The sequence below is a fragment of the Sutterella megalosphaeroides genome (assembly GCF_003609995.1).
Taxonomy (GTDB): domain Bacteria; phylum Pseudomonadota; class Gammaproteobacteria; order Burkholderiales; family Burkholderiaceae_F; genus Sutterella; species Sutterella megalosphaeroides.
On record NZ_AP018786.1, the window covers coordinates 1,379,093 to 1,609,778 of the forward strand.

General features: G+C 62.0%; 151 protein-coding genes, 2 pseudogenes and 1 riboswitch (2 of these 154 cut by a window edge). Of the genes and pseudogenes, 86 read left to right on the plus strand and 67 right to left on the minus strand.

The features are described 5' to 3' along the window. A protein-coding gene (locus S6FBBBH3_RS05835; protein WP_120176854.1) for a C69 family dipeptidase crosses the window boundary here: on the plus strand, nt 1-1,210 show its 3' portion. Its footprint begins 296 nt before the window's first position; 1,210 of the gene's 1,506 nt are visible here — the last part of the coding sequence; its start codon lies beyond the left edge, outside the window; it ends in the stop codon at nt 1,208-1,210. A 196-nt stretch (nt 1,211-1,406) separates the two neighbouring features. Here the strand turns inward: S6FBBBH3_RS05835 and S6FBBBH3_RS05840 are convergent, their stop codons facing one another. From S6FBBBH3_RS05840 to S6FBBBH3_RS05865, 6 genes are all read right to left on the minus strand, one after another. Beyond that, nucleotides 1,407-2,036, minus strand: coding sequence for a hypothetical protein (locus S6FBBBH3_RS05840; protein ID WP_120176855.1), 630 nt, complete (start codon nt 2,034-2,036; stop codon nt 1,407-1,409). Nucleotides 2,037-2,053: 17 nt separating this feature from the next. Beyond that, the gene (locus S6FBBBH3_RS05845) at nt 2,054-2,911 is read right to left on the minus strand and encodes a class I SAM-dependent methyltransferase (protein WP_120176856.1); all 858 of its coding nucleotides are present in this window, start codon (nt 2,909-2,911) and stop codon (nt 2,054-2,056) included. Nucleotides 2,912-2,976: 65 nt separating this feature from the next. Beyond that, nucleotides 2,977-3,261, minus strand: a complete 285-nt coding sequence (locus S6FBBBH3_RS05850; RefSeq protein WP_120176857.1) for a hypothetical protein — start codon at nt 3,259-3,261, stop codon at nt 2,977-2,979. A 262-nt stretch (nt 3,262-3,523) separates the two neighbouring features. After that, complete coding sequence (locus S6FBBBH3_RS05855; protein WP_120176858.1) at nt 3,524-4,060, minus strand: hypothetical protein; 537 nt, start codon at nt 4,058-4,060, stop codon at nt 3,524-3,526. Beyond that, nucleotides 4,057-4,296 carry a zinc ribbon domain-containing protein gene (locus tag S6FBBBH3_RS11435; protein WP_408646499.1) on the minus strand — a complete coding sequence of 80 codons (240 nt, stop codon included), beginning with the start codon at nt 4,294-4,296 and terminating at the stop codon, nt 4,057-4,059. Before S6FBBBH3_RS11435 ends, S6FBBBH3_RS05855 begins: the two co-directional genes overlap by 4 nt. A gap of 10 nt (nt 4,297-4,306) precedes the next feature. Next, the gene (locus tag S6FBBBH3_RS05865; RefSeq protein ID WP_232008736.1) at nt 4,307-4,891 is read right to left on the minus strand and encodes a phosphate-starvation-inducible protein PsiE; all 585 of its coding nucleotides are present in this window, start codon (nt 4,889-4,891) and stop codon (nt 4,307-4,309) included. A 505-nt stretch (nt 4,892-5,396) separates the two neighbouring features. Between S6FBBBH3_RS05865 and S6FBBBH3_RS05870 the strand changes: the two genes are divergently transcribed. The 7 genes from S6FBBBH3_RS05870 to S6FBBBH3_RS05900 all read left to right on the plus strand — a co-directional run bounded on the left by S6FBBBH3_RS05870 (nt 5,397) and on the right by S6FBBBH3_RS05900 (nt 10,453). Continuing rightward, nucleotides 5,397-6,173 (plus strand): HyaD/HybD family hydrogenase maturation endopeptidase, encoded by a 777-nt coding sequence (locus S6FBBBH3_RS05870; protein ID WP_232008737.1) that lies wholly within the window; start codon nt 5,397-5,399, stop codon nt 6,171-6,173. 56 nt (nt 6,174-6,229) lie between these two features. Then, the gene (locus S6FBBBH3_RS05875; RefSeq protein ID WP_120176861.1) at nt 6,230-6,559 is read left to right on the plus strand and encodes a HypC/HybG/HupF family hydrogenase formation chaperone; all 330 of its coding nucleotides are present in this window, start codon (nt 6,230-6,232) and stop codon (nt 6,557-6,559) included. A gap of 33 nt (nt 6,560-6,592) precedes the next feature. Then, nucleotides 6,593-7,057 carry a thioredoxin domain-containing protein gene (locus tag S6FBBBH3_RS05880; RefSeq protein ID WP_120176862.1) on the plus strand — a complete coding sequence of 155 codons (465 nt, stop codon included), beginning with the start codon at nt 6,593-6,595 and terminating at the stop codon, nt 7,055-7,057. 46 nt (nt 7,058-7,103) lie between these two features. Next, nucleotides 7,104-7,976, plus strand: coding sequence for a hydrogenase expression/formation C-terminal domain-containing protein (locus S6FBBBH3_RS05885; protein WP_120176863.1), 873 nt, complete (start codon nt 7,104-7,106; stop codon nt 7,974-7,976). A gap of 84 nt (nt 7,977-8,060) precedes the next feature. Beyond that, nucleotides 8,061-8,387 (plus strand): rubredoxin, encoded by a 327-nt coding sequence (locus S6FBBBH3_RS05890; protein ID WP_120176864.1) that lies wholly within the window; start codon nt 8,061-8,063, stop codon nt 8,385-8,387. A 316-nt stretch (nt 8,388-8,703) separates the two neighbouring features. Further along, the gene (locus tag S6FBBBH3_RS05895; protein ID WP_120176865.1) at nt 8,704-9,885 is read left to right on the plus strand and encodes a pyridoxal phosphate-dependent aminotransferase; all 1,182 of its coding nucleotides are present in this window, start codon (nt 8,704-8,706) and stop codon (nt 9,883-9,885) included. 223 nt (nt 9,886-10,108) lie between these two features. Beyond that, entirely contained in the window at nt 10,109-10,453 is a 345-nt protein-coding gene (locus S6FBBBH3_RS05900) for a transposase (RefSeq protein WP_120176866.1), read from the plus strand. 128 nt (nt 10,454-10,581) lie between these two features. On the opposite strand, the gene S6FBBBH3_RS05905 is transcribed toward S6FBBBH3_RS05900, so the two are convergent. From S6FBBBH3_RS05905 to S6FBBBH3_RS05935, 6 genes are all read right to left on the minus strand, one after another. After that, entirely contained in the window at nt 10,582-12,048 is a 1,467-nt protein-coding gene (locus S6FBBBH3_RS05905; RefSeq protein ID WP_120176867.1) for an amino acid permease, read from the minus strand. A 197-nt stretch (nt 12,049-12,245) separates the two neighbouring features. Beyond that, nucleotides 12,246-12,412, minus strand: a riboswitch (Lysine riboswitch). Nucleotides 12,413-12,537: 125 nt separating this feature from the next. After that, nucleotides 12,538-12,999, minus strand: a complete 462-nt coding sequence (locus S6FBBBH3_RS05910; protein WP_123957647.1) for a hypothetical protein — start codon at nt 12,997-12,999, stop codon at nt 12,538-12,540. Nucleotides 13,000-13,461: 462 nt separating this feature from the next. Further along, complete coding sequence (locus S6FBBBH3_RS05920) at nt 13,462-14,577, minus strand: ABC transporter permease (protein ID WP_120176870.1); 1,116 nt, start codon at nt 14,575-14,577, stop codon at nt 13,462-13,464. An 18-nt stretch (nt 14,578-14,595) separates the two neighbouring features. Next, a complete protein-coding gene (locus S6FBBBH3_RS05925) occupies nt 14,596-15,741 on the minus strand; it encodes an ABC transporter permease (RefSeq protein ID WP_120176871.1) in 1,146 nt (381 codons plus the stop codon). After that, nucleotides 15,738-17,930, minus strand: coding sequence for an ATP-binding cassette domain-containing protein (locus S6FBBBH3_RS05930; protein WP_120176872.1), 2,193 nt, complete (start codon nt 17,928-17,930; stop codon nt 15,738-15,740). Before S6FBBBH3_RS05930 ends, S6FBBBH3_RS05925 begins: the two co-directional genes overlap by 4 nt. 45 nt (nt 17,931-17,975) lie before the next feature. Then, on the minus strand, nt 17,976-18,995 hold the full coding sequence (locus S6FBBBH3_RS05935; RefSeq protein ID WP_120176873.1) for an HlyD family efflux transporter periplasmic adaptor subunit: 1,020 nt from the start codon (nt 18,993-18,995) through the stop codon (nt 17,976-17,978). Between the two features lie 325 nt (nt 18,996-19,320). On the opposite strand from S6FBBBH3_RS05935, the gene S6FBBBH3_RS05940 reads away from it, so the two are divergent. Then, nucleotides 19,321-19,806 carry a GNAT family N-acetyltransferase gene (locus S6FBBBH3_RS05940; RefSeq protein WP_120176874.1) on the plus strand — a complete coding sequence of 162 codons (486 nt, stop codon included), beginning with the start codon at nt 19,321-19,323 and terminating at the stop codon, nt 19,804-19,806. Between the two features lie 227 nt (nt 19,807-20,033). After that, nucleotides 20,034-20,729, plus strand: a complete 696-nt coding sequence (locus S6FBBBH3_RS05945; RefSeq protein ID WP_120176875.1) for a helix-turn-helix domain-containing protein — start codon at nt 20,034-20,036, stop codon at nt 20,727-20,729. 129 nt (nt 20,730-20,858) lie between these two features. Here S6FBBBH3_RS05945 and S6FBBBH3_RS05950 read toward each other — a convergent pair whose 3' ends face one another. Together S6FBBBH3_RS05950 and S6FBBBH3_RS05955 are read right to left on the minus strand one after the other, a co-directional pair. Beyond that, nucleotides 20,859-22,334 carry a HipA domain-containing protein gene (locus S6FBBBH3_RS05950; RefSeq protein ID WP_120176876.1) on the minus strand — a complete coding sequence of 492 codons (1,476 nt, stop codon included), beginning with the start codon at nt 22,332-22,334 and terminating at the stop codon, nt 20,859-20,861. Nucleotides 22,335-22,363: 29 nt separating this feature from the next. Next, a complete protein-coding gene (locus tag S6FBBBH3_RS05955; protein ID WP_120176877.1) occupies nt 22,364-22,681 on the minus strand; it encodes a helix-turn-helix domain-containing protein in 318 nt (105 codons plus the stop codon). A gap of 1,275 nt (nt 22,682-23,956) precedes the next feature. On the opposite strand from S6FBBBH3_RS05955, the gene S6FBBBH3_RS05960 reads away from it, so the two are divergent. Next, nucleotides 23,957-25,267: a nitronate monooxygenase gene (locus S6FBBBH3_RS05960; RefSeq protein ID WP_120176878.1), complete on the plus strand. Its 1,311-nt coding sequence runs from the start codon at nt 23,957-23,959 to the stop codon at nt 25,265-25,267. 119 nt (nt 25,268-25,386) lie between these two features. Here the strand turns inward: S6FBBBH3_RS05960 and S6FBBBH3_RS05965 are convergent, their stop codons facing one another. Next, on the minus strand, nt 25,387-27,198 hold the full coding sequence (locus S6FBBBH3_RS05965) for a flavocytochrome c (RefSeq protein ID WP_179950552.1): 1,812 nt from the start codon (nt 27,196-27,198) through the stop codon (nt 25,387-25,389). A gap of 180 nt (nt 27,199-27,378) precedes the next feature. After that, a complete protein-coding gene (locus S6FBBBH3_RS05970) occupies nt 27,379-28,374 on the minus strand; it encodes a DMT family transporter (RefSeq protein ID WP_120176880.1) in 996 nt (331 codons plus the stop codon). A gap of 175 nt (nt 28,375-28,549) precedes the next feature. On the opposite strand from S6FBBBH3_RS05970, the gene S6FBBBH3_RS05975 reads away from it, so the two are divergent. Next, nucleotides 28,550-29,362, plus strand: a complete 813-nt coding sequence (locus S6FBBBH3_RS05975; protein WP_170143840.1) for a DNA alkylation repair protein — start codon at nt 28,550-28,552, stop codon at nt 29,360-29,362. Between the two features lie 257 nt (nt 29,363-29,619). Next, nucleotides 29,620-30,195 carry a large conductance mechanosensitive channel protein MscL gene (mscL, locus tag S6FBBBH3_RS05980; RefSeq protein WP_120176882.1) on the plus strand — a complete coding sequence of 192 codons (576 nt, stop codon included), beginning with the start codon at nt 29,620-29,622 and terminating at the stop codon, nt 30,193-30,195. 288 nt (nt 30,196-30,483) lie between these two features. Here mscL and S6FBBBH3_RS05985 read toward each other — a convergent pair whose 3' ends face one another. After that, on the minus strand, nt 30,484-31,407 hold the full coding sequence (locus S6FBBBH3_RS05985) for a manganese-dependent inorganic pyrophosphatase (protein WP_120176883.1): 924 nt from the start codon (nt 31,405-31,407) through the stop codon (nt 30,484-30,486). A gap of 528 nt (nt 31,408-31,935) precedes the next feature. Here S6FBBBH3_RS05985 and S6FBBBH3_RS05990 point away from each other — a divergent pair. The 5 genes from S6FBBBH3_RS05990 to S6FBBBH3_RS06015 all read left to right on the plus strand — a co-directional run bounded on the left by S6FBBBH3_RS05990 (nt 31,936) and on the right by S6FBBBH3_RS06015 (nt 39,342). Further along, complete coding sequence (locus S6FBBBH3_RS05990; protein WP_170143841.1) at nt 31,936-33,081, plus strand: DUF4875 domain-containing protein; 1,146 nt, start codon at nt 31,936-31,938, stop codon at nt 33,079-33,081. 768 nt (nt 33,082-33,849) lie between these two features. After that, complete coding sequence (locus S6FBBBH3_RS05995) at nt 33,850-36,453, plus strand: molybdopterin-containing oxidoreductase family protein (protein WP_120176885.1); 2,604 nt, start codon at nt 33,850-33,852, stop codon at nt 36,451-36,453. Between the two features lie 22 nt (nt 36,454-36,475). Continuing rightward, entirely contained in the window at nt 36,476-37,063 is a 588-nt protein-coding gene (locus S6FBBBH3_RS06000) for a 4Fe-4S dicluster domain-containing protein (RefSeq protein ID WP_120176886.1), read from the plus strand. Then, nucleotides 37,060-37,941 carry an NrfD/PsrC family molybdoenzyme membrane anchor subunit gene (gene nrfD, locus S6FBBBH3_RS06005; RefSeq protein WP_120176887.1) on the plus strand — a complete coding sequence of 294 codons (882 nt, stop codon included), beginning with the start codon at nt 37,060-37,062 and terminating at the stop codon, nt 37,939-37,941. Before S6FBBBH3_RS06000 ends, nrfD begins: the two co-directional genes overlap by 4 nt. Before the next feature lie 363 nt (nt 37,942-38,304). Continuing rightward, a complete protein-coding gene (locus tag S6FBBBH3_RS06015; protein ID WP_120176889.1) occupies nt 38,305-39,342 on the plus strand; it encodes a threonine aldolase family protein in 1,038 nt (345 codons plus the stop codon). A 180-nt stretch (nt 39,343-39,522) separates the two neighbouring features. Here the strand turns inward: S6FBBBH3_RS06015 and bioD are convergent, their stop codons facing one another. After that, nucleotides 39,523-40,272, minus strand: coding sequence for a dethiobiotin synthase (gene bioD, locus S6FBBBH3_RS06020; protein ID WP_120176890.1), 750 nt, complete (start codon nt 40,270-40,272; stop codon nt 39,523-39,525). 213 nt (nt 40,273-40,485) lie between these two features. Between bioD and S6FBBBH3_RS06025 the strand changes: the two genes are divergently transcribed. After that, nucleotides 40,486-41,052 carry a TorD/DmsD family molecular chaperone gene (locus S6FBBBH3_RS06025; RefSeq protein WP_170143842.1) on the plus strand — a complete coding sequence of 189 codons (567 nt, stop codon included), beginning with the start codon at nt 40,486-40,488 and terminating at the stop codon, nt 41,050-41,052. Between the two features lie 167 nt (nt 41,053-41,219). Here S6FBBBH3_RS06025 and S6FBBBH3_RS06030 read toward each other — a convergent pair whose 3' ends face one another. From S6FBBBH3_RS06030 to bioA, 7 genes are all read right to left on the minus strand, one after another. After that, the gene (locus S6FBBBH3_RS06030) at nt 41,220-41,855 is read right to left on the minus strand and encodes a 4Fe-4S dicluster domain-containing protein (RefSeq protein ID WP_120176892.1); all 636 of its coding nucleotides are present in this window, start codon (nt 41,853-41,855) and stop codon (nt 41,220-41,222) included. Between the two features lie 12 nt (nt 41,856-41,867). After that, nucleotides 41,868-44,081 carry a molybdopterin-containing oxidoreductase family protein gene (locus S6FBBBH3_RS06035; RefSeq protein ID WP_120177840.1) on the minus strand — a complete coding sequence of 738 codons (2,214 nt, stop codon included), beginning with the start codon at nt 44,079-44,081 and terminating at the stop codon, nt 41,868-41,870. Between the two features lie 421 nt (nt 44,082-44,502). Then, entirely contained in the window at nt 44,503-45,855 is a 1,353-nt protein-coding gene (locus S6FBBBH3_RS06040) for an OmpP1/FadL family transporter (RefSeq protein WP_120176893.1), read from the minus strand. A gap of 463 nt (nt 45,856-46,318) precedes the next feature. Then, entirely contained in the window at nt 46,319-47,260 is a 942-nt protein-coding gene (locus S6FBBBH3_RS06045; protein WP_120176894.1) for a methyltransferase, read from the minus strand. Between the two features lie 49 nt (nt 47,261-47,309). Further along, complete coding sequence (locus tag S6FBBBH3_RS06050; RefSeq protein ID WP_120176895.1) at nt 47,310-48,317, minus strand: hypothetical protein; 1,008 nt, start codon at nt 48,315-48,317, stop codon at nt 47,310-47,312. A 47-nt stretch (nt 48,318-48,364) separates the two neighbouring features. Beyond that, entirely contained in the window at nt 48,365-49,675 is a 1,311-nt protein-coding gene (locus S6FBBBH3_RS06055) for an aminotransferase class I/II-fold pyridoxal phosphate-dependent enzyme (protein ID WP_120176896.1), read from the minus strand. A gap of 82 nt (nt 49,676-49,757) precedes the next feature. Then, nucleotides 49,758-51,239, minus strand: coding sequence for an adenosylmethionine--8-amino-7-oxononanoate transaminase (bioA, locus tag S6FBBBH3_RS06060; RefSeq protein WP_120176897.1), 1,482 nt, complete (start codon nt 51,237-51,239; stop codon nt 49,758-49,760). A 362-nt stretch (nt 51,240-51,601) separates the two neighbouring features. On the opposite strand from bioA, the gene sstT reads away from it, so the two are divergent. The 5 genes from sstT to queE all read left to right on the plus strand — a co-directional run bounded on the left by sstT (nt 51,602) and on the right by queE (nt 56,167). Next, on the plus strand, nt 51,602-52,858 hold the full coding sequence (sstT, locus tag S6FBBBH3_RS06065; RefSeq protein ID WP_120176898.1) for a serine/threonine transporter SstT: 1,257 nt from the start codon (nt 51,602-51,604) through the stop codon (nt 52,856-52,858). A gap of 413 nt (nt 52,859-53,271) precedes the next feature. Further along, nucleotides 53,272-53,808, plus strand: coding sequence for a hypothetical protein (locus tag S6FBBBH3_RS06070; protein WP_120176899.1), 537 nt, complete (start codon nt 53,272-53,274; stop codon nt 53,806-53,808). A gap of 553 nt (nt 53,809-54,361) precedes the next feature. Then, the gene (gene folE / locus S6FBBBH3_RS06080) at nt 54,362-55,036 is read left to right on the plus strand and encodes a GTP cyclohydrolase I (RefSeq protein ID WP_232008739.1); all 675 of its coding nucleotides are present in this window, start codon (nt 54,362-54,364) and stop codon (nt 55,034-55,036) included. Nucleotides 55,037-55,071: 35 nt separating this feature from the next. After that, complete coding sequence (locus S6FBBBH3_RS06085; RefSeq protein ID WP_120176901.1) at nt 55,072-55,518, plus strand: 6-pyruvoyl trahydropterin synthase family protein; 447 nt, start codon at nt 55,072-55,074, stop codon at nt 55,516-55,518. Continuing rightward, nucleotides 55,496-56,167 carry a 7-carboxy-7-deazaguanine synthase QueE gene (queE, locus tag S6FBBBH3_RS06090; protein ID WP_120176902.1) on the plus strand — a complete coding sequence of 224 codons (672 nt, stop codon included), beginning with the start codon at nt 55,496-55,498 and terminating at the stop codon, nt 56,165-56,167. The genes S6FBBBH3_RS06085 and queE overlap by 23 nt, the downstream gene beginning before the upstream one ends. 127 nt (nt 56,168-56,294) lie before the next feature. On the opposite strand, the gene S6FBBBH3_RS06095 is transcribed toward queE, so the two are convergent. The 3 genes from S6FBBBH3_RS06095 to S6FBBBH3_RS06105 all read right to left on the minus strand — a co-directional run bounded on the left by S6FBBBH3_RS06095 (nt 56,295) and on the right by S6FBBBH3_RS06105 (nt 63,387). Continuing rightward, a complete protein-coding gene (locus tag S6FBBBH3_RS06095; RefSeq protein WP_123957648.1) occupies nt 56,295-60,722 on the minus strand; it encodes an autotransporter outer membrane beta-barrel domain-containing protein in 4,428 nt (1,475 codons plus the stop codon). Nucleotides 60,723-61,093: 371 nt separating this feature from the next. Continuing rightward, nucleotides 61,094-62,284, minus strand: coding sequence for an iron-containing alcohol dehydrogenase (locus S6FBBBH3_RS06100; protein WP_120176904.1), 1,191 nt, complete (start codon nt 62,282-62,284; stop codon nt 61,094-61,096). Nucleotides 62,285-62,370: 86 nt separating this feature from the next. Then, nucleotides 62,371-63,387: an asparaginase gene (locus tag S6FBBBH3_RS06105; protein ID WP_120176905.1), complete on the minus strand. Its 1,017-nt coding sequence runs from the start codon at nt 63,385-63,387 to the stop codon at nt 62,371-62,373. Between the two features lie 704 nt (nt 63,388-64,091). Here S6FBBBH3_RS06105 and S6FBBBH3_RS06110 point away from each other — a divergent pair. Beyond that, nucleotides 64,092-64,589, plus strand: coding sequence for a copper resistance protein NlpE (locus tag S6FBBBH3_RS06110; RefSeq protein ID WP_120176906.1), 498 nt, complete (start codon nt 64,092-64,094; stop codon nt 64,587-64,589). A gap of 137 nt (nt 64,590-64,726) precedes the next feature. Then, a complete protein-coding gene (locus S6FBBBH3_RS06115) occupies nt 64,727-65,161 on the plus strand; it encodes a hypothetical protein (RefSeq protein ID WP_120176907.1) in 435 nt (144 codons plus the stop codon). Nucleotides 65,162-65,464: 303 nt separating this feature from the next. Here S6FBBBH3_RS06115 and S6FBBBH3_RS06120 read toward each other — a convergent pair whose 3' ends face one another. Then, the gene (locus tag S6FBBBH3_RS06120) at nt 65,465-66,853 is read right to left on the minus strand and encodes a YfcC family protein (protein ID WP_120176908.1); all 1,389 of its coding nucleotides are present in this window, start codon (nt 66,851-66,853) and stop codon (nt 65,465-65,467) included. Nucleotides 66,854-66,855: 2 nt separating this feature from the next. Then, entirely contained in the window at nt 66,856-68,178 is a 1,323-nt protein-coding gene (locus tag S6FBBBH3_RS06125) for a carboxylesterase family protein (RefSeq protein WP_120176909.1), read from the minus strand. 259 nt (nt 68,179-68,437) lie between these two features. On the opposite strand from S6FBBBH3_RS06125, the gene S6FBBBH3_RS06130 reads away from it, so the two are divergent. The 8 genes from S6FBBBH3_RS06130 to S6FBBBH3_RS06165 all read left to right on the plus strand — a co-directional run bounded on the left by S6FBBBH3_RS06130 (nt 68,438) and on the right by S6FBBBH3_RS06165 (nt 78,621). Continuing rightward, nucleotides 68,438-69,184, plus strand: a complete 747-nt coding sequence (locus tag S6FBBBH3_RS06130; RefSeq protein WP_120176910.1) for a FadR/GntR family transcriptional regulator — start codon at nt 68,438-68,440, stop codon at nt 69,182-69,184. Between the two features lie 218 nt (nt 69,185-69,402). Next, nucleotides 69,403-69,630 (plus strand): hypothetical protein, encoded by a 228-nt coding sequence (locus tag S6FBBBH3_RS06135; protein ID WP_120176911.1) that lies wholly within the window; start codon nt 69,403-69,405, stop codon nt 69,628-69,630. A 411-nt stretch (nt 69,631-70,041) separates the two neighbouring features. Beyond that, complete coding sequence (pepE, locus tag S6FBBBH3_RS06140) at nt 70,042-70,914, plus strand: dipeptidase PepE (RefSeq protein WP_120176912.1); 873 nt, start codon at nt 70,042-70,044, stop codon at nt 70,912-70,914. A gap of 416 nt (nt 70,915-71,330) precedes the next feature. Beyond that, on the plus strand, nt 71,331-73,061 hold the full coding sequence (locus S6FBBBH3_RS11065) for a hypothetical protein (protein ID WP_170143843.1): 1,731 nt from the start codon (nt 71,331-71,333) through the stop codon (nt 73,059-73,061). A gap of 118 nt (nt 73,062-73,179) precedes the next feature. Beyond that, nucleotides 73,180-74,250 carry a DUF1266 domain-containing protein gene (locus S6FBBBH3_RS06150; protein WP_170143844.1) on the plus strand — a complete coding sequence of 357 codons (1,071 nt, stop codon included), beginning with the start codon at nt 73,180-73,182 and terminating at the stop codon, nt 74,248-74,250. Between the two features lie 193 nt (nt 74,251-74,443). Beyond that, a complete protein-coding gene (locus S6FBBBH3_RS06155; RefSeq protein ID WP_170143845.1) occupies nt 74,444-76,891 on the plus strand; it encodes an ankyrin repeat domain-containing protein in 2,448 nt (815 codons plus the stop codon). A 20-nt stretch (nt 76,892-76,911) separates the two neighbouring features. Further along, on the plus strand, nt 76,912-77,976 hold the full coding sequence (locus S6FBBBH3_RS06160) for an ankyrin repeat domain-containing protein (protein ID WP_120176916.1): 1,065 nt from the start codon (nt 76,912-76,914) through the stop codon (nt 77,974-77,976). A 96-nt stretch (nt 77,977-78,072) separates the two neighbouring features. After that, nucleotides 78,073-78,621, plus strand: a complete 549-nt coding sequence (locus S6FBBBH3_RS06165) for a YbjN domain-containing protein (protein ID WP_120176917.1) — start codon at nt 78,073-78,075, stop codon at nt 78,619-78,621. A 117-nt stretch (nt 78,622-78,738) separates the two neighbouring features. Here the strand turns inward: S6FBBBH3_RS06165 and S6FBBBH3_RS06170 are convergent, their stop codons facing one another. Next, the gene (locus S6FBBBH3_RS06170; RefSeq protein ID WP_120176918.1) at nt 78,739-80,424 is read right to left on the minus strand and encodes a putative transporter; all 1,686 of its coding nucleotides are present in this window, start codon (nt 80,422-80,424) and stop codon (nt 78,739-78,741) included. A gap of 511 nt (nt 80,425-80,935) precedes the next feature. On the opposite strand from S6FBBBH3_RS06170, the gene S6FBBBH3_RS06175 reads away from it, so the two are divergent. Beyond that, complete coding sequence (locus tag S6FBBBH3_RS06175; RefSeq protein WP_170143846.1) at nt 80,936-81,370, plus strand: aldo/keto reductase; 435 nt, start codon at nt 80,936-80,938, stop codon at nt 81,368-81,370. 94 nt (nt 81,371-81,464) lie between these two features. Here S6FBBBH3_RS06175 and S6FBBBH3_RS06180 read toward each other — a convergent pair whose 3' ends face one another. Beyond that, a complete protein-coding gene (locus S6FBBBH3_RS06180) occupies nt 81,465-82,643 on the minus strand; it encodes an alanine racemase (protein ID WP_120176920.1) in 1,179 nt (392 codons plus the stop codon). Between the two features lie 311 nt (nt 82,644-82,954). Beyond that, a complete protein-coding gene (locus S6FBBBH3_RS06185; protein WP_170143847.1) occupies nt 82,955-84,868 on the minus strand; it encodes an FAD-binding protein in 1,914 nt (637 codons plus the stop codon). Between the two features lie 258 nt (nt 84,869-85,126). Between S6FBBBH3_RS06185 and S6FBBBH3_RS06190 the strand changes: the two genes are divergently transcribed. The 5 genes from S6FBBBH3_RS06190 (at nt 85,127) to S6FBBBH3_RS06215 (ending at nt 89,629) form a co-directional block, all read left to right on the plus strand. After that, the gene (locus S6FBBBH3_RS06190; RefSeq protein ID WP_123957650.1) at nt 85,127-86,026 is read left to right on the plus strand and encodes a LysR family transcriptional regulator; all 900 of its coding nucleotides are present in this window, start codon (nt 85,127-85,129) and stop codon (nt 86,024-86,026) included. Between the two features lie 175 nt (nt 86,027-86,201). Then, the gene (locus tag S6FBBBH3_RS06195; RefSeq protein ID WP_120176922.1) at nt 86,202-86,582 is read left to right on the plus strand and encodes a RidA family protein; all 381 of its coding nucleotides are present in this window, start codon (nt 86,202-86,204) and stop codon (nt 86,580-86,582) included. A gap of 4 nt (nt 86,583-86,586) precedes the next feature. Next, a complete protein-coding gene (locus S6FBBBH3_RS06200) occupies nt 86,587-87,684 on the plus strand; it encodes a threonine synthase (RefSeq protein WP_120176923.1) in 1,098 nt (365 codons plus the stop codon). A 501-nt stretch (nt 87,685-88,185) separates the two neighbouring features. Then, nucleotides 88,186-89,085, plus strand: a complete 900-nt coding sequence (locus tag S6FBBBH3_RS06210; RefSeq protein WP_170143848.1) for a universal stress protein — start codon at nt 88,186-88,188, stop codon at nt 89,083-89,085. A 244-nt stretch (nt 89,086-89,329) separates the two neighbouring features. Then, on the plus strand, nt 89,330-89,629 hold the full coding sequence (locus tag S6FBBBH3_RS06215) for an H-NS histone family protein (RefSeq protein ID WP_120176926.1): 300 nt from the start codon (nt 89,330-89,332) through the stop codon (nt 89,627-89,629). Nucleotides 89,630-89,784: 155 nt separating this feature from the next. On the opposite strand, the gene S6FBBBH3_RS06220 is transcribed toward S6FBBBH3_RS06215, so the two are convergent. Then, nucleotides 89,785-90,072: a hypothetical protein gene (locus tag S6FBBBH3_RS06220; RefSeq protein ID WP_120176927.1), complete on the minus strand. Its 288-nt coding sequence runs from the start codon at nt 90,070-90,072 to the stop codon at nt 89,785-89,787. 124 nt (nt 90,073-90,196) lie between these two features. Beyond that, on the minus strand, nt 90,197-91,657 hold the full coding sequence (locus tag S6FBBBH3_RS06225; protein WP_232008740.1) for an FAD-dependent oxidoreductase: 1,461 nt from the start codon (nt 91,655-91,657) through the stop codon (nt 90,197-90,199). Nucleotides 91,658-92,202: 545 nt separating this feature from the next. On the opposite strand from S6FBBBH3_RS06225, the gene S6FBBBH3_RS06230 reads away from it, so the two are divergent. The 10 genes from S6FBBBH3_RS06230 to S6FBBBH3_RS06275 all read left to right on the plus strand — a co-directional run bounded on the left by S6FBBBH3_RS06230 (nt 92,203) and on the right by S6FBBBH3_RS06275 (nt 118,473). Next, a complete protein-coding gene (locus S6FBBBH3_RS06230; RefSeq protein ID WP_120176928.1) occupies nt 92,203-93,876 on the plus strand; it encodes an AAA family ATPase in 1,674 nt (557 codons plus the stop codon). A gap of 141 nt (nt 93,877-94,017) precedes the next feature. Then, nucleotides 94,018-94,941, plus strand: coding sequence for a DNA adenine methylase (locus S6FBBBH3_RS06235; protein ID WP_197714292.1), 924 nt, complete (start codon nt 94,018-94,020; stop codon nt 94,939-94,941). Nucleotides 94,942-95,307: 366 nt separating this feature from the next. Continuing rightward, nucleotides 95,308-98,337: an SNF2-related protein gene (locus S6FBBBH3_RS06240; protein WP_120176929.1), complete on the plus strand. Its 3,030-nt coding sequence runs from the start codon at nt 95,308-95,310 to the stop codon at nt 98,335-98,337. A 15-nt stretch (nt 98,338-98,352) separates the two neighbouring features. Then, the gene (locus tag S6FBBBH3_RS06245) at nt 98,353-103,536 is read left to right on the plus strand and encodes a hypothetical protein (protein ID WP_120176930.1); all 5,184 of its coding nucleotides are present in this window, start codon (nt 98,353-98,355) and stop codon (nt 103,534-103,536) included. Nucleotides 103,537-103,740: 204 nt separating this feature from the next. Further along, complete coding sequence (locus S6FBBBH3_RS06250; protein ID WP_120176931.1) at nt 103,741-110,748, plus strand: DEAD/DEAH box helicase; 7,008 nt, start codon at nt 103,741-103,743, stop codon at nt 110,746-110,748. A gap of 57 nt (nt 110,749-110,805) precedes the next feature. Further along, nucleotides 110,806-113,271, plus strand: coding sequence for a 3'-5' exonuclease (locus S6FBBBH3_RS06255; RefSeq protein ID WP_120176932.1), 2,466 nt, complete (start codon nt 110,806-110,808; stop codon nt 113,269-113,271). Nucleotides 113,272-113,544: 273 nt separating this feature from the next. Continuing rightward, the gene (locus S6FBBBH3_RS06260) at nt 113,545-113,940 is read left to right on the plus strand and encodes a hypothetical protein (protein WP_120176933.1); all 396 of its coding nucleotides are present in this window, start codon (nt 113,545-113,547) and stop codon (nt 113,938-113,940) included. Nucleotides 113,941-114,905: 965 nt separating this feature from the next. Next, nucleotides 114,906-115,595, plus strand: a complete 690-nt coding sequence (locus S6FBBBH3_RS11240; RefSeq protein ID WP_232008741.1) for a hypothetical protein — start codon at nt 114,906-114,908, stop codon at nt 115,593-115,595. An 842-nt stretch (nt 115,596-116,437) separates the two neighbouring features. After that, a complete protein-coding gene (locus tag S6FBBBH3_RS11245) occupies nt 116,438-117,397 on the plus strand; it encodes an AAA family ATPase (RefSeq protein WP_232008856.1) in 960 nt (319 codons plus the stop codon). An 8-nt stretch (nt 117,398-117,405) separates the two neighbouring features. Then, nucleotides 117,406-118,473 carry a 5-methylcytosine restriction system specificity protein McrC gene (locus tag S6FBBBH3_RS06275; RefSeq protein ID WP_120176936.1) on the plus strand — a complete coding sequence of 356 codons (1,068 nt, stop codon included), beginning with the start codon at nt 117,406-117,408 and terminating at the stop codon, nt 118,471-118,473. Nucleotides 118,474-118,555: 82 nt separating this feature from the next. On the opposite strand, the gene S6FBBBH3_RS06280 is transcribed toward S6FBBBH3_RS06275, so the two are convergent. Continuing rightward, on the minus strand, nt 118,556-119,704 hold the full coding sequence (locus S6FBBBH3_RS06280) for an ATP-binding protein (RefSeq protein ID WP_120176937.1): 1,149 nt from the start codon (nt 119,702-119,704) through the stop codon (nt 118,556-118,558). Between the two features lie 237 nt (nt 119,705-119,941). Between S6FBBBH3_RS06280 and S6FBBBH3_RS10985 the strand changes: the two genes are divergently transcribed. Beyond that, nucleotides 119,942-120,205, plus strand: coding sequence for a hypothetical protein (locus tag S6FBBBH3_RS10985; protein ID WP_123957652.1), 264 nt, complete (start codon nt 119,942-119,944; stop codon nt 120,203-120,205). A gap of 486 nt (nt 120,206-120,691) precedes the next feature. Here S6FBBBH3_RS10985 and S6FBBBH3_RS06285 read toward each other — a convergent pair whose 3' ends face one another. Both S6FBBBH3_RS06285 and S6FBBBH3_RS06290 read right to left on the minus strand, forming a co-directional pair. Beyond that, nucleotides 120,692-121,978: a M20 metallopeptidase family protein gene (locus S6FBBBH3_RS06285; protein ID WP_120176938.1), complete on the minus strand. Its 1,287-nt coding sequence runs from the start codon at nt 121,976-121,978 to the stop codon at nt 120,692-120,694. Nucleotides 121,979-122,177: 199 nt separating this feature from the next. Further along, nucleotides 122,178-122,720 carry a hypothetical protein gene (locus tag S6FBBBH3_RS06290; protein WP_120176939.1) on the minus strand — a complete coding sequence of 181 codons (543 nt, stop codon included), beginning with the start codon at nt 122,718-122,720 and terminating at the stop codon, nt 122,178-122,180. A 298-nt stretch (nt 122,721-123,018) separates the two neighbouring features. Here S6FBBBH3_RS06290 and S6FBBBH3_RS06295 point away from each other — a divergent pair, with 298 nt between their 5' ends. From S6FBBBH3_RS06295 to htpG, 3 genes are all read left to right on the plus strand, one after another. After that, the gene (locus S6FBBBH3_RS06295) at nt 123,019-127,254 is read left to right on the plus strand and encodes a DEAD/DEAH box helicase (RefSeq protein ID WP_170143849.1); all 4,236 of its coding nucleotides are present in this window, start codon (nt 123,019-123,021) and stop codon (nt 127,252-127,254) included. An 8-nt stretch (nt 127,255-127,262) separates the two neighbouring features. Then, the gene (locus S6FBBBH3_RS06300; RefSeq protein WP_120176941.1) at nt 127,263-129,263 is read left to right on the plus strand and encodes a hypothetical protein; all 2,001 of its coding nucleotides are present in this window, start codon (nt 127,263-127,265) and stop codon (nt 129,261-129,263) included. A 247-nt stretch (nt 129,264-129,510) separates the two neighbouring features. Then, the gene (htpG, locus tag S6FBBBH3_RS06305; protein WP_120176942.1) at nt 129,511-131,421 is read left to right on the plus strand and encodes a molecular chaperone HtpG; all 1,911 of its coding nucleotides are present in this window, start codon (nt 129,511-129,513) and stop codon (nt 131,419-131,421) included. Between the two features lie 183 nt (nt 131,422-131,604). On the opposite strand, the gene S6FBBBH3_RS06310 is transcribed toward htpG, so the two are convergent. From S6FBBBH3_RS06310 to S6FBBBH3_RS06320, 3 genes are all read right to left on the minus strand, one after another. Beyond that, nucleotides 131,605-132,354 (minus strand): ABC transporter permease, encoded by a 750-nt coding sequence (locus tag S6FBBBH3_RS06310; RefSeq protein WP_120176943.1) that lies wholly within the window; start codon nt 132,352-132,354, stop codon nt 131,605-131,607. Continuing rightward, nucleotides 132,348-133,217, minus strand: a complete 870-nt coding sequence (locus tag S6FBBBH3_RS06315) for an ABC transporter ATP-binding protein (protein WP_232008742.1) — start codon at nt 133,215-133,217, stop codon at nt 132,348-132,350. The genes S6FBBBH3_RS06310 and S6FBBBH3_RS06315 overlap by 7 nt, the downstream gene beginning before the upstream one ends. 117 nt (nt 133,218-133,334) lie before the next feature. After that, complete coding sequence (locus S6FBBBH3_RS06320) at nt 133,335-134,285, minus strand: ABC transporter substrate-binding protein (protein ID WP_120176944.1); 951 nt, start codon at nt 134,283-134,285, stop codon at nt 133,335-133,337. 572 nt (nt 134,286-134,857) lie between these two features. Here S6FBBBH3_RS06320 and S6FBBBH3_RS06325 point away from each other — a divergent pair. From S6FBBBH3_RS06325 to S6FBBBH3_RS06345, 5 genes are all read left to right on the plus strand, one after another. Beyond that, nucleotides 134,858-135,646 carry an AzlC family ABC transporter permease gene (locus S6FBBBH3_RS06325; protein WP_120176945.1) on the plus strand — a complete coding sequence of 263 codons (789 nt, stop codon included), beginning with the start codon at nt 134,858-134,860 and terminating at the stop codon, nt 135,644-135,646. 24 nt (nt 135,647-135,670) lie between these two features. After that, nucleotides 135,671-136,015 carry an AzlD family protein gene (locus S6FBBBH3_RS06330; RefSeq protein WP_179950553.1) on the plus strand — a complete coding sequence of 115 codons (345 nt, stop codon included), beginning with the start codon at nt 135,671-135,673 and terminating at the stop codon, nt 136,013-136,015. 162 nt (nt 136,016-136,177) lie between these two features. Next, the gene (locus S6FBBBH3_RS06335; protein WP_120176946.1) at nt 136,178-137,011 is read left to right on the plus strand and encodes an ATP-binding cassette domain-containing protein; all 834 of its coding nucleotides are present in this window, start codon (nt 136,178-136,180) and stop codon (nt 137,009-137,011) included. Nucleotides 137,012-137,138: 127 nt separating this feature from the next. Beyond that, a complete protein-coding gene (gene modA / locus S6FBBBH3_RS06340; protein WP_232008743.1) occupies nt 137,139-137,909 on the plus strand; it encodes a molybdate ABC transporter substrate-binding protein in 771 nt (256 codons plus the stop codon). Between the two features lie 199 nt (nt 137,910-138,108). Then, nucleotides 138,109-138,822, plus strand: a complete 714-nt coding sequence (locus S6FBBBH3_RS06345) for a molybdate ABC transporter permease subunit (protein WP_120176947.1) — start codon at nt 138,109-138,111, stop codon at nt 138,820-138,822. Between the two features lie 20 nt (nt 138,823-138,842). Here S6FBBBH3_RS06345 and S6FBBBH3_RS06350 read toward each other — a convergent pair whose 3' ends face one another. From S6FBBBH3_RS06350 to S6FBBBH3_RS06360, 3 genes are all read right to left on the minus strand, one after another. Then, nucleotides 138,843-139,583 carry a DJ-1/PfpI family protein gene (locus S6FBBBH3_RS06350; RefSeq protein ID WP_120176948.1) on the minus strand — a complete coding sequence of 247 codons (741 nt, stop codon included), beginning with the start codon at nt 139,581-139,583 and terminating at the stop codon, nt 138,843-138,845. Nucleotides 139,584-140,223: 640 nt separating this feature from the next. Further along, nucleotides 140,224-140,838 (minus strand): response regulator transcription factor, encoded by a 615-nt coding sequence (locus S6FBBBH3_RS06355; RefSeq protein ID WP_120176949.1) that lies wholly within the window; start codon nt 140,836-140,838, stop codon nt 140,224-140,226. Beyond that, a complete protein-coding gene (locus S6FBBBH3_RS06360) occupies nt 140,828-142,603 on the minus strand; it encodes a sensor histidine kinase (protein ID WP_123957653.1) in 1,776 nt (591 codons plus the stop codon). Before S6FBBBH3_RS06360 ends, S6FBBBH3_RS06355 begins: the two co-directional genes overlap by 11 nt. A 296-nt stretch (nt 142,604-142,899) precedes the next feature. Between S6FBBBH3_RS06360 and S6FBBBH3_RS06365 the strand changes: the two genes are divergently transcribed. From S6FBBBH3_RS06365 to S6FBBBH3_RS06380, 3 genes are all read left to right on the plus strand, one after another. Then, nucleotides 142,900-144,393: an FAD-dependent oxidoreductase gene (locus S6FBBBH3_RS06365; protein WP_120176951.1), complete on the plus strand. Its 1,494-nt coding sequence runs from the start codon at nt 142,900-142,902 to the stop codon at nt 144,391-144,393. Nucleotides 144,394-144,654: 261 nt separating this feature from the next. Then, a complete protein-coding gene (locus tag S6FBBBH3_RS06370; RefSeq protein ID WP_120176952.1) occupies nt 144,655-145,680 on the plus strand; it encodes a LysR family transcriptional regulator in 1,026 nt (341 codons plus the stop codon). Nucleotides 145,681-146,445: 765 nt separating this feature from the next. Then, nucleotides 146,446-146,676: a hypothetical protein gene (locus tag S6FBBBH3_RS06380; protein WP_120176954.1), complete on the plus strand. Its 231-nt coding sequence runs from the start codon at nt 146,446-146,448 to the stop codon at nt 146,674-146,676. A 336-nt stretch (nt 146,677-147,012) separates the two neighbouring features. On the opposite strand, the gene S6FBBBH3_RS06385 is transcribed toward S6FBBBH3_RS06380, so the two are convergent. Further along, entirely contained in the window at nt 147,013-148,041 is a 1,029-nt protein-coding gene (locus S6FBBBH3_RS06385; RefSeq protein WP_120176955.1) for a ribonucleotide-diphosphate reductase subunit beta, read from the minus strand. A gap of 44 nt (nt 148,042-148,085) precedes the next feature. Further along, on the minus strand, nt 148,086-149,861 hold the full coding sequence (locus S6FBBBH3_RS06390; protein WP_120176956.1) for a ribonucleoside-diphosphate reductase subunit alpha: 1,776 nt from the start codon (nt 149,859-149,861) through the stop codon (nt 148,086-148,088). A 555-nt stretch (nt 149,862-150,416) separates the two neighbouring features. On the opposite strand from S6FBBBH3_RS06390, the gene S6FBBBH3_RS06395 reads away from it, so the two are divergent. From S6FBBBH3_RS06395 to S6FBBBH3_RS06415, 5 genes are all read left to right on the plus strand, one after another. Then, entirely contained in the window at nt 150,417-150,749 is a 333-nt protein-coding gene (locus S6FBBBH3_RS06395; protein WP_120176957.1) for a thioredoxin family protein, read from the plus strand. Between the two features lie 358 nt (nt 150,750-151,107). Beyond that, the gene (locus tag S6FBBBH3_RS06400) at nt 151,108-152,613 is read left to right on the plus strand and encodes an amino acid permease (protein ID WP_120176958.1); all 1,506 of its coding nucleotides are present in this window, start codon (nt 151,108-151,110) and stop codon (nt 152,611-152,613) included. A gap of 453 nt (nt 152,614-153,066) precedes the next feature. Further along, nucleotides 153,067-154,950 (plus strand): DUF3375 domain-containing protein, encoded by a 1,884-nt coding sequence (locus tag S6FBBBH3_RS06405; RefSeq protein WP_170143850.1) that lies wholly within the window; start codon nt 153,067-153,069, stop codon nt 154,948-154,950. A 135-nt stretch (nt 154,951-155,085) separates the two neighbouring features. Next, nucleotides 155,086-156,762 (plus strand): DUF4194 domain-containing protein, encoded by a 1,677-nt coding sequence (locus tag S6FBBBH3_RS06410; RefSeq protein ID WP_170143851.1) that lies wholly within the window; start codon nt 155,086-155,088, stop codon nt 156,760-156,762. Then, nucleotides 156,759-160,226, plus strand: a complete 3,468-nt coding sequence (locus S6FBBBH3_RS06415; RefSeq protein WP_120176961.1) for an ATP-binding protein — start codon at nt 156,759-156,761, stop codon at nt 160,224-160,226. Before S6FBBBH3_RS06410 ends, S6FBBBH3_RS06415 begins: the two co-directional genes overlap by 4 nt. A 151-nt stretch (nt 160,227-160,377) precedes the next feature. Here S6FBBBH3_RS06415 and S6FBBBH3_RS06420 read toward each other — a convergent pair whose 3' ends face one another. Together S6FBBBH3_RS06420 and S6FBBBH3_RS06425 are read right to left on the minus strand one after the other, a co-directional pair. Continuing rightward, a complete protein-coding gene (locus S6FBBBH3_RS06420; protein WP_120176962.1) occupies nt 160,378-163,236 on the minus strand; it encodes a tetratricopeptide repeat protein in 2,859 nt (952 codons plus the stop codon). A 509-nt stretch (nt 163,237-163,745) separates the two neighbouring features. Then, on the minus strand, nt 163,746-166,634 hold the full coding sequence (locus tag S6FBBBH3_RS06425; RefSeq protein WP_120176963.1) for a tetratricopeptide repeat protein: 2,889 nt from the start codon (nt 166,632-166,634) through the stop codon (nt 163,746-163,748). A gap of 2,095 nt (nt 166,635-168,729) precedes the next feature. On the opposite strand from S6FBBBH3_RS06425, the pseudogene S6FBBBH3_RS11440 reads away from it, so the two are divergent. The 5 genes and pseudogenes from S6FBBBH3_RS11440 to S6FBBBH3_RS06450 form a co-directional block, all read left to right on the plus strand. Then, nucleotides 168,730-169,038, plus strand: a pseudogene (locus S6FBBBH3_RS11440) (histidine kinase dimerization/phospho-acceptor domain-containing protein); the annotation flags it as partial. A 139-nt stretch (nt 169,039-169,177) separates the two neighbouring features. Next, nucleotides 169,178-169,588 (plus strand): sensor histidine kinase, encoded by a 411-nt coding sequence (locus S6FBBBH3_RS11445; protein ID WP_408646480.1) that lies wholly within the window; start codon nt 169,178-169,180, stop codon nt 169,586-169,588. Nucleotides 169,589-169,694: 106 nt separating this feature from the next. Continuing rightward, nucleotides 169,695-170,519 carry a response regulator transcription factor gene (locus S6FBBBH3_RS06440; RefSeq protein ID WP_120176965.1) on the plus strand — a complete coding sequence of 275 codons (825 nt, stop codon included), beginning with the start codon at nt 169,695-169,697 and terminating at the stop codon, nt 170,517-170,519. Nucleotides 170,520-170,956: 437 nt separating this feature from the next. After that, nucleotides 170,957-171,217 (plus strand): hypothetical protein, encoded by a 261-nt coding sequence (locus tag S6FBBBH3_RS06445; RefSeq protein ID WP_120176966.1) that lies wholly within the window; start codon nt 170,957-170,959, stop codon nt 171,215-171,217. Nucleotides 171,218-171,772: 555 nt separating this feature from the next. Then, entirely contained in the window at nt 171,773-172,777 is a 1,005-nt protein-coding gene (locus tag S6FBBBH3_RS06450) for an ornithine carbamoyltransferase (RefSeq protein ID WP_120176967.1), read from the plus strand. A 363-nt stretch (nt 172,778-173,140) separates the two neighbouring features. Here S6FBBBH3_RS06450 and S6FBBBH3_RS06455 read toward each other — a convergent pair whose 3' ends face one another. The 4 genes from S6FBBBH3_RS06455 to carA form a co-directional block, all read right to left on the minus strand. Continuing rightward, nucleotides 173,141-174,508: an MATE family efflux transporter gene (locus S6FBBBH3_RS06455; protein WP_120176968.1), complete on the minus strand. Its 1,368-nt coding sequence runs from the start codon at nt 174,506-174,508 to the stop codon at nt 173,141-173,143. Between the two features lie 281 nt (nt 174,509-174,789). Next, nucleotides 174,790-175,671 carry a hypothetical protein gene (locus S6FBBBH3_RS06460; protein ID WP_123957654.1) on the minus strand — a complete coding sequence of 294 codons (882 nt, stop codon included), beginning with the start codon at nt 175,669-175,671 and terminating at the stop codon, nt 174,790-174,792. Between the two features lie 639 nt (nt 175,672-176,310). After that, nucleotides 176,311-179,556, minus strand: a complete 3,246-nt coding sequence (gene carB, locus S6FBBBH3_RS06465; protein WP_120176970.1) for a carbamoyl-phosphate synthase large subunit — start codon at nt 179,554-179,556, stop codon at nt 176,311-176,313. Nucleotides 179,557-179,578: 22 nt separating this feature from the next. Further along, on the minus strand, nt 179,579-180,769 hold the full coding sequence (gene carA / locus S6FBBBH3_RS06470; RefSeq protein ID WP_120176971.1) for a glutamine-hydrolyzing carbamoyl-phosphate synthase small subunit: 1,191 nt from the start codon (nt 180,767-180,769) through the stop codon (nt 179,579-179,581). Nucleotides 180,770-181,748: 979 nt separating this feature from the next. On the opposite strand from carA, the gene S6FBBBH3_RS06480 reads away from it, so the two are divergent. The 4 genes from S6FBBBH3_RS06480 (at nt 181,749) to S6FBBBH3_RS10990 (ending at nt 188,704) form a co-directional block, all read left to right on the plus strand. Then, nucleotides 181,749-182,519, plus strand: a complete 771-nt coding sequence (locus S6FBBBH3_RS06480) for a basic amino acid ABC transporter substrate-binding protein (RefSeq protein ID WP_120176973.1) — start codon at nt 181,749-181,751, stop codon at nt 182,517-182,519. Nucleotides 182,520-182,957: 438 nt separating this feature from the next. Beyond that, a complete protein-coding gene (locus S6FBBBH3_RS06485; RefSeq protein ID WP_170143852.1) occupies nt 182,958-186,566 on the plus strand; it encodes an autotransporter outer membrane beta-barrel domain-containing protein in 3,609 nt (1,202 codons plus the stop codon). Nucleotides 186,567-186,754: 188 nt separating this feature from the next. Beyond that, nucleotides 186,755-188,512: a flavocytochrome c gene (locus tag S6FBBBH3_RS06490; protein WP_120176975.1), complete on the plus strand. Its 1,758-nt coding sequence runs from the start codon at nt 186,755-186,757 to the stop codon at nt 188,510-188,512. 12 nt (nt 188,513-188,524) lie between these two features. Then, nucleotides 188,525-188,704: a hypothetical protein gene (locus tag S6FBBBH3_RS10990; protein ID WP_123957655.1), complete on the plus strand. Its 180-nt coding sequence runs from the start codon at nt 188,525-188,527 to the stop codon at nt 188,702-188,704. Nucleotides 188,705-189,164: 460 nt separating this feature from the next. Here S6FBBBH3_RS10990 and S6FBBBH3_RS06495 read toward each other — a convergent pair whose 3' ends face one another. Then, nucleotides 189,165-189,347 (minus strand): hypothetical protein, encoded by a 183-nt coding sequence (locus S6FBBBH3_RS06495; protein ID WP_120176976.1) that lies wholly within the window; start codon nt 189,345-189,347, stop codon nt 189,165-189,167. Nucleotides 189,348-190,064: 717 nt separating this feature from the next. Further along, nucleotides 190,065-191,060 (minus strand): tyrosine-type recombinase/integrase, encoded by a 996-nt coding sequence (locus S6FBBBH3_RS06500; protein ID WP_120176977.1) that lies wholly within the window; start codon nt 191,058-191,060, stop codon nt 190,065-190,067. A gap of 1,191 nt (nt 191,061-192,251) precedes the next feature. On the opposite strand from S6FBBBH3_RS06500, the gene S6FBBBH3_RS11070 reads away from it, so the two are divergent. Beyond that, nucleotides 192,252-192,653: a LexA family protein gene (locus tag S6FBBBH3_RS11070; RefSeq protein WP_170143853.1), complete on the plus strand. Its 402-nt coding sequence runs from the start codon at nt 192,252-192,254 to the stop codon at nt 192,651-192,653. 12 nt (nt 192,654-192,665) lie between these two features. Continuing rightward, entirely contained in the window at nt 192,666-193,958 is a 1,293-nt protein-coding gene (locus tag S6FBBBH3_RS06510; RefSeq protein WP_120176979.1) for a Y-family DNA polymerase, read from the plus strand. Nucleotides 193,959-194,114: 156 nt separating this feature from the next. Here S6FBBBH3_RS06510 and S6FBBBH3_RS06515 read toward each other — a convergent pair whose 3' ends face one another. From S6FBBBH3_RS06515 to S6FBBBH3_RS11160, 4 genes are all read right to left on the minus strand, one after another. After that, nucleotides 194,115-194,975, minus strand: a complete 861-nt coding sequence (locus S6FBBBH3_RS06515; RefSeq protein ID WP_197714294.1) for a DUF4241 domain-containing protein — start codon at nt 194,973-194,975, stop codon at nt 194,115-194,117. A 44-nt stretch (nt 194,976-195,019) separates the two neighbouring features. Further along, on the minus strand, nt 195,020-195,955 hold the full coding sequence (locus tag S6FBBBH3_RS06520; protein ID WP_120176981.1) for a DMT family transporter: 936 nt from the start codon (nt 195,953-195,955) through the stop codon (nt 195,020-195,022). Nucleotides 195,956-196,673: 718 nt separating this feature from the next. Then, a complete protein-coding gene (locus tag S6FBBBH3_RS06525; RefSeq protein ID WP_120176982.1) occupies nt 196,674-197,282 on the minus strand; it encodes a GNAT family N-acetyltransferase in 609 nt (202 codons plus the stop codon). Next, nucleotides 197,279-198,121 (minus strand): GIY-YIG nuclease family protein, encoded by an 843-nt coding sequence (locus tag S6FBBBH3_RS11160; RefSeq protein ID WP_197714295.1) that lies wholly within the window; start codon nt 198,119-198,121, stop codon nt 197,279-197,281. Before S6FBBBH3_RS11160 ends, S6FBBBH3_RS06525 begins: the two co-directional genes overlap by 4 nt. 180 nt (nt 198,122-198,301) lie before the next feature. Here S6FBBBH3_RS11160 and S6FBBBH3_RS11075 point away from each other — a divergent pair, with 180 nt between their 5' ends. Beyond that, on the plus strand, nt 198,302-198,454 hold the full coding sequence (locus S6FBBBH3_RS11075; protein ID WP_170143854.1) for a hypothetical protein: 153 nt from the start codon (nt 198,302-198,304) through the stop codon (nt 198,452-198,454). A gap of 83 nt (nt 198,455-198,537) precedes the next feature. Here the strand turns inward: S6FBBBH3_RS11075 and S6FBBBH3_RS06535 are convergent, their stop codons facing one another. After that, nucleotides 198,538-199,668: an RNA-guided endonuclease InsQ/TnpB family protein gene (locus tag S6FBBBH3_RS06535; protein ID WP_120176983.1), complete on the minus strand. Its 1,131-nt coding sequence runs from the start codon at nt 199,666-199,668 to the stop codon at nt 198,538-198,540. Between the two features lie 140 nt (nt 199,669-199,808). Between S6FBBBH3_RS06535 and S6FBBBH3_RS11080 the strand changes: the two genes are divergently transcribed. After that, nucleotides 199,809-199,982 (plus strand): hypothetical protein, encoded by a 174-nt coding sequence (locus tag S6FBBBH3_RS11080; protein ID WP_170143855.1) that lies wholly within the window; start codon nt 199,809-199,811, stop codon nt 199,980-199,982. A gap of 162 nt (nt 199,983-200,144) precedes the next feature. Here S6FBBBH3_RS11080 and ccmI read toward each other — a convergent pair whose 3' ends face one another. The 4 genes from ccmI to S6FBBBH3_RS06555 all read right to left on the minus strand — a co-directional run bounded on the left by ccmI (nt 200,145) and on the right by S6FBBBH3_RS06555 (nt 204,898). Then, entirely contained in the window at nt 200,145-201,221 is a 1,077-nt protein-coding gene (gene ccmI / locus S6FBBBH3_RS06540; protein WP_120176984.1) for a c-type cytochrome biogenesis protein CcmI, read from the minus strand. A gap of 12 nt (nt 201,222-201,233) precedes the next feature. Beyond that, nucleotides 201,234-201,947, minus strand: coding sequence for a cytochrome c-type biogenesis protein (locus S6FBBBH3_RS11250; protein ID WP_232008744.1), 714 nt, complete (start codon nt 201,945-201,947; stop codon nt 201,234-201,236). Nucleotides 201,948-201,967: 20 nt separating this feature from the next. Continuing rightward, nucleotides 201,968-203,893 (minus strand): heme lyase CcmF/NrfE family subunit, encoded by a 1,926-nt coding sequence (locus S6FBBBH3_RS06550; RefSeq protein ID WP_120176985.1) that lies wholly within the window; start codon nt 203,891-203,893, stop codon nt 201,968-201,970. A gap of 192 nt (nt 203,894-204,085) precedes the next feature. Then, complete coding sequence (locus S6FBBBH3_RS06555) at nt 204,086-204,898, minus strand: peptidylprolyl isomerase (RefSeq protein WP_120176986.1); 813 nt, start codon at nt 204,896-204,898, stop codon at nt 204,086-204,088. Nucleotides 204,899-205,527: 629 nt separating this feature from the next. On the opposite strand from S6FBBBH3_RS06555, the pseudogene S6FBBBH3_RS11450 reads away from it, so the two are divergent. Then, nucleotides 205,528-205,638, plus strand: a pseudogene (locus S6FBBBH3_RS11450) (ESPR-type extended signal peptide-containing protein); the annotation flags it as partial. 51 nt (nt 205,639-205,689) lie between these two features. After that, nucleotides 205,690-217,566 (plus strand): autotransporter outer membrane beta-barrel domain-containing protein, encoded by an 11,877-nt coding sequence (locus tag S6FBBBH3_RS06560; protein WP_123957656.1) that lies wholly within the window; start codon nt 205,690-205,692, stop codon nt 217,564-217,566. A gap of 138 nt (nt 217,567-217,704) precedes the next feature. Here the strand turns inward: S6FBBBH3_RS06560 and S6FBBBH3_RS06565 are convergent, their stop codons facing one another. Further along, nucleotides 217,705-219,048, minus strand: a complete 1,344-nt coding sequence (locus tag S6FBBBH3_RS06565; RefSeq protein WP_232008745.1) for an amidohydrolase — start codon at nt 219,046-219,048, stop codon at nt 217,705-217,707. 521 nt (nt 219,049-219,569) lie between these two features. Between S6FBBBH3_RS06565 and S6FBBBH3_RS06570 the strand changes: the two genes are divergently transcribed. Continuing rightward, nucleotides 219,570-222,896 (plus strand): autotransporter domain-containing protein, encoded by a 3,327-nt coding sequence (locus tag S6FBBBH3_RS06570; protein WP_120176988.1) that lies wholly within the window; start codon nt 219,570-219,572, stop codon nt 222,894-222,896. A 517-nt stretch (nt 222,897-223,413) separates the two neighbouring features. Here the strand turns inward: S6FBBBH3_RS06570 and S6FBBBH3_RS06575 are convergent. The 3 genes from S6FBBBH3_RS06575 to S6FBBBH3_RS06585 form a co-directional block, all read right to left on the minus strand. Further along, nucleotides 223,414-224,943, minus strand: a complete 1,530-nt coding sequence (locus S6FBBBH3_RS06575; RefSeq protein ID WP_120176989.1) for a YdgA family protein — start codon at nt 224,941-224,943, stop codon at nt 223,414-223,416. Nucleotides 224,944-225,025: 82 nt separating this feature from the next. Next, nucleotides 225,026-225,460, minus strand: coding sequence for a hypothetical protein (locus S6FBBBH3_RS06580; RefSeq protein WP_120176990.1), 435 nt, complete (start codon nt 225,458-225,460; stop codon nt 225,026-225,028). A 395-nt stretch (nt 225,461-225,855) separates the two neighbouring features. Further along, complete coding sequence (locus tag S6FBBBH3_RS06585) at nt 225,856-226,605, minus strand: endonuclease (protein WP_120176991.1); 750 nt, start codon at nt 226,603-226,605, stop codon at nt 225,856-225,858. Nucleotides 226,606-226,935: 330 nt separating this feature from the next. On the opposite strand from S6FBBBH3_RS06585, the gene S6FBBBH3_RS06590 reads away from it, so the two are divergent. From S6FBBBH3_RS06590 to rbr, 3 genes are all read left to right on the plus strand, one after another. After that, nucleotides 226,936-227,238, plus strand: a complete 303-nt coding sequence (locus S6FBBBH3_RS06590; protein ID WP_120176992.1) for an H-NS histone family protein — start codon at nt 226,936-226,938, stop codon at nt 227,236-227,238. Nucleotides 227,239-227,593: 355 nt separating this feature from the next. Continuing rightward, complete coding sequence (locus S6FBBBH3_RS11375; RefSeq protein WP_120176993.1) at nt 227,594-228,964, plus strand: MazG-like family protein; 1,371 nt, start codon at nt 227,594-227,596, stop codon at nt 228,962-228,964. A gap of 247 nt (nt 228,965-229,211) precedes the next feature. Beyond that, nucleotides 229,212-230,686 carry the 5' portion of a rubrerythrin gene (rbr, locus tag S6FBBBH3_RS06600; RefSeq protein ID WP_120176994.1) on the plus strand. The gene runs 595 nt beyond the window's last position, so the window shows 1,475 of its 2,070 coding nt (coding positions 1-1,475); it begins with the start codon at nt 229,212-229,214; its stop codon lies off the right edge, out of view.

Below are 230,686 nucleotides of genomic sequence, written 5' to 3' on the forward strand. Positions count from 1 at the left end.
GCTCCACGGCGCGACCGGCTTCAACGACGCGGGCGTCGGCATTTCGGGCACCGAATCGATCTTCGCGCGTGACGACGCTCTGAAGCTCGACCCCTACAACGAAAAGACCGGCATCACGGAAGACGACATTCTCGACGTTCTCCTGCCGCGCGCCAAGACCGCTCGCGAAGCCGTCGAAATCCTCGGCTCGATCATCGAAACGACCGGCGCGGGTGAAGGCTTCGGCGTGGCGTTCGTCGACGACAAGGAAATCTGGTACCTTGAAACGGGTACGGGCCATCAGTGGCTCGCTCAGCGTACGCCCAAGGACACCTACTTCGCTTCCGGCAACCAGGGTCGCCTGCAGAAGTACGACCCCAAGAGCCCCGACTTCCTCGCCTCGAAGAACCTCGTTCAGTGGGCGACCGAAAACGGCTTCTACGACCCGAAGAAGGACGGCGAATTCAACTTCTCGAAGGCCTACACCCGCGACGACGAACGCGACCGCGATTACAACGACCCGCGCGTCTGGCAGATCCAGAAGATGCTCAATCCTTCGCTCGAACAGAAGGTGGGCGACGGTCGCAACTTCCCCGTCTATCTGAAGCCCGAAAAGAAGATCACGGTCGAGGACCTCAAGGCGATCATGCGCGACCACTACCAGACGGGCGAACTCCAGTCGCACGACCCGTACACGAAGGGTCTGCGCGGGGACGAACCGTACCGTCCGATCAGCGTCTTCCGTACGTACGAAGCGCACGTGATGCAGGTGCGTCCGTGGCTGCCGGATGAAATCGGCGCCGTCACGTACGTCGCCATGGGCATGGCGGACCTCTCCGTCTTCGTGCCGTACTACCACGGCTTGAACGCCTATCCCGCCCACTACGGGCAGGGCACCGACAAGGCCGACAGCGAATCGCTCTACTGGAAGTATCGCAAGCTTCAGACCCTTGTCATGACCGACTATCCGAAGCTCCACGGCGTCGTGCAGAAGGCCTACGCCGACTTCGAACGTCAGACGGCCGAAGCCCAGAAGACGTTCGAAGACGAGTACGTGAAGGTCTTCAAGCAGGATCCGAAGAAGGCAGACGCCATGCTCGAAGACTTCAACCAGGGCGTGATGGCGAAGGCCGAAGCTCTGGCCGAAGACCTCACGAACCAGGTCTTCACGATTCGCACGAAGGACATCGAAGACGCCAACTTCTTCGCGAACCGCAGCAAGAAGGACTGACGGGCTCGACTCGAACGCATGAACCCGAGGGCGCGCGCAACGTGCGGCGGCCCTCGGGGCGAGTGCCGCTCGACCCTCGAACGTTCTCAAGGAAACAGAACGGCCGCTTTTCGGAGAGTGCCTCCGGGAAGCGGCCGTTTTGCGTTTCGTCGGTCGGGAATTTCGGAGCCCGGGGGCTCGGCCGGGGAGCTCGTCGTCAGGCGTTCGAGTTGTCCGAGTCGACCGAGCTGTCCGACTCTTCCGTCGGTCCGAAAACCCGAAGGAAAAGACCCGCCGCCGCTCGGTCGGCAACGGTGCCGAGAAGGGCGAGCGGAAGAAGGAGGTCGAGGGCAAGGACCGTGTTCTCCGACGGCTTCAACCCGACCATGGCGGGAAGCATCGAGAGGCTTTCGGGCCTCAGAAAGGAAAGCGCAAAGGAGAGCGCAAAGACGACGAGAAAGGCAGGGGCGCCCGCCGAGAGGATCGCGCGCCGCGCGCGGGCGAAACCTTCCGCCGCGAGCTTCCCGGCTTCTTCCCGCACCACCCCCGCGCCGAGCACCAGAAGGACCGCCGTCACGGCCGCCGTCTCGAGGAGCCCGGGGGACTCCAGAACCCGCACTCCGAACCCCGCCGAACCGCCTGCGATGAGCCCCGAGAGCACGGTCGTGCGGGCTGCGGCGCTAAGACGCTTGGCGCGTGAAGCGGGATCGAGGGCGAGCGTCGGCATCGGTTCGGCGGGCTCGGTCGCTTCCTGCGTTGCGCTCGTTTGCGTTGTTTCGTGTGCTTCGTCGTTAGCAACGGTTTCGACCTTCGGGGTGTTTCGAGAATTGCGTTCGGTAGAAAGCATGGCAACAGTGCAGTGTTTTACGCGCTCGTCGTCGTATCGGTCGGGGCGTCACCCGTCGTATCCGTTGAATCGACCGAATCCTCGGGCGCCTCGCACGGGCGTTCGGGCTTGTAGGCCGTCACGATGAAGTCGAGCGTCACGACTTCTTCGCATCCGTCCGCAATATGCACGGCCGCGGGGTAGGCCGCGCGGCAACAAACGCCCCAGAGACCGAGCGACTCAAGGTGGCCGATTTCCCAGTCGGGGCGGTTGCGGGGGGTCATGGGAAGGTCGCGGGCGATTCTCTCGATCACCGACGTGTCGACGTCGCCGAGGTACTTCGGATCGAGGCTTCGGGCCGCGTCGACCGCGCTTCGCACGGCCTTGAAGCGCGAATCGACGAGGTGGTTGTAGTGGTTGCCGTCCGCGATGAAGAGAGCGCCTCCCGGGCGCAGCACGCGCACCCACTCGGCGACCGCCGCTTCGGGGTCGGTCATGTTCCAGAGGACGTTGCGGCACATGACGACGTCGAACGATTCGTCGGGGAAACTCAAGCGGTCGGCAGCGGACTGCGTGAAGAGAATTTCGCAGTCGGAGGCCTGAGCGTTCACCTTGGCGGCTTGAAGCATTTCGACCGAGATGTCGACTGCGGTCACGTCGGCTCCCGCTTTGGCGGCGAGAATCGCGAGGAAGCCTCCGCCCGTGCCGACGTCGAGCACCCGGCGGCCCGCGAGCGGGTAGGTGTTCGTGAGGTGGCAGGTCCAGCGGTAGGCTTCGGGCCCGTTGATGTCGTCGCGCGTGAAAAGACCGTAACCCGCGGCGCGGCGGTTCCAATAGTCGGAGATCCGTTCAAGGAGCGCGGCTTCGGCCGCGGAGCGTGGGGTGTGCGAAGTCATGGACGGGAATGTCAAAAAAGCGTTTGCAAAACGAGCCGGGTCGGACCGTTCGGGTACCCGACAGATTACCCGTTTCCGCGGGCCGTGCGCATTCGGACGGGCTTCGATCGGAATCGCGCAGGCCGTATTGTGCCGAAATTTTCCTCAGTCTTCGACCGAACCGTCGGGTAGAGCCATACGCCGTCGGAGAGATAGACGGGACCGCCGTCGCCGATATCGAGCGCATCGTAGAGTTCCCGCATGGACGAGAATCCTTGCGCGGGTTCTTCCGCTTCGTCTTCGGTTTTGTCGAGCTCGTCCTCGTTCTCGAGATCCGCGCGCTTGACGTTCGCGAACTTCCTGAAATCCATGCAACGCTCCTTGCTTGTTGCCGAATGTTTTCCGAGAACGCCCGAGCGAGCCCGGACGAATCCGGCCGATTCGACGGGATTCGAAGACGTCCTCCCGATCGAGTATAGGCGCGCGGAGCACCGGCCGTGCCGCTCGCCGGCAGGGGCTCGGGTACTCGAGGACGGTCGACGACGTCGCGGAAGCGGGGAAGAGCCCGGTCGCGGCCGTAACGGAATCGCAACGAACACGGAACGGACACGTGCCGGGCTCGTTGCGGGCGCCTTAGTTTTTCTTTTTCAGAAGAGCGGGGCAGACCTGGTTGTAGAGCAACTCTACGAGCGGCAGGTCGTCGGCGATTTCCGGATCGGCCTTGGCGTAGGCGCGATCGATCTTCCCGCCGGTAGCCTTCAGGTAGCGTCCGCCGTTGGGCATCTCGGGCTTCGTTTCGACCTGGAACACGTCGCGAAGCGTCAAGGTCTTGCCTTCGAGCATCGGAGCGGCCGTGGTGCGGCTTTCGTCGATCGTGACGCTCTCGTCCCTGCAAAGGAGCGACCAATGGTTGCCGTGCGAAGCCGCGCCCTCGAGGCGATCTTTGGGGTGCGCGACGTTGCCAAGACGCCCCGTCAGATCGCGCCCGTCTTTGACCGTGCGAAGGATCCAAAAGTCGTAGCGCGACGACGTGCCGCCCTGGTCGATGATGTAGAGTTCGACGCCGGTGTTCGGATTTTTATCGATAAAAAGTCGCGTCTCGTCGTCGGCTGCGGCGACAAGACTCGGAACGAGAAGGGCGCAAAGTAAAAGAGCTTTGGTTCGTGTCATGGCGGGCCTTGGGTCGTAATCGTCAGGTGGTTGGTGTGACTGCTCCCCGTCCAAGCTGAGCATTTCGGGCACGTCCACGATCGAACCGACAGATCGAGCTCGTCTCGTTTGTACCCGCACTGCGAGCACGTTTTCGATGACGGAAAGTAGGTGTCGACGTGAACGACGTAACGTCCCTCACGTTCGGCCTTGTACTCGGTCATACGGACGAACTCACCCCAACTCGCATCCGCAATGGCGCCGGCGTCAGAGTCGGTCGTTTTTCTTTACGATCCTGCGCACGATCCAGAGTGCCAGGACGAGCACGAGAATCGACGCGGACGTGAGGAACATGTAGAGGGGCTTCAGGTGTTCGACGTCGACCACGATGTATCGCGCCACCGCCACGATGGCAAGCGCAATCGGGGTGTGGATCGGAATCTCGCGGGTGCCGAGCGCTCCGCCCTTCACCATGGAGAGGATCTCGATGTAAAGGAAGAGCATCAGGAGGTCGCCGAGCCCCACGGTTTCCTTCCCGACCATTTCCCAGATCGAAAGACCGATGCCGACGAGCGTGGCGATGGCGATGGCGACGAGCGCGATCGACTGGCCGTAGGTGAGCCAACGGTTGAAGCGCTGGCTGAAATCGTGAAGCTTCGCCTCTTCGGGATCGATCGGAGACGTGAAGCCGCAGGTGCATTCGGTCGAGTCGGGGCTGCTCGGCATCTTGGGAGAGCCTGTCGTGCGGGATCCGCAGCAGGACGCCTCGGCGGACGAGTCGGAGCGGTTCTTTTGGGCGAAGGAGGGATCGGCAACGTCGGGAATGCGGTCGATGGGAGGAGGGACGGGCACGGTAATGCGAGCTCTTGGGAAAAGTTGGGGGAAAAACGTCGGTGAAGGTCGACGAAAATCGGCCTCCGGGTCGTAAATCGGAGTGCCGAACGGGAATTATTCCCGATTCCCGCAGGCCCCAAAGGCCCGCATCGACATTTCGTAACCTTTTTTCGAACATTTCGTTCGATATTCCTACTTTCGGGGGAGGCGAAGCGCCCCTTCGGGAGGGGGAATACGTCTTTCGGAGGGCGGGCCGCCCGTGTCGAATTCCCCCGACGGGCGGATGGCGGGGAAGGCGCGGCGTCTCTATAGTGAAGTATGAAACGAAGCGCGCGTCTCGCTCGGGTTGTTCGAATGCCGTCCGACAACGGATTCCGGGCATTCGCCGGAAACCCCGATCGACAGCGCTTTGCCCGGGACCCCGGGCGCAGCCCCTTGGAAAAGCAAAACACGAGGGATGCGCGCGAAGAACCGGGAAGAACACACTCAAGAAGAAGCCCCAAGCGGCATCGGGAGGCCGACGGTGAACCGTACCTACGATCGTTCCAACGAAACTTCCAACGAAACGTCCGAAGAGAGCGCGGGCGAAAGCCTTGAAGACACGGCAGTAAAGCCCTGCGACGAAGTGACGCTCTTCGGGCCGGATCCCGGTCGCACGTACGAGCGCGAAGTGCTTGTGCTCGGGATCGGCAACATTCTCTGGGCGGACGAAGGCTTCGGGCCGCGCGCCGCGGAAGCGTTCCACACGGCCTTTCGGATGCCCGAGGGGTGCGAAGTGATGGACGGAGGGACCCTCGGCGGTTATCTTCTCAACGACATCACGGTGACGCGCTCCATCCTCGTTTTCGACTGCTGCGACTTCCACGAAGCGCCGGGGACCGTGCGGATCCTGCGCGGCGACGACATCACGCTCTGGGCCTCCACCAAGATTTCGCCCCATCAGCAAGGCTTCAACGACCTTTTGTGCTCGGCGGCGCTCCTCGGGAAGACTCCCGAGCGGATCGCCGTCGTCGGGGTGCAGCCCGAAAGGCTCGACGACTACGGCGGAAGCCTCTCGGACACGATCCGATCGAAGATTCCTCAGGCGCTGGAACTCGCCCGTGCGGAATTGGCCGCCTGGGGCTTTGCGCCCGAAGCGCGTGCGGCCGACGAGGCGGTGCCGCCTTTGGACGTCGCGCCCGTGGCAATCGACGCCTACGAAACGGGTCGCCCCTCGGCGCAGGACGCCTGCCGTACCGGGGACGAACGGTTCCTCGTTCGCGAAGCGGGCGAAGCGATTCCCGACGCAGGCGAAAAGTAAGCCGGTCTGAAAGAAACAGAAGAGAAAAGAAAGAGAAATCGAGGAGGGTACTTCCTATGTGCGTCGGTATTCCGATGACGGTTCGAGAAGTTTATGAAGACGGCACGTGCCTCTGCGAGCGGGACGCTCGCACGGAGCGCGTCGAAATCGGGCTTGCGGGCGACGTGAAGCCCGGAGACCTCTTGATGGTGTTTCGCGGGACGGCGCTACGCCACATGACCGAAGAGGAAGTGCGCGAGGTGAACGACGCCCTTTCGGCGCTTGCCGACGTCATGGCGGGGGACGCCACGGAAGAGACGATCCGAGCGGGCTTTCCCGATCTCGTCGATCGCGAGCCCGAGCTCCCCGAGCACCTCAAGGCGCTTGTCGGAAAGCGCGCGGTCTGAACCGAATACGGCAATTCTCGAAGGAGTTCGTTCATGAGCAAATTCACTCAAGTGGCCCCGATCGACGTCGACACCCATCCGGGGTTCGTGCGTCTTTACGGGAAAGAAGGTTTCCGGAAGGTGGGGCAAGAGAATGTCGACACGCTCCTTGCCGCGCAGGGACTTCAGTTCGTCGTCTTTGCCGACGACCCGATGAAGCAAAAGGAAACGCTCGACATCGTCGTGATTGCCCCCGAATTGCGTCGCGCCTTGGGCGACGCCATAGCGGGCGCGTGGTTCACGGACGTGCGTACGGGCAGGGCTCTTGCCGCCCGCTGGGGGATTCGCAAGCTCCCCGCCGTCGCGCTTTTCCGCAGCGGCACGTACCTCGGTGCGGCCGAAGGGCTTCTCAACTGGGACGAATACCTGACGACGCTTGCCGAGGTCGGCACCCGCACCGAAGCGCCCCCGCGCCGCATCTCCCTGATTCCCAACAACGAACCCCCGACGTGCGGCTAAGCACGGCATATCCAAAGCAAATAAGCCCCGATCAGGAGGAATTTTCATGGCCGATCAATCGTTGTTCAACGCCGCCCGACGCTGGGCCGACGTTCCGAAACTCGACCCCGAAACCGAACGCGCCGCTGCCGAAGCGACCGTCGCCTTTTTGAAGGCCGTCGAAGCGGAAGTGACCGGACATCTCGGCAAAGTCGAAACCGAAGGCAAGGACGCCGATGAGCTCCACGTCGTGTGGGATTTCGAAGCGTTCGATCCGCGTCACCTCGACTTTCTCCTTGCGACGCTCGGAGAAGGCGACGTACGTATCAAGCTTTGCGACGGCGAGGTGAAGGTGGCCGACACGGGTGTGCCCGGTCTCTGGCGCATGCAGTCGGGTCGCGACGGGCAGGTAAACAGCTTCATCCTCGCCCGCATCCCGAAGGCCGTGCGTGCGGTGGCAGCGGAAGGCAAAGACGCCGTTCCCGCCATCGTCAACGGGGGCGCAAACGTCTTTGCGGCGCCCGCCATTCTGAACGAACTCCAGCACACGCTGGAGAAGACCGACCTTGTGACGCTCACCGATACGCCCGCGTTTATGGTCGAGCTCACGCACCAGCCGATGTCGCCCGGCGACATGAACGCGCTCTATTCGACGCTCGGGCGCGGGCCCGTCGAGATTGAACTGCGCGGCATGGCGATCGGCAAGGTGAACCTCACGGGCGTGCGCGGGATCTGGCACAGCCAAATCCTCAACACGCTCGGAAAAACGCTGCTCGACGCCTACGTCGTCGCGGGGATTCCGCCCGAAGTGCCGATTCCCGAAAGCGAGTGGGTGGATTGCCTCTCCACGTGCGCGGACTTGATCGCTTGGGTCGAGCACGACTTGGAGCGCGGAACGCTCGGCGGGAAGCCCGCGCAGGCGAAGACGGTCGTCGCGTAACAAACGGCGCCCGAAGGCGAATTTCCATTGCGGGAGGGCCGGCCGCCCGGGTCGGTCCTCGTTTCTCTTCCTCCAAAAGGTTCTATGACTACCGTGAAGACTTCCGAAACCGAACACGCTGCTCCAACCGCCGACGTTGCTCCGGCCGCCGAATCCGCTTCCGTCGACCTTCCCGCCACTGCCACGGGGGCGGAGATCGCGGGGCTCCTCGACGCGCTTGCGCGCTCGCGCGTGGGTCCCGAGACGCGCATGCAGTGCAAGGTGTGCTGGTACGTCTACGACCCCGCCGAAGGCTGCCCCGAGTGGCAGATCGAACCGGGGACTTCCTTTGCGGATCTCCCCGACTACTTCACCTGCCCCGATTGCGGACACCCGCTCTCAAGCTTCATTCCGGCGGAGGAAAACGACTGAAAGAATGCGCCCGAGGTCGAACAAGAAGGCCCGCATTTGGAGCAAATGCGGGCCTTTTGTCGACCGTTGGTCGGCCTGAAATCCCCTGAAAACAAAGGGAATGACGCGTGTAAAGCGTCCTAATGGAAAAGGCGTAGAATTCGCCGTCCGACCGCGGCCTCTCCTCGGGCATCATGTTCTCGTCGAGACCCGAATCGGTTTCCCAGTTCGCTGTTGAGCGAATCCCGTTTCGGCGCCTCGTTTCTTGATTCCCGAAACTTCGAGTTCCGCCCGGTCACCCGCGGGCGACTCGCCCTTGATTTTTAAGGACGCGCACATGCTTTCCCGCCGCTCGCTTTTCTCGACCGCCGCTCTTCTCGGCACCGGGCTCACGACGCTCGGTTCCGCTCCCGCCCGCGCGGCCGCGACCGTTCCCGCCTCCGCCCTCGACGAAGTCGTTCCGACGAAGGCCGCCCCGATCGCTCTCAATTTCAATGAGAATTCTATGGGCATGTCGGCATCCGCCAAAAAGGCCGTGATCGATTCGCTCGGGAAGGCCTTCCGCTATCCCGACGACGCGAAGGAAGCGGCCCGCAAGGCGACCGCGGACCTCAACGGCGTCTCGCCCGAACTCGTGACGCTCGGTTCGGGCTCCTCCCAGGTGATCCAGGCCGTAGTGGCCTCGCAGGTTCAGAAGGCCCGTGCGGCGGGCAAAAAGGTGCAACTCCTGCAGCCCGTCCCGACCTTCGGCGTCGCGGAATCCTACGCGGCGGCTCTCAACGTCCCCGTGACGAACGTGCCGCTTAACGCCGAAACGCTTGAAATCGACGTTGAAGCCCTCAAGAAGGCCGCCGCCCGCTTCGACGGCGTCACGATCGTCTACTTCTGCAATCCCAACAACCCCACGGGGATCGTGACCGACAAGGCGAAGCTCTCGGGCTGGATCGAAGCTTCGGCTGCCGCCAAGGCTCCCGTTTTCTTCCTCGTCGACGAAGCCTACGGCGAATTCGTCGAGAATCCCGCCTTCGAATCGGGCGTGGTCCTTGTGAAAAAGGGCCTCGACAACCTGATCGTCACGCGCACCTTCTCGAAGCTTTACGCCTTGGCGGGCTTGCGTCTCGGTTACGGGATCGCAACGAAATCCGTCCTTGCCGAGTGCGATCTTTTCGAATCGGTGGATAATATCAACCTCGCGGGTGCCGTCGCCGCCGCGGCGACGCTCGCCGACAAAACGTATCTTGAAACGTCGCTTGCGGCGACGAAACTCTCGAAGGCCATCGTGACGAAGGCCTTCGACGAGCTCGGGATCAAGTACCTCCCGTCGGAAGCGAACTTCATCTTCCACCAGGTGAAGGGCGACTCCGAGACGTACCGCAAGCACATGGCCGATGCGAACATTCTCGTCGGCCGCGCGTTCCCGCCCTTTACGGGCTGGAACCGTCTCACGCTCGGTACCCCCGGCGAGATGAAGGCTTTCGTCAAGGTCCTCAAGGACTTCCGTACGAAGGGTCTCATCTGACCGAAAGCGCGCGAGGATGGGGGATTACGTTCTCGCGCGCGGGTTGCGGCTCGTGCGACTGCCGGGGTGCGGTCGCACGCATCAACCGCCGTTTCCCCGGAGAAACTCTCGGCCCAGAGCGCGGGCCGGGAGTTTTTTCCGTTTTGGGGAGAACGATCCGAGCCCCCGTCACCGCGCAACGATCGAGGCACAATAGACGTGTGTGTCTTTCCGGAGATCGGCCATGATCGTCTACACGAGAGCTCGGTTCACGCCCGAAGCAAAACGCGTGGCCGCACGATATGTCGTAGTGACGGGCTGCCCTGTCAAGCAAGCGGCCGAGGAACTTCTGGTTGCCCGCAGTACGCTCTATCGTTGGGTTGCGGAATACCGCCGAGATGAAGAACTCGTCGGGCAGTTCTTGTCGAAGTTGACGCCCGACGAAGCGCAGAAGTTTTCGGACTGCAGAGAAGCGATCGAAAAAGAACTATTCGAAGAGACCTTGGACCGGCTGAAGAAAGAGGCGCAGTCGGAGCGGATGTATCCGCCGCCTTGGAAGCTGCCTCCTCTTGAGTTTCCGTACGATTAAGTGACCGCGGCGTGCGGTGAGCGAGGGTGCGGCGCGCAAGCGCGACCCAACGAGAGCGTCGAAGTCCCGCGCCGAACGTGAAAAAACCCCGCTCGCGCCCTGTACGAACGGGGTTTTTCAGGGGAGCATCACGCCCGGTATTTTGCCGGGAACTCCATGTCTTCGTAGCGTACGAACTTCGTCTTCTTGACGAGCTTGTAGCCGAGCCAGACGGCGAGGAAGAGGGGGATGCCGATGTAGGTCGCAGCCACCGAGGACCAGTCGATCGTGTCTTCGAGGAAGGCCTTGTAGTTCTGGCCGAGCATGATCGTCATGCAGAGCACGAAGGCGAAGATCGGACCCCAGGGGAAAAAGCCCGAGCGGTAGGGAAGCTTCGAGAGGTCGCATCCCTTCAGGACGTAGCCGCGGCGGAAGCGGTAGTGACTCACTGCAATCCCGAGCCAGGCGATGAAGCCGCACATCCCCGAGGTGTTGAGAAGCCACAGGTAGACGTCGCGGTTGTCAAAGAGCGACGTGAGGAAACAGAGGCCCGCCACCGCCGTCGTCGCGACGAGCGCGTAGCGCGGCACGCCCGAATTCGAGAGTCGAGCGAAGCACTTCGGCGCGTCGCCTCGGAGCGCGAGCACGTAGAGCATGCGCGTTGCGGCGTACAGGCCCGAATTCCCCGCGGAGAGCACCGACGTGAGGATGACGGCGTTCATGAGGGCGGCGGCCGACAAGAGACCGGCATGCTCGAAAACGAGCGTGAAGGGGCTCACGGCCACGTCCGCGATGTCGTTTTTGAGAAGACGCGGGTCCGTGTACGGGATGATCAGGCTGATGACGAAGATCGAGAGGACGTAAAAGAGGAGGATGCGCCAGAAGACCTGTCGCACGGCCTGCGGAATCGCCTTTTCGGGGTTTTGCGTTTCGCCCGCGGCGATGCCGATCAACTCCGTCCCCTGGAAGGAAAAGCCGACGACCATCGCGACGCCGATCAACGCGGGGAACCCGCCCACAAAGGGGGCGTCCCCCGTCGTCCAGTTCGCAAAGCCCGCGGGGATGTCGTCCGTGAGGATCCCGAAGATCATCGCGCAGCCCGTGGCGATGAAAAAGACCACGGTGAGCACCTTGAGGAGCGCGAACCAGTATTCGGTTTCACCGAACCCCTTCACGGAGAAGAAGTTGAGAAGGAAAATAAACCCGAGGAATAGGGCGCTCCAGAGGGTTCCGGGGACGTCCGGAAACCACCAGCCCATGACGAGCTGCGCTGCGACGAGGTCGACCGCCACGGTGACGGCCCAGTTGTAGCAGTAGTTCCAGCCGAGCGCGAAGCCGAACGCTTCGTCGACGTAGCGACGCCCGTAGGTGGAGAAGGACCCCGCCACGGGTTCGTAGGCGGCAAGCTCCCCGAGGCTCGTCATGAGAAAGTACACCATGAGGCCGATCACGGAGTACGCAAGGAGCGCGCTCCCCGGGCCCGCTTCGGCAATCGTCGCGCCCGAGGCGACGAAAAGCCCCGTGCCGATCGAGCCGCCGATCGCGATCATGGTGACGTGGCGCGACTTGAGTTCGCGCTTGAGGCCGGACCGGCTGCCGGCGTCTGTTTCGGACATTCTTGGAATTCCTTCGGAAAAAAGAGAGTTGCGGTTCCGTGCGACATCCATCGGTGTCGCACGGGGCCCGTATCCCTTTCCGAAGGCGTCGCGGGGTGATTCAAAAAGCAATCCCTGCGACGAACGGACGGTGTGTTCGTGCCCGTAACGCCAGCCGACAGCTCCTCCGTCACCGACCGAAGCTTGGGGTCGTTCGCAAGCCGAACGAGCGCTTCGTCGCGACGGGAGTGATGCGGATCTTCTCCGCATCCCCAACTGCCCTCCCGCGTCCGGCAGGGCGTTTCGGCGGACGGCCCCTTCGATCGGCTTCTTCGGGTACCCCCTCGGCCGTCTACTCATGCTCGCCCGCGCCTCTATCACGCATGGTTGCCGACCGGATTTCGGGCGGCAAAGGACACATTGTTACACAAAATGGAGGATTTGTGGGTTTTCCTTGGAGAAAGGCACGTTCCGGAAACAAAAATCGGGCGTATCGAAGCTTGAGTGTGCTCAGCGTTTGAGTTGTTGCTCGGGAATCCGAACGTTTCGATAGAAACGTCCGTTATTCGTTGCGCGTAGTCCCACGTCCCAGAGAACGGTGCCCGTGCGGTCGGTGAGTTTGTTGGCGCCGAGGATGCGGGCGCCCGGTATTTCTTTGAGGGCGGCCGCCTTGACGTACTCGGGGATTTCACTTGCCGGCACATCTTCTTTGGCCGAGAACAGCGTGCCGTCGGGTCTGATCCGAAGTTCGACCTCGCGATCGCCCGCAAGTTCGAAGTCGGCCTCGAAGGTGTTCGTATCCTCATCAAAATCCCATTCGATGCGAGGGATATCGCCGAAGGTTGTTTGTACGTAAGCACGAACGACTTCCGGTACGGCATCTGCCATGAGGTCTTTGGCCGATACGCTTGAAGCGCACGCGAGAAGTCCGAAAAGGCAGGAAAAAAGTGTTGTTCGGGTGAGGTCTTTCATGGGACAAAATCAAAAATGACGAAAAGTTGTCGAGACCCTCAGTTCTTCTCGCCGAAGAGTTTTTCCTTGAGCGCGGCACCCGCCTTGTCGATGCTCGAAAGCGCGTTGTCGTAGCCCTTTTCGAGGCAGGCCTGGGAGAGGGCCTTCCTTGTCGGCGACTTCCTTGATGTAGGCGGGCGAGCAGGTCTTTTCGTTCGGCGTGATCGACTGATTGCAGCCGGCGAGAAGGAGCGCGGCGGGGACGGCCAGAGCGATGATCTTAAGCATTGCGGATCGGTTCCTAGTAAGGTTTCTCGGAGAAACTCGCGTTGTAGTCGGTCGGACGCGCAAAGAGGAAACGCTCGGGCGCCCGTCGGGCTCAGTATGCCAGAGGCGGGAGGCCGAGAGTGTGCGAATTCGTTACGCACCCGCGCGTCTGTTGCGCGTCCCGATCTCCCGCGCCCTTCGGCTGTTTCAGGCACATCAGGTGACCTTGTGCCGGAAGAACCACGTTGCCGCCGGAATCGTAAGTCCCGTAAGTAGGAGGAGCGGCCAGAGGAAGGGGCGAATCGCGTCGAAGCCCGCACCCTCGAAATAAATCATGCGTACCATCTGGATCCCGTAGCGTGCGGGGTTGAAGACGGTCGCCGCCTGCATGAATTCGGGCATCGCCCCGACGGGGGTCATGAGGCCCGAGAGGATGAGGGCGGGAAGCACGAAGAAAAAGACGAGGATCACGGACTGCTGGTACGTGCGCGACGCGGCCGAGATCGCGAGCGCCAAGCCCACGATGCTGAGCGAAAAGAGGGATACGACGAAAAAGAGGAGCCCGATCGAGCCCGCAAAGGGAATCTCGAACCAGTAGCGCGCGACGGCAAAAATGAGAAAGCCCTGCGCGACGCCGATCACAAGCGGCGGGATCGCTTTCCCGACGAAGATTTCGACGGGGGTCATCGGGGTCATGAGCATCATGTCGAAGGATCCTTCTTCGCGTTCGCGCGAAACGGCCACACCCGCAAGGAGCATCACCTGGAGCATTGAGAGCGCGAGAATGAGCCCCGGCATGATGTTGTAGCGTGTGATCGCGTTTTCGTTGTAGCGGTAGCGCTCAACGAGCCGCACGGCGCCCGCGGCACCCTTTTCGGCGTTGAGCTTTTCGACGATCGCGGCGACGTAGCCCGTCGCGACGTTCGCGGTCGTGGTGTTGCGTGCGTCGACCGCCACGTAGATCGTGCCGCCCGTGCCGTCCGCCTGTCGCGCGGCGAAGTCGTCCGGAATCACGATCCCGATCAGGGCGTCCCCGTGATCGATCGTGCGGCGTACGTCTTCGATACTGCGCGGGGTCGCAATCGGCTCGAAAATCCCGTTCGATTGGATTTTGCGCGCCACTTCGAAGGAGGCTTCCGAGCGCGACGCGTCGTAAAGGACGTAGGGGACCTGCTCCAAATTGAAGGTGGCCCCGTAGCCGAAGAGGACCGACTGCGCGATGACGGGAACGAAAAGAATGCGCAGCATCGCGGGGTCCAAAAGGAGCGTCACGAGCTCCTTGCGAACGAGCGCTCGAAGACGCAGGAGTTTGAGGCGAAGAACATGCAACATCAACGGGCCCTCCGAATCTCAATCCATGCGCTTTCTCAGCACCGCCAGGGCGGCGAGCGCGAAGCTCGTCGTCCAGAGCGCGAGAATGAGTGCGTTTTCGAGGACGACGTCCGTTGCGCCCCCCGAGAGGAAGAGAATTTTCACGGTTTCCATGGCGTACGTGGGCGGCATCAGGTGACCGACTGCCGAAATCCAATCGGGAACGCTCCGAAGGTCGAAAATGAAGCCCGAGAGAATCAGGGCGGGAAGGTAGCTCCCGATCACGGCCATCTGCATCGCGACGAACTGCCGCTTCAAAGCAGCGGACAAAAAGAGCCCGAACACAAGCGCCCAGACGTTGTAGAGGAGAAAAACGCCCGCCAACAGCCAGCAGCTTCCCCGCACGGGAACGTCAAACAGGGCGATGCTCGTCAGAATGGCGGTGCCTTCTCCCGCCGTCGAAAGCGCGAAATAGGCGAGGAATTTCGACGCGAGGATTTCAACGGGGGACGCGGGCGTCAGGGCAAGCGCCTCCATCGTGCCGCGCTCCCATTCGCGCGCGATGACGGAACTTCCCAAAAAGCTCGATACGAGCGTCATGAGAACGATCGTAAGGCCCGGCACGAGGTACCAGCTCGATGTGTTCGCTTCGTTGAACCAGGCGCGCGAAAGGATTCGGACGGCCGGAGGTGCGCCGGTTTCGGAGGGGCTTGCAACAGCCGCCCCGCGCTCCGCGTTTTGCGCGGCCGCGATTTGCAGGGTGGCCGCCACGTACGTGCGGATGATGGTCGCGCTGTTCGCGTCCACCCCGTGAACGACGAGACCGATTTCGCCGTTCCCCAGAGCGACATCCCGCTCGAACCCGGGCGGAATGTCGACGATCGCTTCGATTTTGCGGGCGGCAAGAAGTTTCTCCGCCGCTTCGCGCGAAGCGGTCGGGATCGAGCGGAAGTAGGGGGAGGCGTCGATTCGTTCGGCCACGTTTTGCGCCTGCGGACTCGATTCCCCGAGCACGACCGCAACGGGCACGTTCTTGAGGTCCATCGAGAGGCCGTAGCCGAAAACGAGAAGGAGCATGAGGGGCAGCCCGAAACTCACGACGATGACGGACGGATCCCGCCGCATCTGGCGGAATTCCTTCCGCACAAGGGCGCCGAAGCGCCGAAGACTTTCGAATCGACTCATTTCGCGCTCCCTTCCGAAGAGGACTTTTCCGGGGGTTTGCCGCCCGACTTCGACTCGGCTTCCTTTGAGCGATTTTCGAGTACGATCGTACGGAACGCCTCCTCGACCGTGGCGGCGCCGGCCGAGCGACGCACTTCGGCGGGGGACCCGAGAACGAGCACCCGCCCCGCGTCCTGAATGAGGAAGCGGTCGCAATATTCGGCCTCGTCCATGAAGTGTGTGGTGACGACGACCGTCGTCCCGTTGCGCGCAAGTTCCACGATTCGGCGCCAGAAGGCGCGGCGCGCCGCGAGGTCGGCCCCGGACGTGGCTTCGTCGAGAAAGAGGATTGCGGGACGATGCAACAGCGCGCAGGCCATGGCGAGTTCCCGCTTCGCGCCGAGCGGCAGCATCCCCGCCCGTCGGTCGAGATGAACCCCGAGTGTCGCACCGGGGCCCGAAAGGAGTTCCCCGATCCGCGCTTCGAGCGCGCGCCCCGAGACCCCGTAACACTCCCCGAAGTAGCGAAGCGTCTGACGCACGGTGAGGCGCTCGTAGAGCGAAAACTTCTGCGCTACGTACCCGATGCGGGCTCGGGCTTGCGAGGCGGACGCAAGAAGGTCCACCCCGTCGATGCGAATTTCGCCCGAGCTCGGAGGCAAAAGCCCGCAGAGCATTCGAAAGGTCGTGGTTTTGCCCGCCCCGTTCGGACCGAGCAGGCCGAAAATTTCCCCGCGTCTGACTTCGAAACGCGTGTCCGCGACGGCGACGAAATTCCCGAAGCGCCGCGAAATGTGTTCCGCACGGATGACGGGCGTGGAGGCGTCGTCCGTCGGATCGTTCTTTCCCGTGTCGAGCGGCTGCGCCGTATTGCTCTTCGCGCCCTCGGCGACCGAAGACGCTTCGGAACCGCCGTCCTCAAAGGTGAGTGTCGCATAGGCGTCTTCGAGCGTTTCGGGGCGTTCGGAAAGCGCGGCGGGAAGCCCCGCGGAGGAAAGCTCCGCAATCGAGCGCTCAAGCGCCGCGCGGTCCGCTCCGGCACGCGCGAGAAGATCCACCCCGTCGCCGCGCGGAACGGCGTCAAGCCACGGCGAATCCGCCCGTACGGCGCAAACGCTTTGCATGAGGGCGCGCGCAAGGTGCTGCGCGGCCGAGCCGATTTCACCGCTCTTCCCGTTCGAGAGGGAATTCCCTTGCGCATCTCCGGCAGGCACGGCCCGCCACGTGCGCCCCTTCACTCTTTGCAGAAGATCCGAGGGCGTCCCGCCGGCGACGATCCGGCCCTTTTCGAGAATATAGACGCGATCGGCCGACGCGGCCTCGTCAAGGTAGGCCGTCGAAAAGAGGGTCGTGACGCCGTCCGTACGGCGGACGTCCTCCAGAACGCGTTGGAGCTCCCGTCGGGAGAGGGGGTCGACACCGACCGTCGGTTCGTCGAGCACGATGAAGTCGGGCGTGGTCATGAGCGTTGCCGCAAGCCCCAACTTTTGTTTCATCCCGCCCGAGAGCTTGCCCGCCGGGCGCGATTCGAACCCCGCCAAGCCCGTGAGGTTCATGAGCCGCGCGAAGCGCTTTTCGAATTCGTCGCCGCGGATCCCTTTGACGGCCGCAAAGAATTCGAGGTTCTCGCGGCAGGAAAGTTCTTCGTAGAGACCGAAGCGCTGCGGCATCACACCGATCGTCTCCGTGAATGCGGGGTCGTTCGTATCGGGGGTGCGTCCGAAAACGCGAATGAAGGGGGCGACCTTTACGCCGTTCGCCTCAATGCCATCGGGCTTCAAAAGCCCGGCAATCGTGCGAATGAGGGTCGTTTTCCCCGCACCGTCGGGCCCGACGATCGCGACGTTTTCGCCGCGACGGAAAATGTCGATCGAGACGTCGGAGAGCGCTTCGAGAACCTTGCCGTCGGGGGCGGGGAAGCGCTTCGAGAGGTGACGGATAGAGAGGGGCTGCGTCGGGTCGGATGCGGGGTCGGACCGTGCACCACACTCCCGATCGGAGTGGGTTTCAAGCGTTTTTCCGCTCGTTTTCGGGGCGGCTGCGTTTGCGTTCTTCGAATTGCTCGCCTCCCGGAGTTTCCCGGGGAAGAGGGCCGAGCAGAGGCGCCCGAAGAACCCCCGCGACCCGGAGGTCGGGGAGGGGGCTGCTCGGGGGGTATTGAGCGTCGCGCCTTCGCGCTCGAACGTCGGCTCGTTGATCGCTTCGGACATGTCAAACTCGTTCGAAGATAAGCTCGAAGAAGAGGTCGAACGGGCTTAGTCGTTCGAAGCATTCGACGGCGTCCCGGTCGTCGCCTCGTCCGGGAAGTCGACCGTCACGGGCTGTCCGAGTCGCAGGCGATTTTCGGGGTCGGGCACCGACACCTTCACTTCGTAGACGAGGAGCGTACGGAGTTCTTCCGTCTGCACGCTCTTCGGCGTGAATTCGGCCGTGCTCGAAACGAACGCGACGGTACCGTCCACCGGCTCCGTCGTATCGGTTGAGACACGCGCGGGGGCACCTTCCTTCACGTACGCGAGCTGCCGCTCGGTCACGTAGGCGCGCACCCACTTGGGGTCGACGATCGACAACTGAAAGACCGTGCGTGCGGGCGAAGCCATGTCGCCGGGTTCCGCAAGGCGACTCCGCACGATCCCCGAGACGGGCGCGTAGAGGAGCGCCGCACGGTCGATTTGGTCCGTGAGACGGTCGACGGCGGCTGCGGCCGCGTCGGCCTGCGCACGGGCGCTTTCCACTTCCTGGGGGCGAGGACCCGCTTCGAGGGCGTGCAGATTCGCCCGAGCGCCCTCGAGCTGACGAGCAAGCGCCGTTTCGGCGTACCGGGCGTCTTCGAGGAGTTGCCGGCTCGTCGCGCCCGTTTGGCTCAAGCCCTTTTGACGCTCGTACGTGCGGCGGGCGCTCTCGCGCTGCGCGGCCAGTGCGGAGACTTCTTTGCGGGCGCGTTCGATGTCTTCGGCGCGATAGCCTTCTTCGGCCATGCGTGCGGCGGCGTCGAGCGCCCGCAGGTTCGCTTCCGCCTGACGACGTTCGATTTGCAGGGCCGTCGTATCGAGCTTCCCGAGAAGATCCCCCGCGGCCACGCGCTCGCCTTCCTCAACCGTGAGTTCGGCAATGCGGCCCGAGCCTTCGAAGGCGAGCGACACCTGCCGGGTGTCGACATTCCCCCAGGCGCGGGTGGGCGGAGCGGGCTCGTCTCCCTCGAACGCCACGTAGGCTGCGCCCCCTGCAAGGAGCCCTGCAAAAAGAAGACCGGGAACGAATTTTTTGATCGGCATGATGGAAAGCGGTCCGTGAAGAACCGGGTCGGGCTTCGGAGGCCTGCAAGGCGAGTCGGAGCGCCGAGGCGGTGTCGGGAGCCCGAGCCGGTTCGAAAACTGCGAGTATGATGAGTAATTCTTGCATACCGCACGGTGCCGGGCGGTCGGAGAGCGCCCCGCAAATACCCGCAAAAACGGGCGTTTTCGGGGGATCGAGCGATTCGGTCGCCTTTTTGAGCGTCCTGCCGGACGTCGGCCGAACCGGGCTCGATTCTTGTCCGTACCTCGCCGCACCGTCGCGAAAACAAATACAAATCCGACTTTTCCCAAGAGAGAACCCCCTATGTTCCGTATCCGATCCGTTACGCCCGCCGACCTCGACATCCTGACCGACATCGAAGCGCAGAGCTTTCCCGAAGCCGAAAAGGCAACGCGCGAGAGCTTTGAAAAGCGCCTCGCGGTCTTTTCCGACCACTTTCTGATTCTCGAAGACGCGGGGCGCCCGGTCGGTCTCATCGACGGGATGGTGACCGATCAGCGCACGATCACGGACGATCTCTACGAAGACGCGACGAAGCACAACCCGAAGGGCCGCTTCCAGAGCGTTTTCGGTCTGGCGGTGATTCCCGAATACCGCCGTCGCGGCTGCGGCACGATGCTCCTTCGTGCGTTCGTCGAGTACGCGCGCGGGCAGGGCCGCGAAGGCGTGATCCTCACCTGCAAAGAGCACCTGATCGACTTTTACGGTGCGACGGGCTTCCGGAAGGTCGGCCTTTCCGAGTCCGTCCACGGCGGCGCCCGATGGTACGACATGGAACTGATTTTTTGAGGTCGTTCGGGAGGGATTTCCAATGGGAGACCCTTTGTCGATGCGGCTTGGGGCGGCTCGACGCGTTGAGACTTGAAAAGAGTTTGCTGCAGCGTCACCGAAGCCCGACCCCCGACCCGTCCCTTCGGGTAGTTTAGAATGCTTTCGTAGCTTCCCTAATGTGAGAAGGATGGTGACAACCCGTCGACGGGCCCTCGGGCCCCCGACACAGCAGAAGGCCGACAACGATGACCGACGAAAAAGATGGGACGCCCGACGGGCTTCCTACGCAGAGCTCTCCGAGCCCGACGGAGGACGAACATCCGACGCGCTCGACGGCGGCCGCGTATCGCGGACCGCGCATCGCATCGGCCGGGCGGCGCCCCCGCATCATCAAGCGCGCCCGCTGGACTGCGGTTTCCTCCGCCCGCGAGGTCGGGGCGCTCATTCGCGTGCTGCGCCTGCGCGCGGGCTTCACGCAGGACGAAACGGCGGAACTTCTGGGCGTGAGCCGCCGCTGGTACAACGAACTCGAAAACGGTCGCGAGACGATCCGGATCGGCATGGTCCTGGACGTTCTCAACGCGTTCGGCTGCCACATGGGGTTGGGCGGCGAGGGTGCTTCCTTCTCGATTGAAGAGCTCACCCACGTTGCGGCCGTCAAGGGGCGCGAAGACCAGGTCTGGCACGTCGACTTCGAGCGCGGTCTCGAAGACCCCGAAGAGCGTCCCGAAGCCGTGAAGCGCGGGAACAAACGCGGGTACCTCCGCTCGGGCATTCGCGTCGCGAACAACAAGATCGTGCAGATCCCAAAAAAGCGCCCGATCGTGCCCGAATTCGCTTCCGGAGCACAGGACGCCGCGAAGGCTTCCGACTTGAAAGAAACGAAGGAAGCGAAAGACGCGAAATCCGAGACGCCCGAAACAGACGACGAATCGAAGTGACGAGACGCCGCGCAAAGCGAAGCCGTGCGCAACATCAACAAGCGAGGAGCTCGCCCGGAAACCCGGGCGAGTTTTTTTCGATTCCGGTCTTGCGAGTCTTGCGAACCTCGCAAACTCACACGTCGAAAATCACACGTCGAAAAGCGGCGCCATGCGCGCGGTCTCGCGCGAGGAGATGCCGAGATCGTGCGCTTCGCGCTTCCACCCCGAGACGACGCGCCGCATATCGGCCAAACGCGTTTTGGCGTCGCGCAGTGACAGTTGGAAGTAGTCCGCAACCGCCACGGCGTCGTCCGCGTCGCGCAACCGCCGAACGCCGTCCGCCGTGATCGGACGATCGGTAAAGTCGGGGGCGGGCGAGAGGTCGTGGGCGGGAGCGGGGCGCCACCCGAACTCTTCGCGTACGAAGAGCCACCGTTCGGGCCGGTCCGTGCCGCCCGTCAAAAGCGAAAAGACCATCCGCTGCCAGAGAACGGGCAGATCCTTCGAAGGGGCCGCCCCGTCGGCATTGAGAATGTCTGCCATTGCGAGGTAGCTCATCGTGCGGCGACCGTTCTGAATCAGGGTCGACGCGGAGAGCGTCAAAAGGGGGGCGTCGATTGAGGGCGAGCCGTCGACCTCGAACGTTTTCCGCTTTTTCTCCGAGTCGGTCGATTTGATCGAAACCTTCGTTTGTGAAGACGTCTTGGGTTTGAGCCGATCGGGCCGTTCCGTAATGAGTACCGCGGAGCCGAGCGACTCGGACAAGACGGAGTCGACCGTCGCAATCCCGCATTGGCGGGCGAGCCTCAGGCCCAATTCGCTCCAGAGCGGACGGTTCCAGTCGTCGCCGCGCGACTCGAACAGTACGAAAGCGCTTCGACGATCCTTCTCCGTGAGGTACTGCGCACGGCTCCCCGGGATCGAGGCCGCCGCCAGAAGTCGCTCCAAGTCTTCGGGCGCCGCACGGCCGCGCTCGTAGGCGTGGTGCGCGTAGAGGAGGGCGTCCAATTGCGTGACGGCAGGCGGAATCACGGCCCGCATCCCCTGCGGGTGCCCCGTATCGGGGTCCGTGAGGAGAATGCCGCCCGCGTGGTGCCGCGCGTGGGGCAGTAAAACGGCGAGCGTCTCGATGTTGCCCGCGTCCGCGGGGAGATTGAGTTCAAGCCCCGCCCGAAGGGCTTCGCGAGGCAGATCGATCCGCCCCGGGTCGACCGCGCGGTCCTTCAAAAAGCCGAAGGTCGATTCGCCCTCGACGGGACGCAAAGTGCCGCCCGCAAGCGGCAGATCCGCCCCGAGGGGAAAGCCCTCCTTCAGCCATTCCGGGTCGTAGATGAAGATCGGCCGGTCGTCGAAGAGTTCGGGACGACGCATCTCGCGGGGGTAAAAATCCCTCAAGTCGACGCGCGGCTCGCCCGGGAAATCTTTCGGGTTCTCGATCGGAGCTTCCGGAAGGCTTTGGACTTCATTTCCCGATCGGGAAGGGATTCTTTTGTCCGATTTCGAATCTCGATCCTCGCGCTTCCTCGAATCGGGTGCGAGCGGAAAGACGAGCGTGCCCGCACGAGGGGCGTCGGGGAGGGCGTCGATGCGCACGTCGTACGTGCGTCGGTAGGGAAACAACATTTTTGCTACTCCGGTCCTGTGAGGCGCGCTCAGAACGCGTCGACCGTTTTCTTTTTTCCGCGAACGCGCTGCGGCAGTCGACGCTCTTCGAGAAGCAAACCCGCTTCGTCGGCGGAGGAGGCGGCAAGCGTTCCGATCGCGTCACCGAGCCCCAACGCCTGAAGGACGGCAGCAATGTTTCCAATCGCAACGCCGCATTCGCCCGCTTCGACTTTGATGAGGGTCTGAAGCGAAATTCCGGCTCGTTCCGCTACGAGCGACTGGGGGAGGCGCCGCCGCAAACGGGCGACGCGGATGTTGTATCCGAGGGTCCGAACGGACTCTTCAACGGCCAAGGAGGGTCTCATAACACACACAATCCTAGATGTTGAAGGTGACAACGTACATTTTTATGCATGTAGAGGCTTTTGAGCCGCTTGCGGACGGTTGAAACCCCGAAATCCCGATTTTCGGGGGTTTCGGGGTGAAAAACCGCCGTTCGAGAGCTGCTACTCAAAAGCTTTACATGCAGTTTAAGCGATGTTGTACGCTTCAAACCACCGAATCCTGGATGTTATGTGTTCGGGCTTTCCCTCGAAAAACGCGATTTTCACGCTCTTCTCCGACCTCGTACCGTTTCGTCGGCCGCTTTTTCGCTCGGACGCCTCGTTTCGTTGAGGGGCGGCCTTCCGATTCCGCGGCGCGCGTCGCCCTCCGCCGTGCGTGCCGTTCGCGGCATTCGATCGGGCACGCGTCCCTTTCGGGCGAAGGCCCGCATCGCGTTTCGAGTGCGTTCGTCCCCGACTTTGAAAAATCGGTCGGGCACTTTTCGACCGGAACCCTCCCCTCTTCCGAGGAATCCGTCTTCCGTTCGGCTCTTCTCGTGCCGGGGTCGAAAAACCCGAAAAACAACAAAATTGTTTTTGCGTGCCTTTTTCCCTTCGAATGCCCTGCGGACGCTCGGCCGTCGCGTGCGGGCGGCGGACTCTTCCGACAACTCCGACGTCGCGCGAGCGACAACTCCCCGAATTCGGAAAATAACGCCCGATCGGGCAGTGTGAAATTTCAACGATACAAGGAAGTTGTGTCGGTTCTCCCAAAACGTCCGCACGCGCTTCGCGGGAAGCTCGGGCCGCCCGCCTTCGCGGAAGTTCCCCGCACGCCTGAGCGGGCCGTCCGTGAGCTTTCAAGCCGACGGACCCCGAACGCTACGCCCGGGGTCTTAATGCCGACTTACGCCGTTACGGCGCCTGTGTGATGCGTCGGTGGGAGGCGCACTTCGGGCGGCTTTTCCGCGTCGTCCGCCGATTTTCCCGGCGCAGGCCTCGTGTGAGGTCGGTTGTTCGCCGTAGGTCGATACCCTGCGTCCGATCGTCCGAACGGATGAGGGCGGGGGATCTCTTGCGGTCGTCCGTTCGCGATGAAATCGCGGGACGGTTCGTGCTCGGGACGACGGTCGGGGCTCAATTCTAGGTGGAAACCCGAATCTTTGTGAAGAAATCCCACGGGCGGCGCTTGCGACACTTCGCCCGTTACGAGTGGCGACGGCCGTGCGGTCCGGTCTCAAACCTTCCGTGATTTCCTGTTTTTCGGAAGACGCGCCCCGACCCCGATTTTTTTGCCGTCCCCCAGAGGAGAATTCCATGACGAACACGCTCACCATGAACGATTTCCGCCTCACCTTGGGCTCGACCGAACTGAAGCCCCTGGTCCTAGGAGGCATGGGCGTCAATATTTCCACGAAGGATCTCGCGCTCGAGGTGGCGCGCTTGGGCGGCATCGGGCACGTGTCGGATGCGATGCTCCCCGAAGTTGCGGACCGACTCTTCCACACGGGATTTACCGCCGCAAAGGCGAAAGCCTCGAAGGCCTTCGCGGGCTTGGGCTCCAAGCTCGGCATGACGTTCGACATCCAAGCGGTGGCGTCCGCGACGCGCCGCTACGTCGAAGACGTGATGAGCGCGAAAAAGGGCGAGGGGCTTGTTTTCATCAACGTGATGGAAAAGCTCTGCATGAACGACGCGCTCTCGACCTTGAAGGCACGCCTCACGGCGGCGCTTGACGGCGGGATCGACGGGATCAGCCTCTCGGCGGGCCTTCACACGTCGTCCTTTGCCATGATGGCGGACCACCCGCGCTTTCACGACGCGAAGCTCGGGATCGTGGTTTCGAGCGCCCGTGCGTTGAATATTTTCCTTCGCCGAACCGCCAAGACCGGGCGTCTTCCCGACTTCGTGGTGGTGGAGGGGCCCTTGGCGGGCGGTCATTTGGGGTTCGGCCTCACGAGCTGGGCGGAATCGAACCTCGGGACGATCGTCGACGAGGTGCTCGATTTTCTCAAGGCGCAGAAGCTTTCCATTCCCGTCATCGCCGGGGGCGGCGTCTTTACGGGGACGGACGGCGTGCGGCTCCTTCAGCGGGGGTGCGCGGGCGTACAGGTTGCGACCCGCTTTACGGTCGCAAAAGAGTCGGGGCTCCCCCACGACGTGAAGCAGCGCTACTTCAACGCGGAGGCGGCCGACGTCGTCGTGAACGGCATTTCCCCCACGGGCTACCCCATGCGCATGTTGCAGCAGTCGCCCGCCATCGGCTCGAACGTGAAGCCTCAGTGCGAGGCCTACGGCTACCTCTTGGAGCGCGGCGACTGCTCGTACTTGAAGAGCTACCGCGAAGCGGTCGAGGCGAATCCCGACGATAAGGCCCCGTCGATCGAAGGGAAGACCTGCCTCTGCTATCAGATGCGCAACTACAAGCTTTGGACGTGCGGTGCCACGACCTCGCGCCTGAAGGAAACGTCCGTGCGGCTCCCCGACGGCACCTGGTACGAGCCGCCCGCCGAGCACATCGTGAACGACTACCTCCACTCGAAGAACGACGAGATTCTGCTTCCCGAGGTGCCGGCATCGGTCGAGTCCTCAGCCGCGCACGAGGGCGGCCCGCTCGCCGCGTCGTAAGCGCGCTTGACGGCGCGACTTTTCCGTAAACCTCGGAAAAAGAAAGCCCCCGAGCGTGCAAGCGTTCGGGGGCATCGTTTAGGACCGGCGCACTGCCGGCGCGGGCATGGTTCGGCCGGTTACTTCAGCTTGACGACGTTCGTGCCCGCAGTACGGCCGAAGGTCATCACGTCCGCAATGGCGTTGCCGCCCAAGCGGTTCGATCCGTGGATCCCGCCCGTGACTTCACCCGCGGCATAGAGGCCCGGAATGACCTTTCCGTCGGTGCCGACCACCTGAGCGTTCGTGTTGATCTTGATACCGCCCATGGTGTGGTGCACCGTCGGAACCTTCTTGCAGGCGTACCAGGGACCTTCGGTCAAGGTCGTGTCGGCCTTGTTGTCGGCGACGAACCCGAAGGGATCCTTCGCTTTCTTTTCAACAACCGCGTTGTAGCCCTCAACGCTCGCCTTGAGCTTCGCGGGGTCCATGCCGGTCTTCTCGGCGAGTTCGTCGAGCGTCGGGGCTTCGACCACCGCGCCGAGCGCGACCATGTCGCGAATCGTGGCGCCGTTCGCGTCAACCCAGTCGCGCGACGGATAACGCACCTTGTTGACGATCACCCAGTAGGTGCTCTCGGGCTGCTTGAAGATCGCGCCCGCGAGCACGTCGCGTGCGGCGCCTTCATTCACAAAGCGGTCGCCCGTGTTGTTGACGAAGATGCGATTGCGACCCGAGGTGCGGATGTTTTCCATCAAGCCCGTGCCCGGCGTTCCGCAGGGATGGAGCTGAATGTCGTCGAGACCGATCAACGCCGCGCCGTACTTCTTAGCAAGCTTCAGACCATCGCCTTGGGCCGCTTTCTGGAGGTTCGTGCAGCCGATTGAGTTGTCGAGTTTCACGGACTTCCAAACGCCCGTATTGACTTCCTGACGGAGTTTGACGTTCGCTCCGAACCCGCCCGTCGCAATCACGACGCCGTCCTTGGCGTTGAGCGTGAGGTTCTGGCCGAAGTGCTTCGCTTTGACGCCCGCAATGCGGCCTTCGGCCTCGATCAAGTCCGTCGCGGACGTATCCGTCATCACTTCGATGGCGCCGCCCGACTTGGCGATGACTTCTTCGAAACTGCGGATGTAGGTGTTGCCGGAGGGGGTAGCCGTGTAGTGGCTCCGTTGCCAGAGCGCGCCCGTGGCCGTCCCGATTTCGTCCTTGAATTTCACGCCGAGGCTTTCAAGCCATTCGACGGATCCAAGAGCGTTTTCCGTCATGTACGCAACGAGCGCAGGATCCCCCTTGTCGTGACCGCCTTTGAGCGTCTGCGTGCGGAATTTCTCGATGCTGTCCTCAATTCCTTGCTTCGACTGGCGTGCGGGGTCGACGGCGTTGAGCGCGCCTTCGCTCACGTTGGTGGAGCCCCCGAGGAAGCCGAGCTTTTCAAGGACGATCACCTTCTGTGCGCCCGCCTGACGGGCGGCAATGGCAGCGGCAAGGCCCGCACCGCCCCCGCCCACGACGACTACGTCGGCGTTTTTGACGGCTTCAACCGCCGGGTGCTGCTCAACCTTCTTCGTCATGGCCGCCATGTCGGCTCCGGCTTCTTCGAGACATTGCTTCACGCCCGCGTAGAGGGCCGAGCTCGATACCGTGGCGCCCGTGATTGCATCGACGCCGAGCGACTGGTAGTTGAGGATCTTGTCGGTCATAAGCTGCAACGCCACCCGACCGACCCCGATCGTTTCGAGGTTCTTCGAGGTGTCGATGCTTTCGATCCGGTCCTTCGTGAGCGTGACGGTCACGGTAAGCGGCGCATTGTGCCCGTTGACCGTCGCCGTGTAGGTGCCGGGCTTGAATGTCGAGGGTGCCTTTTGAGCGGGTTCCTGCGCGAAGACGACGCCCGTGGCGAGCGCCGCCAGGGCGGACGAGAAAGCGCAGACGAGACGTTTGGTTTGCATGGATGTTCCTCCGATGCCGGCTCGGAATGGTCGGCTGACATCGATCACCATAGTCAAACGGCGTGTTCGGCGAATCGGTACAAACGCTTGACTCGCGACGACGCGGAAAACTCCGGAGACAAAAAACACCCCGATCGGGCGCTCCGACCGGGGTGCGTTTTGCGTTCGTTCGGCGGCGAATCAAGCGCGCCGTGAGATTTCGAAGGCGATTTTGGAGAGGCCCGTCTGCGCGATGTAGACGCCGCAGAGGATCATGGCGGCGCCCATGAGGCCGACGAACGACATCGACTCGTTGAAAAAGGCGAGCCCGACCGTCACGGTCACAAGCGGACTCGCGTAAAGCCAGGGCGACGCGCCCTGCGTGCCGAGAACGCGCACGGCCTTGTGCCAGAGCATGAAGGAAAGAGCCGTCGCACCGACCGCAAGGAAAAGGAGGTTTGCGATCACGACGGGCTCAAGAAGGACCGAGACTTCGGTCGGCTCTTCGAGAAGGAAAAAGGGCAGCAACGCCATCATCCCGTAACCCGTCGCCTTGCGCGCGACGAAGAGAATCGGGCGGTCGGCGACCGTGCGCAGGATCATCGAGTAGAGCCCCCAACCGAGCGCGGAGCCGAGCGCGAGCCAGTAGCCCGTAAGCGGCAGATCCTGCATGGCCGCGGAATCGAAGAGCACGAGGCAAAGGCCGGTTGCGGCGGAGCAGAGCCCCAAGCCCGACTTCCAGTGCATGCGGAAGGCCCGCAGCCACACGAGGGCGAGAAGCGCCGTCATGAGGGGGGCGGTCGAAGCGACGACGCTCACGCTCGATGCGGGAGCCCGGGCGATGGCGAGATTTTGAAGACCGAGGTAGAGCGTCACGGAGACGATCCCGAGAGCGGAGATTCGAAGTTCGTCGCGAAGGTTCCCGCTCCAGAGGTTTTTCGGAGCGATGAGAAGGAGGAACCCGTAGGCGAGAAGACTTCGCCACATGAGTACCGCAAAGGGACCCATGCCGAAGCCGTAGAGCCACTTCGTGGAGATGAACGTGAGGCCGAAGAGGACGGCGACGAGAAAGGCGAGGGCGTGAGCGCCGAGGCGCGAGGAGAGGGAGGCGGGAGCCGTATCACCCGTCGTCGAACCGGCTGCGGATCCGACGGCGGACGAAGAGACGGGAGCGGAAGAAGAAATCGAGGGCGACATGATGGCGGTCGGTGGCTGCAATGTGTTGATTTTAAACGTTTTTCGATTTTATTTTGTCCTACCCGGCCCTCGCCGCCCGATCGGTGCGTCGTTTACTTCGCACCGTTTCGAGGCTCGTGCTACAAATAGAGAGAGGAAACCTTCACGTTCAACCCGCAACTTTTCCGGAATCTACATGGATCTTCTCGACGCACTCACGCTCCGCCTCAAGGCCGCCGCTCACCCGAGTTATTTCGCCACCGTCGGCGCGCAGCTTCCCGGCGTCGACAACCGCCTGGGCGTTCCGATGGGGGTCGTGCGAAGCGCGGCGAAAGACATCCTGCGATCGGGCAGCGGGGACGCTTTTCTGGAGGAGGCGCTCCGCCCGGGGCGACCCGTCATGCACGAGGCGGCGCTTGTTGCGGGCCTTGTCGTCTGCGGCCTTCCGACACGGGACTTTGCCGCGAAGCTGGAACTTGCGCAACGGTTTCTGCCCGCGGTCACCAATTGGGCGATTTGCGACACCTTCGCTACCGGGTTTCACGAGGTGAGGGCGCGCCGCGAGGAGGCGTTCGACTTCGTGGCATCCCTTTGCCGCCGTGCGGGCGAGGCGCCCGAAGCTCCCGAGCGCGCGCTCTGGCCGACGCGGGTCGGGCTCGTACTGGTGCTCGCACACTACGCGCACGCGGACTGGCTCGATCGGGTACGCGAACTCATGGCGGACCCGCGACCCCTTGCCGTCGCCCGCACGACCTATTACGGCTCGATGGGCTGGGCCTGGGCCCATCAGGTGCTCTCCGTCGTCGACTCCGCGGGGGCGGCGGACTTTCTCGAAGGGCTCGTGCGGTCCGAAAAGATCGATCCCCTCACGGCACGGCGGTCCATTCGAAAAATCCGCGAATCCTACCGCGCGAGCGCCGAGGAGAAGGAGGCGCTCGTTGCGCGCTTTCGGCCGCTTCTTCCCGCCCGCATCGAGAAGGACGTCCCGAACCGCAAGCCCGATCTTTGATCCTCCGCACCTCCGATCCTCGCCTGCGGGAGTAGGGAGGAGGGGAATTCTGCCGGAAATGCCGCTCGCGCTTTTTTTTCACCCGAGCGGGCGATTTTCGTGTAGGATTCTGGCCTTTGTAATTTTTCGGACATTTTTTGTCCGATGCTTTTCCGCGCGGCTCACGTCTCGAACCGAAGAAAAAGAGATCGCGCCCGTCGGGAAAGCGGCATCTCCGGTTTTTTCGGCAATTTCGGCATTCCCGAGGACTACTTCCCATGCGCAACTTTCTTTCCGAATTTGAAAAATTCATCTCCCGCGGCAACGTGCTCGATCTCGCGGTCGCCGTGATCATCGGGGCGTCGTTCACGAACATCGTGAACAGCCTCGTCAAGGACATCGTCAACCCGATCCTCGGCGTGCTCGTCGGTCGTCCGGACTTCACGAATCTCTTCTTCGTGCTGAAGGAAGTTCCGGGCTACGACGGTCCGCGCACCTACGAAGCGCTCACCAAGGCGGGCGCCACGGTGTTCGGTTACGGCGCCTTCCTGACGGCGGTCGTGCAGTTCTTGCTTCTGGCCTTTGTCGTCTTCTGGCTCGTGAAGATCGTGACGGGTGCGCGCGGCCGCATCGAGGCGGAAGCCAAGCGCGTCCTGAGCAAGCTCGAAAGCGACAAGACCGTAGCCGACGACGCCGCGAAGAAGGCCGAAGAAGAGGCCCGTGCCGCCGCCGAAGCGAAGGCCCGCGAAGAAGCCCTCGCGAAGGAAGCCGCCGCGTCGAAGGCGAGCGCCGAAGAGCTCGAGCTCCTGCGCGAAATCCGCGACCTCCTGAAGCGCGAGGCGGCGAAGTCGTAACGCGCGGCTTGAAAACCCGCGAGCGGATCCGAGCCGATTTCGGCCGGAGCCGAATAAGGGCGCCCGATCGGGCGCTCTTTTTTATTATCGTTTTTCCGAATGCCGTCAGAGAAGGGCTCGAAGACGGGTTCGGACAACCGGTTCCGAGGCAACGGAAATTCGACGCAAGAAAAAGCTCCCGCGGACGGAATCCGTCGGGAGCTTTTGCTTTTTTCGGGGCCTCAGGGCGGCTCGAAGCGCTCGGTCACAAGCGCTGCGCGATGCCGCCCGGGCGGTCGGACCGATCGATCAGGCCTTGAAGGCGGCTTCGAGAGCGGGCACGACCTGCTTCTTGCGGCTCATGACGCCGTCAAGCCACAGGTGTTCGGCGCCGAGTTCCTTGCCGAAGGCCTTCGCGACGCGGGCGGGATCGTCCGAAACCATGAGAAGGAGCGAGCCTTCCTTCATGATGTCCGTGAGAAGGAGAAGAGCGGAGTGGCGGCCTTCTTCGGACTTCACGCGGGCGAGTTCGGCTTCGAGGGCGGGCATCATGTCGTCGACGAGCTTGAGGTCGACGAGTTCGAGCTGGCCGACGCCGACCTTCGAGCCCGACATGTTGAAGTCCTTGAAGTCGCGGAAGATGAGGGAGCGCGGTTCGGCGCCGGCGACGCAGGACTTCGCCGTGAAGAGTTCCATGCCGAGGGCTTCGATGTCGTCGATGCCGGCGATTTCGGCGAGTTCCTTCGCGGCCTGACGGTCGAGGTCGGTGCAGGTCGGGGACTTGAAGATCACCGTGTCGGAGAGGATCGCGCAGAGCATGGCGCCCGCGAGGTTGGCGGGGATTTCAAAGCCCATGTAGTCGTACATGCGCTTGAGCAACGTGTTCGTGCAGCCCACCGTCCAGATCACGCATTCGATCGGAGCGGTCGAGGTGAGGTCGCCGAGCTTGTGGTGGTCGACGATGCCCTTGAGGTTCGCCTGATCGATGTCCGCGGGGGCCTGGGCCTTGTCGGAGTAGTCGACGAGGTAGACGTCGCGACCGGCAACGCTCGTCACGACTTCGGGAGCCTTGAGGCCGAAGCGATCGAGAATGAACTGCGTTTCGGGAGCGGGCTCGCCCTGAGCGGCGGGCGTGACGTCGAGGCCGCGCTTCGTGTAGAGGTCAGCGCAGACGATGGCGGAAATGATGCTGTCGGAGTCGGGGTTCTTATGACCGAGAATGAGAGCGGACACGATGGGATCCTTTCTGCTGAGTGGCGTAATACGAACGTGGAGTGAGCTTCCGTCGGGCGTCCTGGCCGCGGCCCGACGTGCGGGCGGGTTTGAGCGAGACGGAGTCGATGCGGCGTTATGCCGCAGGGTGCGGGCACATTGTACACAACATCGAAGGTCAACCCCCGAAGCCGACGTCGGTCGGGCGCTGCCGGGACGCGGGCGACGACGGGATTGTTCGCGCCCCCGAGGCGAAGCCGATTTCTCCGAGACCTGCGCCCGTTCGTTTTAAAAGACCTCAAAAAATCGAGCCCCCGTTCGAATTCGAGTCATGCGATATGATTCGTCCTCGCCGCTTTTTCCCTTTTCGGCACGGATCGATTCGGGTTGTCTCGTATGACCCGGTCGAATGGCAGACTCTGCGATCCATTGTGAACGCAGAAAATTATCCAGATAAACATGAAAATACTGAAGATTCTGTTTTATACCGTCATTGCTTTGATGGTTATCGGCATGCTGTCGGAAAGGGAAGAAACGGATGGCGCCGCTATGGAAAACCCGAAGGCACAAGTTTCAGGGAATAACGTTCCCGCGCCTCCTGAAGCGAACCTCTTGCCGTACACGGTCCTTTTCGAGAAGCAGTTTAAAAACGAGCACGGCCGATCGGTCGTTGAAGCGACGATCGCCCTTTCGGAATCCGAATCGAGCATTGATCGAGCGAGTCTGGCCGCGACGTGCATGGCCGCAAGTCGGTATCTGCTTGCGGAAAACAAAACGGATGCCGCGGTGCTCAAGCTCGTGGATCGTCGAGCAAGTCATTCGTTCTACGAACTTGCGCATTGCTCGTATGCCGAGGACGGCCGCGGGCTCGGCGGCTCGGACAAGTGGACGTGGTCCGGCGTGGCGGCGGCCGACCGCACGACGACTGCGGACGAAAAAGCCGTGTACGAACTCTGGAACAATCTGAAAATCGACCACCTGAACAAGAAAACCCTGAAGGTTGACGAAGCGGCGCTCACCCGGGCGGTCGCGAAAAAACTCAAGAAGAAGCCCGAAGAGATCGCTCTTCCCGACCTTGAGCTCCATGATATGGGCGACGTCAAGAGCCTTGCAAAGGGGGTGAAGGGCTACGGTCCGCTCCCCGTCGATCCGATGGACAAGCTTCCCGACATGGAAAGCCAAAAAATGAGCAAGAAAGGCTTCCCGAAGCTCTATGCCTCGCTCGGCGCCAAGCGCATGGAGGCCGTGAATGCGATGCTCCCCGAGGCGGCGTTGCGCGCGGCGGAAAGCAACACCTGCGACTTCGTGAGTACGGCGGGCTATTCTACGAGCCGCAGTACCAAGAAGAATGCGGTGTTTTACATCGATTGTGTAAACGAAGAACGCTTCTACGTTTCCGAAGCGGACCTGAAAAACCCGAATCCCGCGCCTGCGCAGTCGGTTCGCGAGAAAATTCTCAAGACGGACGCAGTCGACTATTGGATTCACTGTGAAAAGCAAATCAAGGCACGCCTCCAATTTCCGAGCACGTACGACGAAGATTTCTTGGGAAAAACGGACATGTTCACCGGTCGTGCGTTCATCGTGCAGGTGAAGTTTGAGGCGAAGAACGGTCTCGGGAACACGCTTCCGATGCTCGGTCGATGCGAGTACAACGATCAAGGCCTCGTCGACGTGACGATCGTCAATCGCTGACGAAGATCCGAATAGGCGAACCGACGACGGTTGATAACCCGTCGGTCCGAGCATTCGAAGAGCCCGCACGTTGAAGGTCGACGTTGCGGGCGGAAGGCCGCCCGGCCGCCCGGGCGGCTTTTCTTCACGGGTTCCGTCCGTCGAAACGCTCCGAGATCTCTCCCGGCGCCCCTGGGAAGGAGCAAAAAAGCGGAATCTACCACCCGCCCGGTCGGGTGGTAGGACATATCCCTCAGGCTTTCACGGCTGAAAACAGCTCCCACATCTCCCGTCCGCCCCCGAGTTTTTTCTCTTTTCCTTACTGCGCGTAGGGATTTAAGGCGTGTATTGAAAGGGTCTCTCTATCGGCGGATAGAGAAAAGTTCAAAAATGTCTTCGAATCCTCTCGGGCATGGGAGTAGGACCAAACCCGAGGTTCCTTCGGGGGTTCTTCAAACCGCTTTTTGTACGGCGATTCAATTCCGCGGATAAACGGACGTAGATAGGCGTCCTTAAGGTTGGTTCTCCGTTTTCTCCCTGAAAGACGGGGATACCACCGATATTCTTAAAGGTAATAGCGCAGGTGCGGTACGTGCGGAAAACCCCATTTCAATAGGCGGGTCGGGTTCGATAGGCTTCGAATTATGGTACGGTCGATGCTGTTTTTTCTCGATGGGTTCGACCGCAGCCGTCAAAGGAACCTCGAAGTCGCGCGTTGCGGACCCCCCGCCGACACCGGTCGGACTCAACGGACATGCAACGGGCGGCGATTCGATGAGGAGGAGACTCATGTCCGAACACGAAAAAACAACGATTGTTCCGTCGAGCGCGCCGACCATCTCGCGTCGTACGCTCATCGGAGGCGCAGCGGCCGCTGCGGGTGCGGGAGCGCTCGGCTTCTCGATGACGCCCGTGCGGGCCGAAATCGAGCGCCTTCAGGCGGAAGGCTGGGAAGCGAAGCCCTTGGCCTGCTGCATGTGCGGCGCGCGCTGCGGGTTGATCGCCATGAAGAAAAAGGGCGTGCCCGTTTCGCAGTCGACGGTGCGCATCATGCCCAACCCCGACCATCCGCAGCGCGGCTACTGCGGTCGCGGCGCGCAGACGATGTGGCTCTGGAACCACCCGATGCGCATCAAGAAGCCCCTGAAGCGCGTGGGCGAACGCGGTGAAGGGAAGTTCGAAGAAATTTCCTGGGATCAGGCGCTCGATGAAATCGCCGCCAAGGTGAAGGCCATTGCCACCGAGTACGGCGAGAAGGCCGTGTGCCTGACGAGCCACAACTTCACGGGCTACCAGAACTGGTTCGCCGCGCCCTTCGGCACGGGCAACGTCATCAACCATTCGGCGACCTGCAACAGCGCCTCGACCCTCGGGCGTCGCATGATCTTCGGTCCGAGCTTCTCCGGGCTCGGTCTCGTCGAACCCGACTACGCCAACGCCGACTACCTGATGTTGGTCGGCCGTACGGTCTCGTGCGCGATCGGCGTACAGTCGACGATGGCCGCGAGTCGCGAACGGGGCGGTCGGATCGTCTTCGTCGATCCGCGCATGCCGGAACCGGGCTTTGCGGGGAGCGAATGGATCCCGATCAAGCCGGGCACGGACGCCGCGTTCCTGCACAGCCTTATTTTGGTGGGGCGCCGCGAAGGCTTGGTCGACCTCAACTGGATCGAACGCTGGACGAACGCCGCCTACCTCGTGCGCGACGACATGATGCCGATCACGGAAGCAGACCTCGTCGAAGGCGGGTCGAAGCGCAAATTCCTCGTCGTCGACGCGACGACGGGCGAAAAGGTGCTTCAGGGCCCGATTCTGAACGAGAAGGGCGCGCCCACGGGCTTTGACGAAGACCCGACACGCAAGCTCGACCTCAATTGGGAAGGCACTGTCACGACCCTGAAGGGCGACGTTCATGCTCAGACCGTGTACGTGCTCTTTTGTCGCACGAACGACAAATACACGCCCGAAGCGACCTCGGCCATCACGGGGATTCCCGCGGCGACGATCGAACGCACGGCGCGCGACTTCTTCATGAAGAAGGGCGTCTGCGACGACGGGTGGTATTCGTCGCGCAATGCGAACGACGTCGAATGCTACGCGATGATGAACATCATCAACTTCTTCACGGGTCGCATGGACCACAAGGGCGGCCTCGTCTTCACCGTGGGCGGAGGCTTCGGCGGCCCCGGCATCAAAGCGGCGGGCAAGAAGCGCACGGGCCCGACGGGCGTCACCTGGGACTACACGGGTGAAAAGCCTCTCGACAAGCAGTACTTCCCGGAGGGTATCGGCACGCTCTCGTCTGCCTTCCCCGCGATGCTCAAAGGCGACCCGTATCCCATCAAGGCCCTCTTCATGACGGGCTGCGACATGTTCCACCGCGAAGCGAATTCGGCTCGGTTGATCGAAGCCTTCAAGTCGCTTGATCTCATCGTCTCGCAGGACCTCATGCCCGTCGAGTCGAACGACTGGGCGGACTACGTGTTGCCGTCCACGTTCTTCCTCGAAAACCACGAGTACCTCGGCGTCAACTACGCTCTGAACGGGAACGTGCAGAAGTCGGACGCGGAAATCGATCCGCCCGAAGGGTGCGAAGCGCGCCACGACATCTGGCAGTTCCTCGAAATCCTGCGCCGGATCGACCCCGAAAAGGCGGCGCGCGTGGGGTACACGGAAGAAATCAAGGACCGCGCCGGTTGGAAGGCCTGGTGGGACAAGGGCATCATGGACCGCGCCTGGGCGGGCTTCATCGCGGCGAAAAACGCCGCCAAACCCGGCGAAGGCGACCGCATTGCGGCGGAAGTCGAAAGCGAAGGCTGGTCGCAAACGGCCGCGAAGGTCTACGACCAAATCCCCTACAAGCGCCCCTTTACGACGCCTACCGGGAAGGCCGAACTCATTTCCTTCTATGCGCTGACGGTTCCGTCCGCCAAGGGCATTCAGCCCTTGCCCGAACACTACACGACGAAGGCTTACACGCAGCCGAAACCGCGCTCGAACGAATTCATCATCGCTTCCGGGAAGGACGGCGCGACGAACGCGGGTACCTGCATCTTTACGTGGCCGACGAAGTTCTTGGGCGACCGCACGCTCTGGATGAATCCCGTTGACGCCGAACGGCTCGGGATCGAAACGGGCGACACGGTCGAGGTCGAAGGGATCGACAACGGCGTCAAGGGTCGCACGAAGGTGACCGTGACGAACCGCGTGATGCCGGGCGTCCTCTTCTCGCACGGCTTCTCGGGCGGCGTACGCACCAAAGTTCTCCTACCCGAATACGAGTGGGCGCGCGAAGGCATCAACACGCAGTGGTTCGCCACGGGGTACAACCAGGTCTCGTGCGGCAACATGGCCAACAACGTGTCCGTGCGCGTCACGCCCGTGAAAGCCTGAGCGACTCGAAGGAGATTCGACAATGACGGAAAAAACACAGAAAAAGCTCGCGCATCTCTTCGACGCCACGCAGTGCGTCGGGTGCTCGGCCTGCATCCTCGCCTGCACGCAGACGAATTACCCCGAGATGCTTAACGGCGAAGTGGCCGGCTGGAATTGGCTCCCGTCGAACATTCGCAAGATCACGGTCGAGCGCGCACGGCGCCCCGTGCAGATCCTCGTGCAGTGCCAGCAGTGCGAGGACGCGCCCTGCATTTCGACGTGCCCCTTTGGGGCCAATTATCACGACCCCGAAACGGGGCTCGTGAAGACGGACCCCTCGCGCTGCGTCGGCTGCAACTATTGCGTCGCATCGTGCCCGTACGACGTACGCTGGTCGCACCCCGACACCGGGCTTCCGATGAAGTGTATGGGTGAAGGGTGCCTGGAACTCGTCAAGGCCGGCAAAGACCCCGCGTGCGTTGCCGCGTGCCCGGTGCACGCCCGCATGTTCGGCGACGTTTCGGATCCCGAGAGCCCGATCTCGCGGAAACTTCGCGCGGTCAAGTCTGAAAAGCTTCTCCCCGAAAAGGGTACGAAGCCCAACTTCTTCGTGGTGGTGAGCAAATGACATACGAATACATGGAATTGACCCGGCAGGTCGCAACAAGCCACTGGGGGTGGACGATCGCCTTCTTCCTCTGGTTCGTGGGCCTCTCGGGGATGAGCTTGACGGTGAACTACTGGCTGAAGTCGCGCCGGCTCCACTACCTCTCGACGGTGGCGGCGCTCGCGGGGACGCTTCTGGTGGTCTCGCACTTGGCGCGCATGCTGAACCTTCCGATGGCGGCGCTCAATGCGCTCCTTGAATGGAAGTTCAACTTCACGAGCTGGATGTTCATCGGGATCTGCATCCTGGCGGTCCTTTGCATCGTCACGGTCGTGCAGGCTTGGGTGATGTGGAGCGCCGAAAAGGCGGGGGCGACGACGTCCGCGGCCGAAACGAAGGGGATGTTCCTCTTCGACGCGGTCCTCGGGGTGGCGGCGACCGCTTATTCCGGGTTCCTTCTCACGCAGGCCGTGGGTGTTCCCCTCTGGACGACGGGCGCTTTGCCGATCCTCTGGATCTTCTCGGGCCTTGCCTGCGCCCTCGGCACGGTTGAAGTCATGACCGCCACGCGCAGCCTTGAAGGGGGTGAACGCACGTGGGTGCCGACGGCCGCGACGATCGTGCACCTCGGCGAAGCGTTCGTGCTCTTCGCTTTCGTGCACGTCGCCTTCCAGGGGACGCCGGGCGCGATGGCGGGGGCCCAGAGCCTCGTTTCGGGCGATGCCTCGACCCTCTTCTGGGCGGGTGCGGTCGGTCTCGGGATCGTGGTTCCGCTCCTGCTCTCGCTCGTAAAGAACCACACGATGGCGCTCGTGGGCGGCCTCTGCGGGATCCTCGGGGCGTTGGCGCTGCGCGCATCGGTCCTCTTTGCGGGGTACTTCGAGCCGATCCTCTTCTGATTGATCAACTTTTCGCTCGGTTCGCTCGGTTGTCGCCTCGTCTCCTCCGGACGCAATCGAGCGCAACCGGCCGCAATCGACCGGTCCCTTGAGGACGGAGAGCGATGGAAAACAAGGACAAGGAGGAAATGAAGGGGAAGAAGCCGCTCCGGTCGAAAGACCGGGGCGGTTTTTTATCGGCGTCCGTACCGCATTTTTGTTCGCTTTCGCGAGGCGTGTCGCGCCGCGCGAAGCGTAGAATCGATTTTTTGCGGCACGCGAACCGTGCGGGCAAGCTCCCCCGACTTTCCCTGTAGCGATACCGCGTTCGTGCGCCCGCCCATCTCTCGAAAATCCCAAACAACGTCAAGAAGGAACACTCCCATGCTTCGATTCGCGTGCGACTACCAGGAAGGTGCCATTCCCGAAATCATCGAACGTCTCACCGCCACCAATCTCGAGTCGACGCCGGGTTACGGCAAGGACGACTACTGCGAAGAAGCCCGCCGCCTCATTCGCGAAGCCTGCGGCGCTCCGGATGCGGCCGTGCACTTCTTCGTGGGCGGCACCCAGACGAATTCGATCGTGATCCACGCCATGCTCGCCGAATACCAGGGCGTGATCTCGCCCGCCTCGGGCCACGTCACCGGCCACGAAGCGGGTGCCGTCGAGTCGAAGGGCCACAAGGTGCTCGTCGTGCCGCAGAAGGACGGGAAGATTTCGGGCGAATCCGTGCGCGCGTGCATGCGCGCTTACCTTGCGGACGACAGCCGCGAGCATGCCGTCGAACCTGGCCTCGTCTACATCTCCCACCCGACCGAACACGGAACACTCTACACAAAGGCCGAACTCGAATCGATCCGCGAAGCGTGCGACGAATACGGGCTGCCGCTTTTCCTCGACGGTGCGCGTTTGGGCTATGGCCTCGCGGCCGAAGGCACCGACGTGACGCTCGCCGACATTGCCGCCCTTACGGACGTCTTCTACATCGGCGGCACGAAGTGCGGCGCGCTCTTCGGCGAAGCGGTTGTGATTCGCGATCCGAAGCGCCTGCCGCGGTTCTTCACGACGATGAAGCAAAACGGGGCGGTGCTCGCGAAGGGCCGTCTCCTGGGGCTTCAGTTCGCGACCCTCATGGAAAACGGCACCTACGAGCGCGTGTGCGGTCACGGGGTGCGTCTTGCGCAGAAGTTGAAGCAGGCCCTTGTCGAAACCGGTCACACGCTCTTTATCGACACTCCGACCAACCAGATCTTCGTCTACCTCTCCGCCGAAGAAGAAAAGACCCTCTCGAAGGACTTCTCCTTTGCAGTCTGGAACCGCGACGAGAACGGTCGCGCGCTCTGCCGCTTCGTCACCTCCTGGGCGACGACGGAAGAGGCGATCGACACGTTGATTGCGGCATTGAAGAAAGGCTGCTGAGCGGCCTTCCTGCGCCTTTGAGCGCCTCTCTGCGGATCCTTCCGTCCTCCGAGGTGCCGAAGGATCGAGACGCCGAATACGAAAAGCCCCGCGAGGTTTGCGCCCGCAGGGCTTTTCTTGATCGGTGCGGGTCGGCTCGACTCGACTCGACCGATAGGGAGTCCTTCGGTTCAAGCCGCCTCAGTCCGCAAGCGCTTCGGGCTCGAACTTCGGTACGGTGAGGATCCGTGCTTCGGGGAAGTGCTCCCGCACGTAGTCGGTGATGAAACGCTCGTTGTCGCTTGCGATCGGTTCGACGTCGCCCGGCCAGGCGTTGATGAGAAGCGCTTCGAGCGGTATGCCGCGACGCTCCACGGCTTCGAGCGCCAAGAGCGTGTGGTTGATGCTCCCGAGCTTCGTATTCGTGACAAAGAGCAGCGGAAGGCCGCTTTTTTGAAGCCAGTCGATCGTAAGGTGCCGACGGGTAAGCGGAACCATGAGGCCGCCCGCGCCTTCCAAAAGCACTTCGTCGTACGTTTGAAGGAGTTCGCGGGACGCCTCCGCAATGCGCCCGAAGTCGATCGCAACGCCCGCAACTTCCGCCGCCAGGTGCGGGGAGGCGGGAAGCGGCAGGACGACGGGAGCGGTCGTTCCCGCTCGATCCTCGGGGGTTTCGTCAATCCCCATGATGCGACGGTGGAGCCGCACGTCAATCGACCCGCCGACCGCACCCGTCTGAATGAACTTTTGCGTCGTTACGCGCACGCCCGAGCGCAGCCGCTCGCGGGCGTAAAAGCCCGTCGCCACGCTTTTCCCCGCGTCCGTGTCGATCCCGCTCACAAAAAGAAGCTGTTTTCCTTCGGAGAGCCGGAAGGGGAGACCGTCGAAAACGGGGTCGCATTTGGGGGCGCGTTCCGGATCAAGTTCGGGAATAGAGGCAGAAGAAGGCATGATTGTTCGGTCGGTATACGGGAATATCCCGAGGCGGCTCGGGACATTCCCAAAGCGCCGCAGGGCTTGTGAGGAGTAGGATGAGTAAGGAGAGTCGGGTTGCTGCACCCGAGCGCGGCGACCCCTGAGAGGATGCTCGAACGAGAGCTCTCCCGGTCCGCGAATTCGCAGGTCCGAAGCCGCGGGAAAAACGGAAAACAAGAGGATAACACTATGACCAGCGCGCAGTCCGAGCCGACGGCTCCCGACCGATCCGGTGCTCCGACGCCTTTCGTCGAGCTTTTCAACACGTTCGCGGTGCTTTGGCTCAAGCCCGAAACCGAAGGAGCGGTCGAGGGACTCGAGCGCCTCGTCGACGTGCTCGGACTGAAGCCTCCGTTTCCGCTGAGTTCCGCGGAACTTCAAAAGGAATACGCGCGGCTCTTTTTGGGCGTGGCTCCGGAGACCGTGTCCCTCTGCGAGAGCGCCTGGACGAGTCCCCTGCGGCTCGTCTGTCAGGAAGCGCAGTTCGAGTGCCGTCGTGCCTATGCGGCAGCGGGCCTTGCGGTCCCGCCCGACTCGGGCATTCCCGACGACCACCTCGGCATGACGGCCGCGTTCCTCGCGGTCTCGATCGAAAAGGGCGCCTGGGGTGCGGCGCGCGCCTTCGCGGCGAATCACCCCGCGAAATGGGTGCCCGCTGTCGCGGCACAGCTCGCGAAGCGCCCCGATGCGCGGATCTACCGCACGGTGGCGGAGGGGTTCCTCAAGACGCTTGATCGGCTGCAGGACGAACGCTGAGGGCCGCAAGCGTAGGGCGCCGTGAGTGCGCTTTGTGAGGCTTTGAAAGGTTCTTGAGGCCGGGAGCTCAACGGACAGTGTTTCGAGAAAGCTCCGATCAACAGAGTAAGAACAAGAAAACCCCGCACGAGCGGGGTTTTCCTTCCAGACCGTTCGCGGCCGATGCATCAGACCTTGGGTTCGAACGTCTCGACTTCCATGTGCTTGGCGATGTAGCGGATCTTAGGTTCGGTTCCCGCGGCGGCGTTCATGGGGCGAGCCTTCGCGATCAGGGCCTTTGCGGCCTCGGTCGGGTTCTCGTAGTCGACGAAGGTGAGGGCGCCGATCCCGCACACTTCGACGCAGGCGGGGATACCGCCCTTTGACGTCCGATGCGTGCAGAGCGTGCAGTGCTCGGCTTTGCCTGCCGGGTGGTGCTGCCAGGCTTCAAGCGGGCGCTCCGCGAGCGGCACCTTGTCGCCGAAGTAGCTCGTGCGGCCTTCGGTGTTGAATTGCGGCGCGCCGTAGGGGCAGGCCGAGAGGCACATCTTGCAGCCGATGCACTTTTTCGCGTCGACGAGAACTTCGCCTGCGGGGCCCTTGGAAATCGCTTTCGCGGGGCAAACCTTCATGCACGCGGGATTGTCGCAGTGCATGCAGGAAACGCGGAAGTAGTTGACGACGTTCGCGGCGACGTTTTCGCTCCGGTGCACGCGCTCGTAAAAGATCCCGGGCGCGACCTGATTTTCCTCTTTGCAGGCGATCGCGCAGGCGTGGCAGCCCACACACTTGTCGATGTCGACGATGATGCCGAATTTGCTCATGATTCCCTCCCGTCAGGCCTTCGTGATTTCAACGCAGACATCGTTGAAGGCGGGATAGCCCGAAATCGGGTCCCAGTTCTTGCGCGGAATGAGGACCTGCGTTTCCTGGTCACCCCTCCACCCGTACTGTGCGTCGACGATGCCTTCGCGCGCGAGAATCGTGACGCGCGCCACGGCGCGGACCTTCCCCTCGTAGTAGGGCGACGTGATCCAGATGCGGTCTCCTTCGCGAATGCCGCGACGTTCGGCATCCTTCGGATGGATGTTGACCGTCGACTCGGGCTCGATTTCAAGGAGATACGGCTGGTCCGAACGGGTCTTCGAATGCGTGATGTAGGCGCGGCGCGTGCCGTTCACGAGCTTCAGCGGCCACTTCGCGTCGGGCTGCGGCGCGGGGACGTACTCGGGCAACCCCGGGAAGCCGTGCTTCGCCTGCACGGTCGAGACGAGTTCGATCTTGCCCGTGGGCGTGCGGAAACCGGGCTTGCCGTCGTAGCGGAGCGTTCCCTTCGCGTACTTTTCCGTATCTTGCGGCGGGAACCATTCGCAGACCTTGACGGCGGGAAGCATCTTTTGCCGCTCCGCGTAGTTCGTGCCCCAGCCCTTCAGGATCGAGTCGCACGCCTTCACGGGGTCGCCGCCGAAGAAGAGCTCTTCGCCGCAGAGGACCGAGCCGATCGTGAGCGCGATCTTCCAGTCTTCCCACGCTTCGCCGAGGGGCTTCACCGGGGTGCGGACCGACACCGCACGGCCGTGAACGCCGAAGGGCGCGTAGCGCTCGAAGTTCATGGCGGCGGGGAGCACGAGGTCCATGTCGTGGTGCGTCTCGTCGCGGTAGAAGTAGTCGGTCGCAAAGGAGAATTCGAGGTTCCGGACCGCTTCCTGGTATTCGGCGGGCGAGGGCCAGATGAGGAGGTTCGCGCCCCAGCCGCAGAAGGCCTTGATGCGCCCGGCCTTCACCATTTCGGGAAGCATGTTCGGGCTGCACAAGACCTGCATTTCGTTCCAAACGGGCGCAAACTCGCGGTCGATGCGGATCTTCTTGTTTTCAGGCTGATTGAACCATTTCTGGTCGATGAAGCTGCGCGTGTAGCCTTCGTCCCAACGGAGGTAGTCTTCGGGCCAATTTTCAAAGCTCGAAGCGCCCGGAACGTCGACCCAGCCCGTGAGCGCCATCAGTAGCGACATCGCGCGCACGTTGTTGCAGCCGTTGTGCTGGTGCGGGATCGACTGACCGGGGAGCATCATCCCGGAGGGGCCGTCGGCGAACATGCGCGCGGCTTCAACGACGAGCTCCGCTTTGACGCCCGTTTCCTTTTCGACGTATTCGGGCGTGAAGGTTTCGCTGTATTTGACGACCTCTTCGTAGCCCGAGCACCACTTGTCAACAAAGGGTTTGTTGACAAGCCCCTCTTTGACGAGGACGCGAATCATGCCCCAGGCAAGCGCCCCGTCCGTGCCCGGACGCAACTGCAGATGAATGTCCGCCTGTTCGGCGACCTTCGTGCGGCGCGGATCGACGACGATCAGCTTCATTCCGCGGGCCTTCTGTGCGAGCAATCCCTTGAAGAACCCGTGGGGCGACGCCCAGGCGCCGTTCTTGCCGACGATCATGAGGCACTTCGTCTTCGGGCTCGGGCCTCCTGCGATTTCCCAACCCCACGTGAGCTCCAGCGCGTGCACGTAGGCGAGGTTGCAGGCCGCGGAGCTTTCGCACGCGTAGTTGGGCGAACCGAAGTAGCGTGCGAGACGCATGACGGGAGGGCGCGGCTCCTTCGGGTCGCCGCAGTAGAAGAGCACCTTGTCGGCGCCGTCCTTTTCCTTGATGCGGGTGAGGTTTTCCGCGATCGTGCGGATCGCTTCGTCCCAACCGATACGCACCCAACCCGGGTCTTTCGAGCCCTTCGGGTTCGTGCGCTTCATGGGGTAGAGCAGTCGATTCGGGTTGTAGAGGCGTTGAAGCGTAGAGAGCCCCTTCGAGCAGAGGAAGTGGTTCGGGTGCTCGCCCCAATTGTGAATCCGGATCACGGTGTTGCCGCGCACGTCGTATTTGACGCCGCACATCGGCATGTGGTTGCACGAGTCGCAGATGCTGTAGCCCGTCCATTCGGGCTCGGTCGATTCCGCAGCCGAAACCGACGGCACGAAGAGCGATTCGGCAAAGCCCGCACCCGCCGCGGCGCCGACTCCCGTCAAGAAGGATCGGCGAGAAAGGTTCGTACTCATCTTGGAAACCTCCATATTCTCGGGGATCGCACGCCGCCCGCTGAGCGATTCGCGGCGCGACGGTCCTTGGATCCATCATACGAAAGGAGTAGACACGGAAACCATTCGGGTTCCGTCCACGGTCGGGGCTCCGGAACGAGAAGCATTTCCGTCAACTTTTGAGCACGAAAAGCTCGAGTCCGTAAATAGCGGTAGAAAACACAACCGATATGCGTTTTCGGAATAGCGACGACGAATCCGGCCGGAGAAATCGGCGGGGAAAGAGGGAAAAACGGACGGGAACAGACGAAAAAAGGGCCGGAAGGCTTCCCTTCCGACCCAACACGTGGTTAAGACACGTGAAGAACGCGGTGCGTCAATGCGTCGCATGCGGCGAGGCGTCCGAGTTGCTTACCCCTTGATCGAACGCCTCGCCGAGGCATCAGAACTTGTACTGAAGCTGCACGCCGAGGAGGTAGGCGTCGAGCTTGCGGAACTTGCCGACTTCGCGGCCGTCGGCGCCGTAGAGCGAACGTTCGTGCACGCCGTGGAGGTGCGCGAAGCCCACGTCGGCGATCATGTCTTCCGAAATCTTGTAGGACGAACCCACGGAGAACCACCAGCGGTCCGCGTCCGGAATGATGGCCGTACGGTATTCCTTCGTCGCGATCGGGGACGTTTCGTAGGCGACGCCGCCGCGCAGCGTCCAACGGTCGGTGATGCGCAGGTCCGCACCGATCGAGGTGAGGTAGGTGTCGCGCCAGTTGTTCTGGATCGTCGTCATCGTCGAGCCGTTCGAATCGATGTCGAGCTTTTCGAAGGACGACCAGTCGGTCCAGCGGAACGTACCGTAGAGGCTGAGAAGCTCGTTCACGTCCCAAGCGACGGTCGCCATCGCCCAGGCGGGAGCCGACACCACGGCCGAGCCCGGGAGCTGGCCGTAGTTGCCAAGCTGACCGAGCAAGGCGGCAAGTTCGGAACTAGTCGTAATAGGACCACCAAGCTGAGGAGGAAGTTTATCGAGATTGGAATCTTCGGTCAGGTTGGCTTCGTCGATCGTCAGGTCGCCGTCCGCTTCGTGTTTGATCTTCGAACGGTACGAGAGACCGAAGCGGAGGTTTTCGAGGGGCGACCACATCATGCCCACGTTCCAGCCCCAGGCGATGCTGTCGGCGTCGATTTCGGAGCGAACGGACGAGGAACCGAACAATGCGGAGCCGCCCATCTGCTGGCCCTTGGCGGTATCGGCAAGGTAGGTCTTCTTCGTGAGGTCGGCGGAAGCGTACTGAACGGAGACGCCCGCGCCGAAGCTCAGCTTTTCGGACGCCTTCCAGGCGACGTTCGGGTTGAAGTCGAACGTGAGGATCTGAGCGGAGATGCCGTGATCGGCCTGCGACCAGTCGTCGCCGAATTCGGTACCCATGCCGAAGGGAACGGTCATCGCGAGACCGACCCAGGTCGAGTCGTTGATCTGATGCAGGAGGTAGCCGTGGGGAATCGCCTGGCTCTTTTCACGACCGTTTTCGGTCGTGCCGTCGTTGCCCGCGTAGTCGAGATTGAGACCGATCCCGACGAAACCGGCCTGCAGAGTCGTGCCCTTGTGCAGCGTCATCGTCGCGGGGTTGTAGTAGACGCCCGAGATGTCGGTGCCGTCAACGCCGATACCGGCGTACGAACGGCCGAGACCGGCGACGGACTGTTCGGTGAGCATGAAACCCGCGGCGTAGGCCTGACCGGCGAGAGCGGAAGCGGCCGCAACGGCGACCGCGGCGAGCTTGAAGGTGGTGTTCTTCACGGTAACTCCTGTTCCTGTGTCTTCTGTGCGAGCCCCAAGGGGGTCGTGGAAAAAATCAGAAGCGCATTCTGCCCACGCGGTCGACGCGGAGAAACGTCAAAAATTGCGGGGAAACCCCTATATTTTTCGCTCCAAAGCGCCCGATTGTCTTCGGACGAGGTCCGAGGCGTCCGTTACGCCCTGAAAAAACGAAAAGTTTTCGGAGTGGCGAAAGGTACCGGCGGCAGGCTCCGGGGATCGAAACGGATGAACGGATGATGCGTGAAGATGGTATTCGTACGAGGAAACTCATCCGACGGGCGGCGTCGAAGGGACGCTGAAACAGCGCTCAAGACCTTGAAGCGAGCTTGAGAGGAAGACGAGGAGGACAATGGGGCTTCGGCACGCTCGCCGAGCGGCGTCGGAACGGGAGGACGAGATTCGAAGGAGGTGACTGAACGTGGCGACGCCTTCTTCGACGTCGTCAGTTACCGGTCCTGCGCGCCAGGAACCGCACCGGGGTCCAGGTGAGCGTGACACGCCCGTCCGCGTCGGAGAAGCGCTCGCGGTAGGCGTCTTCCCAAGCGGCCAAGCCCGCACGGGTGCGAAGGGTCCGGGCGGGGTAGGGTGCGGAGGTGTTGCCCGACGCATCGGTCGTTTGAGCGGTTTCTCCGCATTCTTGCACGGGAAGTCCGTTCACGCCCGTCGCGCGCAGCTGTGCGAGTACGGCCCGGGGCGTCGGGTAATGTTCGACGATCGTGTCACACTCAAGCGTCACGAGCTCGTAGTCGGGACCGAGGATCGCGCCCCAAGCGTTCGGTTCGGGGGCGGGAAGGCCGCCCCCCGAAAGTTCGCGGATTTCGGTGAGGTTGTCGGGCCCGAAGACGGAAACGAGGACATATCCGCCCGGACGCACAAGCTCCGCCCAGTCGCGAAATAGAGCCGCGGGGTCAGCCACCCACTGCAAAACGGAGGCGGCCGAGATGAGGTCGTAGGGAGCCTTCTCTCGAACTTCGGGGATGCGGGAAAGTGCTTCTGCGGCTGCGGGCACGAAGGTGAGGTCCGGCGGTAAAGCGTCTCCGAACGTTGCCGCGAGCCGTCGACGGGCCTCGTCGAGCATGGCGGAGGAGAGGTCCGTCACCGTGAGGTGAAGTCGGGTGGGACTCGGGAGATCGAGAGCGGATCTTGCGGCGAGGAACTTTTGAACGAGGGCCGTCGTGAGGTGGCCCGTGCCCGCACCCGCCTCAAGGATCCGAAGGGGCGACGAACGTTCGGCTTTGATGTTCAACACGTCCGAGAGCGGCCACAGGTCCGCAAGCCGCCGCGCGGCCTCGGCCTGAAGTCGCGAGGCGTCGTGGTAGGTGCGCGCCGCGCGCTCGAACGCGCGGGCGTGGCGGGACTCTTCGGCAAGACGGACGGTTGTCATCGGCGGGGCTTTCGGAAGAGAGAACTCAAAGCATCCGGGGCTTCGGGACTCAAGGAGCCCGGCATTCGACGGCACCGAAGGCCGCGTCGAAGACGGCTGCCGTGAGGCCCTCGAAGGTCCCGTGGGGTTCGTCCGTGCGAAGGATGCGGGGTTCGGCGCGACCCGCCGCGAGGCACGCTTGGCGCAACGCCTCGGCGGAGCGTTCCTGGGCGGCTACGGGCACGATCCGATCGCGCTTCGGGATGACGACGCGGATCTCACCGGGGAAGGTCGCGCCTTCGCGGGCGAGTTCGGACAAAGGGTCGCGAAGACCCGCAAAGGCTCGCAACTCTTCGGCGGCCTTCGGCACGTCGGGAAGCTCGTCCGGGGCAAAGCCCGGGAAGTCGGGATTCGCAACGACGTCGGCCCACGCGCCGCGATCCTCCGTAACGCGCACGAAGAAGGTGCCGAGGGACTCGACGGACAGGGTCGAGAGCGTGAGCTTCGCGACGGCTTCGGGAATCCCCGTGCGACCGACGGGGGTCAAGGACCCCGCCGCGAAGACGAGCCGCTCGAAGGTGTCGGGGTCCATAAGGGCGTCACCGAACACCTTTTCGCGGGCCCGCCACAGATCGAGCACGAACCGCACGCCGAAGGACCATCCCGCAAGCGTCCAACGCGCGTCGGGCACGTCGCGTCGCAACGCGTCAAGGACGGGCGGAAGGTGCTCGAACAAGGGCCAGTCCGGGCGGAAAAGGGAATCGGGCGCATCGGACCGTTCCGCTTCAAGAAACGCGTCGGCCGAAATTCCTGCGAGCGGGTTCGAGAGGACGACGAGCGCCGCGGGGTAATTCAATGCTTCGAGGCTCCGCACCCACGGTGCGAAAAGCCGCTCGTCGGTTGCCCAACCCGTCGCAAAGAGTAGCACGCGTGGAGCTTCACCCATTTCGATCGGGAGGGGTTTTCCGGTCTTTCGGGCTTTCCAGGCGGCATTTTCAAAGACTGCGATGCCCGAGGGCACGTTTCGGCGAGCGGACGTTTCGACGGGATGTGCGTTTTCAGCGGTTTCGATCGTCATGGTGTGTGTTCTATTCTGCGACAAGTAGAGTCGTCGATTGGGGCGCTTCAGTGAGCTCGGTCGGCTTCGCGTGCATCCTTCTCGCCGAGCGTGCCGAGCACCTCGGAAAGCGCGTCGATGAGGCGCTTTGCCTCTTCGTCCGTGAGCGACGCGTTGAGCGACACGCGCAGCCCGGGGATGCGGACCGTGGGCGGACGCACAAGGCCCGCTTCAAAGCCCGCATCGCGCAGAGCCCGAGCGGCGGCCGTCGCCCGCTCGACCGTCCCGAGAGGGACGGGAATGATGTGGGTGACGGGCCCCGTGAGCCCCAACACCTCCCGAATATGAGCGGATAGAGCGTGCAAGCGCTCGCGCTTCGGCGCATAGGCTTCGAGGTTGCGAATGACGTCGAGCGTTCGTGCAACGAGCAGAGGCGGGAGCGCGGTCGAATAGACGGACGGTCGGTGGGTGCTCGCAAGCCACGCGCGGAGTTCCGCCGTCGTAGCCACGAAGGCGCCCGCCGTACCCGTCGCCTTACCGAAGGTGCCGATCACGACGTCGATCGCATCGAGCACCCCTTCGGCTTCGGCAAGCCCGAGCCCCGTCGGTCCGTAGGCCGCAAAGGCGTGGGCTTCGTCGAGAACGAGGATCGTCTTCGGGTGCCGTTCGCGAAGCTGCGCGAGTTCCCGCAACGGGGCCGTGTCGCCGCCCATGGAGAAAAGCGACTCCGTCACGATCACAACCGCATCGTGCGTTTCGGAAAACTTTTCGACGAAGTGTTCGAGGTGCTTCACGTCGTTGTGAGCGAAGCGCTGCACGGTTGCGCCCTGCGCGCGGGCAAGGGTCATGCCGTCGATGAAGCTCGCGTGAATTTCGCGATCGAGAAGAATCGCCGTCTTGTGCGGGGCCGCTCGGGTAAGCGCCGCAAGGAGCCCCGAATTCGCGTGCCAGCCCGACTGAAAGAGAAGCACCCCGTCGGGCCGCCCGTAGCGACGCGCGAGTTCCGCCTCAAGCGCATCGTGCGCGGCGGAACTCCCCGACAAAACGCGAGAAGCGCTTGCCGAAAACCGGAAGAGGGTGTCGGGCACCGTTTCGAGAAAGGCTCGGGCGCTCTCCAAGTCCGCACCGATCCCGAGCGCGTCGTTGCCGATCAGATTGACGAGCGGGGCGTTCTTCGAATCGTTTTCCGACCGAGAATCCGTCGCCCGGGTCGAGCGCCGCAGTCCCCGCGCGTCGATATCTGAGAGCCCGTGCGCGATCGATTGGGAAAAAGCGCCCGCGAGCAGGCGAAAGCGGGAACCGTGCGCGGCACGCTCCGGAGCGGCTTCGCAGGGGAAAGACGTCGCGGGATTGTCGGCGGAATCGGAGAGGGCGGACATGAGAGCGGCTCCTTAAAAGGAAAACGTCGGGAATTCGGGCGAATGCGGTCGAATGTGGCCGGAGAGGGCGAACGAGTGCTCCTCACACGAAGTGACGCTCGTCGCGTTCGGCGGCGTCGCCCTCACGCAGCAGCTTCGGAATCACCGTGACCATCGCGTCCGTCAAGCGTTTCACGTCCTCGGTCGTCGAGACGAGCGGCGGCATCGCGTAGATCCACCGCCCGAAAGGTCGCAGCCAAACGCCCGCTTCCACGAATCGGGGCGTTGCGCGCCGTACGTCGACGGGCTTTGCGGTTTCGACGACGCCGACCGCCCCGAGAACTCGCACGTCGAGAACTCCGTCGGTTTTCGCGAGCGGTGCGAGCCCCGTGCGAAGTTTCCCTTCGATGCGACGCGCAAGCGTCGGGGCGTCGAGGTCCCGTGCGAGCGCCAGGGCTTCCGCCGCGACGGCGCAGGCAAGGGGATTCGCCATGAACGTGGGGCCGTGCATGAAGGCACCGGGCGTCCCCGACGAAATCACGTCGGAAACGTTCTTCGAGGTGACGACGGCGGAAAGCGTCATGAGGCCGCCCGTGAGGGCTTTGCCGAGCGTGACGATGTCGGGGCGCACCCCCGCGTGATTCATCGCGAACCATTCGCCCGTGCGGCCGAAGCCCGTGGCGATTTCGTCGAAGATGACGAGAACGCCGTGGCGGTGACAAAGTTCGATCGCGCCCTTCAAAAAGTCCGGATGGTAAAACCGCATGCCGCCCGCCCCCTGGAGGACGGGTTCGAGAATGAGAGCGGCGATGTCGTCCGAACGCTCGGCAAGCAACGCGGCCAAGGGTTCGAGGTCCGACGCATCGAATTCCGTTCCCGTTTCCGTCTCCGGTTCCTCCGTAAGGGAGCTTCCGGGGAAGCGGCTCTTCGGGTGCGGGATGAAAAACCGCACCGGAAGCGACGAGCCGAAAAGCCCGTGCATCCCTTCCTCGGGGTCGCACACCGACATGGCGTTCCAGGTGTCTCCGTGGTAGCCCGAGCGGATCGTGACGAAGTTCGATTTCGTGCGTTTTCCGAGCGCCGCTTGGTATTGGACGGCCATCTTCATGGCGACCTCCACCGCGACCGACCCCGAGTCCGCATAGAAAATCGAGTGAAAGCCCGCGGGGAGCATTTCAAGAAGCGCTTCCCCGAGCCGCACGGCGGGTTCGTGCGTGAGGCCGCCGAACATCACGTGAGGCATCGTGCGGGCCTGACGTTCGAGCGCCGCCACGAGCCGCGGATGCCGGTGACCGTACGCCGCGCACCACCAGGAGGAGATGCCGTCCAAGAGCCTCCGACCGTCCGTCAAAACGATTTCGGCGCCGCGGGTTTCGGAAGCTTCGAAAACGGGTACGGGGTCAAGCGTCGACGCGTACGGGTGCCAGAGATGCTCGCGGTCGAACCGAAGACGTTCGGCCGCGCGGCCTTCGGCGGTTTCGGGAGACGGAGCGGTTCGATGAGACGCGTCGGCAGGGCACATGTTGAGAAAGTCCGAGTCAAAGGAAGTGAGCCATTCTACCCGCAGTTCGGAAGCACCGAACACGCGTCGTCCGAGCGGACGAACCCCGCCCGCGCGACCGGCCCGACCGTGCTGCTCCGCTCCGACGGCGTCCGTACGGGGACCTGCTTGGCAGAACGGTCTCGGACGCGAAAAAGATTCGTGAAAACCCTGAGAATCCGTATCGAATTCGGGTGTGCCCGTCGGGAATCACGCCGAATAAGCCTTTTTCCGTACGAAAAACTTTGCGTAAACACTCGGGATTCGCCAAACTTTCGGGGGTCGGCCCGCGCGACCCTTCGGGCGGGCCGGCTTCCCCGAACACGGGCGGCACGTTTTCGGTCCCGACGCAACGGGTCCCGACGCGCCACCGGTGCCTCCAACTTCGGTCCCCAAGAAATCTCAAAATGAAAGACACACTCCGTCCGCTGTTTCGTACGGCGACACCTTTCCTTCAGGCGTCGCTCGTGAAGCAAATTCTCGTCGCTCTTGTTCTCGGGATGCTCTTTGCGTGGGCTTTCCCCGCAGGGGCCCGCAACGTCGCGCTCCTCGGGACGATCTTCACGACCGCCCTCAAAGGCGTCGCTCCCGTCCTCGTTTTCGTGCTCGTCATGTCGTCGATCGCGAACAACCGTGTTGACGAAGGGAGCGGCTCCGTTCACGTGAAGCCGATTCTCGCGCTCTACCTCATCTCGACCTTCTCCTCGGCGCTCGTGGCCGTGGCGGCGAGCTTTCTCTGGCCGACGGAAATCACGCTCGCGACCGCGCAGGAAGGGCTCTCGGCTCCGGGCGGCATCTCGGAGGTGCTCACGGGCTTGATCCTCAACGTCGTCGACAATCCCTTCCGTGCGATGTACAACGCCAACTACATCGGGATCCTCGCTTGGGCGATCGCCATGGGGATCATTCTGCGCCGTGCGCGCGAAGGCACGCGCGAAATGCTCGCCGACGCGGCGAGCGCCGTGGAAATGCTCGTGCGCCTCGTCATTCGTTTCGCGCCCGTCGGCATTTTCGGGCTCGTTTCGAGCACCTTCGCTCAAGAAGGTTTCGGCGTTCTGGCCGAATACGCGCAGCTTCTCACGGTGCTTCTCGGCACCATGGCCTTTGTGGCGCTCGTTTTGAATCCCTTCCTCGTTTGGCTTTGCACGAAGAAGAACCCCTATCCCGTCACGCTCATGTGCCTGCGCGAATCGGGCGTGAACGCCTTCTTCACGCGTTCGTCGGCCGCGAACATTCCCATCAACATGGAAATCTGCCGCCGCATGAATCTGCCGGAAGCGACCTATTCGGTGTCGATTCCGGTCGGTGCCACGATCAACATGGCGGGCGCCGCCGTGACGATCACGGTGATCACGCTCTCGGCCGCGTATTCGCTCGGCATTGAGGTGGGTTTCGGCACGGCCATCTTCCTTTCGATCGTCGCCTCGATGTGCGCGGCGGGCACCTCGGGTGTGCCGGGCGGCTCCCTCATGCTCATCCCCTTGGCGTGCGGTCTCTTCGGGATCGATCAGGACACCGCCATGCAGGTGGTGGCCGTGGGCTTCATCATCAGCGTCCTTCAGGATTCGTGCGAAACGGGCTTGAACAGCTCCTCGGACGCGCTCTTTACGATCGCCGCGTGCGAACGCGCCAAGCGTCTTGAAGCCGAAAAGGCGGAGGCGTAACCCCGACGGACGGATTCGCAACCCGTTGAAGTTCTTCGGAATTTCGGCAGGCGGCGAAGGATCCTCGACGGGCCGACCGGATGTGTTCCGATCGGCCCGTTTCATTTCGTTGCATTCGCTGAGGTCGGGATTCGGGCTCTTAAGGTTCGGTTAGGATTCGAGCGATACACTGCGAAGCATGGAAAGGGAAAACGCGTTCGATGTCGAGCTGCTTGGTCGCTCTTGGCAAAGAACACGCACGGTTTCCCGAGCTTGCTTGGTCGCTCTCGGAAATCCCTGGTTTCTCTCAAAATATTCGGGTCTCGGGTGCTGAGAACCGCCTGAACGCCCAATTCCAAGGCCCCGCGAAAGCGGGGCCGTTTTTATTTCGAATGCACATTTCGAACGAACATCTCGAACGAAGGATTAGTCCCATGTCTTCGACTCTTGCTACGACGATGCGCCCGATCCTGGGCACGTTCTCTCTGGCTCTTCTTCTCGGCGTCGGCTCCCTGCAGGCCGCCGAAACAACCGCTCCCGTCACGACCAAGCCCGCCGCCAGCGCGGCGGACCTCCAACAGGAAGAGGAAAGCTCCAGCGCCCTGAAGGGGCTCGAAGCCGCCAAGGCCGAGTCCGAAAAGGAATGGGACGCCTACCGCGCGAAGGCGGTCGATTCGCCCGTCGTCGGCCAGTACGTGGGGACGTTGATTTCCGAAAAGGGCGAAGCGTCCGAAGCGGAGATGACGCTCGACCACTATAAGTGCTTCGTGCTGCGCGTCAAAAAGGACACGACCCGCATGGAGCTCGGTCGCTATGAAGTTCAGGGCGACACGGTCGTTCTGAAGACGAACGAAGGGAAGGCCTACCGCTGGTTCTCGACGAAGACCCCCGACCGACTCGAACTGCTCGGTGACGAAGGTAAGCCCCTCGAGAAGAAGCCCGAAGGCTGCTGCACCCTCATCAAGAGCTGATCGGAGGGTTCGATTCGGTGCTTTCCGGCTGCGGCCGGGGGGCGACCGATGAATTCGACTCCGACTTCGACTCGAAAGGTCGCCTGCGGGCGGCCTTTTGTTTTTTCCGCTTTTTCCGAAACGTGCGGCGAATTTCGGTTTTCGAAAGCCGCGAGCGCGACCTTTTTCGTCTTTCGGACGCTTTTTTCGTCGTTTTCCCTACGCGGCAGGTTCGGAACGCGCTATGATACGCATCCCCCGACCGAACCGAGGCGGTCGCGCACGAACCCGTTCGCGCCCGTCGTCGTCCATGCCTGGGGATTGCTTGACCCGCCCGAAGCGACCTTAGAACCGGACCTTCGGGACGGGCGGGCCTTCAAGCGTTCGGGAGGCATTGCCGCCCGCGCTTACATCGTCGAACTTTTTCCCGGATCCCCGCCGTGCGTTGCACGAGCCGGAGCTTTGTGCTTTCCGAACGTTTCGATACGTGCGGAAAGTCCGGGAAACAGTCGACCTTCAAACACCTCCGGTTCTCAATACGTACACGCTCTTTCGAGCGACTGGTCCCAAACACATGACGGCTACGGTGAAGAAAAGTCAGGAGATCGTCGACCGACTTCGTGCGGCGGGCGCTTCGTTTCATGCGAACGACAACATTGCCGACTACCTCGAAGCGGGCGACTTGGAGGACCTCGAAGTCGAGGTACGCGAACGCATCGACGAGGTGTTGCGCGCGCTCGTGATCGACGTCGAGAACGACCCCAACACCGAAGAAACCGCGCGCCGCATGGCGAAGCTCTTTTTGCGCGAGGTTTTCGCGGGGCGCTACGTTCCGTGTCCGAAGGCAACGGACTTTCCGAACGAGCGCGGCTACGACGGCCTCATCGTGATCGGCCCCTTGCAGGTGAGGTCCACCTGTTCGCACCACTTCGCCCCGATTCTCGGGCGCTGCTGGATCGGGGTCGTGCCGGGCGAGCGCGTGATCGGCATCTCGAAGTACAGCCGCATTGCCGACTGGGTGCTCTCGCGCCCGCAGATCCAGGAAGAGGCGGCGGTGCAACTTGCGGACCGCATCGAAGAACTCACGCACCCGGCGGGTCTTGCCGTTCACATCGACGCCGTTCACTCCTGCATGACCTGGCGCGGCGTCAAGGAGACCGAATCCTCCATGACGACTACGGTCCTGCGCGGCGTCCTGCGCGACGACCCCGAATTCCGCCGCGAATTCTTCGCACGCCTCTCCCGATAATTCCATCCGACCGCTTTCCTGCGACCTAGAGAACAATGATTACGGCCACCCGTTACCACGACATCTCCTGCGGACACCGCGTCTGCGGCCATGAATCGAAGTGCGCCCACCTGCACGGGCACAACTACCGCGTCACCTTCGAGTGCGCGGGCGAAACGGAATCGCTCGACGAGCTCGGGCGCGTGCTCGACTTTTCCGTCATCAAGGAAAAGCTCTGCATGTGGCTTGAAAACGAGTGGGACCACCACTTCCTCGTCTGGAAGGAAGATCCGCTCGCGCCGCACCTGAAGGCGCTCGACCCGACCGTTGTCGAACTCGACTTCAATCCGACGGCGGAAAACATCGCGCATCACTTGGCGACGGTGGTCGCCCCGAAGTGCCTCGACGGCACGGGTGTTCGCGTCATTCGCTGCACCGTCGAAGAAACCCGCAAGTGTTCCGCCGAATGGAGGCTCTTCAATGGCTTCGCTCCTCTTCGTTAACGAGATCTTCGCGTCGCTTCAGGGGGAGGGCGCCTGGACGGGGACGCCTTCCGTCTTCGTGCGCCTTCAGGGGTGCCTCTGCCGCTGCCCCTGGTGCGATACGAAAAACACCTGGAAGTTGGGCGAGCCCAACGACTGCGGACTCGACTTCGCCGCCTCGAAAGCCGACGCGCCGCGCCACGCCACCTGCACGGGCGAAGAGCTTCTAGCCTACATCGACGCTCACTACGCGTCGATCCCGCATGTGATCTTCACGGGCGGGGAGCCCATGCTTTTCGACCTCACGGACGTGACCGCGGCGCTTCTCGCGCGCGGGAAGACCGTGGCGATCGAGACGAGCGGTACGGAACCCGTGCGCGTTGCCGAGGGTGTCTGGGTGACCGTGAGCCCCAAGTACGACATGCCGGGCGGGCGCGAGGTGCTTGCTTCGGCCCTTCGCCGTGCGGACGAAATCAAAATGCCCGTCTCGGGCCCGAAGGACCTCGAGGACCTCGAACATCGGACGCTGCCCGAAACGAAACCGGGCGTCCTCGTCTACGTGCAGCCCGTAAGCCGCGACGACGAGGCAACGCGTCTTTGCGTCGAAGCCGCCATGACGAAAGGCTGGCGCGTTTCCTTCCAGGTGCACAAGTACGTGAACATGCGGTGATCGAAAGCGCCGGAACCCGGCCCGAACGAAGAAAAAAGCCGCGGCCGTCCTTTCGGACGATCGCGGCTTTTTTGTCGATCGCGAACTTGAGCGCCCCGAGCAGGATCGGAGCGCTCAAGCGTTGCGGTTAGAAGCGGTAAGCGGCGTTGAGCGAGAACGTGGTCGCACCGCGTTCTTCGTCACCCCATTCGTAGCCCGCCTTGAGACCGAAGGAGAAGGCGTCCGTCTCGGCCGTCAGGGCGAGGTTGGAGCGAACCTTCACGTCGTCGGCGAAGGTGAAGCGGTAGTTGCTCGTCGCACCCGCAAACGCAACGGTTTGGTCGACTTCGGTGTCGCCCGCAGTCGGAACGACCGCAAGCGAGAAGGCCGGAGCGAGACGGATGCCCCCCGCCGTGTCGAACGCGGCCGAGAGCTCGGCCCCGATCGGGAACTCGACCGCCGTGGCGTCCGCGTCGTCGACGCGCACGCCGTGGTTGGTCGTGTAGCCGTCGGAGGTCACGTAGTAGAGGTTCGCGCCGACAAAGGGCGTGAGCTTCACGGCACCCAAGTCGGCCGTACGACGCACTTCGGCTCCGAGCCCGTAGACGGAGGTCGTCGTGTCGGTCGTGAGGTCGGCCACGCCGTTCACCTTCAGATCCGACTTCACCCACGCGGCCGTCGCATCGAAGAGGACGTCGTAGGCGCCGATCGCCTTCTTGCCGTAGAGGGAAAGCCCGTAGAAGTCGAACTCGTCCTTCGCCGCAACGTCGTCGTTGTCGGTGTCGCCGGTACCCGCCGTGAAGGCGCCGCCCAACTTCCAATCGCCCAACATGCTTTCGGCACCGACGGCAAGGCCGTACGCATCGGTTTCAACGTCGAGCGCCTGAGCGCCCGTCGAGATGCCGTCCAACTTCGTCATGCCGCCCGTAACGCGAGCCCAGAGACGGGACTCGGTCGAGGCGACGGCTGCTTCGTCGCGAACGACGCGACGCAGATCGGACGCGCGGTCGTAGGCGGTCGTGAAGACCGCAAGCGACCCGCCCGGGTTCATCGCAGCGTCAAAGCGTGCGGCAACGGCGGCGTTCGAAAGGCCCGTCGTGTCGGTCAAAAGCGCCTGCGCGTAGTCGCGTTCGGCGGCTTCGCCGCGGTAGCCCGCGTCGGCCAACGCATGACCCTGCATGAGGTTCCCGTAGGCTTCGGAGGCGTTCGCGTTCGAGACGGTCCACGCACCCGTTTCCTTGTCGAAGTCGATCGAGAGCATGGCCGAGCCGCTCTTCAGCGTCTCGGCTGTGTTCCAGTAATCGGCCGCCTTGTCGGAGGTGAGGTTGAAGGTGGCGGAGCCGTCCTTCACGGACCCGACGAGGTAGGCAACGGAGCCCGAATCGACCGCGAACGAATCGGCCGTGATGAGGGTGTCGTTCGCAGCCATGCCGGAGATGTCTGCAACGAGCACCGACTTCGCACCGAAGGCGACTTGAGCATTCGTGCCGTCGGCGGCACCCACAAGGAGCGAACCCGTCTTTTCAACCGTCACGGGACCCGCCACGAAAGCGGCGGCCGTATCGGCACTCCACGTGCCGAACCCTTCGGAGAAGACCGCGTGGAAGGCCGTGAGGTCGGTCGTACCGAGCGCAACAACGCCGTTCGCGTCCGCGGTGACGGAACCTTCAAGCGTCGTTCCGCCGAAGGCGAAGGTCGTCGCGTCGGTCGAGGAGGCGGCCGGGGTTTCGTTCGCCGCGGCGTAAGCGGCAGCCGCCGACGTGCCCACCGTAACGGCGACGTTCTTCAAAGAGCCATTCGCAACCGCGAGGTTGCCGCCGGTAACGTCGAGCGCGGCCGCCTTATCGGCGGCGAGCGTCTCGACCGAAACGGCACCCGAAACCGCAACGTCGTTCGCAAGCGTGAGCTTCGTAACATCGAGCTTCCCGGCCTTGCCGGCATCAAGCTTCGTTTCGCCCGAAACGGTGACGTCCGCAAGCGTAAAGGAGCCGTTCTTGACGGTGAGGCCTTCGGCACCCGAGAGGTCGATCGCAGCGGTAATCGAGCCCTTCACGTCGGCGGTCTCACTCCCGAGGGCGAGCCCGCCCGCGACGTTGAGAGCGGGCGCCTTGTCGCCTTCATAAGCAACGAGTTCGCCGCCTTCCGTAGAGCCCACGAGCGTGAGGGTGTTGCCGTTCGTCACGTCGACGGACGAGACGCCCTTGCCCAACTGCAGCGTGCGGCCGCCGAAGGACTTGTCGACTTCAACCTTGCCGGTTTCGTCGGCCTTGGCCGTCACGTCGGTCTTCTCGAAGATCTGACCGTCGTTGACGTCGCCGATGTCGACCGACTCTTCAACGTCGCCCGAGGCGTCGACGAGTATGCCGTCGAAGGCAATCCCCGCACCCGTGTAGGTATCCTTGAAAAGGGCCATCGCCGTGTCGGCATAGTCCAGGTTGAACTTCGCGTCGGTGAGCACAAGCACGCCGTGCCCGGTAAAGACGAGGCTGTCGGCGGAGTACTTGAGCTCGTTCGCTTCGGCAACGTTCGTGCCGTCCGCGTTGAGGGCGATCGTGAAGATTTGGCTCGTCGTCGTATTGAGCGTGCCGTTTGCGCCCACTTCGAGGACGCTCTTCGTGAGGTCGATCGACGCGATGTTGGCCGTACCTTCGGCGAGCGTGAAGCGGCCGCCCTCGGCACCGACGAACGTGTCGATCGAGAGGAGACCCGTGTCGCGCACCGTCATCGCAAAGTTGCCCGTCGAGGTGAGCGTATCGATCGAAAGGGCGCCGCCTTCCTTCACGAACGCCCGGCCGTTACCGGCTTCGAAGGACTTGACGTCGAGCTTCGCGCCGCCCGTAACTTCGAGGGTCGAAAGATTGTCCGTCTTCTGTTGCGCGAACGTGATGTTGTCAAGCGCGTAGGTGGAGTTCGCGCTGAAGCGAACCAGGGTGAGATCGGAATTGCTACTCTGAGTTTCGGTTGCGTCGACGAAGCGGATCTGCGTGAGCGCCTTCGATTCGGCACCGATCGCGCCGAGCTTGCCGCCCGCGAATTCGAGCGTGCCTTCGTCGGATGCAAGGTCGATCCCGAGGCTGCCGTTGGCATCGACGAATTCGTCCGCTTCTTCGAGGTAGGTCGAACCCTTGCCGAGAACGATCGTGTCGTAGTGGAAGCCGCCATTGTTGACGAGCTTCGCACCGTTGCCGAGCGTGGCCGTGGTGCCGTTGATCTCGGCGCTCAGGTTGTCGAGCGTGCCGTTTTCGAGCGTGAATTCATCGGCGTTGATCGTGGCGTTTTGCGTCGTGAGGTTGCCCGCAACCGTGAGCTTCGCGAGGTTCGCCGTCAGGTCGGAGGTACTCGTACCGCTTGCGGCGCCGATCGTGCCGCCCTGGGTGAGCGTGAGGTTCCCGAGGACGGTCTTCGAATCGGTCCCTTCGACGCCGTCGAGGTTCCCGAGGAGCGTGAAGGTGCCGTTCACCGTCATGTCGCCGCCGAGGAGAATCGCGGCGCTCTTATCGAAGTGCGCCTTGCCGCTGACTGTGGCGGAGGCGTCTTCAAAAACACGGAAAGTCGTGTTGCCGCGCTGAACCCGGCTTTCGGTATTCGCGATGGCTTGGAAGGCGTCCGCCAGTCCCGAGGATTCGCTGCGAGCTTCGGCGTCGCTCCCAAACCAGAGGGCATAGTTGTCGCCCGCCACCGTCACCGTAAGGTCGCCCCCGACATTGACCGTGTTGTCGCCCGTCGCCCAAATGCCGAGAGTATCGGCTCCTTCAGCACCTGTAGCCGAAATGGTCGTTTTGGCGCTCTGCAGGTTGAGAACACCCCGGTATTCGGGATTGGGGTCGTCCATCAAGTCGTCTTGCATGAGCCAAATGCCGATCGCATTGCCCGCAGTGCTCTTCGCGGAGATCGTCGTTTCGTCGCCGTGGAACTCGATGACAGGAAGGTGCGAACCGTTCATCATGGTCACGCCGGCCGGGAGGAGATGCTTGCCCGTGGCGCTCACCGTGATGTTTGTCATTTGCGTGTTGAACGAAACACGGCTCGTCCCCGACTCACCGTAGGCTTCGGATATAAGACCGGAGACCAACGAAGAAGGTTTGTCTTCGGAGGTCGGTACGTCGTAATTGCCGGTCACGGAGATGTTTGTTGTGCCTTCATACTTGCCGTTCGTCGGGCCGACCGTCAGGTCGTTCGCGCCGGTCAGGTAGATGCCGGCCAGTTCGTAAGTTCCCTTTGAGGCGTCCGTGGTGTTAGCCGTCAAATCGATGTCGAGCGAGGTGTAGGTCGCGGAATCGGTCCCGTAGAAATGAAGTCCGGAAACCGTCGACCAATAATCTTCTCGTTGATCTTCGTTGAGACTGCCCCACTTGCCCATCGTTTCGTCCATGACGTTCACCTTGGCGTAAAGATCGTCGGTGAACGTGAGGTCGATGACGGCGTCGGTATTGTCTTCGGGAAGAGGGGCACTCGAGAGGACAAAATCCGCCTGGGTGGAGCCGGGATAATCCGGACCCTTGACGGTCAGCTCCCAGTTTTTGTCAACGGGGATCTGCGTGATGTTACTCCAGGCTGAGGCCGAGCCGGAGGCCATGCCGAGCGCGGAAAGCGTGGCAAGAGCGACGAGCGTCTTCTTGGCGTGCGTCAGTTCATGCGACGTACGGGAAGTCCGGAAGGGGGGGTAAATTTCAGATTTTTCATATAGATAGATAATCTTGCAAGACGGATCGCAAAATGCGATCACGAGACGTATTCTGCTATCTCGCGGGGAACCTTGATTTGAGGGTTTTCCTTAGTTCGAATGCATCACTTGGCAAAATCCCGAACTTGCCCGATCGCGGATCGTTCGCTCTGCAAACTCTGTCTGGAACCCTCAATCCTTTACGACGGGAAGAGCAATGCGGTCAAGCCGACAAGCGTGCGCGCCTTCGTAGTTGTTGGGCTGACCTATTGGACGGGGAGCAGTCAAAGTGCATGCTCGAGAATAGCGAGCACGTCTTCGTCCGTCACTTCGACGGGGTCGCCGCGAAAAAGATGCCCCATCGAGCTTCGGGCGATTCTTGCGACCTCGGGAAGATCCTCGCGCGCGAAACCCGCGTCGGACAAACGATCGTTCCGAAGGCCGCAGGCGGTTTGAAGAGCGCCAAGCGCCGAGAGAAAGTCGGCGGGCTCCTCGGCCTCGCTGCGACCGAGGGCACGGGCGAGTGCAACGTAACGCTCGGGCGCGGCGCCTTTGCGGATGAGGTGCGCGTGGTACGAGTGCGCAATCAGAAGGAGGCCGCGTCCGTGAACGAGCTCGGGACGCATGGCCGAGAGCGCATGCTCGATCGAATGGGCGGAAAGGCAGTTCGACGTTGCTTCGACGAGACCCGCGAGCGTGCTTGCGAGCGCCGTATCCGTGCGTGCCGCAAGGTTGCCGCCGTCCGTGACCGCGATCGGGAGGCTTTTCGCGAGGCGACGAACGGCTTCGAGCGCCCAGAGGTCCGAGAGGACGTTGTGTGAAGTGCAAAGAAAGCCTTCGATCGCGTGCGAGAGCGCGTCGAAACCCTGCCAGGCCGTAAAGTCGGCGGGAACCGTGCGAAGCAGTTCCGGGTCGACGATCGAAAGGACGGGATAGGTGTCGCGCGTGCCGAATCCGATTTTTTCCCGAGTGGCAAGGTTGGTGACGACCGCCCAGGGATTGGCTTCCGAACCCGTCCCCGCAGTCGTCGGAATCGCTACGACGGGAAGAGGCTTGTGTGCGGGTTTGAGTCCTTTTCCGCTTCCGCCCCGCACGTAATCCCAGAGCGAGCCCGTGTTGGGCGCCGCAAGCGAGATCGCTTTCGCACAGTCGAGCGCGGATCCTCCGCCGAGACCGAGGACCACATCGACCGACGCACTTCGACAAAGTTCGACGCCTTCTTCGACGTCTTCCAAAACGGGATTCGAGCGACACCGATCGAAGAGAATCGTTTCGATGCCGCGCCCGACGAGCAGCGCTTCAACGCGAGCGAGCGTTCCCGTGCGTCGGATCGACTGCCCGCGGGTCGCAACGATGAGGCAACGTTTCCCGGGGAAGGGGAGGCGCGCGAGTTTTTCGAGCGCTCCCGCGCCGAACACGATGCGGGTCGGGATGCCGACGTCAAAGCAAGGGAGGCTATCGTTGGTACGGATCATGGAACGAAATTTTTACGGATTGAAGGGAGCGCTCGGCTGGAATGTCAATAAAAACCCTTCCTGAAAAGGAAGGGTTTATGAGGGCATCAGTAGATTCGGAAGGCTTCCTCGGTCTTCTTTTGCCGTTCTTCGGCGGGGAGGTTGCCCCAGGCGAGGAGGGCGAGCTGAAGAAGAACACGGGCCTTCTGCGGATTGAGGGTCCCCGACGGGATGAAGCCCGCACGCTGCCAGGCGTCGAGCCCTTCGACCGTCGCGCCCGACCCGGTGCGGCTCGCGCGTACGACGAGCACGCCCTTGAGGGCGGCCTCGAAGAGGGCGGGTTCGGTATCCGAATGGATCGACCCGTTGCCGGTGCCCGCGTGCACGATCCCGCGTGCGCCCGCGGCAACGGCCGCCTTCACGAAGAGGCCGTCGTCGTCGACGTGCGAATAAACGATGTCGACGCGGGGAAGTCGATCGACGCCGTCGAGGATCGACATTCCGAAGGCCGTATCGACCGTATGGCGCTTGGCGCTTCGGGAGAGCCACTCGATACGGGCGCCCGCCACCATGCCGAGCATCCCCGCATCGGGCCCGCGGAAGGTGGCGACGTTCGTCGGGTGCGATTTCGTCGCTTCGCGAGCGGCGAGGACGGTGTCGTTCAGAACGACGAGAACGCCGCGGCCTCGGGCGCTGGGGTCGCAGGCAACGCGCACGGCGTTGAGAAGATTCAGAGGGCCGTCCGCCGAAAGGGCCGTCGCGGGACGCATGGCCCCGACCAACACGACGGGCTTCTCGGTTTTGAGCACCAAATTGAGGAAGTACGCCGTCTCTTCGAGCGTGTCGGTCCCGTGCGTGACGACGGCACCCGCCGTGTCGTCGCGGGAAAGCGCTGCTTCGATCGCGCGGGCGAGATCCATCCAGACGCGGCTCGTCATGGAGCTCGAATCGATGTTCGCCACCTGAGTCACGTCGAGGTTCGCGACCTCGTCGAGCGCGGGCACGGCCTTCAAAAGATCGTCGACGCGAAAATCCTTGATGCTGTAGCCCGTCATCTGCGTGGCGCTTTCGCCCGAGCTCACGATGGTTCCGCCGGTGGCGAAAAGTGCGACGTTCGGTTTCATGGTGTATGTTCCGCGCCCCTCCGACCTCGGGTCGGAAGCGACGCTCCTCCGTTTGACTGCGTGTTGAAGGGAGAGGAACTCCGTTTTTGATCCGGAGCCCCGTCGCCGAATTCTAACGGGCGCTTGGGGAATGCGTCTGTGGAACAAGGAAGAGGGTAGGAGCGTGCGAGACGCGCCCCTCTGAAAGCACAAAAGGCAACGATTGCTCGCTGCCTTTTGTACGGGAATCGAGCTGTCGCGCAAGGCAGTTCGGTCCCCATTTGACCTCAACCCCATACTACAGGATGCGACCGCATTCGGGTAGGGGGCCTACACCTGTAAACTAATAAAAGTCTTTTATTCGGAGACCTATCCCGAATAAACAGGGGCCTTTCCCTATCCGTGTTTTCCCTTGGATTGCCGAAAACGCCTTGTCGGACGCACCGTTCGGGCGTCCGAACATCGTTCGGGCCCCCTCCGGCTGTCCGTTGTTCGCGTTCGCTTCCCGCGTCCGGTTCCCCGGGGCCTCGGGCGTCGACAATATTCGGAAACAACCCCGAGCGGAGCGAGGCGCCCCCGCCCGCTATCATGCTTCGGAGAGGGCGGCCGCTCGGAGGGCATCGAATGGCATCGATCGCACCAAGAGCAATACGAGCAACACGAGCATCACGAGGCCGCTTCCTTTTCCGTTCGCTTTCCGTTTTCCATTCGTCGAGGACCCCGTCATGCGCCCCACCACCCGAACCCTTCTCACTCGCGCGAGCCGCGCGGTCCTTGTTGCGGGAGCGATCGCGCTCCTTGCGGGCTGTGCCCAAAAGGGCGAAATGAGTTCCCGAACGGGAGCGGAAACGGGTTCTGCGGGCGCCGTTAAGGAAGCGGCCTATCCCAAAGACTGTCTGCGTCTTCCGGGTGTCTACGAAGGTGTCATTCCCGCGGCGGACGGTCCCGGCATTCGCGTGACGCTTTACCTGCGGGCCGTGGGCACCTACACGATGACGGAGCACTACATCGGGCGCAACTTCACGGCCTCCTCGGGCGGCGACTGGTCGACGCACGCGGACCGCGTGGCGCTCGATCCAATCACGGAAAAGAATCCCGCCCGACTGCTGCGCATCGAAGCGGGCGCTTTGCGCTTTCTCGACCTCGAAGGGGAGTTCATCGACGGGCCGCTTTCCGAACACTACGTGCTGCGAAAGTCGGGCTGCCCCAAGCCCGCTTCGTGAAGCGAGCCGGTTGCCTTCAGAAAGCCTCAAGAATCGGGCTCTATACTCCGTCAAGATCGCGTTGAAAATCGGGGGTCTTCGGTGAGGGTCCCCGAACTTCGCGCGCCCGACTGGCCACACCGAAAAGGAATCGATCAATGACCCACGCCATGCGTCTCAAGGCGCTTTTCGCCGGCGGCCTCGCCGCTCTCGTTGCGGGTTGCGCCACGCAGCCCGCCGAGTTCGTCCCGCCCGTTCCCGTCGAAACGCCCGACGTCGCCCTCGTCAAGTCCCAGATTCTCTCGTACGACACGTCGATCCCGCTCTCGACCGCGTTCGAGCAGTACGGTCTTTGCAACCCGAAGACCCGTACCTGGGAGGAAATGGAACCCGGCCGGGTCATGTTCAGCTGCTACTTCGACGACGGAAGCCTCATGCAGTGGGAGTTCCGCGTCTCGCCCGAAAAGACCGTGACGTACGCGCAGTTCCACTACACTTCGCAAAACGACGCGGACTTCGCCGCCCAGAGCCTGCGCGGTCCCGACGCGGAAGACGCCCTGAAGGCGGTCTATACGAATCAGCCCCCGTTCTGATCGGTTCAAGCCGATACGAACGCGAACGGCATCGATTTGCCCGAGCCCGCTTCGACCTCACGGTCGGGCGGGTTTTTCGCGCTTCTGCGCCGAAATATCGGACAATTCTTCGCGAAGTCGTTTTGTTGCCGCGCCTTCGGGCCGTCCGCCTTCGAACTTTTCTCTTGTGTCGGACTGCGGGTGGTCGGGATGTCCGACGTCCTCCTGCAGGCGGGAGAGCAAAAAAAATCCCGCGGCTCGGGCCGCGGGACGGAAAAGGGCGCCGTGTGGAACGAACGGTGCCCGAGGGGGTGAAAGGAAGAATCAACTCCAACCCATCGCCTGCAGAATCGTGAGCGAAACGATTGCGATGATGAAGGTCATGAAGACGAAGGGAAGCACGAAGCGCAACCATTGGCCGATATTCGCGCCTGAGAGCGACATTGCTGCGGCCAAAACCGCCGAGACGGGCGTCACGCAGTTCGTGAGACCGTCGCCCAACTGAAAGGCGAGGCAGAGGACTTGACGGCTGATGCCGAGAACGTCCGCAACGGGGATGAAGAGGGGGATCAACATCGGAACCTTGGCGGGGCCCGAGGGAATCAGCAAGTTGAAGAGCATCGTCGCGATAAAGATCCCCGAGGCGATGAAGGCGTCGCCCATGCCGCCGATCACGGTCACGGCGCCGTAGGCGATCGTGTGCAGAATGCGGCCTTCGATGAGCACCATGCCGATTACTTTCGCAAAGCCGATCATGAGGCAGATCCCGCCCATGGCGGTTGCGCCCGAGATGAAGGACTGCGCGAGCTTGTTGTAGTTTGTGCGGTTGAGAATCCCGACGGCCATGACGGCTACCATTGCAAACGCCAGGAGTTCGGGGAAGCCCCAGCCCTTCGAGGCGGCACCCCAGGCGTAGAGGACGAAGGGGATGATGAGCGCGAGAAGCGTCGCGATGCTCTTCCAGGTCGCTTCCGCCGCGGGAGCGGCGGCGTCCGCCGTCGCGGCTTCAGCCGGGAGAATTCCGTCGGCAAGGCTCTTTGAGGGATCGCGGCTGATCTTCAAGCAGTAACGCGTCGTGTAGACGACACAAAGGAGCGTGAGTGTCAACCAGACGAGAAGACGCGCGCCGAGGCCCGAGACCGGCGGCAACCCCGCCGTCTCCTGTGCCATCAGAATGATCGCGATCGTCGGGCCCGCGGCCTGACCCGTGATGTAGGGGAGGTAGAACATGCCGAGCGCCGCGATGCGGTCGAGCCGCAACTTGCGGGCAAGTACCATGCCGACCGCGACGAACGCAACGAGCGAGTCTTGACCGGCTAGGCCGCCGATCACAGCCATGAGCACTACGACTGCAGGTACGAGCACCTTGATGCTTTTGCCTTGAAGACGATGAACAGAGGAGTTGATGATCGCGTGAATCGATCCCGAGTCGATGACGACGTTGATGAGGCCCCCCATGATGAAAAGGAGTGCGAAGATGACGCCCTGGCTTGCAACGCCTTCCGTCACCATGATCAATGCTTTCCAGAGGTTGACGGGGGAAGGCTCGACTGCGTGGTAGGAGTTAGGTACCACAAGTCCCGTCGCGGCGTCGATCGCATATTCACCCGCAGGGACAACGTAGGTAAGCCCGCAGCAGCCGACGATGAAGGCAAGAATCAGAACGAGGACGTGCGGAACGGTGATGCCGCGCTTTTTCTCTTGTGTGGACATGCTCAGTTCTCCTCATTGAAGATTTCGACGTACTCTTTCTCTCCGAAGAGCGGCCACGAGGGTTCCTCGCCCCTTACGAAGCGGATGAATTCGCCCGAGAAGCGCTTCCAAAGCGCCGCCATGCGTTCGGGGTTTCCGCCCGCGAGCATCGGGCTCTTCCAAGCGGGGAAAGTTCCGAAGAGGAATGGAAGATCGATGCAGTGGCAGGCGCCGTAGATCGAATCGGGAGCCTCCCAGTCAAAGCGGTACTTGCGAGTCGGCACGCCCGCGTTGCTTAGGGCCTTCACGTACTCGAGAGCGGGCGCGTCAAAGCGCGCTTGCTGTACCTTCGCAAGACGGTTGAGCCCTTCGGGAGAGCGATCGTCCGAGAATGCGAGCGTTTCGTTGCGAGTCGTACCGAGCACGATGCGAAGGTTCTTGCGCTTTGCGCCTGCGACCGATTTCTCAATGACGGCTGCGGGCTCGAAAAGCGCGTCGTCGACGGGCTTGAAGAGCATCCCGCCGAATTCCTTCCCGTGCGCTTTGAAGGCCACGTCGGTCGCAAGGAGAATTTCGTTGACCGAAAGTCCGAGCGCATCTTCGCGAAGCGTTTCGAGGTCGGTGTCGACCCGGCAGCCCGCAGCCGAGAGGAGCGTCTTTGCGATGCGGTGCGCGTCTGCTTTTTTGTGGTTGCCGCGGCCGATCGAGGGGCTCATGATCCAAGCGGACTCGAAAAGCCCGTCCGTTTCGGGCATGCCTGCAAGCGTGACGATCGCATTGCCGCCCGCCGACTGACCGACGAGCGTCACACGCTCGGGATCGCCGCCGAAGGAGCGGATGTGGGTGTTCACCCATTGAAGGGCCGCTATCCAATCGAGGACGGCAAGATTCTCTTCATTGACGCCCGGGTACTGCAGAAAGCCGAGCGCACCGAGCCGGTAGTTGACGCCCACAAAGACTGCGGGACAGGCCTTGGCGAGGGTGCTCCCGTCGTACCAGTCGAGCGACCCCGCGCCGCAGAAGTTCGCACCCCCGTGGAACCAGACGATGACGGGGAGGTCCTTCGCATTCTCGGGCGCAACAAGCGTAAGGGTGAGCGCCGCTTCGGAGAGCTCGCGGTTGATGGCTCCCATCGGACGGTCGAGGTCGGAGGGCCCCTGAGGGAGGATGGGACCTTCGATCGTTGAGTCCAGAACGCCCGCCCACGGAGCCTTGGGTTCCGGAGCCGCCCAGCGGCGCTTCCCCACGGGAGCTTCGACGAAGGGAATGGTTCGGAAGCAGACGAGGCCCCCTTTTGCTTCGCCCTTCATGAGCCCCGACGGGGTTTCCACGACGATATCGATCATGATCGTCTCTCCTTTCCTGGGTTAATGCCAATCACCTGTTCGCTAGGTGAATATGTTCGTACTCTAATCCGAAACAAACATCTTTCAAAGCGGGGAAAACGTGGAGCCTCAAGACATTACGGGGCAAGCCGCACCGTCGCAACGGAGAATGCGCGGCTCGCACGATGCCGCTTGAACGGAGCCGGTTCCTCGTACTTTCACCCGCTCGCCTTACAATCAAGGAGAAAAACAAAGATCCTCCCGCACGAAACTCGAGTCCATGTCCGCACTGCGCATCAAAAAGACCACCGCCGCCGACCTCGTCACCGACCGCTTGAAGGAGCTCGTTCTATCCGGAAAGTGGGCGATCGACGAGAAACTCCCTTCGGAGGCATCGCTTGCCGAACTTTTCGGCGTCAATCGCCTGACGGTGCGCATCGCGCTCCAGCGCTTGAATGCTCTCGGAGTCCTTGAGACCCGCGACGGAGAAGGGACCTTTGTGCGGAGATTCAACTTCGGGGCGCACATGAAGACCCTCACGGACTTCCTTATGACGCCTGAGCTTATGGCAAGCATCGGCGAATACCGCATCGTGCTCGAAGGCGAGTGCGTGAGGCTTGCCGCAGGCCGCACGACGGAGGCGGACTTCGAGTGCCTCGAGAAGCTCTTTGAGGTCTTCCGAGCGACGGTTGACGAGTACGAGCCCGGCATGGATCCCGAGGCGAAAGATGCGCTCTTTGAGCGCACGCTCGACTGCACGCTTGATATTCACGGCGAGATCTGCCGGCTCTCGGGCAATCCGCTTCTCGCCTATGCCTTCGAGATCGCCCGCGAGCCCATCCGCCGCTACATGCGCGAAACGGCGAAGAACCGCCTCGACGACGTCGACGAAGCAGGGCGCAGTCCCTGGGTGGAGCTCCATTCCGAGGTGATTGAGGCTATGAAGGCAAAGGATCCCGATCGGGCGCGCGCGTGTCTTGAGCTCATCATCTTTGCGAAGACGGCCGAGGAGGCGAAGCGGAGGTGAGGGTCGCACTGCCGATAAGGGCGAACGGGTAATGCGCGGGATAGCCGGAGCCGTGTCCGAAGTAACGGCGTCATGGAGAATTCCACCGAGGTCGGCCGACGGACGCCGCGATAAGATGGAAAGCGTCTTCCTATCCATCCGACCGCGTGAGCGGTCTCTCAACACCTTCAGGGGTCTTTATGAAGAACGGGACGTACGACTTTCCCATCCGAACCCCGATGACGGATTCGCAGCGGGAACTCGCCATGCTTGCGCTGTGGACCGCTTTCGAGCAGCACGTGAGGGCGGAGGAGCCCGACCACGCAGAGGCTCTTTTTCAAGCGATGGCGCATCCCGACGCCGCGTCGGACGCCGACGTCTGCCGGGCGTCCGTGTACCTCATGGGGTCGGTCTTTCGATTGACCGGTGCGAACCGGGAACTGGCTCTTCGGTTCATCCTGGACTAGAAATTCGAACGACCGCGCGAGATTTCCGCCGGTCGATTCGGTCCGACCCGAATCGATTCCGTCCGGTTCAACCGGAAACCGGCTGCCGATCCTGCCTTGACCTCACGATCGGGCAGGGTTTTCATTTTTGCCGAACGGATATCAGGACGTATCTTTGCGAAGTTGTTTCATCGTCCTTGTTTCCGGAGTTCCCATAATCGAACTTTTTCTTCCCGTCAAGCACGGTTTCGAATAGTTTCATCTTCGAGGTTGGAATCCGTACTTACGATGATGTGACTAGATTCAAGGTGCGGGTATGATTCCTCGTGTTCTTTCGACCGACGCTTCGAGGATCAGGGCGGGCGAGAGCCTGTCCGGCGAAGTTTCAGGACCAACATGTCGCTCGAAGGAACGTCAAAAGGAGTTTACGCGATGACTATTTCTCGTCGTCATTTCTTTGAAGCCGCCGTTGCGGCGGGCGTTGTCGGGACCACGCTTTCGCAGGGCGCGTTCGCCAAACCCAAAAACCCGATTCCGCCGCAGAAGATCTCCCCGAAGCGCCGCGTGCTCATCCAGTCGAGCTCGCGCTACCACAATTCCGGCTACCTCGACTTCGCGGGCGAACAATACGAAAAGCTCTTCGAAGGTCAAAAGCCCGACATCCTCTTCGTGCCGTATGCCAAGGTGGCGGGCACGTACGACGACTACGAAAAGCAGGTGCAGGACGCGTTCAAGCCTTTCGGGCACAAGATCGTCTCGATCCATCACTTCAAGGATCCGCAGCAGGCGGTGCGCGAAGCGAAGGCGATTGCCGTGGGCGGCGGCAACACTTGGGCGCTTGTGACGCGCATGTACGAAGCGGGCATCATCGAACTTATTCGCGAACGGGTCAATGCGGGCGTTCCGTATTGCGGCTGGTCCGCGGGCGGCAACGTCGCCTGCCCGACGCTTCGCACGACGAACGACATGCCGATTGCGGAGCCGCCGTCCTTTAACACATTCGGCTTCATCCCGTTCCAGACGAACCCGCACTTCATCTCGGGCGGCACGCAGGGCTTGAACAACGAAACCCGCGAAGACCGTCTTGAAGAATTCCTCTGGTACAACAAGGACGAGGAAGTGATCGGTCTTCCGGAAGGGACGGCGCTCTTTGTGACGGGCGAATTCGACTGCGAAGTGATCGGACCGAAGGACTCGGAAGCGCTCTACTGGTTCCGCCAGGCCGATAAGGGCATGACGCTCGAACGCATCGCGCTCGGCACGAAGTTCGACGTTCGTAAGATCGTCCCGGGCGGAAAGCTCTGATCGAACACATGGCAGAGGCGCTCGGCCGCTCCCGGCGAGTCTCGGCGCAAGGGAGGGGCTGTGGTACCTGAGCCTGAAAACTAAACGGGGCCCTCAACAAAGGGCCCGAACATCGGGCGGCGCGGATTCGTTCGCGCCGCTTTTTCGTCCGTCGTTTCGTCCGTCGATTCGGTCGGACGTATGGACGGCTTCCGACGTTTCGGATGGCGGGAACGAAGTTTGTCGATCCCGTCAAACCCGCCGAAGCGCGACCGCGGCCGAGCGACAAGCGACACACCCGCGGTTGCGTTTGGTTACGCGAAGGAGGGCAAAAATCGGGGTTTACCCCTATATTCCTCCGTAAGGTCGGTCCTCTAATGTCGGAATATGGGTCGGAATTCCCGAGAACGTCCGTCCCACAGTCAACAGGAGGATTTATGGCCGAAACGACCGCTCCCGACCTCACGGCACGCATCGCAGAACTTTATGAGACGGATGCATTGGATGAGATCATCCGCCTGATTGAAAGTACGCCCGGCTACGAGCATGATCCCGAGCTTGTGGGCTCGCTGGCCCGTGCCTACGGCGCCATCGCCGAACCCGGCGAAACAGAACGCCTTGAAAAAGCGCTCGCTCTATTGGATACGGTCGACGAGAAGGACCGCGAGAACCATTATTGGCACTATCGACGCGCCTACGCGCTCTTTTATCTCGATCGGGTGATCGAATCGCTCCTGCACTGGGAAAAGGCGCTCGAATACCGTCCGGGCGACGAGGATACGCTCGACTTCATCCGGATGAGCAAGAACGAACTGGTCGCGGAGCGCTTTTTCCATCCCTTCCGCGAGCGCGTCGAAACGATCGCGGAGGAATTTTCTAAGATCGAAACCGAGCTCTACGACACCGCTGTGCTCGGGGAGCTCGGGCGCGAGACGGCCTTGGCTCGGATCCGAGCGCTCTTTGCGCCCGTCGCGAACCCGAAGTGGCTCTTCGAGCTCTCTGAAGAAAAGACGGAGGGGCAGGGCGGCAAGCCCCGGATGAAACTCACGCTTTCGCCTTGCGGCTGGTTCATGACGGCGTTTCCGATGCGCGAATGCCTGCGGCGTCTCGCCGAAAGGGCGAACGCGCGGTGGACGTTCGCTCTCGGGATCGAGCCCCTGCACGATCCGGAGAGTCTCATGCGTCTCGTTCGGGATGCCGGCAAGCGGACGCTCCACGGGAGCGACCTTCGCGTCGTGCCGCAGCGACTCGAAGACGGAACCTGGCGACTCGGCTTTTTCGGAGACGACCTCCTCGGCGTCACCGAAGAGGAGGCCCCCGAACTCTTCGAAGCGCTCGAATGGTTCGTGAGGAAGTCCGTGGGCGAAGCCGCGCAGATGAGGTGGTTTTCGTCCATGAACCTCTACCGCCGCACGCCCGACGAAACCGGGGTTCCGTATGCGGAATTCGCCGACTTCGTGCGCGAGTGCGTGCCCGAGACGCAGACCTTCTCGATGGCGGACCTTCTCTCGCAGGAAACGGTCGTCGATCGGCGGCCCGACCGCGAGCCCGATTGCGACGTGCTCCTCGACGCCTTCCATCTCGAAACGGGTTGCGCGCCGCTTCACAACGGGTACGGTGCGGCCGATCGGGACAACATGATCGAGCTTGAGCGCCAGGGGATCACGGCCGGCATCTTTATGATCCGTTTGTCGCCCGAAGCCTCCGACAAGGAAAAAGCGACTGCGCGCGACGCCTTGGAAGCGCATTTGCGCGAGGCACTGCCTGCGGAATCCGTGCTCGTCACCGGTCGCGGGAGCGCTCTGCGGTACGAATACGTCGAGTGCTTCGCGTGGGAGAGCGGCCCCGTGGTTGCGGCCGCGCACGACCATGTTCAGAGCGACCCGCGCATCGCTTGGGCCGCCTTCCACTCGTTCCTTCGGGAGGCGGGCACGCTGATTCTCAAGGACCTCGAAAGCGCTCCGGAAAGTGCCGAAGAGGGCGCTGACGAGGGTGCCGATGAGAACGCCGACGGGCGCACCGACGAAGCCGATGTCAAGCCCGAAGCTCGAACCGAAACTGCAACCGAAACTCAACCCGAAATCCAACCCGCGCGCGACGACGTCGCCGCCGCCGCTGAAAAGGAGGAACCCGCCCGAGAAAGCCCGATCCCGATCGCCCATGCCTGACGGCCTTCGGACGAGGGCGGACGAGGGCGTAAGAAGGCGTCGAAAACAGAGAGACGCTTTGTTGTCGCCCTGTCGTCCCGTCGTCCGGTCGAACCAACCGCCCATGAAGGAGTTTTCCATGACCGACAAATCCACAGAAGACATGCTTCGCGAACAGGCGCAAGCCGTTCTCAAGGTCCAGGAAGAAGCGCTCAAGACGCAGATGAAATTGATGGAGTCCCTCTACGGGAACAATCCGGAAATGCTCGCGATGATGAAGGCGCAGATCCAACAGAGTCTCGCGAACCAGAGCGCTCTCGTCGAGCAGGCCCAGACCGCGGCTTTCGAGGCGGTGGCGGCCGCGCAGCGCGGCGAAGGGTTCGACCCGCAGGCGCTCGTTTCGACCCTGCAGCAAAATGCGCAGTCGATGGGCTACGCCTTGCCCGTCAAAACCGATGCCGATCGGGAAGAAGGGTACGCTCAGGCGCTCAACTTCATCGGGCAGCTCCAGACGTCATTTACGGAGCCGCCTGCCCGGAGCGTTCCCCGCGGATCGCGCGAAGCCCGCGTCTTCGGGTACCTCCTCGGCGGGATCGTCGGGACCCTGAACGGGCACGAACTGGAGCAGCTCGATCCGGAAGCGCACGAGCCCTTCTACGAAGAACAGGTCCGCTCGATCCTTTCCGACTACTGGGGAATTGAAACGGCCGAAGAGCTCGAAGAGCGTCTCGTCGATCTGCTCGAAGAAGGCGGCATGTCGGTGCAGTACGGGTACTACGGCGAAACGGAGAACTTCGACGAAATCGCCTCCGAGCTCGATCCTGAAGACGTCGAAGGCGAAACCGAACGCTGGAAGTTCGCGCGCTACGCCCGCACGATCCGCACGCCCGAAGCGATGCGCGCCTGGGACATCGGTCGTGCGGCTTCGCTCGTACGCTGGGGGCATTTCGTCGGGATGCTCGACGAAGAGACCGCCGAGTCGATCCTCGAAGCCTGCGCCGAAGAGGCGTGCGCGCGCTTCGAAGGCTGGCGCGACTTTGCGGCTTCGTACCTCTTCGGCGGGCTTTTCTGGCGCTTGAACGCGGGCGAAGACGAAGCGGCCGACTGGCTCGAAAACGCGGGCGGCGCCTGCGCGGAACTGCTCGATACCGAGGACGATGCCGGGGGCGAGTGGCAGCGCAACGCTTGGGTGGCAAGCCTCACGGACTGAGGGACTGAGGCCTTCCGAAATCCCGAAGTCCCCGAAGTTCCGGAGGCTCGTGAAGAAGACGCTCTTGCGAGATTCCGGACTTCGGCCTGAAGGTCGGGCAGGGCGCGTGTTGCATGGTGCTCGTGCGCCCGGCCCCGCCCGTACCCCGTCCGTTCTCTTCTCTTTCCCGATTCCTCGCTTCCCGGAGGTCGCCATGGCGCCGAAACTCATGCTCAACAAATTCGATCCCGTTGCGGCGCTTTTCGAAGACCTGCAGCGCGGTACCGACGAACGGCTCGAGGTCTACCGTGCGCTTCGGCCCGAGGCTGAAGACGAGTACGGCATGACGATGCTCGCGCATGCCGCGCGGGCGGGCGACAGCGAAGCGGTCGAGCTGATGCTTGAGCGCGGAGCGGACCCGAACGCCCCCGACCGCTCGGGCCGTACGCCCCTTTTTCACGTGGCCGAAGGCCCGCACGACTGGGTCTCGCACCCGGAAGACATCGTGTACATCGTCGAGGACCTCCTCAAATACGGCGCCGACGTCGATCACGCGGACGATTCCGGGAAAACCGCGTCCTTCATCGCGGTGGAGCGGGGGCTGCATCCGTACTTCGTCGGGCTCGCCCGTGTGCAAGAACGAATGCAAGCTCGACCGACGGCACGCGAGTCGGGTACGGGCTATACGCTTTTGCACGCCCTCTGCGACCGCTTTTGCGGTACGGATCCGACTCAAGAAGCGGACGCGCTCGTCATCGCGCAGGTGCTCGTCGAACATCTCGGAATCGACCCCAACGCCCGCACGTCGCTCGGTCGTACGGCGCGCGCTTTGGCAGTCGCGCGCGGGTCGCTTTTTGTTGCTCCGTGGCTTGCCTACGGAGCGGACGCCTTTCAAGAAACCGAGCGGGCGGGACGGATGATCGCGAGCGGCGGCGCGACCGCCTCCGAAGCGGCTTTGGCGGGCAACGTCCGGCAACTTCGGGCGTTGGCTGACCTCGGTTTGATTTCGGACGAGCCCGCGTTGGAGGGGGAAGACGAAGGCTTGACGCCGCTCTCGTCCGCCGCGTCGAAATTCGCCGCGGACGCGGTCGACGTACTCGTCACGGGCGGTGCCGACCCGACGGCGCGCCTGAACCGCAAAGCTTCGGGCGGACGCGCTACGGAAGGAACGAGCGCCGTACGCATGGCGCTCTGGGCTCCGAACTCGCGCGTCTCGCTTCCGAGCAATGTGACGGTCGAGGACGCAAAGCGCACCTTGGAGCGCCTCCTTCGAGCGCCGGGTGCGGCGGACGTTCCGGTCGACGAAGAAGGACGCACGGCACTACTCACACTCGCGCAAAACGTCGACCGCGGCTGGAGCGTGGACGGAAAAGATTGGGCGCCGATTGCGCTTGACATCGTGCTTGCGCACGGAGCGAATCCCGACGAGCGGATGCCCGCGCAAGGAATCGATCTTCCGTTTTGCAAGATTCCGGGCAGCGTGACGCCCCTCGGGCTTCTCGCCCGATCGGGTAGCGACGCGGCCCGCCCGCTCATGAAGAAGCTCCTCGCTGCGGGCGCAAATCCCAACGCGACGGACGTCACGGGACGTACGCCCCTTGCCGAAGCCGCGAACCTCGATACGTCGGCGGACGCCGAGGCGACGGTCGAGCTCTTGCTCGCTGCGGGCGCGGACCCCTCGATCGGGGACGCCCGGGGCGAGACGCCCTTGAGTCTTGCCGCGGGACGCGGCCACGAGCGTGTTGTGGAAATGCTTCTTGCGGCGCTTGAGCGGCTTGAAAGCATGCGCGCGAAGGACGAGGGGAATGCGGATGAGGCGCCCGAAGAACCGCAGAATCCCGGTCCCGCATCTCCGGCGTCTGCCGAAACCCCGGCGCCTCAACCCGCCGCGGCGCTTCGCCGGGGAACCGAAGCCGGAGGCTTTTTCGAGCGCATGCGCGCCCGCTCCCGCACGCGTCCGACATCGGTCGGCGGTACGTCATCCAATGCTCCGATGGCAAAACCTGTGCCGGAAGCGGCGCCGAAGGCTCCCGCGAAGCCCGCACCCATGCCAAAGCCCGTCACCACCGACGGCAACGCCGACGAGGCCTCGCGCTTGAGCGTGGCGCTTTCGCGGTTCCTGCGCGCGACGTTGCCCGGAGCCGCAGGGGAGGCGGAAAGTCCCTCGACCCGGTCCGAGCGCGAATTACGCCTGACGGCGATCGGCTTACTCGCTGCGGCAGGCGGAAGTCTCGGCGCGCTCACCCGCGAAACCGTAGCGTTGCTCGTCGACGCTCGGGCGGCGTTTCTGCTTGCACCCGCCGGCGAGAAGCTCGAGCCCGCTGCTTGTCGCGAAGCCCTCGAAGCCCTCGCGCCCTTTGCGGCCGTACGCGAAGCGGGCTTTGAGACGGTTCCGCTTGCAACCGAGCCCGGGGACGACGCTCTTCGGGTGTTGCAGCGCTTCGAAAAGGCGACCGTCCGTTGGGGACTGCCCGTTGCGGCGGGACTCCTCGTTGAAGCGCCCGACGACGAAGCGGATCGTGCGGACGGAAGGGTCGCTCGGCAGGTCCCGATTCGGGCCTGCATCCTTACGGCCGCATCCCAATTCGAGCACGCGCGCACGACGGCGCGCCTCGCCGGACTCACGTTCGTGCGGCCCTCGGACGTTGCCCGTGAAGGTTAAGAATCGAAAGGAGAGGGAAAATGCTTGAAGACGCACTTTTCGAAGCGGTAAAAGGTCGACGGTTGGGTGTGGTGACGGCACTCTTGCCGCGCGTCACCGATCTCGAACGCACGGACCGCGAAGGCGCGACCGTCGCGATGATTGCGGCACGCGAAGGCGTGTTGCCGATTCTGAAGGCGATCCTCAAGGCGGGCGCCAATCCGTTGGCCGCCGACCGCGAAGGGCACTCGGCCCTCCATTGGGCGGCCGCAAACGGTCATGCCCCTTGCATTGAAGCGCTCGCAGAGGCGGGAGCGGATCCCAACGCCCAGGACCGCGAGGGTGTCACGCCCCTCATGGCGGCCCTGCGCGCCCGACGGTCGGAGGCCGCCTTGCGGCTTCTCAAGTGCGAAGGGACCGATACGGAACTTGCGGACCGGGACGGACGCAAAGCGCTCGACTATGCGTCCGCGGCCTCCATGCCCGACCTTGTCGACGTACTTTTGAAGCGCGGGACGCATACGGAACGCACGGAACGCTCGGAAGGCGTCTTGGGAGGCTTCTTCGGGAGCGTCGGAGGAGGTGAAAAAACCGTGCCTCCCGAACTCGCCAAGGACCGCTACGGGTCGAACGCGCTCCATCAGGCGGCCTCGCGCGGCGACGCGGAAACGCTTGCGCGACTCTTGTCGGGCTCCCGAGCGCACGTGAACGACCGGAACGACGCGGGCGAAACGCCCCTCATGACGGCCGTGCGGGCAGGGTCGATCGGGTGCGTCGAGGCGCTCCTTGCGGCCCGGGCCGACCCCAACCTTCCCGCTGCGGCAGGCGAGACGCCCGCCGCGGAAGCCGCGCGCCTCGGGCGCGAAATCGTGCTCGGGAAACTGATCGCAGCGGGCGCGAACGTGAACGCCGCGGCACGCAACGGTACGACGCCGCTTCTCGTTGCGATCCGCGAGCGGCAGGTCGATGTCGTGCGACTGCTTCTCGCAAACGGGGCGGACGCGGGAGCGTGCGACGCGCAAAACCGCGGTCCCTTGGCCTACGCGGCCGCAAGCGGCCTCGAATCCGTCACCGTCATGCTCCTCGAAGCGGGCGCGGCACGCTAAACTCTCACTTTCGTCCGATCTCAGGGCTTCGAGGGAGCTTTCCCGCCCCTCGAAGCGGTTCCGAATTCCGAAAATTCCGAAAACAAGGAGAATCCCATGGCCAATGCACCGCTTGTCGAACGGGTGGAGCGTTTTTTGAAGTCGCTCAAGTGGTCGTACAACTACGACGCCGAGGAAGAGGTGTTCTACACGGGTTGCGCGCTTGACGAGTCGTTCCGCTCGTGCAACCTCGTGATCGACGTACAGGACGACATGGTCCTCTGCTACGCGTTCCTTCCGATCGAAGTGCCGGCCGATCGTCGCGGCGACGTCATGATCTTTTTGACGTGCGCCAACTGGGGGATGCGCGCGGGCACCTTCGAACTGGACCTCACCGACGGCGAAGTGCGTTTCCGCACCTACCTCGCCTGCCCCGAGGGCGACGAGCTTCCGAGCGACGAAGCGCTCACGTGCCTCCTTTCGGTCCCCCCGGGCATGATCGAACGGTACGGCGCGGCGCTCCGACAGGTGATCGAGAACAAAACGGATCCCTTTGAGGCGGTTCGCACCGCCGAGCACGACATGGAATTCGACGACGAAGAAGGAGACGAGGAAGACGACGAAGACGACTTCGGCGGCAACCACAACCCGCGCGCTCACGCGTAAGCGCATAAGTGAGCGCATAAGCGACGGCGCTCAAACAAAAAGCGAACGACCCCGAGAGATCGTTCGCTTTTTTCTTTTCGTGTTCCGGCTCGTCGGCCGCCTTCCGTTCGGCGCTTCTCACCCCGAGACCGAGGTCCAGAAGAGCAGGAGCACGATCTGCCCCGACAAAATCCGCATGAACATCGCGAGCGGATAGACGGTCGAGTAGGCGACGGCCGAGCTGTTTTTCTCCGACAAGGTCGCGGCATAGGCAAGTGCCGGCGGGTTCGTGGTGAGACCCGAGAGGAGCCCCACGATCGAGTGGTAGTTCATGCGGAAAATGAGGCGCGCCGCCACCCCGACCGCGACGAGCGGAAGCACCGTAACGAGAAAGCCGAGCCCCATGAAGAGAAGGCCGCTCCCGTTCACGAACGCGTCCGCAAAGCCGTTGCCCGCCGCAAGACCGACGCTTGCGAGGAAGAACGCGATCCCGAGTTCTCGAAGCATCAAAGAAGCGGAGTTCGTCGTGTACGTGACCAAATGCAGCGACGGCCCGTAGCGCCCGAGCAAAATCGCAACGATCAAGGGGCCGCCCGCCAAGCCGAGCTTCAACGCGACGGGAATTCCGGGCAAGGCAATCGGGAGGCTCCCCGCAAGGATCCCGAGCGCGATCCCGACGAAGACCGAAATGATGTTCGGATGGTCGAGCTTCTTTTCCTGGTTGCCGAGTACGCCCGCGAGGCGGTTGAGGGCGCGCTCGGGGCCCACGGCGACGAGTCGGTCGCCGAGATTGAGATGAAGGCTTCGGTAGGGAAAGATTTCCATGCCGGCACGGTAAACGCGCGTCACGTTCACGCCGTCGTAGTTCGCGAGATGGAGGTCGCGAATGCGCTGCCCGTTGACGCTCGGATCGGTGATGAGAATGATGCGTCTGGAAACGGGCGAATGTTCGCTCGTCAAATCGACGTCGGTGCGCTCCTTTCCGAAGAAGGCGACGATAGCCTCTTTGTTTTCTTCCTGAGCGACGACGCGAAGCACGTCGCCCACGTGCACGCGCGTCTTGGGGCCGGGACTCACGAGGCCTTCCGCCTCGTTGTATCGGCGCGAAATGACGAACGGGCGGTTGATCACCTTGCGAATCACTTCGATCGTGCGGTCTTCGAGGTAGCCGTTCGCGGCTTCGACGTAGAAGGTGATCGGAGCGGCGTTTTGTTCCGTTTCGTGAAGCGACCAGAGGCGCTCCTCTTCGGCAAGGTCGATTGAGAAAACCTTGCGAATAAGAATGGCCGTCCCGATGATGCCGATCACGGCGAGAGGATACGCACACGCATAGGCGACTGCGATGTCGGGGCCCGCGTAGTCGAGTTCGGAGAGCGCTTCCTGCGTGGCGCCGAGCCCGGGGGTGTTCGTGACGGCCCCGTAATAGACCCCGAGCATCTGCGCGAGGTCGATCGATCCCGACATGAGGAAGGCAAAGAGTACCGTCAGCGCGACGGAAAGAAGTATTCCGAAAAGCGCGAGGCCGTTCAACTCGAGGCCGCCCGAGCGAAAGCTCGAGAAAAAGGACGGTCCCACTTGGAGGCCGATGAAAAAGACGAAAAGAATGAGCCCGAAATCGCGCAAAAACCCGAGCACGGTCGGGTTCGGCACGAACCCGAAGTGCCCGACCGCAAGCCCCATGAAAAGCACGAACGTCACGCCGAGCGAGACGCCGAAGAGGCGAATGCGCCCGAGCGCGAGACCGCAGGTGATGACGAAGGCGTAAATGAGGATGTTCCCGCCGACGGTCGATGGGTCGGCGAGACGCAGCAGAAAGTCGAGCATGTCGGGTGCGTCGGATGCGGCGGGGAAGGCGAACGCGAAGAGTCATCCCGCGCGCACGCATGCACGGCCGGACGGTCTGTCGGTCGGGCGCTCGCGGAGGTCTCGGTTCGTCTCGTCCCCAAGGGTTCGGTGGAGGAGCAAAATGCAGTTAAGGATCCTGAGTTTACGGGGAGAAAGAGGAAAAGCCATCGGTGAAATCCCTCGGAGATATGGAACTGTGCGGTTTTCCCGCACCGAGGCGCCGCATCGTGCGGCTCCGCCTCCGGCCTGCGGCAAACAACTGGCAAGCGGCCGACAACTACCGACCGTGAGGTCCGTACCGATGGGGCTTTCCTATCCGTTCGTTGCGAAACCCGGGCGAATCGGAGAAGCGGGGTGTGCGGGGACCATTCGGGCGTCCGAGCGCTTTCTGTACTGCGTTTCAATACCGATCGACCGATGCCCCGAGGGCTGAGCGGCTGATGCCCCAACAAACGCTCTTGAACGCAACAACGCAATGGAGGAGAAAACCATGCAACATCGTTTGCTCAAAAACCTGAACGTCTCGCTGATCGGCGTGGGTTGTATGGACTTCTCACACGACTGCGGTCAGGTGCCCGAACGTACCGTCAGCATCGACGCGATCCGCGAGGCGGTCGACTTCGGGTGCAACTTCTTCGATACGGCCGAAGTGTACGGACGGGAGATGTTTTACGAGGGCCATAACGAAGAGATCGTCGGCGAAGCTCTGAAGCCCGTGGTGCTCGCCACGAAGATGCACCTCCGTACGGAAGAAGTCGAATCGGGCAAGGACTTCTGCGCGATCGCCCGCAAACACCTGGCCGCATCGATGGAGCGCCTGCAGACGGACTACGTCGACCGCTACTACCTCCATCGCGTCAACGAACTCGTCCCGGTCGAAGAGGTGGCTGAAAGGCATGCTCCGCAAGAGCCTCTCGTTCCGTAAATGAACCGAGCCCTCCCCAAACGTACGAAGAAACGTACGAAATGGGGAGGGCTCTATTCGTTGGGGGTTCCGCTCTTTGCGGCAAGCGGCAGGCTTACCACCCGCGCACGTGGTCGAGCGCCGCTTTCACCGTGAGCGTTTCGTCCTCAACGAGGAGGAGCTTTTCGTAGGGCGCTGCGGTCGGGCAGGCGTGGTTCGGAAGGATCCGCAAGCGGCGCCCCACGGGGAAGTCTTCGGGTTTGAGAGCTTCGCCCGCTACCGCCTGAAGGATCCCATGCTCCTGATTCGCGCCCGTCATGCGGACGTCGAGGCCGCGCACGGGGCGGCCCGCGAGGTCGCAGACAAGCCCGTAACCGAAGTCTTCGTGCTGGCGCGCCGTGCCGCGGTCGCGCGACATCGCCATCCAGCCCGCGTCGACGATCACCTGACCTTTTTCTTTCTGGTGCCCGATCACGGTTGTGAGGACCGAGCCCGCAATGCGGTCGAGCGTGCAAACGCCGAGGTTTGTCATAAAGAGGTCGAACATCGCATAGACGCCGCAGCGGATTTCCGTGACGCCCGTTTCGTCTTCGGCCGCAAAGACCGTCGGGGTGGAGCCCACCGAGACGATCGGAACCTCGATCCCTTCGGCACGGAGTCTGTCGGCCGCAAGAACGATCCCGTCGCGCTCGCGCCGTGCGGCTCCGCGTGCATTTGCGGCGCCTTCCTTGTCGTAGCTTGCGCCCGCATGGGTGAGAAGCCCAACAAAGCGGGCGCCGCCCGTGAGGCTCTTCACAACCTCAAGCAAGAGGTCCGACTCGGGCGTGATCCCCGAGCGGTGCCCGTCGACGTCGATTTCAACAAGGACGGGAATTTCGATCGAGCGTGCGGCGGTGTAGGCCGAGACGTGCCGGGCCGCGTCGACGTTGTCGAGAAGAATCTTGAGGTCGCACCCGGAAGCGCGGATGCGCTCGACGCGCCCCAACTTCTGCGGAGCGATCCCGACGGCGTAGATGAGATCCGTGACGCCGTTCGCAGCGAAGTATTCGGCTTCGAGAAGGGTGGAAACGGTTGCGGGCCCTTCGGGCGACATCATCTGACGCCGCGCGATTTCGATCGACTTGTGGGTCTTGAGGTGCGGACGAAGCGTCACGCCGAGTGCTTTGGCTCGTTCTTTCGCGGCGGTGAGGTTCGCTTCGAGCTTGGCGTCGGAAACAAGGAAGGCCGGGGTTTCGACGACAGGATCGTCGAGTCGGCGGCCGATGCGGGGATCGGGGGCGGTGTGGGGAAACATGGTGTTGAAATCGGGTCAAATGCGGCAAACGCGAAAAACGCGCGGGGACCGGGCGGCAAGCGGCGCGGGTGCTCCAACGTTAGGTTCGTACACGCTGCACTCGCTTCAAACGCCCGGGGTCGGTTTCGATCGTAGCAGGCTTGGGGGCGTTTGGAGGCGCTTCTTTCGGGCAAGAGGGACAAGAGAGCGGCCACAAAAGTGAAGCGCCGTCTCGACGCATTGCGGCGGGACGGCGTGTGGAAAGGATGGAGCGTAGGACGCTCGGCAGACCGACCACCCGAGGAGAAGCCGCCCCGGGCGGTCGGGTCGTGTCACTTCAGGGCGTCCTTAAGGGCGGCACGGAAAGCTTCCGTCGTCACGGTCGCGCCCGAGACCGTGTCGACCTTGCCGTTCGTACGGACGGCCTCGGCGGGGAGCACATCGAGAGCCTTGCTGCCGATCCCCGGGGTTTCAAAGGACTCGATGACGCGTACGGCGGTGATTTTGCCGGCAGCGTCGGTCTTGACGCCGAGCACCACGTTGCCGCCCATGCCGCGACCGCGTCCGATGCGTTCGCCGTCTTCGGCTGCGGGGGTCGCACGCTTCCCTGCGGCGGGCGACCAGCCTTCGCCCTTGAGGACGCTTTCACTCGGAACGTCCGACTTGGGGGCTGCGGCCGACGCGCCCGAGATGCGCCCGAAGATGAGCGATTCGCCGATGTTGCCCGTACCGTTGTACTTCCAGGAGAAGATCGAGCCGAGTTCGCCCGCGCTGAAGAGGTGCGGAATGCGTTTGCCGTTTCGGTCGAGGACGGCGCCGATTTCGTCGTGTTCCGGCCCGCCCTGCGTGTTCGTATAGGTCGGGACGACCTCAATGCCGTAGAAGGGACCTTTGTCAAGGGGCTTCAGGAATTTCGCCGCACGACCGAATTGCTTGTCGACCCCGGCCTCACAGGATGCGTTGTAGGCGTCGATCTGCGCCTTGAGGCCCGCGGCGTCCACGCCGAGGAGGGCGGCAAGCTCTTCGACGGTGTCGGCCTTCTTCACGAGGCCCTTTTCGATTTCCGCTTCGGACCCTTCGCTCCACGACGCATAAACACGGCTTGCGCGTCGCGCGTCTTCATCGAAGATCATGAACGCGGGATCGGGCATCTGGAGCGCCCGGTAATCGTTGTGGAACTTGATTCGACCGTGCTTCGTTTTCTCGGTTTCGTTCCAGAAGCGCTTTCCGTCGGCGCCAACCATGATGACGTCGTGCCGCGTAAAGGCCGGTCCGCCCCAGGAGGAGTCTTTGGGGCCGGCCACCATGTAGCCGAACGAAATGCCGGTTTCGGGATTGAGAACGTTCGGATCCGGCCCGTTGATCGTGGCGAGGTTCACGAGGTTCGCGTTGACGTCCATCGCCATCAGAATGCCGTCGCCCGTGTTGTAGCGGGCGCCCTTCGCGTAGGCGACCTGCTGGCCCGCAAAGTTGCGGAACATGTCGATGTTGTTTTCAAAGCCGCCCGTTGCGAGCACCACGCCGTTTTTCGCACGGATGTTGCGCGCGGCACCTTCGACCTCGGCGACGACGCCGTGGACAACGCCCGTAGCGGGGTCTTGAAGGAGTTTTTTACCGGGCGCTTCGAACCACACGTCGATTTTTCCCTGAGCGCGCCGCGCTTCGACGTTTTTCTGAATGAGCGCGTAGAGTCGGCCGTCGCCGCCCGGGCTTTTCACGAGCGTGAGACCGATGGCGGAAGCCCCGGGGAATTCGGGGTATTCGGCGTAGTAGGACGTTTCGGGATGCTCGGCGCCGAGCTTGCGCAGGTATTCGACCTGACCTTTGGCCTCCTTGATGTAGGCCTTGTAGACCTCGTCCGAGGGGTTCGTCGACTTGCCGCGCATGGTACGGAAGTACTCGAGAATTTCTTCGTCGCTTGCCTTCGTGTCGTCGATCCAGATGGCCTGTTGGGCGGCATAGCGGCTGTTGCCGCCTTCGTGCCCTTCGGGCGCCTTCTCAAGAAGAAGGACGCGGGCTCCGGCGTCCGCCGCCGCAATCGCCGCCGCGCCGCCTGCAAAGCCGTACCCGATCACCACGACGTCGTACTCGGCGTCCCAGCGAACGGTTTGGAGGTAGTTGCTCGGTGCGGCAACCGTCGCAGTTGTTTCGGGGGCGGTCGGGGCGGCGTAGACGTGAGCGTTCATGCCGACGGCGGCACAAAGGACGGCAAAGGCGCAGGCACGCAGTTGAAAGGTTTTGGTCATGAAAAACTCCTCTGTGGTCATGAGGTTTCCGAGATTCACGAGGTCGGATATCGTTTTGATTTTCCGAATCCGAACCTCGCGATGGTCGTTAAGCCGGTGGTGCGGCGATCTCGGATGACCTCGCAGAACGCTTTTATCATAAGGAGGTGTGGGGAACGAACTTTGCAAGGTTACCCTCGGATGGCGGGCGTTTTGACGAACCTCGTCTTCGGAAAATCCGAATGATTGAGTCCTTCCGGGGACGATGGAGCAGGCAGAATGATTCATTTTGATGACAGGGACCTCCGGCTTTTTCTCGCCGTTGAAGAAACCGGAAGTCTCACCGCGGGAGCGGGGCGGGCAGGATTGTCGGCGAGCGCGGCGAGCGAACGGCTCAACCGGCTGGAGACGCATCTCGGCGTCACGCTCTTCGAGCGGGTTCCGCGGGGTGTGCGTCTGACGCGCGAAGGCGCGCACTTTGCGGCCTTTGCACGAGAGGTGACGGCCAAAAGCGAGACGCTCGAAAGCGTGTTGCGACCCTATCGGGGTACACGCACGGCCGTGCGGATTGCAACCAATGTCAACGCGCTTGAGACGTTTCTTCCCGGGGACCTCGGCGACTACATGGCGGCGCACCCCGAGGTGGCGCTTGAGCTTGTCAAGTTCGATTTGAATTGGATGCTTCTCAAGGCCGTCGCGAGCGGCGAGGTCGACTTGGGCGTCACCGCTTACGAAGGGACGCATCCCGAACTCCGTTTCGTCGATTACCGCTCGGATACGATGGCGGTCGTGATGTCCGAGCGACATCCGTGGGCCGAGGAAGCCGGCGTTTCGTTCGAGGTGTTTCGCGACGTACCCTTCATCGAAATCGGTGCACGGTCGGCGTTGGGTATTTTTCTTGAAGAGCGTGCCCGCGCTTACGGCTTTATGCTCGACGTCCGGGCGCGTGTGCCTTCCTACGAGGCCGCGCTCGAATTGGTCGCTCGGGGTGTGGGTCTCACCGTGTTGCCGCAAAGTTTGCACTTGGCCGCTGAGGTCGCCGAGCTCGTGGCGGTTCGTCCGTTGACGGACGCCTGGGCCGTTCGTCGCTTGAGACTCTGCTGGAAAGCGGGCAGGGAAGGCTGTCCCGTGGTGGCGGGATTGCTTGGTGCGCTCGCCGTTTCGCGCCTTCCGGCATAACCCGCACGTCCCCGCCCGAAGTATTCCCGTCGGGTCCGTCGGGCTTCGCGCGGCTACAATTCAAGACCGTGAACGTTATCTGCGGCTTCCGGCTTGAACGCCGTGCGGAAAAGCTCGCGGCCGCCCGAAAATTCACAGGACCAACACACAAGGACACAAGGAAAAGGAGCTCGACATGCAGTTTGTGAAGCCGCCCTTCAAGGGAGAAAACAAGGGCCATTACACGGCGGGCGTCATCTCTAAGGGGATGCTCTACGTTTCGGGACAGCTTTCGATCGATCCCGACACCCGCGAAGTCTGTCAGGGTGACATCCGCGCGCACGCGCGCCTCGCGCTCGACAACGTCGACCGCGTTCTGAAGGAAGCGGGCGTGCGGCGCGACCAGGTGGTCTTCTGCCGCGTCTATACGCCGTCGGCGGAAAACTGGGGCCCGATCAACGAGGAGTATGCGGCCTTCTTCGGCAACCACAAACCCGGGCGCGTCATCGTCTCGACCACGGACCTGCATTTCGGCTGCCTCGTTGAAATCGAAGCGATCGCCGAGCTGGAGGACTGAGCCGATGCTTCACTACGTTTGCACCGCTTGCGGGAAGCGCACGCCCGCGACAACTCATGCCCCCGTCTGCGAATGCGGGGGGCTTTTTGAACTCGACTTCACGCCCCCGGCGTGGGACGCGGCCCGGATCGACCGCTCGGAATGGAGTCAGTTCCGCTACCGCGACTTCATGGCGCTCGAAGGCGACACGTGGCGCTCCGTCACGCTCGGCGAAGGCATGACCCCGATCGTGCGCTTTGACGACGATGTCCTCTTCAAGATGGACTACACGATGCCAACCTTGTCCTTCAAGGACCGCGGGGCCGCGACCCTCGTCGCGCACGCGAAGTCGATCGGGGTTGAGCGCTGCGTGCAGGATTCGAGCGGCAACGCCGGGAACTCGGTTGCCGCCTACTGCGCCCGCGCGGGGATCGCCTGCGAAATCTACGTGCCCGAAGGAACGAGCCCGAAGAAGATCACCATGATCGAATCGCACGGCGCGAAAGTGCACGTCGTCCCCGGAAGCCGCGACCATTGCGCCGACGTCTGCCGCGCCCGCGTGAAGGAGGAGGGGGTCTACTACATGAATCACGTCTACAATCCCTTCTTCTACGAAGGGATGAAGGCGTACGTCTACGAAACCTTCGAGCAACTCGGTCGGATTCCCGCCAACATCGTGGTTCCGGTCGGAAACGGGACGCTTTTCATCGGCGTCATCAAGGCCCTCGAACACCTCCAGGCATCGGGCGCGATCGACGCGTTCCCGAACGTGATCGCGCTTCAGAGCGAACTCTGCGATCCGCTCCTTCGTGCGCGCGAAGCGGGCGAGCACGTGCCCGCCCGCGTGTCGCCGCAGCCCACGATGGCCGAGGGCATCGCGATCGGCGTTCCGATGCGCGGTCGGGAGCTTCTTGACATGATCTACCGCCACAACGTGAAGGTCGTCTCCGCTCCCGAAGAGAAGATCCTCGAAGCACGTCACGCCATCGCCCGTCGCGGGATCTACTGCGAACACACGACGGCCGCGAACTACGCCGCGTATCTCCACTACTGCGAACTCTACGGTCGCACGCCCGACACGCTCATTACGATGTGCGGTGCGGGGATCAAGTCGGACCATTGAGTGCGTACGGAGCGCGGCGACCGCCGGGACGATCGCACTTAACCGTCGCACCTGACCGTCGCACCTGACGATCGGATGTGACGGTCGCTCGGAGCTCACGCGTGTCAACGAACGGGGAGGGAGGCTGCGGTCTCCCTCTCGCGCTTTCGGGGCTCGGTCGAGTTTTCCGAATTTTCCGAATTTTCCCCGAACGTTCTTTCCGATTTGCGAGTCGCGTTCGAAAGTCGGTTTTTCGATTCTCGCGCTCGGCCGTTCGACCGTTCCTCGGTTTTTTCGAGGAATAGGGGATTCCGATCGGTCCGATCGAGCGGCAATTCCCGGAAAGAATCCGATACTCGGGAAGTTCCCCTAGTCGGACATTTGAATACAAACACTTCTTTGCGAATTCGCAGAAGGTCTTGCGAAAATTCCCCGCAAAACGATTCCCGACTCGGTCGCGCGGTGCGAGAATGGAAGAAAGGGCGGCGTCTTTCGACGCCGATGACAACCAGGAGGTCGCATATGCGCATTCTTGTTCCGGTCGACGGCAGCGACCAAAGCCGTCATGTCATTCACTATCTCGGTGCGCTCCAACGTCTCCGTGCGGGCGAATCTCCCGAGATCGAACTCGTCAACGTCCAGTACGAACCGACGCCCGGTCTGGCGCGCGTCTTCGGCGAAAGCGCCGTGAAGGCCGCGTACGAAGAAGAGGGTCAAAAGGTCTTCGAAGCGCTTCGCAACACGGTCGAAGCCGCGGAACTCACCGTGAAGACGAAGGTCGCTTTCGGCGACACGGGTCCCGCTCTTGCCAAAGAAGCCGAACGGTTCGGCGCGGACTTGATCGTCATGGGCTCGCGCGGACTCAATCCCGTCAAAGGCTTCTTCCTCGGGTCCTTCACGAATGCCGTCCTCTCGCAGGTGAAGACTCCGGTCCTTCTCGTTCGCAAGCACACGAACGTCGAAAAGCCCGCGCTTCGCATCGGCGTTTGCATCGACGGTTCGGTCTACGGCGAAGCCGCGGTCGAGCACATTCTCAAGAACCACGGTGTTGCGGGGAACGACGTTCGGTACGAACTCATCCACGTGACGGAGCCCTTCTACATCATCACCGACTCGTCCCCCGACATCACGGACGAAATCGGCTCCACCTCGTACGCGAAGGCCTACGAGGAATTGGCCGAGAAGCGCTTCCACGAGGCGGTGGATCCGATCGCCGCAAAGTTCAAGGCGGCGGGCCTTGCGGTCGACTGCGTGCACCTTACGGGGTCGGTGGCCGAAGAGCTCGTCGACTATTCGAAGAACCTCGACCTCCTCGTGATGGGCTCCCACGGGCGCGGCAACTTCACGGCGGCCGTTCTCGGGTCCGTGGCGATGCACGTCGCGGCGGAAACGGATCTTCCGATCCTTGTCATTCGTCGTTGATGTCGACCCCATTGAGGCGATGGAAACGATTGAAACGATGGAGACGAATCGGGGTCGATTTCAGGGAATTCCGATTCGTCTCTTCGAATCTCGGGTGCCCGAAGCATCGTTCCAAAAAAACGATCAAAAAATACTTTCCTTTTTTGACGGACTTCTGCGACAATATCGGAACCGCGAGGAATGCCTCGATAATCCCGATCGAGATCGGTCGGAAATTACAAAATAATTACCACAAGGTGAAGCTATGAAAGTCGAACTCAAAACCGAACTTGACGAGATCCAGAAGGCCGAGCAGCAACTCGCTCAGCGCAAGAACGCCGTGCGCAGTGCCGGTATCGCCGAATGCCGCAAGCTCATCAAAATGCTCGATCTGACGCCGGCCGATATCTTCGGCGAAACCGTGGCCCCCGAAAAAGCGAAGCGCGAACGCGTCGTCTACGTTAATCCCGACGATCCCTCGCAGACCTGCTCGAACTTCGGCCGCAAGCCCGATTGGTTCAAGAAGCTCCGGGCCGAAGGTCGCGAAATTCCGCGTCTTCAGTAAGAAATGTTGAAGGAATCGGAATCCTCGGGCTTTGTTCCAAGCCACCTTCCGATTCTCCTTCGCCCTTTTCCCGGGCTTACGCCCGGGAATCCGCTCCCGCCCGACGGATGATGCGCATCGTCGGGCGGGAGTTTCGTTTTCCGGGCACTCCGGGATCACCTCATAGGCCGAGTCAAGATCCTGAAGCACGGCAACTCAAGCCGCGCCAGGCGGCAGATCTCTTTTTGCTCGGCCTCCATCTCATCGAAGAAGCGATCGCAGTTTTCGTCGTTGGCCATGTCCGCGTCGAGGAGACGGTCGTACGCCTTCGTCCACCGTTCGCATCGTTCGACGAGTTCCTGCGAAAGCGGAAGGTCTTCGTGCTCGATGAATTCGCCGATCGAATTGGTGAAGGCCGGCATGCTGTAGTCGACGTCGACGTAGAGAAAAGGCTGACGTTTCACGGGACGGTCCTCGAAGAATCCCCGCTCGTGAACGCAACCTGCGCAGCCTGTGCAGCCTCTGCGACATCGAGCGGGGAGGAAAAAGGGCGATGCGACGCGTCAACGACGCATCTTCGCCCGACCATCATAGCTTCTTCGCGGCCGATTCACCCGCTATGCGTCCGAACGTGAAGACGTCCGCGAGGGCGTTCCCGCCCACGCGGTTCGTACCGTGGATGCCGCCCGTCACTTCGCCCGCGGCGTAGAGTCCGGGGATCGCCTTCCCGCGACGGTCGACGACGCGGGCCTTGGTGTCGATCCGAACGCCGCCCATCGTGTGGTGGCGCGCCATTACGATGCGCACGGCGTAGAAGGGCGGCTCGGCAATCGCGTGAACGAGCATGTCTTCGTGACGTCCGAAGGAATCCTTCTTCGTTTCGACTGCCCTGTTGTAGTCGTCGAGCGTCGCCTTGAGCGCGTCCGCAGGAACGCCCATGGCGCGCGCAATCTCTTCGACGGTATTGCCGACGTAGAGCGCTCCCGCTTTGCGGGCGGCCTCGTGTTGGGCCTCGGTCGAATTCTTGTCCATCGCAAAGCCCGCCCGGTCGACGAGCGTGAAGGCTTCCATCTTCGTTTGAGCGAGCACCGCGTCGCGCAGTATGTCACGGCGCGAATCTTCGGCAACGAACCGTTTCCCCTCGTGGTTGATGAAGAGGAACCGGTCGACGTGGGAAATGAGCGAGGGCTGCGACTTCACGTCCTTGGGCGTCCCCGGGACACACTGGATGTAGTCGAGCCCCGTCGTGTCGGCGCCGATGTCGACCATGGCGACGAGCACTTCGCCCGTTGCGCCCGGCTGATTGGTCGTGCCGAGTTTTTCAAGGCGCGGGTCGTGCAGGCCGCACATCGCGGCGTTGGCGGAAAAGCCCCCCGCGGCCGATACGACGCCCGACTTCGCTTCGATCGCGAACTTCTTCCCCTTGATTTCAACCTCCACGCCCGTCACGCGCCCTTCGAGCGGGGACTCGCGAAAGATCCGCGTCACCTTTGCGCCGTAGCGAATATCGACGCCGACCCGCTTCGCCTCTTCGGCAAGCGCCTTGATGTAACCCTCGCCCTTCGGTTCGATCGGGTTGCGGCAGCGCGGATAGAGACCGCCGTAGATCTGGTAGATGTGGTCTCGGAAGTTGACACCGAGTTTTTTGAGCCATGCGACCGATTCGGGGGCGCCCTTCGTGAGGACCTCGACCAACGCCGGGTCGGCGCGGTAGTCGCCCGCGGCAAGCGTCTGCTCGGCGTGGAGTTCGGGCGAATCTTTGATCCCTGCCTTTTCGTAATCCGCTTTGACGGCGGCATTCATGCCGCCCCCGGCGATCAGCGTGTTGCCGCCCGCGAAGGCCATCTTTTCGAGGAGCAGGGTCTTCGCGCCGGCACCTCGGGCGACGATCGCCGCGGAAAGTCCCGCGCCGCCCGCACCGATCACGACGACCTCGAACGATTCGTCCCACTGGGCGGGCTTCGCGCAGAGGTCTTCGGCGCGCTCCGCGCCCGCAAACGTTGCTGTACTCGCTACGGCGCCTGCAATGAAGTGACGACGATTGAGCATGTTGATCCTCCTTTCCACGAAGGACGGAGCGGCATGCCGGAAGGTCGAACGACGCAGGATGGAAACCGGAAGACACCGAAAGCCGTTCAAAAACGGTCCGCGAATGTTCCGGAGCTCGCACCGCAGGTCTCGGGCCGCGGTATCCGCTCGCATCCGCTGATTTCATTGTCGATCGGGCCGGGCGGGGCGAAAAGGGAGGGAACCCTTACGGGGTCGGAACGAACGGGCAAGGCCTGGCGGGAGCGCACGCAGGTCGATGCGTAACTCCCCGTCCGATCCGTCGGCTCGAGCGGGGAGGGCGATGTCCTGCCCCGGTGCGCTGCTTCGTGAAGATGCTCGCAATGGCGTTGTCGACTGCGAGTTCTCTGCCGCGGACGCCCCTGGGAGGGGGCCCCGACGTTCCGCGCGCGTTCGTGCATACTGCTTGATGTCCTGTGGCCCTGACGGACCTTGATGAAGCGGCGCACGCGGTGACAACCGTTGCCGTTACGCACAAGGCACCCGTTCGGTGCGCACCGGATGTATACAATAAGGTTCACTCAGATATGAAGCAATTTGTTCTAAAAAGAGTCATATTCGAAGAGAATTCGTGGAGGAAATTGTCAAAGATTGAAATCCCTATTGCGGCTCGATTAACCGTAATTGCCGGTCACAATGGGATCGGAAAATCGTCCGTCTTGGGTTTTATTGCAAATGCAAGCGGGGTAAGAACTGTCGATGGCTTTCCCGAAAAGAGCTACTTCGGGACGGAATTTCGATCGGTCTTTGAAGAGCAGTTTCGTCTTGCACCTGCCGACATTTCTGCCGGTTTGAAAGAAAGAGGAAAAATTCTCCTGGATTATGAATGTCAAGGGGAAATAGTTGTAAAGCAGTGCAATATTGGTACGACTAAGAAGGCCAACGGAGATGTCAGATACAGAGTAGTACCGCGAACGAAAAAAGACGGAGGTACGGCCCTCAGTTTGGGTGTTAAGGATGACGGGAAAATCCCTATGCCTACACTATTTGTCAGTGCTGCAAGGCTATGGCCTATCGGAGAAAGCGCCAAAGTCGAAGTTTGTAAATCTACCCTAGATCCGGCAGATGTGGAATTCATGATTCGCTTCCACAACCAAATCATTCCCGGAGAAGCAGCATCGGCAGAACAAGCGGGTATGTCTGCTCATGAAGTTGATATTGGGTTGTCGGAAGGTCGCACTATGCGGACTCAACACCCAAACTACCACTATGAGCCCACAACTATTTCGCTTGGTCAAGGAGCCCTTTCCTCAATTGCAACTGCATTGGCATCATTTAGGAAAATTAAACGAATTCTTGGTCGAGAGTATCCCGGTGGAATATTGGTAATAGATGAAATTGAGGCTGGACTTCATCCGCGTGCGCAGAATAAGCTACTGGATAAATTATTATCCCTTGGAAAGGAGCTTAGGCTCCAAATTATTGTGACTACTCATTCCTTGGTTTTTCTTGATTCGATTTATCAAAGAACCATTGGAAAAGAAGCAATCGATCGAATTGTTTATTTAATGGATACCAAAAAGCCGTGCGTTAAGGATCTAACGATAGATGAAATTCGCGAAGAGATGCTTTTGAGCAAGACAGCATTTGAGCGGCGCAAAAAATCAACAGTAACCATATATACGGAAGATGATGAAGGGCTAACAATTTTGCGCAGGATCATCCGGAAAACGGATCTTGCTGAGCATGAGAAAACAAAAGGTTTCTCAATAAGAAAGGTGGCCATATCTATTGGATGCAACCAAATGATAAAAATGGCGAAGAATAAGGATTTGTGGCACTTCAGTCGTTATTCTGTTTGTGTATTTGATGCTGATGTGGAAGGTAAAAGTATCGAAACATTAGAGAACTGCGTTCGTTTACCGACCGAGGCGGGATTGAAGCGAAGTCCGGAGGAAGAGATTTTTGCGTTTTTGCAAAAGGCACAACGCGATGTCGATGGAGATACCTTGGCTCGGAGAGAGTTGAGCGAAGCTTCAATATCATGGGACTGGATCGAGGCGCATCTGAACTTAATGAATATTGAAAGCGTCAAGCAAACAAAAAAGCGAGATGCCATGAAGAAGTGGTTTAGAGGGATAAACAAGGAAAGGATGAATAAAATTATTGATGTGTGGATCGATGTGAATATGGATCAAGTTCGAAAATTTGCGGAGAACTATAAGCGAGCGCTTCAGTTCGTCAAGGCTCAATACGAGTGATCGTGCCGTGATGGCTGCTCACGGTAAGGCACAACATGCTTTTTCCGTTGGACGACCGGTCGCCACATCACGCAATAGAGTTGCATTCTGTCGTTAAAAATGTTAAAATATCTACCATTTTGGCTGGAAGGGGGGATTTGAGTGTTGAATCCATCACCTTTGCGTTATCCCGGCGGGAAAAATCGGTTGACAGATTTTGTCCGTTTAACAATACAAAACTTTAATATTGAGAAGTGCACGTATGTCGAACCTTTCGCAGGGGGGGCAGGGGTTGCGCTGTCGTTGTTGTTGAACAATGATGTTGATCGTATTGTCATCAACGATTACGATAAGGCCATTTATTCTTTTTGGCGAGCTGTCAAACATGAGCCTGAGGCTCTGATTGATCTCATCGAAAAAACTCCGGTTTCAATCTCTGAATGGTATCGTCAGAAAGAAATATATCTTTCTGCAAAGTATTATTCGCTCGAACTGGCCTTCGCTGCTTTGTTCCTTAACCGAACCAATCGATCAGGAATTTTGAACGCCGGACCTATCGGCGGCTACGCCCAGGCCGGAGAGTGGAAACTGGATGTTAGGTTTAACAAAGCATCACTCATCGAGAAGATAAGAGCCATTGCTGAACAAAGGAGCAGAATTTCCGTATATAACAAGGATATTGTTAGCTTCCTGGAAAATTATTCTTCGAAACTCGGCAGTGGTCTGTTTTTCTACTTTGATCCCCCTTATTTTAATAAAGGGCAAAGGCTTTATAAGAACTTCTTTACTCCGAAAGATCATCAGAAAATTCATGACGTCATTTTTCAGCGAGTGGATTCTCCTTGGTTGATTACGTATGATGATGTTCCTGAAATTGCTGAAATTTATTCCGGACACGAAATCCGCCGTTTTGATTTAACATATAGTGCTGCGAATAAGGGGACTGCCTCGGAGTTGATGATATTTTCAGACATCAGCTGCTGTCCGACTCAACGTCAGCTTCAGGAGAATAAGATCAAAATCAACTTGAGGGATTGTGACGTTTTGACCGAATGTAAATCCGGGCATATTCTTGAGGTTGGTTAAAAATGTGTTTTGCGAGAAACATAGGTGCTTCCTATTATCTGGTGAGTCTTGATTCCTAGCGATGTATCGGGACGGTACAGATGCATAGAACAGGCCAAAACGTGAAAGCTCGATAGTCGGCTGTTGCTTCAAGCTGACTATCGAGCTTTATTTTTGCAAGCAAAGCATTTCTGTATTAAAGGATGTATTCAGCGGGTAACCTGATAGGGCAGAGCGCTGAAAATACACGATTCTTCTACGGATTCACTTTTTTGAGCGGGACGTAGTTTCTTTGGATTTAAGGTGCCGAGCATGATTTGTCGGTAAAATCCGTTCACACCTCCGCCCGGGAACAGTCCCTCGGGCGCGCCGCAAAAGGAAAAGAAGATGGAGAACAAATTCGCCGCCGGGATGCGCGTCGTCGTCCGAGACGCCGAGTGGCTCGTCAAGCGCGTCGAGCGCGCCAAGGGGAAGGGCCCCGAAGGTCTCGTGGAACTCACCTGCACGGGGATTTCCAACATCGTGCGCGGTCAGGAGCGCAAATTCCTCGTCGAGTACGAAGACGGCGTCACGATCCTGCGCCCCGAGGAAACGAACCTCGTGGCGGACACGTCGCAGCGCTTCGTGAAGTCGAAGCTCTTCATCGAGTCGCTCCTGAGGCGCACGCCCCCGACGGACGCCAAGGTGCACGTCGCACAGAAGGCCGCGATGGACGTCCTTCCCTATCAGTTGAAGCCCGCCGTCGAAGCGCTCTCCGCCACGCGTCCCCGCATCCTGATCGCCGACGCGGTCGGTATCGGCAAAACGCTCGAAGCGGGGATTCTCGTCACCGAATTGATCGCGCGCGGTCGCGGGAAGCGAATTCTCGTTCTTACTGTCAAGGCGATGCTCGAGCAGTTTCAGAAGGAATTCTGGAACCGTTTCTCGATTCCGCTGACGCGCCTTGACAGCGACGGCCTGCAGCGCCTCATGACGCGCATTCCGAGCGGGCACAACCCGTTCCTCTACGTCGACCGCTCGATCGTCTCGATCGATACGTTGAAGCAAAGCTCCCAGTACCGCACGTTCCTGGAAGAAGCGTACTGGGACATCATCCTGATCGACGAGGCGCACAACGTCGCCGAACGCGGCTCGATGAGTCAGCGCGCGCAACTGGCGCGCCTCCTCTCGCAGCGCTCCGACGCCCTCATCATGCTTTCGGCCACGCCCCACGACGGGCGCCCCGAGAGCTTCGCGAGTCTGATCGACATGCTAGACCCGACGGTGCTCCCCGATCGGAAGAACTACGAAGCGAAGGACTTCATGGGGAAGGGCCTCGTCGTTCGACGATTCAAAAAGGACATTCGCGGCGAAGCCTCGAAGGAATTCCCCGAGCGCTCGATCGAAACGATCCGCGTCGCAGCGAATGCCGAGGAAAACGCGGTCTACAAGAAGCTTGCGACGTTGGAATTCAAACATATCGACGCGAAGCATCAAAAGGGGAGCGAGCTCTTCCGCACGACCCTCACGAAGGCGCTCTTTTCGAGCCCCGCGGCCTGCATTTCGACCGTCAAGAACCGCTTGAAGAAGCTCGAAGCGTTGGCCGGCAACGAAAACGCGCAGAACGACGTTGACGTCCTCAAGGGGTTCCTCGCGGACCTCGAAACGCTTGTCGACAAGGCGAAGTTCTCGAAGTATCTGGCGCTCGTCGACCTTCTCACGGGAGGAACCGCCTTCGAGTCGTCCTTCGGCTGGACGAAGGCGGCCGACGACCGACTTGTCGTTTTCACGGAAAGCCGTCAGACGCTCGATTTCCTTGCCAAAAACCTCCCGAAGGACGTGGGTTTGAAGGCCGAGCAGGTGGTGGTTCTGAAGGGGGACGACAGCGACAAGGACCTCATGGACGCCGTTGAGAAATTCAACCGCGCCGAAAACCCCGTGCGTCTCATGCTCGCAACCGACGTCGCGAGCGAAGGCTTGAATCTCCACCGACTCTGCCACCGTCTCGTTCACTTCGACATTCCGTGGTCGCTCATGACCTTCCAGCAGCGCAACGGCCGCGTGGACCGCTACGGTCAGACGAAGCAGCCCCTCATCCGGTACCTCCAAACGGTCGCGACCGAAGAAGAGAACGCCAAACTCTTCGGCGACGCGCGCGTCCTGGAGCTCCTTGTCGAAAAGGACGAAAACGCGAGCAGGACGATTGCCGACCCGCGCGAATTCGCAGGGACCAAAGAAGAGCAGGAAGCCCACACGGCGGCCGTCATGCAAAATGAAGCCGAGGAGGCGCCTGCGCCGACCTACAACATCAACGACCCGCTCTCCTACCTGATGTTGGGCGACGCGGGGTACCTGAAGGCGTCGGAAGAGGGCGAGAACGCCGCTGCCCCCGCGGTGCTTCCGGCAACCGGTTTCCTGGACTTTGCGAATGTTCCGGGCATTGCGCCGGGTCTCGGTCTCGGGAACGAAACGGACGTTGCCGAGCGGTCGCTTCTTTTCCCCTCGGACTACGACTTCCTCAAGTCGGGCCTGAGCCTGCGCCGTACGGTCGACGAGGGCGCGGGTCGCATCAAGACGGACGCGACCTTCGCGGACGACCGTCGAACGATCGAATTGATGCCGCCCGCGGACTTGGACGTGCGCCTCACGTATCTGCCGCGCGAAGTGCTCCCCGAAGACCGGCGCTTCCGTTTGACGGACGACGCCGAGCGCATTCAGAAGTCGATTCGCGACGCCGCGTCGAATCCCAATTCCTCCTGGCCCGCGTTGCAGCTCCTCTGGGAGATGCATCCCGTCATTCAGTGGGTGGAAGACTGGGCGATCGGAGCGTTCGGTCGTCATGCGGCGCCGATCCTGAATCTCGAAGACCGCTTTGACGACGACGAAGTGTGGATCCTCATGCAAGGGGGGTATCCGAATCTGCGCGGCTACACGCCGGTGCACGACTGGTCGTGCGTGCGGGTGACGGCCAAGGGGGCCGAGCTTCTCCCCCGACGGGATCTCATGAGTCGGCTTGAGCTCTCTCGCCCCTTCGTGAACACGGGGAAGGTGCCGGATGCGGAACCCCTGCGGGCCTTGCTCCCGCAGGCGGTCGAACTGATGCGCGCTCACCTCGTCGGAAAGCGAGTCGAATTCGAAGAGACGCAAAAGCCGCTCCTCGACAAAAAGATTGCCGAACTCAACGCGATGCGCGATCGGCAGTTGTCGCTCTTCGAGGAGTCCGACCTCGAGCAGAAAGACGGAAGCAAGGCCGCACCCAAGCCCTTAAGCCGGGCCGAGGAGAAGCGCCGTCAGCGACGCAACTATATCGAAGGTGTCTTCAAACAGGCCGAAGACTACGCACACGGCGTTCACACGTTGGACGCCGAACCCTATATCCAGGTGACCGCCGTCATTACGGGTCGCCTTACGGGCGCCCCCTTGGGCGCGCGCCATTGACGGACGGAGACCGCCATGGAATGGAACGGTATTGAGAACGAACACGAGTTTTACAGCGCCTACTTCTTCTCGGAAAGCTTGGGCTCGACCCTGAAAGCGAAGCTCGACGCGTGGAAGGAGGAAGAGTCGAAGGCGGCGGAAAGCGCCGCGAAGGCGGAAGAGGGCGGAAAGGCGAAGCGCCTTCTTGCTCCCGGTCACGCGTTGAGGCTCGAAGCGCGTCAGCGCCTCGCGGAATTCGAAGAAATCCGCGCCGAAGCGGACCCGATCGAGCGACTGAATGCCGCCCGCAAGACGATTCGCGGGATGATGGAGGCGTTGCGCATTCCGGCGTTTGAATCGGTGGAAACCGTGCGCCCCATGGGGGACGATCGGATGCCGTTGCCGCTTCTCGGCGCTTTCGGGCATAAGACCGCGGACGGCACCGCGGGCGACCCCGTCCTTTGGGTGCTCGATGCGACGGAAGGTGTCCTGAAGGGGGACGAGGACGATAAAGACCCCCTGGCGATGCACGTCGATCTCAGGCAGTTCAATGAACTCCCGGAACTCACGGCGAAAGCGAAGGAAAACTTCGCGGACGACTGGGGGAAGCTCGTCGCGAACGTCGTTTTCCAAGCGGAGCGCCCGCCCCGTTGGGTGATTCTTGCCGCGCCCGAAACCTGGGTGCTCGTCGACCGCACGAAGTACGGGCGTCGCGCCGTGCTGCGCTTCAATTGGAAGGACCTCTTCGTGCGTCGCGAAGCGTCCGTCCTGGATGTGTGCGGGGCGCTCCTTTGCTCCGAATCGATGACCTCCGTCGAAGGGTCGGTGCTCCTTGACGACGTTGACGAAACGGCCCACAAGGAAGCGTACGGCGTTTCGGAATCGTTGAAGAAGTCGCTTCGCGAAGCGATCGAACTCCTCGGGAACGAAGCCGCGCGGCAGATCGTCGCGAAGCGCCGTGCGCGCGGTGAGGGCATTTGGAGCGACGAATCGCTTGCCGCGAACCTCACGGTCGAGTGCCTGCGCTACATGTACCGCATTCTCTTCCTCCTCTTCGTTGAGTCGCGAAAGGAGCTGAAGTACGCCCCGGTCGACAATCTCGCGTACCGAAGCGGCTACTCGTTCGAGTCGCTGCGCGACCTGGAGCTCGTACCCCTTGTGACCGACGAAGATCGGGAAGGGCGGTTCCTGCACGACTCCATCACGAAGCTCGTTTCTTTCTACGCGGAGGGGACGACCGAAAAGGCCCCTTCGCTTGAAACGAAGAAGGGAGAGAAGAAGGCGGCCGAACCCGGTACCAACTTCACGGCCGAGGCCTTTCTGATCGAGCCCCTGCGCGGGACGCTCTTCGATATGAGCCGCACGCCCCTTTTGAACCGCGTCGTTTTCCCGAACGCCGTGCTTCAGAAGGTGATCCGTCTCATGAGCCTTTCGCGCGGTGAAAAACGCGCCCGAACGGGGCGCATTTCCTACGCGCACCTCGGCATCAACCAGTTGGGGGCGGTCTACGAAGCGCTCCTTTCCTACCGCGGGTTCTTTGCGAAGGAAGACCTCTACGAGGTGCACCCCGCGGGCGAAGCCGTGAACCAATTCGAGGCGGGGTACTTCGTGACTGCGTCCGAGCTCGATCACTACAACGACGACGAAAAGGTCTACGTCACGACCCCTGAAGGGGAAAAGAAGTTGAAGGTCTATCCGAAGGAAACCTTCATCTACCGCCTGACGGGGCGCGACCGCGAAAAGTCCGCCTCCTACTACACGCCCGAACTCCTCACGCAGTGCGTCGTCAAGTACACGATCGCCGAGTACGTGAAGACGGTGCTCGAGAAGCTCCCCGACGACAAGGCGCGCGCGGAGAAGATCCTGTCGCTCAAGATCTGCGAACCGGCCATGGGGTCGGCCGCCTTCTTGAACGAAGCCGTGAACCAGTTGGCGGTTCTCTACATGGATTACGCCCAGAAAGCCGCGAACGAGCGCCTCTCGCAAGAGACCTACTCGGCGGAACTTCAGCGCGTCAAGATGTTCATGGCCGACAACTGCGTCTTCGGCGTCGACTTGAACCCCGTCGCGGTCGAGCTCGCCGAAGTGTCCTTGTGGCTGAACGCCCTTTCTTCGGACCGGTTCGTGCCGTGGTTCAACCTGCAGCTCAAGTCGGGGAACTCCTTGATCGGCTGCCGCCGGCGCGTCTTCACCAAGGACGACGTGAGCTCCGGCGCGTGGAGGGAGAAGGGGCCCGTGGACATCGGCTCGAAGACCCTCGGGGCGAATCAGATCTGGCAGTTCCTCCTGCCCGACCCCGGCATGGCCGCCTACGACGACAAGGACGTGAAGGCGATCTACCGGGCGAAGTTCGATACGCTCTCGAAGAATCGTCGTGCATTCATCTCGAAGCGCTTCAAAGAAGAAGAGCTCGTGGAGCTCCTCGCACTCTCCGACAAGGCCGAAAAGCTCTGGGACTCGCTCGCAAAGAAGCTTCGCAAGCTCCGTGCCGATACGACGGATCCGTACGACATTTACGGTCACAAGGCGCCGCGCACTGGGAAAGAGCTCTCGTACGAGGAGAAGAATGCACTCGTCTTGGCGACCATACGCGGGGACGGCACGGCAGGGAGCGGCGAAGCGCTGCGCCTCAAGATGGCGATGGACTACTGGTGCGCGCTCTGGTTCTGGCCGATCGAGAAGGCCGAGATCTTCCCGACGCGCGAGGAATTCTTGTTCGACATGGGGAACATCCTTTCGAGCGAAGTGCTCGGGACGAACGAGCCTTCGTACGCTCAGGGTCTCTGGGGTGAAAAAAAGGAAAGTGTTGCGGAGGACGGTTACGGGCGCGTGAACGTCGACCGTATCGTCGTGGAAGGCACCGCTCTCGCCGTCGCTTGCGACGTGGCGAAGCGCTACCGCTTCTTCCACTGGCCCCTGGAGTTTGCGGACGTTTTCCTGCCCGAAGAGAACAAGGAGGCCGGGTTCGATCTCACGTTCGGGAATCCGCCGTGGATGCGGCCTCAGTGGAATTCGAGGCTTGTGGTGGGCGACTATCTCCCCTACGTCTACTTCCGTCAGGAAAGTTCGTCGACAATCCGCTCGATGCTCCTTGAAAAAGACCAATCGAACCGTACGCTTCTTGAACGTCTGCCGGAGTTGGAGCACCGCTGGCTCAGCGAATATGAAGAGTGCGCAGGTTCGCAAAACTTCTTGGGGTCGGCGTCGATCTATCCCGAAGCCAAGGGGGGAGCAGTCAATCTCTTCAAGCTCTTCTTGCCCCTGAGTTGGGCCAATGCCGCGCCTGAGGGCGTGCAGGGCTTCCTGCATCCGCCGACGAACTTTACGGAGACGAACGGGAAGAGTCTCCGAAAAGCTTCGTATACCCGTTTGCATTTTGCGGCGCAATTTGACAACGTATTGAAGCTGTTTGCCGATGTTAATAATCACACCAGCTATCTGGTCGCGGTTTATGGCCCGGCAACGACGGACATTGATGCAACGGCCATCATGAATGTATACCACCCGAAGACGATCGACGAATCATTCCGGGATCTCGGCACCGAGATCAAGGAAGGAACGAAGACGACAAAGGGTGATTGGAACCTGAAGGGGGCCAAGGGGCGCCTCCTTCATCTCAACGGCGAAACGCTCAAAGAGATTGCACGCGTCTTTTCGGATGATCCGGAGGCACCCGTATTGCCGACCATTCACACTGAATCGATGCTTAGGATCTTGGAAAAGTTTGGTTGTCTCGGGCGGCGAATTTCCTCGCTGGGTGAGAGCTATGCAATTTCCAATATGTGGAACGAAACGACGTCTCGCAAGGACGGTACGATTGTCGAGTTCCCCAAACTTGAAACCCGAACGCCCGAGACGGAACCGATCCTCAACGGACCGCACATTCATCTAGGAAATCCCTTCTTTAAGTCGCCCGATAACCCGTGTATCAGTAATAAGGCCTGGTCACCGATCGACCTTACGGCCATTTCCATGGACTACCTGCCGCGCGTGAAATACGAACGGCTCTGTGATGAAGACGAATACGCTCGGCGTCAGCAAAAGTTCCCGGATAAGGACACTGCTTTCGACGAACATTGGCGATTGGCCTATCGTGAGATGGTGGGGACGGATTCGGAGCGCACCTTGACGGGGGCCATTGTCCCTCCCGGGGTGGCCTGTGTTAACACGGTGAATATGTTGTCGACGTCCGATCGTACGGAACTGCTGTCGCTCGCCTCGAGTTTCGTTTCGTTGCCCATGGATGCATATGTGCGTCAGTTGGGGAAGGGGCATCTCTTGCCGGCGCTCATGAGCGGACTTCCTTTGCTTCATTACGGGGCCCGTCAAGATGCCGCATTCGCCCGCGTCCTTGCGCTCAATTGCCTGACGGATCCTTATTCCGAGCTTTGGCAAGATCACTTCCGCGAAACCTTCACGTCGCTCGAATGGACACAAACCCGGCCGGGCGTGGAGAATGCGTTCTGGGCGAACCTTACGTCTGACCTCAAGCGTGAATGCGGTCTGCGCAACGACCTGGAGCGTCGTCAGGCTCTGCTCGAACTCGACGTGCTGACGGCTCAGGTGATGGGATTGACTCTCGACGAGCTCCTCGCGCTCTATCGTATGCAGTTTGCGGTGATGCGCGGCTATGAACGCGACACGTGGTACGACCAGAAGGGGCGAATTGTGTTCACACCCAACGGGAACGGTCTGCGCGGCGTGGGGCTTCCCCGCAAGGCGCGTGCTTCGGACGCAAAGGACGGGATTTACTACGCGAAGAACCTCAAACCCGTCGATGCGCGAGGGCTCGGCTTCGAAGACGTACACGATATGAAGGAAGGTGAGTTCGTGACGAAAACCTTCCTCGACGCGTCGCTCACGGACGAACCCGTCGAGCGCACGATCCGCTACGAGGCGCCTTTCTTCAAGGTCGACCGCGAAGCGGATTACCGGATTGCCTGGGCTTACTTCGAAGAGAAGTACGGTACGGTCGACGCGGCCGTGCTTCAGGCCTATACGCCCGAACCTTCGGCTCAACCCGAATCCTCGTCCGAAGAGGATGCCAAGGTTGAAAAGGCCTCCAAGACAACCAAGGCTTCGAAGGGGAAGGACAAAGCGAAGTCCGCCTCCAAGTCGACCTCGAAAGCGAAATCGACGAAAAAGAAGGCCGAGACCGTTGCGGCCGCCCTGTCGGAGCAGGAGGCGAAGGAGGAGCCCGTCCAAGGAACGCTCTTTTGATCCCCCTTGAACCCGCGGAACGTGCCCGCTTCGCCCTCAAGGAAAGGGAAAGCTGAAAAACCGCCCTGGCCGAATCCCGAGAGTCAACCAGTCGCCCCGACCCCGACGCTCGGGATTCGCTATCCTTCCCATTCATAAAGCCCGCTCGGACCGAACAAATTCGGTCCGAGCGTTGCGGCTCAACCGACCACCGGACGCCCGAACATGCTCCCGACCCTCACTTCCCGTGACATCGAAGAAGGTATACGTTCCTTCGTCAAGAACGAATTTCCCATCGCGACGACCGCTTTCCGCCCGAACGGGCAGTCGATCGTCGAAGCGTTTCTCGATAAGAGCGAAAACCTCGTCAAGGGCCCGTGGCTTGAAATCCGGCGCCCCTTCCGCAAGTGCGACGCAAAGCTCCCCGAGTTTCTTCCGGAATTTGCGGGGGAGCTGCGCGTTCTGGAGAATTTCGAGCCGCACCGCCATCAGGCGCGCGCCTTCGAGCGGCTCCTTTATCCGAATCCCAAGTCGACCATCGTCGCGACGGGGACGGGCTCGGGGAAGACGGAGTGCTTCATGCTCCCGATTCTCGACGCCGTGCTGCGGATGAAAAAGGACGGGATCGAAGGGATCAAGGCCCTCGTCATCTATCCCATGAACGCGCTCGCGACCGACCAGGCGAAGCGCTTCGCGGAACTCTGCGACGCGGTGAAAAAGGTCGAGGGCCCTCAAATCACGGTGGGTCTTTACACGGGCGCGCCCGGGTTCGAGTCGAGAACGATGGGTGAGTGCTCCTCCATCACGGACCGCGACACGCTCCGGCGCAATCCGCCCGATATTCTCCTCACGAACTACAAGATGCTCGACTACCTCCTTCTGAGAGAGGAGGATAGGTCGCTCTGGGAAAAGACCTCGGGGCGCTCGCTTCGCTACCTCGTCGTCGACGAACTCCACACGTTCGACGGCGCCCAGGGGACGGACCTCGCGTGTCTCGTGCGACGCCTTCGCGACCGACTCGACTTGGGCGAGGGCCTGGCCTGCGTCGGCACGTCCGCGACGCTCGGGGGCGGCGACGGGTTGGAGCGCTTGCAAGCGTACGCGTCGGACGTGTTCGGCGCCGACTTCTCGTCCGTTGAGAGCGTCGTTACGGAAGATCGTCTCGGCACCGAAGAGTATCTCGAGAGTTTCGGCGAACCGCAGTGGGCGGGCGACTGGCCTTCGACCTTCGAAGCGAAGCGCCTGGCAACGAAGGGAGCCTCGAATTCCGTCGAAATCTTCCTTGCGGATTCGATCCGCACGTGGTTGGGGCAGATCGTGCGTCTGCGCCCGGGCGAGGTCGACGATTGGAGGGAAGCCGCTCTCATGTTGGGGCGGATGCTTCCGCACCATCCGGCGTTCCGTCGTCTGATGTCGGAAGCCAACGGCATCGTTCACCTCGAAACCCTGGCCGAAAGCTGGCGCCATGACGTGCCCGCCTTCCGGGCGCTAACGGTCGAAGAAACGATGCTCATGATCCGGAGCTTCGTCGCGCTCGTATCGATGGCGCGCACTGAGCGCTCGGACGGCAAGCTCGTTCCCTTCCTCACGGTGCGGGTGCAGCTCTGGGTGCGTGAATTGGCGAACATGCTCGCGACGGTCGAAGCGGAACCGAAACTCATTCCGATGGCGGACGTCAAGACCGAGCGGCCCCTGGCGCTCCCGCTAGTGACGTGTCGCGCCTGCAACGCGACCGCCTGGGGTGCGGTCGTGGCGGACGGCTCCCTCACGGGCGGCGCCCGGGGGTTCTACCGCGCGTGGTTCTCGCGCAAGGACCCGAACGCGAAGCTTCTTTACCCCGTGGTGAAGGACGAATTCCAAAAGGCGCGTGCCGAGCGTCCGGGCGAACTCATGCGGCTTTGCACGAAGCATTCGACCCTCACCTGGGTGCACGACACGAACCCCGACGCGGTCTACGACCGCCACTGTCCCGTCTGCCAAACCGAGCACGACCCGATCATCGTGCGCGTTCCGAAGATTCATACGAGCGGCTCGAACGAAGACGGGCGCTACGTGCGTCTGCAGACGAGCTGCGCCCTCTGCGGGTCGCTCAACTCCATGCGCATTTTGGGTGCGCGCTCCGTGACGCTCTCCTCGGCCGTGACCGGGCACCTCCATTCGAGCGACGCGAACGACGACCACAAGCTCATCAACTTCACCGACTCCGTTCAGGACGCGGCGCACCGCGCGGGCTTCATGGAAGCGCGCAGCTACATGTTCGCTTTGCGTCAGGCGGTGGCGGGCCTCATGCGCGATCCGGAAGGCGGGAAGCTCGACTTCGAAAGCTTTCTCGCCACGATCGGCGACTTTTGGTTGGAGCGCACGGGCGCCGTGAGCGCTCTGAAGACCTCCCCCTCGGCCGCACTGCAAGAAGCGGCCGAACGGATCGCGGTCGCGCGTTTCGTCTCGACTTTCATCCCCTCGGGCATGCTCTGGCGCCGTCCCTGGACGGAATTCCGCTCGGGCATCGCGCAGTACTACCAGGACAATCACGGAAAGACCAAGGACCCGACGGTTGCGCTCGAAAACCTGCTCGCACGCATTCCGGACCTGAAGAACGACGAGGGCAAATCCACCCCCTGGGCGTACCTCTACCGCGACGTCGCACAGCGCCTGCGGTGGGAGGCGTTCGTGGAAATGACGATGCGCGTGCACTCGGGCCGTACGGTCGAGGCGCTCGGAATCGGCACGATCTCGCCCGATACGTACTGCATCGAAAGCGCCGCGGACAAGCTTTTCCGGACGCTCTCCGAAACGGTCGGAGGGCTGCGGGACGTGCCGATCGAGCAGTTCCTGCTTTTCGTCGAAGGGTTCTTGATGCACGAGAAGCTGCGCGGGGCCTTCGACATGCGACTTTCCCACGGCTCCGAAGGGCGGGACGACTTCCGGCGCTTCGTCGTGTCGGGGGATCAGTTCTGGTTCGCGATGAGCCGCTACCTTCCCACCTACGGGCCGAACTTCCGTCCGCCCGCTCCCTTGGTCCTTCGCAATCCCGCGGCTCAGGCGCTGCCGTACTTCGACGCCGTGCTTCCGAAGGACTCGAGAAAGGAAAACTGGTACACGCTCTGGCTCACGAAGTGTTTCGGGGACGGGCTCGACGTCGTTGCGGCCCGGGAAGAAATCTACACGACGCTTCTTTCGGCCTTGACCGACGCGGGGGCGCTCACGAGCCTTTCCATGTCGGAGAAGGCGGGGTCGATTCCGGTCTACCTCATGACGCCGCGCTCTTGGAGCGTGACGCGCGCCCTGAAGCGCGCCGTGTGTCCGCGTTGCGGTCGCTCGCACGTGATCGACGCCGCGCGCGCCGACGCGTGGCGCACCATGCCCTGCCTCTCGCAAGGGTGTATGTCAAAGGAACACGCGATCGAAACGATCGCCCCCGACAACGCCACGTACCGCGGGACCCCGTTGCGCGTCACGGCGCGCGAGCACACGGGGAATCTCGACCACAAAGAGCGCGGTCGCATTGAAAGTAGCTTCATCGACGGGCGGGAACCCTGGGACGTGAATCTTCTCTGCGCGACCCCGACCCTCGAAATGGGTATCGACATCGGGGACCTGAGTACGGTGCTTTTGTCCTCCATGCCCCCGGGGCCCGCGAACTACGTGCAGCGTATCGGTCGAGCGGGGCGCCGCGACGGCAATGCCCTTGCGATGACGATCTGCGACACGAGCCTTCACGCGCAGTACTTCTGGGCCGATCCCGAGGAGATGCTCGAAGCCGAGGTGAATCCGCCGGGCGTCTTCCTGCACGCCCCTGCGGTCCTCGAACGTCAGCTCTTTGCCTTTGCGATCACGCGCTGGATGGGAGCGGTGGACGGCGCTTCTGTTCCCGACGAAATCGGGGAGGTCCTTCGCAAATTCGAAGCGGCGAAAGACGCGGGGTACACCTCCGCGCAGTTCCCCTTCGGGTTGCTCGACTTCGTAAAGGAAAACGCGGAGGGGCTTTTGGCCGACTTCGCGGGGCTCTTCGTTGTGCCCGGCACCGATCGGACGATCTTCACGCCCGAAGAGCGCCGGCGCCTGTTGGGGTTCCTGATCGATACGTCGGAGGATACGCCGTCCGTCAAGACGCGCCTTCTCGGAAAGTTGAAGCGGCTCGTGGCCGAGCGGACCTCCTACGAAAAGAAGCGCGACGGCTACAAGTCGACCCTTCAGCGCCTCAAGAAGGGGCCGATCGACGAACACACGCAGCGCACGATCGAAGAGCTCCAGCTCAATATCGATGCGCTCCAGACGCTCTGCCGCGACGAATTCCGTACGAAAAAGACCTTGAACGTTCTCACGGACGAGGGGATTCTGCCGAACTATGCCTTCCCCGAAGAGGGGATCGGGTTGGACGGGCTCGTCATGCAAATTCGCGATCGACGTGCGCCCGACCACACGGGCCGCGAAGCGGTGCTTGCCGCCGAACGCGCAAGCGCCGCCGAGGACGGAAACGACACGTTGGAGGGGCTCGACCTTCCCGATTCCGCTTCCGAGAAGGGCGAGAAGGCCGATAAATCCGACAAGTCTGAAGCCGCCGAAAAGGTTGAGACCAAGGAAACGGCCGCTCCCGAATCTGCCGCCAAGAAGACCCGCAAAAAGAAGGACGGCGTCTACAAGCGCTTCAACTTCCGCCGTGCGGCGTCGACGGGTCTTTTCGAGCTCGCGCCCGGAAACAGCTACTACGCGAACGAATTCGTCCTTCACATCGACCAGGTCGACCTCGCGGACGACAAGGTCGCGTGGTGGCGGTTCTGTCCCGTCTGCAACCATTCCGCGATCGATCGACCGGAAGAGACGGGGTCGGCGTGCCCGCGCTGCGGCGCACCCGCCTGGCAGGAAGTGGGGCAGCGTCGTCCCGTGCTTCAGCTTCGCAACGTCTACGCCTACGCCGACATCAAGAGCGATCGCATTTCGGACGACCGAGAAGACCGCGTGCACGTCGATCAGAGTCGCATGAAGTTGGTCGACATCGATCCGCGCGTGGAGCGTCGGAGTTTCGTGCTGCCCGAAAGCAACGGGTTCGGGTTCGAATACGTCCCGTCCGCCACCTTCCGCGACTTCAATTTCGGTAAGAGCGGCACGGGGATGTCGGAGCCCTTCGAAGTCGCATCGCAGTCGCTCGACGCCCCGGGCTTTGCCGTCTGCAAGCACTGCGGTCGCGTGAAAAAAGAAGTGCGCCGCAACGCGCAGGGGAAGGAATATTCGTACGGGCGCGAGCAACACGACTTTTCGTGCCCCGTGACGAAAGACCCCTCGAAGGAAGACTGGATCGAAGGGCTTGTCCTCTCGCGCTCCTTCAAGAGCGAAATCCTGCGCGTTCGCGTCCCTCAGGGGATCCTCACCGAAACCCACACCCCCGCGACCGTGACGGCGTCGCTCGTCGCCGCCCTGCGTCTGGGGTTGCGGCGCTACTTCCACGGCTCGGTCGATCACCTCCGGGTGATGCCCATGGTCGAGCCCGCGGAAGGCGGGCGCAAGCGCGTCCACTACATCGTGGTCTACGACACGGTGCCGGGCGGCACGGGCTACCTGAAGGAGCTTCTTGCCGACGAAAAGAACATGATCGAAGTCTTCCGCACGGCGCTCACTGCACTCACCGACTGCCCGTGCGGCGAAGATCCCGATTCGGACGGCTGCTACCGCTGCGTCTACGCGCACGGGGATTCGTCGCAGCGGCGCGAGATTTCGCGCGCCTGCGCGATCGAAATCGTGACCGACATCCTCGCGAAAGCCAAAGACCTCAAGCCGGGTTCGATCGACACGACGGGGGGCGTCGACCCCATGGAGAGCATCCTCGAGCGCAACTTCGTCGTGGCGCTTCGCAAGGCCGCGGAAGTCGAATGCGTGAAGCGCATTCCCACCGGCGCGGGCCTTTTCCACTACCTCGTGCAGATGCGCTCGGGACTTCTTTGGCGACTCGAACTTCAGGAAGACATGAAGGGCGAACGCCCCTCGCGTCCCGACTTCGTCTTCCGCCCCTTGCGCGAAAGCGAACGTCGGCCCGACCGGACGATGGCGGTCTTTACGGACGGCTGGACCTACCACAGCGACATCCTGGCCGACGACTGTGCGAAGCGTCAGAGCATTCTCAACCAAGGCATGCGCTGCTGGACCCTCTATTGGGACGACGTGACGGCGCGTGCCGAGGCGGACGGGACCGAGATCGATCACCGGGGGCTTCCCCCCTTGGTTCGGGCGGCGCCGCCCGCTCCGATTTATCCGCAGTGGCGTACGGCCGTCAAGGGGCTCACCGGGACGGAGCCTCCGGAGTGGGACACGGTGGTGAAGCGTTGGATTCTCAACGTCGAATCGTTCGGTCGACTCCTCGTCTGGCTCTCGAACCCCGAGGAGGCCGAAGGCTGTGCGCTCGCCGCTGCCTTTGCGGGGATCTTCGGGATTCAAGCGCAACTCGGGGCAAAGCTCGGGGTGCGCGCGCAGCATGCGACGGCGTTGCTCGTCGACGCGAAGGCGATCGAACCGGGCGAGGTCTGGCTCGAAGGGCCGCTCGAAACGCCTGCCGATACGCCCTTGCGCCGCGAATACCGTTGTTCGACCGGCCTCAACGCCGCGATTCTCTTTGCCGAGGGTGAAGCCCTGAAGGGGATTTTGAACACCCGCGTTTCGGCCCCCTTGGAAGCGAGCATGCGCGCCTTCTGGTCGGAGGCCGCGTCGCTGCAGTTTACGAACGAACTCGTTCTCATGCCGACCCTTCCCGAAACGCGCGACGAGACGGGAGCAAGCGTCTTCGAGCGGCTTAGCGCCGTGTCGCCCTGGGCGCAGGCGTTCGATCGACTCCGGGAAGCGCGCGAACGGGCGGCGAACGCAACCCCGACGGTCGCTTCCGCCGAGGACGCCAAGGCGACCGATGCGGGTGCGACCGATGCGAACGGCGCGAATGCAGCCGCCTGGGCGTCGGTATCGGAACTTCTCCCCGAAGAGCTTCTGCCCCTCGCGCAAGCCCTTCAAAAGGCGGGCGTTGCGATCGACGAAAACGACGCGGGCGTCGACCTCGTGGATCCCGCCCGCGGCGAAGTGTTCGCGACGGCGGAGCTTTACTGGAAGGAGGCCGCGCTTGCGGTGGTGCTCGAAGGTGCGGACGCACCCCTCGAACACCGCACGGCGGGCATCCGATGCGTGAACGGTTCGGCCCCCGTCGAGGAGGTGCTCGAACGCCTGCTTGCGCACCCGGGGCTTCCGATCGCGTAACGGAAGAAGACCGATTGAAGACCGAACAAACGATTTGAGATTTGAGAGAGACCGCTGATGACGACGAACGACGAAGAAACGAAGACCGCGGAAGAAACGACACCCGAAACCGCAACCGAGAAGGCGAAGGCCGCTCCGAAGCGTACGCGTACGACGAAGGCCAAGACCCCCAAGGCAGGGAAGACGACCAAAAAAGCCAAGGAGGGCGACGCTCCCGCGACGCCCCTCAAGGAGCGTCACCTCGTTTTGAGCCGCGAAGTGCTGACGGCGAGCGCGCGCCTGACGGGGAAGCCCAAGCAGATCTTCTCCCAATTCGTGATGCGCTTTCGGCGCGGGGTGGAGTACCCGCGTCTGACGCTCCCGGGCGCTTCCGTCTACGAGCGGATCGTCCTGAGCCCCGACCTCACCGTCGTTCTCAAGGTCTTTGGCGACCTGGTGGTGCTCCTCTGGGCGGGGGATGAAGCGTCGGCCGCCAACTGGGCGGACTCGCACCGCTGCGAGGTGAATCCCCATACGGGGGACCTCCAGGTCTATTACGCGAATCTTCCGGGGGCGGCCGCCTCGACCGTGGTGCCGGCGCCCGACGCGAGCGTGCCTCGCGTTGCGCCCGAAGCCGTGGAAGAGCCCGTCGAAAAGGTCCAACACACCGATGCCGAGACCGACGGCAAAGCGTCGACGGACGACGGCCGTGCGGGGTCGACGTCGGAAGCGGGCGAATCGAAAGCTTCGAAGGAAACCGTTCCCGCGCCGCTCTTTGCCTCGCTCACCGATGCGGACTTGATGGAGTTGGGTCTTCCCGACGAGCTGCTTGCGGACCTGCGGTCCCTCACGAGCGCGGAGGAGTTCGAGGCCTGCCGCACGCATTTCCCGCAGCCCGTTTTCGAAGCGCTCACGTGGCTTTTGCAGGGCGAAGCGCGCGAGAGCGTACTTGAGGCCTACGGCGAAGCCGCCCGTCGCACCCGCCGCGCGGAATTTGCCCGCACGGCCCCCGACACCCCGACGGGGCTCGACCCCTCGCACTTCCATGTCGTGGCGAGCGACGAGGAACTCCGGGACATTCTCGATCGACCGCTCGAAGAGTGGCGCGTCTTCCTTCACCCCTCGCAGCGCGAAATCGTGGAAAAGGCCTGGTACGGTCCCGTGCGCGTGACGGGCGGGGCGGGTACGGGGAAAACCGTCGTGGCGCTGCACCGTGCGCGCCACCTCGTGCGTCTCCCCGACTGGAAGCCGAAGGACAAGGTGCTCTTTACGACCTTTACGAAAAACCTCGCGCTCGACCTGGCGGTACAGCTCAAAACCCTCTGCTCGAAGATCGAGGCGAACCGCATTCAGGTGGTCAACATCGACGCGTGGCTCGCGACCTTCGTGCGTCAGAACGGGGGCGGGCGCGAGGTCGCGTATCCGGGCGCGCCGGGGTCTCCGTACGAACTCTGCTGGGAAGCGGCCCTCGAACGGCGTCCCGCTTCGATCGATTTGCCCGAAAGCTTCTACCGAAGCGAATGGGAAGAGGTGGTGCTCCCGAACCACTGCATGAGTTCGCGCGACTACTTCCAGGCGCCGCGAGCCGGGCGCGGTCAGGCGCTCTCGCGCGCACAACGTCGCGACATCTGGCCCGTCTTTGAAGAAATGCGCGCGCAGCTTCAGCTGCGCGACCTTATGACCGTCGAAGACGCCTGCGACTTTGCGGAGCGTGTGATTCGCGAAGCGCACCCCTCGGGGCTCTATCGCGCCGTGATCGCCGACGAAATCCAGGACTTCAAGCCCGACATGCTGAAGCTTTTGCGTGCGCTCGCGCTCGACGTCTCGAAGCTCGAAACCCCCATCGAAGGGGATCTCTTCCTCGTGGGCGACCCGCACCAGCGCATCTACGTGAAGCCCGTCGCGTTTTCGAGTTGCGGCATTCAGATTCGCGGTCGATCGAAAAAGCTCCGCGTCAACTACCGTACGACGGACGAAATCCGCAAGACCGCCGAGTCGGTCTACGCGCGCGGTGCGGTCGACGACATGGAAGGCGGTACGGCCGAGAAGACGGGCTACGCGTCGCTTCGTCACGGGGCGGCGCCGGAAGTCTTTGCGGCGGATTCGTTCGATGCGGAGTGCGATTGGATCGCCGATCGGGCGAAGGCGCTCGCTCACGACCCGAAGGCGCCCTTGGACTACTCCGAAATGTGCGTCGTTCTTCGTACCCGTAGCGACGTCGCTCGCTACGAAGAGGCCCTTCGGAATCGAGGGATTCAGGTGTGCTCGCTCAAGGCCGAAAGCGCGGACGACCCCGAGCTTCCCGGTCTTCGCACGGCCACGATGCACCGCGTCAAAGGCCTCGAATTCAAGGCGGTCTTCGTTGCGGGCATGAACGAGGGCGTCTTCCCGCTTCCTGCTCCGAAGGGCGCGGACGCACCCGCTCGCCGTCACCACGAGCGACTCGAAAAGGCGCTCTTTTACGTGTCGGCGTCGCGCGCGAGCCAGCGACTCTTCTTCAGCGCTTCGGGGAAGCCGAGTCGGTTCCTGCCGAAAGCGAAGTAAGACGTGATACGACAATCGGGCGGATGAGGTTCCGCCCGATTGCCTATCCGCTCCCGAACGGGAGGGGATTCGGCATTCCGGGGGTCCCGAGAACGTGGCGAGGCGCGACGCAAACGGGAAGGGCGGACCGCCCGACTTGCGACCCGCAGAGGGCCGCGAGGTCCTCCCGGCGATCGTGGTAGGTTGAATTTTGTCGGTGGACGGATCTCCGAGCGTGACGCCCCGAAGGGCCCGAGCCGACGAAATCTGCGAAGAGCAACCTGGAGAAGCCCGATGACAGAACTTGACGACCCGGATGACGAAGATCCGTACGACGAGGAAGACAATCGCACGCTCGACGAGCGCATGCTGGACGCCTATGGCAGTCGGTCGGAGTGGGAGGCCGATGCGGCGGGCGAAACGGACTGGTATGCCGACCCCTACCGCAAGTTCCTTGAAAACGGCTGCCGTGGCATCTTGACCTACGAGGAAGCCGTCGAGGCACACAAATGGAGTACGGGGATCGATCCCGACTACGTGACGAGCTGGCTGGAAATCGACTGGGTTAAGCGCCAAAGAGAACAAATTGTGGAGTGCGAGGATTTTATTCGAGCCGTGTTCGGCCTGAGCTTGGACGAGTACTGTGCTCTGTACTTACCTTACGAGCCGATGATTCGTCTTGCTTATTAAGGCTTGAAAACACTGACGGTAACGGCAAAACGCAGCTTCCGAGAAGCCGAGCCGGTTTCTGCCGAAGGTGAAAGAACTTCAAACCTCACGAGGGCGGAAATTTCCACCCTCAGCCTTTCCCGGCGTCCGCGTCCTTGCGGTCCCATGACGCGCTCCCGATCGGGGGGAATATCGGGTAGGGAGCCGAACGGTCAGGTCCGCTCCAGGAGCGGAGGAGGGCGGGCCTCAGCAGTCCCGGACTCCGAGCGCACTCGTTGTGCTATGCTTTCCCTGCTTTCGACGACGCATTGGGCGACACGAGGTCGTCGCAAAGCAAGGATGTCGAAACGGCTGAACACCGTCTGCCTCCTTGGTTTCCTTTGACTTGTATCAAAGGAAAATGTCATCTCCGAAACTGAACTCACGCATCCGAATACGTGCCTGCTTCGGCTACGGAGACAGCCGTTCCCGGGAAACCTGCTATTCCAATTGAGCCCTGATTTCGAAGGGATTGAGACTCAAGGATCCGAAGAACGTTGTTGTCGGCTTCGTATTCCAATTGAGCCCTGATTTCGAAGGGATTGAGACGTATTGGGGGCGTAGGTCACCTCCATACCGTCATTCCAATTGAGCCCTGATGTCGAAGGGAATTTCGCGCCGACAAGCGAATCCGAGCCGTTGATGTGGCGCAATGCACGGACGGGCCTCGGTGCGGCGGATTGTTGCGGGAGCGCACTCCGACGCAACACGTCGGGGACGGCGTCCGGAGGTCGACCGTTTGTGTCGGCCCCGCGTATTGCAGTCAATTTTTCGGCGTTACGACGCGTACCGTCCATTCGTCAGGGGGCCATGCGCGCGTGCGCATCGGGGCCCGCTTCCGCCCGTTCTCCTTCGGCGCGATGGCGGCCTTCCGCTTGAGGCAAAATGTCCCCACGAGGCCGACTGCGCCTCAAGCCCTGCAACCGCGCTTTCTCCAAAAACTCTGCATGACCGACGAAGCCCTCTACCGCCATCGACTCTGGGACGAATTTTTGCAGGCCTGGCCGCGCGAGCGCCTGGCGTCGATGACGCTCTCCGACTACATCCGGTGCAGAAGCCAAGAGAGCTTCACGTATTGGCTTGAGTTCAAGCTCGCCGACCTCGGGAGCATCAAGGGTGGCACCGCGATCAAGTTCGGCATTTTCGAGCGTAAGGATCCCGCATCTCCCTCGGAACGTTACGAGTGGAAGGAGGACCTCGGAGAGACGCCCGAGGAGGCCTACGCTCGTATTCATGCGCGCATCCTTGCGACCGTCAGGGCGGCCGAGCTCGGGGATATCGATGCCGTCGAGGCGGTGGAGCTGTCGTCGCTTCTCAAATGGAAGGTCGCGTTTCTCTACCAGGACCGCGAAAACCCGGTGTTCCCGTGCATCTACGGCGACAACTACCTGCGCGGCGTCACGGGCCTCACCCGCAAGGCGACGCACGCGGAGGCCGTGAAGAAGCTCATGGCCGCCTACGACGGGAAGGAAGACATCTTCGACTTTTGTCGTCGTCTTTGGAAGGACTACGACCGCTGGCGCCAGATTGCCCCTACGGCGACTTCGACCCGGGGCTCTCCGAGCGCGACTGGGCGGCTCTTCTTGCCGATCCGAAAATCGCGACGCCGAACGTTCGCACGCTCCTCGTGCGCTTGAGGGCGTTCGGCGGCACCGCTACGTGCACGCAGCTCGCGAAGGCCTACGGGGAAGAACCGAATTTCTACAACACGGCGGGCCAAGAGCTCGGCCGTCACGTGCGCGAAGCTCGCCGCATCCCCGAGCTTTCGGGCGTGGACGGTCCGAAGTACTGGGCCGTGCCTTTCCTCGGACGCGATGTCGATCCGAAGACCGACGGCAACGTGCCGGGGGGCTTCTTTTGGCGCCTGCGCCCCGAACTCGCGGCCGCGCTCGACGCGACCGATTGGGCGGCCGATGCCGGCGATCCAGTTCGCTTGGACGAGCCGTCTCCCGAGAATTCGAACGTTGAACTTCCCGCCTGGCTTTCTGCGCCTCGCGCTGACGGTCGCTACTGGCTGCTCAGCGCCAACACCAAGGAGTGGAATTACGAAGATTACAAAATCGGCGAAGAATTTCAGCTGTCGCTCACCAAGTTGAACGGGGATCCGCGTAGCGGGCAGAAGCATTACCGTAGCGCTCGCCCCGGCGACGTCGTGCTCTGCCGCAAAAAGCGCGCTGGAGGCTTGACTGCGGTTGCAGTCGTGTCAAGAGCGCAGGACGGGAAAGCCATCCATTTCAAACTGCTGAAGATACTCGAATGCCCGATCGAACATCAAAAACTTAAGGAGATTGCGGTCAAGTCATTGAAGGGTATGGAGGCACAAGGCACCTTCCTTCCCATCACGCCCGACGAGTACGCTGCCATCGTACGCCTGATCGCGCCGAATGAGGCCAACGATCCCGTCCTCCCCGCGCCCGCCACCGCCCCGTGCGCTCCGTGCATCCCTTACGGCGAAGCAGACTTCCTGCACGAGGTTTGGATGTCGGAGGACGATCTTCGGAAGCTGAAGGGGCTGCTTCTTCACAAGAAGAACGTCATTCTTCAAGGCCCGCCCGGGGTCGGCAAGACCTACGCCGCGAAGCGACTCGCGTGGGCGCTCGCGGGCGAAAAGGACGACACGCGAATCCGCTGCGTTCAATTCCATCAGAGCTACTCGTACGAAGACTTCGTATGGGGCTTCAAGCCCGACGGAGAAGGGTTCGTCGGACGAGACGGCGTTTTTGCGGAATTCTGTCGTCGTGCGGCGGCGGATCCCGGGAAGCCGTATTTCTTCATCATCGACGAGATCAACCGCGGCAACCTGAGCAAGATTCTCGGCGAAGCGTTGATGCTGATCGAGGCCGATCACCGCGGCGAAGCCCTGCAGCTCGCTTCCGGGGGCGAAGCCTTCACGGTCCCGGAGAACCTCTACATCATCGGGATGATGAATACGGCGGACCGGTCGATTGCGATCATCGACTACGCTCTGCGGCGTCGTTTCGGGTTCTTCACGGTTCGACCGGCGTTCAAATCCGACGGTTTCCGGCAGTACGCCGACCGCGTGAAGCAAGCGATTGCGCTCGCCGAAGCAGCTGAAGCTCCTGAAGCTTCTCAAAAGGCGCAAGCCGAGGAGGGCGGTCTCGAAACCTCTGCCCGTTCCGAACGCTGCGAGCGCTTCAAGCGCCTCGTCGGGGCGATCGTGAGTCTCAACGACGAGATCCGCAATGACCCCACGCTCGGGAAGGGTTTTGAGGTCGGGCACAGCTTCTTGGCGGGCGCGCCCTTGAAGACGTCCGACTCCGAGTACGTCGCGATCGACCTCGAAGCGTTCGATACCTGGTTTGCGAACCTCATCGACTACGAGCTTCTGCCGCTTCTCGAAGAGTACTGGTACGACGATGAAGCGAAGCTCGCTCACTGGACCGACCGCCTGACGGCTCTTGTCGGTTCTCCTTGGTGACAAAGCCGATGATCGCTTCAAACGGCATCGTCATCCGGAACATCTACCACATGCTCGCCTACGCCTATCGGGCGCTGCGGCATCGTGGAAGAGAGCGGGTGGAGTGTGAACCCTTCGAGCACGCGGAGGATCTCCTCGCGCAGATCCTGGAGCTCGGCCTCGCGGGCCTCGTGAAGCGGGGCCTCCACCGCGACTACCGCCCGTTCGACGAGGACCTTCGGACCGTGCGCGGTACGATTCGGCTTGCTGACTCGATGCGTCACCGCATGCACAAACGCCGCCTGATTGCCTGTACCTACGACCAGCTCACGCCCGACAACACGCTGAACCGCATCCTCAAGTCGACGGCCGAAAAGCTCGCTTGGAATCTCGTAGTTCGCAAGGACCTGAGGGCGAATCTCAAAAAGACGCTTGCCGCCTTCGATGGCGTGGCGTCGATCGATCTTTCAACCGTTCGGTGGTCGCAGTTGCAGATCGGGGGACAAACCGAGACGTACGGGTTGCTTCTCAACGTCTGTCGGCTCGTCGCGGAGCGAGCGTTGCTCACCGAAGAGGAGGGCGTGCGCAAGCTCGACGCCTGGATCCAAGACGAGAATAATTCGGCACTTTTCGAGCGCTTCCTGCGCGGCTACTTCGCCGTGCAACACCCCGATCTGCGCCCCTCCGGCAGGGCGATCCGTTGGGATACGTCGTCGGGCGCCCCGACGAGCGCGATCATCCCCGGCATGTTTGCGGACCTTGTCCTGACGGGTCCGGAGAGGGTGCTCGTCGTGGACGCCAAGTTCTACAAGCGCGTGCTTTCCGATTCGCGCTTCGAAAAGCAGAAGATCCGATCGGACCATCTCTACCAGATCAACGCCTACGTCACCAACATCGCGGCCGCCTATCCGGGAAAGGAAACGGCGGGGATGCTCATCTACGCGAAGACGGAGAATGAAAGCGTGCCCGACACGGCGTTTCGTTCCGCCGGGCACGAGCTCTCGGTGGTGACGCTCGATCTGACGGGCGACTTTGCGTCGATCGCCGCGCGACTCGATGCCATAGCCGAGAGCGTGAGGAGAAGCCGTAGCGTGTGACCGCGGCCGGTAGGAAGAGAAAGGAAGAGGGAGGACCCGAGCGAAAGAGGAGGGCGGTCGAAGCTCTCCTCTCGCATCTACATCAGCCCTCGACGTCGTCCGTGTAGGTTTCGGGCGTAAAGACGCGGATCGGGATCTCGGGATAGGCCGTGAGGGCCGTCGGGTGTTCCTCCGCCTTCTCTCGGGTGAGGCGGCACGCGAACGCCACGGCATCCTCGCCCTCAAGCTCGATGAAGTCCGACTCGCGCGGGTCGGACCACTGCGGACGGATCAAGAAGAGCTTCTTCGCATCGCGGAGCGTGTTGTGAAGCTTCACGCGTTCCATCACGACGAAATTCTCCCAGAGGCCCGCGGCGTTGGCGCGCTCCGCGAAGGGCGAAAAATCGCGGATCAGGGCGTTTCGAATCCCGAGGTCCGTGAAGTAAATCTTCTTACGATCGATGGGCGGACGGCGCAGTCCCTGAGAATAGGTCGGAACGATCTTGATGACGTAGACGAGCTCCAGGAGCTGAAGGTAGCGTCGAACGGTTTCAAGGCACAGGCCCGACTCGCGGCTCAATTCCCCGTCGTCGACCTCGGTACCGATCCTGCGAGCAAGGAGATCGAGGAGGGACTTGAGGCCTTTTCGGTTGCGAATCACCAGAAGGTTGTAGAGATCCCTGAACATCCGGTAGTCGACGTAGTCGACGAGGAAGTCGGCGGCGTGCTCGAAATCTTCGACGACGGGAGGAAGCGACCCGTAGACGAGAAGGTTCGAAAGATTCGCTTGGACGAAATCCTTCGAGCGGTTGCGCGCAAGTTCGGCGGTCGAGAAGGGCCACAGCTGCTGCTCGACAATGAGCTTTTCAGCCGGAGTCCGAACCCCCTTGGCAAGCGCCAGAGACGTGGAAGCGGTGACGAAGATGCGCGAAGGCTTTTCGAGCGTTTCATTGACGTTCACGAGGTGGCTGAGCGTAAGGCGGATGTCGGGTGCCAAATGCGCGTCCTCGATGACGATGATCGGGGCCTGAAGCAGAAACGCCTCGACCGCCTCGCGGTTCTCGAACCAGAGCCGATCGAGGTCGGCGGGAGTAGTGCACGCGTAGAAGACGCACGGTTCGTCGAGTTTCTTGAGGATGTGGCGCACGAGCGACTCCTTCCCGCTGGCGCGCAGGCCCACCAGCACGACGGCCGCAGGCGGCGCGACGGCGGTGATCGCAGGTTCGAGGTCTCGCTCAAGAAAATTCGACATGTCACAGTCTCCGTCAGGGTTTCGGCCGAAATTATAGAGGGTGAGCGGCTTCTTCAATGCAAACAGACCTTGTTGACGAGTTGGCGGCGGGCAGGCCTAGGGCCACCGTCTTCGAAGCGTCGCCCGGAAGGCCCGTCGTCGGGCGAAAGCCCGAGAAGTCGCTCGCGCACGTCGGGACCATCGAGTCGGAGAGCCGTACGTGACGCAGCGTGGCGCGAGCACCACAATCGGGACCGCATGGATGACCGCATCCCGCAGCGCCCGCAACACGCATCGCCGGTTGCAACCGAAGAACCGCACCGCGAACCGCCCGAGGAACCCGCAAAGCCCGTGATTCGAAGCATCCATGAGATTGCCGCCCGACGTGCGGAGCAAGCCACACGCGGGTCGTCGGGACTCCTTAAGCCCGTTCGCGGCGGCGAACGCGCTACCCTCAGGGACTACACGGCGCCGCCCGTCCATATCATCTACACGCCTTCGGGCGGGAAGCCCGATCGGTGAGACGTTCGCCAAGGATCGACGCGACGGGCAGGGCGGTCGCATCGGCTGCGGCTCGGGAGCTTCAAGGCGCCGAGCCGCAACGAACGGTCGAAAACGCCGTTGAACGTCGACGGCAAGCGTGGTTGGCGACTCAACGAATCCAAACGGCGAACCGAGCCGAAAACCATCTGAAAATTGCTCCGAAACTCAAAATTCAACATAACGACTATTATGTTGAGTAATTTTTAAAGGTTTTTTCGAAATTTCCGCTCGAATCCGTTCGACTACAAATCGTCCGTCGAACCTTCTGCGCGCCGCGTCGAGCCGCCCGGATCTGCTCGTCCGTGACTGTCCGCCCCGCCGCGCTCGTTCGCTTTCGTCCCGGGCGTTCCTTCGTTTGCAAACACTTCGGGCCCCGCAGACTTCGGAGTTTCTCTCCATGCCCGTGAGGCCCGAATTCGGTTCGGTCGATCGCCGTTCCCGTCAGCCGGTCGGCTCAACGAAGTCTCAGGCCTTCGTCACGACCGGACGCATCACCGACGCGATGTGCGCGCGAACGCCCGCAGCCATGGCGGACTCGTCCGGGTTGAACATGTCCGAATGGTTGTTCGGAGCGTTCACGACGCCTTCGGGGTCGGTCCCAAGGAACATGTAGACCGAAGGCACCTTCTGCGCGTAGTAGGAAAAGTCTTCGCTCGCGCCGACGCCCTTCTCGATTTCGACGGCATCAACCCCGAAGCGGCGAAGCACCTGAATGCTTTCGCGCGCGAGTTCGGCGTTGTTGACCGTGACGGGATAGCTGTCGGCGATGCGCACCGAGGCCTTCGCGCCCGAAGCGAGAGCCGTGCCTTCCACGACCTGCGGGAGGCGTTCGAGCATGCGTTCGCGAATCGCCATGTTGTTCGTGCGCATGGTCCCGAGCATGGACGCCCTACCCGCCATCACGTTCGCGGTTTCGCCCGCAACGAGCTTCCCGATGGTGATGACGCCCATGCCGCGCGTGAGATCGATGTTGCGCGCGACGAGCTGCTGAAGCGCAATCACGGTTTCCGCCGCAACGAGCGTCGCGTCCACACCCGTCCAGGGCATCGCACCGTGCGCCTGCACGCCTTCGATCTCGATTTCGAAGGTGTCGATCGAATTGAGGGCCGTGCCCGGAACAATCTGCATCGTCCCCGTAGGAACGCGGGCCATCACGTGGATCCCGAACATTTGCTCGATCCCGTACTGTTCGATCAAGCCGCCTTCAACGAGCGCACGACCGCCCGAAAGCTTCCGGGTTTCGCGCTCGAAGGGGTTTTCGATCGAGTCGCCCTCTTCCGCGGGCTGAAAGACGAAGACCACCGTGCGGGGAACGTCGTCCTTATGGGCGGCGAGGATTCGGGCAGCCGACAAGAGCATCGCAATGTGCATGTCGTGCCCGCACATGTGGGAAACGTCCGTTTCACGACCCCACATCGTGCCGCGCGCGCAGCTCGCAAAGGCAAGCCCCGTGTTTTCCTTCACGGGAAGTGCGTCGATGTCGGCACGAAGGCCGACGGCGTGGCCCTTGCCGGGATTCAAAACGCCGATCACGGCCGTGTGTGCCTCGCCGAACCCCGTCACGACCTCGTCGACGCCGTATTTGCGAAGCTCCGCGGCGATGTAGTCGCGGGTCTTCGTTTCCTGGTTGCCGAGTTCGGGGTTGGCGTGAAAGTGACGGCGAAGCGCGATGGTGTTCGCAAGTTCGTCGGCGACGGCCGCTTCAAGCCATTCGGGAGCGGTCGGGAGTGCATCCTGATGAATTTCGGACATGGGACCCTCGTATGGAAAAAATGTTGTCAGGCACGGGGCCGCAGGAGGCTGGGAATGAATCCCGAGAAAGCCGCGGTCACGCAGTGTGGTGTCAGATGTGTCTTGACGGATGTTTTCGGGCGTTCCGGAGAACGGGGGAAAAGGAACGCCCTCTTCTTTGATGCCTTTGACGCCTTTGATGTTTTGACGACGCTCGGTCTCAGAGCTTCCGAGCCTCGTAACTCTCCTCCGCCCACACGGGCGTGACGACGCGGATGTTGCGCGCGTCGAGTTCCGCCTTGAGTCCGCGGTAGGCGGCCCCGGAAGCGACGTTCCCTTCGAGGAGCTTCTTTTCGGTGGAGGACGAAAGAACGAGCGTCGGGCACTTCAACTTCCCCGTATTGGGAACGGGCACCGTGAAGTCCGCGTGTGCGATCTCGGCGTAGTCGATGCGGCGCGTGCGGCCTTTGTTGTCGGTGACGAGAACGGCATCCTTTTCAAAGCGCGCTTCCCGGTCCCAGGTGCCCGCGAAGCGCTTCAAGACTTCGGAGACGCCCATTGCGGTCACGCACCCGTAGGCAACGAGCGGAAAGGCGATAGTTTCCATCGTGGCGGGCACGCCGTCCGCAAAAAGCGTGAGAAGAAGTCCGGCGCCGACGACGGCACCCGCGGCGCCGAGCGCGGTATGGGGTTCGTGAGCGACGATGCGCCAGCGGGGCGCTTCGGTGGCGGACCATTCGTCCGCAATCGGTTTCCAGAGCATGAGGGTTGAGCGCTTAAAAAAGAATCGAAATCAACGAGGGGCCGGCAGCAGACGTGTCGAAGGTCGACCTCGCTCGCTTTCGGCTCCCCCAAGGATCGGGCGTCTCCACGCATTGTAGCGTTCGCCGCGCGCGCCGCTTTTCGCGCGCTTTGCGCTCCCGAGCGGTTTTTCGCGCCTTTTTTCGGCATTTTTTGTCTGTCTACGGGCCGAAACAGGTCGTTTTTTCGCAATAGGGTTCGGTTCCGTCCGACGGCATAGTATGATGGTGCGTTTGCAAACTCATTTCCCGAAATCCCCCATGACCCAGCACACCGACGGTAATGCGTACTGGAGCGCGGCGTGGCTCGCCGCTTTCGAACGGCTCACCGACGAAAAGTCGTTGAAGCGCGCGGCGAATCAGGTGAAAAAGCCCGGCTACCGCGCGGAACTCACCGACGAAGGGATTCGCTTCAGCGTTTCGAAGCCTCGCGGCCACTGCTTCGACGGGTGGGTCTGCTCGCAAATCGATACCTCCGACAAGACCTGGAAGTGGTTCTTGGAGGATCTGGCGGCTCGTTCCGATCTCGTCGCCTCGATTCTGTGCGGGGAGCTCCCCGCCGAGGTGGACGAACTCCTCGAGCAGTACGACATCTCGCTCGTTCCGAGCTCCCCCGACGATTTTTCCTTCGGGTGCGACTGTCCGACGGGTTACCGGGAACCGTGCGCGCATTCGCTTACGGCCGTTCAGTGGATGGCGGAGCGCATCGCGCGCGATCCTTTCGCGCTGTTCGAATGGAACGGGATCGATCTCATTGCCGAACTGCGCGAGCGCGGGGTCGAGCCTCGGGAGCTCGCCAACTTGCGCATCCCCCGTTTTTCGGACCACATCACCGCGGCCGAAGCGCTCGTTCCCGAGGCGACCCCCGAGGTGCGCGCGGGTCGCACGCCCGAAGAGATTTTGCGCTCGATTCCGTATGCCCTGCTCGGTGAATCCGAGACGTATCCGGAAGCCTACCTCACGCGGCAACTCACCCGCACGGTGACGTTCGGCGACTGGATGAAGCGCTGCCGCACGAAGAGCACGAAATGGTGGAAGGACCACCGGCTTTTCATGACGGGTCGCATCGCCGTCCCCGACGAACTTCCGCCGAACCCCGACGGAACGCCTGCGAGCGAATCGGCCGTCGCGAGCGTCAAAGCCTACTTCAAACGCGTTCGCGACGAGAGCCGCACCTACGAGTACGACTTCTTCAAGCGCTTCCCCGACGGTCCCGAGGTGCAACCCGGCAAGGGCGCCTACGAGATGTCGGAAGGCGAAGCCCTTGAGGAGATGCTTCTCGCGAAGCGTAGGGATGCCGATATTCCCGATTACATGACGGATGTGGCGGGCGGCGTCAAAGAAGCGGAACCCGAGGAAATGCCCTTGGACCTGCACGCCCCCGCCGCACAGATTCTCGCGATGCGTCTCGGTCGGTGGCGACCGGGCGTGCGCGGGTTGAAGTTGGGGATCGAACTTTCGGCCGAAGGTACGGGGCTACGCGTCGCGGTGCGTGACGTCGACACCGGGAACGCCGCGACCGAGTCGCAGGCGTCGGGCGACGTCATGCTTACGTCCGACTACGAGTCGAAGCAAACGAAGCTGCGCGAAGCCCAACACGAGAAGCAGGAGCATCTTCTCTCCGCCCGTGAGATCGAGGCGCTCCGCAACCCCGTGTCGTTCGACCGGTACCTGGGGGCGCTCCTCCTTTTCACGGACCTCGAAGCCCACGAGCTCGACCCCGTTCACGAAGCGTGGCGTCAGATTGCGGTTGCGGCGGCGAACCTCGTGACGTCGGGCCTCACCATTCCGAAGCCCTTCCTTCCCGATTCCCTCGACTGGGCGATGACGCGCGTTTTGATGTTCCCGATCGTGAACGATCCGGAGGTCGCCCGCGTCGTGACGCTCTTGTCGGCCGCCGTCGAACCCGTTGCCGAAAAGATTTTGGAACCCTTCAACGGGTTCCGTCGGTTCCTGCCGCGCGCTTTGCAGCAGTTGCCCGCCTCGCGCCTTGACGCGCGCTTCGAATTCGCGCGTCGTACGACGATTGCGGCCCTGGCGTTTGCGTCTACCGCGTTCCTGCGCTTTACGAATACGGAAAGCCTCTCCTCGCGCGCGGGCCTCATGGAGCGCCTCGCCCTGGGGCACGACGTCTCGCGTTTGGACGGGATGCTCTCGCCCGATTGCGCCCGGTTCGTCTTCCGCGGGTTCCTCCCGATGATTGCGGCGGACCTCTTCGACTTCCGCCCGGTCGTGATGCTCACCGCCGTAAATACCGCGGCGGGCTTCGGGCTTACCTTCGGGATCGCGCCCAAAAACGGGAACGCCTCGTTCGGTTCGGGCGGAGGATCGCCCTCTTTGCCTGCGGGCCGCAATTCCGTGGAACCCGTGCCGCTTTCGGAACTTGTCTCGGACGAACGCTGGTTGAAGTACAAGTACCCGGCCCTTCAGGCCCTTGAAATCGTGCGGCGCCTCTGCCCGCAGTTGGACGACCTCGCACGGCACCCCGAGGAGCCGAAGTTGCTCACGACCGAAGAAACCGCGGACTTCCTCTTCAAGACCGCGGCCCTTCTGCGCCACTTCGGCGTTCGCACGGCGATGCCGGCGGAACTCCGCAGTATGGTGAAACCGCGCCTTGTCGCACGGATCGGCGCGGCCAAGATGCCCGCCAACGTGAAGAGCTACCTCACGCAGGACGTTCTCTACGACTTCGACTGGCGCGTCGCGATCGGGAATCAAACGATCGACGCCGACGAATTCGTCGCGCTCGCAAAGCACAAGGGGAAGATCGTTCCCTTGAACGGGTCCTTTGTCTATCTCGACCCCGCGATGGTCGACGAGCTCCTCACGTCCCTCAAAAAGGCGAAAAAGCCCGACTACTTCGAAAAGTTCCGTGCGGTCCTGATGGGCTCCCTCGACGGGGCCGAGGTCGATGTTTCCGATGTGGTCGAGCGCATCAAGAGCGGGATGCTCGACGCGCGCGACCGTTCGGTCCCGTCGACCGTTCGTGCGACGCTGCGTCCCTATCAGGTGCGCGGGTTCTCGTGGCTCATGAAGAACATCGACCTCGGCATGGGCTCGCTCATCGCCGACGACATGGGTCTCGGGAAAACCCTGCAGGTGATTACGGCCTTGGCCGCCCTCAAGCAGGAAGGTCGCTTGAACGGCCCCGAAGGCGCTCAGGCGCTTGTGGTCGCCCCGATGTCGCTTCTCACGAACTGGTCGCGCGAAGTCGAGCGCTTTGCGCCGGAATTGACGACCGGGCTCTACCACGGCGTCGCGCGCGAACTCGTGCGCTCGGGCGAAAACGCGCCCGACATCATTCTCACGACCTACGGGACCCTTCGAAGCGAAGTCGAACTCCTTTCGAAGGATCCCTTCCGCGTGCTTGTCATCGACGAAGCGCAGGCGGTTAAGAACTACGCCTCGCAGCAGGCGCGCGCCGTGCGTGCGATCCGTGCGGACCACGTGATCGCGATGACGGGCACGCCCGTGGAAAACCGGCTCCTCGAATACTGGTCGATCTTCGAAATCGTGCAGCCGAAACTTTTGGGCTCGGCCGCCGACTTCCAGCGCCGGATTGCGAAGCCCGTCGAGATCGATCACGATCCGGAAGTCTTGGAGCGCTTCAAAAAGCTCACGAGCCCCTTCATGATCCGACGCTCGAAGGAAGACAAGAACGTCATTTCGGACCTTCCGGAGCGCACGACCATCGACACCTTCACGACGCTCACGAAGCGCCAGGCGGAGCTCTACAAGAACGCGGTCGACGCGTCCTTCGAGCGTCTCAACGAACTCCGGGATACGGCGATCGGGAAGAAGCTCGAGAAAGGCATGGCGATCAACTCGGGCGACCTGCGGATGAAGCGTCGCGGCGAGGTGCTGCGTCTGATCGGCGAACTCAAAGCGATCTGCAATTCGCCCTCTCAGCACGACTGGATAGAGGGCGAGGACGGCTTTCACGCCGACGCGCCCGATGCGCCCGACTCGGGGAAGGCGGAAACGCTCATCGAACTCTTGGGTCGTTTGCACGATGCGGAACGAAAGGTAATCGTCTTCACGCAGTTCCGCCGCATGGGCGAGCTTCTTCAGCATTGGATCGAGCGGGAAACGGGGATGCGTCCCGACTTCCTCCACGGGGGCGTCTCGCGCGCGGGCCGTCAGGCGATGGTCGACCGGTTCCAGACGGACCGCTCCGCGCGCGTCATCATCGTCTCCTTGAAGGCGGGCGGCACGGGGTTGAATCTCACTGCGGCCTCGGCCGTCATCCACTACGACCTCTGGTGGAATCCGGCCGTCGAGCAGCAGGCGACCGACCGCGCCTACCGCATCGGGCAGCGTCGCGACGTGCTCGTCTATCGCTTCGTCACGGCGGGGACGTTTGAAGAAAAGATCAACCGCATGCTCGTTGAAAAGCGCGAGCTCGCCGACCTCGCGGTCTCCGCGGGCGAAACCTGGATCGGAGACCTTCCCGAAGAGAGCCTGCGCGACTTCCTCAGCCTTTCGGAAACCTTCTGAGTACGACCATGTTCATCGATTCTCCCCTTGCCCGAACCGACGCCCTCGGACGACGCGAACTTCCCGAAGGCGCCCGTTTCCCCGAGCCCGTTGCGGCCCCTCGCACGCGTGCCGCGGCGCGGCGCCTTGCGTCCATGGTCTTTCGCGGTCACAACCTCGGGATTCTTTCCGCCATGGTGCAGGGTAAGTTCGACCGCCGCGTGGCGGTCGTCAATATGGCCGCCAGCGACGAGGACCGCCGGGACCGTGCGGTTTTCGAGACGCCCGAAGGCGAGCTCGTCGGTCCCTGGATGTCCGTGTACGAGTTCGAGCATCAGTTCTCGAAAGCCGGGAGCCCGGCCGAACTCGCCGCGGCGCGCCCGAATTTCGGCTACGCCTTCACGTCCGAATTCACGCTCTGCGAGTGGCGTGCGTTGACCGACAACGAGGAACTCAACCTGCGGCTCTTTTCTCTGGGGCTCGTCGCCTTCGGCAAGTCCGACACGGCCGCCCGATTCGTGACGGGGTCGAGCCGCTTTTCGTACTTCTTCGAACTCCGTCCGCTCGGTCGCTCGAAGAAGCTCTCCGAAAACCCGATTCCCTTCGGAACGCGCCTCTACGTCGACGGAATTCCCGTCGCGGAGTGGCGCCGCGTGCCCCAAAACGCCTTCATCGTTTCCGGTATCACCGCTGCCGGCGAAGGCATCTATTGGACGGACGGCCACGCGATTCACGGTTTCACGGAGCGCGCCCTGCCGACCCCTCCGGTGTCGCTTTTCGACTACTTCCGTCGGGAGCTCGCGCCCTACTTCAACGAGGTGCTTTTCAGGAATGCCGAGGGCGAAGCGCTGAAGCTTGAGCCACCGTTGATTTCGGTCGACGAGCGCGAAGCTTTCTGGGCGGAAGCGTTCGAGCGCGACGAGCTGGCTCAGGACGGCGGGAGCCCCACCCTTCGCAACATCGCTGAAACGGCGGCGGCCGTTCTGCCCTCGCTCGCGAGTCGCGAATTCTGGAAGTTCCTCCCGCCCCGTCGACAGGACTACGAGGCCCTGCCCGAATTGATCCCCGAGATGCACCGCCGCGAACGCGCGGAAGTCTACGGGCGCGACAAGGCGGGGGTCGGGGCGGATCTTTTCGCGGACGTGACGGCGCTCGCTCCGAAGAAAGAGGAGCCCAAGGAAGAACTCGTGAAGAAGGAGCCCCTCTTGGGGAGCGATCGACAGGACTATTGGTCCTTCCGCGGCACGACGCCTTCGACGACTCCGACGGCTCCCGCGGTTTCTCCGGCCGCTCCGGCTCCGCGCAAGCGAGGTCGTCCGAGGAAGAATCCCCTTCCCGAAACGGCCGTCGCACCCGCACCTGCGCCCGCTACGGAGGAGCCTCCGAAGCGTCGTCGCGGACGTCCGTCGCGCGCGGAAATGATGAGTCGGATGTCCGAGGGGCATCAACCGAATCGCTTTGCCGACCGGGGCGACGGTCCCCTCGGCTCGACCCGGGTCGAAAAACCTTCGTCGATTACACCCGAAACCCTGAAGGCGACGGGCGCATCGCCCTGCGCCGATCCTTCGGATCTGTCGGTTGCAAGCGCCCCCACGTGGATGGCCCCTCCGGGGACGGAACTTCCGTCCGTTCGGAAGCCCGATCCCAAGGTCGAGCCGAAGTTCGAACTCCAGGTTGAAGCCAAGCCCGTCGTGCGACACTCCGCCTACTCGACCGACTCCGAATTCGGCGACGCCGAGTACGACGTTCCCGAGGTGGTGCGAAACGCCATGAGCGCCGAGGCGCAGCCTCCGGGCTGGCTCGGGCCCGCTCCCAAGGACACTTTCCGCTCGCGCCGTACGGTGACGACCGTTGAGGGGAACGTCTCGATGACGACTTTCGCGGGCGTGAAGCCCCGCAAGAAGCTGACGAGCACGTTGAGCGAAGCGGCGGCTATGGCGCCTAAGACGCCTGCTCGCGCGACGACTGCGAAGACGACGCGGACGCGCACGACGACAACTGCGAAAGCGACGAAGAAGAAAACGTCGTGACGGCCTCCCCGACCGACGGGTTCGAAACCGTCGGTCGGATCACTTTCGGGAGACATTTCCCTTCGAGAACGGACGCTGCGGCGTCCGTTTTCGTTTTCGAGGAGAAAGCGCCCTCCTCCCCTTGAAAATCCGAGGTTCGTCCCCACATACCCTGTAACGAACGGGATCCGCCCGGGGCGCCGTGCCTCGCATTGCAACGCATCGAGTCGCTTCGGGTCGGGATCCGATTTTTTTAGGGAATACAGAAATGGCCGCTCAAGTCCATGGTTTTCAGACCGAAGTCTCCAAGCTTCTTCGCCTTCTTGCGAAGTCGCTCTATTCGAATTCCGACGTGTTCCTGCGCGAGCTCGTCTCGAACGCCTCCGACGCGATCGACAAGCTCCGCTTTCTCTCCATCACGAAGCCCGAACTCGTGAAGGACGATCCCGTCTTCTCGATTCGCGTGCGCGCGGACCGAGAAGCGGGCATGCTCACGATCACGGACAACGGCATCGGCATGACCGAATCGGAAGCGAACGAACACCTCGGCACGATCGCGAAGTCGGGGACCGAAGCGTTCCTTGCGAACCTCTCGGGCGACGAAGCGAAGGATTCGCAGCTGATCGGGCAGTTCGGCGTGGGCTTTTATTCCGCTTTCATCGTCGCGGACCGTGTGACGGTGATCTCGCGCTCGGCGAACGCCCCCGAAAACGAAGCCGTCCGTTGGGAGTCGACGGGCGAAGGTACGTACACGTCCGAATTGACGACGCGCGCCGGCCGCGGCACCGACGTGATTCTTCATCTCAAGCCCGAAGCCTCGAAGTATCTCGAAGACTGGGAACTCGAAGAAATCATCCGCACCTACTCCGACCACATCGCCACGCCCGTCTCCCTCTGGAAGGAAACGACGCCCGCGAAGACGGACGAGAAGGACGAAAACGTCGTCGAACCCGCGCACTACGAGTGGGTCCAGGTGAACGACGCGAAGGCGTTGTGGACCATGAACCCCCGCGAAGTGAAGGACGAAGACTACAAGGCCTTCTACAAGCACTTGACGCACGAGTATGCCGATCCGCTCTGCTGGGCGCACAACCGCGTCGAAGGCGAAATGGAATACACGTCGCTTCTCTACTGCCCGGCAACCGCTCCGTGGAACCTCTACGACGGGCGCGAGGGGCACGGGTTGAAGCTCTACGTGCAGCGCGTTTTCATTCTGGATAAGGCCGAGGCGTTCCTGCCGCATTACCTGCGCTTCATCCGCGGGTTGATCGACACGAACGATCTGCCGCTCAACGTCTCGCGCGAGCTCCTGCAGGAGAGTACCGTGACGCACAAGCTGAAGAAGGCCGTCACGAAGCGCGCCCTCGGCATGCTTGAAAAGCTGGCCGCGGACAACGACAAGTACGCCGCCTTCTGGAGCGAGTTCGGCAAGTGCCTCAAGGAAGGCGTCGTCGAAGACCCCGCGAACCGCGAAGCCGTGATGAAGCTCCTGCGCTTTGCGTCGACGAAGGACGCGGAAACCGAAGCCCGCTCCGCGACGGTGTCGCTCGCGGACTACGTCGCGCGCGCCCCGAAGGAACAGACGAAGATCTACTACCTCGTCGCCGGCAGCTACGAAGCCGCCCTTTCCTCGCCCTACCTCGAAACCTTCCGCAAGAAGGGGATCGAAGTGTTGCTGCTCTGGGAACGCATCGACGAGTGGATGATGTCGGGCATGCCCGAATTCGAAGGGAAGGCCTTCGTCTCGGTCACGGCTTCGGATCTTGAGCTCGGGGAGCTTGCCAAGGACGACGCCGAAGCGCAGAAGAAGGTCGAAGAAGCGGCGGGTGACTCGGTCGAGCGTCTCAAGAAGGCCTTGGGCGACAAGGTCGAAGGCGTGCGCGTTTCGAGCCGCCTCGTCGAGAGCGCGAGCTGCGTGATCGGGCAGAACGACCAGATGCTCACGCCGCAGATGCGTCGCATGCTTGAAGCGGCGGGCCGCCCCGTGCCCGAAGAAAAGTTCACGCTTGAAATCAATCCCTCGCACCCGCTCATCCAAAAGGCCCTGGCCGAAACGGACGAAGCGCGCTTTGCGGATTGGGCGGACGTCATCTACGAGCAGGCCGTCTTGGCCGACCAGGGGACCGTCAAGGACCCGGCGGGCTTCGTGAAGCGCCTGAACGCCCTCCTCACGAAGTAAGACGCGTCGGGCCGTTGCTCCGGACGGGGGACCTCATGCGCGACACTGTGTGACCGTACGAGTCCCTCCGGGGCAAGCGCCTTGGATCCGTAAAAAGAAAAGCCTCGGAACCGTGAAGGTTGCCGAGGTTTTTTCATCCCGATCGGGAAAATGTTCGGGTCTGAGGCGAAGTCTTTTTTCCACTCAATGCCGCACGAACATCCACCGGCAGGCGACCCGCTCGGCAGCCGCCACCGCCCCGTAAAGGAGCACGCCCAAAAGGCTCATGCCGAGGATCCCGACGAACATGCGAAGGACGTCGCCCATCCCCCAGGCGTCCATGATGAGCCAGCCGAGGCCCGCGTCCGTCGCGAAGCTTTCCGCCAAAAAGAGAACGGCCATGGCGGTGCCCGACGCGACCTTCAGGGACGTAAAGAGTGACGGAAGCGCGGCGGGAAGCCACACGTGCCGCACGAGCTGCCACGTGTTCCCGCCCATCGAGCGGAAGGCCTTTTCAAGCGCCGGGTCGAGCGCCAAAGCCCCTTCGCGCACGATGACGAGGATCTGGTAGCCGGTCGTGAGCCCGATCAAGAGAAGTCGTGACGCGTCCCCGAGTCCCACGAGCGTGAAGAAGACGGGCAGAAGCACGATCTTCGGAATCGGATACGTGAGAAAGGTGACGGGTGCCGCAATCCAGTCGAGCGCCCGCACGTGCCCCATGAGAAGCCCCAGGGGAAAGGAGACGAGCACCGCCGCCCCGAGGCCGCCCGCAAGTCGCCCGAGGGAAAGGAGCGCATGACGCAAAAAGTCGGGGTCGGTGAGCGCCGTCGCAAATGCAACCGCCGTCGTGACGGGATCGGGCAGGAGCTCGGGCCCCAACGCGCGGCTGCCCGCGAGCCAGAGGAGAAAGAGAAGGAGCGCCGCGGCCCCGAAGCGAAGTACGAGTTTCAGCATGCGCCCTCTTCCTTCTTCAAAAGATCGTCCGCCGTGAGGGGGTCGACGTCGGAAAGCCGCGGACTCCCGTCGCGCGTGTCGGCCGCTTCGCGAAGCGTCCGGTGCACGGTACGGATCATGTCGAAATTCACAGCCCGATCTCGAAGCCCCGGTTCGTCCGCCAAGGTGTGCGCGGGATTTTCGAGGCACGCGAGGATCCGCGAGGGTCGCGCACCGAGGACGAGAATGCGGTCGGCCAAAAAGACGGCCTCGGCAATGTCGTGCGTGACGAAAAGAAGCCGCACCGGGTGCTTGCGCCGAAGGCTCATGAGGACGTCCTGAAGGCGCTCGCGCAAAAGCGCGTCCAAGGCCGAAAAAGGTTCGTCCATGAAGAGGATTTCGGGCTTCGCGATCAAGGCGCGACCGAGCGCGAGGCGCTGGCGCTGCCCGCCCGAGAGTTCTGACGGAAAACGCTTTTCAAGACCCGTGAGGCCGAGCTCTTCGAGCATTTCGGCAACCAAGTGTTCTCTTTCCGCCGCGTCGTAGCGGTTCCGGCCTTCGAGGAGAAGCGGAAGTTCAAGGTTTTCCCGCACGCGCTTCCAGGGAAAAAGCGCGAGGCTCTGCCACACAAAGCTCGTTTTCAGGTCCGTGATCGCCCCCTCCTCCCACGTGACGCGGCCCGAAACGGGCGCGCGCAGGCCGGCGAGCGCCGTAAGGAGCGTCGACTTGCCGCACCCCGATTCGCCCACGATCGCAAGCGACTCGCCTTCGGGGAGATCGAATGAAAAATTGCGGATCACCGGGCGGTCGCGTCCGTAGGCGACCGTCAGATCGCGAACTTCGAGACGCCCGCCCGCGCGAGGCATGTCGACCGTCGGCTGCATGGGTGGGTTCCTGAGTGGTTGAGGTGAAAAGAGAAACGAGGAAAGCGCGCGTTCCGATCGCTCTTTCCTCGTCGCTTGCGTGATTTACGGCAGCGGCTTTATGCGCCGATACCGATTTTAGCGGGCCGCGGGATAGACAACGTCTTCATACGCGGGAACGGCCTTGAGCATGCCCTTCTTGACCATCCAGTCGCCCACGCGCGTCACTTCTTCGGGGGCGGGAAGCGGAGGAAGGCCGTCCGCCGTCTGATAGATGGAGAAGCGCACCATCGTATACTGCGGCGCGACGGGCGGGGGCAGAAGGCCCTTTTTGACCATCACGCCACGGAACTTCTCGGGGTCCGCTTCGATGCGGCGGGCGGCTTCGGCAACGGCCTTGCGGAAGCTCGCGACGACTTTGTCGGTCGCAACGTCGTTCTTGAGGGCGACGACGGCAAGGGCTTCGTTGAGGCCCTTATCCTCCCACAGAACGCGACCGCCCTTCGAGGCGACGACCGAAACGAGGGGCTCGGGCAGCAGGGCCGTATCGACCTTGTTCGAAAGGAGCATCTGAAGGCGGATCGGGATCTGCTTGACTTCAAGGTTTTCGAGTTTCCCTTCCGTCTTCGTCGTTTCGGCCATGCGGTCGAGCAGGTAGTCGATGATGGTGGCCGAACTCATCGCGGTCTTCGTGCCCGCGGGGATCGCTTCGAGGCTCGTCAGCTTCTCGGCCGCGGCGGGCGACGTGACGAAGCCGAAGGCGCGCTGCTCGGGGTTCGTGTGCGTCGTCGTCACGACGATCTTCTGGCCGATACCCGTCGCATTTTGCGTGAAGACGTTCATGAGGTCGCCGAAGTGGCCCTGAAGACGGCCGGCACGCATGGCGGCACCGATTTCGAGCGCCGACTTGAAGGGAACGATCTCGACGTCGAGCCCTTCGGCCTTGAAGAGCCCTTCGTCGGCCGCGGCCTGAAGCACGATCGAATCGGCCGCAGGGAGCGTACCGATGCGAAGGGTTTCGGCGGCGGCGCCGCCGGCAAAGAGTGCGGAAAGCACGGCGCAAAGCGTCGCGGTCGTCTTCAGACTCATGGTAGTTCCTCGTTGTGTGGGAGCGTCCCGCGCACGCGACGCTGTCGGCCGGCGCGGGCACCCGTTTTGTGACTCGGTTGTCGGAGTGAAGCGTACGGCGCGACGCGTCGCACGAACTCACGAAACATTAGCACGGCGCGCGACGGACGGCGTTCTGAGAAAGGCGGCAAATTCCGTATGTCGACGACCGCCCGGTCCCTCGAAGGTCTCCCGGTCCGGGGACGCTCGCCCCGAACACATCCGTACTTCTTTACCCGTACGCGCCGAGAACTAAGTCATTTCTCTGAGGAATCCGTGAGGATGCGCGGATAAAATGCATCGAATCCGCCCCGTGCGAAGACGCCCGGGCGTAATGACGGAACCCGACGCGCGTTGACGGTGAGAACGACTCCGTACGTCGGGTTTCGTTTTTCCGCGAACTGCCGCGGCCGTACGGATTTCAGTTTCCGCAGGCTCGATTCTCGATTTCCGAAAACGACCGGTTCCGACGCTTTTCGCTCGCCCGAGGTCGCACCTCGAACGCTTTTGTCATTCCCCGGGCTTTGCCCGCTTTACGACCGCTCGACAGCTTCATGACTCACTCCTCCGTCGCCTCGGAAATGCTCCGGGGATTTGTTCGCGGGTTGCCGCTTATCTGCGGGTGCCTGCCGCTCGGCTTTATTCTCGGCGTTCAAGCGAGCCAGCACGGGATGAGCGTTTTGACAACCGTCCTCATGACGGGGCTCAACTTCGCGGGCGGGAGCGAATTCGCGGCGGTGGCCCTCTGGAGCGCCGCGCCACCCGTTGCCGTCGTGATTTTCTCGACCTGGCTCATCAACAGCCGCCACATCGTCTTGGGGGCTTCGTTGGCACTCCACACGCGGCGTCTTACGCCTTTGCAAAACGCCTTCGTCTTTTTCTTCATGTGCGACGAGGTTTGGGCCCTGACGACCGCCGACATCGCGGCGCGAAAGCGCGCGGGAGCGGCTTCGGGGGACCTCTTTTCCTTTCCCTTCCATATCGGGATGGGGCTTGGGTTTTGGACGCTTTGGATGGCCTCGGCCGGTGCGGGTGCCGCGCTCGGGCAGTCGATCGGGGACATGACGAAGTGGGGTTTCATGATGGCCTTTCCCGCGACCTTTGCATCCCTCATCGTCATGATGTGGCCGGGGCTTCGCCGGTCGCTCCCGATCGTGCTTGCGGCTCTGGCCTCCGCCGTCGCGAGCCTTTTCGTTCCTTCGCACTGGTGCGTCCTGGCGGGTACGCTGACGGGCCTTGCGGCCGTACTGCTCGGCTTGGACGATCTTCAAAAGTTCACCGGGAAAAAGACCGCATCCCGCGAGCAGGGCGAAGCCCGCATCGAATCCGGCCTTGAGTCTTGAGAGAGTCTTTTAAGGAGAGAGCCCATGAGCGAACTCGCACTGATCGACGCCGCCCGCGACCTCTTCGCGCTTCCGACGCCGCTTGAATTCCTCACCGTTCTCGGGATGGCCGCCGCCACCTATTCGACGCGCGCCCTCGGCTGGTTGGTGCTTCGCAATCGGACCGTCTCGGCGCGCCTTCAGCGTGTTCTCGAAGCGGCTCCCGCCTGCGTGATGGCCTCGATCGTCGCGCCCTACTTCATGACGACCGATCCCGTCATGCTCCTCTCGCTTGCCGTCATGACGATCGCGGCGCTTTCCACGAACCTCGCTGGCACCGTGGTGCTCTCGGTCCTCGCGTACGCGGGATTCAACGCGATTTTGCACTGATTCGGCCGTAACCCGCCGCCGGGAATCCCCGGGGGCGCGAAAACCCCGAGTCCCGTTCCTTTGCAAAAATCGCTATTCTATTTCCGAATAGCGCTTCGCGCCGCTTTCGGGCAGTTCCCGCAAAGCGCACGAAGCGCGGGGGACCGGATACGGAGGAATCGGATGGAGCGCGACCTGTGGATCAACGTGAGAAAGCGCCGCGGCACCGTGGCGCTTGACGTCGACATTCGCATTCCCGCCGACGGGATCATCGTTCTGCGCGGCGAATCGGGCTCGGGGAAAACGACGCTCGCCGACCTCGTTGCGGGTCGCATCGTTCCCGACGACGGGCTCGTGCGGCTCGGCGGTCGAACGCTCGTCGACGTTCTTCGAGGGATCGTCCTTCCGCCTCACGCCCGGGGGATCGGCTACGTCTTTCAGACGCACCGCCTCTTTCCTCACCTCACGGTGCGCCAAAACATCGAATTCGCCCGCACGACGGGGCGCCGCTCGAAGGGCGCCTGGTCGGGCCTCACGGTCGACGAAGCGGCACGACGTTTCGGCCTCACCCACCTTTTGGATCGGCGCCCCGGGACGCTCTCGGGCGGCGAAAGCCAGCGAGCGGCCCTCGCCCGTGCGCTTTACGGCGCCGAGGACCTCCTCATTCTCGACGAACCGCTCTCAAGCCTTGATCCCAAGCTGCGCGAACGCCTGATGGACGAAATCGAAGCGGCCTTGTCGGGCCTTTCGATTCCCGTTCTCTACATCACGCACAGCGACCGCGAAACCGAGCGCCTGGCGCGCCGCGTCTACCGGCTCGCGGCCGGAAGAATCGTCGACTACGTCGATTTCGGACGAGAGCATCCCCACGCGAGCGAGGACGACATCGAGGAGCTTTCTCCGGACGACCTTCGGCACGTTGCCTCAACTTCCCCGAGACCACCTTCCGCTGCAGTCCGACCGAACCCGCCGTTCGACGCCTACGCGGCGCGGTCCGCGTCGGATTCTTGGGGCTGAGTGCTTCGGGAAATCCGCCGAAGCCCGGCTTGAGCTGCAACTTCTTTTGCCCGATCGATATCAAAAACCACCGACCAACACAACCACAGACCACATCCACGACTTACGTCATTTTTCGGAGACTCCCATGACCACTCGCAACTCCCGTCTCGATACGCTCTCCCTTCGCATGAAGCCCGCCGCGCTGCTTCTCACGGCCGCCCTCTCCTTCGGGCTCGGCGCTTCGGTCGCTCAGGCCGAAGTGATCGTCACCACCGGCGCGGGCTACGTCCCGATGGTGAAAGCCCTCGTTGCGGCGTACCAAACCGAGACGGGCGCCAAGGTGGGGACGGCCTTCGGCGGCAACATCGGGCAGATGCTCGCGCAGACCGCGTCCGGGTCGGGCGTCAACGTCGTGGTTTCCGATCGTGCGAGTCTCAAGAAATTCAAGATGCTCGATAAGACCGAGGTCGTCCTCGGCACGACCCCGATCGTTCTCATTTGGAAGAAGGGCCTCGCGCTCGCTTCTCCCGACGATCTCGCCAAGCCCGACGTCGAACGCATCGCCTATCCCGACCCCAAGGCCGCGGTCTACGGGCGTGCGGCCGCGGATTTTCTGAAGACCTCGGGGCTCGGTGCGAAGCTCGAAGGAAAGATCAACGTCGTATCGACCGTTCCGCAGGTGACGGCCTACGTCGCGAAGGGCGAAATGGACGCGGGGTTCGTCAATCGCCTTGCCGCCAACGCCCAGAAGGCGAAACTCGGCGGGTCGCTTGAAATCGCCGACTGCCATCAGCCGATCGTCATGACGGCGCGTCCCGTCGAGGGCGCCTCGAAGGCCGAGGACGTCCAGGCGTTCCTTGCCTGGCTCTCGGGCGAAAGCGCGAAGAAGATCCTTCGCGAAAACGGGCTCGACTGAGCGCAACCGACCTTGTTCGTCCATTGATGCATTGAAGGAAACGTCGGAGAGCTCGCAGGACTCTTGCCGGAAAGCCTGCGAAGGACAAAGGGCGCCCGATCGGCGTTGATTTGTCCTTCGAGTCCCTCTTCGCATCCGCTCCGCCCGTTCCCGACGTTTCCCTCTTCTTTACCCCCTCACCCGCACCCCGAAGCCCGTCATGGAAACCGAATTCTCGCCGGAACTCCTTCTTTCCGTCCTTCGCGATCCCGTGATCGCGGGTGCCCTGGCGCTCACCTTGCGTACGTGCTTGGTGGCAACCGCGGGGTTTCTCATCGCGGGGCCGGCGCTCGCGTGGCTCTTTGCGCGCAAGCGCGGCTGGGTCGTGCGCTCGCTCAATTTCCTCGTGACGCTCCCGCTCGTCTTTCCGCCGATCGCGTTGGGCTACCTCCTTCTGCTCCTTCTCGGGCGCACCGGGCCCGTGGGGGCGCTCTTGGCGGACGCGGGTCTTCCGATGGTCTTTTCAAGCGCGGCCGTCTACTTTGCGGCGTTCGTGGCGGGGTTGCCGCTTGTCGTGCGGCCCGTGGTCGCCGCTTTGGAGAGCCCCGCGCTTTGCGACCTGGAGTTCGCTGCGGCCGTTCACGGGGCGCGGCCTCTCACGGTCTTTTTCAAGGTGACGCTTCCCCTCATTCGCACGCACATCCTCTCGGGCCTGTTGCTCGGTCTCACGCGTGCGAGCGGCGAGGTCGGGATTACGATGATGTTGGGCGGGAACCTTTCGGGCCGCACCAACACGCTGTCGCTCGAAATCTTCAACGCGGTTTCGCGCGCGGACTTCGATGCGGCAACGGCCCTGTGCCTCGTGCTTTCCGCCTTCACGCTCCTTGTTTTCGCACTGCTCGAAGCACTTCGCCGTCGGTCCGTGGCGCTCTGAAGCGCTTCGAGAGGTTTCCGTCAGTCCTTGGCAAACGGGTCGTCCGTCGGGTCTTCGTTCCAGCGGTATTCCGTGAAGACCGCGATGCGTCGGGCCTCTTCGACGCCGAAACGCTTCGCAACGAAGCCGAGCGCCATGTCGGTGCCTGCCGTGAGGCCCGAGCTCGTCGTGAACTTCCCGTCCTCGACCCAGCGGGCGCGCCCCACCCAACGCACCTTCGGGAAACGCGAGAGCGCCATGCCGATCGCATTCTTGTTCGAGGTGGCGGCCTTGCCGTCGAGCAGACCCGTACGGGCGAGGAGGACCGAACCCGTGCAGACCGTCATGACTTCGCTCGCACCTTCCGCAGCGTCCTTTACCATCGAAAAGAAGGCGTCCGGCAAATTGAGATAAGCGGGCGCGGCCCCGGGGACGAGGAGCCAATCGACGTGACCCGCTTTCCGAGCGTCGCTCCAGGCTTCGGTCAGGACGGGAACGCCCTGGGCGCTTTTGACGATGCCCCCTTCGACCGATGCGAAACGAATCGTGAGACCTTCAAGGTTTCCGAGCATCTCCACGGGGCCCATCGCGTCGATCGTCTCGAAACCCGGGAAGAGCAGTACGAGGAGATCGTGCGCAGTGCGGCCTTCGTGGGTGCTTGCGGTTTCCGGGGCCTGCTCGGAGGAACTCAGGGCGAAGGCCGCCGAACTCGTTAGGGCCGTGCCCGCGGCGAGTACGGAAAGAGAAAGTGTTTCGAGCAACGTGCGACGATTAACGGTCATGGATAAACCTCGATGTAGGGAAAAAAGAAGAGAACGGAAAAACCCGGGGACTTCCGTCGGCATCCTACTCGTAGAAAGGCGACCGTTGCTTAAGGCGGGTTCGATTTGCCTGACGTTCGGACAGGCTCGGAAACGCGTATCATTCGGTGCGACATCAACGACCGAATTAGAGCTCGCCATGACGACCCGTGCCCCGAGTGCGGATGCGGGTCTTCCGATGGTTTTTGCGCCCGCGGCCCTCTGCTTGCGGCGTTGGAGAGTCCGGCGCTCACCGACCTTGAATTCGCGGCGGCGGTACACGGAGCGCGCCCCCTGACGGTCTTTTTTCGCGTGACGCTTTCGCTCATTCGCACGCACATCCTATCGGGTTTGTTGTTCGTCCTCACGCGAGCGAGCGGTGAGGTCGGGATCACGATGATGTTGCGCGGAAACCTTTCGGGCCGCACCAACACGTTGTCGCTCGAAATTTTCAACGCCGTTTCGCGCGGCCTTGTGTCTCGTCCTCTCCGCCTTCACGCTCCTTGTTTTAGTTCTTCTCGAAGCGCTCCGCCGTCGGTCCGTGGCGCTCTGAAGGCTTCGCCGGACCGCTTGAGCCGGTTTCACGAACCAGCGGATGACGGAAGCAGTACCTGTGAGAGCTTCAGTCGAGGAAGGTCCCGGAGGCGATCTTTTCTTTGAGCTCCGCTGCCGAGCGCACGCCGAGCTTTCGCATGGCGTTGGAGCGGAAAAATTCAATCGTACGACGCGAAACGCCGATTCTCTCTGCAATCTGCCGGCTCGTGAGGTTTTGCCCGACGAGCGCGACCACCTGTCGTTCGCGGTCGCTCAACTGCGGCGCCGCTTCGGGCACCGGCGAGCGACGTTGAGCCGTGTGACCGTAGACGGGATTGTCTTCCGCTCGCCGGACGGCCTCAAGCAAACGCTCGGCCCCCACGGGCTTCGGCAAAAACGAAACCGCTCCTTTTTGCATCACGTCCACGGCAAGGTCGATCGATCCGTGGGCCGAGAGAAAAACGATCGGCAGAGTCGAGCCGTGTGCAAGGAGTCGCTCCTGGAGTTGCGGTCCGGTCATGCCCGTCATCTTGACGTCGAGAAGAAGGCAGCCCCGGCTCGTGACGTCCCCTGCTTTGAGGAACGCTTCCGCGCTCGAATAGACGACCGTTTCGTAGCCTTCGCCCTCAAGCAGAAAACTTATGGCGTCGCACAAGGCTTCGTCGTCGTCGAGGATACGAATCAAAAAAGGCTCACGGCGCATCGGTCGGTGGCTCCTCGCGGATGAGTGGAATCGCAATGCGGGCTTGAAGGCCGTGCGCTTCCAAGGGGTTGATCGAAAAGGAAAGCGTACCTCCGTGTCGCTCGATGAGGTGCCGTACGATGGAGAGCCCCAACCCGAGCCCCGAGGGTTTTTCACTTGTGACGGGCGTGGTGAGGGTCTTGAGGCGCTCGACGTCCGCAAAAGGTCCGTTATCGACAATGTCGAACGTGATCGAGCCGTCGGTGAGGCCGACCCGCAACAGAATGACGGGCGACGCGACGCCTTCGGTGGCTTGTGCGGCGTTGCGAAGGAGGTTCACCACGGCGAGTTCCATTTCAATGAGGCTCGCGCGAATGCGGGTGGTCCTGAGGCTCTCCGAACATTCGAGGATAATCCGATCCTTCCAACGCGGGTACGACAGAAACAGGTGATCAAGCAACTCTCCGATTGTCAGCGGCGTGAGGACGGGATTGCGTTCGCGAGCATAGTTGCGCACGCGGTCGACGATGTTGGCGGCTCGTTCGGCCTGGGTTGAGATCCGGCGGGCAATGCTTCGTATGCGTTCGGGTGTCGTCGCTTCCGAATCGGCCTGACGCTCGAGCCCTTCCGCGTAGAGCCGCACGGCCGCAAGCGGCTGATGCACTTCGTGGGCGATGAGGCTCGAAAGCTGTCCGACGGCTCCCGCGCGTTGCAGCGATTCGATGCGGCGGTTCTGATTCGTTTCTCGGCGATGAGCTTCTTCGAGCTCGGCTTCGCGTTGACGAACGAGCTTGTCCGAGCGCCACGCGTGGAGGAAAAAGCCCGTCAGTGCCAGCAGCGCAAAGGCGATCAGCGGACGGTAGGTCTCGATGAAGCGCCGTACCGTCCACTCGCGCAAGTACGCGTACGGCCCCGTTTTCAGAATTTTCAGAAGGTTGTCGACCGCGTGGTAGTCGGTTGCAACCGACCAGGCGCGGCCGTCCTCGGTGGGCGGCATCGTCAGGAGCGCTACGAGCAGTTTTCTCGAATGCTCGGGTGCGATGGTCGGCATGACGGAAATCCCCTGCGCGGGATAGAGTCGCGTACTGTGCCGACAAGCAACCTCTCCCGTAACATCTCCGGGCGGCGGCAAAACGCGCAGTTGCCGCGCGAGCTCGGGGTAGTGTTTTTCGAGTGCTTCGAAAGCACAGAGCCTCAGGAAGCCCGCATCGACCCGTCCCGAGGCGACGGCTTCGGCCACCTCTTCCATCGAGGCGCTTCGGTGAAAGAAGAGATTCTCGGCAAAGAACCGATCGGGATCTTCGCCCGCGGCCGCAATTTCACCCAATGCGATCTGGTAGCCCGAAAAGCCGTACGGGAGATTGGCGGCAAGTCGCGTGCCGCGCAACTCGAGAAGCGAGCGCGCATCGTCATGCCGAAGAACGATGGCCGTCCCCTCGTTGTGGTTCGGATCTTCGAGCCCCGGAGCGACGCTCGTGGCCAGGGGACGTGCCCCGGTGTCGACAAGACGTCGAGCTACCCCCGCACTGCTCACGAACACGTCCACTTCGCCCGCCCGCACGGCGCGTTCGAGCCCGGCCACGCTGTAGTGCGTGACGACGAGGTTCTCGCGTCCGAAAGTGCTCGCCAGTGTTGCGCTGGTGGAATCGAGGAATTCGTCGCGTTGGTGAAGAAGCGCGAAAGCACTGATCCCCACCCGAATCGGCGAGGCGTCTCCCGTAGCGGGGACAAAGAGCGCACACGTCATTGCAGCGGCAAGGAGCGCATTCGGGAATCGAGCGGACATCGATCGGGTCAAAACCAAGGAACGGAAGGAAGAAAGAAAGAAGCGGCGGCCCGGGGGCACGCCCGGAAATTCTAGCCCGCGTGGAATGCCTCCCGACCGTGCTCTTGCAACCTCGGGCGTGCCCGTACACCCGTTGAATCGACCCTCCTTGAGCCCGGTCAAGACTACTTATCGGACCTTGCGTAATAGAGTTTTCTTCATGCGGCAACGCTCGCCCGCCTCCGATTCGACCAATGTCGGAAGCCGCCGAACCGCCCTGCCGCAGGACCACAACCCATCGCAAAGGAGACTTTCATATGACCGACATGAATCGTCGTTCCGCTCTTCGTACGGGGCTTTTCGGAGCCGTTGCCGCCACGGCCGCGGGTACGGCCAATCTGGTGCACGCCGCGGAGCCTGCCGCCGAGACGGGTGTCAAGACGCTCGAGTTCGACCTCGTCGTGATCGGTGCGGGCTGCGCCGGCATGACCGCGGCACTTGAAGCCGCCGACGCGGGTGCCAAGGTGGCTCTCCTCGAAAAGATGTCCGCTCCCTTCGGCAACACGATCTACGCGGGCGGTCACTTCAACGCGACGAACACGTTCGTGCAGAAGAAAAACGGCTTCACCGACACGATCGACGAGTTCTACAAGGACATGATGGAGGTCTCGCAGCACCGCGGCGACCCGAAGCTCACGCGCATCTACTGCGAAAAGAGCGCCGACTGCATCGAATGGCTCACGAAGCGCTGCGGCATCAAGTGGGGCAAGATGGTGAAGGAAGTGTGGCCGGCCACCGTGCGCGGGCACGTCGTTGCCGGTCCGAAGAAGCCGGGCGGCGCTCAGCTCACCTTCCAGATGCTCGAAGAAGTCAAAAAGCACAAGAACATCACCTTCATGACGAATACGAAGGCGATTGAACTTCTGAAGACGCCTCTGCTCGAATGCGTCGGTGCCCGGGCCGTCTCGAAGAGCCAGGGGGCGCTCGAACTCCGTTCGAAGTGCGGCGTCATCGTGGCTACGGGCGGGTTCCATGCCAACAAGGAGATGGTGTGCCGATACATGGGCGGCGGCGTCGCTTGGATGCCGCTTCGCGGTTCGGCTTACATGATGGGGGAAAATATCACGCTCACCCGCCCCTTCTTCCCGAATTACGTCAATATGGACCAGTTCCACGGCGGACCGATCGGCGTCAATCAGGCGAATCCCTCGACGATGGTCAACTACGGCGTGATCGTCAACAAGGCGGCCCACCGCATCATCGACGAAGAGAAGACCTACGTGGCGATCGCGAAGGAACTTCCGTCGATCACGAAGGACAACAGCGCCTTCATCATCATTGACAGTCAGGTGGTCGACATCGAAACCGTCGCGACGCGCATCGCCCGCTACAAGAAGGCCAAGGCGCCGATCGCCGAAGGGAAGACGATTGCCGAACTCGCCAAATCGATGGGTGTCGACGAAAAGACGCTTGTTGGTACGATCGACGAATACAACGCGGCCGTGAAGGCCGGCAAGGGCGATACGCTGACGCCTCCGAATACGCTTGAAAAGCCCCGCCTCATCGAAAAGGGCCCCTTCTTTGCGTTCGCCTTCCAGGGCGGCATGACGGCAACCTTCGGCGGCCCCAAGATCGGAGCGAACGGCGAGGTGCTCAACACCGAAAACCAGCCGATCCCGGGGCTTTTTGCCTGCGGGAACTCGATCGGCGGCCTCTTCTACGACGACTACATTGTGGGCTCGCAACTGACGGCAGCCGTCATCTGGGGGCGTCTCTCGGCTCAAGCTGCCGTGAAGGCGCTGAAGGCCTGAAGATCTGAAAGCACTGCGAGGGGCGGTTGCCGGTCATCGATTCGGCTTCTCGGACTGCGGACCGAGAGGTAGGCCGATCGTACGATTGCGTGATTGCTCCTCGAGCAGCGTACGCTTACGACTCGACCGTCTTTTTTCGAAAGGCGGCCGAGTCGCCGTCGTTTTGTCGATGCGTCGCAGAAGGCCGATTCGCTCCTCTTTTCTCCTACGGGTTTAACCGCGTATCATTCGGGGCTACAACAACGATTGACGAATCCGCCCATGACGACCCGTGTCCCAAGAACCGAAAGACTTTCGACGCCGCCCGAACTTCTCAAAAAGGGCGAAATGACGTTGGAGCTTCTGGAGTTCCTACACGTCCTCGCGCAAACCGAGTCCGTGACGGGAGCGGCAACGCGCCTGAGGATCTCGACGCCGAAGAGCTCAAGGCTCCTTCAGAAGGCCCGCGAAATCTTTCGCGACGACCTCTTCGTGCGGCACGGGAAGGCCCTGGTGCCCACGGCCTTCATGAAGACCTTGCGCCCGCGCCTTGCTCAGGCGATCGGGAGTTGGGAGCATCTCTTCGAGAACGCCGTCTTTCGGCCCGAAACGTATGAAAAGACCGTGCGGGTCTGCGCGATGGACAGCGCTCTGGCGACGGTACTCGCGCCGGCCATGCTCGAAATCCGCCGTCGGGCGCCGGGTGTGCGGTTCGAGGTCGTGCAGCTCGACCGGGACCTTCTTACGATGCTTGCAAACGGGCGGATCCACATCGGGATCGCCCCGCGGGCGATGGTGCATTCGAGCTCCATCATGCAGCAGATGCTCTACGCTTCGCAGTACGTCTACGTGGTGCGGCCGGGGCACCCGTTGGCGTTGCGGGTCGAAGCGGGCGAAAAGATGACACGCGATGCGATCGAAGCGTTTCCGGCGCTGCGGATCAACACGCTCCTCGACGACGAATCCTGGCTCATGCCTTCCCCGCGCGAGCAAGGGGCGATCACGATGCCCTACATGCTCGGGGCACCTCGCATCATTCGCGAGAGCGACATGGTGCTTCGCATGACGGGGCGATTGGCGCTCGAATACGTGCGATCTGGGGAACTCGTGGCTCTGCCCACCCCCTGGGTGCGACCCGGGATCGAGCGCGCGCTTTACTGGCATCAGCGCACGGACAGCGATCCGGGGCTACAGTGGATCCGCTCGATGATTCGGTCGTTCGGCGTGAAGATCTCCGACGAAGAAGCCGTCCGACGGATCTTCTCCACGAGCCCGCGGTTCCTCGCGAAGGAAATCGACGAGTTCTGAGGGCCCGCTTCCGGGACCGCTCGCCCTCCCCCCGCTCTTCCTCCGAGCGGGCCGTGCTCGTTACCTCTGGGCGATTTGCCGTCCGCGGCGTACGCGCCGAGCGAGCACGCGGCCGCACGGGAGCCGCCATTTCTTCGTGAGTTGTGCCGGGCGGCTTCCGGCCGAAAGGGACGGTAAAGAAAATCCGAGACCGGTCGGTCCCGAGGGCTTCTCGGGGCCGCACTCGAAGCGTACGCGGCGAGGCACAAATCCCTTTCGGGCGTACGAGGCCTGCCGCAGCGGACCCGCCTCTTCGAGCCGGCGATGGGTCGATTCGGACGGATCTCGGGATGCACGACGGTCGGATCGCGATTCGGTCGGTCTTACCTCCCGTCGGACGTCGGGTAGTTCCCCGTTTTCACGTCGTTCGCGGGTTTTCGTGCGAGAAGAAGATTACGGAAATTTCGGCGAATCCGAAATGTGCAAAAACCAATACGCGGATTTACGAATTCGAGAATATCGATTTCATTTTTCGACGTTGAACGACAAAAGAACGTCGATATCGAATCAAATTATGAAGTATTCGAGTGCATGAAGGACGCTTTTCGGAATATTTTCCGGAATCGATTACGGAGACAAATTCGTTGTAATTCAGTGGGTTCTATTGCAAAACCGTGTCACGGCGGGAAAGAACCGTGTAAATCGCCGAAAATTGACCGTTGCATTTCACGCACGGTGCGCCTAGGATCGATGGTGCCCCTTAAACACTCCTTCCCGAGAAAAATCATGACCGTCAAATCCACCGTTCTCAGCGTCCGTCTTTCGATTGAAGATCGCGATGCGTTCATGCACCTCTGCGCCTCGGAATCGACCTCCGCTTCGACCGTCGTTCGCGAAGTGATCCTGAAGGCCCTTTCCGAAGGGCGCCTTCCGAAGCGCGAGCTCGTCGCGGACGACTTCGCTTCCGTCGACGCCCCGGACTCGAGCGCCGTGACGCCGAGCGGGAGCGCCTCCTGATTTCTTGGGGATCCGGCGCCTCAAAGCCCTTCCCCGCCCGCCTTTCGCTCGCCTTTCGCCCGTGAGAAGACGGTGCGCGCGAGAGGGCTCCCGCGAATGCGAAAAGCCCGAACTCCTCGGAGTCCGGGCTTTCGTTCGTTTCGGCCTCGTCGAGATTCCGTCCTTGCGTCCTTACCCGCGGTCCTCGGCGGGTAAGAAGATCGGCGCGGCCTTCAAGCGCTTCAAGCGCCGCAAAGAGGCTTCGACAGTTCGAGAGCTTCGCCCCGGAGGCTTCGGAGCTTGTTCGCAGGCACCGCCCTGCGATCTTCGGTCTTGCGCCCCCGGGGCAAAAAGGGTTTATTCCTTCGCGCTCCCCCACACTTCGCTCCAGTCGCCCGTAAGGGCGCCCTTCGCGTAGTCGACCACGCGGTTTTCGAAGAAGTTCGTGTGCGAGACGCCGAGCATGGCGTCGACCCACGGGAGCGGATTCTTGGTCGAGCCGAAGATTTTCTTGAGGCCGAGCCCCGTCAGACGACGGTCCGCGATGTAGCGGATGTAGGCGCGGACGTCTTCGCGCGTGAGGCGTTCCATTTCCGAGACGCCGAACGCAAGATCAATGAAGCGGTCTTCGAGTTCCACCATCGTTTCCGCAATCGAATAAATGCGGCGCTTCAGGTCGTCCGTCCAGAGGTGGGGATTTTCCGTCACGTACTCGCGGAAGAGGCGCGTCATCGAGTCGGTGTGGAGCGTTTCGTCCGCAATCGACCAGGCGATGATCTGGCCCATCCCCTTCATCGTCCCGTTGCGGGTGAAGTTGAGGAGCATCACGAAGCTCGAAAAGAGCTGCATCCCTTCCGTGAAGGCCGAGAACGCCGCGATGCGGGCCGCAAGGCCGTACTCGTCGTTTTCGGAGACTTCGTTGAAGAAGTCGTGCTTCGCGGCCATCGCTTCGTACTGAAGGAATTCGTTGTAGATGGATTCGGGAAGCCCGAGCGTTTCGATCAAGTGCGAGTACGCGGCGATGTGCACCGCTTCGCGCGCGGCGAAGGACGAAAGCATCATGCGCACTTCCGGCTGCCCGAAGCGCGGGAGGTAGCTCTTCACGTAGGCGCCCGAGACGTCGATGTCGCCCTGGGTGAAAAAGCGCAGGATCTTCGTGAGGAAGTCCTTTTCGCTTTCGGTGAGCTTCCTCTGGTAGTCCTTCACGTCCTCCATCATGGGGACTTCGGTCCAGAGCCAGTGCATCTGCTCCGACTGCATGAAGGCTTCGTAGGCCCACGGATAGCGGAAGGGCTTGAAGTAGGTGCGCGAGGAGAGCAACCCCTCCCCTTCGGGCGCGGCGGCCGGTCGAACGACCGACTTTTCATCGATGGCGGATTCGGTCATGGCGATGTGTGTACCTTGTGTGTTCGTTGCGTGTCGGCGGACGGTCAGCCTTCGCAGGCAAGACACGTCGTGTCGTCGGCGACCGCTTTCATGTTGATGTCGTCTTCGATGCGGCGGCGCTCGTTGACGACACCCACGCGGTCGGCTTTGCGGAGCTTGTCCGAGCGGTTGTAGTAGAGCGACTTGAGGCCGCGCTTCCACGCCGTGAAGTGGCAGACGTGGAGGTACGGGATCGAGACGTCCGGCGGGAAGAAGAGGTTCACGCTCTGGCCCTGATCGATGAAGGGCTGGCGGTCGGCGGCCAATTCAATGATCCAGCGCTGATCGATTTCGGTCGCGGTGCGGAAAACGGCACGCACGGTCTCGGGAATGTCCTCGCGGTGCGCGATCGAGCCGTCGTGGGCGATGATGTCGGCCCAGACGTCGTCGTTGTTGAGCCCGAGGCGATCGAGCTCGCGCACGAGCTGGGGGTTTTTCACGATGTAGGCGCCCGAGATCGTGTCCTGACGGTAGATGTTCGCGCGACGCGGCTCGATCGAGGGGCTCGTGCCCCCCATGATGAGGGACGACGAGGCGTTCGGCGCCACCGCGTTCCAATGGGAGAAGCGGCGCTTCACGCCCGCTTCGGCCGCGTCCGGGCACGGACCGCGCAGGTCGCAGAGGATCGCGTCCGCACGGGCGCATTCCGACTGAATGTGCTTGAAGATGCGGATGTTGATGCTCTTGGCGAGCGCCGACTCAAAAGGAACGCCCTTCTTCTGAAGGTACGCGTGGAAGCCGAGGGCGCCGAGCCCCACGGAGCGTTCGCGTTCGGCGCTCTTTTTCGCGCGCGCGATGGGCTCGGGCGCATGGTCGATGAAGTACTGAAGGACGTTGTCGAGGAACTCCATCGCGTCGGGGATGAAGTTGGCATCGTCCTTCCACTCGTCGAAGTATTCGAGGTTCACGGACGAGAGGCAGCAGACGGCCGTACGGTCGGCGCTCGTCGGAAGGAAGATTTCCGTGCAGAGATTCGAGCCGTGGATCGAGAGCCCCTGATCCTTCAACCAGGAGGGCAAAACGCGGTTCGCCGTATCCGTGAAGACGAGATAGGGTTCGCCCGTGTGCATGCGCATTTCGAGAATGCGCTGCCACAAGTCGCGCGCGGAAACGACTTCCGTGACGCGCCCCGTGGCCGGGTCCTTCAGCTCCCACGAATCGTCCGCATCGGCGTCGCGCATCGAGGCTTCGACCTTCGCCATGAAGGCGTCCGAAAGATTGACCCCGTGGTGGAGGTTGAGGGCCTTCAGATTCTGGTCGCCCGTGGGCTTGCGCATCTCGATAAACGGAATGATGTCCGGATGATCGATGTCAAGGAACGCGGCGTAGGAGCCGCGGCGGGTCGAGCCCTGACGGTACGCCAGACACGCCGCGTCGTAGACCTTCAGGTGCGGCATCACGCCCACGCTCTTTTCGTCCGCCGAGCGGATCCCGACGTGGATACCCACGCCGCCCCCGAGCATCGAGAGCCAGTTGACTTCGGAGAGCGTGTCGACGAGCCCCTCGGCGCTGTCGGCCATGTAGGCGAGGAAGCACGAGATCGGGAGACCCTTCTTCGAGCGACCGAAGGAGAGGATCGGCGTTGAGAAGGAAAGCCAGTGACGGCTCGCGTAGTCGTAAATGCGCTGTGCGTGTTCGGGGTTCGAGGCAAAGGTTTCGGCAACCGACGCGAAACGCTCCTGAGGGCTCGTTTCTTCGGGGCGCATGTAGCTTTCGCGCAGACGAATCCGACCGAGCTCGTCGAAGAGCTCGTCGCGGCGCGGATCGATGGTGACGGACATGGAAGAGGACCTTAGGGGGATGGGTAAGAGGGGCGCGAACCGCCGGAGGCGACGAAAAACGAATGAAGGCCCGCGCAGCGTGATTTCGGGGCGCGGGCCTTGAAATGGTGTTTTCGTTGCTTGGGTTTTCTATCTATGGTGGTTTCGCAAAAACAACGTCCGCTCATCCTAAAGGAAGCCGCGGGGATTTTCCAATAGGTGCAACCTATGGTTCCGATTGTTAACGGAGCCGTTTTTGCGGGGTGCGAGGCCGCGCCCGAGCGGCTTTTCCGTGCTTATCCGCTACTTCGGTGCGAAGTTTGTCGTCGGTTTCTCTTTGGTCGTACGTCCTCGGGGGGAATCTCGGGACGAATTCGATACACCGTTTGCGGGATGCGGGTACGTACGGCAACATGCGGAAACAAAGGCCGACGCCCGAGAGGGCGAATTTCGCCCGAAAGGTGCCTCGCGAAAGAGAACGACTTTCAAAAGTCGTGCTACGATGAACCTAAGCTATCGGACGGGAAGAGAAACGCCCCGTCCGTCACCCTCAACACTCCGCAAGAGGTTCTCACCATGAGCGAAATCGTTCCCGTCACCTCCGCCAATCTCGACGAAGTCGTCTACAAGTCCGACGTTCCCGTGATTCTCGCCATCGGCGCCTCCTGGTGCATCGACTGCCGCCGCGCCGCGCCCTTCTACCAGGCCTTCGCGAAGGAATACGCCGGTCGCATGAAGTTTGTCTCGATCGACTCCGAAGCCTCGCCCGAACTCAAGGAAAAGTTCGACGTGAAGCACATCCCGACGATGCTCGTCGTCAAAAACGGCGTCGAACTCCCGGGTCGCCTCGTTGAAGTGAAGACCCCGTCGGAATTGAAGGCCTTCATCGAACAGGGCCTCGCCGCCTGATTTCGTCGGAAGTCCCGATTTTTCGGAAAGCTCTCTCGCACGCCGCGGGGGAGCTTTTTTCATTTCGGCCCTCCCGCCGCACGTCCTCTCCTCTCATTCTGCCTCCCTCTTCCGGCCTTCGACTTTCGATCGGTTTGGGCCTCTTCTTTTCCCCTCATGCGTGCTCCATACGCGCCAATCCGCACTTCGTAGAGTTTCGGGCAAGAAGCGCGTAAGGTTGCACTCGCGAAGAAGCCCGCGCCGTAGCAAGATGAACGCATCGTGCGAAGCGCCCGTCGTTCGGGGAATTTCCATTCGAAGCACGAACGGGAATGCGCTTTGCTCCTCGTTTTCTTGCCACGCTTCTTTCCCTCGCACTATGTCCACTACACTGAAACGCTCCCTCTCGGCGCGACACCTCACGATGATCGCCCTCGGGGGCTCGATCGGCACGGGGCTTTTCGTCGCCTCCGGGGCCGTTCTCTCTCAGGCGGGTCCCGCGGGCGCCCTCGCCGCCTATGCGTTGATCGGCCTCATGGTCTACTTCCTCATGACCGGGTTGGGCGAACTTGCCGCCTACGAGCCCGTCTCGGGCTCTTTTGCGACGTACGGTGAAAAGTACGTCGACGAAGGCTTCGGCTTCGCGCTCGGCATCAACTACTGGTACAACTGGGCGATTGCGATTGCGGTCGACCTCGTCGCCGCGCAGCTCGTCATGGCCTGGTGGTTCCCGCAGGTGCCGGGCTGGTGTTGGAGTGCTCTTTTCCTCTCGGTGATCTTCGCTTTCAACTGGGCGTCGGCGCGCACCTTCGGCGAAGCGGAATTCTGGTTCGCATTCGTGAAGGTCGCGGCCGTGGTCGTTTTCATCATCGCGGGTACGCTCCTTCTTTTCGGCATCCCGACCGAAGTTCCGGGCTCGGGCTTAGCCAATTGGACCGTCGGCGACGGCCCCTTTGCGGGCGGCTTTGCGGCGTTTTTCGCCGTTGCGATGGCGGTCGGCTACTCCTTCCAGGGGACGGAATTGATCGGCGTCGCCGCGGGCGAATCGAAGGACCCGCAGAAGAACCTCCCGAAGGCCGTCAAGCAAATCTTCCGACGCATTCTCCTTTTCTACATCCTGTCGACGATCGTCATGAGCTTGCTCATTCCGTACACGGATCCGCGGCTCCTCAAAAACGATCTCGCCGACGTGGCGGTGAGTCCCTTCACGCTCGTTTTTGAAAACGCGGGGCTCGTTTCGGCCGCGTCCGTCATGAACGCCGTCATCCTCACGACGGTCCTTTCGGCGGGCAACTCCGGCATGTATGCCGCGACCCGCATGCTGCATACGCTTGCGCTCGCGGGCAAAATGCCGAAGATCTTCGGGCAGACGTCCGCTTCGGGCGTCCCGCGCAACGCGCTCGTCGCCACGACCCTGATTTCGTGCCTCTGCTTCCTTACGGCCTTCTACGGAGACCGGACGGTCTACTTCTGGCTCTTGAACACCACCGGCATGGGGGGCTTTATCTGCTGGCTCGGGATGGCGGTCTCGCACTACCGCTTCCGCCGCGGCTACGTCGCGCAGGGCGGACGCCTCGAAGACCTTCCCTACCGAGCGCCTTTCTTCCCCGTCGGCCCCGCGATTGCCTTTGCGATCTGCGCGTTCGTTGCGGCGGGTCAGAATTACGAAGCGCTCTTCGACGTCTTCACGGGGACGGCCTTCGACGGTCAGGGGCTCTTGGCGACCTACGTGGGGCTTCTCATCTTCGCCGCGCTTTGGATCGGCTACCGCATCACGCATCCCAAGGTGCGCATGGTCGGCCTTCGCGAGATGCGCTTCCCGGACATCGAGGCGCGAAAGGCCGCCGAATCGTCCGAAGCGGGTGCTACGAAAACTACCGTGTAAAGTCAAGCGGAGGAACCCGTACTCAGATCAAACCCGCCGCAAAGATTTTTCACGCATTTGCGTCGGGAGGCGTATTCTTGTCGGGTAAGAAGTCGGAACGGGCACGATTCAGCGTCTTCTGCGTGTCCGTTCTCTTCTTCCCTTCCGTTGGCCGGGCCTCAGAGCCCGGCTTTCTTTTTGTCGGTTGCGAGCCCGTTCCGCTTTTTTTTCGGCCGAGGCCCGCGCGGACGTTGGCGACGGAAGGGTTCGATCCGCTAAAATAAACGGTTTTTCGGGCGGCTTCGTCGTCCGAACTCGTTCCCGATCGCGTGCGGGCTTTTTCGGGCGAATCCGTTCGCCGTGTCGGCCGTTTTCCACGGCCCGAAGCCCCGGGCGATCGGCGGGCGCCCTCCTCCCCGAGGCACGGCCTCGCGGAGCCTGCGGCGCCCGGTAATTCCGGAGGACTCATCGCTCGTGGCAGCCCGTACTCTCATCGAAACTTACAGAGCGTTGAAAGAAACGCCCATCTGGAAGCTCCTTGCGGGCCAAAACGCGCCCGTCACGGTCGGGCTCCTTGAGAACCTCCTCTACGAGGGCGAGCGCCAACTGCCGGCCTCCGTCTTCATCGACCGTCTCGCGCACGAACTCGGCAAACTCGAAGCCGCCGACCGCTCCGCCGACCGGGAAAGCCGGCGCGAAAGTCGCGAGGGCCCTCGCGAGCTCGCGAAACTTTACGCCGCCCGTTGGGTGAAAGACGGCTACATCGTCTGTCGTCTCCCCGCAGGGGTGGCCGAAGAGGTATACGAACTCACCTCCGCGGGGCTTGACGTCATTCGCTTCTTGACGCGCTACCGCATGCGCCGCTCCGGCCCCACGGAAACGCGCCTTGACATGGTGACGCACGCCCTCATCAAGCTTGCAAACGATTCGGACGCGGACCCCCAAGCCCGCATCGCGCGCCTTGAAGCCGAAAAGGCCCGGATCGACGCCGAAATCGCCGCCGTGCGCGAGGGGCGTGCGGAAGTACTCGCGACCGACTCGGCGCTCACCCGTACGAACGACATTCTCGACCTCTTCCACGAGCTGCGGACGGACTTCCGGCGCGTGCGCGAAGAGTTCGAGCGCCTGAACCGCAATTTCCGCGCGGAGATTCTGCGCAGCGACGCCCCGCGCGGCGACATGCTCGAACGCTTCTTCGAAGGGTACGACGCCATTCGCGATTCGGACGCGGGGCGAGCGTTCGAAGGCTTCTACCGACTTCTTACCGACCCCCGCGCCACGGACGAACTCCAAAACGCGATCGATCGGATTCGCACGCAGCCCTTCTTTGAAAAGCTCGGGGATCGCGACAAGGAGCTCCTGACGAGCCTTCAGACGGACCTCTTGGAGCGCGCCCGCGATACGCGCTCCGTCATGATCGCGCTCGCACGGTCGCTGCGCGAATTCGTCGAGCGGCACGAGTATCGGGAAGAAAAACGGCTCGATCGGCTCATTCGCGAGGCGGATGCTGCGGCGCGCGAAGCGGCGCGCGCCGTTTCCGCAGGCTGTCCCGTCCACACGCTCGAATTCACGAGCGCGTACGTGACGTCCTTGTCGACCCTCGAACTCTACGACCCCGAACTCTCGCGCCTCTCGACCCCGATCGAGACCGCGGAAGCACCCGTCGCGGACCTTCGCGCGTTGGCCGCGCGTCTGCGCGACTCCGACATCGACTACGCGGGGTTGAAGCGCGCCGTGCGCCGAGCGCTTGCCGAGCGCGAGACCGTAACGGTGGGCGAAGTGCTCGCTCTCTTGGATGATCCGGGCGAGCCGACGGCGGATGCCCAAAAGCAATCGACCCCGACCGTGCGTCGGGGGCTTGCCTCGTTGGTGGGGCTCCTGACGCTTGCCGCCCGTTACGGCGAACCCGTACGCGATCCGAAGGCGGAGTTTCTCGAGGCGCTCGCCGCACGCCGTGCCGCCGCAACTCGGGAAACGGACGACGAAGGAAAAACGACGAAAGCCTCCGAGGGTGCAACGACTGCGAGCGCTTCGGACGAAGTTGCCGCCTTCCGGCTCTATCGCTTCGAGACGACGGGCGACGCCGCGGACCCGGCCGATCGCGTGTTCCTGCAGGACCCCGAGGACGGGACCGACGCCGAGGAAATGAAGGATGCGTCGGCTGCCGCGGATACGCCGGAAACCGATCGGGATGCGAATCTGACCCCCGAAGCCTTCTACCCGCTCGTTCCTTCCGCCGACCTCGAGCACGTTGCGTGGACGACCCGTACGGGCGAAGTGCGCGAATCGACCGTTCCGACCTTCCGCTTTACGGGGGCGTCGCTCGAAAAGATGCGTCGCTCGCGGGGGCTGCGCTAAGAGACGAACGATACCGAATCGCACCGAACCGTACCGAACGGAAACGAATTGAATTTTCCGGGCGGGAACCGTCGAGGAAGAGGGCTCGTGGTCCTACTCCCTCCCGTCCGCCCGGAACCGATTATTGAGATGCCCATGACCGACGAAATCGACGACTTCGACGACATTTCTCCCGACGTTGCGACCGACGCCCGCGACTTCGCATACGGCGCCCGCGACGCCGACCCGGAACTCCCCGGGACGCAGCTCTTCGAGGGCGATACGGGGACCCTTCCTTTCAAGACCCGACAGGTGCTCGTGCACCTCTTGCGCGGCCCCTACCTGCGACGCGACCGCAGCCGCCACCTCTGGACGGAGTTGGTCGCAAGCGAAGCGGTGCTGCGCTCGCGCCTGAACGACCTCTTTCTCGACCTTGCGATCGACGACGAAACGGGTATTGCCTTTTGCCGTCGACCCGACACGTACGAATCGAAGGCTCCGTCGCTGCTTCACACCGTGCGCTTGAAGTTCCTCGATTCGGTGCTTCTCCTGATGCTTCGCTCGCGCCTCATGCGTACGGCCGAAACGGGCGACCGCACGGTGGTGGCGCACGCCGAGATCGTCGAGTATCTTCGCGACTACGACCGCACGGCCGATCGCGACGTTCGACTCTTCGACGCGCACGTCGGAGGGGTCGTCAAGCGTCTCAAGGACCGCAAGATCCTTGTCCCGCTTTCGGGCGAAGAGCTTCGCTACGAAGTGAGCCCCGTCCTGCAACTCCTCTTTGACGCGACGGACATCGCCGCCCTCACCGAGGAGTACCGCAAGAAGGCCGAAGAGCTGCGCGAAGACGCGACGGCGATCGACGAGGACCGTCCGGAAAAGCGCGTGACGCTCGACGAGCCCGACGATGATGCGGATGAAGCCGACGCGGCGGACGACGAGGAAATCGATGCGGAAGAAGCCGACGAATCCGATGAATCCGATGAATCCCACGTAGCCGAAGAAGCGCAAGCGGCCCTCAAGGACGTTGAGGCCGACGAGCCGGAGGATACGGAATCGGACGACGCCCCGACGAATGCCGGCAAGGCCGCCGATGTCGTCGCTCCTGACGTTCCCGTCGTAGTTTCCCTCGAAGCGAGCGAACCCGCTCGCACCGAGGAAGCAACGCTCTTCGAAGTCCCGGCGGAAGAGTCCGAAGCCCGAGAAGAGAATGAGGCCGTCCCCGCCGAGGTTCTCCCGGAAGTCGCTCCCGAAGCGGTGAGTGACGTTGAACACGGTGTGGATGTTCCGACTTCCGTCGATGCCACCCCTCTCCCCGTTCGTGCGGCGGTTGAGACTTCTGTCGCCGAAAGCACGCCCGATCGGGATCGAAATTTGATGGTGCAGCTCGACGCCATCGTTGCCGCTCAGGCGGGCGCGGCGCCGTCGGCCGAACCTCTTCCCGAGTTGCCGAAGCGACGCTCGCGAAAGGCAAAGGCGACGGCTGCGGCGCAAGAGCCGAACGAAACGACGGCGACGAAGTCGACCAAGGCGACGAAGACCTCCAAACGTACGAAGGCTTCGAAGGCTTCGGAGACTTCCTCATCGACGCAGTCGCCCTCCGACGTTGCGACGGGCGTGACGGCTCCTCTCGAAACCACGGAAGTGACGGACGTGTCGGAAGTCGAAGCCAAGCCCGCCGCTACCGAGAAGAAAGCTCCGGCCGCACGCAAACCCCGCAGCCGCGCCGAAACGACGCAAGCGCCTCTTTCGTCCGAAGCCGCCGACAACGCTGTCGACAACTCCGCCGAGACCGGCCTCCTTTTCACCGACACGGATGCTGAAGCATGAACGAAACGAATGAAATCAACGCATCGGTTTTCGAAGGCCATACGCAGTTTCGCATCGCGCGCCTGCAACTCTTCAACTGGGGCACGTTCTCGGGCTCGCACGACATCGAGGTGAGCCCCCGAGGGTACCTCTTCGTCGGCGCCTCGGGTTCGGGGAAGTCGACCCTGCTCGATGCAATGGTGACGCTCCTTCTGCCGCAGCCCGAATACAACGCCGCGGCCCACGAAGGGGAGCGCGGTCGCAGGTCCGACCGCTCCGTCATGAGCTACGTGCGCGGCGCCTGGTCGAGCGCGACCGAGTACGAGCCTTCGGGGCGCTCCCGCTCGGTGGTGCGGTATTTGCGCGAAGGCTCGACCTTTTCGGTCGTCGCTTTGACGCTCTTTGACGCCGTGGGCGCCCAATACACGCTCATGCTCGTGGCGTACGTGAAGGGGCGTTCGACCGACGAAAATTCCGTCATCCGTCAGTTCATGATCGCTCCCGGAGACGTGACGCTCTCGCCCGCACTCCTCAAGGAATTCGCGCGCACGGACTTCGACTTCAAGGCCCTGAAGCGCCGTTTGCCCGCGGACCTCAAGAGTTTCACGACCTTCACGGCCTACTCCGCCGCCTTCTCGGCCCTTTTCGGGATCCGCGACAAGGCGGCCTTGAAGCTGCTTGCCAAAGCCCAGTCCGCAAAGAACCTCGGGGACTTGAATACGTTCCTTCGAACCTTCATGCTCGACGAGCCGAAGACCTTTGAGACCGCAGACCGCTTGGTCGACGAATTCGGGGAGCTTTCGGACGCGCACCGCGCGGTGGTCGAAGCCCGCAAGCAGCACGAAATTCTCGAAAAGGCCCGCTCCGCCCTCCTTCGCGCTCAGCAAGAAGAGCGCGACGCGCGTTTGCGCGATGAGGAAGCCCGGGCGACCCCTGCGTGGAAGCTTCGCTTCGAGCGCGACATCGTGGAGCGCGAGCTTCCGCGCTTGAAGCGCGAAGCCGCCGAATCCGAAGCCGCGCTTGCCAATGCCGAGAGCGCCGCGGAAGACGCGAAGAACGAAGTGCGCCGCTTGGAGCAGCTCCACTACCGTGCGGGCGGCGAAGCGGTCGCGAACCTCACGCAAACGCTCGAACATCGTCGTGACGCCGTGAAGCGCGTCGAGAAGCTCCGGCTTCGCGTTGAAAAGAGCCTCGCGCAGTGCGGCGAAAAGGTGCCCGACGAGGAACGCGCCTGGGTGACGCTTTCGGAAGAAATGAAGGCCCTCCTTCGGGCCCGCGAATCGGCCGAAGTCGACCGCATGAAGCGGCGCGACGAAGCTGTCGCGGCCGAGGCCGCCCTGGAGCGGGAACTCTCCGCCCTCACGCGCGAAATCGCCGCGATGCGTTCGCGCCCCACCAATATCCCCTCGAACCTCGCCACCGTGCGGCGACGCATGGCGGACGCCCTGACGCTCGACGAAAAGCGTCTCCCCTTTGCCGGGGAACTCTTCGAGGTGAAGCCCGAAGAAGCCCTCTGGCAGGGAGCGATCGAGCGCGCGGCGCGCGACTTCGCCCTGACGATGCTCGTATCCGCCGAGGACTTTCCGGCACTTGAGGCTTACGTTGCCGAACACGATTCGGGCGAGTGCCTTCGCATTCTTCGCGTCGAACACACGGATCACGAAGAGCCCGCCTTCCGCGGCGAAGCGTTCCTCTCCGAAAAGGTGAATTTCGCCACGGGCCCCTGGCGCTCGGCGGTGGCGCTCGAATTTGCAGCCCGCTTCCCGCACCGTTGCGTCGATACGCTCGAAGCCTTCGAGCGTGCGGACTCGGCCGTGATGCCCTCGGGTCTCGTCAAAACCCGCGGGCGCCTCTTGACGAAGGACGATTCGACGGCGCTCGACGACCGTCGCAGCTGGGTGACGGGCTTCTCGAACGCCTCCAAATTGGCCCTCTATGTTGAAGAAGCCGAACGCACGGAACTCCGAAAGAACGAAATTGCCCGCACCCGCGAAGCGCTCGACGCCGAAGGGCGTCGCTCGCGCGAACGACTGGCCGCCGCCGAAATCGTCACGAACGCCTCCTGGGAGGAAGTGGACCTCTTGGGCGCCTGCCGACGCGAAGCCGAAGCGGATGAGGCTCTGAAAGCCGTGCTCGAGTCGAACTCCGAACTGAAGTCGATCGAGTCGCAGCTCGTCACGGCCCGCGCCCGCGAAGAAACCGCGGGGCGGCTCCTCATCGATCGCACCGTTGAAGCTAAAGAAAAGAAGGCTCGCCTTGCCGCCAACGAAAGCCGTCTCACGGCGATTCTGCGCGAAGCCGAAAAGCTCGGTGCCGATGCGATCGATCCGGCGGTCTACCTGCGGCTTGACGCGCGTCTCCCTGCATCCGTGAAGCTTCCCATGGCGGAGCGCGATCTTGAACGTGCGGTCGACGCCGTCAAGGCCTCGATTGCGGACGCCAATCGCTTGGGTGCGGCCGAAGCCGCCCGCGCGCAGAGCGAAACCTGCGCGCAGTTCGCCCTCTTCCGCAGCCGCTACCCCGCGCGTGCGAGCGCCTGGGATACGGCCTACGAAGCGGCGCCCGAATACATGGCGTACCTCGAAGGGTTGGAGCGGGACGGCCTTCCGAAATTCGAGCGACGCTTCCGCGAGTTGCTCGAAACGCAGTCCCTTCAGAACTTCATCGAACTCGCGTCGCAGCTCACGGCCTCGCGCCGCTCCATTTTCGACCGCATGGCGCAGGTGAACGCCTCCTTGTCGACCGTCGCCTTCAGTCGTCTCGAAACGGGTGACACGCACCTTCGCATCGAAATCAACGATCGGCGCATTGCGGAAGTGGAAGACTTCCGTCGGGCGCTCCGTTCGATCCTTGAGGGTGCCTGGGAGTCGCTCGCACCCGAAGAGGCGGACGCCCGGTTCGAGCGGATCGGCTCGCTCGTCGAACGCATGGGCTCCGCCGACCCCGAGGCGCAGCGCTGGCGCTCGCTCGTCCTTGACGTACGCAATCATGTGGAATTCTCGGCGGTCGAGTACGACGACGAAAACCGCGTCGTCGAAACCTACCTCTCGGGCGCGGGCAAGTCGGGCGGGCAGCGCCAGAAACTCACAACCACGTGTCTCGCGGCGGCGCTTCGCTACCAGTTGGGGCGCTCCGCTACGGGCCTTCCCGTTTTCGCCCCCGTGCTCCTTGACGAAGCTTTCGACAAGGCCGACAGCGAATTCACCGACATCTCGATGAACATCTTCAACCGATTCGGCTTCCAGATGATCGTCGCGACCCCGGAAAAAGCGGTCTATACGCTGGAGCCCTACATCGGCGGGGCGTCCCTCGTGACGATCGCCGACCGACGCCGCTCGGGCGTCATTGCCATCGCCTACGACCCCGTCAAGAAGGAACTCGACTGGGAGGACGCCGTTCCCGAAAACGATTCGCCCGCTCGCCGCTCGGCACGCCGTATGGCGGAATTGAACGCGATCCTCAACGAGATCGAGGCCGAGGGGTGAGGCCTTCGTCGGGCTTCATGGCGCAAATCGTCAAGCGATTCGTGAAGCCTGAAAACGGAGCTTGATTTCCCAAAAACAGATCGGCCCCGGGAGCGATTTGCCGCTTCCGGGGCCGAGTTTTTCGGACTTCCTATTTTTGCGAGCGCGTGCCTCAAGCTTTCGCTTCGCCCCCGTAGAAGGTGAAGAGCCGTTCGGCGGGGTTGTCGGTGTCGGGCGCTCCGCCGCGCATCTTTTTCACGTTTTCGAGCAATAGGACGGCAGTCTCGAGCTCGTCGATCGCGCCCTCGATGACGTTGCGGTAATCGAGCGCCTCTTCGGCGATGATTTTCCGCCTTTCGGCAAGCTTCGTGCCGATCTGGCGCATGGTTTCCGTGAAGTCCGGGGCGGGACCTTCGAAACCGATACGCATCGCCACGAGGGTTTTCTGCAGCGCTCGGGCGTCGTTCGCCCCAAGCACAATCGGATGCGTCCGGGGCGAGAGCGTCTGCACCAAGGCCCAGGCGATCGAGGGATTATTCTTCACCAAGAGGCCCGCGTTCAGGAGCGCCCGATCGGCCTGCCAGAGCACGGCCGTCACGTACGCGCGATGCGAGCCGAGCGCGGTGCCCACGACCGTCGCGTGGCCGTCCGCCTCAAGCGCCCGCGTGAATTCCGCGATCGCCTCCCGACGCCTGTTTCCGAACGATCCCTTCGGGGCCTTGGGGCCACGGACGACGTCGAACGCAATCATGACGGTCGTCGCCCCGAAGTGTTCCATGGTCTTCGTGAAGTCGACCCCGGACAGGTTGGAGTGCGAGAAGATGTACGGGTCGAAAAGCTCCGGAAAGAGCGACCGACCTTCTCGGATGTCCATAAAGAAAGGGGCGCCCGGATGGTTGATGCAGTCGACCTTGAGGTCCTGCCACTCGATCGGAACGTCTGCGAGCGTCATGCCGTGGGCGTCGGGAAACTTCTTGAAGAAGTACGTCCGGAGGTCTTCAAGCGAATAGCCCGGCTTCTTCGGGCGCCAATCCCAAAGAAGAAAATCGGGCCGGAAGTACGACATATAGGCCGCCTCCCCGACGGCCGCGATCACGGCGTCCGTCAATGCGGCGCAGAAGCGCTCCTTCGCCTTGATTTTCTTCCCGACCGCGACGGCGAGGCGGATTTTCCCGTTGACGATTTTCGGGTGGAAACGCAGCGTAGCGAGGTCCGTGTCCTTCAGAAGCGGGTTGACGTAGGTCGAGAGGTCGGCTTCGGGTCGACCGCTTTGCAGGAAGGTCCAGCGGTCGGTGATTCCCTCGGGCATACGCTTCAGGAATTCGCGCAACGCAAACAACTCGCTCTTTGTGCTGCCGGCGCCGAGTTGCAGGACGGGCTTCCCTTCTTCGTCGAGACCGACCTTCCGGAGCCACGCTTTGCTGAAAACGGAAATCGGCCCCTCGATCACGAGCCGCGGGTCCACGTCGGCGCGTTCGGCCAAAGAGATCTGTCGCACCATCAAATCTTCCGACTCTTCGACGGTGCGCCCGACGATTTCGGCTCGCTCTTCGAAGCTCAGGCGCGGGAGGATTTCGGTCGCGTACTGCAAGGCGCGGCCCATGGAATATATCGCTCGGGAATCGGGTTCGTATTCCTGCGACGCGAGGAGCGTTTCGAACCCCGCGCGATAGCTCCCGTTCGCAAGGTACCCCATGCCGAGAAGCCGCAGCACGCAGGCGCGATCGGATGGCTTCGTCACTTTCGGGAGAAGCTCCTGCAAGAGGTCGATCGAGCGCTTGCGACTGTACACGTCAACGTAAAAGTTGTCGAACGTGAGCAAAAGCACTCGAGCGTATTCGATCGTCAAGTCGATGTTTTTCGTCCCGGGAATGGCTTCAAGCGTGTGTGCGAGGATGTCGTAGCCCGCTTCCGGCGTCCAGCGCGCGACGTGTTCGAGCCATCCCTTGCGATCGTCCTTCGCGGGGAGATTGCGAAGGTCGAACGCTTCGTCTTCTTCCTCCTCGGTCATCTCGCGCCAGACGGGCTCATACCCCGTAAGGAGCGGTTCGACGCACGTTGGGCCGAGGCTCAGCGTCAGGAGGATCGCGTCCCGGTTGCCGTCCTTCGAGATGATTTCCGCGCGGAACGGATTCGCAATGCGCACGCGCTCGACTTCGCCGTAGGCACCGCTCCAAACGCCCCGCGCGATCATGCGGACGGCTTCCGGATCGAGCATCGAAATCGCCGCGAGCGACATGTTGAATTCGATCGTGAGCGAAGGAATCTGCAAGGTCGACGTTGAGACGTGAAGGCCCTCGGGCGTGCGCGTCGGTTCGGTCGCTCTCAGGATCCGAAGGTTCTTTTTGAGTTTCTCAGGGTCGACCATGATCGAGCGGGTCAACTCGCGGAACTCGGCGTACTGGTAGTAGTCGAACGCGCCTTTTTTGAGCTTGTCGAGATCCTGCTCGTCGATGATCGGGTCGGCGAGGTCCGCGACCTTCTCAGGGAGCGTTCGGTTCGACTTCAGGACTTTGCGAAGCTTCCTCCGGAGCCGCCGGAAAAACGTCGGTTCGGAGAGGTGCATCTCCCGAATCGTTTCGTAAAACTCGATGGCTTCGTTCAAAAGGTCTTCGGCGTCCTGAGGCCGCCCCTCGGCAACGGCTGCAACAACGAAAAAGCGTACCGCACGAAGGTCGTACGGAGCGATCTCAAGCACGCGCTCGGCCGCTTCGATCGCCTCGCGGGTCTTGCCGTCGCGAAGGCGCGCTTCCAAAAGGAACATGAGGTACTCGTACGAGTCGACGTCGTCGAGCGAGTCGGGCGCCGCCCATTCGAGGACGTCCAGCGCCCTCACCCGCGTCGAGTAATCGAGATTTTCGAGGCCGGCTCGGGCGTACGTCAGGACGAACTGCAGGTCGCGCGCGACCTCCTCTTTCGTGAAGCGCTTCCGGCGCAGTCCCTGTTGAAGGACCTCATCGAGATAATCGAACCGTCCGGGACTGTCCTGCAAGACTTCGAGCTCCCTGAGGTCTTTGGGTTTGAGGATCATTTTGTTCTCGCTTTCGGGGCCGGGCTCGCCGAACCGTCAGGGGGTTCGGCACGGGCCAGGTATAAGGATGGTTTGTTCGGGGCGCGCGTCCATAAGGCGCCTCCCCTTCGGTCGAAAAAGAGCGGGCGCTGTGCTCGCTACTTCTTCGTCCCGAAGCGCTCGGGCGATCTCTGAAGCCTGCAAATCCTCGTTTCGGACGTGATCGGGCAGCGGGTTCGGTGCACGATGTTTTCTCCATTCCTTGACCGGGCGCCTTTCGACGGGCGGTCGCGGTCGGTCTGTGTGGTGTTCCTATTGTAGGGAAGCTTGTTCGAGAGCATCGGGGCCGGTCTCGTCACACGGGTTCGTCGTTCGGCCGTGCGCGAGCGCGAAGCCCGATAGACGTCGGCCCCGGGAAGTCAATCAATGCTCCCGGGGCCGACGGCGGGTTTCGAGCCTTTCGCGGCGTGTTGCGTCCTGCGAAGCAGTCGCGTTTTCAGCCCGAGCTCACGATCGGACGACCGATTTCATTACCGCCATTGTTTCTTGGGGACGTCGCGGTATTGCCGGACTTTCCCGTTGACGTCGACGAAGAACCCCTTACGGCGCTTGCGTGTCTGAAAGCAGCCGAATTGGGGTTCGGGGACTTCCGGACCGTAGGCGCCGTCAAGGGCCTTGAAGATGTCCCCGCGACAGGCGTTCTCGTACGAAATCCTCGCACGGCGTTCCTGACCTTCTTCGAACGCGACTTCGAACTTTTTCACGACGGACGTCGGGTCGGCGAGTTCTGCCTCATCGAGCATTGCGAACGCCCCGAGCGGCGCGAGGGCCGCTCGGGCGGCCGACGGGTCGTTGAGAGCGAGCGTTTGGATGAAGGTGAGCGGGAAGAGCGACCGATAGACGGCCCACTTAACGCCCTTTTCGGCCGAGAACCAACGGGACGCTTCGAGGAGCGCCTGATCGGGTCGCCAGAGAACGAGATTCATGTACGTGCGATTTTCGCCGTAGGCCATTCCGACCATGCGGGCCGCGCCCGTGCCTTCGAGGTGGAGACGGAAGTTCACGACCACGGTAGTGGGGTCGAGAACGAACTCGTTCGTCTCTTCCGAACGGGCGATTTCAAACGCAATCGTCACGGGTTGCGCGCCGTAGGACTGCATGAGTCGGGAAAAGCGCAGGCCGGGAGCCTGCGGGTCGACGAAAATCTTCGGGTCGAAAAGCCCCCGGAAAAAGGTGTCACCCGATTTGATGTCGGCAAAAAGCGGCGCTTCGGGGCGCGTGTCGATCTCGTAGTTCGTGACGAAGTGCCAATCGAACGAGAGGGTGGCGCAGGTCGCAGCCCATGCTTGCGGGAACATGTCGTAGAAGTAGTGCGCAAATGCCGAGGGCGTCATCCCCCTGTCGAGCGCAGGCTCGTGGCGGAACCTGATCTCCTGCATGCAGAAGTACATGAAGGGCGCTTCGCCGATCGCTTCGGCCACGACTTGCCTCGCGACTGCCTCGTGGTAACAGCGAGGCCGCGGGTCGTCGCTTTCCAAATAGACGGTGAGTGCAATCATGTCGCCCGCCGGTTTCGGATCGATCCGGATCGACTTCAGGCCGAGGGGTTCGATCCACTCTTGAAGACGCTCGTCGATCCGAAGGTCTTCGCGCATGCCGACCTCGAATTTCCAGTCGTTCGCGGCAATGGCCGGCTTGTGTTCGACGAAGGCGAGCTCGGCGAAGATCTGCGCCATGTCGCAATTTCCCGAGAGGATAACGTAGCCCATCCGTTCGCTCTTCGATTCAAAGCCCGCCCGGTGGACCCAGTCGCCGCAGAGACCGGTCATCGCAGGCACGACCGCATCGCGCGCATTGCGCCCCGAGGCATAGGCCGACCGGATGTGGCGGCGCAGCGTCCGGGCCGACTTCGTGAGGAGCATCCAGGTCCGCGCCGTCCGAACGTCGAAAGGTTCGTCCAAAATCCCCGTAGAGTTGGCGGCCAACGCGTAGCCCAAGCTCACGAGAACCGTCGAGTCGATGCGGATTTTGAGCGCGCGCTTGAAGGTCTGAACCGCGTCCCAGTGGCGTTCGTCGGTGTAGTACGCCATGCCGAGAACCTGAAGGATTCGGAAACGCTCTTCGTCGTCGAGCGCCTCTTCGACCGCCTCATCGAGCGCCTGCTCCAAGAGGCCGATCGCTTTTTTACGCTTGAGAACGCGCAGTCCCGTGTCGCTTTCCACAACGAGATTCGCTCGGGCGAGCTCGACTGCGAAGTCGTTGTACTGCGATTCGCCCAGATCGTCGATTCGAGCGAGGGGCGCATAAGCGCCCGCCGCAACCCAGTCGGCGATGAGGGCAAGCCAAGCCTCGCGGTCCGAATCCGCGGGGCGAAACTCTTTGCTCGCAAGGATGCGTTCGTCCTCAATGGTCATCGGGCGGTAGACGACTTCGTCTCCCGTCAGACGCGATTCCGCACACGAGCTCCCGAAGTAGGAGAGAAGGCTCACCGTCTCGGTTTTTCCGCCTTCCGAGAAAACCTTCGCCTCGAAGGGATCGTCGACGCGCAGCTTTTCGACGCGACCGAAATCGCCCATCAGCACGCCGCGCGCGAACGAACGCAGGGCTTCGGGCGCGATCATGGAGATCCCGGCGTACGGGAGGTTGAATTCGATCGGGAAGCCCTCTTCCTGAAGGCTCGATCGACATGCGAAGACGCCCTCCTCCGTCAGAACGGGTTCGGTTGCTTTGAGAATCCGAAGGTTTTTGGCGTGCTTCTTCGGATCCGAAACAATCGCACGAAGGAGCTCGCGCCGAAGCGCAATGTCGTAGAGCGTCGTGACGCCGCCGAAGAGGACGTCCTCGTCATTGGGCATGCTGACGGAATCGGCAAGGCGCGTAACAAGCTCTGCAGTCGAAAGATTCTCGTACACCCCCGCCTTCAAACGGCGCTTCAGGTCCTTCAACGTGCGAAGCGCATCGGGCGAATCCTGGGGACCCGCCTCAATAGCGGCCCCGAGCACGCGCTCGGCATCCTCGCGCCGCCCTTCGGCGACCGCAGCAATGACGTACTGCCGCACGGTCGTGCCTTCGTTGGGGAAGAGTTCGAGGGCGCGTTCGGCTGCGGCCAACGCCCCTGCGGTTCTGCCCGTACGCAGACGCGCTTCGGCCAGAAGATGGGTGAGGACGAAGGAATCGGTCGAAGCGAGCGATTCGGTCACCGCCTTCTCAAGCACTTGGAGCGCCTTTTCCCACGAGGAGTAATCCATCGTGGCGAGGGCCGACGAGGCGTAGAGCTGAACGAAAATCGGATCTCGGGCGATTTCCTCCGCCGACCGGTGCTTCAGCATGTCTTCGACGATGCGGGTGACCGTCTCGTACTGTGATTCGCCGGCAACGGGCGTTGCGAGGTCGGTGGTGTCTTTGGAATTCGGGAACATGGTCTTTTTCCTTGTTTCCCGGGCAAACGGCGTCCTGCCGTCATGCGCCCGGTTAGGGACGAACGGAATACGGGCGCGCGCAACGATGCGCCGCCCCTTCGAAAAAGAGAGCGTCGAGCGAACGACCGACCGACTAGAACTTCGTCCCGAAGTTCTTGACGGTTCCTTTGGGGAGGATCCCCCACATCGTTTTGTCGGCCGTGATCCTGCAGTTGGGTTCGTGCACGACGTTACTCCAAAAAAACCGGCCGCGCGGGCAGCGTCGGGATGACGGCCCGCCTCGCGACCTCGGTTGTTCCTTTCAAGCACCCATTGTAGAAAAAACTTATCGAGGGTATGGGGGTGGCGAGAGTGGCTCGAGAATGAGGCCCCTCACCCCGAGGCCGTACGACAGCAAGCTCGACTACAATGAGGCGCCTATTCCGCGAGTCGACTCCAATTTTCGAAATACATGAAGTTTCGCTATCTGCTCTTCACGGGTTTTGCCTCCGTAGCGCTCATCCCGATTGCCGCGCTCACCGTCGTGCAGTTGAACGAGCTGCGCCGCGAAGCCCGCGACCAGGACATCGCGCAGGTGACGCTCACGCACGCGACGGCGGAGCGCCTCCGTTCGCGCCTTTCGATGGCGATGAAACTCGTGGAAGTGTCGGCCCTCACGGCGGCGGTCCCCATGCAGATGCCCCAATCGGAAGGTGTCGCGCTTACGATGAACGAGCATCTGCGGCATCTGTCGGAATCCATCCGATTCATCCGTAACGCCCACATCGACAACATCGAGTTGCGTACGGTCTACGCCTACCCGAGCATCGAAGCGTTGGATAAGGAATTGAGCGTCCAAGCACGGCCCTCGTTCGTCTCGGGTGTGTCGGATTTGCGCTCGGCCGCGGGCGACCATCGTCACCTCTGGCACGCCGATGCTTTGGCGGCTCCGCGCGGCAAGGTACTTGTTTCTCCCCCGATGGAAAACGGCCCCGAGCGCCGTCCCACAATCGCCATTTCGACCCCCATCGACGGCGAGAAAGCCCGCTTCGGGATTCTCACGGCGTACCTCGACCTGAAGCGCGTCGGGGAGTACCTCGACGTGACGCTCCCTCCGGGGACGAAAATCGAAGTGCTCGACAACATGGGCGTTCCGATCGTACCGCTTTCGAACCGCCAGACGTTGGTCGGATCCGCCGCCACGGATCGCGACGTCGAACACTTGAGTCGCCTCATCGACAATGCCTCGGCGCTTCAGCCCATCGGCGACGAGTGGATCGCCGGGGAAACGCGCCTGATGCACGACCCCTTCGCGTATGCCGCCACCGACCGGCTCGACTTGAAGGACGGTCCGACGATGGTTGTTTCCGCCGTGAAACTTCCCGACGAAGTGGGCGGTTGGACGGTGGTGCTCCTGCGCGACGTCCGAAGCCGCCTCACCTCGCAGACCCGCGTCTGGGAGCGTGCGGTCTTTCTCCTCTTCGGCGTTCTCGCCCTTTCCTTTGCGGTCGCGGGCGGTTGCACGAACCGCTTCGGTCACTCGGTCGAGCAGCTGAAGCGCTACGTCTCGAAGCTCGGACAGGGAAATCCCCATCCCGAGCCCGAAGACCGCGTGAGCTTCCCCGCGGAGTTGCAGCTCGTCCAAGAAGCGCTCGAGCAGACGTCCGTGAAGCTCGACGCGCGCACGCAGGCCCTGAAGACCCTTAACCGCGACCTAGAACACAAGGTGAAAGAACGTACGGCCGACTTGGACGGACGCAACCGGTTCCTGCGCGCCCTTCTCGAAGGAATGGCGGAAGGGGTGCTCGTGACGGACAGCAAGGCTCGGATCGTGCACCAGAATTCCGTCGCACGCGAACTCCTGCACGGGGGACCCGCCGACGACCTGATGCAGGCCGTGCGGGCCGTCATGGGAAAGGACGCGCAGCGAATCGAGTCGGACTCCCGGTCGGGCTCGGCGGACGCTGCCGACAGTACGTCCGACGCGCCCTCTTCCGACGCATGGCCGAGCGACGCGGGCGAGCGCATCTCCGTTCAGGCGCATCATCTGTTGACGTACGAAGGGCGGTCGCTTGAGTTCGAGTGCTTCCACGTCGACGAAACGCTCGACAAGACGATGCGTGCCGTCCAATTCACGCCGCCCTTTACCGGTTTGCTCGTTCGCGACGTTACGGACCGCGAAGCGACGGCCGCCTTGAAGGAAAGCCTTCTTTCGATTGCAGCTCACGAATTCCGCACCCCCGTACAGGCGATGCGCATTCAGGTGGAATCGCTCTTGGCCGAATACGAAGGGCGCGTGGGGCTTGACGGAAAACGGCGCGACGTGCGCTGGGATCCGGAATACCGCCGCGAAATTCTCAAGAATCTCGACGCTTCGTCGAAACACTTGGAAGGTCTCATTCGCGACTGGCTCGACGTCGCGCGCATCGACGGCGGGTGCTTCACGATCGAGCCCGAACCCGTGTCGCTTGCCGAACTCTGGCATCGCGCCGAGACGCTCGTGCTGTCCGCCTACCCCGATCAGACGCTCACGATCGATTTCGAACCGGATGCCGAAGGGGTGTATGCGGACGCAGCTCTTTACGAACCTCTTGCTCAATGCGGGTCGCTACGCGAAACCCGGGGTCCCGAGCGTCGTCACGGTGACGGGGCGCCTTGTGGGCGATGTGACGGACGACGGCACGACCGGAGACGACGAAGAACCCTACGTCGAAATGCGCGTCCGAGACAACGGCATCGGGATCGATTCCGCCAATGCGGAACGCATCTTCGACCGCTTCTTCCAGGTTGAAAAGGGCGACAGCCGCTCGAAGGGCGGTACCGGTCTGGGGCTTGTGATCTGCCGTGCAATTTGCAATGCTCACGGCGGAAGCATCGTGCTTGCGATGCCGTCGGAGGGTTCCGACAACGTCCAACAAAGGACTTCTCGAGGGGCAGGCGAACGGGCGCGGAATTCGTTATCATTCTTCCTGTAATCCCTAAGTAAACCTACCGTCCAGCGACCCGGCATTCGGGGGAGAGTTCGTTTTTGTCTTCACCCGATGAACCGGTCGACTGCACGGAGGGCCCCCGTTCGTAGCTATGGCGCTCTATCACCCCACCATTCTCATTGTCGACGACGAAACCCCGATCCGTACGGGCATTGCCGAAAACCTCAAGTTGATCGGCTATGCCGTCGAGCTTGCCGCCGACGGCGAGGAAGCGCTCGAACGCTTCGACGCGATGCAACCCAAGCCCGACCTCGTCATTCTCGACGTGATGATGCCGAAGGTGGACGGGTACGACGTCCTTCGGGAAATCCGTCGCGTGAGTTCGGTGCCGGTGATCATGCTCACGGCCAAAGGCGAAGTGCAGAGCAAGGTCTCCGCCTTCCGGCTCGGGGTCGACGACTACCTCACGAAGCCCTTCTCGCTCGACGAGCTCCAGGTGCGCATCCAGGCGATCCTGCGGCGTACGCGGCGGGCCGCGCAACCCGTGCGCTCCCACACGTACGACGAAACTGAAGAGCTTGAGAACGGTCCCTTCCGTCTTTCGATGGAGGGGCGTTGCGCTTTTTGGTACGACACGCCGATCCGCCTCACGGAACTCGAATTCCGCTTCCTCTGGGAACTCTGCCTTGCGCGCGGGCGCGTTCTCACCCACGAAGAGCTCCTCACGGCCGTCTGGGGCGACCACCCGTCGAACTCCCTCAACGTGTTGCGCGTGACCCTCAACCGCATCCGTCGCAAGCTTGCGCCCCTTGACGTCGAGCCCACGCTCATCACGAATCTCTCGAAGGTGGGCTACTCGATGCCCGACTTTACGAAGTACCCCTACGCGTACGGCGCCCTGCCCGACGGGGAAGCCGCAAAGGGCGGCGACGGTGCTGCGTCCCCCGAGGATTCCGCCCCCGAGCGGGAAAAGTGAACCTCGAGAAGACCGAGCTCGCGTGCGAATTTCAAAACGGCGGGGGAGTTCATTCTCCCTCGCTTTTCAATTTCTTCGGGTTTTATTTTTCAAATCCCGCTTTTGGAATCCTTCTTTTTGCGCTTGTTTTGCAGAAAGAACGGTTAAAAGGTCGGAAACCGACGGCTCAAAATCGACTCCTCGTCTCGGACGTTCGGCCGATACGCAAACCCGTATTTTGTTTCCCGATTTCAGCAAGGGCTTTTTTCTTTGCTTGTAAACCAAAGAGCGTCTTCGTGACGGCAGGATTTTTACGTAGGACGAATTTTTTCGGTTTTCAAGGAATCTCGCTCCTGAACAATCTTTCCGAATAATCGCTTTTCTTTTTCGGAAATAGGGTTTATTCTCAAACTGAGGTCGAAAAATTCCTTTCGACTCCTTTTCAGAACGGAGGCCTCATGGCCCCAAAGAATCAACGGTTCGTCGATATTGCCGTCGAACTCGATCGGGAGACGTTGAGGCGCCTGCGCGAAATGCCCGAGTTGCGCGCGTACGGTCTTGACGCCGCTTTCGAAAGTTTTGTCCGCGAAACGCTCGCCGAAGGCGACTTCCCGTTTCGCTCCGAAATCCGCGTGGTGCCCGAAGGGCCCATGCCCGACCCCGCGGACGATCTGCCGCCCGCCGGGTTGAAGGTTGCAAACGCCAAATGGAACGGTTGAGAGGCCCGCCTGATGCACGCATAAGGCCCGTCAACCCGCGGTCCGTCGGCAACACGCAGTCGAACCGACGGTCCTCATGAAAAACGGAGCTCCTCCGGCCGCGAACCGGCCCGAGCTCCGTCGCTGTTTTCGGACTCCCGAAAACACCCCTCTCTCGAAGGCTCGAAACAAACCGAACGGTTTTTCGGTAGACAGCGAACCTTGTCCCTTCCTCGCACACGCCCCCTCCTCTGCCGCGCCCCGCGCCAAGCTCCAAAATCGTCATTTCGCGCCGTTCGTCCGGTCCCGCGGCGCCACCCGAGAGGCGACAACGCAACGCACTCGTGCGACCGTTTCAGCCTATTCGTCGACCATTGAAAAACCAATAAAATCAACAGTTTGCCGTAAAACGTCTCTTTGCGTGCCGTCATCTTGACTAAGCTGAATTCCTCATCGGAAGCCTGCGGGCCTTTGCGACAATCGATGAAACGCCTTGTGTTCAAGGGCCGCTCGATAGCGGTCTCCGAGCATTTCAATCCCCTAACGAAGTCAGTTTTCAATCCCGAGAGGTGCCCCATGCCCGTCAATCTGAAAAACCGCAGCCTTCTGAGTCTCGTTCACCACACGCCCGCCGAAATCAACTACCTCGTCGAGCTCGCCGCCGATCTGAAGCAGGCGAAGCGCCTCGGCAACGAACCGAAGCGCCTTGTCGGGAAGAACATCGCCCTCATTTTCGAAAAGACCTCCACCCGTACGCGTTCCGCCTTCGAAGTTGCCGCCTACGACCAGGGGGCCCACACGACGTACTTCGAACCGAGCACCTCGCAGATCGGTCACAAGGAAAGCATCAAGGACACGGCGCGCGTCCTGGGCGGGATGTACGATGCGATCGAATACCGGGGTTTCTCGCAAAAGACCGTCGAAGAGCTCGCCGCCTACTCGGGCGTGCCCGTCTTCAACGGCCTCACCGACGAATGGCACCCGACGCAGATGCTCTGCGACCTCCTTACGATGAAGGAACACTCCGGCAAGCCCTGGTCCGAAATTGCCTTCACTTACCTCGGTGACGCTCGCTTCAATACCGGGAATTCCCTCCTCCTCGTGGGCGCCAAGATGGGCATGGACGTGCGCATCGCCTCGCCCGCGGCGCTTCGTCCTTCGGACGAACTGATCGCGCTTTGCAAGTCGATTGCCGAAACGACGGGTGCCAAGATCACCATCACCGAAGATCCCGTCGAAGCCGTCAAGGGGACGGATTTCATCCACACCGACATCTGGGTCTCGATGGGGGAACCGAAGGAAGTCTGGGACGAACGCATCGCGATGTTGCTTCCCTATCAGGTGAACGCCGAACTCATGGCTGCATCGGGCAACCCGAAGGTCGCCTTCATGCACTGCCTTCCCGCCTTCCACAATACGGAAACTAAGATCGGGAAGGAAATTGCCGCGATGTCCCCGCAGTTTGCAAACGGCATCGAAGTGACCGAAGAAGTCTTCGAGTCCCCCGCCTCGATCGTCTTCGAACAGGCCGCGAATCGCCTTCACACGATCAAGGCAGCGCTCGTCGCCTCGCTCGGCTGACGAGCGCCGCGTTCCGTTGCGCCGGAGCGAATCCGACTTCCCCCGGCGCGACGCGGTCAAAAACGTCGAAAGCCCCGCCACACGTGCGGGGCTTTCGATGTTTTGAGTCTGTGCTACGATGCTCCTTAGGAAAACGAAAGCTCGGCAAGGGCAGCTCCCCACTCAAGGACGAGATACCGCCTAATGGAGCAAGGTCGCCCGGCAAGCCGTAGGATGCCGCACTCACCGGAGTCACTCGTAGGCGGAAGGGACGTGCGGCATTTTCCTTTTCCGCTCAGCCGACGTTCGGACGTCCCCGACGCAGAAAGCCCCGCCGAAGAAGCGGGGCTTCGTGCTTTCGGACGCGGGCTCGGATTCCAAGCCTCACGCCACGTTGATGCGTTCCGCTTCCCGGCCGTCGTAGCCGTACCGTCGACGGTTCGCGAGGATCATGAAGGCGGACAAAACGAAGGCTGCGGCTTCCGCCCCCGGGGCCGAGAGCCAGAGGCCGATCTCGCCGAAGAACTTCGGGAAAACGAGGATCGCGCCCGTCACGAAAAGGAACGTGTGGCTGAAGGAGACGACGGTCGCGCGCCGTCCGTCGCCGAAGGCCGTAAAAAGATAGGCCGCAAAGAGGTTCGGGCCCGTGAAAAGGAGCGAGAGCGCGTAAAGCGGGAAGTAGTCAGCGACGAGCGACGCGACGTGCGGCGAATTGTCGACGAAGGCCGCGAGCACGTCGTCCGCGAAGAAGTACGAAAGCGCGTAGGCCGAAAGCGAAAAGACCGCGAGGAGCACGAACGCTTCGTTCAAGACGCGCTTCAAGCGCGGCCAGTTGCGGTTTCCGTAGTTGTAGCCGATGACGGGCGATACCGCCTCCGAGAGCCCGTAGAAAATGGCGTTGAAGACGTAGCTCGCATACATCGCAACCGTGAGGGCCGCCACGCCGTCGACGCCGAGCGACTTCTGGAAGGCGGAATTGAAAAGAAAGAGCGTCACGGCGTGTGAGAGGTACGCGACCATCTCCGAAACCCCGCTCGTCGCGGCGTTTTTCACGGCCTGCCACTCGGGAACACGGAAGGAAAAGCGCAGCGCCGCGTTCTTTCTGCGGAAGAAGTACCAGGCACACGCCACGCACACCATCCACGAGATCGAGGTCGCCCAGGCGGCGCCCGTCATCCCGAAGCCCATCGGCCCCATGAAGAGAATGTCGAGCACGACGTTCGTGACGCCCGAGGCAATCGAAACGGCAAGGCCTACCTTCGGGAACCCCGCGGTCGTGAAAAAGGTCTGCGCGGCGACGTTCACGAGGAGCGCGGGCATCGTCACGAGCGCCACGTGCTGGTAGGCTTCGGCGTACGGTGCCTCGTCGGGGCCGATTTCGAGGAACACCATGAGTTGGTCGAGAAAGATCCAACCGAGTAAGCCCAGGACCGCCCCGAGAACGGCTTCCGCGATGAAGATCGAACTCAGGGCGCGCTCGGCCCCTTCCTTGTCGCCCGCACCGAGGCGTCGCGCGATGACGGAGGCGCCGCCCGCGGAAAGCATGATCCCGAAGGCCATGAGCACGCTCGACAAGGGCCAGACGAGATTGAGCGCTGCGAGCGCGTTCGTGCCGAGGTAGTGGCTGATGAGGGCGCCGTCCGCGACCATGTAACTCATGATAAAGAGCGACATCCCCATGCGCGGCAACGCAAAGCGAAAAAGCCCCCAGGTCGTGAAGTCGCGGCCGAGCCGCCGTGCGGTTTCGTTCACGAGCGGACCTCCCGCGGGTCGGCTTGAAGCCGGGGATTACAATCGCGTGACGCTCTCACTGTCGCGGTCATGATGACGGGTTCCTCTGTTGTTCGACCGCCGTATTATTGCTGCGTCCCGAGCCCGAGTGCAAACCGGCCGCTTGCCCGAAGCGCCGCGAATTGGGCCGTTTCCTGCCTGTTTCCCTCGCTCCTCTCTTCAGCGGTCGCTTCGAGAAAGGCCCTGACAGCAACGGCCGGGGGCCTTGGATGCGGGCTTAATGGACCCGCAGCGTTGCTCGGTCAAAAACGCCAAGGCCGCTTCTTTTGGAAGTCGGCCGCGCGGTAAGTCGCCGTTGAGTAGAACCGGACGCGCCACGGAACGGTTGCGACACGAGCCGACAGGTCTTCCTCCCTCACCCGCGGGAACGGTCCCTCGCGCCACCACTTCGTGTAGCGGTTTCCGGGTTCCGCCAGGATGGATTCGAAGTCCTTGTCGCGTGCGGTCGGATACTGCTTGAAAAAGTGTCGCCGGAATTCGGTAAGGTACACGGTCTTGCCTTTTTTCCGAGAGGGGCCGCGGGCCACAACCCAATACACGTTTCGGAGCTTCGCGGCTTCTCCGATGGCGTTGTCGATCAGTTGGTCGGCGTAGAAATCCGCCTTTGCAGGATCGGTCCGCCGCACTTCGCCCAATTCTTTCGACCAGAGGGAGAGACTGCATTGTCCGATGTGGCTCATCCTTATCCGGACACGTACCGTCTCGGGACGAATCTCGGGAGTCGCCGCATAGGCCGGCGGATCGAGCAGGTTTTTGAGGCGCGGCAGCCCCGTCGTGACCTGCCAGCGTCCGCGCAACGACTCGGGCATGCACCGCGCGAAGGCGTTGATGTTCCCGGCGTGCTTCGGGTAGCCGCCCGTCGAAAGAATCAAACGGATCGCTCCGCCTTCGTAAATCACGATGGTTCGCCAGTCACGGGCAAGGGGCGCCATGGTTGCGTAAATCCAACGAGCCGCACGCCGAAACGCTTTCTCGGATTCGGCGCATTGAGCGCGCAGACGATCGCTTTCCGCTTCGAGCTTTTCCCAGATCCGGACGGGATCGAAGGCTGCCGCGATGACGAAATCGCGCTCGCTCGGGCGGCCCTCCTCGGTGTACGGCTCGGTTGGGAGAGCGTGTGGCATGCAGGCTTTCCGTTTCTTCGCGGACGCACGTCGCGAGGCGGCGATTTTGGTCATTCGGAGCCCTCCTTTGAATTTCGGGTGTTCGGTGCATTGTAGGGCGGACCGTCCGTATGGCTCGGGGCCGCAACACCTTTCGACGGAGCGCTTTTGAACGGGCGTTGCGTGCTACTATGAAACGCACGAAAACCGTGAATGCCGTAACTTCCTTGGTAGGCCGAGAAACCGCGAACGAGGCCGGATACTGTATTCACGGGGCGCCCGTTTCAGACTCGGATCCCTCGGAGAGAACAGTCTGAACGGGCGTTTTCGTATTTGCACAATCTGGAGCAACCCTGACCCGAACGAATGTCGCCGTCTCGCGATGCCCCGACTTCCTGAGGCAGCGACCCGTCGCAGCTCGCCTCTCCTCTTCGCCCTCCTCTGTAATCGGCTTTATCAGGCAAAAGAAATCCCGCTCGTAGTGTGAGCGGGATCGAAGGGTTTCGCGAGCGGTCGGGACTTTGAGGTTCTTCGGATGCCGTTTGGCCTCCTTCCCCTCATTCCCTTCTTTTCGGAAGTCCCCCGGGCGCCCTTGATCGCCCGGGGGCTTCCCCGCTTCGCGGATGCTTGCGAATTCGACGGGATTTGTCTTAACGCACGTTACGAAGCGGCAAGCGCTTCCGCGTGCAGATCCTGAAGGTCGTAGACGTCCCCCTTGCGACCCGCGCGGATGCCTTCGGCAGCGGCAAGGCCGCCCGCCATCGTCGTGTAGTACGTCACCTGTTCCGCAAGGCACGTACGGCGGATGGCGGCCGCGTCGTCGAGTTCGCTTTCGTGTTCCGCGACCGACATCACGACGAGGCTGATCTCGTGGTTCTTGATGAGGTCGATCACGTTCGGGCGCCCTTCGTGCACGCGACTCACACTGCGGCAGGGAATGCCCGCCGAGAGAATAACTTTCGCCGTACCTTCGGTGGCGATGAGTTCAAAGCCTGCGTGCGCGAGCTCGTGCGCGCAGACGATGGCTTTGGCCTTGTCGGAATTGCGTACCGAGATGAAACACGTGCCGCTCTCGGGGAGGCTCGAAGCCGCCGCGACCTGGCTCTTCCTGAGCGCTTCCGCAAAGGTGCGCCCCACCCCCATCACTTCGCCCGTCGAGCGCATTTCCGGTCCCAAGACGGGGTCTACGCCCAGGAACTTCGCAAACGGGAACACCGCTTCCTTCACGCAGTAGTAGGGAGGCGCCTTTTCGAGCGTTTCGACGTCCAAACCCTGCGCCGCAAGCGTTTCGCCCGCCATCGCCCGCACGGCGATCTTCGCGAGGGGGCGCCCCGTCGCCTTCGAGACGAAGGGAACCGTACGCGAGGCACGCGGATTCACTTCGAGGACGTAGATGTCGGGGTTCGCCGAGTGCGGGTTCTGGATCGCGAACTGCACGTTCATGAGACCCACGACCCCGAGGGCCTTCGCCATGGCGCGCGTCTGACGGCGGATTTCCGTGACGACGTCGTCCGAAAGGCTGTAGGGCGGGAGCGAGCACGCGGAGTCGCCCGAATGGACGCCTGCCTGTTCGATGTGTTCCATCACGCCCGCCACCGCCACGGTCTCCCCGTCGCAGACGGCGTCGACGTCGAGTTCGATCGCGTCGTCGAGGAACCGGTCGAGAAGCACGGGGCTCTCCGGGCTCACCTTCACGGCCTTCGACATGTAGAGTTCGAGCCGCTCCGGCGTATGGACGATTTCCATCGCGCGACCGCCCAAGACGTAGCTCGGACGAACGACAAGCGGATAGCCGATTTCAGCGGCCTTCTCCAGGGCCTCGGCTTCCGTGCGGGCCGTACGGTTGGGCGGCTGCTTGAGGCCCAATTCGTTGATGAGGGCCTGGAAGCGTTCGCGGTCTTCGGCGCGGTCGATCGCGTCCGGAGACGTCCCGATCACGGGGACTCCCGCCTTTTCAAGCGCGCGGCAGATCTTGAGAGGCGTCTGGCCGCCGTACTGCACGATCACGCCGTCGGGCTTTTCAACGTCGCAAATCGCGAGCACGTCTTCGAGCGTCACGGGTTCGAAGTAGAGGCGGTCCGACGTGTCGTAGTCGGTCGAGACGGTTTCCGGGTTGCAGTTCACCATGATGGTTTCCCAGCCGTCTTCGCGGAGGGCCATCGCGGCGTGCACGCAGCAGTAGTCGAATTCGATCCCCTGGCCGATGCGGTTGGGGCCCCCGCCGAGCACCATGACCTTCTTCTTCGCGGTCGGGTTCGCTTCATCGGCGTCGGTCGACCCGTACGTCGAGTAGAGGTACGCGGTGGTCGTCGCGAATTCCGCCGCGCAGGTGTCGACGCGCTTGTAGACGGGGAGAATGCCGTTTGCCTGACGCATCGCGCGCACGTCGGCTTCGGTAGAGTTCATGAGCGAGGCGATGCGCTTGTCGGAAAAGCCCAGGGCCTTCAGGTGCTTCAAATCGGAGGCGTCGAGCTCCGTCAGGGCGTGCCCCTTGACGACCGCTTCCGTTGCGACGATTTCGGCGATTTCGCGCAGGAACCAGGGGTCGATCTTCGTGTGGCGGTGGATTTCGTCCAAGGACATGCCCAGACGCATCGCGTCCGCAACGTAGAAAATGCGTTCGGGTCCGGGAACCGTGAGTTCGCGAATGAGTTTCGACGCGTCGGTCGTGACGGGAGTCAGACCGTCCTTACCCGTTTCAAGGCCGCGCAGCGCCTTCTGGAGGGACTCCGCAAAGCTCCGACCGATCGCCATCACTTCGCCCACGGACTTCATCTGGGTCGTGAGGCGGTCGTCGGCGGCGGGGAACTTTTCAAAGGCAAAGCGCGGGCACTTCGTGACGACGTAGTCGATCGAGGGTTCGAACGAGGCCGGGGTCTTCCCGCCCGTCATGTCGTTTTTCAATTCGTCGAGCGTGTAGCCGACGGCAAGCTTTGCCGCGATCTTCGCGATCGGGAAACCGGTCGCCTTCGAAGCGAGGGCGGACGAGCGCGAGACGCGCGGGTTCATTTCGATCACGATCATGCGACCCGTCTTCGGATCGAGCGCGAACTGCACGTTCGATCCCCCGGTGTCCACACCGATCACGCGCAGAACGGCCATCGACGCGTCGCGCATCGCCTGGTATTCGCGGTCGGTGAGGGTCTGAGCGGGCGCCACGGTGATGGAGTCCCCGGTGTGCACGCCCATCGGGTCGAAGTTTTCGATGGAGCACACGATGATCGTGTTGTCCGCCTTGTCGCGGACGACTTCCATTTCGAATTCCTTCCAGCCGAGAAGCGACTCTTCGATGAGGACTTCGTGCGTGGGCGAGAGTTCGAGCCCGCGCGAGACGATCTCGTCGAATTCGGCCGTGTTGTAGGCAATGCCGCCACCGGAGCCGCCGAGCGTGAAGGACGGACGAATGACGGCGGGGAAACCCGTCATCTTGAGAAGGGCCTTCGCTTCGCCGAGCGTGTGCGCAACGCCCGAGCGGGCGGACTCAAGACCGATCGAGGCCATCAGTTCCTTGAAGCGTTCGCGGTCTTCGGCCTTGTCGATCGCTTCCGGGGTGGCGCCGATCAATTCCACGTCGTATTTCTCAAGCACCCCTTCGCGAACGAGGTCCATGGCGCAGTTCAAAGCCGTCTGCCCGCCCATCGTCGGGAGAATCGCGTCGGGGCGCTCTTTGGCGATGATGCGCTCCAACGTCTGCCAGGTGATGGGTTCGATGTAGGTTGCATCCGCCGTCTGCGGATCCGTCATGATGGTGGCCGGGTTCGAATTCACGAGAATCGTGCGGTAGCCTTCTTCGCGCAGTACGCGGCAGGCCTGAACGCCCGAGTAGTCGAATTCGCAAGCCTGACCGATGACGATCGGACCCGCGCCGATGATGAGAATGGATTGAATGTCTGTACGTTTGGGCATGATGTGTCCTTGTCGGGCGGGGTCAGTTCGCGGAGGCGGCCTTCTTGGCGGCCATCAGTTCGACGAAGTGCGCGAAAAGCGGCGAGATGTCGTGGGGACCCGGGCTCGCTTCGGGGTGACCCTGGAAGCAGAAGGCGGGTGCGTCGGTGAGCTCAAAGCCTTGCAATGACCCGTCGAAAAGCGACCGGTGCGTGACGACTGCGTTTTCGGGCAAGGTCTCCGCGTCGACCGCAAACCCGTGGTTCTGGCTCGTGATGTAGACGCGGTGCGTGCGCACGTCCTCAACGGGGTGGTTCCCGCCGTGATGGCCGAACTTCATCTTGAGGGTTTTCGCCCCGACCGCAAGGCCCATGATCTGGTGACCGAGGCAGATGCCGAAAAGCGGCACCTTGGCGGCTATCGCCTGCTTCGCGACTTCAATCGCGTACGTGCAGGGGGCGGGGTCCCCGGGGCCGTTCGAGAGGAAGATCCCGTCGGGGTTCATCGCCATGGCTTCGTCAAAGCTCGTGCGCGCCGGCACAACCGTCACCTTCACGCCCGCAGTCGCAAGCATGCGAAGAATGTTCTTCTTGATCCCGAAGTCGTAGGCGACGACGTGATAGGGCTGCTCGGCGGGCGTCACAAAGCCCGCGGCGCGCTCGGCCGTTGCGTTTTGCCACGTGCCTTCCGTCCATTCGTAGGAAGCCTTCGTCGTCACGACGCTCGCGAGGTCCTGGCCCTCCATCCGGCCCCAGGACGAAGCGGCCGCCTTCGCCTTTTCGAGGTCGGCTTCGGTCAGGTCGCCCTTTTCCGCGGCGACGATCGCACCGGGCTGCGCCCCCGTCGAGCGAAGGTGCATGGTGAGGGCTCGCGTATCGATGTCCGTGATCGCGACGATCCCTTCGGCGCGCAGGACTTCAACCAAGGGGCGTTCGCTGCGTGCATTCGACGGAACTTCCGTCATGCGGTTCACGATCAAACCCGCAGCTGCGATCGCGCGGCTTTCCATATCCTCGGCGTTCCAGCCGGTGTTCCCCACGTGCGCCACCGTAAGCGTCACAAGTTGGCCCGTATAGGACGGATCCGTCAGGATTTCCTGGTAACCCGTCATCGACGTATTGAAAACGGTCTCACCCGAGGCCAATCCCGGAGCGCCCGCAGAGCGCCCCCGAAAGATCCGTCCGTCCGAGAGTACCAGTGCCGCTTCGGGCCGTTTGTGCGTAAGAAGTGCCACGTTGTTCTCCTTCGTTTGTCATTCGGATCGTGCCGAAAATCCATGTCTTTCGGCGCCAAAGTCTTGTCATTTTATGTAACGCTCCGCCCAGAATCGGTCGGACCGATTAAGGAGAACACCCAAGAGGCTTTGCGCTTTTTCGTGAGGAAAAATGGTTCTTCGAACCCGTAGAATTGTCGGCAAATACTCGTCCGAAGTGGATTTGATGGTGAATACGAAGGGACTCTCCGTGATTCGGACGAAGCACTGCGCCAAGTTGTTTACGTGATGTGCATGCGAAGTTACCCGAATGTCTCCGAAGCGGAACATATATCGTCGAGCCCGTGCGCTTCTTCCCTCCGATCGGGGGCGCGAAACGCACCCCGGGCAGTATCGATTCGCCTTGTTTCCAGTCTGAAAGCGTCCTCATCCGGCTCCGCACTTGCGCCTGCCGCACCCTCTCCAAAGCCCTTTTGAGGTACCCCCCCTACCCCTACCCCTCCCCACCCCAACGAAGAGACGGCGCCGCATGACGGGCCGCAAGCGGCGTTTCCACGCCCGAACGGAAGTGTTCGACTCGCCGCCCTTCGACGTCCTTCGAGGGGTTGCGCGAACCGCCACGTCACACGATACGGCCGACAAGGGATTCCGCGACGTCCTTCACCATACCGAAGTATGGGGCGAGGATCCTTCGGGAATCGAACTCTTCGGTGTCGCGGAATGGTCCTCATTCGACATTCGTTTGGTCGACAAATGGGTCTTCGGAGTCGACCGACAAACGCCGCTATTTTCAACAAACTCGGCAACTAATATCCACTCTCTATCCTTTGCCGAATAGACACAAGAAAGAATCAGATTCGGAATCTTTTTGCGAATTCAGGGTCCCGAAATCGGGGTTTCCGATCGTATAGTTAACTCGCAGGCCGACGAAACAACGGGTCCGTCCCAAACGCCACGGCATGTGTTTTTTAAGGTTGGTATTTGTATAAGGAGTTTGACAATGAAAGCCGCCTTTTCGTCTCGGACCGTTCTGACCGGTCTCCTCGCCCTCGCTCTCTCGGGTTCCGTCTTTGCCGCCGACCCCTGGAAGGTCGCCACCGAGGGCACGTTCCCGCCCTTTGAGTTCTACGACTCGAAGACGGGCGAAATTCAGGGTTTCGAGGTCGATCTCGTTCGCGAGATGGCCAAGATCATGGGGCGCGACCTTCAGCTCTCCACGATGGGCTTCGACGCCATTCTGCCCGCGGTGCTCGCGGGGACGATCGACACGGGCGCCGCCGGCTTCTCGATCACGCCCGAACGTCAGAAGCGCGTCCTCTTCACGGATCCCTTCTACACGTCGGGTCTCACGATCGTCGTGAAAAATGGTGAAAAGAACATCAAGGGTTTCGCCGACCTTAAGGGCAAGCGCATCTCGGTGCAGCTCGGCTCGACGAGCATGGTCGCCGCCAAGAAGATCGAAGGCGCCAAGATTTCGACCTTCAACAGTGCCGGGGACGCCATCCTCAACATGCTCGCCGGCAACGCCGACGCCGTCATCAACGACAAACCCGTCACGGACTACATCCTCGCGCAGAACGCCTCCATCGCCTCGCAGACCGTACATCTCCCCGAAATGGCAACGGCCGATCAGTTCGCCATGATCGCCGCGAAGAAGGACGAGAAGTTGATCGCGGAGATGAACGCGGCGCTTAAGACCTTGAAGGAAAACGGTACCTACGAAAAGCTCCACGTGAAGTGGTTCGGCAAGTCGGCCGAGCTCGTGAAGTAATAAAAATCGAAAGGTCAACCCTCAAGCCTCCCCCGTCGGTACCCTCCGGCGGGGGTTTTCGTTTTCCCGAATCGGGCGCGGGATTGCGCTCCTGCCCTTCGCCCTTCCCGCAGCGGCACGGCGCCCCGCCGAATCCGGCACGTACCAAGCGGAGCTGCGCCGAAGACGGATGCGCCGTGAAGGGCTTCCGGTCCTCCCCGTATCCTCCCCGCACCTTCGCAGCGGAGCGTATTCGCGTAATTACCGAGGATCGATTTCGCTACCGAAAGCTGTATATCTGTCCTCGGGACTCGATTTCGACGGTGTCGCTTCGTAAAATCAAATTAACGGTACTTTCCGACCTTCACTTCAAAAGAGGTCCCCATTATGCTTTCTCGTTCGACACATCAGGATTCCGTTCGTTCTTCCCGTTCGTTCTCACCGCGTCCGATCACCCGGGTGAGTCGTGTTGCGGCAGCCGTTGCGGTGCTCGTCGTCGCCTATGCGGGGCCCGCTTCGGCGACCGTCTTCACGTCGGGCATCACGGGAAGCGAAACGGGCTACGAGTCCGTCCGCACCGTGACCGAGGACGGTACCGTGGTCTATGATTTTGCCGCGGGCGACCGGATCGACCTCACCGATTCCGCCGCGGAATCCGCGGTTCATGCTTCGGACGGTACTTGCCTTGACTTCAATGGTTCCGTCGGGATCCGCCAGCTTCGTCGTGCGCCACAGTACATCGATTCTGCGTACGGACTTTTTGCGGAGGGCATCGGATCTTCGATCGTGACGGACGACATCACGATCGACATGAGCCACGAAGCTTATGTCGGCGCTCCCATCACCTTTATGTCAGAGGCGACGGGTATCGGTGCAAGCGGCGGATCCTTTGCCGCCCGGAATGTGAGCGGTACGATCCGGGCAACGGCGGACCGCTCCGCCGGGAGCGGCTTCGCGATGGTGAATGCGCTGAATGTCGCCAACAGCAGCCGACTCGTCGTCGAGGGGGATGCCGACTTCTCGCTTTCCGCTTCCGTGTCGGAGGGCGAAGCGTGGCTGACCGGTCTCTCCATGGAAGGCCGGGCCGACGGTGTCGCCAATCACGCCTCCGTCGGCGGGGTTCTGCGGATAGCGGGAAGTGCGGTGGTCGACGAGTTCGATACGTCGGGAACGGCGTTTGCCGATGCCGTCGGTATTACTGTTCAGTCGGACGGAGAGGCGCTTCTCGGGCGCCTTGAGACCGATCTTCGTGTCGCCGTGGACGCTCCGGCCGGGACGGCGCAGGTCGCAGGCATCGATGCCGCGGCCACCACCCTCGGGGGCGCGCTTGTTCAGGCGGGTTCGGCAGACATCCGAGTTTCTGCTCGAAGTTCCGGAGACGGTGCTTCGTCGGCATTCGGCGTGGTTTCCGATATCGGTGCGGTCATTCGTCTCGGCGAGAGCGCGATTTCCGTCACGTCCGTTTCGGAAAGTTCGGCCAAGGCTTATGGCCTTCTCGCCGATGCGGGTACGATCGATCTGACGAGCGGCTCCGTCACGATCACGGCGCTTGGCGTGGCAACGGGGGCGACGGGCACGGCTACGGTCGACGGGGTTTTGGCCGACGGCGGCACCGTTCGGATCGGCTCGGGCAACATCTCGGCCTTCGCCCTTGCGGGTGAGAACGCTACGGCGCGGGCGCTCGTCGCTCAAGCGGGCGGCACGATCGACTACGAGGGCGGCCGTCTATCGGTGACGTCCGACGGGTGGCAGGCCGTAGGCCTCTACGCCGACGGCGGAACGATCCGTACCGGCAGCTTCACGGCCGAAATCGGCGACATGGAAGTCGACGGCAGGCAAACGCACACGCCGCGAACCGTCGGGATGTGGCTTGCCGACAACGATGCGTCCGTTACCGTCGAGGGCGACGCCGGCTTTACGATGACGACCTCGGGGAGCCTCGACCTCCTGATGTCGACCGGTGTGTCCTTGGGCGGCGAACCGACCGACGAATACCACAGCCTCACCGTCACCGGCACCCTTTCCGTCACGTCCTCCGTCACGCCTCTCGACGATGCGGTATCCGACGCATGGATGTTCTCGCGAGGCATCTACGTCGACTCCGCAGCCGACGTCGACATCGGTGCGTTGCGGCTCGACCTTTCGGCTACCGCCCGAGCTCCCGAACAGTACGCCGAAACGACGGGTGTCGAAAGCTCGCCCGAAAACGGTACGGCGAAGATTCGCATCGGCGACGTCGACATTCGGCTTTCGAGCATCGGCGAGAAAGGTGCCGAGGCGGGCAGCTACGGCATCTATGCCGTCGGCTCGACCGATCTTGAGATCGGTGCGGGCGATATCCGAGTCGTTGCTTCGAGCGATGGTTTTGCTACGGCCGTTGCCATCGATTCGGAAGGTGCGCGCATTGCGAAAGGCCAAGGCACGCTTTCCGCCGTCTCGGACGGCCAGGCGTTCGGCATCTACGCAGCGGGCGGCGGGTCCGTCACCTACGGCGGCGGAATGATTTTCGCCGAAAGCCGCGGCACGTCGTCGGCGCCCGCCGTGAGTTCCGCCGGCATCGCCGCGGTCGAGGGCTCGAGCGTTACGCTCACGGGTTCGACGTCGATGGATGTTCGAGGCCCGGAGGCCGAAGCCGTCTGGCTCGAAGGGTCGACGCTCACCGTGGCGGGCGACCTCACGGTTGTGTCTGAGGGTAGCGGTCTTTTTATGGACTCGACCTCCACGCTCGTCGTGGCAGACTCGGGCTCCGTCACCGTCAATTCGGTTGAGAGTTACGGCACCGCCCGTCTTGCTGCGGGCTCGAGCCTAACCGTAACGGGCGAAAGCAACCTTGAGGTCAACACGCTCGGCAGCATCGAGGCGACGAACGCCCGCATCAACGTGGGCGCGGGTGGCTACTCGGTGCAGTCCCTTACGGGCGCCGGCAACACGCTGCGCTTCACGAACCTCGCCGACAACACGGGTGTCACGTTCGATTCCGCCGTCACGGATCTTTCCCTGGCTGCGGCGGGCACCGCGAACGACCAGTTTGCCTCGCCCGAGGACGCCGCTCGTGCGGCGCTCGAAGCCGTTAACTTCACCGATCCCGCGACGACGTTGGGTGCAACCGACCTCGTCGTTGAAGAAGGTGCGGTCAACAACGGCCTCACCGCGATTGTCGCCGAAGACGGGACGCTCTCGAACGTCCGCGTCACCGAAAACTCGAAGCTCGCGGACCTCGGGTCGCTCACCATGCTCGGCGCCTTCCAGTGGCGCCACGACATGTCGGACCTCGCGCGTCGGGCGGGCGAACTGCGCGATGCGCCCCAAGGGGTGGGCGCCTGGGTGCGCGGCTACGGGACGAACCTCTCCTACGGAGGCGTCGACAATACGAACACCTCGATCCAGGTCGGTGCGGATACGGATGTGGGCGGAGGTTGGAAGCTCGGTGCGGCCTTCTCCTACACGGACGGTTCTAGCGATTTGACGGGCGGCACCGCCGAGTCGGACGCCTACGGCTTTGCGCTCTACGGCACCTACCTCAAGGAAAACGGCGCCTATGTCGATCTCATCGCCAAGGTGAGTCGCCTCGAATCCGACTTCACGGTTCGCGAAATGACGGGCTCGATCGACAACAACGCCTGGAGCGTGAGCGTCGAGGCGGGTCACCGCTTTGCCTTCGCCGATCGGGCCTTCGTCGAGCCGCAGGTTGCTCTCACCTACGGGCGCGTGACGGGCGACGACTTCATAACCGGAAACGGCGTACGCGTTCAGCAGGACGACTTCACGTCGCTCGTCGGTCGTGCAGGCGCTCGCGCGGGCTTCTTCCTTCCCCAAAAGAAGGGGACGCTCTACGCGCGCTTCTCGGTTCTGAACGACTTCGAAGGGGAGCTCGATACTCTGGCCTCCATGGGGAACGCGCGCAACACCGTGCACGACGACATCGGCGGGACGTGGGTCGAGTACGGAGTCGGCGCGAACTTCAACTTCACGCCCTCGACCTACGGTTACGTCGACCTCGAACGCAGCTCGGGCGGTGACGTCAACGAAGACCTCCGCTGGAACGCAGGCGTCCGGTTCGTCTTCTGAGAACGTAAAATCGTAGTAAACCCGAGTGTTCCGGACCCCCCTACTTTCCCCGAACACTCGGGTTAATCCCGTCGCACCCTCCCGCCGTCGGGCCAAAAATGAGTTGAAGCCTTCGGCGTCCTGCGATCCGACCGGTCCTTTCCCGGGGCGCTTCGTAAGGACGTCTTGCTACTCTGGAGGAAAAGGCCATGGCTCGACATTCCATCCGCATCCTGCGCGCCACAACGTTGGCGCTCGCCCTCTGCGGCACTGCGCTTGCCGCTCCCGTCACCACTGAAGGTACGGGCGTCGGGAAACACGGCGACGTCACGGTAGCCGTGATGTTCGACGGCGGCAAGATCACCGCGATCGACGTCAAATCGTCGCTTGAAAATCCCATTCTCGCCAAAGGCGTCTTCACGGAGATGAAGGACGCCATGGTCCGCTACAACAGTGCGGACGTCGACGTCGTGGCGGGTGCCACGCTCTCGTCCGAAGCCCTGCGCTCGGCTGTCAAGGCCGCTGCCGAAAAGGCGGGCGTGACGTTGGCGGGTCCCGTCGTGGTCGCAAAGCGCGCCCCGAAGGTCCCCGAAAAGAACGTCTATGATGTCGTAGTTGTCGGCTCGGGCGGCGCGGGCTTTTCCGCCGCCATTACCGCGCACGACGCGGGTGCGAGCGTCGTGATTCTCGAAAAGATGCCCACCGTCGGCGGCAACTCCCTCATTTCCGGTGCGGAAATGGCGGCCGCAGGCTCCTGGGTGCAACAGAAGCTCGGCATCAAGGATTCGGTCGAGCAACATTTCCAGGACACGATGAAGGGCGGTGACAACCTCGGCGACCCCGCGGTTGTGCGTGCGATGGTTGAAGGGGCTCTGCCCGCCGCACTCTGGTGCCGAGATGAAATCGGCGTCGAATTCGTCGAAGACAACCTCTTTCACTTCGGCGGTCACTCCGTCAAGCGCTCCCTCATCCCGAAGGGCGCGACGGGCTCGGAATTTATTTCGAAATTCATGACGGCAGCCGAAAAGCGCAAGATCCCGATCGTCACGGGCATGAAGGCCGAAGAGCTCCTGCGCGATGCCGACGGGCGTGTGACGGGCGTGCGGGCCGTCATGGACGGGAAGGACTACGTCTTCGAAGCGCGCCGCGGGACGGTGCTTGCCACGGGCGGCTTTGCCGCGAACGTCGACATGCGCACGAAGGCGAATCCCTTCTACGGCGCGGGCTTCAAGACGACGAACATGCCGGGCGCTCAGGGCGACGGCATCGTGATGGCGGAGAAAATCGGCGCGGCCGTTGCCAACATGGACCAAATCCAGACCTACCCGATGTGTGACCCGGTCTCGGGCGCAATCGAGCTGATCGACGACGCGCGCTTTGAAGGCGCCATCCTCATCAACCAGGAGGGGCGCCGCTTTGTCGAGGAACTCGAACGCCGCGACGTCATGAGCAAGGCCATTCTCGCTCAGACGGGTCAGTACTGCTACGCGCTCTTCAATCAGAAGGTCGAGGATCGCGCGCATGCCGTGCAGAACCATCAGGACGAGGTTGCGGTCTTCAGTCGCACGGGCATTCTCTACAAGGGCGAAACCTTGAAGGACGTCGCCGACCATTTCAAGATTCCGCTCGACGCCCTCGAAGACACGGTGAAGAAGGTCTCCTCGTACGCTAAGACCGGGAAGGACCTCGACTTCAACTACCGCGGGAAATTCGAAGACCTCACGACCGGGCCCTACTGGATCTACCGCGGCGTGCCGTCGGTGCACCACACGATGGGCGGCTTGAAGATCAACCCGAAGGCTCAGGTGCTCGATGCGAAGGGGAATCCCATCCCGGGGCTCTGGGCCGCGGGCGAGGTGACGGGCGTCACGCACGGTTCGAACCGCCTCGGCTCCAACGCCTACGCCGACATCATCGTCTTCGGACGGATTGCGGGTGAAGAAGCCGCGAAGGCCGAAGTGAAGTAATCCAACGCGCGCATGAAGAACGCCGCAGGTCGTGGCTTGGACGACACTGCGGCGTTTTTTCGTTACAGCTCCATGGTGCGCCGCCACACCGTTTTCCGTACCGCGCTGCCGGTCAAGTCGACGGTTGCTGAAAAAAAACGTGCCGGTGGGCGCACAAAATTTTCAGGACGTGATACGATAAAAACACGATAACGAATCGAGTTACGGCAGGTCCATCGCGGGCGAGAGACCGCAAGTGGGCCAAGGAAGCCTGACAGGTTCGGATGCCGCACTTACCGATGCTACTCGTAGCTGAAGGGATGTGCGGCATTTTCATATCCGGAGTTCGAGTTACGACAGCTTCGCTTCTGCGCACTTTTCCTTCGGTTCGAAGGGTGATTTTTGAAAAGAAAACCCATCAGATCGGAAAATAGCAGAGCCCGAAAGAAGCTAAAAAACAGCTCTCAGTACGCATATTTGATGAGCGGCTCGTACGGCCAGTAAAGCGCCAGGTATTCTTCGACGGACATGTCGAACATCGCCCGAATAGCCTCCCCGTTTTCGCTTTCCTTTTCTCGGCGTTCTTTCTGCCAATCGAGATGGGGCCAGTCGATTACGGTGTCCGGAACACAACCCGTATAGATTCTGTATTCTTCAACAGCTTCTTCGTAGGTCAGAATCCCTCGGCAACCGTTATCAAGGAAACGCCTGTAAGCTCTTGAAAAGAAACGATGGTTGGCCGGGCGTCGCTTTCCCAGTCCGACCGCTCCCCGAGTGCATCCAACATTCGCTCTTCGAATGTCTCCTCTTCTTCGTCAACGATTCCATTGAGGTCGTCGAATTTGTCGTCGGTCATTTCGGTCCTCCTCGTATCGGTTGCTTGTCCTTTGATGATAGGCTGATTTCGATTCGCTTGATGGGGTTGGAAGGTCGTTTTTCGAGACGATCGGGAACGCCCGTGAGCTTCCTTTTCCTCAAACGGAGAAGCGTCTTTTCAACCTTTCGTTTCCCGATTTTATCTTCCTTTTCTCGAAGTCCGATCGGCTCCGTTCCGATGATCGAGATCGGCCATCGTTCGACCGTCTTCACCGGCGACGACGCCCCGGGCGAGCTGTCGCGGCCCGCCCCGCGTAGCGGTCGACCGCACCGGCTCTCGACCCGGCGATCCCCTCTTCGATCGCTCTGCCCTCCCCTCCCCGTCGTTTGCAGTTGTAGCGCCCTCGGCCCCCTGCGAGCTTCCTCGGCGACCGGACGATTTTGGCCGTGAAAATTCACATAACAATAAAAATGTTGATTTCTTAATTTTCAAAAATCAGGCCGCCTTGAAATTTCAGGAACTGCTCAACCACGGTCCGGCGGCCTTCTTCTTCGGACGCCTCGCCCAAATTCCCTCTTTCAATCGTCAATTCTCACGTTTAATGCTACTTTTGTTCGTATTCGTCTTTCTTCCCCTTCCTGCCGTGCTCAGTCTGCTTGACCGTCCGACGGTCTGTTTGCAAAACGATCGTTCTCACATGAAAATAGAGGCAACAACAAAAATGTTGATCCTTGATTCTTCACGACGTATACATCATCACAAACGAACGTTGCGGGCGGCGCGTTTCTGGGTTTCGTCGTCGCGGCGGTCGTAGCGGGTGGTGGTCTGAATGTTGGCGTGCCCCATCATGTTCTTGATCGTCACGATGTCGACCTTGTCGTCGAGAAGTCGTGTCGCGAACGTTCGGCGCAGGTCATGCGGCGTGGTACGCTCATCGATTCCGGCTTCGTCGAGGCGCGTCTTCAAAATGAGACCGACGCTGCGCGGGTCGAGCGCCGTCGCGAGACTCAGTTCCCCGTTCTTTCGAATCCTCCCGAACATGCGGCCGGGTGCTTTGCCGCGGAAGCCGTCGATCCAGGCGTCGAGCGCCTCCGCCACTTCATCGGGAAGATAGACCGTGCGCTCCTTGTCCCCCTTACCGATAAGGGTGAGCGACGCGTCCTCCCGGTCGTAGTCCTCGAATCGAAGATCCGGAATTTCCCCGCGTCGCAGGCCGCAGCCCAACATGAGAAGCAGCATTGCCCGATCGCGCACCGTGCGGATGTCGGTTTCTTCGAGCACGCGAATGAGTTTTCCGCTCTCTCGGTAGGAAAGCGAGCGCCCCGCCATTTCGCGGGAAACCCGAACGCCCTTCACGGCCGAGATTTCGAGGAACGTCTCGTAGGGAAGGCGCTTCGAGAGCCAGGCCGCCTTCGCCACGCCTTTGATCGCCGACAAGTAGCAGTTGATGCAGGTACCCTGCCGCCCGCGCGGTTCGCCGTCCGCGCGCGGCCGGCCGCCCTCTTCCGCGAGTTTCGTGAGAATTCCGATCACGTAGTCGGCGCGCAGCTCCTGCCAGGGGCAGTCGTAGATGTCGGTCCAGCCGAGAAGGCGCGCGACGACATTCAACTTCGAGGTCATCGAAACGCGGGAGTTCCGGGAATGGAGTCCCGCGAGATAGACGAGCGCGGGATTGCTCGCGGGTTTGCGAACGTCGGTCGAAAGAGCGAACGGCGCGTTCGCGGCTAGAACGATCGGGGCGGCGGCGGACATGGCGGTGTTCCTCGGGGGGTCGGGCGGGAATTTCGGGAAGTCGTCGATCCGAAGTATGAGCGGCTCGTTCGAAGCCCCCCCTAATAAAATCTTTCGGAACTTTTACTTCCTAGAAGCATAATTCTATCACGTTAGACTAGTTATAAGGTTTTGAGGCCTGATTTCGGTTCTTTTTACCTTCCTGAGCTTTGAGCTGGACTTCAGGCGCCGCGCTTCGATCAGCACCTCGGCTCCGTCCTTTTTCGAGCGTACCCGGTCCCGAGTGCCGCCTCGCCTTCGCGTCGTTTGCCGATGCGGCCGGAAGCGCAAAATTCGGCTCGAAATAAAGCCATACAAGTACTATGGGTAAGGTGCATTTGCAGTTTTCTCTGCACCCATCCTATCGACGGCAAACAAAGTAAGTCTTTTATTTGCACCTATGTTTACTCTCAAATTTGAGCCAACGGTCGGTGAAATTCGTCGGTGCAGACGGTGTTCACCTGGCCGGACCGACGATCGCCCCGCCGCTTGCCGCTGCGCCCGTCCGCGGGGTCGTTCCGGAGCGCTTTTCTCCGCAGTCGTCGTTTTCATTTGGCGTGAGTGCGTTCGGGTCGTGTCGCCTCCGTTTCTCCGCCCGAACAGTCGTTTTTCGATCGGAATGCCGCTTGAGGTGTCCTTTCATAAGGGGTCCGAATCAAAAATCTCCGTAAATCCCCATTACGTGCCACGGATATGCAAAAACTCGAAAATTTCAGTTGATTTTGCAACTCGGAATCAAATCTGACATAATGATTGTGTGGTACGAGCGTCGAACATTTGTGGAACGGATTTCAGATGTCCATACGTACCGATCACGAAGTCGTTTTTTCGAGAACCATGTCTTCTTCCGATACCCCGTCTTCCGAGGTCCGCGAATCGGCTGCGGCACACGAAGCTCCTGAAGCTCCCGAAGTTTTCGACGTTTCCGAAGCGTCGAGTCTTTCGAGCTCAAGTCGCTCCGGCAACTTGAGCCGCAGTCGTACCCGAGTCCGTCGTTCTGCGCTCGACTGTTCCGCGGACTTGCTTTGCAGGTCCCGCGTCGGACAGCCGAACCCCGATCTTCCCGCTGGTTCTCTTCCTGCCAATCGTGCGGGGTGTTGTCTCGGCTCAAAGACCGAGACGGTCGACGGTTGCAATGAGCTCGGCCGAGATCCTCATTTCGAGCGCCTGTTTTTGGACTGCCTCGCCATTGCCGAAGTCGAGATGACGGCAAGTTGCGGCTTTCCTTCGCCCGCGATGGACTATCGGGTCGACGAACTCGACGTTGCATCCTACTTCGTGCGCGAGCCAGCAGCGACCTACATCGTGACCGCGCGCGGGGACTCCATGATCGAAGCGGGCATTCTAGACGGGGACAAATTGTTCGTCGATCGGTCGCTCGAACCGAGAAACGGGGACATCGTGCTGGCGTTTTTCGACGGGAGCTTCACCGTGAAGCGCCTTGTGTTGAAGAACGGTCGCCCCGAATTGCATCCGGAAAATTCGAGCGGCAAGTATTCGGTCCTGCGACCCGACCCCGAGAGCCTTTCGATCGAAGGCGTCGTGGTGTCGTGCGGTCGGACGTTTCGTCGGTAATCGGAGGCCGTGATGGCGCGCATCTGCTTTCACCTTGACGCGAATTCCTTTTACGCGTCGTGCGAACGGCTCTTTCGTCCCGACCTGCGAACGAAGCCCGTGGTGGTCTTGTCGAACAACGACGGCTGCATCGTCGCGCTCACCCGCGAGGCGAAGGCACTGGGACTCAAGCGCGGCACGCCGCTCTTTCAAATCCGTGAAATCCTTGAGAAAAACGAGGTCGCGGTCTTTTCGTCGAACTACGAACTCTATCAGTCGATCTCGGATCGGGTTGCCTCGATCATCGTGCGTGCGGTGCCCGAACTCGAACGCTATTCGATCGACGAGGTCTTTGGCGATCTGACGGGGCTCCCGAAACACCCCGACGATGTGGTTCGAGAAATTCGCTCGACCATCTTGCAGTGGACGCGCATTCCCTGCTGTGCGGGCATCGCCCCGACGAAGACGCTCGCCAAGTTGTGCGACCACTTCGCCAAAACCTACCCCGCGTTCGGCGGGCAACTCAATTGGTTCGATCTGACGCCCGAGCGCCGGGTGCGGGCGCTCGCCCTCACCCCAATCCGGAAAATCTGGGGGATCGGCGGACGCATGGCCGAGAAACTCGGAAACATGGGCGTTCAGACCGCGGCCGACTTTCTGAAAATCCCCTCGGGGAGCATTCGTCGGATTTTCGGGGTCGTCCTCGAATGCACTCACCTCGAACTTCAAGGGGTCGAATGCCTTCCGCTTGAACCGACCCCGAAGCAGCGGCTTCAGATTTGTCGGTCGCGTAGTTTCGGGGAACCGTGCTTCGAAATCGAGGACATCAAGGCGTCGGTCACGACGCACATCGCCGAGTCGACGCGGATGCTCCGACGGGAGTCGCTCACCGCGAAGCGTCTGCGGGTCTACTTCTTCACGGATCCCTTCCGCACCGACCTCCCCTCTTACGCTGCGGACGTCGAGCGGGAATTCTTCGAGCCGACGAACGACGTCCTCGAACTCACTTGCGCCGCGCTCGATCTCGTCGACCGGATGTTCCGAAAAGGGTTCGCCTACAAAAAAGCGGGGATCATTCTGACCGATCTCGTGGGTCTCCGGGAGCGCGACGCCGAGCGCTCCCTCTTCGCGGAACCCGAGAGCGACCTCAAAAAGGAGCGGAGCCGCGAACTCATGGCGACGCTTGACGGACTCGAGAAGCGCTTCGGTAAAGGGACGGTCGTCCCCGCCGCGGCGCTCCTTTCCTCCCGATGGCGGATGAAGCAGGATCGAAAATCCCGGTGCTCCACGACGCGGTGGGACGAACTGATTGAGACCGCGTCGTGAGAGCTGAAAATACAAACACCTCCTGTTAAGGAGGTGTTTGTATTTGGAAAGACTGAAATTTCGACAGTCGATCGAAGAGGGAGAACACGCGACCTCCCCGCCTTCCTCTTTGCGCTTCGGAGAATTCGCGACGGCGAAGAGGCAATCGTCCGTGGTTCAGGAATCCCGGTTCGGGTAGCTCTCTTCGATGTCGATGAAGCGTACGTACACGGCGCAAACGTCGCCCTTGGCGTCGTACCCGAAGTAGACGGGATAGCAGCCGTCGCCCCAGCCGGAAGCGAAGACGGGCAGATTGCAGTCGGTGTCGGGCACCGTCCAGTTGAGCCAGTCGCCGTACTCTTCCTGATACTTTGGGTGAGCTTTCGCGTTTTCTTCGAGCAGATCGGAGAACAGGTCGTTGTAGGGATCGATGTCGGGGTCTTCTTCCAGGCGCTTGGCCCAGTAGTCTTTGAAGGCCGCCTGCGTCCGAACGTCTGCTATGCAACCCATCCCGGCATCGACGTCGAATCCGAAAAATTCCCCCTCGCTCAAGTCTTGGCTCAGGTCTTCGTGACCTGTCATGCCCAACTCGTAGCGAACGGGCTTTTCCGTTCGGATCGCCACCTTGACGCAGGCGTAGCGGTTACCGTATTTCTTGCTGGGAACTACGCAGATTTTGACGGGATAGGTCCCGGCGGGGATCGTCTGAATAAAGGGCGGCGTCTCTTCCAACGCCATCAGCGGGTCACATGCGAAGACCGTTCCGGTCGGGAAATGCACGGTCCCGATGTCGAGCACGTCGACCGCCATACCTCCAATAACCTTCTCTGTAAATTGGGCGTCCAAGTCCGTTTTGCAGACGAGTTTGTCCTTGATGGATTGGTATTTCTCAAGCCATTCGTCGGTCGGCACGATCGTTCCCTCCGAGACGTTTGAGAGGAGCGTCGGTCGGCTTTCGACGATGCCGAGCCGCTCTCCTCCAATTGCAGAGTCAGGATTGACGGATTCATCATGAGCCAGCGGCTCGGCGTTTGTCAAGATCGTATTCGGCTGCACGTGAACGTGATTTGCGCCCTCCTCTCTTACGATTCGGCGGATTTTGCGGTTTCGGATGCCGGATGCAGAGCCCGCTTCGGGCGGTTGAGCGAAAGAATCACGAGGTTAAGGAGCACGGCGCCTGCCCCGACCAACTCCCAGGGCCCGAACGTCACGCCGAGAAAGAGGGACGAAAGCACTACCGCGGAAAGCGGCTGGCTGGAAAGCAGCAGTCCGGAGACCGCGGGCGAAATGAGCTTCGTGCTCGCGAGATAAAAGCGAAACGCGAGCACCGTCCCGACGACGATGATGACGAGGCACGAGGCGATGGCCTCCGGCGACCACACGACGTCGGCCGCCCAAGGAGGATTCACAACGCTGATCAAACAGCCGCCTGCGAAAAGACCCCACCCCGACGTGAGCCCCGGGCCGATGCGCGAGAGGAGCTTCTGCGGTTGAATGGTCGTGAAGGCGCCCGCCGCCGCGGAGAGGAGCGCGAAACCGGCACCCGCGAAGGAAAAGTCGAGCGTGGAGAGGTCCCCCTTCGTCACGAGGCAGCCGACGCCGAAAAGGGCCGAAACGAAGCAGAAGAGCTCGTGCGGCAGGATGCGGCGCCCGTCGTGTAAGGCGAGCCAGAGAAGGATCAGGAGCGGCACCGTCGTGAGGAGCACTGTGGCCGTACCCGCGTTGGTGTAGGAGATCGCGAGAAAGAGCGAGTATTGCCCCGTCAGTACGCCCGCGCCGTAAAGCACGACCGAGGGAAAGTTCTCGCGGGTGAAAACCGGCCGCACGACGTTCTTGCGCTGCAGGAGGTACTCGGTTGCGATGAGGATGGCGCCCGAGGCGAGGAGCCGTACCGAGACGAGGTCGGACGGTTTGAAGCCGAGGATCGAGAAAAGATGCTGGGCGACGACGCTCATGACCCCCCAACAGAGGCCGGCCGACAAGGCAAGAAGGATGCCTCGAGTTTGGTTGCTGAACATACGAAGATCGGTCGCAGGGAGCGGCCGGAAAAAAAAGAAACACTTCCCGAAAGGGAAAACCTAGATTACCTGAAAACAAAACGGGATGCGTATGGACCGCGAGCGGACGGAGGGCGGAAGCCCCCGATCGCGCCGTTCCGACCGGCGGGAGGAACGTGGGGCGAAGCAGCACCGGAGCAAGTCGAGTTGTCGTTCTGCGACACGCCCCGGTTGATCGGTGAGGAGGACGGGCCCGAGCTCGAAAGCGCCGAAGCGTTCGAGGTTCGCAACGGCCGCTGCGTCGAGCTCTCCTTCGCACCAAGAGACCAACCCGAGAAGCGTTCGACGGGAGCAGTGTCGGGCCAAGCTTTGAAGCCGTCACCCATGACCGGTGAGTCGACGGCTTCGTCGGGACTCGGTCGTTCCTCCCCCGTTACGACCGAGCTCCGACAACGGATGCGGAAGATTTCCCACGGGATGGAAACATCATGCCAATTCGTCGCTTCGGATCCTTGACACGGGGTGCATGGATATTGCCGTTTTCTAGCAACCCACGCGAAGAGCGACTACAGCCGGAGCGATTCGTACCGGGTGGGTTGAACAAAACCCACCCCGCTCGGGGTGGGTTTCAGACACGGACGCGAAGGATCGCGGGATTCTTCGAGGAAGGTGCGGTTTTCCGTAGGGTCCTCTCGGAAAAGACGCAGAGTCCGCGACCTTGGGTCGGTCGTACGAGGGCTCAGGCCATCGTCACCGTCACCGAGCTCGAGTCGGATTCGGCGTAGCCCATGAGGAAGTCGACGCGGGCCTTGTCGAGGAGCTCGGGCTTCTCGGCGGGATCCGTCAAGGCGAGGACCTGGCTGTAGGGGAGGAGCTCACCCGCGGGATCGCCCTCGACCGTGAGGCCGTACTCGGCAAAGAGACGGAAGCCGAATCGCCCGTAGTAGGCGGGATCGCCCAAGACGACCATCCACTTTTCGTTGGCAAGGCGGCACTGACGGAGGCACTCTTCGATGAGGACCGAACCGATGCCGCGCGAGCGCCGTTCCTGCTTCACGCAAATGGGGGCGAGGAGGACGGCCCCGATCTCGTCGCCGTAGGCGGTCGTGATCGTCGTGCGGGAAAGCAGCACGTGCCCGACGAGTTCCTGCGTTTCTTCGTCAAGTGCGACGAATTCGTTGGGGAACTGAAGCGCACGGGCCGGGTCGTTGCGAAGACGGTGAACGAGCTCGGCTTCGGTACCGTCCTTATGAACGGCGGTGGCAAACGCTTCCGTAATGAAGGCGGCGAGTTCGGCCCCGGTGCACGGAGCGTGGATGTAGTCGAGAATGCGGACGGACTGCGTCATGGCGAGTCTCCGAAAAGTTTGCGATTCTCGAAGTATATCGGGCTCAAGGCCCGACAGGGTCGACCGATGGTTACCGCTCGGACGAATGCGCAGCCTCGGCCTTGAGACGAAGGGCCTGCAAATTCTCGCCTTGATACGAGAAGTAAAGCGGGCCTTGATAAGCGCCGGAGCGGTTCCTCTTGCCTTCCGGTATGAAATCCCTCGTAAAGCCCGAGAGTGTGTAGGTTTTCCCCAAGTATTCGATTTTGTTGTCGGCGACGACACGAACCTCGACTCCGGTCGGCTCGAAAACGATCGCCTCCCCCCTCACGGATCCCAACCATATCGAAGCGGAAACGCGAGGCGCGACAGCCCGAACGCTCGGGGCCGCTCTCGGGCGCCGCCGGCTCGGCCTTCGAGGGCTTCTTCGGCGCCACGGGTCCGGGCAGCGCCCCTTGGCTCGGGCGCTCTTCGCGGACGGGTTTGTTGTCTTCGTAGAGCGTGATCACAGCGTCGTCGATGATCGCGGCGAGGTCGCGGAACGTTTCAAGCGCAAGTTGCGGCGGAACGTTGAAAAACTCGCGGTTCCGGCGGATACGCAGGTGTGTGAGCCGGTCAATGAGCTTGTGAACGTGTTTTTCGACTTCATGGTACTTGACGGTACGGATCGTTGCGTAGATCGAAAACGGAAGCGGCACGGCCGTGTTGTCGAGCTCCTTGGAGCGCACGTTCACGGGGCGCGCGCTCTTGCCGATCTTGATCCAGTCTTCTCGGAAGCTTTCGTTGGTGAGGATATAGACGTAGCCGGCTTTCTCGTCGTTGCCGGAAGACGGAGGCGCAGGGGTCACGGTTGAGCTCATGGGGTGAAAACGAACGCACGGCGAATTGTACCCGACCCGCGCTCTCCCCTTCGGCGTTCCGAATCGCCCCCGAGGCCCGCAAACGCGACGTCTATAATTCCTTCCGACCGACGCACCGAATTTTTCGGTGCCCCCGAACAGTTTTCGGGACAACTCGACGTTATCCACAGGAGAAAACCCATGCGGAAGATTTCCATCGTCCTCGTCGCCCTCACGGCGGCCTCCCTTGCGGGCTGCGCGCGAAACCACATGACGGGCCCCGCCTCGCTCGGCGACGGCACCAACATTATCGGTTCCTACAGCAAGGCTGTGACTGCTCCCCGTCCAAGCTGACGCTTGGGCGAGGCTTCCTGCTTCTTCGCAGACGGCCGGGCATGCCCGGACTTACACCCGCTCCACAGGCTTTTCGCGCAACTTTACGCGCGAAGGACGACCAGCCCGTTCGCCCTCAACATTCTTATGCCCTCCGCCTTCAGGTTCACCGCGGCATTTACGTCGCGGTCGAGGTGTGCACCGCATTTCGGGCACGTCCACGATCGAACCGACAGATCGAGCTCGTCTCGTTTGTACCCGCACTGCGAGCACGTTTTCGATGACGGAAAGTAGGTGTCGACGTGAACGACGTAACGTCCCTCACGTTCGGCCTTGTACTCGGTCATACGGACGAACTCACCCCAACTCGCATCCGCAATGGCGCCGGCGAGATGATGGTTCTTGAGCATGTTCTTGATTTTCAAAGTCTCGACGACTAATGCTTGGCTTTCGTTCACCAGTTTTCGAGACACCTTGTTCAGAAAGTCCTTCCGAATGCGGGCTACGCGTCGATGCTGTTTGGCCAAGCGACGACGCGCTTTCTCCCGATTCGCGCTTCCCTTCTGTTTGCGGGACAGAGACCGCTGCGCCTTTGCGAGACGCTTTCGTGCACGGCGATATGCCTTCGGTGCTTCGATCTTGCGGCCGTTCGAGTCGGTTCCGAAGGACTTGAGTCCCACGTCGAACCCGACAACCTCGGAGACACGCACGGCTTTCGGCTTGACCGCATTGCTCTTCCCGTCGTCGTAAAGGATTGAGGCAAAGAAATCACCGCAGGTATCGAGCTTGAGCGTGATGCTCTTCACCTTGCCCTCCACCTGGCGGTGGATCACCGCCTTGATAGGGTCCATCTTTGGGACTTTGATGAAATCCTCTCCGACGGAAACGCAAGTGCAGTGATAACTCGATTGCTCGCCGCGTCGGCTCTTGAAGTGCGGGAAGCCCGCCTGCTTCTTGAAGAAGCGCGAGAAGGCGGAACCGAGATTGCGCAGGCTCTCCTGCAACGCCATGCTGTCGTAGTCCTTGAGCCACGCGTACTTCGGATGTCGTTTGGCGACGGCAAGAAGTTTCTTCAGGTCGTGGACGGGATCGAGATTGGTTCCCTTGACGCGGTAAAAATGCCGCTTGAGATAGAGGCCCTTGTTCCAAACGAACCGCACGGCGCCGAATTGGCCGCGCAGGAAGTGCGCTTGTTCGGGCGTGGGGTAGAGTCGTACACGGAGGGCTTTAAGCATTGGCGGTGAATTCGCATCTTGTGGCTACAGTTAGAATTGTACCACAATTCGGAACTCAAGGGACACGTAGCCGTCATTCCTCCCCGCCCTTAGAGGGCGAGGGTTCCTGACGGATTTTGCTGAGCTCGGAAAAGGTCAAAATGCTCCAGAAGGCCGAAGCGTTCTGCAAGGATATGGACCTCACCATGAAGCCCGTCTCGATCACGGTCGTCGACCGCCGTACGAATCAAAAGACGGCCGTGGCGGTTGCCGAAACCATTCTCTCCCAGGCCGGGAACATCGAGCTCGTCTTCACGTGCGAACGCCCGCAATAAGCGTCACTCACGCCTGAAGACTTCCCGGAGAGCGTATCCGTTCTTCACCCCAAGGCCTGCGAATTGCTCTTCCATCATTAAAAAAACGGGACCCTCGTTACGGAGGATCCCGTTTTTGATTTGCGCCGATTCAAACGTACGCGGTTCGGACCGGTCGGAGTCTTACTTCTTTTCGCCCGTCAGTTCGGGAGGAAGCGACTCCATGGCAGGGGGAAGACCGGACATGCCGCCCATGCCTCCCATGCCGCCGCCCATGCCCGGGGGCATGCCGCCCTGAGCGCCGGGCTGACCCTGACCGATCGCGTCCCACATCATCTGCATCCCTTCCTTCTGGGGCTTGGGACCGACGGGGTCCTTCGGGAGTTCGGTGAACTTCCCGAGGTCCTTCGCCATTTCGATGTTGTGGTTCACGGCCGTATAGACTTCGCTCCCTTCGGGGAACTGGTCCTGAAGGCGCTTGAAGAGCATCGCGGCCTTCTTGTAGTCCGCATGGTCGAAGGCGACGGCGCCCCCGATCATCAGGGCCTTCTGGTTCCAGGGGTCGATCTCGAGGGCCTTGTCGGCATATTCGCCCACTTTGCCCGTCAGCTCCCCGTTCTGGTTCGCAACGAGCACGTCGGCGAGTTCTGCGTAGGCGAGGCCGTTCTTCGGATCGAGTCGGATCACCTGCTCGTAGGCGGCCTGAGCGCGTTCGAGGTCGCCCGTCTGGTTGTAGTGGTCGGCGAGGATTTCCCATGCGGAAAGCGTGTCGGGATCCTTCGCGACGGCCGCTTCGAGGCGGGCGACGGAGTCGAGAATGTTCTTTTCGGCCTCGGCCTGGGCGCGAACGGCTTCGATCTGGTCGTACGCATCCTCGTCGAGACTCGAAAAGTCCCCGTAGTAGAGGTAGCAGCCGACCGACATCGCCGGAATCACGACGAGGAGCGCAAGAAGGGTCGAAAGCGGATACATCGCTTCGTTTTCGACGTGACGCTTCGTCGCTTCGGGCGTCGTTTCGTCGAGGACGCGAAGCGCGAGCTCGTTTTCACGCTCTTCGAATTCGTCCTTCGACATTTTGCCCGCATCGAATCGTTCGCGCGCGCGTTCGTACTCGTGTCGAAGCGCCGCCACGTTCTCTTCCGTACGGGCCCACTCGCGCTTCGGGTCGTCATGACCGCGCAAGAGGCGCCAACCGAAGGCCGCGATCGCAAAGAGCGTCATCAGAGCGGCGAGAACGCCGAAGATGATTTCATACGTCATGGCTTCCTCTACTTAAATGCTCTTCGAAACTTTGGCTTCTCGGGCGGGAACGAACTCGCCCTCGAAGAAAACGAGTTCGCCGCGCAGCACGGCCTTCGCACGTTCAAGCGTCTCGGGCGTAGCGGCGGAAAGTCGGGCTTTGGCCGCCGCACGGCGGGAGCGCGCCACCATCACCATCGCCCAGAAGGCGAGAGCGAAAAAGACGATCGGCCCCAACCAGAGGAAGTAGGTCTTCGCCTTGAAGGGGGGCTTGAAAAGCACGAAGTCCCCGTAGCGCTCCACCATGAAGGCGATGATTTCGTCGTCGGTCTTCCCTGCAGACACCTGCGAGGCCACCTCCTTGCGAAGGTCGATCGCGAGCTCGGTATTCGATTCCGCGATCGTTTCGTTGGCGCAGACGAGGCACCGCAATTGCTTCGCGATCTCGTAGACCCGGGGGTTCGCCTTCGGGTCCATTTCGGTAGGAAGCGCTTCGCCCGACTGATCGGCCTTGAGGCGATCGAGGTCGACGGGCTCGTTGTTGACGGGAACCGCATCCGCAAACTTTGAGGCGGCGATTTCCTGCTCGGTCGCGGCGGGCGAAACCGTGAGGGGCTTCGACGCATCGACGGCGGGTGCCTGAGGCGCGGCATCCGCCGCAAAGGCGGGACCCGCAGCGAGACAGGTCGCCACGCCCAAAGCGGCGAGAAAGCGGTTGAGGGTAGCGTTCGTTCGAACAGTCGTCATAGTAGTTTCTCCCGTCCGAATCAAGCCTTGCGGCGGTCAAAGAGAGCGACCGAGCCGCCCAGGGCCATGAATAGCGTCCCGATCCAGATGAAGAGGACGAAGGGCTTCACGTAGGCACGCACCACCCAGCCGTTCCCGTCCGGGGTCGGGGTCGCGAGCGACACGTAGACATCTTCGTGAGGACGGTGCCAGATGGAAGCTTCCGTCATCGTCATCGAAGAAACGGAGTCGTAGTTGCGCTTCTCGGGGTTGAGTTCCATGAGCTCTTCGCCGTTCGAAAGGATGGAGAGCGACCCCTTCGCCGCCTGGTAGTTGGGACCGCGGTATTCGGACCAACCGTTGTAGCGGAACGTGGTGTCGCGAATCTCAACGACGTCGTTCGGGTACATGGTGACGTTGCGCTCCACTTCATAGAGGGACACGGTAGCCGAGCCGAAGATGAGAAGCGCCACGCCCGCGTGTGCGAGGTGCATGCCCCACCAGCCCGCGCCCTGCGAGAGGCCCGAGCGCCCCTGACGGCGCGCCACGCGCGCATACTTGACGACGTCGGTCACGACGCCCGCAAGGATCCAGACGGTGAGGAAAGAGGCCACGGCTTCGATCCAGAAGAATTCGCCCAAAAGGAGCGGGATCGCCACAGCGGAGACCGCCGAGAGGACGAATGCGGGGAGCATCTCGCGAACGAGCTTTTTGGCATCCTGGTTCTTCCAGGAAGCCATCGCACCCGGCGCGAGGAGGAACGCCATCGGGATCATGATCGCGCCGAAGACGGCGTTGAAGTACGGGGCCCCGACGGAAATCTTCCCGCCGCCGAGGGCGTCAAGCGCCAGAGGATAGAGCGTACCGAGAAGGACGCTCGCCATCGCAACGACGAGAATGAGGTTGTTGCCAAGCAGCATCGACTCGCGCGAAAGCGCCCCGAAGGTTGAGGTCGTGCCCACGGAACTTCCGCGCCAGGCAAAGAGGAGGAACGAGCACCCGATCACGAGGACGAGGAAGATAAGAATGAAAAGACCGCGTTCCGGATCGGACGCAAACGCGTGCACCGAGGTGAGAACGCCCGAGCGCACGAGGAAGGTACCGAGAAGCGAAAGCGAGAACGTGAGGATCGCGAGGAACACCGTCCAAATCTTGAAGACGCCGCGCTTTTGCGTGACCGCAAGACTGTGCATGAGCGCGGTACCCGTGAGCCACGGCATGAGGGACGAGTTTTCAACCGGGTCCCAGGCCCACCAGCCGCCCCAGCCGAGTTCGTAGTAGCTCCAATAGGACCCGAGCGAAATCCCGAGCGTAAGGAGCACCCACGAGGCGGTCGTCCAGGGACGCATCCAACGGGCCCAGGCAACGTCAAGGCGCCCGCCCATCAGAGCCGCAACGGCAAAGGCGAAAGGAACCGCAAAACCCACGTACCCGAGGTAGAGAAGCGGCGGATGGAAAATCATCCCCGGGTCCTGCAGAAGCGGATTCAAGTCCTGACCCGACACGGCGGGCGGGAAAAGACGCAGGAACGGGTTCGAGGTCGTGAGGATGAAGAGGTAGAGGCCGAAAACGATCAGGTTGAGGGTCCCGAGAATTCGGGCGAGCACCTTTTCGGGGAGCTTTCGGGCGGAGACTGCCACGGCGAAGGTCCACCAGCAAAGCGTCGTCACCCAGAAGAGGACGGACCCTTCGTGGGAGCCCCAGACGGCGGCGAACTTATAGAACCAAGGGAGGTTTTCGTTCGAGTTGCGGGCGACGTTCAGGATCGAGAAGTCGCTCGTAGCGAAGGCGTAGGTAAGCGTGCCGATCGTAACCGTGGCGGTGACGAGAAGTGTCAGCGCGGCGGCCGATCCCGTACGCATCCACGAACGGATGTCGAGCGCGGCGCCCAAAAGCGGCAGAATGCCGCCCACGGCCGCCACGACGAGCGAGAGGATAAGGGCGTAGTGCCCGATCTCAGCAGTCACGGAGTTGGTCTCAGGTTGGTTGAAAGAAAGGGCGCACGGGGGCTTGCGAACGCTAAGCTCCGAAAGCCCCTACGAAAAAAGCGCCGCCGCAGGGGTTACCCAAAGCGGTCGACGCTTCTTGCGCGTGGTCGTGCGCGTACGGGGTGCCCGAACGACTCCGGATGGAATCCCGGGCATCTGAGGGTACGTCGATTACTTGGCCGCGGCGTCCTTCACGTCGGCGCCGAGAACCTTGTCGTGAATGAAGGCCTGAACCTTGCGCTGCATGAGGATGTGGCGGAGTTCTTCCTTACGGGCTTCGTACTTCGGGAAGAGCTGCGAATCACGGATGTCTTCAACCTTCACGACATGCCAGCCGGCGGGCGACTGAACCGGGGTCTTGGCCATTTCACCCTTCTTGAGGGTCACGATCGTGTCGCCGAGGTTGCCCGTGTAGACGGAGGGCGAGGTCCAGTCGAGAATGCCACCCACGTCCTTGCTCTGCGTGTCAAGCGTCTTTTCGGCGGCGAGCTTCGCGAAGGAAGCACCCTTGTTGATCTGGTCGATGATGTCCTTGGCGGTCGCTTCATCCTTCACCATGATGTGGCGGATACGAACTTCCTTCGGACCCCAGCGCTTCGCTTCCTTTTCGTACTCGGCCTTGATCGCCTTTTCTTCAACGGGGTTGGCCTTCAAGTAGTCGTTGACGGCGTGCTTCATGAGGATCATGTCCGTCATCGTGGAGATTTCCTGCTTGACGGCGTCCTGCTTGTCGATGCCCTGCTGCTTGGCATAACGAGCCATGACCTTGTATTCGATGATCATCTGCTTGACCTGATCCTCGAGTTCGGCATTCATCATCATGCCATGGGGATTCGGGTTGTTGGCAAGCGCGTCGGCGGCGACCTGTTCCTGCTGAGCTTTGGTGACGAGTTCGCCGTTCACCGTGAAGTCCTTGAATTCGGCCATGGCGGAGCCGGCGGCGAGAGCAAGGGCGAGCGCGGCGGCAATCGAGGTCTTGATCATTTTTGGATCCTTCTTTGGGGTTGAGTTGTTGAGTCTCTTCTCGGGAAAGCGCGAAACGACGCGGTCCGGCGGTCGGCCGGTTGCCCGGGCGGGTTTCGGTGCCTTGTGCGGTGCAATCTACACGGCAAATATTTCGCAAACCTTACGGATTCGGCCGAAACGGGCGGTTTCGGGTTTTCACGCATCGCGCCCGCCGAAGCAGCCTCACGACTGCGGGATCGAGCCCGTTTTCAAGCGTCTTCGGCCCCTCCCAAACAAGCATCCGAACGTTGGGGCCGCCCTCGTAAGATCGGTTTTGCTTTTCGAGGCTTCGACGAAATACTGAAAACCACGACACCGAATGAAGGAAAGAATGCCCGATCCCGCAAAAAAAAGAGGAGTTTAAAAATCACCTCCCGTACGGGAGCGAATTAACGATTTGAAGTTTCCGTTCGTATTGGACCCGATGATTCGGTTGTTACATTTCTAAGACGTCTCGCCTATGGTTTTCCTCGAAAAAATACGGTAAAAATACCGATTTCCTGTGTAGGACGTCTCGCTGAAAGCGTCCGCTTCTCCATTGACTGCATCGTCGCCGATCGCTCTCCTCGCGTCGCCCGACCGATGTTCTGCTTCGGATCCCGCACCGCATGAATACGATCTACAAGGTTGTCCGCAACGCCAAAACGGGTTTGTTTGCCGTTGTGTCCGAACTTCAATCCTCCGCCCGCAAGTCGTGCCGCACCGTCCGCCGCTCAAGCGCATCCGCACGACTCGACCGGACCCGGGCCGCTTGTTCCTCGTTCTCAGCGATGAAGCCGACCGCGCTCGCCCTCCTCTTGGGAACGACGCTTGCCGCATCTTCGGCATACGCTGATCCTTGGGAGCAGAGCGACACGTGGGAACAGTGGACCCAGGGGACCTGGGATCAAATTCATGTTTACGACTACACGTCGGCTCCGCAACGGTACTCGCACATCAATACGGACTTCTACTTCGGAAGCAACGAAGAAGCACGCTATTACCAGTCTCTTGACATCACGATGAAGGGGAACACGGGCGGACGCAATTTCACCTGGACGTTCTTCCTTCAGGACTACAACGGGCGTGCGCAGAACTTCGCGAAGAAGAACCAGGCCGCAAACGACACGGGAATGCTTCTCGCGCAATCCGAGCAAGGGTTGGTGCAGCAGATCATCCGCGTCGACGACCTGACGATCGAAAAATGGGGAGACCGCGTTACGAAGGACTCCTTCCGGCTCGGCACGAACCATTACGGCAATGAGGTTGGACGCACGAACGAAAAGTTCTATCAGGGCTTCTTCGAAGAGGACGGGACGGTTTCGGCCGTGGCGGAGTACGGTATGGGGCCCGACGCCGTGCGATTTTTCGGTCGTTACGCGCTTCAGGAGGCTTCGATCGACCGCTTCGGCGGCAAGAACGCGACCGCAGTCACCGTGGACGGTCTCGAATTCGGCAACTGGGGCGTAGCCGCCAAGACACAAGGCGAGAAGAAGGGCTTTTACATGCTTGCGGTCCTTCGGTCGCTCGAATTGCAGCGCGGTGCAACCTTCACCTTTTCCGATACGGAAGGGGCCGGAAGCGGAAACTTCACGGCCTACCTCACGGGTGCGGGCAACTTGGCGCTCGTGGGCGACCCTGCGGGCGACTCGACCCTGTCATTCGTTACTTTCAACGACCTCTATGCGATCCACGACAAAAACGACTCGAGTCGTTGGTTGTCCGAGGCGAACAACTACCAAGGGTCGACAACGATCGCGAACTATACCGTGAACGCGACGCGCGCTTCCGTCTTCGGGAAAGCCGAGACGGCCGACGTCAATGCGACGGCGAGCCGTGTAAACGTACGTGCTTCGGGCGTTTTCGACCGCGTGCAACACCTCACGTCCGACAACTCGGTTTTCAATTGGGACTTCGGTTCCGCCATCTCGAACCACGCGCTTGCGGTTGCGGGCACCACCTTGATCGAGGGCGAAACGAATTTCGCGGGTCGCGGCGCCTTGACGCTCACGACCGGGACACTTCACGTCGACGACGAAGGGAGCCTCGTCATGAACGGGGTCGCGGACGCGTCCGCCCTTTCGGCCCTCACGGTGAATGCGAACACCGCACTCTTTGAAACGGCAACGCCCTTCGGGAAAGGGAAATCCGCGATTCGCCTCAACGTCGGGAACGCTTTGATTCTCTCGAACGTGGGTTCGGACGACCCCGTCGACTTCACGGTTTCGGCGCTCCGGTCGGATGCGGACGGGTTCGTCTTCCGACTCGAAAACTCCGACATTCGCCTCGGCGACAACACGATCGCCGCAAGTGAGACGAAGCTCATCGGCTCGAACCTTTCGACGACGGCCCCCTATGTCGGGCGTCAGTTGGGTGAGACCGTGCGCTTTGACGACGCGTCGAGCCTAACGGTGGCGGGTACGGGCGCGTGGACCTTGTCGGAGCTCAACCTTCGCGCAACGGATGCGACGACGGCCACGGAAGATTCCCTTTTGCTCCTCTCGGCAGGCGGCATCGGGAACGCCGTGGCGTTTTCCAACGTGACGACCTCAGGCTCGTCCGCGGGCGACGCCTTCCGGGGCGACATTCGCTTTGAAGACGCGTCTTACATCTTGACGACCCGCGATGCGGAAGCGGTCTTCGGTACGGCCGGGCTCGGGCTCGGCCGCAATTCCCGCGTCGCCTGGTCGGGGACCGTGCCGGCGGAAGTCTCCCGTCTCGTCTGGGATGGGGGCGAACTGGACCTTTCCGATTTCACCTTCTCGAACGCGACGATCGCCGCGCTGAATACGGGCGAACTTGACCTTCGCGGCTCGCAGGGGTCTGTCGGGTCGATTCGCGTCAACGCGAGCGCCTTCTCGCAGGGGAGCCACGAGGCCGTCCCCGAATCGGGGCACTTCCACCTGGGACTTGACAACGGGAACTTCATCCAATTGCTGGTCGAAGCCGATCGGTTCGAGACCGCCCTTTTGCCCGAACTCGTCTCCGAAAACTTCGACGGCAAGGCGCACACCGCCGACTACAAGGCGGAGAATTCCTCGGAAGTGGTTGCCAAGGGTCACTGGAACTTCGGCCTCATGGCGGTCGACGACCCGACCATGGGCGGCCGGGGGATCGGTCTCGGCTACCGCTTGAACGAAATCGAACTGCTTCCGGGTCACACGGCGCCGCTCGTTTTGGACGGGACCAACCCCCGGAGCGACCGTACGCTTGCGGCGCGCGTCACGGGGAACGGGAAGCTCGAAGTGCGCGGGAGCGTCTTGCTTGCTCCGAGCAGCGCGAACACCTTTACGGGCTCGGTCTTCGTGACGGAAGGCTCGACCCTCGGGACGGGCCCCGTGTCGGGCGCCTTGGGTTCCGGAACAACCGTGCTCACGCTCGGGAAAAACGTGCTCTTCACCATTGCCGAAGACGTTCGGGCGCAGAGCTACGTCGAATCGATAGGGCGCCTGGTCTTCTCCGACACGGGCGGTGCTCGGGTCGACTTGAACGGGAGCATCCTGGCGCTGACGAACGGTCGCTCCGTCTTTACGGACGCCGCCGACCTCAAGGGTACGGACGACGCCATCCTTCGCTTTGACAACACGGGCAGCGCGCTCTTTGAGAACGTCAAGATCTTCGACGAATTCGAGGGCTCCGTCGCCTGGAATTCGAACGCGGTTGCGACCACCACGATCAGCGACGACGCGAAGCTCACCTCGGGACACTTCGTTTCCCGAAACGCCTTGGGCGGTCGGGACCTTGTGCTTGACGTCGACGCGGACCTGTCGGATGCCCTCACCTTCAAAACGGTCGACATGACGCTTCGCGGCGGGCACGTGATTCGGGCGCTCACGGACGACGCACGCTTGAGCTTGGCGGGCAGTCACCTCACGCTCGAATCGGGTTCACGCTATGAACAGGGTGCCTGGACCGGCATGCAGGTCGGGGGACTCACAACACTGTCGGGCTCGACCCTTCGATTTGAAAATCCTCTCCTCGAAGTCGCGCCGTCCTTGTCGGCTTCGGGGAACGTCACGCTCGGCTCGGGCACGGTGATCGATATCGCGCAGGGGGCGACGGCGGTGAACGGCGCTTTCGTGCTTCTACACGACGAAACGACTCGCAACACCCTCATTTCCGCAGGGAAACTCAATGCGAACGTCGGTGCGATCGACCTTCGCGGCGAAGAGAACTTCAGCTTTACGCTCCGCGAGAACGGGAAGACTGTGGGGAACGCCTACGTCGACGGCATTCGCCTTGAAGCGAATGCGACGGATCTCAACCTCGTCTACCGCATCACGAAGCTCGACCTTACGGAGAATCTGACGCTCGACGCCGTCGCGGCCGAGGACCGCACGCTTTCCGCTCAATTGACGGGCGCGGGCGGCGTGACGGTTTCGCGCGGTACGGTGACCTTCACGAACGGCACGTCGCGCGTCGGGCACGTGAACGTCGACGGGCTCGGGACGCTTGCGCTCGGGAATTCGAATGCCCGCGGGACCCTGCGCCTCACGGGCGACTCGGCTTGGGAAGGGGCCGTCACGGGCCTGTGGACCGTGGCACTCGAAAAGAATGCGACGCTCACACTCGGGAAAAGCGCGGACCTTACGGGGTACTCGGGCACGATCGACCTTGCGTCGGGCAGTTTGCTCAACATCGGAACCGTCACGACCCGATCGCTCGACAACGCGTCGTTGCGACTGGCGGCGGATTCGACCGTACGTCTTTCGAACAACTATTCGCTCCTCTCGTCCTTTTATGCGGGCTCGGGCGGGAAAACGGAGGGCGGCACGCTCGACGTGTGCGCTCCCTACGCCTACCTCGGTCGAAATGTCCAGCGCGGGGGGCTCTCGCATCTCACGCTCGGCTCGGAGGTACGCGAATTCACGCTCTACGGTGCGATCGACCGCAACACGGCGACGGGCGCAGGCGTTGACGTTGACGTATCGGGCCGGGGGACATTGAGCCTTCTTTCGCTCGCCGGTTCCGTTGACATGTCGTCCGAACACACGAACCTTACCGACTTCGCCGGGACCGTCGACCTCAAGGGTCGCCACGGCTCGTCCTTTACGTTCGCGACGGGCACCGGCGGCTCGGCGCTTCCCAATTCGGACGCTTCGAAGACGCTCTTTGCGGTTGCGTCGGGAAGCAGTCTCAACCTAACGGGCGACGGGTCGGCTGTGATCGAGCGTCTCACGCTTGATACGGGCTCGACCTTGGATTTCGGTTCCGGTCTCGCGCACCTCAACCTTGCGGGCAACACCGCCTCGACCCTCAAGGGAACGATCCGCATTTCCAAGTCGCGCGTTGAACGTAAGACCGCGGAAAGCCCCCTCTTGGATCTTGACGAAGGCATCTTCGACCTTCTCGTACGCGGGCAAAGTCGTGCGCCGTCCCTGTCGGGTTCGAGCTTCGTCATTGCGGGGGACGGCATTTCGACCTTCGAGGGCGACACGAGTGTCGAAACGAAGCTTTCGGACGGCGTTACCGCGTTCCTCTCGGCCGATCTCACGACGCAAAACGGCGGGAAGGACGTCGGGGGCTTCTACCGTCTGACGGAAGTCCGTACGACGAAGGGGTCCGAACTGTTGCTTGATCGCGGGAACGCAGTCGATCCGAACACGGACCTCGAAACGGTGATTCGCGGCGAAGGGACGTTGCGCAAGACGGACGATTCGACCGTTACGTTGCGCGCGCTCGATTCGAGCGACTTTGCGGGCAATCTGGACGTGCGCGCGGGAACCTTGAAACTTGAAACCGAATCGAGCTATGTTTTTGCCGGGTCGCGGAGCGTCGTCGGTGCGGGCGCACGACTTGACGTTTCAAGCGACCAGGAGATGGCGCTCGTCTCCTCGGGGACCGTGAGCCTTACGGAAGGAGCGCGCTGGAACCTGCTCGGAAGCACGAATGTGCTTACGAACAACGCCCGCCTGACGGGCGACGGAAGTCTTGCGGTCGGCGCCAATCGCCTGCTTCGGATCGACACGGCGGACGGGGGCGTTTTCTCCGGCTTCACAGGTACGATCGAACTTGATTCCGCGGCGCGGGCGGTCTTTGCAAACCGAAGCCGCACCGCGATCGACCTCACGGATACGCTCGCGGGAAGTCGCACTTCGACCGCGACGCTCGAGCGCGGGGCCTTTGCCTTCGGATCCGGCTCGGCGTTCGAGGGGGATTACGCGGTCTCGGGCGAGGCGTCCCTCGACATTCATGGCCTTGACCCCTCGGGAAGCGACTTTTTCGAAGTTCGCAACCGCCTCACCGGGACGGGAACGCTCACGACCGACGGTCGCGTGAGCCTCTCGTACGGGTCGCTCTTGGACGGGAACGAGCGGGACGTTTTCTCCGGAACCTGGGTCGTGAACGAGAACGGGTACCTGAAATTGGGTCTTCGCGACGGCGCCGACATGCACGCGTCCGGTTACGCGATCGGACGCGGAGCGACGCTTGAAATCGACTTCGAATCGGGGAACGGCTTCCAAAACATTGCCTCCGTCAATGCAGGCAAACCCGTAACGGGGACGCTCAGGTTCTCGGGGCCGCAACACGTCGACCTCGCCGAAAGGGCGCAAATTTCACTCGACGCGCTCGAACTTACGGAAGGCGCCGTCTACCACGCCACATCGCCCTCGCAGACCGCGCAGACGAACTTCATCGACGCAGGCAGCACTCTTATTCTCGACGGGCGCGCCGATACGGACGGAATGTTCGTGTTGTCCGGGATGCTCGAAGGTCGCACGGACAGCCGCACGCTCTTTTCGGGCGACGGTCGCCTTGAAATTCTGATGCCTACCGCGGACACGATCTTTGCGTTCCACGGAGAGCTTTCGGGCACGGAAGAGGAACAGATCGCGCAGGTCGAGGCGGATGCACTCGCCCTTTTCGGTCCCGCGGGTACGGGATTTACGGGGACGCTTCATATCGCGGGCGGCACGTACCTCTACCGCAACCACGATTCGCGCCTCTTCGAACGGATCGGCGACTTCAGTCTCGGTCAAGGGGCGACCCTGAACTTTCAGGGCAGCGACACGTTGACGCTTCCGACGCTCTCCTTCCGACCCGCGGTCAACGTGGCGGGCGACCTCGTCCCGTCGAATCCCGTGCTCGATCTTTCCGCCTACCGCGGGAATACGGTTCTTCCCGACGGATCCATCCTTTATACGCCCGCAGCGAGCGTCGGGCGACTCACGATCGAAACTCAGGCCCGTATCGTGGTCGACCCCGAAGAATGGATCCACAACGGTTGGGGCAGTCCCGAACAGGACGGCAGCATTCTCGACATCGACACGAGCAACCTCGGTTCGAACCATTCGAACTACGTGCAGTTGATTGCTGCCATGGAGATCGAAGGGTCGGGTACGCTCGATCTCGTCGATACCGAGGGGAACCCCGTAGGGGGCACGAATCCCGTCACGACCGAATTTTCGGAGGAGGGTCGCGTTGTCGCGAAAGGGTACTGGAGCTACACGGCGAGCATCCAGAAGGACCCGATCGAATCGAACGGCGTCACCTACGAACCCGGGGTTTACGTCGGTTACGGCATTCGGGAACTTCACCTTCTCAACGCCGACGACACGGCCGCGCCCTTCGTTTTCAACGCGCTTGAAGCGAACGACCACACCTTCGACGCCCGCATTACCGGGAACGGCCGGTTCGCCGTCGTCGGGGACGTGACGCTCAACAACCGCTCGAACGACTTTACGGGGACCGTCCTCGTCAATCGCGGCTCGACCCTGAACCTTGCGGGCGGCAGTTGGGTGTTGGGCGGTTACGAGAACGCGATGAACGCACCCGTGCTCGTCGAGCTCGGCGACGGCGCGCGCCTTTCCATGGAAGCCGAGCACAATTACGAACGCTTTGCTCTTCGGGCGGGAACGGGAAGCCGCGTCGACATCAATGACTTGTCCGTTCTCACCCTCGCGGAAGCGGACTTGACCGCGTCGAGCGTAATTGCGGGCGGAACCACATCGACCCTCGTCATCGACGGGAACGTCGTGATGCACGATGCCGTCACGCAACTCTCGGAATTCGAAGGAACGCTCGCTCTTGAGGACGATCCGGGAACCGTGCTCACGATGCGAGGTGCCGAAGCGAGCGTCGGGGAAGACTTCGTCGTGGCGCTTCGCGACCTCTCGAACGACCACGTCGGGATTGAGGGGGAAACCCCGCCCGCGAGTCGCTCAAACGCGATCGTGCGCCTCGAGCGTTCGGCGCGTATCGGGGACGCCCACGGTTTTACGGGTACGTTCGATGTGGCGGCGGGTGCGGACCTCACGGTCTACGGGTCGGGCGACAACCGCTCGCAGATCCACCCGAACGCGTCGATCCGACTTTCGTCGCGCGGTCGCGCGGATAACGAGTCGGGTGCGCTGACGGGCTCGACCTTGAACCTCATCGACGCCAACGCGACGCTCTACCTCCTTGAAAGCAACGCGGGCTCCACGATCACGCTCGGGTCGGCCGCGATCGGGGGCGAAGCTTCGTCGAGCGGCCTTACGCTCGACACCCTGCGCGTGAACGGTGCGACCGACCTCAAGATCGAGATCGACCCCGACCGCGTAGACCGCACGAGTCTCCTTATGTTCGACAACCCGGACGGGGCCGTCACGAACCTCATCACGGCAAAGAACGCGACGGGTGTGGACGAATTCCTCACCGTTTCCTTCGCGAACAACGATTGGCGTTCGGGCGAAATCCGTGAAGCTTCTCTCATGGACGGCAACGTTGTGATCGGAACGGTCGACTACGAGGCGTCGCTTGCGACGAGTTCGGCGGGCGAGAGCGCTCTTTCGATCGGCCTTCGAAGCCGCATCGACGAAGTCACCCTCTGGGGCGAGCTCAAACTCGACGTGCCCGTGAGCACCGTCGGGAACGATGCGGAGCTTTCCGCCGCGATCAAGGAGGCCGTTGGCCGCGAGGGGGACGGCTCCGTCACCGTTACGGGTGCGGGAACGCTCCGCTTTAGCGCCGAAAACCGCTACGGATCGCTCGAGCTTGGGCGCGACGCGACGCTTGAAATCGCCGCGATGCAAACGCTCACGGGCACCGGGGGCGTGATTGAAGGCTTCGTCACCGATTCGGTTTCGGGTGTCGAGCCCTCCCCGAATGCGGGTGCGCTCCTTACACTCGACAAGGCGGAACTCACCTTCCGTCACGTACCGACGGGGCTTGCGAACGGCATCGCGATGAACGCGGGCTCGGTTCTCACGATCGAAGGGGACGGGATTGTTCCGCGCTTTGCGGCATTGCGCTCCGGGCACGACCATCCCGACACGCCCGAGAGCTACGTGCTGCGCGGCCTCACGCTCACTCAGGGCTCGGGAGCTCTTCCCAAACTCAACCTCGTGAACGTATCGGGCCGCCTCGGTGAAATCAAGCGCGAAGCGGGTGCGGAGCGCCTGCGTCTTGCGCTTACGAACTCCGACGTGCGTGTGAACTCCGATACCTACGCGCAGCTTGCGGACGTACGAATCGGTACGAGCCGCGCAGGTTCGACCCTCACCGTCGCGGACGACGCAGACCGCTTTGCCGCGCACGCAGGTTCGGAAGTATCGGTGGACGTGGGCGAGAAGTCGGAATTGCACCTCCGCATTGAAAACGTCGACTCGGACGTGCGCTTTGGGTCGATCGGACGGGTGACGGGTACGGGGACGGTGCATTTCGACTTCGAAAACTCTTCGGTCTCCCACGACCGCCACGCGCTCATCCTCGACTTCACGGTTCCCGAGAACGCGGTCGACATGTTTGCCGGGGACTTCATGCTGACGAACGCGGTCTTTGCCGCGGGCGACCAACTGGTGCATTCGATGAACACGCTCGTTGCAGAAAAAGTCCGTACGTTCGAAGCGAGTAAAAATGCGGTGTTGAGCGTCCGCGGGAACCTCTCCCTCAACCACCTGGTGCTTGACGAAGGCGGGATCCTCGACCTCGCGGGTTCCGGAAACGAGGGCGACATCATGACCGTCGGGGATTCGGCCCTCTCGGGGAAGCCCGGGCGCCTTGCGAACCTTGTTTCTTCGGAAAGCGCCCTATTCCACGCGGGCTCGATGGTCCGCGTCGACTCGACGACGCTCACGGCAATTGCGGGTCTGCCGGGTCTCAAAACCGGCACGAGCTCGCTCGAGGCCGAAAGCGTTGACGGGAAGTTCGATCTCGTCGAAACGCTCGAAAAGGCGGAGACGGATGCGACCAACCGCTTCGTTCTCGTGCTCGAAAGCGAGCAAAAGATCGGAAGCGTTTCGGGCGTCTACGGGGCGGAACACGTCGACATCGTCGACGAATCGGGCAATCTCGTCACGACGGGCGACTACGCGATCGATGTCTTTGAAAAGGATGGCACGACCGAAGCCGCCCGCTTCGAAGGAGCCCTCAAGCTCGTTACCGACCGCGAAGGCGCCTGGCTCGGCCAGGACGTGGCACGTGCTTACCTTAAAAAGGACACCGTGCTTCGGTCCGACACAGGCACCTACGACGTTAAGGTCGCGCTCTTCGGGGAAGAGTCGGTCAATCTCTTCGCGACCGACGGGACCGTCCGTTTGACGAACGGCCTCGGCTCGATCGCGGGGTCCGTCGTGGCGAACGGCGGCGAACTGGTGCTTGCCGCCTCGGGTGCGCTCGGGAACCTTGAAGACGATCGGGCCGTTCCGACCCTTTTGTCCGCCCGTTCGGGAAGTATTACGGTGGGCGGCGCCGAATCCGGTGCGGCGGTCGAGCAGTCCGTCCGTGCCTTGGAGGTCGCGGCCGAAGGCGAACTCCGTCTCAACGACGGGTCGGTACTTGCGATTGCCGGCAACGGCATGGAGAGCGTTGTTTCGGGCCGCATCGCTGCCGAGGACGACGCCAGGATCGAACTCGCGGGCACTCGGCTCCGTCTGGACGCTTCCGCCGATACGCTCGTGCTTTCGAACACCCTTTGGAAGATGGACGACGTGTCGACGCTCGTTGTCGATTACGGTGTCGACACTTCCGATGAGACCCGCACGCTCACGGCCGCGGAAGTCGCCGTCACGGGCGGGACGCTTGCGAAGACGGGCAGCGGCCGCGTCGACTTCGCGTCGGGCGTCTTTGAGGCGGGCACCACCGCCCTCTCCGTCGAAGCAGGTAACGCAACCGTCTCCGATTGGGACCGCTCGCAGGCGGCGGACGCCGCAGGCGACAAGAACGCGCGGGTGCTCCGTTTGGCGGGCCTTTCGATCGCCGAAGGTGCAACGTTCACCATGAACGGGAGCCTCTTGGAACTCGTCGGCCGGAACGACAAGGGGTTGGCGAAGACCGGCAGTCTCAAGAACTCGGGGACGCTTGTGCTTGCTCCCAAGCGCAAGAGCGACACGGCGACGAATTTCGCGATCCGTCACATCTACGGGAACTACGTGGGCCAAGGCGGCACGATTGACGTTCGTGCGGCTCTCGGCACCGAAAACGCCGACAAGAAGGGAACCGCAACCGTCGGGATCACCTCCGACGCCTTGGTCGTACACGGCCGTGCGACGGGTTCCGTCCTCTTCTCGATCGACCTTCAGCATGAGGAACTCGATCGCGGTGCGCTCGAACGCATGGTGCTCCTGCGTGCCACGGACGGTGGCGACCTGACGTATGCTCTCGCGGACGGTCCGATCGAGTCCGGAGGCTTTACGTACTTTGCGGCCGACACGGAAGCTCCCGACGGCGGGCGCGACTACATCCTCACCTCCTACGGCGAGGACGGTGTGAAGACGGTTTCGCCCGACCGCGGGGCTTACCTCGGGATTTCGGCCTCGACCAGGATGTTCGGTCTGTCGCTCCACGATCGTCTGGGCCTTCGCCCCTACATCGATCCCTTCACGGGGGAAGTGAAGCAGACCGCGCTCTGGATGCACGAGTCTGTCAGTCACACGAAGTCGCACGACGATACGGGTAGCGTCGGTATCCGCTCAACGACAAGCACAACCTTCCTCGGTACCGATGTGGTCCGATTGACTCCCTCCTTCGGCGGTATCCTGCATGCGGGCGTCATGGGCGCCTACGGGATGTCCGATGTCAAAGCCTCGGGCTCGATTTCGAATTCCGGGGCGGACGTCGACGGCTGGTCGGCGGGTCTCTATGTCGGTTGGAACGCGGCCGAGTACGCCGAAGGATTGCTTTCCGATCCCACGGGCCCCTACGCTTCCGCCTGGATGCAGTACTCGTCCTTCACGAGTGAAGTCACCAACAACCGATCGAGCATCGACGTCGATGGTCGGGGTTGGTCGGCCTCCGTCGAACTCGGGTGGGTGCTGCCGGCGCTGAGTCTCGGCACCTCGGGTACCCAGACTGCCTCCGTGCGGTTTGAGCCGCGCTTCCAGGCGACCTGGTTTGGCGCTTCGTACGACGACGTCGAGACCGCGGACCACGACCGCATCGCCTTCGGGGGTGAGAACACGGTTGAGACCGAACTCGGACTTCGTGCCGCCTTTGACCATTCCGCGCTTTCAGGTGCCATCCCGTACGCGGAAGTCAACTGGGTGCACCGCACGAAGGACGCGACAGCTCGCATCAACGGTACGCTCAAAAGCCGCGAAGCGGGAGCCGACAACCTCGTCGAGGCGGCCGTCGGTTCCACCCTCCCATTCACGAAGTCTCTCTCGGGTTACGGCGAATTCCGCATCCGCAAGGGCGACAGTGGCTATACGGCGCGCGAAGGGAACCTCGGCGTTCGCTGGAAGTTCTGAGCGTTGAGAAACCCCGGGGTGAGAAATCGCCCCGGGCCGTAAAAGGAGAAGCAAAGAAAGCCGAAGGCCCCGTGATTTCGCATCCGGGGCCTTTCGCTTTATCGCTTGTGTGCGGCTTGTGTGTGAGGCGTCGACGGTTTACTTCCAGTTCCCGACCAAGGCAACGAGGAGGTTCGCGTACGTGTCGTAGAGCGTCAGAAGATAGCGCTCCTCAAAGTCGACCGCAGCATGGGCGCGGCAGTCGTCGTGCGCAGCCCCGACCATAAAATAGCCCGCACGTCCCCCGTGCTCCTGCACGCAACGGATCATGAGCGTGCCGTCGTCCGACCCGTTGTAGGGGTGCGTGGGTAGCACCTTTTCGCAAAAGCGGGCGCGTCGTGCGCAGACCGCAATCAGCTGCGTAATCGATTCGTCGGGTACGAAGTCGATCGCTTCCCCGACCGTGCGCGAGAGCATCTCGACCCCGAAGGCGATAGCGGCACCGCGGGCGCGAAGGAGCGCTTCCGAAGCAAGCTCCCGATTGATCGCTTCGTTTTCTCCGCGCACTTCCACTTCCATCGTGGCGTGTGAAGGCACGACATTACGGCCTTCCCCCGCATGAAGGGCACCCACGTTGACTCGGGTCATGCCTTCGGCGTGGCGCGGAAGCGCCATAACGTTGATGGCGGCGTTTGCGGCTGCCAAAAGGGCGTTCCTCCCGAGCTGAGGCTGCATGCCGGCGTGCGAAGGACTCCCGCGGAATTCGAGGTCGAGCTTCGTCGTACAGAGAAACTTTTCGGGAGCGGCCACCACGGTCCCCGCCGGGATGTCGACCCCGAGGTGCGCGCAAAGGAGCACGTCGACGTCGTCCAAAACACCCGACATGACGATCGGGTATGCACCGCGCGATCCCTCTTCGGCCGGTTGGAAAATGAAGCGGATTTTGCCCGTAAGGCGCGGGAGATTCGTTTTGACGAACCGCGCCAGTTCGACGGCCACAGCCTGATGGCCGTCGTGTCCGCAGGCGTGCATAATGCCGTGACGTACGGAGACAAAGCCCTCGCGCGCGGGAAGATGCTCGATATTGACGGGCTCCTCGACGGCCAGAGCGTCAAGTTCGACACGGATCGCAACGGTTTTGCCGGGCACGCCCGTATCGATTTCGGCCACAAGCCCCGGGTAGTCGCCCATTTTCCGTATGAGAGTTTCGGATACACCCGATGCTCGCGCGAATTCCTTCCCCTCTTCCGCAGCCCTCGCGTCGCGCCCCCGGACGAATTCGGGCCGGATGAATTGCGGCCCCCACGTGAGTCGAAATCCAAGTTCCTCCAGGATTTCCGCCACACGGGCGGTTGAGAGAAATTCCGTCCAGCCGGGCTCCGGATACCGATGGATCGTACGTCGGATGAGCTTGAGAGCGGCAAGCGACGAAGGATTCTTCCACCCGGGGAGGAGTTCCATCGGGAGGTCGTCGCAACACGCGGTCGAACCCGCGGAGTTCATCAACGGAATCGCCGACCCGGAGTCGGGTTTTCCGATGTCGCCCGATACCGGTGAAAAGGACGGTTCCGGCAGTATCGGGCGTGTAGCGTTGTTCGGCATGCGATGACTCGAAAATCTCTGATGAAAGGAGGAAAGAGGCCGGCCCTGCGCACGTTCAACGAGCACAAACCCTCCGGTGAGGGGCGATATCCGACCTCGTATGTCGGCTCGAGCAGAACCCCCGAAAACCACGGTGATTGTAACAGTTCATGCGGAGTCAACCGAGGTGCACACTACGGAAAACGCAGAAAACAGGTCCCGAGTCCGTCAAAAAGCATAAGAATCAGGGAAATTCTTACGTATTTTCTCATATCGGTTCGAGTACCGAAGGCGAAGTCTGGTATTGTCGGCTGCCACGATCGGGACCGCATACACCGCGGTCGATTTTTGCTTCACATTGTTGACAAAACATGGTAATCTCGGGCCGCCTCATCACCCGAGTAAGGGTAAATACCGAAACAAACCACCAAGGAGGTTGAGTCTTGAAATCCCAATCCCCGCACTTTACCGTTGCCGCGCTCGCGCGTGCGCTTGCCGCCGCACTGGCCTTCTCGACCGGTGCCGCATCGGCGGGTCCGGTTATGGTCATTCCCGAGTCGACGAGCGGCAACGACGTCGTGTTGAAAAACACCGAGTACGTTCTCAACGGCGTTGCGACGCCCGTTACATGGTCGTACGACACCGTGGCGGGAGGCTATTCGGACGGGGGCGCAACCGTTTCGAACAATACCGTCACGGTCAATGATCCGGAGATGGTCAAATCGGGTATCGGCTACCTCTACGGGGGTTACGGCAAGTCGGGCCTCGTTACGGGCAACCGACTCGTTGTCGACGGCTCCTACAGAGGAGGCAACGGCTCGCTTGGCGTTTCCTTCATTCTTCGAGGCTCTTTCTCCGAATCGGGTGACGTCGTAGGCAATTCTCTCGAGCTCAAGCGGATGCGCCTGGCCGCTTACGGCACTACGGTCGGTCACGAAAGTCAAACGGGGCGGGTTGCCGACAACACCGTTCTTCTCCAAAGCGTGGTCCTCAACCGTGAACCCACCTACCTCGGCGTACGCACCTACTCGGGGTCGGCCGAACGAAATACGCTGATCCTTCGAGGCTACAAGAGCCCTTACGGCGGTTCCGGGAGCGAATTGCCGACTCGCATCGATCGCGCCTATGCCGCAAGCGCCGGCAACCTTGCCGTCGGAAATCGAGCCTACCTGGAAGACTGGTCCTATGTAAATGAGTTCGGCGCCGCAATCGTCGACTCCGGGCTCGCCGAGGACAACGAAGTTCATCTGACGGGCGAACACGTTCGCGTGCAGCGTGTGTTCGGCGTGCAAGCGCAATTGGATTCGATTGCGCGAGGCAACAGCGTGTTTCTTGAGTCCGGTCCGCGGCTCGATGATGCCGACGCCGCCTATTTCCTTCCTTACGGTTCGTTAACGGGCGCTCAAACCGACACGGGAGATGCGGTGAGCAATCGGGTCGTCGTTACGGGCGGCGCCGTCGGCGGTGATGTCTACGGCGCCCGATCAAACTCGGGCACCGTGACATCGAACGTCGTACGCATGGCGGACGACGAGGGCATTCACAGCGGGTTCTTCGTGGGAGGACTCTCGACCGAAGGGACAGCCGCGAAAAATCGCGTTGTCATCGAAGGCGGTACGCTCACGGGAACGCTCGCGGGCGGGCAGACCGCTTCGGGCACGGCGACGGGCAATGTCGTCGAAATGAAGGGCGGCACCTTTACGGGCGACATCTACGGCGGTCACGCCGTTCTCGACGGAACGGTTTCGGAAAACATCGTCGAAATCTCGGGCGGCAAAGTGATCGGCAACGTCTATGCGCGCTTTGTAAACTACGGTTTGGACGGCACGGCCGATCATTCGTCGAGCGTTGGGAACCGGATTGTTTTGAAAGGAAGCGAGGCGGGCATGCCCGACCTGAGCAAAGCACGCCTCATCGCGTCGAACGTCCCCGTTCCCGTTGCGCCCCCTCCGGGCGATTGCTCTGCGGACGGTTCCTGCACCGACGGCGTCACGGAAGTGCCCGTTGAAGAGCCTATCCCGGGCGAGCCCCCCGTTGAAGCGGCTGCGCTCCTCCGAAAGGCCCCCTCTCTTCGCGAAACGGTGTTCTCGTCCGGCGGAACCCTTGAAATCGACGGTTTCTCCGGGAGCGTTCTTTCCGTGGCCGATTTCGAGCGCATCGACTTTACGAATGTTGTCTATACGGACGCGAGCGCCGATCGGCCGATTCTCACCATTCTCGACGCGGATGCGAGCCGCACGGACGACACGCTCGTTTCCGTTTCACGCATCACGCTCGACGGTTCGGCCGACCTGACGAACCTCAAAACCCTGAAACTCCTTGAGATCGTCGATGCGCCCGACATCGCATTCAAGTACGACGAATCGAAGGTTTTCGACATCTATCAGGGTGTGGGTGTCATTGCTCAAGGCTCGCTTGTCGCATCGCCTTCGGGCGGCGTCGACGTAGGCGAACCGAACGTCACGCCCGATCCCAACCCCGGCGACGGCGATTCGGGCGACAATTCGGGTGGAAACCCCGGAGGCGGCGATTCGGGTGAGGGCGGCACGGAAAATCCCGACGACGGCAATGACAACTCCGGCAACGGCGGCGACTCGGGCGACAATCCGGGCGAAAACCCCGGAGGCGGCGATTCGGGTGACGGCGGCACGGAAAATCCCGACGACGGCAATGACAATTCCGACAACGGCAGCGACTCGGGCGACAATCCGGGCGAAAACCCCGGAGTCGACGATTCGGGTGACGGCGACACGGAAAACCCCGACGACGGCAGTGACAATTCCGGCAACGGCGGCGACTCCGGAGACAATTCGGGCGGCATTGACGTCGACATTGACAACGCCCGCGTCAATCCCCAGATGCGACTCGTTGCGCGTACTCGCGCCGCGTCCGTTGCATTTGCCAACACGGGTGCGGAGCTCGTCTCCGAAAAGCTTTCGGCTCTTCGGTCGGAAACCCGCGAGGGCGGCCACTTCTTCGGCGGCATTTACGGGAAACGCGAAAAGTTCGACGTGGCGAGCAACCTCGACATCAAGGGCTACAGTGCGATCGTGGGTGCGGGCTGGCGGAGCCGTACGTCTTTTGCGGACGTGACGGGCGCCCTCTTCTACGAGCACGGCAAGGGCGACTACACGACCGAGAACACCTTTGCCGGGCAGAGCTTTGACGGCACGGGGTCGCTCCGTACGAACGGCGGTGGCGCCGCGCTGCGCCTCGACTTCGAAAACGGCACGCACGCGTCCGCCTCGATTCGCATCGGGGACCTCAATACCACGATGGACAACGTCCTCATGGACGGTATGGATCGCGCCTGGGGTTACGAGGTTTCGAGCACCTACTACGGCCTCACGACCGAGATCGGGCACGAATGGGCGCTCTCGCACGCGCTTCGCCTCGAAGGCTACGCCGCGTACGGTTACACCTACGTCGACTCGGCGGACTTCTCGATCGGAAACGAAAAGTTCGAGTTCGCGAGCGTTTCGAGCCATCGTCTGAAAGCAGGCGCACGTGTTCACTATGCCGTGAACGAAGCGAGCCGCATCACGGCGGGTCTTTCCTACGAACAGGAATTGGACGGCAAGACCACCCTGCGCGTAGGGTCGCTCGAAGCTCCGGCTGAAAACATCAAAGGCGGCACGGTCGGTGCGGAAGCGGGCTTCTCGTTCACGCCCTCGTCCGCGTCGAACTGGACGATCGACGCGACGGCCCGCGCCTTCGCGGGCGAACGTCAGGGAATCTCCGGGACGTTCCAGTCGACCTGGCGCTTCTGATGACGCTTTGAAGGGTTTGCCGCGGGAGGCGATTCGGAATATCGGTTGTCGAGGATCAACCGATTCCCGATCGCTCCCGCGGCACTTGACCCCCATACACCGGCCGGCACGGGCAACCGTGACCGGCCGTTCTCTTTTCGGGAAGACAATACGTAACCGCGTACGAACGAACTTTCGTCGGTACCGTTCACCGACGCCTTTTTCTCCGTCGGTGCGGGCCCGGTGAGGCCCTCGGGTCGCGCCCCGTAAAGGTGCGCAACACGTCTTGACGCCCGCCTCCGTCCTCCGACAGCCGGCCCCCCGATTTCTCGTCACGAGGCGCCAAAAAAGCCCGCAGCGGGTGTCATTCGTGTCAACAAGAAAAAAGCCTGCTCGGTTCTTCGAGCAGGCTTCAGGCAGATCCGCCAAGGTAGTAACCGAACTTTCGGGAGGCGGTAATGAAAAATCGGTCGCCCCTCGAAACAAACAACCGGCTCCGGGTCCCAAATCATTGGGATCATCGAAGCAGGTTTCGCCGTCAGTGTCCGACGAACCCGTCGGGCGTCGCCTCGTAGGCCTTTTTGACTTCCCAGGAGAAGTTCCGACCGTTGAGGGTCGCACCCTTGCGAATGTCGCCTCGGAAGTCGATCGACCATGCGGAACCGTCTTCGGCGGGCTTCTCAACGAGGAAGTGGCGCAAGGTCGGGGCGATCCCGCGACGCTTCCCGGAAAGCAGCGTCTCGATGCTTTCGAGCACCTCGTCGGGAATTTCCGCCGTGAGGCTCCAAGCGAGGTCCGGCGACGTGTCTTCCGCCTTTTCGAAGGCGCGACGACGCCGTTCCGCACGCTCGTGCGGGGTCTCGTGCTCGGGATCGGGCGTCGCGCGGGGTGCGGCCACGTCGATCGACGCGGTCTTCTTCGGCGTCAGGTTTCCGGAGAAGTGGGCGGTCGCAGTGGTCTTTTTGCCTTCCGCGAGGAACGAGAGCTCGTCGAGGTGGAAGCTTACGGTTCCCGCCTTGCGGAATTCCCGTTCGATCTGGTCTTCGTCGAGCGTCTCGAAGAGCACGACCGGCACGTTTTCGGCGCGGGAACTCATTTGGATTTGTCCCGCATCGAACCCGAGCTCGTTTCCGTCCTCGGGGGTAATGCGAAGCGAAGCCGTTTTAGCGGAAATCGCGTAGTCGCCATCAAGCGTTTCGGTGTGGTTTTCGTAGTCGTCCGCGTGATCCCTCAGGGTTTCCTTCGGGCGCTTGGATACGCGTTGGTAGAGGTCGTCGAAGACGACGTTCAGGTGCCCTCTCGGATCGAACTGATCGAACTCCACCCGCGACAGGACGCCTTCCGACTCCGACATGAACCATTCGCGCTCGATCCGTTCGAAGGGCTGCGGCAGATACGTGTTGCGGAATTCCCCGCCCTTGAGAACGAGCGACAGACGATTGCGCGCCGGGTCGAACGCGGTGACGCGGAAGTCGTCGAAGAAAGTTTCGAGCGTCACGGGGCTTGCTCTCCCCGCCTTTACGACGATCCGTACGGGTGAGGTTGCGGAGACGAGCCAGTCGATGGGCCCCACGCCCGCTTCGGTGGCGTTCACCTGTACGTCAAAGGGAGAGACTTCCGCTTCGATCGTAAGATCGTCGGAGAAAAGCCCCGTACGATAGTCGACCGACAAATGCGGACGAATTCCCTTCAAGAGGCTGTAGAGCGTGGCGGACATTCCCGTCGAGTTGAGGGCGTGAATTTCGCCCGAGAGGCCAAGAATCCCGAAGTGCGCGACGATGTCGAATTCGAACGTCACGGGCATGGCGGAGGGGTCGTCCGGCGACCATACACTCGATCCGATGGTGATGCTCGCGCGGTCCCGCCAGGTAAAGAGCCCGCGTTCGCGCGGCTCCGTCGTCACGATGACGGAGGCCGCCACGGCGCCTGGTTCCGCGAGCGCCGCGAGAAGCATCGACTGAACGGACTTCTGATAAACGACCAGGCCCGTCACGGCCCCAGTCGCAAGAATAACGATCGTCCCCGCAAGCGCCGAGTGACGTTTTAAAAATTCAATCGCGGTAAGCACGGCGGAACCTCCCTCTTCTCAAATCCCGCAACCCGGCGAGCTCGTCGAATTGCGGCATAACGGCGCAACGGACGCACAAACGTCAGATGCGCGCCGAGGAAGGAAGCATGTCGTTCACGGCCGCACTGTCTTCGTCGAGACCGAGCTCCCGCAACACGAGCACTTCGAAGCGCAACACGCGAATGCGCGCGAGCTGGGGAAGGATGGTTTCAAGTGCGGGCGGCATCGGAACGTCGGGAGCGGGGAGCATCCCGATCGCTTCCCGGAGGACGGCTTCCGATTCGGGAGTCTTGTCCCAGAAGCGCGTTTCGAGAATGTGGCGCGCGTCCCGCAAGTGCTTCAGCGCTTCGACATGACGACCTTCGCGGAAACGCACGATCGCTCGATAGGACGCCACCGCCGCCGAGCGGCAAGGGTCGTTGTCGGGACCGAGAAGCGCGATGGCGCCCGACGTATCGCCCGTCGAAAGCGCGAGAACGACGTCGGAAAGAAGAGCACGGGGAAGCTGATTGGTCATGGGTGACTCGTAGTGGGTAAGCTCCCCAGGGAGAAGCCCGGTCGGCCGGCATCGGAAGGCTCGCCTTCCAGGGTCGTATCCGAGGATTCCGTCGTGAGAGCGGTAAAAAGCGTTGGGAACATTATGCCGAAGGCGCGCCGAACCGTCGCACGCGCGTTGCTCGGATCGATTGCAAACGGCGGGGTCGACTTGTAAAGGTTTTTGTCCGCCGACGAAGTCCGGGACTCCCGTACGGACGAGCCCCTACTTGACAAAACCCCGAAACGCACGATGCGTTCCGGGGTCGATGGGAGACGATAAGGAGCCCGAGCGTGAATCGACCGTAGGGCCGACGGGTCCTACGACCCTGAAGCAACGGCGCCCTTACACGTACGAACCGGCTCTCGGGTGCGGTCTCAAAGCCCGGCCTTCTCACAGGCCTTCGCAACGATTTCGTTTCGGTTCTTCTGGATTTTCTCGATGCGGCGGGCACGTTCGCATTCCCACGCGTCGACCGGGTACATCTTGTCCCAAGCGTCCATGAGCTGCTTTTGCTGGCGCGACATGTTGAATTCCTTATAGGCCGCATCCATGTACTTGTAGGTACGCGCGATCACGCCGCGCGCGGATTCGGGCGGCTCCACGGTATTCCCTTCGATCTTCATTTGGCACGTGCCGAAGTCGGACTTCGCTCCGGGGAGCATGCCGAAATTGATGTTCGAGCGCAAAGCGTTCACGGAACCGATTGCGGGATAGAGGTTGTACATGTCGGCCTGCATGTGGCGGTAGGTCATGTTCTCCTTCTCGGCGCAGCGGCGCCCCTTGAAGTCGCGCCCCTTCGAGTCGACGCAATCGGGATGGCCCTCGCGCCATTCGGGAAATGCCCGCCCGAAGTTTTCTGCAGGGACGACGTGCTCCCACTCCACGCGGTGCGAACGTTTCTCGTGCTTCGACGCGGTGAAACCTTCGGGCAACGTAATGTTCTTTTTCTTGTCGAAGATAGCGTTGCAGTAGATCGTAACGCGATGGTCGTGATAGACCTGGCGCTCAAGAAGTTTCTTCGCTTCGTTGAAGGAATCGATGGTCGTATTCTGCGCAGAGACGGTCCCTGCAAGCGCAAAGAGACCGAGGACGGTACACGTAATTTTTTTTCGATCGATAAACATAACTTTCGGTATAATTCGGTGTGTCTGGGAGCGAATTTCACGAAAAGCACTCGGAAAAAGCGGACTTCGGTTCTCTTTTTCGTCGGGTGCGATTCGCTGTATACGCCGTTCGACGAAACCCCGATTCGATCGGATCGTCGAACACGAATGTTTTGAACGTAAGGCGACTGCTCGCGGAGTCATCGCCCGCCGCAAAATGCCGCGCGAGGCGGCGCTGTTGGGTCGGGTACGCCCCGAAACGAACTCAGTGTACCCGATTGACGTCAAAACGTTCGGCCCTCGGATTTTTTTCCCTTTTTATCCGAAAACTCCTTTCAGAGAGGATCCTTTATGGCTTCCGACCTTCAGACCGCCCTTGTTGAGATCTCCGAACTTCAGGATCAGATTCGCCGCAAGCGCAACCAGATTCACCGCCTGGCCGTTCAGGAGTGTCAGCGCCTCATCAACCAGGCCGAAATCCGCCCCGACGAACTCGTCTTCACGCTCCCGCCCGTCAAGACGAAGACGGGTAGCGTCAAGTATGTGGGCCCCAAGGGCGAAGTCTGGACGGGCCGCGGCCGTCAACCCGAGTGGCTGAAGGTCCTCGTCGAAGCCGGCCACGACATTCAGGAATTCCGCCGGGTCGCGGACTGATCGCTTAGAGCGCCCCTCGACCGCGACGACTCAAGTCCGAAAGCCCCGGCTTTTTGCAACGAAATTGCGGTTTGTTCACTTTTTATTCCGGTGTGTCTGCAAAAACCGAAGCGTTCTTTTGAGTAATCGAGTCGCCTGACCGGCACGTCAATCAAGACTTTTCACGTCGAAACGGGATGCGGTTTATCTTCCGCGTCCCGTTTCTTCATGAGTTGCCGACGGTCCCGGAAAGTCCGGGGCCGTGCGCCGCATCGCCCGAATGCCCGCCGTTGTACACTTTCCCGGCCACGTACGGCGTCGTTCGTCGCCTGGTCTCCGTGCTCGAACTCCCCTATTCCGAATGTCAACGCTTCCCATGACCGAAAATTCCCTTTCCGCCGACACCGTTCGCGCGATCCTCCGCTTCCGTGACGATCGTAACTGGGCGCCCTTCCACCACCCGAAGGACCTGGCGCTCTCGATTTCGATCGAGGCGGCCGAGCTCCTGGAGTGCTTTCAGTGGAGCGGCACGGACGCGGACGTGTCGGAAAAGCGCGCCCGTCAGGCGGAAGAACTGGCGGACGTTCTGATTTACGGGGTACTTCTTGCCGACCGTCTAGGGGTCGACCTCAATGCCGCCGTGCGCGCGAAGCTCTCGAAAAACGCCGAGCGGTACCCCGCCGATACGTGTCGCAAAGGCGCCTCCGACGCCGAGCGGCTCGAGGCCTACGCTCGCTTGAAGGACGAAGCCCGTTCGGAGGGGCGCGAGGAAACGCCCGAAGAAAAGGCATTGGAACGGTTCCGTTCGGCGGCCGCCGCCTACGCAAAGCACCTCGCGTCCGTTCGTCACCGACCGGGCACGTGGGCGTCCGACGACGAAAACCGAATCGTCTTCACGCGCTACACGCAGGAGACCACCGACTTCTGGCGGGAGCTCGATACACTGCGGGCGTCGGAAGCAGGAGACCTTCTTCTCAAAGGCTCGATCTACGGCACGACCGTTCGAATCGACGACGTATCGACGGAGAAACTCCGTCACCTCTTGCCCGCGGACGCCTTTGCAGTGCTCGTCACGCTCCTTCGCGAAGAACGTATCGAAGACGGCGCCTGGCAGCGGTGGGCGGCGGGACGCCGCCTTGAAGCCTTACTCTCGGTCTTTGCAATGAACGACGAAGACGACTCGAACGGCGACTCCGAAGCGCACGCTTGCACGCCTGCAGCGACTCACTCGGGCTTCGCACAGCCCTTCGGTTCGGGATCGTCCGTCCTTTGCAACTTGGCTTCGAATTCCGTTTCGGCTTCTGCTTCGGGAGCCTCTCCGGCTGTCTCGGAGTCCCGCGTCTCCTCGACCGTCACCTCCCGTTCCTTCGGCCCCTTTGCCGATTTGATCGGTCTCTTGTCTTTCCTTGAGCGCGCCGAAGCAAATCCCACGATTCTCGGTCGCACGGCGATGACGCCGATGGGCCCCGCCTTCACGTACGGGCCCGAAGCGGCCAAAGCACGGCGGCTCCTTTCGGGCTACTCCGACGGAAACTACGTGGCGGTTCTCGAATCGCGCGGCATCACCTCGTGGCACGACGCGGACCCCGATCGGGCGGACGGCCGCTTGATCGGCGCGCTTATCACGGATATTCTTCGGTCCGAACGCGACCGACCCGCGGTCTTCGTGGAGGCCGTCGAAAAGGGCTTCCTCACGCGCCTTGTGAAGCGCGTCGCGAAACTTCTCGAAAGTCCCCCCCGGAGCTGACCGTTCCCACCGCACCGTCCTACGCTATCGCGACGATTGTGCCGTAAATACGGTATTTGAAAACAGGTTTTACCGGTTGCCGTCCCGCTTGGTCGATCGCGGACTACAATGAGACGGAACAGCGGATAGGACGTCAACACGTTGCGCCCCTTTTCCCCCGAGCTTTCGACAACGTTCGTCAGCGCGGGGCGCACCCCGAACGACGTCCTTCCGAAAGACCCCGATAAAAACAAACCGACTTCGAAACATGAGCAAACACATGGATCCCAAGGTCCGCGTCCCGATCGACGCGGACAACCCCGCGATCGCCCGCATCGAAGACCGTTGCGTCTCCTGTACGCTCTGCCGCGACGTGTGTGAAACCTACATCGGCGTGCACGGCACGTACGACTTGGCCGACACGGGCGACCGTGCGGTGTGCGTGCACTGCGGTCAGTGCGCCGCGGTGTGCCCCGTGAATTCGATCATCGTGAAGCCCGAATGGGAAGCCGTCAAGGCCGCGATTGCCGACCCCGCGAAGGTGGTGATCTTTTCGACCTCGCCCTCGGTGCGCGTCGGTCTCGGCGAAGCGTTCGGGATGGAACCCGGGGCCTTTGTCGAAGGGCGGATGGTGGCGCTTCTTCGCAAACTCGGGGGCGACTACGTGCTCGACACGAACTTCGCCGCCGACATGACGATCGTTGAAGAAGCGGCCGAACTCGTCGAGCGCATTACGAAGAAGACCGGGCCCCTGCCGCAGTTCACGAGCTGCTGCCCCGCCTGGGTGCGTTGGTGCGAAATCTATCATCCGGAGTTCCTGCCGCATATTTCGAGCGCGAAGAGCCCGATCGGCATGCAAGGTCCCACGATCAAGACCTACTTTGCGAAGAAGGCGGGGCTCGATCCCAAGACGATCGTGAACGTCGCCGTCACGCCCTGCACCGCCAAGAAGGCTGAAATCCGCCGCGAAGAAATGAACGCCGCGGGCCGCATGCTGGGCGATCCTGCGATGCGCGACATGGACTACGTCATCACGACGACGGAACTCGCCGAATGGGCGAAGGCCGAAGGGATCGACTTCGACACGCTCGAAGACTCGGCGTTTGACAACTTCATGGGCCAGGCCTCGGGCGCGGGCGTCATCTTCGGCAACACCGGGGGCGTCATGGAAGCGGCGCTTCGTACGGCCTACGCGGAACTCACGGGCGAAGACGCCCCGGCGGACCTCTATGACCTCAAGCCCGTGCGCGGCCTCGAGGACATGAAGGAAGCCTCGGTCGACATCAACGGCACCACCGTCAAGGTGGCGGTCGTCTACGGGACGGCGAACGCTGGCCGCCTCATCGAAGAGATCCAAGCGGGTCGCGCCGACTACCACTTCGTCGAAGTGATGACGTGTCCGGGCGGCTGCATCGGCGGGGGCGGGCAGCCCAAGGCCTTCGGTCCCGAAGCCGACAAGCGCCGCGAAGCCCGCATCGAGAGTCTCTACAAGCGCGACGCCGCGATGACGGTACGCCGAAGCGACCTCAACCCCGAACTCGAAACCCTTTACAAGGAATTCTACGAGCGCCCCCTTTCCGAAACCGCTCATAGAATGCTTCATACCACGTACACCGACCGACGTCGGGATTTAGGAGAAAAACGAATGAGCTACCGTTGCAAAGTCTGCGGCTACGTCTACGAAGGCGACGAACTCCCCGAAGGCTACCTCTGCCCGCTCTGCCACAAGGACGCGACCTACTT

Excerpts from the sequence above, each read along its gene's own strand:
- S6FBBBH3_RS05840 (WP_120176855.1), bottom strand. The coding sequence starts at position 2,036 with ATGCTTTCTACCGAACGCAATTCTCGAAACACCCCGAAGGTCGAAACC.
- S6FBBBH3_RS05845 (WP_120176856.1), bottom strand. The coding sequence starts at position 2,911 with ATGACTTCGCACACCCCACGCTCCGCGGCCGAAGCCGCGCTCCTTGAA.
- S6FBBBH3_RS05850 (WP_120176857.1), bottom strand. The coding sequence starts at position 3,261 with ATGGATTTCAGGAAGTTCGCGAACGTCAAGCGCGCGGATCTCGAGAAC.
- S6FBBBH3_RS05855 (WP_120176858.1), bottom strand. The coding sequence starts at position 4,060 with ATGACACGAACCAAAGCTCTTTTACTTTGCGCCCTTCTCGTTCCGAGT.
- S6FBBBH3_RS05875 (WP_120176861.1), top strand. The coding sequence starts at position 6,230 with ATGTGCGTCGGTATTCCGATGACGGTTCGAGAAGTTTATGAAGACGGC.
- S6FBBBH3_RS05880 (WP_120176862.1), top strand. The coding sequence starts at position 6,593 with ATGAGCAAATTCACTCAAGTGGCCCCGATCGACGTCGACACCCATCCG.
- S6FBBBH3_RS05885 (WP_120176863.1), top strand. The coding sequence starts at position 7,104 with ATGGCCGATCAATCGTTGTTCAACGCCGCCCGACGCTGGGCCGACGTT.
- S6FBBBH3_RS05890 (WP_120176864.1), top strand. The coding sequence starts at position 8,061 with ATGACTACCGTGAAGACTTCCGAAACCGAACACGCTGCTCCAACCGCC.
- S6FBBBH3_RS05895 (WP_120176865.1), top strand. The coding sequence starts at position 8,704 with ATGCTTTCCCGCCGCTCGCTTTTCTCGACCGCCGCTCTTCTCGGCACC.
- S6FBBBH3_RS05900 (WP_120176866.1), top strand. The coding sequence starts at position 10,109 with ATGATCGTCTACACGAGAGCTCGGTTCACGCCCGAAGCAAAACGCGTG.
- S6FBBBH3_RS05905 (WP_120176867.1), bottom strand. The coding sequence starts at position 12,048 with ATGTCCGAAACAGACGCCGGCAGCCGGTCCGGCCTCAAGCGCGAACTC.
- S6FBBBH3_RS05910 (WP_123957647.1), bottom strand. The coding sequence starts at position 12,999 with ATGAAAGACCTCACCCGAACAACACTTTTTTCCTGCCTTTTCGGACTT.
- S6FBBBH3_RS05920 (WP_120176870.1), bottom strand. The coding sequence starts at position 14,577 with ATGTTGCATGTTCTTCGCCTCAAACTCCTGCGTCTTCGAGCGCTCGTT.
- S6FBBBH3_RS05925 (WP_120176871.1), bottom strand. The coding sequence starts at position 15,741 with ATGAGTCGATTCGAAAGTCTTCGGCGCTTCGGCGCCCTTGTGCGGAAG.
- S6FBBBH3_RS05930 (WP_120176872.1), bottom strand. The coding sequence starts at position 17,930 with ATGTCCGAAGCGATCAACGAGCCGACGTTCGAGCGCGAAGGCGCGACG.
- S6FBBBH3_RS05935 (WP_120176873.1), bottom strand. The coding sequence starts at position 18,995 with ATGCCGATCAAAAAATTCGTTCCCGGTCTTCTTTTTGCAGGGCTCCTT.
- S6FBBBH3_RS05940 (WP_120176874.1), top strand. The coding sequence starts at position 19,321 with ATGTTCCGTATCCGATCCGTTACGCCCGCCGACCTCGACATCCTGACC.
- S6FBBBH3_RS05945 (WP_120176875.1), top strand. The coding sequence starts at position 20,034 with ATGACCGACGAAAAAGATGGGACGCCCGACGGGCTTCCTACGCAGAGC.
- S6FBBBH3_RS05950 (WP_120176876.1), bottom strand. The coding sequence starts at position 22,334 with ATGTTGTTTCCCTACCGACGCACGTACGACGTGCGCATCGACGCCCTC.
- S6FBBBH3_RS05955 (WP_120176877.1), bottom strand. The coding sequence starts at position 22,681 with ATGAGACCCTCCTTGGCCGTTGAAGAGTCCGTTCGGACCCTCGGATAC.
- S6FBBBH3_RS05960 (WP_120176878.1), top strand. The coding sequence starts at position 23,957 with ATGACGAACACGCTCACCATGAACGATTTCCGCCTCACCTTGGGCTCG.
- S6FBBBH3_RS05965 (WP_179950552.1), bottom strand. The coding sequence starts at position 27,198 with ATGCAAACCAAACGTCTCGTCTGCGCTTTCTCGTCCGCCCTGGCGGCG.
- S6FBBBH3_RS05970 (WP_120176880.1), bottom strand. The coding sequence starts at position 28,374 with ATGTCGCCCTCGATTTCTTCTTCCGCTCCCGTCTCTTCGTCCGCCGTC.
- S6FBBBH3_RS05975 (WP_170143840.1), top strand. The coding sequence starts at position 28,550 with ATGGATCTTCTCGACGCACTCACGCTCCGCCTCAAGGCCGCCGCTCAC.
- mscL (WP_120176882.1), top strand. The coding sequence starts at position 29,620 with ATGCGCAACTTTCTTTCCGAATTTGAAAAATTCATCTCCCGCGGCAAC.
- S6FBBBH3_RS05990 (WP_170143841.1), top strand. The coding sequence starts at position 31,936 with ATGGAAAACCCGAAGGCACAAGTTTCAGGGAATAACGTTCCCGCGCCT.
- S6FBBBH3_RS05995 (WP_120176885.1), top strand. The coding sequence starts at position 33,850 with ATGTCCGAACACGAAAAAACAACGATTGTTCCGTCGAGCGCGCCGACC.
- S6FBBBH3_RS06000 (WP_120176886.1), top strand. The coding sequence starts at position 36,476 with ATGACGGAAAAAACACAGAAAAAGCTCGCGCATCTCTTCGACGCCACG.
- nrfD (WP_120176887.1), top strand. The coding sequence starts at position 37,060 with ATGACATACGAATACATGGAATTGACCCGGCAGGTCGCAACAAGCCAC.
- S6FBBBH3_RS06015 (WP_120176889.1), top strand. The coding sequence starts at position 38,305 with ATGCTTCGATTCGCGTGCGACTACCAGGAAGGTGCCATTCCCGAAATC.
- bioD (WP_120176890.1), bottom strand. The coding sequence starts at position 40,272 with ATGCCTTCTTCTGCCTCTATTCCCGAACTTGATCCGGAACGCGCCCCC.
- S6FBBBH3_RS06025 (WP_170143842.1), top strand. The coding sequence starts at position 40,486 with ATGACCAGCGCGCAGTCCGAGCCGACGGCTCCCGACCGATCCGGTGCT.
- S6FBBBH3_RS06030 (WP_120176892.1), bottom strand. The coding sequence starts at position 41,855 with ATGAGCAAATTCGGCATCATCGTCGACATCGACAAGTGTGTGGGCTGC.
- S6FBBBH3_RS06035 (WP_120177840.1), bottom strand. The coding sequence starts at position 44,081 with ATGAGTACGAACCTTTCTCGCCGATCCTTCTTGACGGGAGTCGGCGCC.
- S6FBBBH3_RS06045 (WP_120176894.1), bottom strand. The coding sequence starts at position 47,260 with ATGACAACCGTCCGTCTTGCCGAAGAGTCCCGCCACGCCCGCGCGTTC.
- S6FBBBH3_RS06050 (WP_120176895.1), bottom strand. The coding sequence starts at position 48,317 with ATGACGATCGAAACCGCTGAAAACGCACATCCCGTCGAAACGTCCGCT.
- S6FBBBH3_RS06055 (WP_120176896.1), bottom strand. The coding sequence starts at position 49,675 with ATGTCCGCCCTCTCCGATTCCGCCGACAATCCCGCGACGTCTTTCCCC.
- sstT (WP_120176898.1), top strand. The coding sequence starts at position 51,602 with ATGAAAGACACACTCCGTCCGCTGTTTCGTACGGCGACACCTTTCCTT.
- S6FBBBH3_RS06070 (WP_120176899.1), top strand. The coding sequence starts at position 53,272 with ATGTCTTCGACTCTTGCTACGACGATGCGCCCGATCCTGGGCACGTTC.
- folE (WP_232008739.1), top strand. The coding sequence starts at position 54,362 with ATGACGGCTACGGTGAAGAAAAGTCAGGAGATCGTCGACCGACTTCGT.
- S6FBBBH3_RS06085 (WP_120176901.1), top strand. The coding sequence starts at position 55,072 with ATGATTACGGCCACCCGTTACCACGACATCTCCTGCGGACACCGCGTC.
- queE (WP_120176902.1), top strand. The coding sequence starts at position 55,496 with ATGGCTTCGCTCCTCTTCGTTAACGAGATCTTCGCGTCGCTTCAGGGG.
- S6FBBBH3_RS06095 (WP_123957648.1), bottom strand. The coding sequence starts at position 60,722 with ATGGCCTCCGGCTCGGCCTCAGCCTGGAGTAACATCACGCAGATCCCC.
- S6FBBBH3_RS06100 (WP_120176904.1), bottom strand. The coding sequence starts at position 62,284 with ATGATCCGTACCAACGATAGCCTCCCTTGCTTTGACGTCGGCATCCCG.
- S6FBBBH3_RS06105 (WP_120176905.1), bottom strand. The coding sequence starts at position 63,387 with ATGAAACCGAACGTCGCACTTTTCGCCACCGGCGGAACCATCGTGAGC.
- S6FBBBH3_RS06110 (WP_120176906.1), top strand. The coding sequence starts at position 64,092 with ATGCGCCCCACCACCCGAACCCTTCTCACTCGCGCGAGCCGCGCGGTC.
- S6FBBBH3_RS06115 (WP_120176907.1), top strand. The coding sequence starts at position 64,727 with ATGACCCACGCCATGCGTCTCAAGGCGCTTTTCGCCGGCGGCCTCGCC.
- S6FBBBH3_RS06120 (WP_120176908.1), bottom strand. The coding sequence starts at position 66,853 with ATGTCCACACAAGAGAAAAAGCGCGGCATCACCGTTCCGCACGTCCTC.
- S6FBBBH3_RS06125 (WP_120176909.1), bottom strand. The coding sequence starts at position 68,178 with ATGATCGATATCGTCGTGGAAACCCCGTCGGGGCTCATGAAGGGCGAA.
- S6FBBBH3_RS06130 (WP_120176910.1), top strand. The coding sequence starts at position 68,438 with ATGTCCGCACTGCGCATCAAAAAGACCACCGCCGCCGACCTCGTCACC.
- S6FBBBH3_RS06135 (WP_120176911.1), top strand. The coding sequence starts at position 69,403 with ATGACGGATTCGCAGCGGGAACTCGCCATGCTTGCGCTGTGGACCGCT.
- pepE (WP_120176912.1), top strand. The coding sequence starts at position 70,042 with ATGACTATTTCTCGTCGTCATTTCTTTGAAGCCGCCGTTGCGGCGGGC.
- S6FBBBH3_RS11065 (WP_170143843.1), top strand. The coding sequence starts at position 71,331 with ATGGCCGAAACGACCGCTCCCGACCTCACGGCACGCATCGCAGAACTT.
- S6FBBBH3_RS06150 (WP_170143844.1), top strand. The coding sequence starts at position 73,180 with ATGACCGACAAATCCACAGAAGACATGCTTCGCGAACAGGCGCAAGCC.
- S6FBBBH3_RS06155 (WP_170143845.1), top strand. The coding sequence starts at position 74,444 with ATGGCGCCGAAACTCATGCTCAACAAATTCGATCCCGTTGCGGCGCTT.
- S6FBBBH3_RS06160 (WP_120176916.1), top strand. The coding sequence starts at position 76,912 with ATGCTTGAAGACGCACTTTTCGAAGCGGTAAAAGGTCGACGGTTGGGT.
- S6FBBBH3_RS06165 (WP_120176917.1), top strand. The coding sequence starts at position 78,073 with ATGGCCAATGCACCGCTTGTCGAACGGGTGGAGCGTTTTTTGAAGTCG.
- S6FBBBH3_RS06170 (WP_120176918.1), bottom strand. The coding sequence starts at position 80,424 with ATGCTCGACTTTCTGCTGCGTCTCGCCGACCCATCGACCGTCGGCGGG.
- S6FBBBH3_RS06175 (WP_170143846.1), top strand. The coding sequence starts at position 80,936 with ATGCAACATCGTTTGCTCAAAAACCTGAACGTCTCGCTGATCGGCGTG.
- S6FBBBH3_RS06180 (WP_120176920.1), bottom strand. The coding sequence starts at position 82,643 with ATGTTTCCCCACACCGCCCCCGATCCCCGCATCGGCCGCCGACTCGAC.
- S6FBBBH3_RS06185 (WP_170143847.1), bottom strand. The coding sequence starts at position 84,868 with ATGACCAAAACCTTTCAACTGCGTGCCTGCGCCTTTGCCGTCCTTTGT.
- S6FBBBH3_RS06190 (WP_123957650.1), top strand. The coding sequence starts at position 85,127 with ATGATTCATTTTGATGACAGGGACCTCCGGCTTTTTCTCGCCGTTGAA.
- S6FBBBH3_RS06195 (WP_120176922.1), top strand. The coding sequence starts at position 86,202 with ATGCAGTTTGTGAAGCCGCCCTTCAAGGGAGAAAACAAGGGCCATTAC.
- S6FBBBH3_RS06200 (WP_120176923.1), top strand. The coding sequence starts at position 86,587 with ATGCTTCACTACGTTTGCACCGCTTGCGGGAAGCGCACGCCCGCGACA.
- S6FBBBH3_RS06210 (WP_170143848.1), top strand. The coding sequence starts at position 88,186 with ATGCGCATTCTTGTTCCGGTCGACGGCAGCGACCAAAGCCGTCATGTC.
- S6FBBBH3_RS06215 (WP_120176926.1), top strand. The coding sequence starts at position 89,330 with ATGAAAGTCGAACTCAAAACCGAACTTGACGAGATCCAGAAGGCCGAG.
- S6FBBBH3_RS06225 (WP_232008740.1), bottom strand. The coding sequence starts at position 91,657 with ATGCTCAATCGTCGTCACTTCATTGCAGGCGCCGTAGCGAGTACAGCA.
- S6FBBBH3_RS06230 (WP_120176928.1), top strand. The coding sequence starts at position 92,203 with ATGAAGCAATTTGTTCTAAAAAGAGTCATATTCGAAGAGAATTCGTGG.
- S6FBBBH3_RS06240 (WP_120176929.1), top strand. The coding sequence starts at position 95,308 with ATGGAGAACAAATTCGCCGCCGGGATGCGCGTCGTCGTCCGAGACGCC.
- S6FBBBH3_RS06245 (WP_120176930.1), top strand. The coding sequence starts at position 98,353 with ATGGAATGGAACGGTATTGAGAACGAACACGAGTTTTACAGCGCCTAC.
- S6FBBBH3_RS06250 (WP_120176931.1), top strand. The coding sequence starts at position 103,741 with ATGCTCCCGACCCTCACTTCCCGTGACATCGAAGAAGGTATACGTTCC.
- S6FBBBH3_RS06255 (WP_120176932.1), top strand. The coding sequence starts at position 110,806 with ATGACGACGAACGACGAAGAAACGAAGACCGCGGAAGAAACGACACCC.
- S6FBBBH3_RS06260 (WP_120176933.1), top strand. The coding sequence starts at position 113,545 with ATGACAGAACTTGACGACCCGGATGACGAAGATCCGTACGACGAGGAA.
- S6FBBBH3_RS11240 (WP_232008741.1), top strand. The coding sequence starts at position 114,906 with ATGACCGACGAAGCCCTCTACCGCCATCGACTCTGGGACGAATTTTTG.
- S6FBBBH3_RS11245 (WP_232008856.1), top strand. The coding sequence starts at position 116,438 with ATGTCGGAGGACGATCTTCGGAAGCTGAAGGGGCTGCTTCTTCACAAG.
- S6FBBBH3_RS06275 (WP_120176936.1), top strand. The coding sequence starts at position 117,406 with ATGATCGCTTCAAACGGCATCGTCATCCGGAACATCTACCACATGCTC.
- S6FBBBH3_RS06280 (WP_120176937.1), bottom strand. The coding sequence starts at position 119,704 with ATGTCGAATTTTCTTGAGCGAGACCTCGAACCTGCGATCACCGCCGTC.
- S6FBBBH3_RS10985 (WP_123957652.1), top strand. The coding sequence starts at position 119,942 with ATGGATGACCGCATCCCGCAGCGCCCGCAACACGCATCGCCGGTTGCA.
- S6FBBBH3_RS06285 (WP_120176938.1), bottom strand. The coding sequence starts at position 121,978 with ATGTCCGAAATTCATCAGGATGCACTCCCGACCGCTCCCGAATGGCTT.
- S6FBBBH3_RS06290 (WP_120176939.1), bottom strand. The coding sequence starts at position 122,720 with ATGCTCTGGAAACCGATTGCGGACGAATGGTCCGCCACCGAAGCGCCC.
- S6FBBBH3_RS06295 (WP_170143849.1), top strand. The coding sequence starts at position 123,019 with ATGACCCAGCACACCGACGGTAATGCGTACTGGAGCGCGGCGTGGCTC.
- S6FBBBH3_RS06300 (WP_120176941.1), top strand. The coding sequence starts at position 127,263 with ATGTTCATCGATTCTCCCCTTGCCCGAACCGACGCCCTCGGACGACGC.
- htpG (WP_120176942.1), top strand. The coding sequence starts at position 129,511 with ATGGCCGCTCAAGTCCATGGTTTTCAGACCGAAGTCTCCAAGCTTCTT.
- S6FBBBH3_RS06310 (WP_120176943.1), bottom strand. The coding sequence starts at position 132,354 with ATGCTGAAACTCGTACTTCGCTTCGGGGCCGCGGCGCTCCTTCTCTTT.
- S6FBBBH3_RS06315 (WP_232008742.1), bottom strand. The coding sequence starts at position 133,217 with ATGCAGCCGACGGTCGACATGCCTCGCGCGGGCGGGCGTCTCGAAGTT.
- S6FBBBH3_RS06320 (WP_120176944.1), bottom strand. The coding sequence starts at position 134,285 with ATGAGTCTGAAGACGACCGCGACGCTTTGCGCCGTGCTTTCCGCACTC.
- S6FBBBH3_RS06325 (WP_120176945.1), top strand. The coding sequence starts at position 134,858 with ATGACTCACTCCTCCGTCGCCTCGGAAATGCTCCGGGGATTTGTTCGC.
- S6FBBBH3_RS06330 (WP_179950553.1), top strand. The coding sequence starts at position 135,671 with ATGAGCGAACTCGCACTGATCGACGCCGCCCGCGACCTCTTCGCGCTT.
- S6FBBBH3_RS06335 (WP_120176946.1), top strand. The coding sequence starts at position 136,178 with ATGGAGCGCGACCTGTGGATCAACGTGAGAAAGCGCCGCGGCACCGTG.
- modA (WP_232008743.1), top strand. The coding sequence starts at position 137,139 with ATGACCACTCGCAACTCCCGTCTCGATACGCTCTCCCTTCGCATGAAG.
- S6FBBBH3_RS06345 (WP_120176947.1), top strand. The coding sequence starts at position 138,109 with ATGGAAACCGAATTCTCGCCGGAACTCCTTCTTTCCGTCCTTCGCGAT.
- S6FBBBH3_RS06350 (WP_120176948.1), bottom strand. The coding sequence starts at position 139,583 with ATGACCGTTAATCGTCGCACGTTGCTCGAAACACTTTCTCTTTCCGTA.
- S6FBBBH3_RS06355 (WP_120176949.1), bottom strand. The coding sequence starts at position 140,838 with ATGCGCCGTGAGCCTTTTTTGATTCGTATCCTCGACGACGACGAAGCC.
- S6FBBBH3_RS06360 (WP_123957653.1), bottom strand. The coding sequence starts at position 142,603 with ATGTCCGCTCGATTCCCGAATGCGCTCCTTGCCGCTGCAATGACGTGT.
- S6FBBBH3_RS06365 (WP_120176951.1), top strand. The coding sequence starts at position 142,900 with ATGACCGACATGAATCGTCGTTCCGCTCTTCGTACGGGGCTTTTCGGA.
- S6FBBBH3_RS06370 (WP_120176952.1), top strand. The coding sequence starts at position 144,655 with ATGACGACCCGTGTCCCAAGAACCGAAAGACTTTCGACGCCGCCCGAA.
- S6FBBBH3_RS06380 (WP_120176954.1), top strand. The coding sequence starts at position 146,446 with ATGACCGTCAAATCCACCGTTCTCAGCGTCCGTCTTTCGATTGAAGAT.
- S6FBBBH3_RS06385 (WP_120176955.1), bottom strand. The coding sequence starts at position 148,041 with ATGACCGAATCCGCCATCGATGAAAAGTCGGTCGTTCGACCGGCCGCC.
- S6FBBBH3_RS06390 (WP_120176956.1), bottom strand. The coding sequence starts at position 149,861 with ATGTCCGTCACCATCGATCCGCGCCGCGACGAGCTCTTCGACGAGCTC.
- S6FBBBH3_RS06395 (WP_120176957.1), top strand. The coding sequence starts at position 150,417 with ATGAGCGAAATCGTTCCCGTCACCTCCGCCAATCTCGACGAAGTCGTC.
- S6FBBBH3_RS06400 (WP_120176958.1), top strand. The coding sequence starts at position 151,108 with ATGTCCACTACACTGAAACGCTCCCTCTCGGCGCGACACCTCACGATG.
- S6FBBBH3_RS06410 (WP_170143851.1), top strand. The coding sequence starts at position 155,086 with ATGACCGACGAAATCGACGACTTCGACGACATTTCTCCCGACGTTGCG.
- S6FBBBH3_RS06415 (WP_120176961.1), top strand. The coding sequence starts at position 156,759 with ATGAACGAAACGAATGAAATCAACGCATCGGTTTTCGAAGGCCATACG.
- S6FBBBH3_RS06420 (WP_120176962.1), bottom strand. The coding sequence starts at position 163,236 with ATGATCCTCAAACCCAAAGACCTCAGGGAGCTCGAAGTCTTGCAGGAC.
- S6FBBBH3_RS06425 (WP_120176963.1), bottom strand. The coding sequence starts at position 166,634 with ATGTTCCCGAATTCCAAAGACACCACCGACCTCGCAACGCCCGTTGCC.
- S6FBBBH3_RS11445 (WP_408646480.1), top strand. The coding sequence starts at position 169,178 with ATGCGGACGCAGCTCTTTACGAACCTCTTGCTCAATGCGGGTCGCTAC.
- S6FBBBH3_RS06440 (WP_120176965.1), top strand. The coding sequence starts at position 169,695 with ATGGCGCTCTATCACCCCACCATTCTCATTGTCGACGACGAAACCCCG.
- S6FBBBH3_RS06445 (WP_120176966.1), top strand. The coding sequence starts at position 170,957 with ATGGCCCCAAAGAATCAACGGTTCGTCGATATTGCCGTCGAACTCGAT.
- S6FBBBH3_RS06450 (WP_120176967.1), top strand. The coding sequence starts at position 171,773 with ATGCCCGTCAATCTGAAAAACCGCAGCCTTCTGAGTCTCGTTCACCAC.
- S6FBBBH3_RS06460 (WP_123957654.1), bottom strand. The coding sequence starts at position 175,671 with ATGCCACACGCTCTCCCAACCGAGCCGTACACCGAGGAGGGCCGCCCG.
- carB (WP_120176970.1), bottom strand. The coding sequence starts at position 179,556 with ATGCCCAAACGTACAGACATTCAATCCATTCTCATCATCGGCGCGGGT.
- S6FBBBH3_RS06480 (WP_120176973.1), top strand. The coding sequence starts at position 181,749 with ATGAAAGCCGCCTTTTCGTCTCGGACCGTTCTGACCGGTCTCCTCGCC.
- S6FBBBH3_RS06490 (WP_120176975.1), top strand. The coding sequence starts at position 186,755 with ATGGCTCGACATTCCATCCGCATCCTGCGCGCCACAACGTTGGCGCTC.
- S6FBBBH3_RS10990 (WP_123957655.1), top strand. The coding sequence starts at position 188,525 with ATGAAGAACGCCGCAGGTCGTGGCTTGGACGACACTGCGGCGTTTTTT.
- S6FBBBH3_RS06495 (WP_120176976.1), bottom strand. The coding sequence starts at position 189,347 with ATGACCGACGACAAATTCGACGACCTCAATGGAATCGTTGACGAAGAA.
- S6FBBBH3_RS06500 (WP_120176977.1), bottom strand. The coding sequence starts at position 191,060 with ATGTCCGCCGCCGCCCCGATCGTTCTAGCCGCGAACGCGCCGTTCGCT.
- S6FBBBH3_RS06510 (WP_120176979.1), top strand. The coding sequence starts at position 192,666 with ATGGCGCGCATCTGCTTTCACCTTGACGCGAATTCCTTTTACGCGTCG.
- S6FBBBH3_RS06520 (WP_120176981.1), bottom strand. The coding sequence starts at position 195,955 with ATGTTCAGCAACCAAACTCGAGGCATCCTTCTTGCCTTGTCGGCCGGC.
- S6FBBBH3_RS06525 (WP_120176982.1), bottom strand. The coding sequence starts at position 197,282 with ATGACGCAGTCCGTCCGCATTCTCGACTACATCCACGCTCCGTGCACC.
- S6FBBBH3_RS11160 (WP_197714295.1), bottom strand. The coding sequence starts at position 198,121 with ATGAGCTCAACCGTGACCCCTGCGCCTCCGTCTTCCGGCAACGACGAG.
- S6FBBBH3_RS11075 (WP_170143854.1), top strand. The coding sequence starts at position 198,302 with ATGCGGAAGATTTCCATCGTCCTCGTCGCCCTCACGGCGGCCTCCCTT.
- S6FBBBH3_RS06535 (WP_120176983.1), bottom strand. The coding sequence starts at position 199,668 with ATGCTTAAAGCCCTCCGTGTACGACTCTACCCCACGCCCGAACAAGCG.
- S6FBBBH3_RS11080 (WP_170143855.1), top strand. The coding sequence starts at position 199,809 with ATGCTCCAGAAGGCCGAAGCGTTCTGCAAGGATATGGACCTCACCATG.
- ccmI (WP_120176984.1), bottom strand. The coding sequence starts at position 201,221 with ATGACGTATGAAATCATCTTCGGCGTTCTCGCCGCTCTGATGACGCTC.
- S6FBBBH3_RS11250 (WP_232008744.1), bottom strand. The coding sequence starts at position 201,947 with ATGACGACTGTTCGAACGAACGCTACCCTCAACCGCTTTCTCGCCGCT.
- S6FBBBH3_RS06555 (WP_120176986.1), bottom strand. The coding sequence starts at position 204,898 with ATGATCAAGACCTCGATTGCCGCCGCGCTCGCCCTTGCTCTCGCCGCC.
- S6FBBBH3_RS06560 (WP_123957656.1), top strand. The coding sequence starts at position 205,690 with ATGAAGCCGACCGCGCTCGCCCTCCTCTTGGGAACGACGCTTGCCGCA.
- S6FBBBH3_RS06565 (WP_232008745.1), bottom strand. The coding sequence starts at position 219,048 with ATGAACTCCGCGGGTTCGACCGCGTGTTGCGACGACCTCCCGATGGAA.
- S6FBBBH3_RS06580 (WP_120176990.1), bottom strand. The coding sequence starts at position 225,460 with ATGACCAATCAGCTTCCCCGTGCTCTTCTTTCCGACGTCGTTCTCGCG.
- S6FBBBH3_RS06585 (WP_120176991.1), bottom strand. The coding sequence starts at position 226,605 with ATGTTTATCGATCGAAAAAAAATTACGTGTACCGTCCTCGGTCTCTTT.
- S6FBBBH3_RS06590 (WP_120176992.1), top strand. The coding sequence starts at position 226,936 with ATGGCTTCCGACCTTCAGACCGCCCTTGTTGAGATCTCCGAACTTCAG.
- S6FBBBH3_RS11375 (WP_120176993.1), top strand. The coding sequence starts at position 227,594 with ATGACCGAAAATTCCCTTTCCGCCGACACCGTTCGCGCGATCCTCCGC.